Below are 226,673 nucleotides of genomic sequence, written 5' to 3'. Positions count from 1 at the left end.
CGCGACGACAAGAACCTCATGGCCCAGCAGCTGGCCCCGGTGCTGATCAAGGCCCTGGACCAGGACCCGGAGACTGAGCCCCTGGCCCGCGTGCTGAAGAAGTGGGACCACCGCGACCGAGCCGACGCGGCCGCGCCCCTGGTGTTCCAGGCGGTGTACAGCCGTTTGGCGCTCATCACCCTCAGGGACGAGCTGGGGGAATACCTGGCCCGCTACATCCTGGATCAATACTATTTCTGGAAGGAGCGCCTGGCCGACAAGGTCTTGCACGAGCCGGGCTGGTCCTGGTTCGACGACGTGGGCACCCCGGACCCGGAGAACCGCGACGAGGTTATCCGCCGCGCCGGGCGCGAGGCCATGAACGACATCGGCGGCAACCCGGCCGAGTGGCGCTGGGGCGACGCCCACATGCTGGAGCTGGTCAGCCCGGTGGCCCGCACCGGCTTCCTGGCCCCCTGGCTGGGCGAGTTCCACCCCATGGGCGGCTCGGAGTCCACCCTCTTGCGCGGCATCTACGACTTCAACCGCCCCTACAAGGTGGTGGTGTTCGATTCGCTGCGCATGGTGGCCGATCTGGCCGACGACGACAAGGTGATGGCGGTGCTGCCCGGCGGGGTCACCGCGCGGCTGTTCAACCGCCACACCAGCGACCAGGTGGGGCCCTACATGAGCGGGCAGCCGCTCTACTGGTGGCTGAGCAACCGGGCCATCAAAAAGCACACGGTCAGCGAGCTGATGCTCAAGCCGGGCAAATAATCCGCGCCCCAAAAAAAGCGGCCCTGCCCATGCCGGGCGGGGCCGCTTGCTTGTTGAGGCGGGTTTCTAGTAGCCGCTGCCGGGGCAGGACCAGCCCTTGTTGCCGAACTTCTGGCGGCACTGCAGCAGGAAATCGTTCTGCTTGTTCGACAGCTCATTGCGGAGTTGGTTAACATCCTTGGAAAGCTCGCGCATGCGGGCCTGGTCCGGGTTGGGCTCGTTCCACATGGTCTGGAGCTCCATCTGCTTGGTCACCAGCTCCTGGCGCAGCTTCAGGGTGTCCTTCTGATGCTCCTGGAACATCTTTTGCCAGGCCTGGCGGTCGGCCGGGGACATGGACTGCCAGCCTTGGTAATTGGGGCCGTAACCGCCGCGTTGGCCGTAACCGCCGCCCGGGCCCATCATGCCGTAGCCGCCGCGCATGCCATAGCCGCCGCCCGGGCCCATCATGCCGCGGCCGCCACGCATCCCGTAGCCACCGCCCTGACCCATCATGCCGGGCCCCATGCCGCCGCCCGAACCCATGCCGTAGCCGGGGCCGTAATACTGGCTGCCTTGCCGGTTGCCGGGTTGCCCCTCTTGCTGGGCCCAGGCGGCACCGGCCAGGCAAATCAGGGCCGCCAGGCAAATGCTGATAATGATAATTCGTTTCATAATGCCTCCCTCGGACTAGGATTATATTCCCAGTCTGATGGCAGGCGGAGGCTCAAACAAGGCCGGAGCTACTCGGGCAGGGGCCACTCGCCGCGCTCTTCGAGGACTTCCTTGAGCACCTTGAGGCCCTGGTTTACCACGGGCATGCCTGCGTATATGGCCACCTGGAAGATGGTCTCGGCCACGTCGTGGGGGTCGCAGCCCACGTTGAGGGCGGCCCAGATGTGCAGCTTGAGCTCCTCGGTGCGCTCCAGGGCGGTGAGCGTGGCCACGGCCACCAGCTGGCGGGTGGGGTGGGGGAGCTTCTCGCGGGCGTACATCTGCCCGGTGATGAACAGGCTCAGGTCCAGGGCCAGGCCCTTGTCAAAGCTCCGCCACAGGTCGTAGGGGCGGTCGTCCTTGTAGCCGTCGAAGTACAGCTTGGCCGTGGCGCCGGTCTTTTTCTTCAGTTCGTCGCGATCCATTTGATTACCTCGTTGTTAGCTAATAATTTTACGGAGGCTCCTACCTGCGTACTCGTAAACATCATAGTATTCTCGCCAGGTTGATTCTTCGCGTGAATCGACACCAATCAGTACCATCAATTCACATGAACTCGTATCCATCAAATTACCGCGCAATAGGAACTCCTCAAGGTGTCTTTTGAGTTCTTCGGCAGTTACGTCTTTGCCTTGGTAACAGATCAATATTTTTACGGGACTTTTTACGCACATTAGTTTCCATAAGCAGTACGCAATATAGTTTTTGTCTCTCTTGTTTTCATGCTCAATTATTATTCTTGGGAGCATGGAAGGCCAATCAACGCTGTCGCTTTTGTCAAGGAATACAAAGTCTAAACCTAAATATTCACCGCTTTCATCATGCCTCTTGGTTTCCGAGGGGCGTCTGCGGACTACGTTGCAGTTTAAGTTGTCACCTATTTTGTCCATAATTTCGCCAACTTTATCTGTCCAAGCGCCGCCGAAGAAGCCCTCGTATTTGTCAGGGTCATCTTCGAATTTCTCGAAAAACCTTTCGAGCCATATTCGTGAAGTCATTTCTCTCCCCCATTGACGTTTGTTTGGAAAAATTGTCCCCACTTTAACACGGCCTACCCCACCAAAAAACACCGCAATATTGCGTGAACAATATTGCGGAACGCTTTTTGGGAAGGGGTCCGGGGGAACCCTTTTTCTCAAAAAAGGGTTCCCCCGGCTGGTCTTATCTCTTAGGCCCTCAGCCCTTGATGATCCTCGGGATCATCATGTGGTGATGGGGGCACAGGGACAGCGGGTTCTGGTAGGAGGCCTCGGCAAAGGCGGTGAGGTAGCTCCTGAGGTCGCTGTAGTTGACCACCTCGTCCACGAAGCCCCGGAAGGCGCAGTACCAGGGGCGGGACTTGTCGTAGTACATCTGGGCCAAGTCGTTCATCTTGTCGATGACCGGCTGCAGGTCGCGGCCCGCGTCCTTCTCCTTGACCAGGCGGCGCGAGAAGCTGGCGGCCGCGGCGGTCTCGCCGTGCATCACGTAGATCTCGCTGGTGGCGGTGCCCAGGGTGAAGGAGTTGTTGTTGTTGGCCGTGGGGCCGCCCATGACGTAGTGGGCGGCGGCGGTGCCCTTGCGCAGAAGCACCAGCATCATGGGCACGTCGGTCTGCTCGATGGAGTAGATCAGGCTCTGGCCCAGGCCCAGAAGCTCGGCCTGCTCGGCGATGTCGCCCACGTCGATGCCGCTGGTGTCCTGGAACCAGATGATTGGCACCCGGTCGCGGCCGCAGAGAGTCACGAACTCGTTCATCTTGATCAGGCCTTGGCGGTAGAGCTTGCCGCCGATGCCCATGTACTCGCCGTTGGCATATTCGGGATAGCCGGGAGGCAGGAAGCCCTGGCGGTTGCCGATGACGCCGACGGCCAGGCCGTTCATCTTGACCAGGCCGGTGTAGATCTCCGGGCCGTAGCCGGGCTTGTACTCCATGTGCTCGGAGCCGTCCACCAGACGGGCCAGGCACTGGTCGAAGTCGTAGGACATCTTCTGGTTGAAGTTGACCAGGTAGTACAGGTCGTCGGCCGGGAAGGCGGGCTCCTTGGGCTCATCCACCCGGAAGAAGTCCAGGTCATAGGCCGGCATCTGGGCCATGTGCTTGCGGATGGAGTTCAGCACGCCTTCCTCGGTGTCGTGCACTTCCTTGAAGAAGCCGGTCTTGTCGTGGTGGATGCCCACGCTGCCCGGGGGCACCTCCTTGAAGTGGCGGGTGGCCTCGATGAGCTGCTCGGCGCCTTCCACGTCGAAGCCGCCCTTGGGGCTCATGCCGCCCACGATGCCGCCGCCGCCCACCGCGATGTTGCAGTCCTTGTGGGCGATGAGGTAGGTGGGGCTGATGCCCTGGTAGCCGCCGCCGGCGGGGTTGGTGCCCCAGATGCCGGCCAGGATGGGGATGCCCAGCTTCTCCAGCTCGGCATGACGGAAGAAGGTGGTGCCGTTGCCCCGGCGGTCGGCGTAGACCTCTTCCTGCTCGGTGAGCTTGACGCCCGAGCAGTTGACCAGCCACACCAGCGGGATGTGCAGGCGCTTGGCCAGGTCGGTGATCCGGAGCTGGTTCTCGGCTTGGCCCGCGATCCAGGCGCCGGCCATCACCTTGTTGTCAAAGCCGGCCAGCACGCACCACTTGCCGTCGATCTTGGCCAGGCCGTCCACCACGCCGGTGGTGCCTTCCACGTTGTTCTTGGGGTTGTAGAGGATGTGCAGGGGCCGGAAGGTTCCCGGGTCCACCAGCTTCTCGATGCGGTCCCAGATGGTCAGCTGGCCGCGGGAGTGGATCTTCTCGGCGGGCAGGCCCGCGTTCTTGACCCGTTCGATCTCCTCGGCGATTTTGGCCTCCACCTCGAGGATGGCGGCCTTGTTGTCCTCGGCCTTGGCCTTTTTCTTGTCGCTCAGGGCCTTGCCGAAGGCGGGCATGTTTTGGAAATAGGGATGCATGTCGTGTCGCTCCTGACTACTTGTTGGCCTTGCGCAGGCCCAGGGCGTCCATGGCCACGATGAACTTGCAGATGTTCGCGCTGCCCTCGACCATGAAATAAGTGGGCGCGTCGCGGTAGAAACGGGCCACCGGGTACTCGGTGCTGTAGCCGTAGGCGCCCAGGATGCGCATGGCGTAGTTGGCGCACATGCTGGCCGTCTCGCCGGACTTGTACTTGGCCGCCGCCACCTCCAGGGTGTTGCCCAGCATGCCGTCGTCCTTTTGCACCGCGGCCTTGTAGACCAGCAGGCGGGCGGCCTCGATCTCGATGGCCATCTGGGCGATCTGATCCTGCACCATCTGCAGGGTGGCGATGGGCTTGCCGAACTGCTCGCGCTCGTTGGCGTACTTGATGGCCTCGTCCAGGCAGGCCTGGGCCAGGCCCACGCCGCCGGCCGCCGCGCTCAGGCGGGTCTGGTTCAGCGAGCCGAAGACGATCTTGGCGCCGTCGCCCACCGCGCCCAAGAGGTTCTCCTTGGGCACTTTCACGTCCTCAAGGTAGATCTCGCCGGTGGGGCTGGAGCGGCTGCCCATCTTGTCCAGGTCGGTCACGCTCACGCCCTCGGCCATGGTGCCGTCTTCGTTTTTCAGGTCGCAAACAAAGGCGCAGAGCTTCTTCTTGCCTTCCACCGTGGCGTAGGCGTAGTAGATCACGCAGTTGGCCGTGGAGGCGTTGGAGATCCAGGTCTTGGAGCCGTTGAGCACCCAGTAATCGCCCTTGTCCTCGGCGGTGGACTTCAGGCTCATCACGTCGGAGCCGGCGTTGGGCTCGGTGATGCCGAAGCCGCCCATGTACTCGGCGGTGACCAGCTTCTCGATGTACTTCTTCTTGGCCTCTTCGGTGCCGTACCGGTAGATGGTGAAGGCGCAGCCCAAGGTGTTCATGTTGATCTGCACGCGCAAGCTGCTCGATGCCCGGGCGATCTCCTCGGTGATGATCATGGCGGCCAGCCAGCCCATCTCGTTGCCGCCGTACTCCTCGGGGATCACCGTGCCGAACAGGCCGAGCTCGGCCATGGGCTTGACGACTTCCTCGTAGGGGAAGTAGTGATTCTCATCCCACTCGTCGGCGTTGGGGGCGATCTGCTCGGACGCGAAATCGCGCACCATGTCGCGCAGCATCACCAACTCTTCGCTAAGCTTGAAATCCATTTCCTTTTTTACCTCCTGGTAGGGGCCGGTCCTCGGTCCCCTCTGTTAAAAACCATTCCCTCGCGTGGGCCGGTGCGGGGCGGCCCGGGTTTATCTATTTGTCGCGCACCTTGGCGGCCAGGTTGCGGGCCACGATAAGGCGCTGGATCTGGTTGGAGCCGTCGAAAATCTGGATGCCCTTGGCCGCCCGGAAGAGTTGGGCCGAGGCGTTGTCCGCCTTGGCCATCTCGGTTCCCAAGACGGTGGAGGCCATGTCGGCCACCTTCATGCCCGTGTCGGCTGCGAAGCACTTGGCCATGGAGACCATGGACTCCACCTGGCGGGCGCTGGAGCGGTGGTCGTCCACCAAGCGGCACACCCGGTAGTTCAGACTGCGGCAGGCCTCGATCTGCATCTCCATTTCAGCCAGGGTGAAGGCGATGGCCTGCTCGGAGAGCAGGCGGCGCTCCACCGCGAAGTTCAGGCAATCGTTGAGCACCCCCTGGGCGGTGCCCAAAGCCAGGGAGGCCGCGCCCCACACCCGCATGGGGTTGGACACGTCGGCCAAGACCCTCCAGCCCTCGCCCTCGGGCCACAGGCGCATGTTCTCGGGCACGAAAACCTTGTCCAAGAACATCTGGCTGGTGATGGAGCCGTGCAGGCCCATCTTTTTCTCCGGCGGCGCAAAGACCACGCCCTCGGCGTTGCGGTCCACCAGAAGGGCGCTGATGCCCGCCGCCCGGGGGCCGGGGCCGGTGCGGGCGAAGACCAGGTAGTAGCGGCCGTGAGGGCCGATGGTGATGTAGGTCTTGCTGCCCGAGACCAGGTAGCCGCCCTCGGTGGGCTCCGCCTTGGTTTGCAGGCTGGCCGCGTCCGAGCCGTAGTCCGGCTCGGTGAGGCAAAAGCCCAGGGCCTTGTCCCCGGACTTCAGCTCCGCGAACAGGCGCTTTTTCTGCTCGCGGGTGCCGGTGATGGCGATGGTGCGCAACACCGCGTTGGTCACGAACACCATCAGCGCCGCGCTGGGGCTCTGGGCGGCTATGGTCTCCACCATCAGGGCCAGGCTGGTGGCGTCTCCCTCGGCCCCGCCGTATTCGCGGGGCATGGCCAAGGCGAAGAGCTTCTCTTGGGCAAAAGCCTCGTAGGCCTTTTGGGGGAAGGCGTGGGTACCCTCGATCTCGCGGGCGATAGGGGCGATTTTTTCGCGCACCAACGCCTCTACCCGTTGGCGTAACTCGTGCTGCTCTTGGGTCAGAAAAAGCATGCACCCTCCCGGCATGGGCCAGCGGCCCGCGCGGCTAAAGGTCTAACCTTAAGCTTAAACCTTATAGCCCATTTGCCTGGGCTTGACAAGAAAGTGGTGTCACAATGTAGCTACAATATGGCGGTCAAGTAAACCTTTTTTTTAAAAATATCGCCCTCGGCCCGGTGCCGGGGGGTTGGCCCCTCGCGGGGCAAAGGTTAGACTTTAAAGCATGTATCGCACTGCGTTATTTCTCCTGGCCGGGCTTTTCCTGGCCGCGCTTCCGGCCCCGGCCCAGGACACCTCCGCCCCTCCGGCCGTGGGCAGCGAGGAGGAACTGACCCAGGGGGTGCGCTCCGGCCGCCTGGGCCGCGACGAGCTCATCGCCAAGGGACGCGAGCTTTCCTACTTCGAAAAGCTTCGGCTATACTACTATGCCCAGGAACTGGAGCCCTACTTCCGGGGGGTGGAGGAGGCCATCCGCGACCTGGCCCGCACCGCGCCCGCCGACCAGGCGGCCCTGGACCAGGGGCGCCAGGCGCTCTACCAGGCCATGGCCCGCTCCTGGCAGCGGCTCCAAGACGCCAAGCGCCCCGGCCCGGCGGTGGAGTGGAAACGCGGCCTCACCGGGCTGGTCTACCTGGACTACGACTGGCGCGACCGGGTGGCCGAGCAGGGCAAGGACGAGATCACCAACCCCTATGATCTGGTGGCCCTGCTGGATTGCCTGGACGCCCATCTCAGGGGCCTGGAAGCGGGAAGCATAGACGCCTGCCCGGTCACGGCGGGGCAGGGGACCAGCGGCAAGGGAGAGAGCAAGCAGCCATGAACGAGCAGGACGCCTTTGTGCAAATAGCCGAGCTGGAGACCGAAATCGAGCAGCTGGCCCAGGAGCAGGCCGAGTGCGCGGCCGAGGCCAAGCGCCTGGTGGAGTCCGAGGCAACCGGCGGCCCGCCCCAGGCGGCGGAGATACATCGCCTCAAGCAGCGGAAAATGATGCTGGGCACCCAGATGCAGCATCTTCGGGCCCGGGCCAGCGCCCTAAAGCTGGGCATCTACTAGATAGCAAGGGAGGTCACGGTGGAAAAGAAGATACTGATCGCGGTGGACGGCTCGGCCACGGCCCAGCAGGCGGTTGACTACGTGGGCCTGATGCAGGGTGCGCTCATCCGCGACCTCGCGGTGACCCTCCTGTACATCATGAACCCCATCCCGCCCTATCTGCGCCGCGACTCCCAGCGCAACCCCGAGGCCTTTTCCCGGGTGCGCGAGCTGGAGACCAAAAACCGCAAGCAGGCGAGCCAGGCCCTGGGCAAGGCGGCCGAGCGTTTGGTGCGCGCGGGCATGAGGGAAGAGGCCATCGAGCAGAAGCCGGTGCCCCGGGCCAGCGACGCGGCCCGCGACATCCTCTTCGAGGCCGAGCACGGCATGTACGACGCCCTGGTCCTGGGCCACCGGGGCAAGGGCAAGGCGGCCGAGATGCTCATGGGCTCGGTGACCAACAAGGTGGTGCAGCACGCGGAGCGTTTGCCGGTGTGGGTGGTGGGCGGCTCGGTGGATAGCCGCAAGGTGCTCTGCCCGGTGGACGGCTCCGAGGGCTCGCTACGGGCGGTGGACCATCTGGCCTTCATGATGGGCGAGAACCCGGACACCAAGATCACCCTGTTCCACGTGGGCGCCTCCCTGGGCAACTATTGCACCCTGGACTTTCTGGAAAAAGACCTGGCCGAGGACATCGAGGCCGACCTGATGAACTCCGACGGCCAGTGCATGGACGACTTCTACGCCCGGGCCTTGCGGGTATTGGCCGACGCGGGCCTGGGGCCCGAGCAGGTGGAGACCAAGAGCAAGGAGGGCGGCCTGTCCGTGGCCGGCGCGGTGCTGGACGAGGTAAAGCAGGGCGGCTACGGCACCGTGGTCCTGGGCCGCCGCGGCGAAAACCGCTCCTTCTTCCTGGGCCATGTCAGCGACAAGGTGTTGGCTAAGAGCAAGGACATCGCCGTCTGGATCGTCGGGTAGCGGGCGGCCACGTCAGACGCGGCTATGCTGCGTTGCGGGCTTCGCTCCAGCCTCGACGTAGCTAAAGGCTACGCCTCCGGCTGTCGCTTGCCCGGCGCCTTGCCTAGCCACGCCTGACTGTGCCGCCTGGGGGTGGGCTCGGGCGGGATCGTTTGCAGCCGCAGAACGGTCCGCCTTGTCTGGCGACGCCCGGATGCTCTGCTTGGGGGGATGTTAAATAAAATCATTGTCATTGCGAGGAGCGGCCTCTTGGCCGCGACGCGGCAATCTCGGTTCGCAGCAGACGCTCCCAAAGGACAATGAGAGGCAGTTAATAAGGCTAAATTTTTCGGGTGTCTCCATCCAAGCAATACTGGGTCTACATCCTCACCAACAAAAGCCACAAGGTGCTCTACACCGGCGTGACCGGCGACCTGCGCCAGCGCATGGAGCAGCACAGAGGGCGCTCATCTTCCTTCACCGCCAAATACAAGGCCGACAAGCTGGTCTATGCCGAGCCGTTCGGGGATATTCAGGAAGCCATTGCCCGCGAGAAGCAGATAAAGGCGGGCTCCCGCCAAAAGAAGCTGGATTTAATCAGGGAGCTGAACCCTTACTGGAAAGACTTGAGCGAGGACCTTTGGTGAGCACTTGGCGCTAACCGAATCCGTGGCACCTGCTCCGGGCAGAGATTGCTTCGCTTCGCTCGCAATGACAAAGTACTTTTCCTTTTACAAACCCAAAACGACTCAATCGGCCCGGATTTTTCAAGCAATCCACAAAAAAAGCACGGCCTTGTCATTGCGAGGAGCGGCCTCCTGGCCGCGACGCGGCAATCTCTGTGCGGTAGGAGGCGGCAGCGCATCAGGCAGCGCGACGCGATTACCGCAAACACGCCCACCCAAGCACTCTTCGCGTAGGCGACGCCGTCTCTTGCAAGCAGGGATTGCTTCGCTTTGCTCGCAATAACAAAGCTTGGTTTGTTCGAATAGCCCCCCGGCAAGAAAACAGTCTCCCCCTAATCCTCCCCCATGCCGAAGAGCAGGTTGTGGAAGGCCTTGGTGGTCTCCTTGCTCACCGCCTCGCCCACCCGGGCCATGAACAGGTTCTCGGCCCGTAGCCCGATGTTGGGCTCGTTGGTGGGGTACTGCTTGAAGCCCAGGCGGCCCAGGAGGTGGACCAGGGTGTCGCGGTACTCCTGCAAGGACTTCTTGGTGTAGTCCAGGTCCCAGGTCCAGGAGTAGCCCACGATGTAAAGGATGCGCTCGGCGTTGGCCGGGTCGTTCATGAGCATCTGGAGCATGGGGGTCATCAGCTTGTGGTCGCGCCAGCCCCGCGCGGTCTCCCCGAACACCTCGAACATCACCGGCGGCTTCAGGCGCACCCAGCGCTCGCCCTCCTGGGGCGGCCGCAGCACGCAATAACCCACGATGCGTTTGCCTTCGAACAGGCTCAGGCAGAGGTTGCTCTGGGGCTGGGCGGCCACGTTGGCCAGGCTGGCCTTGCTGGTCAGGATGGAGCGGTAGGCACTGAACACCCCGATGCCCTGGGCCAGCTCAAGCTCCTCTATTTCCTGGGGAGTAAAGCGGTCGCGCACCAAGACCGGCCCGCGCGGGGTCTCCACCTGCCGGGATTGAGGGGGAGGGGTCATGGCGCGACGGGAGGCATGGGCCTAGAAGTCGTCGTAGCCGCGGTGGATGCGCTTGACCATGATCACCTGGTCGTAGCGGTTTCCCCGGGGGTCCTTGGCGAACTCGGGCAGCACCGCCTGCTCGAAGAAGTCCAGGCGGCGGGCGGCGCGGATGGCCGGGTTCTCGATGCCCCGGATGAACTCCGCGGTGAGCACCCTTAGGCCCAGGTTCACCGAGAGCTGGATCAGATCCAGCAGGATGTAGGTGCCCAGGCGCTGGTTGCGGAAGTCGCGGGCCACCACCACCCGCACCCGGCCGATGTGGCCCCGGGCTCCGGGATGGTTGCGCTCCAGGGTGCCCAGGCCCACGATGAGCCCCTCCTGGTTCGTGGCCACGATGGGCAACAGCTCGGCTGCCTTGTAGTTCACAAAGCAGGCGCGCACCGTGTCCGCCTCGCCCGCGTCGAAGTCCAGATACCAGCGGTCGTCGTGGCTCAGGCCGTCCAGAAACTTGAACAGCGCCGCCTCGTCCTGGTCCGGCTCAATGGGCCGCAGCCAGACTTCTTGGCCGTTCTTGAGGATCAGGGGCCGGGGATAGCCGTGCTTGGAGAAAGGCATGAAGCGCCTCCCGCCGGCCAGGATTAGAGCCGGCTCAGGATGAGTTCCAAGGTGTCGGCCACGCGGCAGCAATAAGCGTACTCGTTGTCGTGCCAGAGATGTAGACGCAAAAGCTCGCCGCTGAGGGCCAGCCAATTCGTGTCGATGAGGGCAGAGTGGGGGTCGCCCCGGAAATCGGCCGCCGCCCGGGGGCGCCCCATGAGGCCCCGCTCCAGGGCGGCCACCCCGCTCAGGCGCCCGGCCACGGCCCGCTCCAAAAGGGCGATGACCTCGGCCGGAGAGGAGGGGGGCTTTTCCAGCACCAAGTCGGCGATGAGCGCGTTGACCACCTGGGTGGGCACCCGGAGGCTCATGGCGGTCAGGCGGCCGGCCAGGGCGGGTAGGGCCTGGCCGGTGGTGCGGGCCACCTCGCTGTTCACCGCCCGCACCCCCAGGGCGCTGCGCCCGGCCGCGAACTCCTTGGCCGGGCCGTCCAGGAGCATGTCTCCCGAGAGCGCCGGGTGCACCGTGAGGATGGCCCCCCGCCGCACCCCGTAGGCCTCGTGGATCACGCCCAGGACCGGGGCCAGGGCGTTGGCCGTGCAGGTGGAGCAGGAGATCAGGCGGTGGGCCGCCGGGTCGTAGGTGTCCAGGTTGATGCCCCGGATCAGGGTCACGTCGGCCGTGGCCGCCGAGCGGGTGAACAGCACCTTGGCCACGCCTTGGCTCAGGAGGCCCCGCGCCTCGGCCGTGGCCTGGGGGTCGCCCGAGGCCTCCACCACCACCGTGGCTCCGTGCCCGGCCCAGTCCACCTGCTGGGGATGGGGGATGTAGCTCACCGGGATGGGGTTATCGTCCACCACCAGCGAGGTGCCCGCCGCCTCCACCTTGCCCGGGAAGGGCCCGTAGGTGCTGTCGGCGGCCAGGAGGTAGGCCAGGTTCTCGGTGAGCTGGCGGTTGTCGCGGCCGCCGGGGTTGAGCTCCGCGATGGCCCGAACCTGGGAGGTAAGGCCGCGCGCGGCCAGCACCCGCATGAGGCAGCGCCCCACACGGCCGAAGCCTATTATGCCGATGCCGGCCACGCGCTCTTCTCGCTTACTTGAGGGTGGCGGCCACCGTGGCCCCGAACTCGCCCAGGGCCTTGACCACCGTTATGCCCGCCGCTTCCATGGCCGCGAGCTTGTCCTGGGCGCGCCCCTTGCTGCCGGAGATGATGGCCCCGGCATGGCCCATGCGCTTGCCCGGAGGGGCGGTGAGCCCGGCCACGAAACCGAACACCGGCTTGGGATAGCCCGCGGCCACCACGGCCGCCGCCTTTTCCTCGGCGTCGCCGCCGATCTCGCCGATGAGGCAGACCGCCTCGGTGCCCGGATCGTCGCGGAACAGCTCCAAGAGCTGCACGAAGTTCAGGCCGATGATGGGGTCGCCGCCGATGCCGATGCAGGTGCTCTGGCCCAGGCCCGCGGCGGTGATCTGGTGCACCACCTCGTAGGTCAGGGTGCCCGAGCGGCTGACGATGCCCACCGAGCCCGGCACGTGAATGTAGCCGGGCATGATGCCCACCTTGGCCTGGCCGGGGGTGATGATGCCCGGGCAGTTGGGCCCGATCATCTTGGTGCCCCGTGCGTTGAGGAAAGCCTTGGCCCGGATCATGTCCATCACCGGGATGTGCTCGGAGATGACCACCACCAGGGCCACGCCCGCGTCCGAGGCCTCGCAGGCCGCGTCGGCCGCGAAGGCGGCGGGCACGAACACCAGGGAAACGTCGGCGCCGGTCTCTTTGACCGCCTCGGCCACGGTGTCGAACACCGGCACGCCCAGGACCTCGCTGCCCCCCTTGCCCGGGGTCACCCCGGCCACCACGTTGGTGCCATAGGCGATCATCTGCTCGGCGTGGAACATGCCCTCCTTGCCGGTGAGGCCCTGCACCACGATGCGGCTGTTTTTGTCTACCAGGATGCTCATCCCTGACCTCCCAGCACCGCCGCCACCTTGGCCGCGGCCTCGCTCATGGAACCGGCAACCTCGAACTTGATGCTGCTTTCGCCGAGGATGCGCTTGCCTTCTTCCACGTTGGTGCCCTCCAGGCGCACCACCAGGGGCACCTTGAGGTCGATCTTCTGGGCCGCGCCCACCACCCCGGCGGCCAGCACGTCGCACCTGAGGATGCCGCCGAAGATGTTGATGAGGATGGCCTCCACGTTGGGGTCATCCAGGATGATCTCGAAGCCCTTGGTGATCATCTCCTCGTTGGCGCCGCCGCCCACGTCCAGGAAGTTGGCCGGCTTGGCCCCGGCCTGGTTGACCACGTCCATGGTGGCCATGGCCAGGCCCGCGCCGTTGACCATGGTGCCCACGTTGCCGTCCAGGCGGATGTAGTTCAGCCCCAGGCTGGTGGCGGTGAGCTCCAGCTCGTCGGTCTCGGTGGGGTCCTTGAGCTCGGCGATGTCCGGGTTGCGCCTAAGGGCGCTGTCGTCGAAGTTGATCTTGCCGTCCAGGGCGATGAGCTTGCCCTCGCCGGTGACGGCCAGGGGATTGATCTCCACCAGGGTGGCGTCCTTGGCCATGGCCATCTTCACCAGGGCCTGGAGCATGGCCGTGCCCTGGCGCACCTGGGCCGCGTCCAGCCCGCAGCCGAACAGGAGCTGGCGGCACTGGAAGTCCCACAGCGGCTGGCCGGGGTCCATGCGGGTGGAGAAGATAAGCTCCGGGGTCTCCTCGGCCACCTTCTCGATGTCCATGCCGCCCGAGGGGCTGGCCATCACCGCCAGGCGCTCGGCCCCGCGGTCCAACACCACCGCCGCGTAGAGCTCGCGGGCGATGTCGGTGCCTTCCTCGATCCAGACCTTGTGCACCAGCTTGCCCTCGGGGCCCGTCTGGTGGGTGACTAGATGCATGCCCAGGATGGCCTCGGCCGCGGCCTTGACCTCGTCCAGGCTCTTGCATACCTTGACGCCGCCGCCCTTGCCGCGCCCGCCGGCGTGAATCTGGGCCTTGACCACGCATACGTCACTGCCCAGTTGTTTTGCGATTTCCACGGCTTCGTCGGGGGTTACGGCCAGGCCGCCCTTGGGCACCGGAACCCCGAAAGAAGCCATTAATTGTTTGGCTTGGTATTCATGGACGTTCATGTGACTATGTCCTTTGCTAGCTGAATATAGTCCCTTGTTCCAAGAGTTAGCATCCTACAACGGTAGGCCGGGAGGCGCAAGCTTTAGGGGGGTTCTGTTGACAGGCACCAGGCCAGACGGTATATTCATCCCCACTTGACGCGGGGTGGAGCAGTTCGGTAGCTCGTCGGGCTCATAACCCGAAGGTCAGAGGTTCAAATCCTCTCCCCGCTACCAAAGATTTCAATGGGTTAGCCGTTTCGGCTAACCCATTCTTTTTGGCTGGGCGCGGCTGAGGTGCCGAAACATGTTTTCCTCTTTTTCCGTTTCGGTTTGTTTTAAGGCCCACGCCGTCTACTTGAAAGGAGCCGGCACCTCCAGGCCCTTGAGATTCAGCTTGGGCAGATGGGGCGGCACCGGCTTGACCACCTGGATGTTCCAGGTCGCGAGGGCGGTGCCCACCAATTCGTCCAGTTGGGCCAGGGATTTCAGATAGCTGGCGATTGAGCCGTGCAGCGAGTCGGCCGCGCTCACCAGGTCGCGGTGGAACAGGAGCACCTGATAGTTGTTGGCCTTGCCCAGCTCCAGCTTGACCAGCTGAATGTCGTACTTCCTCTGGGCCAGGTTGAGCGACTGCTGGCCGATCTTGATCTGGCGCAGATTGCGCTCCACGTCGTTGACCCGGTCGCGGATGCTCTGGCGCAGGTTGCGGCTGGCCTGGTGCAAATCCAGCTTGGTCTTGATCAGGCTGCGCTTGGCTATGGTCACCTGCTGCTGCAAACGGTCACGGGGCAGGCCCAGGGGGATGTTGAACACCACCGAGCCGCTCCAGCCCGAGCCCAGGTTCTTGGCCTCGTCCAGGGCCTCGCCCGGGCTGCCGCCGCTGCCGGTCTGGCTGGTGCCGATCTCCAGGTTAACCTCGTCCAGGGCGTTTGACTCGGCCAACTTCAGGTTCAGCTTGGCGTTTTTCACCGATATCTGTTGGGTGAGGATGTTGGTGTTGGTCTTGAAGGCCTGGTCGGCCAGGGCCTGGTAGTCCACCTTCACCGCCCGGAAGATGAAGCCCTCGATGGGCAGGATCACGATGGTCTCGTTCAGGTCCAGCAGGTTGACCAGGGTGCGGTTGGCGTTCTCCACGGCCAGGTCCTGGTTGAGCAGGTTCACCTCGTTGCGGGCCACCTCCTGCTCGGTCTGCACCAAGTCCGCGGCGGGCATGCGGCCGGCCTGGATGAGCATCTTGTTCTTCTTTAGCTGGTTGCGGCTGGCCTCCAGGGCCCGGATGGCGCTCAGGCGGTTCTCCAGGGCCAACAGCAGGTCCCAATAGGCGGCCTGTATCTCGGTGAGCTTGCCCATGAGCAGAGAGCGGAAACTCTGGAACTCCTGGGCCTCGCTGTACTGGGCCTGGACCACCTCGGCGGTGCCCACGGTGATGCCCGCCCCGCGCAGCAGGGGCTGGGTCAGCTTGGCGCTCAGGGTGGCCTGGTTGTCGGTGGAGCCGGCGTTGCGGTCCAGGATGTTGGCCTGGTTCCAGGAGAAGCTCAGGCGGCCCGCGGTCTCCAGCCGCTTGGTCACCTCCACCCCCAGGTTGCGGTTGTCCTGGTCGCTGCCCGCGTTGTAGGCGTAGCCGCCGGTGATGTTGAACTCCGGCTCGAAGATGCGCTCGGCCAGCAGCAGGTTCTCCACCGAGGTGGCCCGGTCCAGGATGCCCTTTTTCACCTCAATGTTGTCGGTCATGCCCAGGCGGATGGTGTCCAAGAGCTTCAAGGGCACCCGGCGTTTGCCCCCGGTCACCGGCACGTCCTTGGGGTCGGGCGGCGCGGTGAGGATCTCCATCTGCTTGCCGGCCTTGACCCCGGGCTCCTCCCGCCCCTGGGCCAGGGCGCTCAGCGGCCCCAGCAGGGCCAGGCAACAGATTAATGCCAGTACTCGCCGCAATGCTCTATTCCGTCTTCAGGGCGTCGATTATCTGCATGCCCGCCGCCTTGCGTGCCGGGTAATAGCCGAAGAACAGGCCCACCCCCAAGGCCACCCCCAGGCACAGCCCCACCGCGTCCAGGGGCATTTGGAATTGCCACTTCTGCATATCCGCCGCCAGCCAGGCCCCGCCCAGGCCGGCCGCGATGCCGATGATCCCGCCCGCCCCGGAGAGGATCACGCTCTCCACCAGGAACTGAAAAGTTATGTAGCCCTTTTGGGCCCCCATGGCCCGGCGGATGCCGATTTCGCGGCGGCGCTCGGCCACCGACACCAGCATCATGTTCATGATGCCCACCCCGCCCACCACCAGGCTGATGGAGCCCACCGCGGCCAGGAGCAGGGTCAACAGGCGCATCTGGGCGGCCATCTGCTGCAACAGTTGCTTGGGGCTTTCCACCTCCAGGCTCACCCGGCCGTGGGTGAAGCCCTGCATCAGGCGGTTGAGCTCGGCCCCGGCCGCGGCGTGGTCAGTCCCCCGCTTCACCTGCACCACGGCCGAGCCCGCCCCGGTCTGGCCGTCCATGCGCAGGGCCATCCCCACTGGCGCAAAGGCGGCCCGGTTCACCGTGTCCGAGTCATAGCCCAGATCGGCTGGGGCCAGCACCCCGATGACCTTGTAGATGCGCCCCTTGATGGTCAACTCCCTCAGAGGGCGTGGAGCCCCGGCCCGGTCCAGGTCCCGGGCCACCTGGCTGCCCAGCACGAGGTGATGGCGCCCCTGGTCCAGGGGGCTGATAAAGCGACCCCTCGCCATCTTGAGCCGCTTGATTTGCCGGTAGGCCGCCTGCACCCCATTGAGCGTGGCGTTTTCCAGCTTGGCCCGTCCGGCGCGCAGGGTGGCGCTGGTTTCCACGATGAGCGAATAACGCCGGATAGCGCGGCTGTAGCGGGCCAGGCGGGTCATGTCCTCCGGGGTGATCACCGCCATGGCGCCCCACGGCTCGCCCGGCCGAGGCTGGGCCTCGGGCCGGATGGTGAGGATGTCGGTGCCCATGGCCTGGTACTGGCGCATGGACTCGGCCTTGATGGTCTCGCCGATGGCCAGCATGGCCATAACGCTGCCGATGCCGATGATCACCCCCAAGAGAGCCAGGAGGGTGCGCTGCTTGGAGGCCAACAGGCTGCGCACCGCCTCCTTGAGGTTGACCAGCAGGATCACGCCGCGTCCTCCCGGGGCATGTCCTTGAGGCTGCCGCCGTCGGCCATCCACACCCTCCGGCTGCCCTGGCGCGAGAGATGCTCGTCGTGGGTGATCATTACTATGGTCAGCTTGAGTTCGTCGTTCAGACGCAGGAACAGCTCGATGATCTCGCGGCCCATCTTGGAGTCCAGGGCGCCGGTGGGCTCATCGGCCATGAGCACCACCGGCGAGCCCACCAGGGCCCGGGCGATAGCCACCCGCTGCTGCTGCCCGCCGGAGAGCTGGTTGGGCCGGTGATGGGCCTTGTCGGCCAGGCCCACCGACTCCAGCAGGCTCATGGCCGCCTCGCGGCACTCGGCCGCGGGCGCGCCCCGGTAGATCAGGGGCATTTCCACGTTTTCCGCCGCGCTGAGCCGGGGCAGCAGGTTGAAGCTTTGAAACACGAAACCGATTTTGCGGTTGCGCACCGCGCTCAAACGGCGGTCGTTCAGGTCGGAGACCACCTCGCCGTCCAGGCGATAGGTGCCCGCGGTGGGCACGTCCAGCAGGCCCAGGATGTTGAGCAGGGTGGACTTGCCGCAGCCCGAAGCCCCCAGGATGGCCAGGAACTCGCCCCGGTCCACGCTCAGGTCCACCCCCCGCAGCACGTCCACCGCCACCTCGCCCAAGTAAAAGGTGCGGGTGATGCCCCTCAGATCGACAATCGGTTTGGCCGGATAGGAGGGATCGCTCTCTGGGGTTTTTGTGGACACGGCCCTAGTAGAGGATCTTCTGGCCGGGCTTGAGGCCCGAGGTGATCTGCACGAACTCATGGTCGCTGATGCCGGTCTTGACCGCCTGCCAGCGGGAGCCCTGGCCCGAGGGCAGGCGCACCCGGGGGGAGCCGTCGTCGAAGTTCACCGCCGGGATGGGCACCACCACCGCGCCCCGGGCCTGGGAGGCGATGAACAGCACCGAGGCGCTCATGCCCAGGCGCAGGCTGCCTCGCAGCTCAGCGGGCAGCTTGGTCAGCTCCACCACCACCGGGAACTGGGGGCTCGAGCTCCGGTTCTGGGCCTGGGGCGCCACGGAAACCACCCGAGCCTCCAGCTTGCGCGGCCCCAAGGCGGGCACCGTGACCATGGCCTGGCCACCCACCGCTATGCGCCGAACCTCGGACTCGTCCACCAGGGCCTTGACCCCCAGGTGGCTGAGCGAGCCCAGACAGAGTAGGGCCTGGCCCTCGGCCACCTTGGCCCCCCGCTCGGGCAGGCGGCCCGGCCGGTCGCCGCCCATGGGGGGCATGACCACCCCGGCCACCGGAGCCCGCACCACGGTGCTGGCCAGCTGGGCCTTGGCCTCGTCCAGGGCCAGCTTGGCGTTCAAGAGATCGAGGCGGGCGATGCGCAGCTGGGCCGGGGAGGCCTGCTCCTTGGCCTTGCTCAGGTTCTCGGTGGAGGTGGCCAGGGCGTGCTGGGCCTGTAGCACCGCCGCGCGGGCGTTCTCCAAATCCTGACCAGCCACGATGCCCAGCTTGTGCAGGCGCTGGGTCTCGGCCAACTGCCTCTCCTTGCGCTCCAACTCCCGGCGGGCCATGTCCAGGCCGCGTTGGGCCTGCTTGAACTCGGGCCTGCGGTGCCAGTTCTCCAGCTCGTTCATCTTGGCCCGGGCCTTGAGCAGGGCCGACTCCGCGTTGCGCACCTTGGGCAGCAGCTCCCGCTGGTCCAGGCGCAGCAGCACCTGACCCTTGGGCACCTCCTGTCCCAGCTTGAAATCCAGGGCCTCCACGTGGCCCCCGGCCTGGGCCGAGACGGTGACCATTTCCAGGGGTTCCAGCATGCCCCGGGCCGGCACCGTGACCATGAGGTCCTGGGTCTGGGCCTGGGCGGTTCGGAAGTCGGCCAGGTCCTGGTCGGCGGCGGCTTGTTCGCTGGACGTGGGCGAGCCCTCCTGGGGCAGATAGTCCACCTCGTACCACCAGATGAGTGCGCCGATAAAGGCCAGCAGCAGGGCGGCCGCGGCCAGCTTCATGCGCCAGCCCCGGGCCTGGGCCTCTTTGAGGCTCTGGTTCTGGGCCTCCAGCTTCTGGTAGGCAACGCGCAGCTCCTGCTGTTGGGCCTTGCCGGCCTCGGCCAGCTCGGCCGCGTGACTCACGTCCTCCAGGACCAGGACCCAGCCCTCGCCCCCCTCGGGCCAGCCCGAGACCAAAAGTTGCCGGGGCTTGCCGCCCGGATGATGGTACTCGGCCTCGCTCTGGTCCAGCTCCTGGCCGGACTCCACCAGGTCCCGGGCCAGGGATAGCAGCGGCTGGTTGGAGTCGTGCTCGGGAAGTACCTGAGCCAGGGGCTTGCCCTGGGCCTCGGCGGCGTCCAGGCCCAGGATTTGGGCGGCCGCCGGGTTGAGGGAAGCAACGGACCCGTCGCCCTGGAGAACCACCACGCCCACATTCAAGGCACTGATTATGCGGCTGGCGGGAATCTCGCGGACCACGGGACATCCTCGGCTAGGGAGAGCAAAACACAACATCCTAAATTGACGGAATGATTATGGTCAAGCAGAACCGGGCCCGGGGGGCCTTCCCCGTGCCCGGCGCATGATGGCGCTTATTTATGCGGCTTTAGGCCGCCGGGGAGCTTCTTGGCCTTGGCGCGCAGGCACTGGGCAAAGGCGTCGGCAAAGGCCTTGCAATTGCCCCGGTTCATCTTGGCGTCTGAGTATTGGTTGATCGGATGATTCGGTCCTGCATCGGGAACCCGGAAAACATGATATTTGACGCAGTTGTGGGCCATGTCGCTGTGGGCCCTATTAATGGCCGCGTCAACCGAGGCGGCGTTGACTATCTGGCCCTTTGAGGGGCATTGCCTGGCCAGGGTCCCACCGGGTGCGGCCCACCATTTGTGCGGTCCATCGCACAGCATTTGATTTGCATACTCTTTATTGTCCAGGACAATGCGGGCGTAAAATTGGTCCCTGCTGCAGGTCATCCTTTTGGCTTTTTTCACGCAATCCCATATTGCGCGGTCGCACTGTTGCTTCTGGCTGCCCGCGGCCCAGGCCGGGCTTGCGGACACGGAAGCGCCCAGGCCCAGGGCCAGGATCAACGACAGCGTGATCTTGATCATCTTTATGAGCATGGGAATCCTTTTGCGGGCAATGAAACGGTCGTCCGTCCCGGCTATTTGAAGGGATTGCGCTTGTACTTGTCATGCAGGCACTGCGCGAAGGTGTCGGCAAAAGCCGTGCAATTGGCCCCGTTCTGGTCGCGCCCCGGGTACCGGTTGACTCCGGCCGATTCTGATGCGTTGGGATTCAGGAAAACATGAAATTTGAAGCACTCATGCACCATCTCGCGGCGCGCCCTTTTAATGGCCGCGTCCACTTTTCCGTCGCTTACCCTCTGGTTTTTTGAGGGGCAGCTCCTGGCCAGTGTCGTCCCCGGCCCTACCCACCATTTCATGTAGCCTTTGCACAGGCTTTGATTCTCATACATACGCCCCTGCCCAGGATACGCAGGAGGTGCCGATGCTTGCGTCCAGGGCCGGTTGCAGTTCACCCTTTGGGCCTTTTTCACGCAATCCCATACGGTCTTGTCGCACGTCTGTTTTCCACCTCCGGCCGCCCAGGCCGGGCCGGTGGTCACGAAAGCGCCGAGGCCCAGGCCCAGAACGATCGTCAACGCAAATTCCAGGTAAGTGCGGACCATGGAAACCCCCTCTATCGAGGCGTGCCGGACGGCGTAATCGATTTTCCCTATAGTTTCATGAATGGCAGGGCTTTAATACTGTTTATTTACGCCGCCGGGTCAAATCCTTTTGCACGCCCCCGCCGGCTCCGCCGGGCCAGCAGGGCGTCCCCCGCGATCAGAACCAGGCCGAGCCAGGGCAGCCAAGGCGCGATCAGCGGGTACAGGGGCCGCAGGTCAGCGCCGGGGATGAACATGGCACGGCTGAGCGTGGCGGCTTTGAATGCAGGCGTGAGGCTGCCCGGCATTATCTCGCCGCTGGCCGCCACGTGCGCCCCCAGGCCCGAGTTGGTGGCCCGCACCAAGGGCACGCGGAACTCCACGCTGCGCAAAAGGGCCAGGGACAGATGCCGGGCGGCCGCCTGGCTGCTGCCGAACCAGGCGTCGTCGCTCAGGTTGATTATCAGGTTGCCCCCGGCGGCCCGGCCCTGGCGGATCAGGCCCGGGAACAGCACCTCGTAGCACAGGGTGGGTATGGCCCGCGCGCCGGGGCCCAGGTCGAACAGCACCACCCCGCCGCCGGGCCGGTAGTGCTCCGCGCCGGGGAACAGATCACGCAGCCAGGGAAAGCGATGCTCCAGGGGCAGGTATTCGGCAAAGGGGAAGAGCTTGCGCTTGCGGTAGACCGCCCTGATGCCGCCCTCTGGCCCGTAGAACGCGGCCGCGTTGTACTGGGCCTCGCTGAAAAGCCAGGAGCCGCCCGGCCCGGGCTCGTAGTCCATGCACGCCGCGATGACCGGACGCCCGGCCTTCGCCGCCAGGCCGGGCAGGAACGAGGCCAGCGCCTGGCCGCCCGGCACCCGGCCGCAGTCCAGGGCCGGGGGAACCTCGGGCCACAAAGCCACGCTGCCCGGCGGCGCGGCCTGGGCGAGCGCCAAGGCCCGGGCCTCCAGGGCCGCCTGGACGGGCTCCGGACCCTGACCCCGCACCGGCACATTGGGCTGCAGGACGGTGAGGCTGACGAAACGATCCGGCGCGGCAGCTGCGGCCAGCGCGCGGAACTGGTTCAGACGCAACGCGCCATAGCCCGCCACCACGGCCACGACCAGCGCCAGGGCCACGGCCCGGGACCACAGCCAGCGGCGGCGCAGAAGCCCGGCCAGCAGCTCGGCCCCCAGCCAGTTGACCAGGACCACCAGGAACAGCAGCAGGGGCGCGCCGCCCAGATCAGCCATCTGGATGAACAGGGGCTGGTCAAAGAGATGATGGGCCAGGCTGCCGTCGAATAGGCCGGGGAACAGGCTCACCAGCACGCCGAGCCACAGGGCGGCGCGCAGCGGGCCCAAGGCGCGGCCGCGCCGGTTCATCCACCCGCAGACCAGGCCGAAGGCCGCGTAGGGCAGGGCGTGGTACAGGCAGGCCAGGAGGGTGAGCCCCCGGGCCGACCAGGCCGGGATGTTCACCCAGGCCATGAGCCCGATCTCGAGCCACCAGATGGCGACCAGCCAGATGCCCAGGCCGTAGGCCAGCCCCCAGGCCAGGCCGCACAGGGGCCGCACGCCTCGCATGGCCAGGGCAAAGGGAAGCATGGCCACCCAGGTCAACCAAGACAGGCCCGTGCCCGGCGAGCTGGCAGCGAATAGGCCCACCGCGCAGGTCACCAGGATCAGGCGCCAGGTATGGTTCAAGGCAAATGGCACGCGGGGTGTTCCCTTACCTGTTAAGGCCAATGATTAAGGTAGCCAGGTAATGTGAGGAGGAAAAGATCGTAGCACGGATCCCACCTCACAATCCTGGCTTGCCTCCGGCGTTTTGCCAATGATACGTCCCTGGATCATGTATGCCGTAATTGCCAGAATTTTCGTCCTGCTGTTAGCCGTGGTCCTGTTTGCCCCGGGGGTTTGGGCGGGTTTGGAATTCCCCGGAGCCAATGTCGCGGGCACCGTCACGGACCAGAACGGGACGCCTTTGACCGGCGTACACGTACGCATAACCAACAAGGGCGACGGCCGCAGCAGGGTCGCCGTGACCAATGCCCAGGGCAAGTATGCTTTTCGATTCATACCCGAGGGCGTTTACGCCATCGCGGTCAATATAGAGGGCTTCAAGACCCAGAAACGAAGTTGTCCCGTGGCGAGCCAGCAAGGCGGGGGCGTTAAAAGCATCACTGTTGATTTTATTCTGCAAGTGAAACCTGGCGAAAAACTGGTTGTGTCGGGCCCTGACGACGGTGACTGGAAACGCGGCCAATCAGAATATTGACCGGCTAACTTCACTCCGACCAAATGCAAGCGGGGACCGGTCTAGAGGCCGGACCCCGCAAGATTGTTGGGGCTCCCCCGGCAGGTCATGTTGTCGCATGAAGGTAGTCGGCTAAAAGTTTAAGCAGGGACGCACGCCAAAAAATTATTCGTGCAATTCCTCCCTGAAAAACTCCAATAACAGACAAGCCGACGGCCACGGACTAGGTGCGTATAGGGTGCGGATTGGGGGTGCTGGGTGCATGGATTCGCACCCATTTGCAACCACAACCCTTTTAACTTAGTGATATAATTGTATTTAGAAATCATCTCATAACCCGAAGGTCAGAGGTTCAAATCCTCTCCCCGCTACCATAAAAAATTAAATGGGTTAGCCGACATCGGCTAGCCCATTTTTCTTGCCTAATTTTCAGATTCCTCACGCCATTTCATGCATGGGTGCCCCAAAACGGACGTTGGCCATCGGATGCGCCCCCGTTAGGGCAACCATCTCCTAATGTAGGGCCAAGGGCAGGCATAGGCTTCTGGCTGGCCGAGCCCTGCAGGGAGGACTCTTCACGAGGCTAGTTCGACAATCTCCAGCCCTTGAAAATCCCGCCGATCTCCCGTTCCATCACGGCGTCGACACACCGGTCCAGGGCCGGAGAGATTTTGCAACCCAACTGCTTCCAGCGTCTGGCCATGGGATTGAAGGCCGCGTCCAAACTGTCCATGGTCGCCCCGTTTCGACACGCGCGCAGGGCGATGGCGTCCATACGGCGGCACTCCTCCTGCGGGGTCAGGCGCCTGGCCTGCTGGGCCGGTGGGGCCTGCTGTTGCCGGGTGGCCGGGGGGACGGCCTGAGCTGGGGCCTGGCGGGCGGCCTGGGCGAAAATGCGCTCTCCGACCTGGCGCCAGTAGCAGTTGTTTTGCCGGGCATAGGCCAGGGCCTTGCCGGCCTCCCGGGTTTGGCGGGCGGCGATGTTGCGGTCAAAGATAATGGCCGCCCGCAGGCACAGCGCCTTGGAGCGCCCTTTGTCGTACCAGTAGCATCCCCTGGCCTGGGTCAGGATGCTTTTTAGCCCGCCCAGGTTCTGGCTTTTCTGAGCCTGGGAGAACGCAGAGTCGTAGTTACGGCTTAAATCATGGCAGCGCAAAAATGCCTGGGCCTTGGTTTGCCAGGAGCAGCCTTGCGCCTGGCCTACCGCCTGGTAGGCGGCCCGGCGGTCGCTTTTCGATAGGGCCTGGTTGTAGGCAAGCGCCAACTTGCGGCAGCGTTCCTTTTTGGCGGCCTGGGCCTGGCTCTGCTTGGGCGGGCCGTAGGCGCTCAGGCGCACCGTGCTACCCGCCCTGAGGGCCGCGCCGGGGGCGGGGTTCTGGGTGGCCACCTTGCTCGCCTGCCCGGGCCTGGTCGCGGGCCCGGCGGAGCTTATCTTGTACTTGAGCCCCGCTCGCCCCAGGGCCTGGGCCGCCTGCGCGGTGCTCATGCCCACCAGGTTGGGCACCGACCGCTGGGCCTGCAATTGGGCCTGGCCGGGGCACTTGTGCCGGTTGATGGCGGCCAGGCTGGAGGCGGCCTGCTTTTGGTTGCCCTCGGCGGAGAACTTGCGGAGGGCGCTCCACAGCTTGCGGCACAAGGAAAGGGGCACGCAGTCGCTGCGGTCCTGGTTCCACACCCATCCTTTTGCGGCGTTGCAGGCGCAGGTGGCCCGGTTCCCCGCCGGGTCCCACTGGGCAAAAGCGTGCTCCGGGCAGCGCTTGGCCAGCAGGGCCTTTTGCTTGCGCTCGGCCCGGGCATAGCAAGCGTCCGCCTTTTTGGCGGCGGCCAGGGCCGCGCCCCGCGCCTGGCGCACCGCGGCATAGGCCTGGGCCATGTCGCCGAATACTTTGGGCACGTCCTGCGTCTGCTGCCAGGCGTGCACCAGCCGGAGCAGCTCGGTGTGGCGCTCGTCGAGCATGGAGCGGTGTTGGGCCTCATCCGGACTGCCGGTGGGCTCCAGCTTATTACTGTTTTTTAACAGCAGAGGATCTTTTTTCAGGCGGGTGAAGAGCGGGGTCAGTATGGCCACGCATTGGCGGGCGTACTCGGCCTGGGCGGGGGTCAGGTTTCCCGGTGGCGGGGTTCCCCGGCGGGCGCTCTTGTATATGCTCCACACCAGGTTTTGGTTGCTCCCCACTTGCTTGGCCCCTTGGCGTAGCACCCGGTCCAACTCGCTGAAAAGGGCATTCATCCGCTCGCGCTGTTTTTCGAAATAGTAGTAAGGTTCATCGCTGAAATAGCCCAACTCCAGCTTGCGGGCCCGTTCGTGGAGCTCATGCGCCCGTTGGGCCTTGTCGCCCAGGGCCCGTAGCCTGCCCCAATTGGCGCGCAACCAGGCGTTGGCCTTTTGGGCTTGCCCCATGGCCGCGTCCAGCGCCTTTTGCTCCACCACGGCCTGAGCCAGGGTCTTTTGCAGCTTGATCTGCTGGGCGGTTATGCGGCCCTTGTCATTTGCGGCGCAGGCGGCGCGGGCTTGGCGGGCGGCTTGGGCATACAGGGCTTTCAGCGCCCCGGCCCGGCCTTTCACCTGTTTGGCCAGGAGGTACAGATCCCTGGCGTGCCCAAGGGCCCGGTTGAACATTGCAGCATGCTTGAGCACCTGGGGAGTGAGCAGGGCCTCCTTCTTGCGGTCCGCCTGGATAGCCTTCATGGCCCCCTTGTGATTGTCCCAATCCCGGCTGGAGGCAAAGTTGCCCATGCGGCCGGTGATGTCGCGCAACTGGGCATAGCTGGCGGCCAAGGGGTCCTGCCCGGGCGCGGCCCATGCCGGGCCGGCCAGGCAGAGAGTCAAAAACAAGGGATAAATGAGGCTCAAGAGGCGTAAGGGCAGATGGGGCATGTGCTAAGGCAGTTCCAGAATATGCGGTAAAAAGCCGCTTATCGAATCAAGGGTCCGTTTTGCGGCGCCAACGGCTGCGGGGCGGGGGAAATGGGTCCCCAACGCTTTCTTTCAGCTTTGCCTGCCGATTATTCTCGGCAATTCCGCGGGAAAACGCCAGCCCTCCAATTTTAAAGCATAGTAAGTTGTCGCTGATAGGCGGTCAAGCCAAGGAGATTTTCTGGACTGATCGCCCCCAAGGCCCGGATAAGCTTTTAAGACTCTCCCCGCCGCCGAAAATAGCGGCGCCGGGCAGAAGCAATTCCCCTGGTTTGAGATTGCCGCAGGACGTCTGGGAAACCACGCGGCCTGTTATTTTTGGCCGCATCCAGAGCTTGCCCGGCAGGAGGCCTAAAGGGCCTCCGCCCGGTTGCGGCCCTTTTCCTTGGCCAGGTACAGGGCCTGGTCGGCCCGGTTATGCCAGGAATCCAGGTCGTCGGTTTCGGGGTCAAAGGAAGCCAGCCCCAGGCTGATGGTGCAGGATATCTCTTGGCCCTCGGCCTGGAAGGCGTGGCCTTCAATTTTTTTGCGTAGCCTTTCGGCCACCTCCAGGGCGGCCTCCGAGGAGGTCTCCAGGAGGATGATGCCGAACTCCTCTCCGCCCACCCGGCCGAAAATGTCGCTGTCGCGCAGCTCTTGGCTGATCAGCTTGGCCAGCTTGCGCAGCACCAGATCGCCGGCATGATGGCCCAGGGTGTCGTTGATCTTCTTGAATTCGTCCACATCGATGTTGAGCAGGGATATGGCCTGGCCGTAGCGCGCGGCCCGCTTGGTCTCCAGGGCGGCGGTGTACATGAACTGGCGCCGGTTGGCGATGCCGGTCAGCTCGTCGGTCAGGGAAAGATGGCGCAGCTCCTGCTCCACCTCCTTCAGGGCCGAGATGTCCATGAAGCTTTCCACCAAGCGCTCTTTGCCGTCCAGATTGACCAGAGCCGCGGTCTTGAGTATGGGCGTCCTTTCGCCGTCGGCCCTGCGGAGCTGGCCCTCGGAGTAGTCCGCCGTCAACCCCCGGTGGGTGATGGGGCACTGGTCGTTGTTGTCCGGGCAAAGATAGCGGTGGCACACCTCGCCCAAGACCTCGCCATTGGAGGCTCCGAACATGTCCAGGGCCACGGAGTTGGCGTCCACGAAGCGGCGATCGTGGGGATCGATTACCACGATGCCCGCCTGGATGGAGTCCAACATCTCGCGCACCAGGTTTTGGCTGCGCAGCAGGGCCTGCTCGATCTGGTTCCTCTCCCGGGAATAGCGGATGGCCCGTTCCAGGGTTTTGGGGTCGGTCTCAGATTTGAACAGGTAGTCCTGGGCGCCGTCCCTGATGGCCTGAAAGGCCGTGCCCTCGTCATCCAGGCTGCTGAGCACCACGATGGCCTTGTCCGGAAAGGCGCTCTTCATGCGGCGCAGGGTGTCCAGCCCCTCGCTATCGGGCAGAAACAGGTCCAAAAGGATTACATCCGGGTCGAAGTCCCCGGCCGCCGCGATGGCCGGTTCCAAGGCGTCGGCCGCTTGGACCAAATACGATTCGCGGGTCATCTCCGCCAAGATGCCCTGGATGAGCATGCTGTAGGTTTTGCTGTCCTCGACCAGAAGCAGGCGTATGGGATCGGACATTGCGAACACCTTTTTTTAGGGGCGCCAATATATTTGATTTAACATAGCCCGGGCGCGACAACAATCGGCCGCGCCAAAAAACCCCGGCGAGTTGTAGCTTTTTGCCTCGGGCCCGCCCCCCGGCAAAAAGAACCGGCCGGGGCATCAGCCCCGGCCGGTCCGATAGAATACGCGAGAGGTTGCGGGCTAGGGCTTGCTCACGGTAAGGGCCACTGCCTCGGTGTAGCGCAGCACCACGTCGTCGCCCTTTTTTACCTGATCGAAGTCCTTGGCGTCGGGGCCGATCTTCAGGGTGCGCACCTTGCCGGCCGGGCCCTTGAGCGCCACGGTGCGGGCCTTGTAGTCGATGGCCACCACCTGGGCCCTAAGCTCCACCACGTCGGCCACGATGCCGCCGGGCTTCTGGCCCTTGGGCGCCAGGGTCACCACCTGGGCCGCGCCGGCCGCGGGGCCGCCCTGGGGCTTGGTCACGAACAGGGCCAGGGACTGGATGAAGTCCACCAGCACCTTGTCGCCCACCTTGACCTGCTCCAGGTTGCGGGCCTGCTTGGCGTTGAGGACCACCTCCTTGCCGCCGTCGCCTTTGATGGTCACCTTGCGCGCCTTAAGGTCCAGCGCGGTCACGGTGCCGCCGAGCTGCACCACCTCCACCGCCACCACCCCCGGCTGGCCGCCCCCGCCGGCGGCCATGGCCAGAGACACCGGGCCCAACACCAAGGCCATGGCCAGGATCACCAAGATCAACCTTTTCATGCTTCAACTCCTTATCGTGTTTTTGTAGCGACCGCCTCCGGCGGGGCATCACCGAAAGCCGAAACAGGGAAACCAATGCTTCTCGTCTTTGAGGCAAAGATTGGAACCCGGCGGCGCCGGCCGCCCTGGCTTGCATTTCAGCAAGGCGGGGAGGGGGCGGGCAAAATCCGTGGGGCGCCGGGACGGCCCGGGCCCGCGCCAAAGCCCTACTCCGGAGGAGTGTAGATATCCTCCGCGTCGCCCGAATGATCGTGGCTGTACTTGTTCTTGATGGCCAATATTTCGTCCCTCACCGCGAAAAAGGCCTCCACCACCTCGGGGTCGAAGTGGCTGCCCTTGCCCTCGGCGATGATGTCGAAGGATTTCTCTTCGGAAAAAGGCTCCTTGTAGGGCCGCCGGGAGATGAGCGCGTCGAACACGTCGCTGATGGCCGCGATGCGCCCCACCAGGGGGGTCTGCTTGCCCTTGAGGCCCCGGGGGTAGCCGGTGCCGTCCCAGCGCTCGTGGTGGGTCAGGGCGATGATCTCGGCCAGCTTGAGGTAGCCCGCCTTGGCCCCGGAGAGGATGCGCGCCCCGATGGTGGTGTGGGTCTTCATCACCTCCCACTCCTCATCGTCGAGCGGGCCGGGCTTGAGCAGTATGCTGTCCGGGATGCCTATCTTGCCCACGTCGTGCATGGGCGCGGCGTAGAGGATCCACAGGGCCACCTCCTCGCCCAGGCCCATGTGGCGGGCCACCGCCGCGCCGTAGGAGCTCATGCGCAGGATGTGGGCTCCGGTGTCCTCGTCCTTGTACTCCGCCGCCCGGGCCAGGCGCATGATGGTGTCCAGGGAGGCCTGCTTGAGCCTGCCCATGGCCTGGCTGAGCTGCTCGGTGCGCCGGGCCACCTCCTTCTCCAGCTCGGCCTGATAATTGGCCATGAAGTCGTGGTAGGCCTTCACCTTCATCTGGGAGGCCACCGTGGCCTTGAGCTCGATCTTGTCCACCGGCTTGGAGAGGAATTCGTTGGCCCCGGCCTCCAGGGCCTTCACCCGGTCCTCCACCGCCCGAAGCGCGGTCACCATCACGATGGGCACGCCCTCGTTGGCCTGGTCTTGGCGAAGGCGGCGAGCCACCTCGAAGCCGTCCAGGCCGGGCATCATCACGTCCAGCAGCACCAGGTCCGGGGGATCGGCCTGGGCCATCTTCAGGGCGCTCTCGCCGTCCGGCGCGCTGGCCACCTCATAACCGAGAGGGATCAGCAGGTCCTCCAGCAGCTCGCGGTTGAACTGCTCGTCGTCCACCACCAGAATCTTGCGGGGCTCCGGTTGCTCCGGGCTAGACCCGCCGCCTTGCCTTGCCTGGTCCATAATGCCGCCGCCGTCCTTCCCTTTAGCCGTTCAGGTAGGAGAGCACCTGGTTGGCGAACTCGCGGGTGTCGATGGGTTTGGTGATATAGCCTTCCGCCCCGGCCAAGAGCGCCTTGTCCCGGTCGCCGTCCATGGCGTGGGCGGTGAGGCAGATCACCACGATGCCCTGGGTGGCCGGGTCCCGCTTGAGGCGGCGGGTGGCCTCCAGGCCGTCCATGCCCGGCAGGCCGATGTCCATCAGGATGATGTCAGGGGCCTGGGTGTGGGCCAGGTTGAGGCCTTCCTCGGCCGAGGAGGCGGTGAGCACCTCGAAGCCGCGCACCTCCAGCAGGTCCTGGGCCAATTCCATGTTCAGGGCGTTGTCTTCCACTATGAGAGCTCTTGGCCCGGCCATTATTCTTTTGCGCTCCCGTCAAAGGTCATTTGAGTCAGCCGGCTGATCTCGCGCAGCAGGTCCTGTTTGCCGCCCCCCTTCATTACCACCGCCTGCACCTGGCCGGCCAGCTTTTGCCGCTCCTGGGAGGTTAGGTAGGCCCCGGTGAAGACCAGTATGGGCGGCCGCCAGTTGCCGCTTTTCTCGTGCAGGGTCTCCAGCACGTCCCACCCCGAGGTGCCGGGCATGTTCAGGTCCAGGACGATAAGGTCGGGCTTCTCGCGCAGGGCGATCTCGATGCCCTCCTCGCCGCCCCTGGCTTCAATTATCTCGCATCCCCGCGTTCCCAGGATACCGTGCACCAACTCCACGTCGGCCGGGTTGTCGTCCACCACCAGCACCTTGCTGAAGCCTTCCGCGCTGCAAGATACGAAATCCGAGAGGATTTGGAGCAGCTGATCCTTGTTCACCGGCTTTTGCAGGAACTCAACCGCGCCCAGGCTCAGGCCCTTTTCGCGGTCGTCGGTGATGGAAACGATGATCACCGGGATGGAGGCGGTCTCAGGGTCTTCCTGTAGCTGCCGGAGCACCTCGAAGCCGCTGGTGTCGGGCAGCATAAGGTCCAGGGTGATGGCCATGGGCTTGTGCTTCAAGGCCATCTCCATGCCCTTGGCTCCGTCGGCGGCCAACACGGTCTTGTAGCCGCCCTCGCGCAGATAGCCAGCCAGGAGCTCGCGGGCCATGGGATCGTCGTCCACCACCAGCACGGTGCCGCCTTCCAATTCCTGGTCCTCGTCGGCCTCGGAGCCGTTGGTGGGTTCCGGCTCGGCCTCGTCCTTGAACACCCGGGCGGATAGATCCAGAGGAATGGTGAAGGTAAAGGTGCTGCCCTGGTTCAGGCCCTCGCTCTCCAGCCAGATGCGTCCGCCGTGCAACTCCACCAGCTTGCGGGTGAGGGCCAGGCCCAGGCCGGTGCCCTGCTGCTTGCGGGCGTAGGTGCTGTCCACCTGCTCGAACTCGTCAAAGATGCGCGCCTGGTCCTCGGGGGAGATGCCCAGGCCGGTGTCTTGCACGCTGACCTGGATGAAGCCGACTTCCTTGGCGGCCGTGATGGTGATGGCCCCGCCGTCCGGGGTGAACTTGGCCGCGTTGGACAACAGGTTGAACATGATCTGCTTGAGCTTGCGCTCATCGGCGGTGAAGTTGAGCAGGCGCAGCTCCTCGGGCAGCTCCAGGCTCAGGGTGATGCCGTGCTTGGCGGCCTTTTCCTTGATGAGCACCGTGGTGGCTTCCAACACGCCGCCCAGGTTCACCGCCGAGGGCTCCAGCTCCATCTTGCCGCTTTCCACCTTGGACAGGTCCAGGATGTCGTTGATCAGCGAAAGCAGGTGGCGTCCGCTTTCCAGGATGTGGCGGGTCTGCCGGAGCTGTTTTTCGTTCAGCTCGCCGAAGGTCTGGTCCACCAGAATCTCCGAGAAGCCGATGATGGCGTTGAGCGGGGTGCGCAGCTCGTGGCTCATGTTGGCCAAGAACTCGCTCTTGATGCGGCTGGCCTCCTCGGCGGTTTCCTTGGCCATGCGCACCGCTTCCTCGGCCTTCTTGCGCTCGCTGATATCTACCGCGTAGGCCACGAAACCGTCGGGCATGCCTTGCAGGTTTTTGAGCAGCGAAAGCGAAAGCAGGGCGGTGAACTCCATGCCCGACTTCTTCTTGAGCACGATTTCCAGCTCGTGCTGCCCTTTGCGGTAAAGCTCTTCCAGCACCGTTTCGTCCAGGCTGGCCGCGTCCTGGGAGCGCAGGATGAAGCTCATGCGCTTGCCCAGGGCCTCCTCCTTGTTGTAGCCGAACAGGGCCTGGGCTCCCTGGTTCCAGCTGGTCACCTCGCCCTCCAGGCTCACGGAGATCACCGCGTCGTGGGTCTGGTCGATGATCTGGGCCTGCTGGCGCAGCTCCACCTCGTTGCGTTTGCGCTCGGTGATGTCCTGCTGCACGGCCACGAAGTTGGTCAGTTTCCCCTTGTCGTCGTGCACCGGCTGCACGTCCACCGCCTGCCAATACTTGTGCCCGTTCTTGGAGTAGTTGACTATCTCCACGTTGAAGCCTTCGCCCCGGGCCAGCTGGCGGCTCATGAAGCGCACCGTGTCCGGGTCGGTGTCCGGGCCCTGCAAAAGGACACCGGGCTTTTTACCCTCCACCTCCGGGAGGGTGTAGCCGCTCACCCGGAAGAAGGCCTGGTTGGCCCACTGGATGTAGCCCTCCCCGTCGGTGATGATCACCACGTTGTCGGTGCGCTCGGCCACCAAGGACAAACGCTGGATCTCGGCCTGGGACCGGTTCTTCTCGGTCATGTCCTGGATGACCGCCACGAACACCGGGGCCAGCTCCTGGGTGGAAAGCTGGAGGTTCACCTCCACCTCGTAGGTGGAGCCGTTCTTGCGCTGGTGCACCGTGTTGAAGATGAGGTGGCTTTCCAGGCCCTTGTGCAGGGGCTCCACCAACTTCTGGAACTCCTCCTGGGTGAACTCGGGCTTGATGTCCACGGGGGTCATGCCCCTGAGCTCTTCCATGCTGTAGCCCAGGTTGCGGCGGGCGCCCTGGTTCACCTGAAGGAACTTGAGGCTTTCGGCGTCGAAGATGAATATCTCGTTCTGGGACTCCTCCAAAATGCGGCCTAGGCGCAGGTTGTCCTGCTCGGCCATCTTGCGCTCGGTCACGTCCAGGATGGCCCCGTCCAGCCACTGGGTGCCCTGGTCGTCGGCGATCGCCGCGCCCCGCTCATAAACCCAGCGGACCTGGCCGTCGCGCCGGATGATGCGGTACTCCACCTCGAAGCCTCGCCCCCGCTCCACGGACTCCGAGATCCGTTTGCTCACCATCTCGCGGTCGTCGGGGTGGATAATGTCCACGTAAGCCCGCTGAAAGTTGTCTATGAAATCCGAGGGCGGATATCCGGTGATGGTGCGGATGGGCTCGCTGATGTAGCGCATGGTCCAGTTTTCGTCGTGCTCGCAGCGGTAGACCGCGCCGGGCACGTTGGCCACCAGGGTGCGGAAGCGCTTTTCGCTTTCGGCCCGGGCGCTTTCGGCCTTTTTGCGCAGATCGATATCCTCCACCACCGAGATGAAGTAGTCCGGCTCGCCGTTTTCATCGCGCACCAGCGCCACGGTGAGATTGATCCAGACCACGGCGCCGTCCTTTTTGAGGTAGCGCTTCTCCAGGGTGTAGGTGTCGATCTCCCCGGCCAGCACCTTGTTCACCAGGCTCAGGTCCTTGTCCAGGTCGTCGGGGTGGGTGATTTTCTGGAAAGCGCTCTCCAGCAGCTCCTCGCGGTTGTAGCCCACGATCTGGCACAGCTTACTGTTCACCCTGAGCCATTTGCCGTCCGGGGCCACGTGGGCGATGCCCACCGCGGCCTGCTCGAAGGTGGACTGAAACAGCTGCATGCTTTCGGCGCGGGCCTTCTCGGTCTCCTTGCGCTCGGTGATGTCCATCACCACGCCCACGAAGCTGTTCGCCGAACCGTCCTCGCCGGCTTGGGGCACCGCCCGCACATAGAACCACACCACCTTGCCGTCGGCGTGTTGGAAGCGGTATTCGCCCTCAAAGGGATTGCCCCATTCCGCGGTGCGCTGCCAGTCGCGGTAGATGGCGTCGCGGTCCTCGGGGTGGATGGCCCTGGCCCAGCCGTCGCCCATGGCCTCCTCCGCGGTGATGCCGGCCATCTCCAGCCATTGCTCGTTGACGTAGTCGCACAGGCCGTCCTGGTCGGTGTTGAAGATGCCCACCGGCGAGGCATCGGCCAGCGACTGGTACATGCGCTGGCTTTTCCTGAGCGACTCCTCGGTCTGCTTGAGCTTGGTGGTGTCGCGGATGATGCCGGTGAACAGCCGGTCGCCCTCGACCCATGCCTCGCTCACCGCCAGGTACATGGGGAACAGGGTGCCGTCCTTGCGCCGGCCCCGCTCCTCGCGCCCCACCCCGATGATGTGGGGCTCGCCGGTTTCCAGGTAGCGCTGGAGGTACTCGTCGTGCTGCGCGGCCACGTCCTGTGGCTGCAACATGTTCACCTTGTTGCCCACCACCTCCAGGGCGCTGTAGCCGAAGAGTTTCTCCGCGCCCTGGTTGAACGACTGCACCACCCCGTCGCTAGTGATGGTGATGATGGCGTCCACGGTGCTGTCCAGGATGGCCTTCACCCGCGCCTCGCTGTTGCTCAGCTCGCGATTGGCCTCTTCCGTGGCGCGCACCTGGCGTTCCATCTCGCCATAGGCCTCTTGCAGGCTCTCGGCCATCTGGTTGAAGCCTTGGGCCAACCGGCCCAGCTCGTCCTTGCCGCTCAGGCTGCTGCGTGCGCTCAGGTCGTTGTGCCTCAGCCGCCCCATCGTGTTCGAAAGCGAGATCATGGGCAACACCACCATGCGCCCGCTGATCCAGACCAGCAACAGGATGGCGGCCAGGGTCACCACCAAGATCATGCCCAGCACCCAGCCGAAGCGGCCCAGGTAGTCCACCACCGCGGGAGGCGGGGTAAAGTGGGCAACCACCATGAAGCGGTCCAGGTTGCCGGGATAGCGCACCACCTGGGAATAGGACAGCCAGTTGCCGCCCTCGGTGTTCACCTCGGTGTCCTTGCCGTCCAGGATGGTCTGGCAGGCCTTGCCGAAATATTTTTGGCAGCGCTCGCCGGTGTTCAGGTCGCGGGGCGAGCCCCACTCCCGGGAGGGGTACTTGGAGTGGAAGAGATAGTAACCGTCCTGGTCCAGGATCACCCATTTCCCCTGGGTGGTGTTCAGCACGTCCTTTAGGGAGCGCTGGAACAAATAGGAGACGTAGAAGTTGAGCACCACCACTCCGGTCAGGTTTCCTTGCGCGTCGCGCACCGCGGCCGCGAAGCGCAGCATGGGCTTGAGGGGTTTTTCGATCTTGCCCCCTTCGCGGTTTAAGTCCACGTAGGAGACATAGACCCGGCCCGGGGGCAGCTTGGCCGCGTTGGTGAAGTAGTAGCGGTTCGCCTTGCTTTGCAGTTGGGAGGCGGGAACCGCCTGGGCCTTGCCGTCCACCAGGTTGACCCGCAGGATTTCCCGGCCCGCGGCGTCCAGCAGGCGGGCCTGGTCGTAGACCTTCTTGGAGCTGACGAACTCCAGCATGGTCTCCAAGGATTCCCTGTACTCGCTGTGGAAGCGGGCCTTGGGTTCCTGCCCGGTGGAGCGCTGCATGGCGGCCTGGGACAGCTCCCGCACAAAAGACAGGTCCGCCAGGAACAGGGTGTCCGAAACCGCGTTGTCGGTTAAAAAGCTCAGGCGGTTGGCGACACGCTCCAGGTTGGCCCTTTCCAGATAGGCGGCCTGGCGCGAGTATGACTTGTCCACCAGGATCATGGTGACCCAGATGGCTCCGGCCAGCAGGGGGATGATGGTGGCGACGGTGATAACCGTCAGTTTTTTGCGTATACCCCAATCGACGAACATATCCCCTCCGCCTTTCAGGTCAGCCAGGGCCGGAAGCGATTGCCCCGTGCGGCGGCCGGGAAGGAACGGCGGCTGGGTTGGGCCCGGCCGCCTCCTTGGGGGGCATGGGACCGCCAATCGGGAAACGCGCTGTGCGCGCCGCGCCCGGCGCTTGTTTGGGCAGGCCGATGCTGGCTGAAAAAACCCACATAGCCTCTAATATAGTAACCTAACGGAAACTTTATTAGTAGATGCCGCCCCAGGCGCGGGCCTCCGCGGGCCCCCACGGGCCGCGCGCCGCCTGGCCGGCGGCAAATGGCCGGTAATCATGGGGGGAATGGGCTTACTTGTTGTGGCGGGTTGATGGTACTTTGTTATTCAAGGGAGTCGGGTCCAAACGCACCTAATCTTGTCGGCTTCCTTATTTCATAGCTATTACGGTAGCTCGTCGGGCCTGGCGAGCCGCAGCGCTGGGGAAATGCAAATGGCCAAGGACCAAGAGAAAAAATCAGCCTCTCCCAAAAACCAAGAAAAACCGGCTGAAGCCGGGCTGGAAAGCCAAGGCAAAGAGGCCGAGGATCGCGGCGGCGAGGGCCTGGTGGTGGTGGGCATCGGAGCCTCGGCCGGAGGCCTGGAGGCTCTGCGTCAGCTCCTGCCCGGGCTCCCGGCCGATCAGCCGGTGGCCTATGTCATCGTGCAGCACCTGGACCCCAAGCACCGCAGCATGCTGGTGAACCTCCTGGCCTCTCACACCCACATGGAGGTGCTGGCCGTGGAGGACGGCGAGACCCTGAAGCGGGGCAAGGTGTACATCACCCCCCCGGGCCACGACCTGGTGATGCGAGGCAACAAGCTGGTGATGCGCGAGCTCTCCAACGGGGTGGGCCCCCGGCCCTCGGTGGACATGTTCCTGACTTCCCTGGCCGAGCAGCGCGGCGAGAAGGCGGTGGGCATCATCCTCAGCGGCACCGGCTCGGACGGGGCCCACGGCATGCGGGCCGTCAAGGGCGGCGGCGGCATAACCATCGTGCAGACCCCGGACACCGCCAAGTACGACGGCATGCCCCGGGCGGCCATGGACACCGGCAACGTGGACCTGGTGTTGCCCGCCGAAAAGATCGGCCCGGAGCTGGCCTCCATCTTCAGCTCGCCCCTGCTCACCCCGGAAAAGCAGCCCGAGCTGCGCGAGCCCGACGCCATGGGCCAGCTCCTGACCATGATCCGGGTGCGCACCGGCTGCGACTTTAGCGAGTACAAGGAAAAGACCATCCACCGCCGGGTGGGCCGCAGGGTGGTGTTGCACAAGCTGGCCAACCTGCGCGAGTACATCGATTTCGCCGAGAAGCACCCCGAGGACCTGGACGCCCTGGCCAAGGACATCCTTATTTCGGTGACCAGCTTCTTCCGGGACCGGGAGGCCTTCCAGGCCCTGGAAAAGATCCTGGACAAGATCCTGGCCAAGAAGAAAAAAGGCGACCCGGTGCGCTTCTGGGTGCCGGCCTGCGCCAGCGGCGAGGAGGCCTACTCCATCGCCATGCTCCTGGCCCTGCGCCTGGGCAATGACTTCGAGCACGGCAACGTGCAGATCTTCGGCACGGACATGGACGGCGACGCCATCGCCCAGGCCAGGCGGGGCCTCTACCCCGAGGCCAGCCTGGTGGACGTGGACCCCAAGCTGGTGGACCGCTTCTTCCGGCGGCGGGACAACCTGCTGCAGATCAACAAGTCCATCCGCGAGCGCATCGTCTTCGCCCGCCAGGACCTGACCAAGGACCCGCCCTTCTCGCGCCTGGATCTGATCTCCTGCCGCAATCTGCTCATCTACCTCAACAACGACCTGCAACGGCGGATCATCCCCCTGTTCCACTACGCCCTCAACCCGGATGGCTATCTGTTCCTGGGCAAGTCCGAGTCCATCGGCCACTTCGGCGACCTGTTCGAGACGGTTTCCAAGAAGTGGCGCATTTTCCGGCGCAAGGGCTCCATGCGCACCCCCATGCTCATGCTGCGCAGCACCCAGCGGGCGGGCGAGCAGCCCGCCCAACTGCTCAAGCCCACCAAGCCCGAGGTGCCCCTGCGCCAGATCGCCTACCGCGCGCTGGCCGAAACCATGGGCACTCCAGCGGTGATCATCGACGAGCGCTGGGAGGTGGTGCACGTGTTGGGCGACGTGAAGCCCTTTTTGCACCTGGCCGACGGCGATGCGGGGCTCAACGTCATCGACCTGGCCAGCGACCAGGTGCGGGTGAGCCTGCGGGCCGCCGTGCACAAGGCCATGCGCGAACAGGTCAAGGTCACCTCGGCCCGCGTCCCCTGGCATATGCCGGGCAACGGCAACGACCTTTTGGACCTGACCGTGAGCCCCATACGCCAGGAGGATGTGCCCTCCGGGCTCTTCCTGGTGGCCTTTGAGCGGCGGGAGCAGCCGGGCGTGGGCGAAATCGGCGAGGGCGGCATCGGCGACGCCCGGGACCAGCGCATCGTGGACCTGGAGCAGGAGCTGGCCGCCAACCGGGAGCACTTGCAGACCACCACCGAAGAGCTGGAGACCTCCAACGAGGAGCTGCAATCGCTCAACGAGGAGTTGCAATCGGCCAACGAGGAATTGCAGTCCACCAACGAGGAGCTGGAGACTTCCAACGAGGAGTTGCAGGCCACCAACGAAGAGCTGACCACGGTCAACGAGGAGTTGCAGGTGAAGTCGGCCGAGCTGGGTTCGGCCAATAACGACCTGGAAAACATCCTGACCCACATGGGCCTGCCCCTGATCGTGGTGGACCGCGAGCTGCGCATAAGGCGCTTCACCCCGCCCACCTCCTCCCTGTTCAACCTCATGGCCGGCAACCGGGGCCAGGTGCTCACCACCGTGGGCAGCCAACTGGAGCTGCCCGACCTGGCGGCCAACCTGAAAAAGGTCATCGACGAGGGCGATCCCCTCGATATGGTGGTGAAGGGGGGCATGCGCTACTTCGAGATGAAGGCCTTCCCCTACGTGGAGGAGGACGGCGGCATCCATGGCGCTATCATTACTTTCTACGACCAGACCGAGAGCAACCGCCGGGAGCAGGAGTTCCGCGCCCTGGCCGAAAATTCCCCGGACATCGTGGTGCGCTTCGACAAACAGCTCAGGCACATCTATGTGAACCAGGGGGTGGTCAAGTACACCGGCCGCACGCGGGAGGAGTTTCACCTCAAGACCAACCGCGAGTTGGGCATGCCCAAGGAGCTTTGCGACATCTGGGACGAGGCCCTGCGCAATGTCTTCGCCCGGGGCGAGGAGGCCCTCAGCCGTTTCAAGTTCACCACTCCGGACGGCGAGCGCTACTTCCAGAGCCGCATGGTGCCCGAGTTTACCCCGGACGGCAACGTGGCCACGGTGTTGGCCGTGAGCCGCGACGTGACCGGGCTGGTGCTGGCCGAGGAGGAGGCCAAGCAGAACGCCCGGCAATTGGAAGAGATTCTGGAGAGCATCAACGACGGCTTCATGGTCCTGGACCAGGGGCTGTCGGTCCGCTACTTCAACTCCATGGCCGGGGCCATATTGGACCGCAAGGGCCGGGACGTGCTGGACGTCCCTCTGTTGGAAGCCTTCCCCGAGTTCAAGGGGTCGGTGTTAGTGGAGAAGTTCGAACAGGCCCTGGCCGAGGGCCGCGCCTTGGAGTTCGAGACCTTCTTCGACCGGGAGCCCTACGTCAATTGGTACATGGTGCGGATCTATCCCTACCAGGAAGGCATCTCGGTGTTTTTCCAGGTGATCACCGAGGCCAAGGAGATCGAGCAGGAACGCAAGATCATGGAGGACCGCCTGCGCCAGGCCCAGAAGATGGAGGCCATCGGCACTCTGGCCGGCGGGGTGGCCCATGACTTCAACAACATCCTGGCCGCCATCAAGGGTTACGGCGAGCTGGCCTTGCGGGACAACCAGGCGGGCAAGCCCAACATCAAGGATCTGGAGACCGTTTTGGAGGCCACTAACCGGGCCGCCGACCTGGTCAACAGCATCCTCACCTTCAGCCGCAAAAAGGAGCCCCGCTACCTGTCCCTGGACCTGAACCAGCAGGTGCGCCAGGCGGTGGGCATCCTGGAGCGGACCATACCCCGCATGATCGACATCGAGCTGAACCTGGCCGAGGACCTGCCTTCCCTTTACGGCGATCCCTCCCAGCTCCAGCAGATCGTGCTCAACCTGGGGTCCAATGCCCGGGACGCCATGCCCCAGGGCGGCAAGCTGACCATCGAGACCTCCCAGGTTAGCCTGGGCGAGGACTATTGCCAGGACCACCCCGAGGCCATGGTGGGTGATTTTCTGCTGCTCAAGGTTAGCGACAACGGCATCGGCATGAACCCCGAGGTGTTGAGCCAGATCTACGACCCCTTCTTCACCACCAAGGAGGTGGGCAGCGGCACCGGCCTGGGCCTTTCCACGGTCTACGGCATCGCCAGGGCTCACGGTGGCTACGTGCACTGCGAGACCGCGCCCGGCCAGGGCGCCTCCTTCGGGGTGTACCTCCCCCTGGACCAGGACGGCGAGCAGCCATCCCGCGAGAGCGGGGCGGCGGACGGACAGCAGGTCATGGGAGGGGACGAGACTATCCTGGTGGTGGACGACGAACCCCAGCTCCGCCACCTGGCCGAGCGCATGCTGGGAGAGGCGGGCTACCGGGTGCTGAAGGCCTCCACCGGCGAGGAGGCGGTGGAAATGGCGGCCCAGCCTGGCCAGGAGCCGGACCTGGTGCTCTTGGACATCAACATGCCGGGCATGGGCGGCATGACCAGCATCGAGAAGCTCAGGGCCATCCACCCCGACACCAAGATCGTGATGATCAGCGGCCATGCCCAGGAAAAGGTGTTTCGCAGTTGCCTGGCCCAAGGGGCCACGGACTATATCGACAAGCCTTTCACTCGGGTGATGCTCCTGGCCAAGGTGCGCCAGACTCTGGACAGCTAAGGCCCTCCGCGCCGGGCGGGGCGACCGGCCCGGCGTGAGGCTTTCTCCCTAAATGGCGGCCGACCGGCCCTTGGTGGTACATTGTCCTGGTCAACTGTTGCGTCTGAATCCCGGAGAGCCCCTCATGGCCAGCGATAATCCTCCCGGCAAGGACTTCATGCCCGGCCGCGTCATGGTGGTGGACGACGAGGGCACCGCCCTGAAGAACCTCCGCCGCATCCTAGAAAAGGAAGGCCACCAGGTCTCCACCTACAGCAACCCGGTAAGGGCCCTGGAGCTGATCAAGCGCGAGCCCTTCGACGTGCTGCTAAGCGACCTGCGCATGCCCCACCTGGACGGCCTGGAGCTGTTGGACCAGGCCAAGCTGGCCGCGCCCGGCCTGGAGGTGATCATCATCACCGGCTACGCCAGCCTGGACGGCGCGGTGGAGGCCACCAAGAAGGGGGCCTATCATTTCCTGGCCAAGCCCTTCACCCCGGAGCAGGTGCGCGCGGTGGTTGCCGAAGCCCTGGCCCTGAAGCAGAGCCGGGACGCGGCCATTGCCCTGGAAGAGCAAGAGGAAGAAAGCGGCGGCCCCCTGATCATCGGCCAAAGCCCCCAGATGCGCCGGGTGGCCGAGGTGATCGCCCAGATCGCGCCCACGGACTGCAACGTGCTGATCATGGGCGAGTCGGGCACCGGCAAGGAGCTGGCCGCCCGGGCCATCCACGCCCAGAGCCAGGTGGCCGAGGGCCCCTTCGTGGCCTTCAACTGCGCGGCGCTCAACGCCGAGTTGGCCGAGAACGAGCTGTTCGGCCACGAGAAGGGGGCCTACACCGGGGCGGGCGAGGCCAAGGCCGGCCTGTTGGAGGCGGCCCAGGGGGGCACCATCTTCCTGGACGAGATCGGCGAGATGCCCCAGGCCATGCAGGTGAAGCTGCTCCGGGCCTTGCAGGAGCGCGAGGTGCTCCGGGTGGGAGCCACCCGGCCCATCGGCCTGCGCGTTCGGGTGGTGGCGGCCACGGCCCGGGACTTGAAGGCCGAGGTGGGCCTGGGGGCGTTTAGGCAAGACCTCTACTACCGCCTCAACGTGGTGAGCCTGGTGCTGCCCCGCTTGGCCGAGCGCGGCAAGGACATCGAGCTCTTGGCCTACTACTTCCTGGGCCTGTTCAACAAGCGCATGAAAAAGAAGATCCGGGGCATCGGCCCCAAGGCCATGGAGCTTCTCAGTTCCTACGCCTATCCGGGCAACGTGCGCGAGCTGGCCAATATCATGGAGCGGGCCGTGGCCCTGTGCGCCCAGGAGCTCATCACCGAGCGCGACCTGCCGCCCGACCTGGCCGCGGTGGAGCTGGCCAGCTTCTCCCGCCCCGGCGGCGAGGAGCCCACCCTGGAAGAGCTGGAGCGCCGCTACATCGAGCATATCCTGGAGATAACCGGGGGGGTGCGCACCCGGGCGGCGGCCATTTTGGGCATCGACCGGGTGAGCCTGTGGCGCAAGATGAAGAAGTTCGGCCTGGAATAGGGCGTTACACTCCCAAAACGCGGCGTTGCGCTTGCGCAACGATTCATTCCCGCCCCGTTTATTGGGCCTTTAGCTAGAGCCTTTTTTCCCAAACTATTGCAACAAGAAACAAAGCGGCCACTCGCCCCGTTCGGGGCCATAGCACGATAGTTATGTAATAACGGCGCTTTGTCCGCGAAACGCCTTTTGGTACGCCCCTTGCGTAATCAATGGGACGGCGAAAGGCGTGTGCATATGTTCAAAAGGGTCTTGGTGGTCATGGAGAACGAGCAGGTCAGCGACCAGGCGTTGTACTACGCCCGGGAGCTGGCCCAACGCATGGACGCCGAGGTTTCCTTTCTCATGCTGGTGGAAATGGCCGCCCTGGACCATACCTGGCTGGGCAGCAGCCGGGGAGCCATCTCCGAGCTGGACGACCGGGTGGGCCGCCAGATGGCCGAGCTGAGCAAGGACTTTTTGCGCGCGGGCATCGCCACCAGCGCGGCGCTCCGGGTGGGGGACCCCAAGCAGGAGCTGTTCAAGTTCCTGGCCGAGCGTCCGCCCTTCCAGGTGCTCATCTGGGGTAGCCACGAGGAACTGCCCGGCACGCCCCGGGGCCACTGGATGGCCAAGGCGGCGGCCTCGCTGGAATGCCCCCTATGGACGGTAAGCAGCCGGCGGTCCTCCTAGAGGAGCTGTCCGGTCAAACGGGTTTGCAACCGCTTCTTACGACGGCGCAAGGTGAAGTTCCATGCCTGAACTGACATTTGACATGGTCTTGGTCATGGTCATGATCGGGATCGCGGTGTTTTTATTCATCGTGGAATGGGTGCGGGTGGACGTGGTGGCCATCCTGATGATGGTCACCCTTCCCCTGCTGCATTTGGTAACCCCGGCCCAGGCCTTTTCGGGCCTGTCCTCCAACGCGGTGGTGAGCATCATCGCGGTGATCATCATCGGGGCGGGGCTGGACAAGACCGGGGTGGTCAACCGGCTGGTGGGGCCCATCCTCAAGGTGGCGGGCAACAGCCAGTCGCGCATCATCATTTTCATCTCCCTCACCGTGGCCATCATCTCCAGCTTCATGCAGAACATCGGCGCGGCCGCCCTGTTCTTGCCGGCGGTGCAGCGCATCAGCAAGAACCTCAAGATACCCATCAGCAAGCTTCTTATGCCGATTGGTTTTTCGGCCATCCTGGGCGGCACGGTGACCCTGGTGGGCTCCAGCCCCCTGATCCTTTTGAACGACCTGATGTTGCCTTTCAAGCTCAAACCCTTCGGCCTGTTCGACGTGACCCCGGTGGGCCTGGCCCTGGTGGCCGCGGGCATCGCGGTGTTCGTGTTCTTCGGGCGCTTCATCCTGCCCGGGGGCAAGGGCGAGGAGCACAGCGCGGCCGAGGAGGAGCGCGAGCAGCAAAACCACGTGCTGGAGGAGCTGGGCCATCCTTGGGAGCTGAAGACCCCCGAGGACTTCACCCACTACCGCGAGCCGGTGACCGTGGACAGCCTGCGCCGCCGCTATTTGGTCAACGTGGTGGGCCTGGTGGAGCCGCCAGACTTCAAGATCCTGGGCCCGGCCCCGGACCTGGAGGTCCGCTCCGGGGTGGACCTGGTGGTCTACGGCCAGGAAAAAGACGTCAAACGCATGGCCGAGGAAGAGGGCCTGGAGCTCAAGCCCGAGCTGGAGCTGTTCAAGGGCGACCTGGCCGACCATGCCTCGGGCACGGTGGAGGCGGTGGTGGCCCCCCGCTCCAACCTGGCCGGCAAGAGCCTGGCCCAGGTGGACCTGGCCGAGCGCTTCTCGGTGACCCCTCTGGCGGTGTACCGTCAGGGCGTGACCTACCGCGCCGAGCTGGGTTCCATGGTGCTCCGGGTGGGCGACGCCATCCTTCTGCACGGCACCTGGAAGCGCCTGGAGCTGTTGCACGCCGAGGGCAGCCTTCTGTTCACCACCCCCCTGGACGCGGACCAGCTCCGGCCGGAGAAGGCCATGTTCGCGGGCATCTGGCTGGCGGTGGCCCTGGTCATGGTCATCGTGTTCAAGATCCAGCTTTCGGTGTGCCTGATGACCGGAGCCCTGGGCATGATCATCACCCGGGTGTTGTCCATCGACGAGGCCTACCAGGCGGTGGACTGGCGCACCGTGTTCTTGCTGGGCGGCCTGATCCCCCTGGGCATCGCCACCGAGAAGAGCGGTGCCGCGGCCTGGATAGCGCATACTGTATTAAACGCCATCGGCACGGTGGAGCCCATCGTGCTCCTGGCGGTGATCGGTCTGCTGGCCACCGTGTTCACCCTGGTCATCAGCAACGTGGGCGCCACGGTGCTTCTGGTGCCCCTGGTGGTGAACATGGCCCTGGCCGCCCACACCGATCCGCGCATGGCGGCCCTGGTGGTGGGCCTGGCCACCAGCAACTCCTTCATCCTGCCCACCCACCAGGTGAACGCGCTCTACATGGGGCCGGGGCGGTATCGCAGCGTGGACTTCATGAAAGCGGGCACCGTGGTCAGCATCGTCTTCCTGGTGGTGATGATCGCCATGCTCTATCTGTTCTACTAAGGAGGGAGGTCAGCCATGGCTATAATCACCATATCCCGGGGCTCCTACAGCAAGGGCCGCGAAGTGGCCGAGAAGGTGGCCCAGCGCCTGGGCTACGAAGAGGTGAGCCGCGACGTGCTGCTGGAGGCCTCGGAGCACTTCCATATTCCCGAGGTCAAGCTGGTGCGGGCCATTCACGACGCGCCCTCCATCCTGGACCGCTTCAGCCACGGCCGCACCTGCTACCTGGCCTTCATCAAGAGCGCCCTGGCCCAGCGGGCCCAGGCCGACAAACTGGTCTACCACGGCCTGGCCGGGCACCTGCTCCTGAATGACCTGCCCCACGTGGTCAAGGTGCGCATCATCGCGGACCTGGAGGCGCGGGTGGAAGCGGAGATGGCCCGCGAGGGCCTGACCCAGAGCCAGGCCCGCGACCTTTTGCTAAAGGACGACAACGAGCGGCGCAAGTGGACCCAGAACCTGTACGGGGTGGACCCCTGGGACGCCTCGCTCTACGACCTGGTCATCCATATTCATCAGCTCAGCGTTGACGACGCGGTGGACTTCATCGTGGAGGCGGCGGGCAAGCAATGCTTCCAGACCACACCCGAGGCCCAGCGCAAGGCGGACGACCTGGCCCTGGCCTGCCGGGTGAAGGCCTATCTGGTGCAGGAAGACTGCGTGGACGTGGCGGTGACCAGCGAGTTCGGCAACGTGATGGTCTACACCAAGCAGGGCGACCGCCGGGCCCATCAGCTGGAAGAGAAGGTAAAGCCCCTGTTGTTGGCCACGCCGGAGATCAACCACCTGGAGGTGCGCACCGGCCAGGCCTTCCCGCCGGAGGCTTGTTGATAAGCGGCCCGTGGGGGCCGCCGGAGAGGTGAAGAACATGCCTTTGATAATCGTGTCAGCCGACGACTTCGGCCAGGGCCGCGAGATCGCCCACAAGGTGGCGGCGGTCCTGGGCTACCGCTACCTGGGCCGCGACCTGCTGGCCGGGGTGGCCGCCAAGCACCAGGTGCCCGAGGAGGAGCTGGTCAAGGCCCTGGAGGAGCCGCCCGGCTTCCTCACCCGCCGCACCCGCTGGCGCAAGCTCTTGGCCTTCATCGAGGCCGACTGCCTGGGCGAGCTCATGGAAGACGGCGCGGTGTGCTACGGCCTGGGGGCCCACTGCTTCGTGCGGGGCATCGCCCACGCCCTCAAGGTGCGCATCATCAACGACACCGAACAGCTGGCCCAATCCCTGGCCGAGGCCGAGGGCGTGCCCGTGGACCGGGCCAGGAAGCTGGCCGAGCGCCAGGCCGAGGAGCAGAAGCGCTGGTCCCAAGAGGCCTACGAGCTGGACCAGACCGACGCCTCGCTCTACGACATGGTGCTCAGCCTGGGCACCCTGGAGCCGGACAAGGCGGTGGAGATCATCTGCGACGCGGCCGGCTACCGCAAGTTCCAGCCCATGACCTACTCCCGCAAGCTGATGCAGGACAAGGCCCTGGCCGCCCAGGTGCGCCTGGAGCTGATGGAGCGCTTCCCGGACATCCGGGTGGAGTCCAACGACGGCACCGTGGTGGCCTACATCCAGAGCCTGAAAAAGGACCAGCGCAAGAAGCAGGAGACGGTGCGCCAGTTGGCCGGCAACATCGACGGGGTGCGCCACGTGGAGGTGCACGTCATCCGCGACTACTTCGGCCAGGCGGCTCAAAGCGCACGCTAGGGCGAGCCGGCTCTTGACCGGCGGGCACAACGCCGGGCAATGTTCTTATGGAGGTATACCGATGTCAGAAAACCTGACGGTGCTGCTACTAGACGACGAGCCCATCGTGGGGAGGCGTCTCAAGCCGGCCCTGGCCAAGATAGGCTGCGACGTGGAGGTCTTCGAGGACCCCGAGGAAGCCCTGGCCCGGGTGGGCCAAAAAGAGTTCGACGTGGTGGTCACCGACATCCGCATGGATCAGATCGACGGGATGCAGGTGCTGGAGTTCGTGCGCGATCGCTGGCCCCGCTGCAAGGTGATCATGATCACCGGCTACGCCATGATGTCCCTGGCCCGCGAGGCCATGGAAAAGGGCGCCTTCGACTTCATCGCCAAGCCTTTCAAGCCCGACGATCTGCGCAGGGTCATCGCCAAGGCGGCCAAGGCCCTGGGCTCCTCCATCGACTTCGAGACGCCGGCGGAAACGGCCGATGCCTGAGGGGCCGCACCCCCACGGGGGCCTGGACCCCAACGAGGCCGACGACCTGGCCGCCGAGGCCGCGGCCATAGAAGGGCGCCTGGGCCTGGCCCGCGACGCGGAGCAGGCCCGCCGCGCCTTGTTGGCCCGGCCCCGCTTCAGCCTGCGCTTGCAGATCTTCCTGGGCAACGCCATCGCCTTCCTGGTGGCGGTGGCGGTGGCCGTGGCCCTGGTGGCCAGCTTCCACCGCATGGAGTCCAAGACCCGCTTTTTGGAGATCGTCAACGACTACGTGATGCAGGTGGAGCAGGCGCGGCGCTTTGAGAAGAACTTTTTCCTCTACGGCACCAACCTCAGCGACGCCCAGGACAACGTGTTCCAGGCCGAGGCGATCCTCAACCGCAACGCCGAGGAGCTTTCGGCCATCATGGGCGAGAACTGGCGCGAGCTGATCCTGCCCAACCTGCACGCCTACGCCCGCCTGCTGGAGAGGCTGGACCAGCGCTCCCGGGGGGACCAGCCCCTGAGCAAGTCCGAGCGCATCAAGGTGCAGAGCCAGGTGCGCGCCCAGGGCCAGCAGATGGTCTCGAGCGCGCTGGCCGTCCTGAGCAAGGAGAAGGCCGCCCTGGGCGAGGTGATCACCCGCTCGCGCCACCTGCTGTTCTACTCCATGGGCATGCTCCTGGTGTTCATGATCGTGCACGCCTATCTGCTGGGCACCCGGATGCTCAGCTCCATCAACCGCTTCGGCAGCTACGCCCACCGCATCGCCTCGGGCGACTTCACCCCGGTGACTCCCACCCGGCGCTACCGCGACGAATTCACCGAGCTGGCTCTGGCCATCAACACCATGATCGAGGAGCTGGAGAACCGGGAGGCGGTGCTGGTGCAGTCGCACAAGATGCGCGCGGTGGGCACCCTCACCGCCGGGGTGGCCCATGAGCTGAACAACCCCATGAACAACATCACTCTGACCGCCCATGTCTTGCAGGAGGACTACCCCGACCTGAACGACGAGGAACGCCGGGAGATGATCGGCGACGTGGTGGGCGAAGCGGAGCGGGCCAAGAAGATCATCAGCAACCTGCTGGATTTCGCCCGCGAGAGCGGCAGCCAGCTGGAGCCCTTGGACCTGCCCCTCCTGTTGCAGGAGACCATCGCCCTGGCCGGCAACCAGATCAAGCTATCGGGCATCAAGATTCACTACCAGGGCTCGGGCAACCTGCCCCGGGTGCATGGCGACAGCCAGCAGCTTCGGCAGGTGTTTTTGAACCTGATCCTCAACGCCATCGACGCCAGCCACAAGGGCGGGAAGATCCAGGTGCTGGTGTTGCCGGCCGACGAGCCCAACTATCTGGCCGTGAAGGTCATCGACGAGGGCACCGGCATCCCGGCCCATATCATCAGCTCCATCTTTGATCCCTTCTTCACCACCAAGGGCAAGGGCAAGGGCACCGGCTTGGGCTTAAGCGTGTCGCAAGGCATCGTGGTCAAGCACGGCGGCCGCATCATGGTCTCCAGCCACGAGGGCCAGGGAACCACCTTCACCGTGGTGCTGCCCGTGACCACCATTCCCGCCAACCTGAGCAAGAAGGCGGCCTCGGCCTAGCAAAACTTAATTCGCTTGCCAGGCCCGTCCCGCTGGGGGCGGGCCTTTTCGTTTGGGCAAAACCATGCGCTTGACCGCTCTTGCCTGGAGCGATATACATATACCATGTATATGTACCAAGGAGGCGAAGATGGCCCTGTGCGGTGACGACCACCACAAGCTGATCGCCCGGATCAACCGGATCGAAGGACAGGTGCGCGGCCTGCGCAAGATGGTGGAGGAGGACCGCGACTGCATGCAGGTTCTCAAGCAGGTGGCCGCCGCCCAAGGCGCCTTGCGCTCCCTGGGAGGCCTGATCCTGGAGGATCACCTCAAAGGCTGCGTGGCCACGGCCATCCAGACCCACGACCGCGAGTCCGAGACCATCGCCGAGGTGGTGGACATCTTCAACAAGTTCAGCAGATAGGTTTGGCATCATGATCGGCCGCTTCGCCCATTTGGGCTCCTACCAGGAGCTTTTGAAGCTCCGCGACTTTTATATCGCTGCCGGCGGGGCCCTGTTGGCCCTGGCCAGCTTTTTGGTGGACTACGGCAGCGACACCCCCAGCTTGCCGGGGCAGGGCCTGGCCCTGGCCGCAGTGGCGGTCAACGGCCTGCCCATTGTGTGGGGCGCGCTCAAGGGCCTGGTGCACCGCGAGGTCAACGTGGACGAGCTGGTGAGCCTGGCCATCGTGGCCAGCCTGGCCCAAGGCGAGTTCCTTACCGCGGCGGTGGTCAGCTTCGTGATGACCCTGGGCGGGCTCATCGAGCAGGCCACCAGCGAATCGGCCCGCAACGCCATCAAAGCCCTGATGAACATATCGCCGGATACCGCCACGCTGCTCGACGGCGAGGCAGAGCGCGAGGTGCCGGTGGGCTCGGTGGCGGTGGGCGATGTGATCCTCATCAAGCCCGGCGAGCGGGTGCCGGTGGATGCCGAGGTGCTGGTGGGGGCCAGCCTGCTGGACGAGTCCAGCATGACCGGCGAGCCCCTGCCCGTGGCCAAGCGCGAGGGCGACGCGGTGCTGGCCGGCACCCTGAATCTCAACGGGGTGCTCCGGGCCACCACGGTAAAGGTGGGCCAGGACACCACCCTGGGCAAGGTGATCGCTCTGGTGGGCCAGGCCGAGCAGCACCGGCCCAAGGCGGTGCGCTTCATCGACCGCTACGCCACCTGGTTCACCCCGGCGATTCTGGGCTGCGCGGGCCTCACCTGGCTCATAACCGGCGATCTGGACCGGGCGGTGGCGGTGCTCATCGTGGGCTGCCCCTGCGCGCTGATCCTGGCCGCGCCCACGGCCACGGTGGCCGCCCTGGGCCGCGCGGCCAAGGCGGGCATCCTCATCAAGGGCGGGCAATACATCGAGCGCTTGGCCGGGGTGCGGGCAGTGCTCTTCGACAAGACCGGCACCCTGACCCTAGGCCAGCCCCGGGTGGAAGATATCGCCTGCGCGGAAGGAGTGGAGCAGGACGAACTGCTCACCTACGCGGCCAGCGCGGAGCAGCATTGCACCCATCCCCTGGCCCGGGCGGTATTGCAGGCGGCGCACTACGCCCGCGTGGCCCTGCGCGGGGCGGAGAACGCCTTCCACGAGATCGGCCTGGGGGTCAAGGCCATGGTGGACGGCTCGCTGATCGAGGTGGGCGGCGCGGCCCCCGGGGCCGGGGCTCCGGCGCTGCCTTGCTCCCTGCAAGAGGACGTGGACCGCTCCCTGGAGCGCGGCACCACCCCCCTGGTGGTCTACCGCGACCACGTGCCCGTGGGCCTGCTCAATGTGAGCGACGCCCTGCGCCCCGGCGTGGCCGAGACCCTGGAGCGCTTCCGGGCCCTGGGAGTGGACGAAAGCGCCATCCTCAGCGGCGACCACGCCAAGGCGGTGGGGCGGGTGGCCCGGGCGGCGGGAATCGGCGCGGTGCACGCGGGCCTCAAGCCCCAGGACAAGGTGGAGGTGATCAAGCAGTATCAGGCGCGGGATTTGCCGGTGATGTACGTGGGCGACGGCATCAACGACGCGCCCGCCCTGGCGGTGAGCTCGGTGGGGGTGGCCATGGGCGCGGCGGGCACCGACGTGGCCCTGGAGACCGCCGACGTGGCCCTGACCCACGACGACCTGGCCCGCCTGCCCTGGGTCATCGGCCTGTCGCGGCGCATGCTGGCCATCATCAAGATCAACATCGCCTTTGGCATCGGCTTCAACGCGGCGGCGGTGCTGGCCTCGGGCCTGGGCTGGCTCAGCCCCATCGCCGCGGCCATCACCCACAACGTGGGCAGCGTGCTGGTGGTGCTGGCCTCGGCCAGCCTGGCGGTGTATCCCGAAAAGGCCTAGCTCCCGGGCGAAACCAAGAAACGCGGACCGGCCTCGCTTGGCCGGTCCGCGCTTGCGTTTATGGGAAGCCGCCCTAGTACTCGGCGGGCAGGTTGTCCAACTGAGCCTTGGTGAACACCGGGCCGTCCTTGCACACATACTCCGGCCCCACGTTGCAGCGCCCGCAGATGCCGATGCCGCACTTCATGCGGTTCTCCAGGCTCATCACGATCTGCTCCGCCTGCCAGCCCAGCTTGTCGAACACCGGCTGGGTGAAGCGGATCATCACCGGCGGGCCGCAGATCAAGGCCACCGCGTTGTCCGGCTGAGGGGCCACCTCCTCGCACACCGTGGGCACGAAGCCCACCAGGCCGTCCCAGCCCTCCACCTCCCGGTCGATGGTCACGTGGCAGTTGATGTCGTCACGCTTCTGCCACTCCCGCCATTGGTCCTCGTAGAGCAGCAGGCCCGGGGTGCGCGCCCCGTAGATGAAGGTGATGTCGCCGTACTTGTCGCGGTGGTCGGGGTGCAGCATCCAGGTGACCGTGGAGCGCAGGGTGGTCACCGCGAAGCCGCCGGCCACGATGACCACGTTCTTGCCCTCCATCTCCTTGAGCGGGTAGCTGTTGCCCAGGGGGCCGCGCACCCCCATGACGTCGCCTTCGTTCATGTTGTGCAGCCGGTTGCTCACCACGCCCACCTTGTTCACCGTGAACAGGAGGGTGTCGCCCTCGGTGGGGCTGGAGGCGATGCCGATGGGGATCTCGCCGTAGCCCGACACGCTCAGCTCGGCGAACTGGCCGGGGGTGTAATCAAAGGCCTGGGCGTCGGCGGGGTCGAGGAAATCCAGCCAAAAGCTCTTTAGCTGCTTGTCCTCGGTCTCCACCAGGGTCTTGGATATTTTCACCGGATAGGGCCGGTAGGGATTGTCCATGGCTGATAAGCCTTTCTGGCCTGGGGCGCGCGCCTCAGGCGTTCATGTCGCGCACCACCTCGCGCACGTCGATGTTCACCGGGCAGAGCTGCACGCAGCGCCCGCAGCCCACGCAGCCGATCTCGCCGCCGCGCTTGACCGGGATGTATTTGAACTTGTGCATGAACCTCTGGCGCACCCGGTCCTTCTTGCTGCCGCGCGGGTTGTGGCCGGTGCCGTGCAGGGTGAAGAGGTAGCTCATGCAGTAGTCCCAGTTGCGCACCCGGCGCCCGGCCTCGCCCAGGGTCTCGTCCTGGATGTCGAAGCAGTGGCAGGTGGGACAGCAGAAGGTGCAGGTGCCGCAGTTGAGGCAGCTCTCGTGCACCCGGTCCCAATGCTTTGCCTCGTAGAGCTCCATCACCTCGCGCTGGTTGATTTGGTCCATCTCCACCGTGGTGGTGATGGCCGCCTCGGCTTCCTTCTTGGCTTGGGCGGCGGCGGCCTGGTCGGCTTCGGTGGCCTCGGGCAGGGAGGCAATAGCCGTCTCGCCCTTTTCGCTGACCCCCCGGGCCAGGAGCTGGTCGCCCAGGTCCACCAGGAGCACGTCGGCCCCGGTCTCGGAGTGGGGGCCGCAGTTCATGGAGGTGCAGAAGCAGGTGGGGCAGGGGTTGTTGCAGGCCAGGGCGATGATCAAGGACTTCTCGCGCTTGTTGCGCCAGTAGGGGTCGTCGGTCATCTCGTCCTGGCAGAAGATCAAATCCAGCACCCCAAAAGCCTTGGCGTCGCAGGGGCGCATGTTGACCAGGGCCCGCTCCTTGGCCAGTTCGGGTTCGGCGTGCATGACCATGCCGTCCTCGCCGTCCTGATGGTTGGCAAAGCGCATCATGCACTCGGTCTGGGGGAAGAAGAAATCCTTGGGGCTCATGGTGGTGTTGGCGAAGTCCCAGAGAACCTCGCCATCCGGGGCCAAGGGGGCCCAGACCACCTTGCCGCCCTCCAGGGCCGGGGCGAAGAGATCGCGTGTTTCGGCCAGCTCGCCCAAGAAGGAGGCGGCCTGGTCCTTGCTCAGAATCTTGTCGGACATGGCTGCTCCTTTACTTGATGAACCCCTGGGGGTCGTCCGGCTTGTGGACGCTCAACGGGGGCGTGGATTTTTCGTCCAGGCCCGGGGCATAGCCGTAGAACTCGCGCACGTCGTGCTCGATCTTGCTGGTCAGGCGGCGCACCTTGATGCCCTGGGGACAGGCGCTCTCGCAGGCCCCGCAGTCGGTGCAGCGCCCGGCGCAGTGGAAGGCCCTGAGCAGATGGTAGGAGAGCACGTCGGACTCGTCCTGGGTCTTGCCGCACCACTGGGGCTTGGACTCGTCCACGAAGCAGACGTGGCAGTAGCACAGGGGACAGGCGTCGCGGCAGGCATAGCAGCGGATGCAGTCCTGGTAGTTCTCGGCGAAGGCGGCCAGGCGCTGGGCCGGGTCCAGCTTTTCCCAGGGCGCGGACACCTTGTCGATGTTGCCGCCGTGGGTGGGCTCGCTCTCGGAGCCGATGAGCTCGTCGGAGATAACCGGGTTGCGCTGCACGCAGGTGTAGCAGTTTTCGCGCATCAGCTTCTTGCGGGCGATGCGCTCGCTGTAGCCGGGGCCTTCCACCACCAGCTCGTCGCCTTCCTCGGCCACGGCGGTGATGATCTTCTCGGCCCCCACCGCCTCCTGCACCTTGTCGCGGTCGAGCATCCCCGGGCTGGCCACGCCGATGACGTAGACCTGCTCGCGGGTGATCTGGTGTTCCTTGATGAGCCCCACGATGCTGCGGCTGATGCAGCCCTGGGCCACCACGGCCACCTTGCCCGTCTCGCCCTGCGGGCGGCGGATGAGGAAATTGGCCAGGTTGTTACAGCAGAAGCCGGTCCAGGTGAGGTTCGAGGCCTCTTCCGGGGTGTAGGCGAAATAGGGCCGCTCGCGCATGGGGACCGTGCCGGCCTGGTAACCGAGCACGCAATCCACCACGCCTTCGCTGAGCAGGCGCGCGGCGGTCTCGCGGATGGCTTGGGCGATTTCTTGGTTATCCATCAGGCCACCATGCCTATGTCTTTGCGCAGGAACTGGCAGGGCCCCAGGGCCTTGACCGCCTCGGTGACCTCGATCACCGTCTGCTGGAACTTGGTGGCCTCGGCCGAGGATATCCAGGAGAAGTGCAGGCGGCCGGGCTCCAGGCCCACGTACTCCAGGAGGTTCTTGAGGATGGTGAAGCGGCGGCGGGCGTAGAGGTTGCCTTCGATGTAGTGACAGTCGCCGGGATGGCAGCCGCTGATCCACACCCCGTCGGCCCCTTGGCGGAAGGCCTGCAACACAAAGGTGGGGCTGAGGCGGCCGGTGCAGGGGATGCGGATGGCGCGGATGTTGGGGGGATATTGCAAGCGGCTCACCCCGGCGAGGTCGGCCCCGCCGTAGGTGCACCAGTTGCAGAAGAAGGCCGCGATGCGCGGCTCGAAGCTTTCATTAGGGCTCATTTGCTTGTCTCTCCCGTCAGCCCAGCAGCATGGTGCTTATCTGGGCCAGCACGTCCTGATTGGAGAAGCCGCGCAGGTTGGGCGCGCCCGAGCGGCAGGAGGCCACGCAGGTGCCGCAGCCCTTGCACAGGGCCTCGTTGACCACGGCCAGGCCGTTCTCGTCCTCGGTGATGGCCTTGTAGGGGCACACCGTCCAGCACACCCCGCAGCCCACGCACTTGTTTTGGTCGATCACCGCCACGGTGCCGGGCAGGAACATCTCGCCCTTGGAGAGCACGGTCACCGCGCGGGCCACCGCGGCCTGGGCCTGGGCCACCGCCTCCTCGATGGGCTTGGGGTAGTGGCAGATGCCGGCCATGAACACGCCGTCGGTGGCGAAGTCCACGGGCCGGAGCTTCACGTGGGCCTCCAGGAACCAGCCGTCCTGGTCCAGGGGGATCTTGAACATCTGGGCCAGGGGCTCGTCGTTGTGGCTGACCACCGCGCTGGCCAGGACCAACAGCTCCGCATCCAGGGCGATGCGGCGGCCCAGGATGGGGTCGTCCACCGCCACCACCAGCTTGTCGCCGTCGGCGGTGACCTCGGGCTTGTTCTCCGGGTCGTAGCGGATGAACAGCACCCCGGCGGCGCGGGCCTTTTTGTAGAGAAGCTCGCGGTCGCCGAAGGTGCGCATGTCGCGGTAGAGGATGGCCACCTGGGCCTCGGGGTTTTGCTCTTTGATGAGCAAGGCGCTCTCCACCGAGTGGGTGCAGCACACCTTGGAGCAGTAGGGGCGCTCCGGCTCGCGGGAGCCCACGCACTGGATGAACACCGCCGAGCCCACCTGGGACGGGTCTATCTCGCCGTTCAGCAGGGCCGCGTCCAGCTCCAGGTGGGTCTTCACCGCCGGGTGCTGGTCCATGAGGTACTCGGTGGGGCGGTACTCGCTGGCCCCGGTGGCGATGATGGCCACCCCGTGCTCGATCTCTTCCCCGCCGCTCAGGGTGGTGTTGAAGTTGCCCAGGAAGCCGTCCACTTTCTCGATGTTGGCCCCCAGGTGCACCGTGATGTTGGGCTCGGCCTCGACCTTTTCCTTGAGCTCGGCCAGATAGGGGGCAACCTCGTCGCCCTTGGCGGTGACGCGCAGCATCCGGGCGTTGCCGCCCAGCTGCACGTCGCGCTCCACCAGGTGGGTGGGGTAGCCTTGCCTGGCCAGCTCCAGGGCCGCGTTCATGCCGGCCAGGCCGCCGCCGATGACCATGGCGCTGGGCAGGATGGAGAGCTTGGCCTCGCTCAGGGGCTCCAGCAGGCTGGCCTTGGCCACGGCCATGCGCACCTGGTCCTTGGCCCGCTCGGTGGCCTTGACCGGATCGTCGCCGTGCACCCAGGAGGTCTGATTGCGGATGTTGGCCATGTCGAACAGGTACTTGTTGATGCCGGCGGCTTGCAGGGTCTCCTGGAAAAGGGGCTCGTGGGTGCGCGGGCTACAGGCCGCCACCACCATGCGGTTGAGGCCCTGCTCCTTGATCACCTCGGTCATCTTGTCCTGGGTGTCCTGGGAGCATGTGAACAGGTTGTTCTCCACATAGACCACGTTGGGCAAGGTGGCCGCGTAGTCCATCACTTCCTTGACGTCCACCACGCCCGCGATGTTGATGCCGCAGGAACAGACAAACACCCCCACCCGGGGGGCGTCGCCGCTCACGTTTAGCTGGGGAACCTCCACCGGGGGGTCCACCAGGGTGCCGCGCGACATGGACAGATCGCCCGAGGCGGCGCAGGCCGCGGCCGAGGCCTCCATGACGCTCAAGGGGATGTCCTTAGGGCCAGCCAGGGCGCCGCACACGTAGATGCCCGGGCGGCTGGTGGCCACTGGCGCGAATGAGCTGCTGTCCACGAAGCCGGTCGAGCCCAGGCCGATGTCCAGGCGCTGGCACATGGCCGCGGTGTCCGCGTCCATCTCCAGGCCCTGGCTCAAGACCACCAGGTCGAAGTCCTCGGCATGGGCCTCGCCGCTTTCGTCCACGTACTCCAGGCGCAGGTCGTGGTTGGGCAGCTCGCTGATGGTGTGGATGCGGCTGCGCACGAAGCGCACGCCCCGGTCCTTGGCCCCCTCGTAGGTGCGCTCGAAGTCCTTGCCGAAGGTGCGCATGTCCATGTAGAAGATCGCCGTGTCCAGCCCCTCGTGGCTGTGCTCCATGGCGATCACCGCCTCCTTGATGGCGTACATGCAGCACACGCTGGAGCAGTAACCGTGATCGCAGTTGTTGATGTCGCGGGAGCCCACGCACTGCAACCAGGCGATCTTCTTGGGCTCGGTCTCGTCGCCCGGGCGCACCAGATGGCCCATCCAGGGGCCGCTGGCGCTAAGGATGCGCTCGAACTCCAGGGCGGTGACCACGTTGGGGAAGTGGGTGTAGGAGTATTGCGCGAAGGGGGAGGGATCAAAGGGCTTGAACCCGGCCGAGAGCACCACCGCGCCCACCTCCAGGGTGAGGTCCTGGTCCTCCTGGGTGAAGTCCACCGCGTCGGCCGGACAGAAGCGCTGGCAGGCCTTGCACTTGCCCTTCTGGAAATAGATGCAGTTGTCGCGGTCGATGGAGTACTTCAAGGGCACGGCCTGGGGATACTTTACGTGGGCCGCCTTGCGCTGGTTCAGGCCGCAGTTGAACAGGTCGGGCACCCGCTTGGGGCATTTGTCCGAGCAGGCCCCGCAGGCGATGCACTTGTTCAGGTCGATGTAGCGGGCCTTTTGGTGGAGCTTGACGCTGAAGGCCCCCACCTGGCCGTCCACCTGCTCCACCGAGGTGTTGGTGAATATCTGGATGTTGGGGTGCCGCCCGCACTCCACCAGCTTGGGCGAGAGGATGCACATGGAACAGTCGTTGGTGGGGAAGGTCTTGTCCAGCTGGGACATCACCCCGCCGATGGCCGGGGACTTTTCCACCAAGTAGACGAGGTAGCCGGTGTCGGCCAGGTCCAACGAGGCCTGGATGGCGGCCACGCCGCCACCCACCACCATCACCGCGCCCACGGGCTGCCGTCTATCGAGCTGAGTAGTCATTGCCACTCCTTGCCTTGAGGTAGGACCGGAAACGCCGGGCAACCGCCCACCGGCCCCCTAAGCCGGGGAAACCGGCCTGGGCATCGCGGTGGGGCGGCGGTTCGGACGGCCCGGTCCGAATTTGCGAACATGCCGGGAGTGGCGCGGGAAGGTTGGCTTTGCTGGAAAAGCGATCAGGCGGAAAGGAGGGTCTTCGGCTTTCCCCGACTACCGTGCCCGGGCAGCATTCTAAAAGGAACTCATCTGAAGCCGAAGATAGGGGACATTTCCCGCCCTGGGTTTGGGTATCGAATAGGTAAATAAATGTAAGGAGAAAGGGGCGAGACAGTCAAATAGGTAATATCGATGAACATTTGGGATGCGTGCTCCGGGCGGCCTATCTCCGGGCAACGCGCTGGGTGGGCGCGGCGGCGAAAAATACCCCCTCCGGGGGCCCGAATTTATTAAGCTTAAGGGCTAATGGCGGCAGCGGGGGGAGACGACCTGGAGGGCAAAAGGCATGAAGGCATGGATCATGGGGCTGGGCCTGGCCGCGCTGGTCTTGGCCACGGCCACGGCCTGGGGCGCTCCGGCGGCCACCACCCTGGAAGAGGTGGTGCGGGCGGCGGACCCCAACCCGCAATACAACCTCTGCGGCTATTACCAGGAGGGCGGCAAGGTTCTCCAGATCAAGCAGTCGGGCAATCAGGTGAAGGGATACATCTCCCAGGGGAGCACCCGCTGCCTCTCCGAGCCCCAGCTCTATTTTCAGGGCACCCTGAGCGGCTACAAGTTCAGCGGCAAGATGACGGTGTGCAACCCCCAGGTTTGCGTGGACGCGGGCAAGCTGGCCCCCACCCGCGAGACCGAGTTCCGTTTCGTGGTCTATGAAAAGGGCAAGCGCCTGCTGGGCACCTGGGTCTACGACCGCATCGAATACGATGAAAAGGACGGCAAGATAGTGAGCTGCCGCGACGTGGCCCAGGAGGAGCGCAGCGACTTTTTGGCCACGCGCAGCGAGGGCGACTGCGATTCGTTGCGCCGGGCCCTGATCGAGCGGCGCAAGATGCAGGCCATGTACGCCGACTACCAGGTGACGGGCACCGGCGCGGTGGTGGGGCCCGACGGCCGGGAGGTGGCCCGGGACTTCAATTCCTTCCAGAGCCTAATGGAGGAGATGGCCCAGCGCCCCCAGGCGGGCAACAGCGGGGTGGACGGCGGGGTCAAGCCCTGGGAGTTCGCGGACGTGATGGCCGGGAACACCAAAGGCCACGCCAGCCCCTGCTGGTGCAAGACCCAGTGCACCAAGAACCAGGCGGTGGACTGCCAGGAATCCTGGGCCGAGGATGAGTGCCGCGCCCATGAAGCCTCCCACTGCCAAACCCTGGTCGACTTCTGCGAGCAATATCTGTTGGGCAAACCCCGCGCCCAGGCCTGGGCCGCCTGGCAGGGCTTCCTGGGCGACACCGCCCTGCACATGGCCGACGAGCAGCGGGCCTATCAGGCCAGCATCGATTTTCTGGAGCAAAAGCTGCAAGAAGGGGGCTGCCCCTAAGGCCTGGCCCCGGCTAGGAAAAGTCCTTGGCCGCCTGGGTCATGGCATAGACGTTGACTGCGGGCGCGGTGGCCGGGATGCCGCAACCCGGGGCCAGCATAAAGCCCCCCGGCGCGCTCCGGCCCTGTTTGATGATCTCCCCGCACATGCCATGGATCTCCCCCGGCGTTTTTACCTGGAGCAGGCTGGGCTCCAGGTTGCCGAAGATGACGTCCTGGGGAAAGAGACGGCCCGCCCGGGCCGGGGAGACCTCGTGGCCGAAGCTGAGGATGGTTGGGTGGGGCCAGAGGTCGGCCTCGGCCAGCATGGGCAGGTTGAGGTTCTGGTCGCCGCAGAGGTGGATGCCCACCCGGGTCAGGCCGCGCTGGGCCAGGGCCGCGAAATAGCGCTGGTGCAGGGGCAGGGCCCACTGGGCGAAGTGGCGCGGCGAGATCACCTGGTTGGACTCGTTGGGGTTGGACATCCACACGAAAAGGCTCTCCGCCCCGAAGGACTCGATCCAGTAGTCCAACACGGCCAGGATGTGCTTTAGCGACATCTCCAGCAGGCGCTGGGCCAGGGACGGAGCCTTGACCATCCAGCGGAAGAAGTTCTCCAGGCCCGCGATGTTGGCGGCCATGGTGAAGGGCGAGCGCGAGGAGAAGAACACCGGCAGGCCGGCCTGTTTTTGCAACTCGGCGAAGCGCCAGGCAAAGGGGATGCGCCCGGCGGTGCGCGGGTCGGGCATCGGCAGGCGCTCCAGGTCGACCGGGCTGTCCACCGGGTGGCGGGTGATGATCAGGGAGCTTTCGTAGGGGCCCTGAGGCAGGCGCAGCTCGCCGCCGAAGTCGATGGCTCCCCACACGCTGTGCGAGGGGTAGTGGGGCATGGGCTCCCAGTCCATCATGGCCCCGGTCCACAGGCTGGCCTGGAAGCACTTGTCCGGGTCCACCAGGATTTCGCCCACGGTGTAGCCGGCGCACAGGGCGTTGAAGCCCACGCTCATGCTGCCCACCGGGATGCGGTCCAGGGGGCGGCCGGCCAGGAGGTCTTGCAAACGGGCGGGGCTCCAGGGCCGGGGGGCTGGGTCAAAAGAGGTCATGGGCCCTATCGCGCTTCGGGGCGGAGGCAGGGGTGGCGGTTGGGCAGCGTCCTAGTCGACGCGCTCGAAGTACTGCTTTTCCGAGCCGCACTTAGGGCAGAGCCATTCCTCGGGCAGGTCTCCGAAGGCGGTGCCGGGCATGACCCCGCTGTCGTAGTCGCCCTCGGCCGGGTCGTAGATATAGCCGCAGGGGCATTCATAGGATGACATATCGATATCGGGCATTGCAGTCTCCTCGGGCTTGTGACCGGGGCCCTAGCTAACTTGATTCAGGCGGCCGTGCCAGGAGCAATGGCCGCAGTAGACCTGGCTTTCCTCGTCGATTTGGGGCGCATCGTTTTGGGGCTCTTCGAAGACCGGAGCGCCGCCGTGCACGGCGAACTCCCATATCTCATAGGGATCGTCCGGGTCCTTCACGTAAAATCGGTCGCTTCGGCAGGCGGGGCAGGGCATGACGGACTCCTTTCACACACGTCCTATTAATATAATAATGTACAAACGCCCCTTGGCAAGCCGCTTAAAAGCAGCGGTTGGGCCAGCGCGGTCGACCGTCGTATAATGCAAGCTTAACAGGCAACCCAGAAGGCACGCCGGGCCGGGCCGCCGGCCGCAACCAGAAGGTGAATCCCATGTACAGAGTGATGATCGAGCCGGCCAGCTATGAGCACTGTCAAGCGGCCGTGGACCGGGCTTTTGAGATTTTCGCGCCGCCGGTGAAGGGCAAGAAGGTTGTGGTGAAGCCCAACGTGCTGCGCTCGGCCGACCCCAAGGAGAGCATCGCCACCCACCCGGCGGTGCTGCGCGCGGTGGTGGCGGCCCTGGAGCGGCTGGAGCCGGCCTCGATCATCGTGGGCGACAACCCCGGGGTGTTCACCTACGGGGCCAACGAGATGGCCTTCGAGAAAACCGGCCTGCGCGAGGCGGCCCTGGGGCACTACCAGAACATCGGGACCGAGGTGGTGGAGGTGCCCTTCAACCCCGAGTATCTGCCCACCGTGGGGGTGAGCCGGGCCATCATGGAGGCCGACTACTTCATCTCGGTGCCCAAGTTCAAGACCCACGGCCTCACCGTGCTTTCCGGGGCCATCAAGAACAGCTTCGGCATCCTGCCCGGGGCCCAGAAGGCCAACCTGCATAAGCTGGCCGGCGATCCGGGACGCTTCAACGAGGTGCTGGTGGATGTGTTCGCCCTGCGCAAGCCGGACCTCTTCATCGTGGACGGGGTGGTGGGCATGGAGGGCAACGGCCCGGCCTCGCCCGACCTGCGCGACGTGGGGCTGGTTTTGGCCGCGGACAACGGAGTGGCCCTGGACGGAACCATTGGCCGGCTCATGGGCCTGGAGGACCCCGGGATCATGCGCTTTTTAGCCAAGGCCCAAGCCCTGGGCCTGGGCGAGTACGCCGAGGAGGCCGTAGAGATCATCGGCGAACTGAAGCCGGTGCCCGATTTCAAGCTGCCCCCCCTGGGCGGCGAGTCCATCACCCGCGCCCCGGGCATCCAGGAGTTCCTCGAGAGCCGCACCCAGCTGCGGCCCTCGGCCGACCCCGAGCTGTGCACCGGCTGCGGCCAGTGCATCGAGGGCTGCCCCGCCTCGGCCCTGGCCTTTGACGGCGAGCTGCCCAAGGTGGACCCGGACAAGTGCATCGTGTGCTTCTGCTGCCAGGAGATGTGCCCGGAAAAGGCCATGGAGCTCAAGTAAGCGAAACCAGGCCTCCGCGCCCCCGCCCGAAATTTCCGGCGGGGGCCGCTTTGGGTTAGAATCATAGGAAACGCCGAACCAAATCGGGAGAACCCATATGCTTAGCCAAGGAGACAAGCTGCCCAAGTTCAAGCTGCCCGACCAGAGCGGCGCGGACAAGGTCTTTAAGGACCTGGTGGGCAAAAGAGGCCTGGTCTTGTTCGTCTACTCCAAGGACAACACCAGCGGCTGAACCGCCGAGGCATCAGAGTTTCAGGAGAAACTCACGAATTTCAAGCGCAGGGGTTGGGCCGTGGCGGGCCTGAGCCGCGACAAGGTGGCCAGCCACGCCAAGTTCAGCGACAAGCTGGGGCTCAAGTATTCCCTACTGGCCGACCCGGACACCGGCCTCATCCAGGCCCTGGGCGCCTGGGGCGAAAAAAAGCTCTACGGCAAGGTGAGCCAGGGGCCCATCCGCAGCACCTTCGTGGCCGGGCCGGACGGCAAGCTGTTGAAGGTCTACCCCAAGGTGAAGGCCAAGGGCCACGCCGAGCAGGTGCTGGCCGACCTGGCCGGGTTGAAATAGCGCCCCGGCCAAAAAAACCCATGCTCAAATAGCGAGAGGCCAGCCCGGCGGCTGGCCTCTCGTTTTGTTCGCCAAGCGGCGATGCTAGTGCTTGAACTCCTCGGGCACCTCCAGGGCGCTCTTGCCGCCCCGCGTCTTGCGCCACAAGGACCAGCCCAGGGCGGCCACCGCCAGGATCAACAGAGCCAGGGCGATGGGGCTCTGCACGAAGATCATGGGGCTGTCGCCGGAGAGCAGCAGGGCGGTGCGGGTGTTGCGCTCCAGGATGGGCCCCAGGATGAAGGCCAGAATGAAGGGCGGGATGGACATGCCCATCTTGCGCATGATGTAGCCCACGAAGCCCAGCATCAGGAAGATGCGCAGGTTGAAGACGTTGAACTCCTCGGCGTAGACCCCCACCACGCAGCAGACCACCACGCCCGGGAAGAACAGCGAGTAGTTCAGGTTCTTGAAGATCTTCTGCACCACCGAGATGAAGGGCAGGGCCACCACGAAGGCGCCCAGGAAGTCGGTGACGATGAGGAGCACGAACAGGCCGTAGATGACCTCCGGGTGCTCCATCATCAGCATGGGGCCGGGGATCATGCCCTGGATCATGAAGGCGCCGTACATGACCGCCGCGGCCACCGAGCCGGGGATGCCCAGGGTGACCAGGGGGATCAGCGAGGAGGCGGCCACCGCGTTGTTGCCCGCCTCCGGGGCGGCGATGCCCCGGGGGTCGCCGTGGCCGAAGCGGGCGTTCTTCTTGGCCGAACGCCGGGCCTCGCCGTAGCACACGAAGGCGGCGGTGGTGGCCCCGATGCCGGGCAGCGCGCCCAAGAGCGAGCCCACGAAGGAGCTGCGGAGCAGGTCCTTGAGGCAGAGTTTGAAATCCTTCCAGCGCTGCTGCCAGGTGTAGGGGATGATGGCTTTCACCGCGCCGGCCGCGTCGCCCAGGGTGAAGTGCCCCACCCTCTCGGCCTGGATGAACACCTCGGACAGGGCCAGCAGGGCGATGATGGTCAGGACGAAAGGCACGCCGTTGTCCAGGTCCTCGATGCCGAAGACGTAGCGCCGCGAGGCGCTCATGTTGTCCAGGCCCACCGTGGCCAGCATCAAGCCCAAGGTGATGGAGATGAAGCCCTTCCAGATGTCCATGCGGCTGTCGCCCAGCAGGGTGATCACCGCGGTGAGCGAGAAGAGAATCAGGGCCGCGATCTCCGGCGGGCCCAGGCGCAGGGCCACCTCGGCCAGGGGCGGGGCGGTGAAGACCAAGAGGAAGTTGCTCACCGTGCCGCCGAACAGGGAGGCCCACAGGGCGATCTCCAGGGACCGCTTCTGGTGCCCCTCCTTGAACATGGGGTAGGAGTCCAGGGCCGTGGCCGCCGCTTCGGGAGTGCCGGGGATGTTGAACAGGGTGGCGGTAATGGAACCGGCGTAGGCCCCGCCCTTGTACACGCCCATCAACAGCGCGATGGCGAACAAAGGTTCCAGGGTGAAGGTGTAGGGCAGGATGAGCACCATGGCCGTGACCGCCATGACCCCGGGGATGGCCCCGGCGATGATGCCTATGGCGTAGCCGACGACGATGGCCAGCAGGTTCCAGATCGACAGGGCGTATAGCGCCCCGTCCCAAAGATGTCCAAAGATATCGCCCATGGCTTTGCTCCGCCTCAGCCCAGAATCAAGTTGAGTAGCTCTTCGGCCGGACCCTCGGGCAAGACGGCGTTGAGCCCACGAAAGATGAAGGAGATGATCAGGGGCATGACCACGGCCATGATGATGGTCTTGGACCAGGACTCCGACCCGAAGATGCGCGAGGCCACCACCAGGAAAAAGAAGGTGGAGATGATGAAGCCGATGTAGTCCATGGTCAACACCCAGGCTCCGGTGACCACCAGCATGGCCACCGGGCGCAGCATGTTCTTGCCGGCCCCGGCCGGGCGGCCTTCGCTTTCCTTCTTTTCGCGGCGCCAGGCGCGGACGCCCTCGCCCAGGTAGGCCAGGGAGAAACACAGGAGCATGGTGTTGATCAAGGCCGGATAGATCGGCGAGGACCCCTCCGCCACCACCTGGGTGGGTATCAGGTAGAAGTAGTTGAGCAGGCTGAAGGCGATGAGCACTCCGGCTATGGATAGCTCCGACCGAGCGTTCATGGGACTCCTCGCGGGGCGGACCGGCCCGGATCGGGGGCCGGCCCGCCTGAGATGCTAGTGGGTTTTATCAAGCCGTGGGGCGCGGGCGCGCCCCGGTGGCTCCTAGTACTTCTTCAGGCCGACTTCCTTGAGGATGCCGCCCCAGATTCCCCAGTACTCGTCGCAGAGCTGGCGGTACTTCTTGCCGTCCAGGAAGTCGATGCTCACGTAGAGCTCTTCCTTGGCCTTCTTCTGCACGTCCGGCTGGCTCAGGGCGTACTTGATGGCGCCCTCGATCTTGGCCCGCATGGCCTCGGGGGTTCCCTTGGGGAACACCGCGCCCAGGCAGGAGAACTGGCTGAAGTTGTAGCCCAGCTCCTTCAAGGTCTTGGTGTCCGGGGTCAGGGGGATGCGGTTGGCGCTCATGATCACCAGGGGCTTGAGCTTGCCGCCCTTATAGGAGGACACCGAGGCGGTGGTGGAGGTGTTGCAAGCCACCACGTGGCCGCCCAGCACCGCGGCCACGGACTTGGGGTTGCCCTTGAAGGGGATGGGGGTCATCTTGACCTTCTGGTCGTTGGCCAGCCAGGCCACGCCCAGGTGGTTGGTGGTGCCCAGGCCGGGGGTGCCGTAGGTGACCTTGCCCGGGTTCTTCTTGGCGAACTCGATCAGCTCCTTGAGGCTATTGAAGGGCGAGTCCTTCTTCACGTAGAGGATGTAGTCATAGTGCATGGGCGAGGCGATGTACACCAGGTCCTTGGGGTTGTAGGTCAGCTTGCGCATCTGGGGGATGGTCACCAGAGTGGGCAGGTTGGCCCAGGAGAAGGTGTAGCCGTCGGGCTTGGCCTTGGCCAGGGTGGAGATGGCCACCGCGCCGCCGGAGCCGGGCTTGTTGACCAGCACCAGGGGCTTGCCCAGGTACTTTTCCATGTAGGGCGCGATGGTGCGCACGAACACGTCGGTGGTCCCGCCGGCCGACAAGGGAATGTAGGCCATGATGGGCTTGGTGGGGTAGTCCTTGGCCATGGCCGGCACGGCCACCAGGGCCAGGGCCAGGCAGCAGGTCAGTACCGCCAGTAATTTTTTCATGATCTTTCCTCCTAGTGCTAGAGACTCTTGTGGCTCTGATAAAAAGGGCTGCGAATTTCCCTCAACGAAGCAAATAGGGGATGTCCACCCACAGGGCGTCCTGGGGGCATTCCACCTCGCAGGGCAGGCAGAACCAGCAGGTGCGGAACTTGCCGAAGGGCGCGCCGCAGCTGTAGCAGCGACCCGCCTCGGCCTTGGCCTGCGCGGGCGTCAGGGCCAGCTCCACCTCGGCGAAGTCGCCCGCCCCGCTGGGACGGTGCACCGGAGCCTCGGCGCGCTCGGCGTCCGAGCCCCGGCTGGTGTCGATCTCGAACTCCGTCTCCACCGGGCCGGGGTAGCTCCTGCCGTAGGTGAGGTGCTCTCCGGTGATCAGGCGATGGGCGCTTTCGGCCGCCTGGCGGCCCGAGGCCATGGCCTCAACGATGGTGCCGGGGCCGCTGACCCCGTCGCCGGCCAGGAACACCTTGGGCAGAGAGCTTTGCAGGGTGAGCGGGTCGGCGACCTTGTAGGGCGCCTCGGGGCCGCGCTCCTGGCCGATGGCCACGATCACCGCGTCGGCCTCGACGGTCTTGAGCTGGCACTCGTCAAAGCTGGGGGCGAAGTTGCCCATGGCGTCCATCACCGCCAGGCAGCGCTGGAGCTCCAGGCCGCTCACCGCGCCGTCTTTTGAAATAAAGCGCACGGGGCCCCAGGAGGGATCCAGCACCACGCCCTCGCCCTCGGCCAGGGCCAGGGCCTCGGAAGAGGCGGGCATGCCGCCCCGCTCCTCCAGGCTGATCACCGTGACCTGGGACGCGCCCAGGCGGAGCGCGGTCTGGGCCGTGTCCAGGGCCACCTCGCCGCCGCCGACCACCACCACCTTGCCGCTCAGGGCCGGGGGCTCGCCGGCGCGCACCGCGCGCAGCAGGGGCAGGGCATGGTGCACGCCCTGGGCGTCCTCGCCCTCCAGGCCCAGGCGCTTGGGGCTTGGGCAGCCCACGGCCAGGATCACCGCGTCGTACTCGGCGGCCAGGCTGTCCAGGCTCAGCTCGCGGCCTAGGGCCTGGTTGCCCTGGAAGGTGGCGCCCAGCTCCAGGAGCTGGCCCCACTCGGCGGCCAGGACCTCGCCGGGCAGGCGGAAGCTGGGCACCGCCCAGCGCAGCATGCCGCCGGGCTCGGGCTCGGCGTCGAACACCGCGACCTCGTGGCCTTTGACCAGAAGGTCCCAGGCGGCCATCATGCCCGCCGGGCCCGATCCCACCACGGCCACCTTCTTGCCGGAGGCCGGGGCCTTCTCGGGCAGGGCGGCCTTGCCGCCAAAGTCGGCCAGGTAGCGCTTCAGGGCGCGGATGGCCACGGCCGAGCCGGTCTCGGCCCGGCGCTGGCAGGAGGCCTCGCATTGGGCCGAGCAGAGGCGGCCCAGGATGCCCGGGAAGGGCAGCTCGCGGCGCACCATCTCCAGGCCCGCCGCCTCCTCGCCACGCAGGATGAGCTGGACGTAGCCCTGACAGTTGACCCCCAGGGGGCAAGCCCTACGGCAGGGGGCCAACTTCAGGCGCAGGTTGTCCAGGATGCAGGTGTTCACGCACACGCCGCAGGCGGTGCAGGCATCCTTGTTTATCTTGATATTGTCCGAAAGGGCTTCCAAAAGGTTCATGCGCATGACACTATCCCCGGTCCGCCATCTTGATGATGTCTTTGTGCTGGATATTCACCTCGCCGGGGCCTTCGCCCTGGCTGAGCACGATGTGCTTGAGCCACTGGGCGTCGTTCTTGTCCGGGAAGTCGGTGCGGTAGTGCCAGGGCAGCCAGCGGCTCTCGGTGCGCTCCAGCGAGGCGGTGGCGCACAGGGTGGCGCACTGGATGATGTTGGCCACCTCGTAGGTCTTGAACAGGTCGTGCATGTCCTTTACGTAGACCATCTCGTCCAGCTCCTGGCGGAAGCGCTCCATCCACCACAGCACCCGCTTGAGCTTGTACTCGTTCTTGGGCGGGGTGAGGTAGTCGGTGATGATGCGCCGCACCTTGAACTCGAACTCCTCCACCGCGATGGGGTTTTTGCCCTGGGAGAGACGGGCTTCGCGCCGGGCCAGGAAGGCGTCCACCTTGGCCGGGTCGAAGGGGGCCAGGCCTTTCTCGCGGGCGAACTCGCTGCCGCTCTCGGCGCAGATCTCGCCGTAGACAAAGGCGCCGGAGAGGTGTCCGCGCGCGCAGAGGCTGGTGTCGCCGGCCGCGTAGAGCCCGGGCAGGCTGGACTCGCCCTTTTCGTTGATGCGCACCCCGGTCATGCCGTGGCCGCCGCAGAGGTATACCTCGGTGGGCCAGAGCTCGATCTCGCCGGTGCGGAAGTCGTTGTCGCGCCCGGCGTGGAAGCGCTCGCAGGCCGGGCGTTCGGTGGTGAACAGAATCTCCTCGATCTCTTTGATCTTGTCCTCGGGCAGGTGGTCCATGCGGATGCGCAGGGGCCCGGAGCGATCGAAGAAGTCCTCCATGCACATGCTCTTGATGGAGGGGTGCTCCTTGTCGCGGCGCTGGTCAAAGGCGTTGAGCAGATGCGCCCCGCGGGTCAGGGTGATGTAGAGCAGCGGCGCGTTGATGTCCTTGGTGATGTAGTAGTACAGGGTGTACTCCAGGCCGCTAAGCTCGGCCCCGGCCCGATAGGCCAGGCAGTAGCCGTCGCCGGTGTTGCCCGGGAAGTCGTACACCCCGTAGAGGTTGCCGTTGGCCGGCAGGCCGAAGCGGGCGGTGCCCCCGGCGGAGAGGATCACGCTGGGCGCGCGGATGACCATCACCTCGCCGGTGCGCACGTTGACCGCGATGACCCCGGCCACCCGGCCCTCCTCCACCAATATCTCGGCGGCCATGGTGCGGTTGAACACCTTGGCTCCGCCCGCCACCAGGCGCTGGTGCAGGATGGACTTGAGCTCGGGCTCCTTCATGGTCACGCAGAAGCGGCCCTTGGGGTGCACCTGGAGGATCTCGTAGTCGCCCTTGTCATCGGTGGGGAAGCAGACGCCCCAGTCGATGAGCTTTTTCATCAGGGGCCAGGAGCGCTCGGCCATGCGGTAGTTCACCGGCTCGTCCATGATGCCCTCGCAGGCCAGCCGGTTGGACTCCACGTATAGCTCCGGCGAGGACACGCCGGGCACGGCCACGATGTTGAGCGCGTCCATGCCCCGGGCGATGCAGCCGGAGTACTTGGCGTCGCCCTTTTCCAGGACGATCACCTCCTGATCCGGAGCCACTTCCTTGGCCCGGATGCCGGCCATCACCCCCGCGCTGCCGCCTCCCACCACGACAACGTCGGCGTTGATTACTGGATAGTCGTAAGCCATTTCTTCTCCCAAGCCACGCCGCTACATCTCCCGGAACATTTTTTGTTCACCGGTGACGCAGTAGCTGATGCGGTATTCGTAGGGTTTTTCCTTGTAGGTGAAAGAAAGCATCTCGATCTTCAACACCGGCGCGCCCACCTTGGCCCCGAATATCTCGGCCACCTTCTTTTCGGCGGGCACCGCGCTGATCAGCTCCTGGTTGAAGATGGTGGGCAATCCGTACTTTTTCTCGATGCCCTCGTAGAGGGTCATTTTTTCCATGAGCGGGCCGATGACCTGGTCCAGGTCCTTGAACAGGCGCTGGGGCAGGTAGGACAGGTAGTACATCAGCGGGCCCTTGCGGCTGATGAACAGCCGCTCCACTTCCCATAGCTTGCCCGCGCCGCGCATTTTGAGCAGGCGCTTGGCCGGCTCGAAGGCCGGGACTTCCCGAAGGCCCAGCAGCTGAATCTTGAAACGGGGGTCGGGCTCGTTGAAGTCGCGGCGGAGGCGGGTGTAGCGCACGCTCTCCAGGGGGATGGTGGTGCCGGCCACGAAGGTGCCCTTGCCCTGGATGCGCTTGAGGTAGCCGTCGTTGACCAGGTTGGCCAGGGCCCGGTTCACCGTGCCCAGGCTGACGCCAAAGCTCTCGGCGATCTTGCGCTCCGGCGGGATGGCCTCGCCCGGGGCCCAGCGGCCATCCTCAATGCCTGCCAACAGCTCCATCTGAAGCTTGTAGTAGGCGGGCAGAGGGGCTTCGCCGCGCCGGGAAGAGTGCTTTGCTCGGGCCATGGCTATCGCCTGTCTGGCGGCCGCGCCCAGGGGGGGCCGCCGGTTTCCTCTCTCCGGATTGAGTGGGTCTTTGGGCAAGATAGCTCGTGGCCCGGAGCATTACAACACTTATTTAGTTGTATAGAGCAATTTTTTATAAACCTAGTTTAATCCCTAAGTTAAATGTTTGGCGTTATACAATATTGTAAATGCGAAAGGATGCACCCCGGGCGCGGCCCACGGGGACTGGGCCGGGGCGGAGGCCGCCCGGCGGGGCCGATGAACACTGGGGTTTTGGGGAGAGAGGGGAGGGGGCGGCTAGGCCGAGGCCAGCATCTCGGCCAGGGCGCTCAGCAGCGCCTCTACATCCTGGTCGGAATTGTAGCGGCCCAGGCTGACCCGCACCGAACCGGCCGCGCCGTTGCCCAGGTCTTGGTGCAGCAGGGGCGCGCAGTGCAGGCCGGTGCGCACCGCGATCTCGTAGTCGCCGTCCAGCACCACGCCCACGTCGTGGGGGGCCCAGCCGTCCAGGTTGAAGCTGACCACCGGGATGCGCTCCGGGCCGAAGCCCGGGCAGTGCAGCGTGAGGCCCTCCAGGGCGCTCAGCCCTTGCACCAGGCGGGCGTGCAGATCGGCTTCGCGTTGCCGGGCCGCCTCGGCCTCTGGGCCGGATTGCAGCTCCAGGCAGCGGCCCAGGGTCATCACGCCCAGCAGGTTGATGGTGCCCGCCTCCAGGCGCTCGGGGTAGTCGCGGCTGTGCAGCACGCTCTCGGAGTTGACCCCGGTGCCCCCCCAGCGGGAGGGGCGCACGTCCAGGGACGGGTCCAGGACCAGGCCGCCGATGCCCGGCGGGCCCAACAGGGACTTGTGGCCGGTGAAGGCCAGGGCGCTCACGTTCCAGGCGCGCATGTCGATGGGCGCGTTGCCCGCGCTCTGGGACACGTCCAGCAGAAGCGGGATGCCCCGCTGAGCGCAGAGCGCGCCGATCTCGGCCGCGGGTTGCAGGGTGCCCAGCACGTTGGAGGCGTGGTTGAGCATCACCAGGCGGGTGTCGGGCTTGATGAGCGCGGCCACCGCCTCGGGCTCCACCACGCCCTGGCTATTGAAGGGGGCCAGGTCGAAGCTAATGATCCCCGCCTCGCGCAGATGGTGCAAGGGCCGGAGCACCGAGTTGTGCTCCAGGCGGGTGCTCACCACGTGGTCGCCGGGGCGCACCAGGCCCTGCAACAGGGTGTTGAGCGCGTCGGTGGCGTTGTAGGCGAAGCAGGTGACGAAATCCGGCGCGCCGAACAGGGCGGCCACCTTGCGCCGCACGGCCAGAACCTCGTGCTCGGCCGACACCGCCGCGTCGTAGCCGCCGCGCCCGGGCGAGGCCCCGGTCTCCAGAAAGGCCTCCAGGGCCGCGCGGAAGATATCGCCCGGCTTGGGGAATGAGGTGGCGGCGTTGTCCAGGTAGATCATGGCGGCTCGTCCCGGGGGTGTGACGCGCTTTAGTTGCAGCTTTTGGGGTTGGGCAGGCCGGCCAGGCGCCGGGCGCCTTCCTTTAGCCCGCCGGGAAACATGCCCTGCAATTCCAGCAGGGAGAAGCCGGTGCCCTTTTTAATGTCCCGGTTCAGGGGCGCGCGGCCGTGGTACGCGAAGTAGTCGCGAAAGAAGCGGAGCACCTTCCAGTGCTCGTCATCCAGTTCGGCCAGGCCGCTTTCCGCGGCCAGCTCGCGGGCGGCTTCCTCGCTCCACTCGTCGAAGTCCCAGAAAAAGCCCTCGCCGTCAAAGGCGATCTCCCGGCCGGCCACGGTCCGAAGATGCCGGGTGGAGCTGGCGGCGTCGCCGCCAGCTCCAGTGGCATCGCTCATCGCTTAGCCCCCATATTTCAGGAAGGCCGGGCGTCCGGCTGCGCCAGCCACCGGCATACGGTGTTGCTGGCTGCGCTCGGGCCTCGACGTAGCACTGAAGGCTACGCCCGCGGCCCTCGCTTGCCAGACGCCTTGTCTGCCGGCGCCTGGCTGTGCCGGGCCTGGGTGCAGGCCGTGCCTTGATGACGCTGGCGTTTGTTTCATAACCGTCCCATGGATACTAGCTCGTGGCTTAGCGCCACCCAACCTCCCTGAAATAAGCGGGCTAGCTCCCCGACTTGCCCAGGGCGGCCAGCACCTTGTCGGGCGTGGCCGGCAGGTCGGTGATGAAGGTGCCGATGGCGTCCTTGATCCCGTTGATCACCGCCGGGGCGGTGGGCACCAGGCACATCTCGCCCACGCCGGTGCGGCCCAGGGTTCCGTTGGGCCGGATGGTCTCGCGGATGATCACCTCCTGGGGGAAGGAGGTGGCCATGGTGGGGAACTTGAAGGTGCGCCAATCCTTGGTCTCGCCGGCCACGTAGACTTCGCGCAGCGCCAGGCCCACGCCCATGTCCGCGCCGCCTTCCAGCTGGCCGGTGAGGTTCTGGGGATGGATCACCGGGCCCGCGTCCACGGCGGTGGTCATCTTTACAACCTTCACCTCGCCGGTCTCGGTGTCCACCTGGAGCTCGACCAGCTGCACCGCGTGCACCTGGCTCTCCATGGAGGGCCCCTGGCCGGTCTCCGGGTCCAACACGCCGGCCAGCGCCATCTTCTTGGTGCCCTGGTAGCGGGCGGGCTTGCCGGCGGCCTCCAGCTCGGGGCCGGTCTTGGCGCCGGTCTCGTCCATGGCCGCCTTCAGCTGCTTGCAGGCGTCTTCGGTGGCCCCGCCGATCATGTAGGTGATGCGGCTGCCGGCCGCCGGGCCCGAGGCCGCGGTCAGGTCGGTGGAGCGGGTGTAGAGGCGCACCTTGCTCAGCGGGACGCCGGTGATCTCGGCGGCGATCTGGCTGAGCATGGAGTCGTTGCCCTCGCCGGGGTCGGCGGCGGCGGTGTAGATGCTCACCCCGCCGTCGCTATCCAGCTCGGCGGCGGAGAAGGCCTGGTCGCCCGGGCCGCCGATGCCGAAGGAACCGGTGCCGATACCCACGCCGCGCAGGTAGCGCCCGCCCGCCGCGTTGGCCGCGTCGGCGTCCTTCTTGGCGCGCTCATAGTGGGGCCGGATGTCTTCCAGCAGATCGGGGATGGGCCACTCGGTCACCACGTGACCGGTGGACTTGCTCTCGCCGGGCTTGAGGAAGTTTTTCATGCGGAAGTCGATGGGGTCCATGCCCATCTTGTCGGCCAGCATCTGCATGGCCACTTCCAGGGCGAAGTTGACCTGCGGTGGCCCCGCGCCCCGGGCCGCCGCGCCCCAGGGATTGTTGGTGTACACCAGGCGGCTGTCGGCCTTGACGTTGGGGATGTTGTAGGAACCTGAGAGCATCATCAGGGCCCGGAGCACTACCACGTGGCCCATGGAGTGATAGGCCCCGTTGTCCACCAGAATGTCGTTGCAGTAGGCGGTCAGCTTGCCGTCGGCGTCGGCGGCCAGCTTCACGTCCATGCGGAAGGGGTGGCGCTTGGGGGTGAGCTGCATGGACTCGTGCAGGCTGGGGATGTAGCGCACCGGCTCTTTGAAGAACACGGCGGCCGCCGCGGCGAGGCCCTCGGAGGTGATGTCGATCTTCAGGCCGAACTGCCCGCCCACGAAGGCCTCTTCGTAGGTCATGTTCTCCCAGCCCACCGCCTCCTGCAGCATGTGCAGGTGATGGTGGATGTTGATGGAGCGGCCCACCACCACCAGGCGCGGGTCCTCGGGGTCCTCGTAGTCCCAGTAGGCGATGCAGGCCTCGGGCTCCAGGGGAGCCTGGTGGATGCACTGGGTGTTGAAGGTGGTCTCGATGACCGCCGCCGAATCGGCCAGGGCCGCCTCGGCGTCGCCCTTGATCTGGGGCTGATGGAAGCACAGGTTGGGGCGCTCGTTCTCGGCGTGCAGCTGGAAGGCGCCTTCGGCCATGGCCTCTTCGGGGCTATTGAGCACCGGCTGGGGCTCCAGCTCGATCTTGATGGCCGCCGCGGCCGCCTCGGCCTCTTGTTTGGTGCGGGCGGCCACGGCCACGATGGCGTCGCCGATGTAGCGCACCCGGTCGGTGGCCAGGATGGGCCGGTCAACCACCATGTACTTAAGAATGTTGGTGCCGGTCTGGGCGATGTCCTCGCCGCGCATCACGCCCACCACCCCGGGCATGGCCTCGGCCGCGCTGGAGTCGATGGACTTGATCAGGGCGTGGGGCACCTCGGAGCGCACCACGGCAAGCTCCAGGGCGCCGGGGATCTTGTAGTCACCGGTGAAGCGGGCCACGCCGCAGGCCTTGATGTAGGCCGAGGGGCGGGGATGGGAAATGCCCATCACCGGGGCGTCGGCGGCCGGGGCCACCTGGTCCGGGGTGATCTCGCCACGCAGGAAGCGCGAGGCCAGCTTGACCGCCTCGATGATCTTCACGTAGCCGGTGCAGCGGCACAGGTTGCGGCGAAGCGCTTTTTTGATGGTCTCGTCGTCGGGGTCGGGGTTTTCGTCCAGCAGAACCTTGGTGGCCACGATCAGGCCCGGAGTGCAGAAGCCGCACTGCACCGCGCCGGCCAGCACATAAGCGTGCTGAATCAGGTGAGGGTTGGCCGGGGTGCCCAGGCCCTCCACGGTGATGACCTTGGCTCCGTCCAGCTTGGTGAGCTTGGTTAGGCAGGAGAGAACCGCCTTGTTGTCCACGATCACCGTGCAGGCCCCGCACTGGCCCTTGCGGTCGCAGGACTGCTTGGTGCCGGTGAGGTCCAGCTTGTCCCGCAGGAAATCCAAGAGCACGTCATCCTTGCGGGCAAGTACCTCGTGCTGCTGCCCGTTAACTTCCAATTTTATCTTCTGCATGTTTCGCTCCAGGCTTGTCCGTCGGCGGCGGCGAGCCGCCGTGGCCCGGCGCCATGCCGCGCCGGGGTAAGATGGTCGACAATGCTATATTACATCACAGAGAACTATGCCCACGCAACCACGAAGGGCAGCCCAAAAGGCCCCTTCGCGGCCAACCGCGACCGTCCCATTTAGGGCCGTCCGCCTGATGGACGCACGCCATAGGTTAACACAAACGGGCCCGAGGTGCTTGACCCCGGGCCCGTAAGATTTCGCTCAGGTTATTAGGGCCCTGCCCGCTAGGCCACCTTCTCCAGCTTGACGGCGCAGGCCTTGTACTCGGCGGTCTGGGAGACCGGGTCGTAGACCCCGTTGGTCAGCCAGTTGGCGCAGGCCTCGCGGAAGTGGAAGGCCATCCACACCATGCCTTCCTGCACCTCGGGGGTCACCTTGGCGGTGAGCTCGATGGAGCCGCGCCGCGAGGAGAGCCGCACCCGCTCGCCGTTGGCGATGCCCAGCTTTTTGGCGTCGGCCAGGGAGATGTCGGCCGTCTCCTCGCCCAAAAGCTCGTTGAGCCCGCCGCTGCGCCCGGTCTGGGTGCGGGTGTGATAGTGGTAGAGCCTACGCCCGGTGCTGAGCACCAGGGGGTACTCCTCGTCCGGCACCTCGGCCGGCGGGGTCCACTCGGCGGGCTTGAAGTTGCCCAGCCCGCAGGTGAAGCAGCCGTCCTTGTGCAGGAACGGGGTGCCCAGGTGATCCAGGTCGGGCACCGGCCACTGCAAGCCGTCTCCCTCGATGCGGCTGAACTTGATGCCGGTCATGGACGGGGCCAGCATGGATACCTCGTTGTCCCAGATCTCCTGGCCGCTGTTCGACTCCCACTCCTGGCCCATGCGCTTGGCGATCTCCTTGAAGATCCACCAGTTGGGCTTGGCATCCCCGGGAGCCTCCACCGCCTTGCGCACCCGGTTCACCCGGCGCTCGCTGTTGGTGAAGGTGCCGTCGTCCTCGCTCCAGGCCGTGGCCGGCAAGACCACGTCCGCGAAGCGGGTGGTTTCGGTATGGAAGATGTCGTTGCACACGATGAACTCGGCGTGCTCCATGCAGTGCTCCACATGGGTGATGTCCGGTTCGGTGTTGGCCACGTTCTCGCCGAAGATGTACATGCCCTTGACCTTGCCGTCGCCCAGGCCGTCGAACATGGCCGGCATCATCATGCCCAGCTTGTCGTCCAATTCCACGCCCCAGGCCTTCTCGAACTTGGCCTTGGCGTCGGGGTCGGTGACCTTCTGGTAGCCGGGGTACACGTTGGGCAGCGCGCCCATGTCGCAGGCCCCCTGCACGTTGTTCTGGCCGCGCAGCGGGTTCACGCCGCCGCACTCGAAGCCCACGTTGCCCAGAAGCATCTGGAAGTTGGCGCAGGACATCACGTTGTTCACGCCGCAGGTGTGCTCGGTGATGCCCAAGGTGTACATGAGCATGGCCGGCTTGTTGGCGGCCATCAGGCGGGCCACCTCCACGATGGTCTCCGCCGGGATGCCGCTGATCTCCTCCGCCCGCTCGGGCGGGTAGTTCTCCACCGCGGCCTTGAGCTCCTCGAAGCCCACGGTGCAGCTCTTCACGTATTCCTTGTCGTAGAGGTCCTCTTTGATGAGCACGTGCATCAGCCCGTTCAACAGGGCGATGTCGCTGCCCACCTTGAGGGGCAGGTGCATGGTGGCAAACTCCGCCAGCGCGGTGCGCCGGGGGTCCACCAGGATCATCTTGGCCCCGTTGTTTACCGCGTTCTTCACGAACGTGGCCGCCACGGGGTGGGCCTCGGTCATGTTGGAGCCGATGATGAAGAACATCTTGGCCTTGTCAAAGTCGGCAAAGCTGTTGGTCATGGCCCCGGAGCCGAAAGAAGTCGCCAGACCGGCGACAGTGGGAGCGTGTCAGGTTCGTGCGCAGTGATCGATGTTGTTCGTACCGATCACCGCGCGGAAGAGTTTCTGCATGTTATAGGAGTCTTCGTTGGTGCTGCGCGCGCAGCTGACCCCGGCGATGGAGTCGGGACCGTGCTCCTTCTTTATCTCCATGAAGCGCTCGGCCACCAGGTCCAGGGCCTCGTCCCAGCTCGCCTCGCGGAACTCGCCGTTCTCCTTGATCAGCGGCGTGGTCAGGCGCTCGGGGCTGTGGATGAAGTCGTAGCCGAAGCGGCCCTTCACGCACAAACGGCCCCGGTTGGGCTGAGCGTCCTCCACGGCAGTGACCTTGATGATCTGGTTGTCCTTCACGTGCAGCCAGAGCTGGCAGCCCACCCCGCAGTAGGGGCAGGTGGTGCGCACCTTCTTGGTCTCCCAGGAGCGGCCCTTGCCCTTGGCCTTCTTCTCGGTGAGCGCCCCCACCGGGCAGGCCTGCACGCACTGGCCGCAGAACACGCAGTCGCTCTGGTCGTAGGGCCGGTCGCCGGTGGTGACGATCTTGGCCTCGGCCCCGCGATACCCGAAGCCGATGGCCCGGTTCACCTGCACCTCGTTGCAGGCCTGCACACAGCGGCCGCAGAGGATGCACTTGGAGAAGTCCCGGGTGATCAGCGGGTTGTCGTCTTCAATGGGATAGGTTTCGGCCGGGGGCGAGAAACGGACGGCGTCCACCCCGTACTCGTAGGCCAGGGCCTGGAGCTTACACTCGCCGTTGGCCTCGCAGACCAGGCAGTTGTGGTGGCCCGAAGAAAGGAGCAGCTCCACCGCCAAGCGGCGGGCGGTGCGCACCTTCTCGGTATCGGTCTGCACCTCCATGCCGTTGCCGGCGGGCATGGCGCAGGAGGCCACCAGGGTGCGGGCCCCTTTAACCTCCACCACGCACATGCGGCAGGCGCCGGTGGGGGTGCAGTCCTTGAGGTAGCACAAGGTGGGTATATCCACGCCGTTACGTTCGGCGACCTGCAACAAGGTCTCGCCGGGCGCGAACTCCACCTCTGTGCCGTTGAGTTTGAGCTTGGATTCAGCCATGGTCATCTCCCGCTGGAATAGCCCTTTTTGGGCGCGAAGCTGGGGGGACGGCGCACGGAGCCCGTACGCCCACCGCTCCATATAGCATCAATTAAATTGTTTGTATAGATGTTTGATGGACTTGGCCTATGTGAGCCCTGTCCGAGAGGCGGGAGACGCCTATCTCCCGGTCATCGCCGGTGTTTTCGTTCCGGGCTTCCGCCGGGCCGGAGCCGGGCGGGCACCTCACTTGCCCGGCAGCAGGTCTTTTTCGCCGCTTTGGGCCTTGTCCTGGGCGATCTGCTCTTCCAGATAGGACTCGCGGGACACGTCGGCCCGGCCCGCGTCGCGCATCAGCTCGCGGCGCGCCCCGGCCTTGGGCTTGGGGGACTGGGGCTCCACCGCGTTGATCACCTTGGCGATGGGCACCGGCACATCCACGCCCTCGCTGTCCAGGGCCTCCTTGAGCATACGCACCGCCTCGGAGCGCACCTTGATGAAGTCGGCCTGGGTCTGGTCCACCCAACCGAAAAAGCGCACCATCATGGCGCTGTCGCCGAACTCGCGGTTGCGCATCCCCGGCGGCGGATCGGCCACCACCCCCTTCATGGCCGCGATGACCCCGCAGCCGATCTCCTGCACCCGGCTCAGGTCTTCCTCCACCCCCACGCCCAGGTCGATGTCAAAGCGCCGGAGCGGGTTGCGGGTGTAGTTGTAGACCACGCTCTTGAACACCTGGGAGTTGGGGATGCGCACGTGGTTGCCTTGCAGAGTCATGATCACCACCTCGCGGGCGGTCACCCGGATCACCGAGCCCTCGTGGGGCCCCACCGCGATCCAGTCCTGGTAGTCGAAGGGGCTGCGCACCCCCAGGAGGAAGCCGGCCACGTAGTTCTCGGCGATGTCCTTGAAGGCGAAACCCAGGGCCAGGCCCACGATGCCCGCCGCGCCCATGAAGGCCCCGATCAGGGCGGTGAGGCCCAATATCTCCAGGGCGATGAGCAGCCCGCAGAACACGAAGGCGTAGCGCACCAACTGGCGCACCAGGTTTTGCAATAGGAGCCTGTTGCCCAGGCGGCGGTAGGGCAGCTCCCAGGCGGTGAGCATCCGCCCGGCGGCATAAAAGGCCAGCACCAACAGCAGCGCGATGCCCACCAGGGGCGCGAAGCTCATCGCCTGCTCCAGCACCTGGCGCAGCTTGGCCCAGGCGGGGCCCAGATAGGAGCCCACCCGGGCCTCCACCACGATGTCGTCCACCACGTAGACCACCCCGGCCATCTTGGCCGCGACCTTCACCGCCTCCTGGTTGGCCGCCAGGGAGGCAGTGTGGCCGCTCAGGGTCACCACGCCGTCTTTCACCCGGAGCCGGATGCCCGCGAACTCGGGCACCTGGGCGAACACCGCCTTCAAGGCGCGGGCCGTCTCGCGCTCCGCCACGCTGCCGGGCTTTATCTCCGGAGAGCCCAGCCGGTCCGCTCCCCAGGCCGCGCCGGACAGGCAGGCCAGGAGTAGGGCGGCCAGAAGCAGGGGCAGGCATCTGAAAAGGCGAGGGCGCAAGGTGGTCTCCCAATGGGCAAAAGCCGGGGGCGTCCGGCGGTTCCTTTACTATAGACCATTGTGCGAAGGCGTCCGGCTCCAGACAAGGGAAAAGCCTCCTTTTTGCGCGGCCAGGGGCGGGCGGGGTTGTGCATCGGTCCGCGACAGGCCACAATATGCCCCATGAACCAGCAGTCCCAACGCAAACTGATGATCTGCGGCGACGGCGCGGTGACCCGTGAGCTGCTCAAACGCCTGGGCGAGGGCTGGGAGGTCACCCTGGTGGGGGCCCGCCAGGCCGAGCTGGAGCGGGCGGAGGCCGCCTTTGCCGGCCGGGCCCGGAGCGTGGAGGGCGATCCCTCCAGCCCGGTGGTGCTCCAGGAGGCCGCTCTGGCCGGGCAGGATTATGTCTTGGCCCTGGGGCCCGACGACCAGGTGAACCTGGCCGTGGCCTCGGCCGCCGCCGAGGCCAAGGTGGACCACGTGCTGGCCCTGTACAACGAGGCGGTGAACCAGGACCTGTTCCGTCAGCTGGGGGCCGAGGCCCTCTTGGCCAGCGCCAGCCTGGCCCGGGAGGTGCACCACTTCCTGGAAAACCCGGGGGTGCGGGTCACGCCCCTGTCCCTGGGGCGCGGGGCCATGCTGGAGATGGACACCGCCGACGCGCCCCACATGGTGGGGCGGCTGGCCCGCTCCCTGCGCGGGCCGGACTGGCGCCTGGTGGGGCTCATGCGCTCCAAGGAGCTGGTCCTGCCCAAGCCCGGCGAGCGCATCCAGGCCGGGGACCGGATGGTGCTGTTGGGCCAGGCGGACATGTTCAACCAGATCTGCGCCGACCTGAGCTGCGGCCTGCCCGGCTTCCCCTTGTCCTGGGGCCACACCCTCTTGGTGGTGCTGACCCCCAAAAACCAGGACCAGCACGAGGGGCTGCTCACCGAGGCGCTCTTCTGGGCGCTGAACAGCCGGGTGCAGGAGACCCTGATCCTCTGCCGCTCGGACCAATGCGGCTTCCAGGACCTTCTGGACGAGTGGCCCGCCGCGGCTTCGGTGCGCGTGGAGAGCGTGCCCGAGGGCCTGTTGCCCCGCGCCCACAAGATTTGCGAGCAGGAGAAGGTGGGCCTGGTGGTGCTGGGCAGATACGAGCCCAGCTGGCTGGAGTCCCTGACCGGGGGCGCCCTGCTGGGCCTGGCCGAATCCTTCTGCGCCCCGGTGGTCTACTCGGCGGGCACCGCCCCCTACCAGCGCATCCTGGTGCCTTTCAACGGCGGCGCCCGGGCCGAGGCCGCCCTGGAGGTGGCCGCCGAGGTGGCGGTGCAGACCGGAGGCGAGCTGGGCGTGGCCCTGGTGGAGGAGCCGGAGTTCATCAAGGGCGAGGACGGGGCCGTCTGGCGCGAAAAGGCCTGGGCCCAAGCCAAGGAAACGGTGCGCCAGCAAAAGCTCAACCTGGCCGAGGTTAGCCTGCAAGGCAACCCGGTGCGCCAGATCACCGCCATCAGCGGGGATTACGACCTCATGGTGGTGGGCGGCTCCAGCCGCAGGCACAGCCTGTTCACGCCCAACGTGGGCGAGCACCTGGCCCAGAAGGCGGCCTGCTCGGTGCTGGCGGTGGCCGAAAAGAGCTGAGCCGTGGAGCAAGCCTACTCCCTGCTGCTAATCACCGTGGCCGCCGCCTTGCTGCCCGGCGTGGCCTCCTTGCTGCGCCTGCCCGCCCCGGTGCTGGAGATCATCTTCGGGGTCATCCTGGGCAAGAGCCTGTTCGACCTCCAGCTGCACGGCCAGTGGATGTCCTTTTTGGCCCAGCTGGGCTTCCTCATGCTCATGCTGCACGCGGGCCTGGAGATCGACTTCAAGGCCCTGGGCCGCCAGCGCCCCGGCCAGCTAGCCTTCCAGCTTTTGGTGTTCGCGATCACCGTGGCCCTGGCCGTGCTGGCCGCGCTGCTATTAAACCGGGGGCTGTTCATGGCCCTGGTACTCTCCACCACCTCCCTGGGCCTGGTGTTGCCTAGCCTCAAGGAGACTGGGCTGATCAAAAGCCCCCTGGCCCAGAGCATTCTCATCGCCGCCACCCTGGCCGACTTTCTCACCCTGCTGGCCCTTACCTTTCACGACATCTACATGGACCACGGCTTCTCTTGGCAGCTGTCCCTGCCCCTGACCATGTTCGCGGGCTTTGGCCTCCTGTTGTGGCTGGGGCGGCTCTGGGCCTGGTGGCAGCCTGAGCTGGCCGAGCGCCTGCTGCTCTCGGACGACCCCCAGGAACAGGGGGTGCGCCTCACCCTGGCGGTGCTTTTCTTGTTCGTGGCCCTCAGCGAGCTCATCGGCCTGGAGCCGGTGCTGGGCGCCTTCATGGGCGGCTGCGTGATCAGCTTCGTTATGCTGGAACGGGCCCAGCTGCAAAGCAAGCTCTCGGGCCTGAGCTTCGGCTTTTTGATCCCCATCTTTTTCATCCACGTGGGCATGCAGTTCGACCTGGCCAGCCTGGCCCGGCCGGGCAGCCTCAGCTTCGCCCTGCTCCTGTTGGGCCTGGCCCTGGGGGTGAAGCTGCTGCCCGGGCTGCTGTTCCTTTTGCAGGGCATGAGCCTCCGGGGTTCGTTGCAAACCGGCCTGCTCTTGTCGGCCCGGCTCAGCCTCATCGTGGCCGCCGCCTCCATCGGCCTGCGCCAGGGGGTGCTCACCGTGGCGGACAAGGACGCCATCGTGCTCCTGGCCCTGCTCACCTGCTTCATCGGGCCCAGCCTTTTCCGCCTGCTGGCCCGGGGCACCCCGCCCCCGCCCCCGGAGCACGAGGTCCCGCGCACTCCGCGCACCCGCCTCTAGGAGTTCAGCTCCCGGCCGCCTGGACTCCGTCCCAGCGATGGGTTATTCTGCCAGCCAACCAGCCGGACGCTCCCGCCTCGGGGTGGCCGCGCCCTCATTGGAGACAAAGGTCCATCATGTCTTACGCCCTCAAAATCCTGCTCGCCCTTTGCCTGCTCCTCATGCCTTTTTCCCCCGCCCTGGCGGCCAAACGCTTCGTGACCATCGGCACCGGCGGGGTCACCGGGGTTTACTATCCCGTGGGCAAGGCCATTGCCAAGCTGGTCAACGCCCAGGGCAAACAGTACGGCTTGCGCGTCACCGTGGAGTCCACCGGCGGCTCGGTGTTCAACATCAACGCGGTCTTGGGCGGGGACCTGGACTTCGGCGTGGCCCAGTCCGACCGCCAGTACGAGGCGGTGCACGGCCTGGCCGAGTGGAAGGCCAAGGGCAAGCAAAAGAAGCTGCGCGCCGTGTTCAGCCTGCACCCGGAGACCTTCTTCCTGGTGGCCAGCCAGAATAGCGGCATAAAGGGCTACGCGGACCTGAAAGGCAAGGCCGTGGCCGTGGGCAACCCCGGCTCCGGCACCCGCCAGAACTCCAAGGACATCCTGGCCGCCTACGGCCTGAACCTGGAGAGCCTGGGCCGGGCCGAGGGGCTCAAGGCCTCGGAGTCGGCCAAGGTGTTGCAGGACGGCCGGGTGGACGCCTTCGCCTACACCGTGGGCAACCCCGCCGGGCTCATCAAGGAGGCCACCAGCGGTCGGGTCGAGGTGCGCTTTTTGGCCACCACGGACGAGGCCCTGGCCAAGCTCTTGAACGGCCGCCCCTACTACGTGAAGGCCTTCATCCCGGTGCGCTTCTACGAATCGGCCCTGAATAAGCAGGACGTGCCCACCTTCGCGGTCAAGGCCACCTTTGTCACCCGTGCCGACATGCCCGACGATGTGGTCTACGCCCTCACCAAGACGGTGTTCAGCAACCTGGCCGCGCTAAAGAAGCTGCACCCCGCCCTGGAGGTGCTCGCGCCCCAAGAGATGCTTCAGGGCCTGAGCGCCCCGCTGCATCCGGGCGCGCTCAAGTATTACCAAGAGGCTGGCCTCAAATAGGGGGCAACCCTGCCTAAGGTGACTTCCACTCAGGAGCCAACTTCCCTCGATTCCGGCGTGGCCCAAGCCCAGGCCGCGGCGGCGGCCGACCTGGGCCTGCGCGATCCCCAAGGATGGCAGCGGGGCCTGATCCCCGTCGTGGCCGCCGCCTGGTCGGGGTTCCAGCTTTTGTTGCCTTGGGCCATCCTCCTGGAAACGGTCTACGTGCGGGCGGTGCACCTGGCCTTTGCCCTGGTGCTGGTCTATCTCTGCTTCCCGGCCATCAAGCAGCGCGACCTGAACGGCCGTTTGATCTACTTCTCCCAGCGAAAGCGCGTGGTGCTTCTGGACCTGGTCCTGGCCGGGGTGGCCGGGCTGGCCGCGCTCTACATCGCCCTGGACCACCAAGGCCTGGCCATGCGCCAGGGCGACCCCCTCACCCGCGACCTGGTGGCCGGCGGGGTGCTGGTGGTGCTCTTGCTGGAGGCGGTGCGCCGCGCCCTGGGCCCGGCTCTGGTGCTGGTGGCCCTGGCCTTCATGGTCTACGCCTTTTTCGGCCCCTACATGCCCGACGCCATCGCCTTCAAGGGCGTGAGCCTGAGCCGCTTCATGGGCCAGGAGACCATGTCCACCGAGGGCATCTACGGCATCCCCCTGGACGTGTCGGCCAGCATCGTGTTTCTCTTCGTGTTGTTCGGGGCCATGATGGAGCGGGCGGGCGGGGGGCGCTACTTCGTGCGCCTGGCCTTCAGCCTGCTGGGCTCGTTCAAGGGCGGCCCGGCCAAGGCGGCGGTGATGGCCTCGGGCCTCACCGGCCTGGTCTCGGGCAGCTCCATCGCCAACGTGGTGACCACCGGCACCTTCACCATCCCCCTGATGACCTCGGCGGGCTATCCGCCCAAAAAGGCCGCGGCCATAGAAGTGGCCGCCTCCACCGACGGCCAGCTCATGCCGCCCATCATGGGCGCGGCCGCCTTCATCATCGCCGAGTACTGCAACCTGGAGTACATGGCCGTGGTCAAGGCGGCGGCGCTGCCCGCGCTCTTAAGCTACTGCACCCTGTTTTTCATCACCCACCTGGAGGCGGGCAAGCTGGGCCTGGCCAGCGTGCCCCGCGCCGAGCTGCCCCTTTTCTGGCCCACCCTGCGCTCGGGCTTCCATTTTCTGGCCCCCCTGGCGGTGCTCATCTACGAGCTCATGATCCTGCGCCACAGCCCGGCCCTGGCCGTGTTCCGGGCCATCGTGGTCCTGGCCGGGCTCATCGTGGCCCTGAACCTTTGGCGGGCAATGCGCGGGGGCGAGGGCTGGGCCGTGGGGCTCAGGCGGGCGGGGAACGTTTTGTGGCAGTCCCTGGTGGCCGGCGGGCGCAACATGATGGGCATCGGCGTGGCCGTGGCCGGGGCCGGGCTCATCGTGGGGGTGGTCAACATGGGCCTGGGCGGGCTGATCACCGAGATCGTGGAGATCGTGGCCGGGGACAACCTCTACCTGCTCCTGGCGCTGACCGCCTTTGCCTGCCTCATCATGGGCATGGGCCTGCCCACCACGGCCACCTACATCGTCATGGCCTCCCTGATGGCCGTGGTCATCGTGGAGCTGGGCCCCTCGGCCGGGCTGGTGGTGCCGCTGATCGCGGCCCATCTGTTCGTGTTCTACTTCGGCATCCTGGCCGACGACACCCCGCCGGTGGGCCTGGCCGCCTACGCGGCCAGCGCCATCGCCCGCTCCAACCCCATCCCCACCGGCCTGCAAAGCTTCACCTACGACCTGCGCACCGCCATCCTGCCCTTCATGTTCATCTTCAACACCCAGCTGCTCCTGATCGGGGTGCATTCCTGGTGGCTGGGGCTGTGGGTGGGGCTCAGCGGGGTGGCGGCCATGTTCGCCTTTGCCAGCGCCACCCAGGGCTTCCTTAGCCGCCGCAACCGCTGGTGGGAGACCCTGGCGCTGCTGACGGCGGCGGCGGTGATCCTCCGGCCCGAGGCCTCGGCCGCCTGGCTGGGCTTGCCCGGCGCGGCCGCGGCCCAGGCCCTGGGCACCGCCACGTTCCTGCTGGTGTGGCTGGGTCAGAAGTGGGGGCTGAGGCGGGCGGCCGCCTAGAGCGGAGGCCGCGCCTGGGCCTTGATGTAGATGTTTTTCACCTGGGGATAGTCCGCCTTGATGCGGGCCTCGATCTCGGCCAGGGCCTTCTCGATCTCTCCGCCGTTGGCGTGGTCGTCCAGGTCCACGCTGATGTTGGCCAGGATGTCCTCGGGCCCCAGGTGCATGGTCAGCACCTCGTTGACGTGACTCACCACCGGGTGGGCGGTAAGCGCGGCGGTGATGCCGCTGATCACTTGGCGCGCCGCCCGCTCCCCGATCAACAGCCCCTTGGTCTCGTAGGCCAGCCAGATGGCCGTGGCCCCCAATATCAGCCCGATGACGATGGAGGCCCCGCCGTCGAAATAGGGGTTGCCGGTGAGCTGGTAGAGCAAGTTGCCGCCCAGGGCCACCAACAGGCCCAGCATGGCCGCCGAGTCCTCGAACACCACCACGAACAGGGTGGGGTCCTTGCCCTTGTGCACCGCCTGGAAGTAGCCGTCGCGCCCCTTGGTGCGCTTGAACTCGCGCATGGCGAAGAGCCAGGCCATGCCCTCGAAGCCCATGGCGCAGACCAGCACGATGTAGTTCACCATGATGTTCTCGATGGGCACCGGCTGCAGGATGTGCAGCACGCCCTCGTAGAGCGAGACCCCCGCGCCCACCGCGAAGATGAGCACCGCCACCACGAAGCTCCAGAAGTAGATCTCCTTGCCGTGGCCGAAGGGGAAGTCGGGCTCGGCCGGGCGGGCCGACTGCCTCAGGCCCCAGAGCAATAGCGCCTGGTTGCCCGTGTCCACTAGGGAGTGGATGCCCTCGGAGATCATGGCCGAGCTGCGGGTGAAGTAGGCGGCCACGAACTTGGTGGCCGCCACCAACAGGTTGCCCACCAAGGCGGCGTGGATGATGAATTTGGACGAATGAGCCATATCTAGGTTATGCCTGCCCCGGGCGGGGAATGCAAACTTCCGGGCCTATTGCCGGTCCGGCGGCTCGTCCAGCACTTCGCGGATGATCTCGGCGATCTCCGCCGCGCGCAGGGGCTTGTGGGCCAGACGCCTGATGCCCATGGCCTGCATCTGGGCCTCGGTGACATGCTCGTAGCTGTAGCCGGTGCACAGGATGACGGGCATATCGGGCCGGATGGCCAGGATGCGCTCGGCCAGGGCGGTGCCGGTGAGCCCGGGCATGGTGAGGTCGGTGAGCAAAAGGTCGAACTCCCCGGGGGCCTCCTGGAAGAGCCCCAGGGCCTCCCGGCTGGAGGTGGCGGCGGTCACCCGGTAGCCCAGGCGCTCCAGCACGTGGCGCCCCACGTCCACCAGGGCGGGCTCGTCGTCCACCAGGAGGACATGCTCGCTGCCCCGGGGCGGGGCGTCGGGGGCGGCCTCCCCGCTCAGCTCCCCTTTGGACAATACCGGCAAATACACCCGGAAAACCGAGCCCTGACCCAGCTCGCTTTCCACGGCCACCGCGCCGTCGTGGGCCTGCACGATGCCGTGCACCACCGACAGGCCCATGCCGCTGCCCATGCCGGGCTCCTTGGTGGTGAAGAAGGGATCGAAGATCCGGGCCAGGGTGCCCTGTTCCATGCCCGGGCCGTTGTCCTTGACCCAAAGCATCTGATACACCCCGGAGGGCAGGCCGGGCGGGGCCTGGGGGTCCTCCGGGTCCAGCTCCACCTTTTCCAGACCCACCTCGATGACCCCCCCCTCGTTCAGGGCCTGGGCCGCGTTGGTGCACAGGTTCAGAAGCACCTGGTGCATCTGGCTCTGGTCGGCCTTGATCATCAGCTTTTCGTCGCGGATAACGCTCCGGAAATCCACGTAGGCGGGGATGGAGGGCCGGAGCAGCTTGAGGGTCTCCCTGACCAACACGGCCAGCTGCATGGGCCGCTGGTGCTCCTCGCCGGGGCGGCTGAAGTTGAGCACCTGGCGGGTGAGGTCGCGGGCCCGGCGGGTGGCCTTGAGTATCTGCTCAATGCTCTCGTGCCCCGGATGCCCGGCGGGCAGGTCGTCCTGGGTCAGCTCGGCGTAGCCCATGATAGCGGCCAGGATGTTGTTGAAGTCGTGGGCGATGCCCCCGGCCAAGGTGCCCACCGCTTCCAGCTTCTGACTTTGCCTCAGCTGGGCCTCCAGCTCCCGGTTTTGCTGCTCGGCCTCTTTCACCTCGGTGTAGTCCTCGTGGGTGATCACCAGGTTCTGCACCCGCCCCTGGCCGTCCTTGAGGGGGTATAAGCGGGTCTTGAGCCAGCGCGTCCGGCCCCGGCCCCGGCCTTCGGTGGGGCCGGTGCCGTCGAAGCGGTAGGGAGGGATGTCCACGGCCTCCCCCTCATAGGCCCGCCGGGCGTATGGCTCCAGGCCCAGGCGGAGGAATTCCTCGCTTTTGAACAGGTTGAAGCGGCCCTTGGTGTGGCTGGCCGGGAAGCCCCACAGCTCCTCGTAGGCCCGGTTGGCCATGATCTGGGTGCCGTCCAGGTCGTAGATCTCGATCACCGAGGGTGACTGTTCCATGAGCTGGCGGAAGCGCTCTTGGGTCTGGGCCAGGGCCTCCTCGGCCCGCTTGCGCTGGGTGATGTCGCGCACCACGCTGAGGATGCCCATGGGCTCGCCCAGCTCGCTCTTGAGCATGGAAACGGTGTGCTCGGTGGGGAACACTTCGCCGTTCTTGCGCATCATTTCGTACTCGAAGTGGGCCGTCTCCCCCCGCTCGAAGGCTTGGGTGATGCGACGCCCGAACTCCTCGTAGTGGGCTTGGTCCACGTGCACCAGCTCGGTGGACCGCTCGAAAAGCTCCTGATCGCTGTAGCCGAACATCTCGCCGGCCGCGGGGTTAACCTGCACGGTGCGACGGCCCGGGGTGGTCACGAAGATGGCGTCCTCCTGGGCGTTGAATATGGTCTCCAGCCACAGGCGGGACTCCCTGAGCGCCTCCTCTGCCTTTTTACGCTCGGTGATGTCCGTGCATACCCCGGTCATAAGGCGGGTGCGCCCCGAAGGCTCGGCCACGGGATAGCCTTTTTCCTCAATCCACCTGATCTCGCCGCCCTTTCTGAGTATGCGGTAGGAGCATTCGTAGGCTTTCCCACGGCGGTGGTACTCGCCGATCGTTTTCAGGTAGCCTTCCTTGTCGTCCGGATGCAGGGATTCCAAAAAGGCCCTGGGGCTCCTGTAAAGCTCTTCTAGCGAAAGGCCCCATACGTTTTCATAGGCCGGGCTGACGTAGATCATCTCTTCCACGCCGCAGGTGCTCAACCAGAACACGTCCTGGATGGTTTCGGTCACCAGCCTGAATTTTTGTTCGCTCTCGTGAAGCTCTTCCTCTGCCTTTTTACGCTCGGTGATGTCCTGGAAGGTGCCGTAGAGCCGGACCGCCTTGCCGCCCACCCGCTGGGCGCGGCCCAGGGCGCGGCACCATTTCACGTTGCCCTTGGGGGTAAGCGCCTCGGCCTCGAAGTCCAGGGGGACGTCGTCCTCTTCCAGGGCCCGCATGGCCTCCCTGACTATGTCCCGGTATTGGGGCAGGTAAAATGCGATGTGATCGTCCGGGCCGGGGATGGGCTGGCCCGGCTCGATCTCCACGATGTCGTAGGTGCCCTTGGTCCATTTGGACCTGCGGGTGACCAGGTCCATTTCCCAGCCGCCGATCTTGGCGATGCTGCCCACCTCGTTGAGCAGGGCCTCGCGCTCCTCCAGCTCCCGCTCGTAGCGGCGCTGCTCGGTGATGTCGTGGGCCACCGCGTAGGTGATGCCCTTTTCCATGTCCGGGTGGGAGTTCCAGTTCAGCCAGACGTACTCGCCGTCCTTGCGGCGGTAACGGTTGGTGAAGTTGATCACCATGTTGCCCCGGGATAGTTCCTTCTCCAGAACATCCAGGGTGGGCTGCACGTCGTCGGGGTGCACGAACTCCATGAAGGAGACGCCCAGCAACTCCTGCTCGGAATAGCCCAGGGTGGCCGTGAAGGCGGGGTTGACCTTGAGGAAGGTGGCGCTGTTGATGTCGGCCACGCAGATCGGGTCCAGGGACATGTTGAAGATCTCGGCGAGCTCCTCCTGGGCCTCCTTGGTCTCGGTAATGTCGGCTATCTGGACCACCGCGAACAAGGGCTCGCCGTCCGTGCCGCGCACCAGGGAGACGTTGGCCCGGCCCCAGATGATCCGGCCGTCCTTGTGCAGGTAGCGCTTTTGCAGCGAGAAGGACTCTGGCCCGCCCTTGAGTATCAGCTTCACCTGGTCCCAGCTCTCCGCCCGGTCGTCGGGATGGGAGATTTCCAGAAAACGCAAGCTCCTGAACTCTTCCGGGTCGTAGCCCAGCATTTCGCACAGGGCGCTGTTGGCCGAGAGGAAGTAGCCTTCCATGTCCACCAGGGCCATGCCCACGCCCGCGTTGTCAAAGGCGGAGCGGAACTTCTCCTCGCTCTGCTTCAGGGCCTCTTCGGCCTGCTTGCGCTCGCTGACATCTTGGAACACGGTGGCGAACTGCCCCGGGGCCGGGGAGTAGGCGGCCACCTCGAAGTGGCGGCCCAGGGCCTGGCTGTAGTCGTCGAAGCGGGCGGGCCGGCCGGTCAGGGCCACCTCGCCGTAGGTCTCGATCCAGGAGTCCTCGATGTCGGGCCAGACCTCCCGCACCGTGCGGCCCCTCACCTCCTCAGCCTTGAGCCCGGTGAAGCGCTCGAAGGCGGGGTTCATCTCCAGGAAGGTGTAGTCCACCGGCTTGCCGTCGTCGTCGGTGATTATCTCGTGCAGCGAAAAGCCCGAGAGCATGGACTGGAACAGCAGGCGGTAGCGCTCCTCGCTGTCCTTGAGGCGCTGCTCGTCCCGCTTGCGTTCGGTAATGTCCAACACGCTGCAGAAAACCGAGATGAGTTCGCCGTTTTCGTCCAGCGGGGCCGAGTTGTACCAGGCGCAGTCGATGACCGTGCCGTCTTTTCGGTAGTTGCGGTTGAAATTGGTGTTGCTCTTCAGGTGCCCGGACTCCATCTCCTTGAAGAGCCGGTACACCTGGTCGGCGTCGTCTTCGTGGATGAATCTCACATCGCCGATGAACCGGCCCAGCATCTCCTCGGCCTTCCACCCGAAGATTTCCTCCGCCTGGGGCGACCAATAGATGACCTTGTACTCGCTGTCGAACTCCACCACTCCCAAGGGGGAGTTCTCCAGGTGGGATTTTAGGCGCTCCAGGGTCTGGCGCAGCTCCTGCTCAGCCTGCTTCTGCCGGGTGATGTCCTCGGCGATTCCGCAGATGCTCACCACCTTGCCCGACTCGTCGCGCACGGGGTAGTAACGGGCCGAAATCCAGCGGGTTTCCCCGTCTTCACGTTGCAGGCGGTACAGGGGGAAGGTGCCCGGCTGGCCGGGGTCGGCGGCCTGTATGTAGTCCGTCACCGCCTGGCGGTCCTCATCGGGCAGTAGCTCCATCCAGGATGTCGGCTCGTCGTAGAGGCCTTGCCGGCTGCGGCCCCATACCTGCTCGTAGGAGGGGCTTACGTAGCTCACCTCCTGCCAGTCCGGCGAGCCCACCCAAAAGACCTCGCTGATGTTCTCAACCAGTTGGCGGAAGCGGGCCTCGCTCTTCCGGATGGCTTTGTCGGCCCGGCGGCGTTCGGTGATGTCCTGGATGACCCCCACCAGGGCCCAGAAGCTGCCGTCGGCGTGGTGCAGGCGTTGACCGGTGAGATGGCCCCAAAACCGCGAGCCGTCGGCCCGGCGGTAGAGCCTTTCCTGGGATGCCTGGTCCACCTCGCCGGCCATGAGCTGGCGCATAGCCCGGTCGGCATGGGGGATCTGATCCTGGGCCACGTGGCCCAGGTAGGGTGTGCCGATCAGCTCGGCCTGGCGGACCCCCAGCATCTGGGCCATGCGCGGGTTGGCAAGGGTGATCACGCCCTGGTCGTCCACCAGGATGATGCCCGCCTGCACCGTGTCGAAGATGCCCCGGAGGGTCTCCTCGCGGCGAGTCAGCTCTTCCTGCGCCTTTTTGCGTTCAGTGATGTCGCGCGAGACCCCGTGGAAACCGATGATCTCGCCCTTGCTGTCGTGCATGGCGGTGATGATGTTTTCCATCAAGACGGTGGAGCCGTCCTTGCGGTAATACTCCATCTCCATCTTGAGGGGGTCGCCGGGCCGGCTGCCCCTGGCCTCGGGGGGCGTCTTGCCCTTGAACAGGTCATAAAGCTTGCGGACCGATTCCGGGGTGATCTTTTGCTCTAGGGTCAGCGCTTCGCGTTCTTGGGAAGAGAAGCCGAGCACCCACTCCGCCGAGGGGCTCATGTAGGTGGTCTGGAAGGCGAGGTCCGTGGTCCAGACGATGTCGCTCATGTTCTCGGTCAGCAGCCGGAACTTCTCCTCGTTCTCGCGCAGGGCGCGGGAGGTCAGCTCGGCCTGCACCACCGAGCCGATGAGCCGGGCCGAGGTGGCCAGGCGCCGCTTGGCCCGCTCGACGATGGCCGGGGACTTGGGAGGCAGCTTGCCGGTTTCGGCCTGCAAAACGGCGGGGTCCAGACTGTGGGCTTCGGCCAGCCGGGCCTGCTCGGCGGGGTCTTCGGGCGGCTGCCCATGGGCGAAGCTGATGGCGCCCACCACCACCTCGCCGGCCATGATGGGCACGCCGAAGAGTTCCAGGCCGCCCTGGCAGGCCACCTCCACCGGGCCGCCGGTTTCCATGGCCCGGCGGGAGCACTCGTCCCAGCAGGAGGTCTCCTCGGGCGATTGCCTTGCGGATTCGCCCTGGCTGGCGAGGCAGGGGGCGTCGCACAGCAGGCGGCACCAGTCCGAGGCGAACACGCTCAGGGCGAGAGAGCCGTTTTTTTCGTGGATGACCGCCGCGGTGCCCAGCAGGTCCAGATAATCGGAAGCGACTTGAGTAAGGGTGTCCTCGCCCACGCTCTCCAGGATAAGGCGGTGGGGCAGGCTTCCGTCGTTGCCTAGCTTGGGCTCGGTGGCCAAGACCTGTTGCTCCCGGCACATGAGGGCAGGTGCCTAAGAGGCTAATTGGTTCGCGGCCAAAAACTCGTTGCGGACCGGCTGGGTGGTTTCGATGCGCCGCCGGGCGTCAGGGGCGGCCTAGTGATGCTTTACGATCGCCGTAGCAAGGCTATTGGACGCATTACTAGTTCCTAATTACACTATAAGCCCTAGAAAAGGCAAGCTTAACCAGGCGGTTGGCTCAGAAAGGACGCTTGCGGTCAAAGGCGGTGGTGAACTTGCGCCCCAACAGATAGAGGACCGCGGCCCCGCCTATCTGGATGCACAGGGCCTCCAGGAAGGAAAAGAAGAACAGGGGCACCACGAACACGGCCAGGACGAACAGGATGAGCAGGGGGGCCACGATCTTCCAGTGGCCTTGCAGCCAGGCCTCGTTGGCCTGCTTGGCCCGTTCTTCCGGGTCGATCCAGGCGGGCTCTTTTTCCGGGGTCTGGTGGTCGGGTTGCATGGCTGCCTCCTGGCCTTGATATACCACAAGCCGCGCCGTTTCACCCGGTCAAGGCGCGGTTGGCCGGTTCCGTGCTATTGTGTTAATAATTCAGTCGTTGCGGCGGGGCATCTCCCGCCGGGCGCGTATTGGCCCCTTTCGTTGTCCCCGAGCCGGGAGACGGACTGAGCGAGAAATGAACCCCAGGCGCATGGCGAAATGGTTGCTGCTGGCCGCTCTGGCCCTATTGGCCCTGGCGGCCGTATCCGCCTGCGGCGGCGGGCTTGGGCCCGAGAGCCCCGATGGCCGCAGCCTGGAGTATCAGTACGAGGGCTGGTGCTACCGCTGGGTGCCCGAAGGCGAGGCGGATCTGGACAAGGCCCGCAAGTATTGCCAGCAGCGGGTGGCCGAGCGGCGCAAGTATCTGAGCGAGACCCTGGGCAAGGCCGGCGCCAAGGGCCCCACCGCCTGGAATCTCGAATCCTGCCTGAAAATCCTGGGCTGGGAGCGCTGCCCCGAGTAGGGCGGCCTCCGGCATCCCCCCGCAAACCGAGCCCCTGGAGCCCATGGCGTGCTTTCCCAATTAGTCAGATGGATCGGCAGCGACGAGGCCCTCAATCAGCTGGTGGCCGGTCTGCCCGCCTGGGGCCTGCTGGTGCTCCTGGCGGTGTGCATCGTGGTGCTTTCCAAGGGCGCGGACCTCATGGTGGACGGCGCGGTCTCCCTGGCCCAGCGCACCGGCCTGCCCCGCATCGTCATCGGGGCCACCATCATCAGCCTGGGCACCACCACTCCCGAGATGTTCGTGAGCGTGCTGGCCGCCTGGACCGGCAACCCCGGCCTGGCCCTGGGCAACGGGGTGGGCTCCATCATCTGCGACACCGGGCTCATCTTCGGGCTCATGTGCCTGATCAGCCGGGTGCCGGTGAGGCGTTTTATCCTCAACCGCACCGGCTGGTGGCAGGTGGGCTCGGCCACCCTGCTGGTGGTGATGTGCCTGATCGCCCTGTGGGCCGCTCCCGCCGCCCCCACCCTGGGGCGCGGGGCCGGGCTGTTTTTGCTGCTGCTGCTCGTGGTCTATCTGTACATGTCCTACCGCTGGGCCCGCCAGAGCGGCCTGCTGGCCGAGGACGTGGGCGAGGAGCGCGACTGGGGAGTGGGCAAGGCCCTGGGCTTCACCCTGCTGGGCCTGGTGGGAGTGGTGGCCGGTTCCCGGGTGCTGGTGCCCACCGCGGCCGAGGGCGCTCTTCGGATCGGGGTGCCCCAGGACGTGATCGCGGCCACCCTGGTGGCCTTCGGCACCAGCCTGCCCGAGCTGATGACCGCCATCAGCTCAATCCGCAAGGGCCAGCCCCAGATCATGGTGGGCAACGTGGTGGGGGCCGACGTACTCAACTGCCTGTTTGTGGTCGGCGCGGCGTCGGTGGCCCGGCCCCTGGCCGTGCCGCCCAACTTCTTCACCTTCCATTTCCCGGCCATGCTGCTCATTCTCTATAGCTTCCGGGCCTTCATCTTCATGAACACCGACGGCTGGTTCAAGCGCTGGCAAGGCGCCTGGATTCTGAGCATCTACGCGGCCTATCTGGTTTTGCAGTACAGCCTTGAGCTAGGGTAGGCGGCTGGCCGTGCCGGGGGCAGGCGCGGCCTCGGGCCGGCTCGAAACGCAATAAAAAAGCAGGTAAGGAAAGAAGGGCTCCTTGGGGGGGCGGTCTCGTATACGGGAACTAGGCACCGCGCTGAAGCAAACGCTCAACCCGGCGGTCCGTGGGCTTGCCGGCGCATGGCGTGGCCGGGCGGCCAGGCAGGGCCCGGCGAACCCTCCTCTTGGCTTTCCCTTTTTACCTGCTTACCTGCCTCTTAATCCCGCCGCGCAAGGTTCCGCCATGCGGGGGCCAGGCCGGGGGGGCCGGTCTAGGCCGGAATATCTTCTCCCGGCTCCTGGCTGACCACGGCCCGGACCGCGGGCTCGGCCAGGCGGATGCCCTCGGCCTCGAAGCGCTCCAGGATGCTCAGGTTCAGCTCGTTGCCAAAGGCGTTGTAGGCCCAGAAGTCCGGGGGCACGTACCAGTAGATCATCAGCAGGTTGAGCGAGTCCGGGTTGAACTCGTTCAGATAGACCCGGGGCGGCAGCTCGGGGTCCATGCCCTCACGGTCCTTTAAGAGATCCTCCACGATGGCCACCGCGCGGCGGGCCTGGGCCGCGCTGGTGCGCGAGGCCAGGCGCAGATTGGCCACCCGCCGGATATGGGGCCGCCGCCCGATGTTTTCCAAATCCACCCGGGCCACCAGCTCGTTGGGCACCACCGCCTGGTGGCCGTCCAGCTGGCGCAGCTTGGTGGAGCGCAGGCCGATCTCCTCCACGAAGCCGTCGTGGCCTTGAACCACGATGCGCTCGCCCACCCGGAAGGGCTTGTCCAGGAGGATGGCGATGGAGCCCAGGAAATTTTTAAGGGTGTCCTGGGCGGCCAGGGCCACCGCGATGCCGCCCACCCCCAGGCTGGCCAGGATGGTGGTCACCTTGAAGCCGAAGTTGTCCAGCCACACCACCGCCGCGGTCATGACCAAGAGCACCTTGAGGATGGTGCCCACGGGTTTGAGCAGCACCGTGGCCTGCTGGTTGCCCGCCCGCTGCATGTGCTGGGCCAGGCGCTCCACCGCGATGTCCACCAGGCGCACCAGGCACCAGGTGACCGCGATGAGGGGTATGGTGCGGCCCCTCATGATGGCCTTGGCGGTCATGGAGGGGCCGATGATGTCCACGTTCCAGGTGTAGACCATGGCCGCCATGAGCAGGCGGAGGGGCCCGCGCAAAAAGCGGCGGCCGGGGTCGCCCAGGCCCTTGGGCCGCCGGGCCAGGAGCCATTCGATCAGGGCGGTGGCCAGCCAGGCCCCCAGGTAGCACAGGATAGCGAGGATGAAGGCGGCGGCCCACTGCCAGAGCTGCATGCCCAGGAACCAGTAGTCGGGCAGATACTCGGTGAGCTTTTCGCCCAGCACTCCATGGCCGAAATGGCGGTAGGCCAGGTCGATCTGGGCCACGGTGCGCGGGGTGAAGCGCCAGATGACCTCGCCGCCGGGCAGGCTCTTGCGCTGGAGGTAGAGGTCCACCGGGCCCTCGGGGGTGCGCACCGTGCCGATCTTTTCCAGGTCCTTGGGCAGGCCGTCGTTCAGGTCGCCCTGGGGGCTGTCATTTATCTGCTCGATGTCCAACAGCAGGGCGCGGGTCCCGGCGGCCATGAGGCGGTAGGCCAGGCGCGGGCCCAGCTCGTCCCGCTCGGCCTCGGGGATGCCGCTGAGGTCCAGGTAATGGGCCGCGTCGGCGTACTTGCCGGCGCGCGCGGCCAGGGCGAAGTCGATGAGCGCCTGGCGGGGGGAGGGGCGCATCTGGCCGTCCGGGGCGGGCTTGGCCGCCGTGGCCTGGGCCTTGCCGCCGCTGGGCTGTATCACTTCCTTGAGGGTGGGGGTCTCTTCGGCCGGGCAGGGCGCGGCCGCGCCCAAAAAGAGGGCCAGGCAAAGCGACAGGGCAAAGAGATGACGCATGGAACCACCTTGAAGCTATTGGTTCCACTTAGTATGCCCAAGCTCGGACGAACGGGGCAAGTTGCCTAGCCTGGAGATTTCATGGAGGTTGGGTGGCCTCAAATAATGATTAAATTTTCATGGGGGCTTAATGAAAAAGGCGTTGGCTTTGTCTGGGTACGGTTTGTTCCCCCACCGGCACAGCCAGCCGCCGGCAGACAAGGCGGCCCAAGGCTTGGGCTGCCAATGGGTTTCACGGGGAGCCTAGGGCGCTGGTGGGAGCAAATTACTGCTCGACCCGACATGCCGCCGGCGGCACGCTGGCAAGCGAGGGCCGCTGGCGTAGCCATAGCTACGTCAAGGCCCGAGCGCGGCCAGCAACACCGTATACCGGTGGCTGGCGAAGCCGGGCGCACGACCTCCATGAAATTTCCGGGCTTAAAAGAGGCTCCAGAGCATCTTGGTGCCCACCAGGATGATGAAGGCGGCGAAGACCTTCTTCAGGATGCCCGTGGGCAGGCGGTGGGCCAGCTTGGCCCCCAGGGGCGCGAAGAACACGCTGACCGCGGCCACCCCGATGAGGGCGGGGAGGTATACGAAGCCCAGGCTGTGGGCGGGCAGGCCGGGCACGTCCCAGCCGTTGACCACGTAGCCCGCCGCGCCGGACAGGGCGATGGGCAGGCCGATGGCCGCCGAGGTGCCGATGGCGCGGTGGATGGGCACGTTGCACCAGGTCATGAAAGGCACGGAGAGGGAGCCGCCGCCGATGCCCACCAGGGCGCTGAGGCAGCCGATGCCCAGGCCCACCGTGCTGGTGCCCGCGATGCCGGGCATGGTGCGGGCGGCCTTGGGCTTGAAGTCCAGGAGCATCTGGATGGCCACCAGATAGAGGAAGACAACGAAGAACACGGTGAGGAAGTGGGTGGAGAGCTGGGCGGCGATGTAGGAGCCGCCGTAGGTGCCCACCAGGATGCCGCCGGTGATCTTGGCCACGATGGGCCATTCCACCGCACCGCGCTTGTGGTGGGCCCGGAAGCTGGAGATGGAGGTGAACACGATGATGGCCAGGGAGGTGCCCAGGGCCATGTGCAACACGTTCTGGGGGGCCACGCCGGCGGCCTCCAGATAGAAAACCACCGCCGGGACCATGACCAGGCCGCCGCCCACGCCCAACAGACCGGCCAACACGCCGGCCAACGCGCCCACGCCCGCAAAGACCAACCAGGGGATAATCGCTTCCATGGCTCTCCTCTCCGGCGGCTAGTATACCCCCGGCCGCGCGATGCGCAAAAAAAGGGGCGGAGCCTCGCGGCCCCGCCCCGGATACGGCCTTGTTGTAAGGATCAGGAGGCCTTGGCCTTGCCCCGGCCCTTCTTTTCGTCGATGTCGCCGGGGTACATCACCGCCTCGCGGCCGCGCTCGCCGGTGCGGATGCGCACCACCTCCTCCACCGGGTAGACGAAGATGAGCCCGTCTCCCGCCGCGCCGGTCTGGGCGACCTTCAGGATGGTGGCGATGGTCTCGTCCACGTTTTCCTCGCTGAGGATGATGTTCATCTGCATCTTGGGCAGCATGTCCACCTGATAGGTGCCCGAACGCCCGGCCAGGGTGATGCCGCCCTGGCGGCCCTGTCCCCGGATCTCGAAGACGTTCATGCCCCGGATGCCTATCTCGTTGAGCGCGTCCTTGACGTCGCCCACCTTGTCTTCGCGGATAATGGCTTCGATCTTCTTAAGCATGGCTCACCACTCCCTGTGTATCCCTAAGAATAAGCTCGTTCACCGTGGCCGCTGATGTCAAGCCCCACTTCCTCTTCAATGGTGGTGGCTCTGAGGCCGATGCTCATGTTCAGGGCCTTGGCCACCACGTAAGTGACCCCGAAGGCGAAGACCATGGTGACCACCGAGGCCAGGATCTGCACCCCGACCTGGGAGGGGTTGCCGTAGAACAGGCCGTTGGCCCCGCCGGGGTTGACCAGCTTGGTGGCGAACAGGCCGGTGGCCAACATGCCCCAGGTGGAGGCCATGCCGTGGCAGGCGAACACGTCCAGGGACTCGTCCAGGCCCCGGTTTTCCCGGAAGCGGATGGTGTAGTAGCTGATGGGCGCGGCCACCGCGCCGATGACCATGGCCGCCAGGGGAGTGACGTAGCCCGAGGCCGGAGTGACCGCAGCCAGGCCCACCACCATGCCCGTGACCAGGCCCAGGGTGGAGGGGCGGCCGTCGAGCCAGGAGAGGATCATCCACACCACCCCGGCCGCCGCCCCGGAGGTGTTGGTGGCCACCAGGGCGCTCACCGCCACCTCGTTGGCCCCCAGGGCGCTGCCCGCGTTGAAGCCGAACCAGCCCACCCACAGCAGGCCGGTGCCCAAGACGGTGTAGGGGATGTTGTGCGGCTCCCAGGTGCTGTGTCCGTAGCCCTTGCGCGGGCCGATGACCATGGCGAAGGCCAGGGCGCTGAACCCGGCCGCGATGTGCACCACCGTGCCGCCCGCGAAGTCCAGGGTGCCCAGCTCACGGAGCCAGCCGCCCACGCCCCACACCCAGTGGCACAGGGGGTCGTAGACCAGAGTGGCCCAGATCAGGCCGAAGATGAGGAACGATTTGAAGCGGATGCGCTCCACGAAGCCGCCGGTGATCAGCGCCGGGGTGATCACCGCGAACATCATCTGGAAGGCGGCGAAAAGCTGGTGGGGCACCGTGGCGCTATAGGCCGCGTTGGGCGCGGCGGTCACCCGCATGAAGCCCAGAAAGTCCAGCCCGCCGATGATGCCCCCGATGTCCGGGCCGAAGGACAGGCTGTAGCCGTAGAGCACCCACTGCACCCCGATGACCGCCATGAAGGCGTAGCTCAGGGTTAGCGTGGACAGAATGTTTTTCTTGCGGACCATGCCGCCGTAAAAAAAGGCCAGGCCCGGGGTCATCAGCAGGACCAGCGAGCAGCAGACCAAAAGCCAAGCGGTGTCACCCGTGTTGATGTTGGCCATCACACCCTCCTCAAAAGCCAAATTGTCCGTGCCAGGGGCCTATCCCCTTGCCAAGCCCCTAGCCGCCCGGCGGGCACACTACTTCCTCGGGGGCCCAACTACGCAAGCTTCGTACCAAGCCGGAAGGCAAAAAGAGGAGACAAGCTAAGGCCCGCTATTAAGGGCCAAAACCGGAGGGAGCATCCAGAATCTACAAAAATGTAAACTAATTACGCCTACCAAATGGTAGGCAGCCTACCTGGCGGTCAACAAAAAAGTAAATTCATAGCCCCGGGCCGGGGATGGGACGGCCGCCGGGGCGGGCCGGAAGGCCCCGGGGCCCGCCCGGATGGTCCGCCGCGAGGCGCAATTATAATAATGTAGTTAAAATAGATGTATAAGCCGGAATAACTTGTGACGGCGCGGCCCAAAATAGCCGTGCCGGGGGCCGTGATTGGCGGCTGGATAGGGCTCCGGGGCCTTTCACAAGTCTACAAAAACGAAACATACCAAATTGTATGTGAGGAAGGCTTGCCTACCGAATGGTAGGAGGCTAATCGTTGGCCAGGGCGGCGGCCTCGCCCCGGGCGGCCAGGGCCTCGCGCTCCACCTGACGGAGTTCCCATAAAAAGGCCGAGAGGGTCAGGCGGCCCTGGCCGGCCAGCTCGCCGGAGGCGGCCTTGATGCCCCGGAGCGAGCCCAACAGACGGGCGTGGCGCGCCTCCAACTCCGGTGGCTTGGCCGGGCGCTTGGCCGCGGCCAGGGAGCTGCCCAGGTTGTCCAGCAGGCGGCTTAGCTCCGCGCCCAGCTCGCGCACCTGGTCCGAGGCCTTTTGCCAGGGGCCGGGCGGGGCCCCGCGCACCGCCGACGCCTCCAGGATGAGCAACTGGTCGTACATGCGCCCGGCGTGGGAGATGACCTCCCCGAAGTGGCGGCCCAGGGCCGGGTTGCGCCCCGGCTCCCGCCCGGCGGCGGCGTAGGAGGCCTTGAGCGCCGCGATCTGGTCTTGCAGCTCCTGGCGCAGGGAGCTGAGCCGGTCCACGGGCAGGCCCCCGGCCAGATAGCCCGCCACCGCCTGGTCCAAAAAGCCGGCCAGGCCCCGGTACACCGCGGCCGCCTCGCCGCGCACCCGGCGGCTGGCCCGGTTGGGCCACAGGAAGCGGGCGGTGAGCAGGCCGATGATCACCGCCAGGATCACCTCGCCCACCCGAAGCAGCCCCACCGCCCAGCCCAGGGGCGAGACGGTGGAGGTGATCATGATCATGGTGAAGCTGCTCATGGCGCCGGAGACCACCGGGTGGGGGAAGCTCATCAGGTACAGGGTGACGAAGGCGCCCAGACCGCAGGCCAGGTAGTAGGCCGCGCCCTGGTCGCCCAGGCCCAGTAAAAAGGCGCTGGCCCCGGCGGTGCCCAGACACACCCCCAGGATGCGGTACTTGCCCAGGGCCAGGGTGGTGCCCAGGTCCGGCTTGACCATGAGCATGGCGAACAGCACCACCCAGTAGCCGTTGGGCAGGTCGACGGCCTTCACCAGGAGCATGGAGGCCCCGGTGGCCACGGCGGCCTGCCCGGCGGAGCGCAGGGTGGGGGAATCGGGCTTGAGCTCGGCCCGCAGGCGGCCCCAGAACCCGGCCCAGGAGGGCGCGGGCTTGTCCGGGGGCAGGTGCAACAGATCCACCGCCCGGCGCTGGCCCTCGGCCCGGCCCAGGTCGCGGGCCAGGGCCAACAGCGCGGCCAGGGAGTTGAACACCAGCACGTACTCGCCCACGCTATGCCCGCCGTCGGCCGCCTTTTGGGTGCGCATCTTTTCCACGTCGTCGCGCAGGGCGTCGATCAGTCCGCTGGACTCCACCCGGCCCCCGCCTTCCTGCACCGCGCGGCGCAGCTCTTCCAGGAGCGCCCGCGCCCGGGTCATTAGCTGGCCCAGGCGAGGGCCGTATTGGTCGTAGAGGGCCGAGCCCAGGGCCGCCTGGCGCAGCTGCCACAGGGCCAGGAGGTTCTCGTAGACCCGCACCAGGTCCAGGCCCAGGGCCAGCACCGCCACCGCGCCGCTGCCCTCCTGGTCGGGCGGGGTCTCCAAAAACTGGGGCAGGCCGCGCAAACGGTGCAGGGCCTTGAGCGCCTGCTCCTTGGCCTGCTCCAGGCGGGCCTGGTCCACCTTGCCGCTGGGGAAGCCGTCGTGCACCGTGTCCCACAGCTCCTCCAGGTTGACCAGGGCCAGGGACAAGGTGCTCCGGTAGAGCTGGCGGGCCCGCATGGGCAAGACCAGAAAGTGCAGGGCCCAGCAGACCAGGCCGCCCACCACCACGGCCAGGGCGCGGGCCAGGCCTTCCTCCAGGGGGCCGGGCTTGCCCAGGGCCACCACCACCAAGAGCAGCGCCCACAGGGAGCAGGCCCCGTAGGCCGGGCCCAGGGCGGCGGCCCCGAAGGCGGCCAGGGTGGCCAGCACGATGAAAACCGTGGGCACGGCCACCCCGAAGCCCAGCACCGTGGCCGGGATCACCAATAGGGCGGCGGCCCCCACCAGAAAGAGCATGGCCCGCCGCCGCGCGGCCAGGGGCAGGCCGGGCGGCACCTGGCTCAGGGTGAAGGCGGCCAGCGGCCCCCAGGCCAGCAGGCTGGGGTAGGGCCAATAGATCCACAGGCAGATGGCCATGGCCACCAGGGTTTTGAGGCTGCGGCGCAAGGTGAGGAAGGAGGGGTCGTAGGGATGGATGTGCCGCCGGTACAAGCGCGTGATATAGCCGGCCGAGGCGTCCATGGATTTTGTCCCCTCCCGGGGAGTCATGTTAGCGGGCCGCCGGGGCGGCTGGCAAGCGTCGCGGGCCGGGCGGGCCCGCCCGCGCGCAAGCAGGTGCCCCTGAACTTTGGGGACAAGGTGAGCTACTACTGCCCGGCCACCGGCCGTTTTGACCTGCACTTCCATCTGATCGCCCTCTGGGACTGAGGCGGCCCGCCGGGGAGACGTCTTCCTGACAATCTCCCGATCCTTGTGCTATGTTGGGCCCGTCGTCCGCGCTGGAGGGGGATCATGCCCGTGTACTATCTGTTCATTCCCGCCGTTTTGCTGCTCATCGGCCTCATCTGGGCCGAGCGGGGCCAGGAGCCCGGCCGGGTGCTGTTGTTCAAGGCCCCCCTGTCAATCCTGTTCGTGGTCGCGGCCCTGATCAGCCCCCACCCCGTGGGCTGGTACTTCGGCCTGGTGCTGGCCGGGCTGGTGCTGGGGCTCATCGGCGACGTGTGCCTGGCCCTCAAGGGCGACAAGGCCTTCCGTTTGGGCCTGGTGTCGTTTCTCTTGGGCCACGTGGCCTACGTGGTGGCCTTTGCCGGGCTCACCCCGCCCAGCCAATGGATAAACCCCGGCATCCTGGCCGTGTGCGCGGTGAGCGGCCTGGTGTTCCTGTGGCTCAGGCCTACCTTGGGCAAGATGCTGGGGCCGGTGCTGGCCTACGTGGTGGTGATCACGGTGATGGTGATCGCGGGCTGGGCCGCGCTTTTCCAACGCACCGTGCCGCCCACGGCGGGGTGGGTGATCTTTATCGGCGCGCTGATCTTCTACCTCAGCGACCTGTTCGTGGCCCGCGACCGCTTCAAGAGCCCGGGCTGGGACAACCGCCTGATCGGCCTGCCCCTGTACTACGGCGGCCAGTTCGCCATCGCCTGCTCGGTGGGCCTGGTGGCCTGACTCTTGACCCATCGGAGAACCAGTGTCAAAATTCAGGGATTAACCTAATTTGATTGTCTTTTCCCGGAGGGCCGCGCCGCCTTGTCCAGAGCCTGCAATTACACCGAGAAACCGCCTGCCGCGCTGCGCCTGACCTCGCTGCTGCTGGCCCTGCTGGCGCTCTGCCTGCTGGCCTCCCCGGCCCGATCCTTTGACAAAAGGCAGCTCAACATGCGGGCCGACGCGCTCTACGAGCAGCGCGGCGACTTGGCCAAGGCGGCCCTGAGCGCCCAGATGTACCGCCGCCTCTTGGTGGAGGCGCCCGACGACCTGGAAGCCTCCATGCGCCTTTGCGAGCTGTTGGTGTGGATAGGGGCCCAAAAGCCCGACGAGCAGGCCGAGGAGCATTTCCGCGAGCTGATCGCCGTGGCCTCGGCCGCCCGGCGGGCCCATCCCCAAGACCCCGGCCCCCTGTTCTACATGGGCGTGGGCCAGGGCATGCTGGCCGACGTGGCCTCCTTCCCCGAGGCCCTGATGCTGGTCAAGCAGGCCATGAAGAACATGGCCGAGCTGGCCGCCAGCCATCCCGGCTATTATTACGGCGGTCCCGAGCGGGTGCTGGGGCGCATCTACTACAAGATGCCGGGTTTCATCGGCGGGGACAACGAGCTGGCCGAGCAGAACTACAAAAAGGCCATCAGCTACGGCCCGCGCTATTGGCTGAACCAGCTATACCTGGCCGATCTCTACTACCAGCAGGGCAAAAACGACCAGGCGCGCAAGCTCCTGGAGGAGGTGGCCCAGGGCCGCCCCATCCCCGCCCTGATGCCCGAGTGCCAGATGTGGCAGCAGCTGGCCCGCAAGGCCCTGGCCGACGGCCGGCCCCCGAATTAACCCCCGCCGAAATATGCTATCGTTGAAAGAGGGCGCCCCGGAACCTAAAACCGGGGCACAGGGAAAGGACGCGGCCATGCCCGACCGAGCCAGCCTACACGAGTGCACCCTGGACCAGGGTTTGGCCCTGCGGCCCCATGATGAGCTGCCCAAGGTGGTCAAGGAACTGGTGGCCACCTGCGGCACCGCCGCCTGCTTCGACCACATCAGCCCGGTGCCCCTGCCCAGCCACGACGCGGTGGTGGAGATCGTGGCCCTGGCCCGGCGGGTGCTTTTTCCCGGCTATTTCGACGGCAAGAAGATCGAGCAGGTGAGCCTGGAGTACCACCTGGGCACCGAGCTGCTGCGCCTGTTCGAGCTGGTCTCGGACCAGATAACCTGGGCGGTGCGCCACGACTGCTTCCGCCACGAGCTGGAATGCAGCCACTGCGCCGACCGGGGCAACCGGGCGGCCCTGGCCTTCGTGCAGTCCCTGCCCGAGATACGCCGCCTCCTGGCCCTGGACGTGCAGGCCGCCCAGGAGGGCGACCCGGCCAGCGGCGGGGTGGACGAGATCATCTTCTCCTACCCCGGCCTGTTCGCGGTGACGGTATACCGCCTGGCCCACCGCATGCGCCATCTGGAGGTGCCGCTGCTGCCCCGCATGATGAGCGAGTACGCCCACGCCAAGACCGGCATCGACATTCACCCCGGGGCCGAGATCGGCGAGAGCTTTTTCATCGACCACGGCACCGGCGTGGTGATCGGCGAGACCGCCGTGTTGGGCCAGCGGGTGCGCCTGTACCAAGGCGTGACCCTGGGGGCCTTGTCTTTGCCCCGGGGCCAGGTGGAAGACCTGCGCGGGGCCAAGCGCCACCCCACCATCGAGGACGAGGTGACGATCTACTCCGGGGCCACCATCCTGGGCGGCGACACCGTGGTGGGCACCCGCTCGGTGATCGGGGGCAACGTGTGGCTCACCGGGTCGGTGCCCCCGGACACCAAGGTGTTCTTGAAAAAGCCCGAGCTAGTCTACGTGGAGCCCCGCAAGTAGAGGCCCCCCGCCGGGGCAGGAAAGGAACGGCTATGGCCACCCACATCAATCCCGACGTCATCCGCGTGGTGGGGGGCACCCCCCTGGTGCTGCTCTCGGAGAACTGCCTGGAGGGCATGGTGGCCCCGGTGCTGGCCAAGCTGGAGTACCAGAACCCCCTGGGCTCGGTGAAGGATCGCATCGCGGTGGCCATGATCGGCGCGGCCGAGGCCGAGGGCAAGATCGACAAGGACTCCCTGATCGTGGAGCCCACCAGCGGCAACACCGGCATCGGCCTGGCCATGGTCTGCGGGGTCAAGGGCTACAAGCTCATGCTCACCATGCCCGAGTCCATGAGCATCGAGCGCCGCCGTCTGCTCAAGCACCTGGGGGCCGAACTGGTGCTTACCCCGGCGGCGGGGGGCATGAAGGGGGCCATCGAAAAGGCCAGGGAGATCGTGGCCGAGAACCCCAAGGCCTACATGCCCGACCAGTTCAGCAACCCGGCCAACCCGGCGGTGCACCGCCACACCACCGGCCCGGAGATATGGAACGACACCGGCGGCGCGGTGGACATCCTGGTGGCCGGGGTGGGCACCGGAGGCACCATCACCGGGATCAGCGAGTACATCAAGCCCCTCAAGCCCGAGTTCAAGGCCATCGCCGTGGAGCCGGCCGACAGCCCGGTGCTCAGCGGCGGGCAGCCCGGCCCCCACAAGATCCAGGGCATCGGGGCGGGCTTCGTGCCCCCGATCCTCAACCGCGATATCGTCGACGAGGTGATCACCGTGACCAATGACCAGGCCATGGACACCGCCCGCCTTCTGGCCCGCCACGAGGGCCTGCTTTGCGGCATCTCCTCGGGCGCGGCGGCCTGGGCCGCCTGGCAGGTGGCCCGCCGGCCCGAGAACGTGGGCAAGACCATCGTGGCCGTGCTGCCCTCCACCGGCGAGCGCTACCAGTCAACCGAGCTGTATCTGGACGACTGATCCGCCGAATTACAGGCGTTTTCCCCTCCCGCTCCGGCCTCGGCCGGGGCGGGTTCTTTTTGGCCCGAATTCCCCCAAAAATTTTGCCGCCCAGGGCTTGCAAGCGTCTTTCGCCGGATTAACTTAATATGCGTAAGCATGATATATCTAGCTGTTATTGCGAGTAATTCCCAAGAAAGGAGGCAACGATGACCTATTTGATTCCCTATGGCCAGTTTCGTGGCCTCAACCGCCTGCGCCGGGACGTGGACGACCTGTTCAGCCGCTTTTTCGACACCGGCGAAAACAGCGGGGTGGCCGAAGGGGCCTTTGTGCCCTCCATCGACGTGAAAGAGTCCGAGGGGGCCTATGAGGTGTGCGCCGAGGTGCCCGGGCTCAAGCCCGAGGACATCAGCGTGGAATACAGCGACGGCATCCTCACCCTGAGCGGCGAGAAAAGGCAGGAGATCGACGAGGAGCAGGGCTCCTGGCACGTGGTGGAGCGCCGCTACGGCTCCTTCAGCCGCTCGGTGCGCCTGCCCAGCGAGGTGGACGTGGAAAAGTTGAGCGCCACCCACAAGGACGGGGTGCTCAAGGTCAGCCTGCCCAAGAGCGCCAAGAGCTCCTCCAAGACCATCGAGGTGAAGGCCGGCTAGCCCGCCGCCCGCCCGCAAAGCGCCCGCTCCCCGTTGGGGGCGGGCTTTTTTTGGCCCCGCCAGCCCATCCTTTTTCCCCCCGGGCCTTTTCCGTGGTATTAATGGGGCGTTTCCCGGCGTGGCGCCGGGCCGAGGAGGAAGATTCTAATGCGCGCATTCACCCGCCGCGTGGCGGCCTGCTCTATCTGGTTGGTCATTTTCGTGTTGGTATCCTGCGCCGGCGGCGGCCCCAACGCGGTGGACTATTACCGCGACGAGACCTCCATGCGCCGGGACACCTGGCCCCAGCTGGCCAACACCTATCCCACCGGCCTGATGCAGTGGTCCTACAGCGCCGGCGGGGTGAAGGTGCAACTGCGCTTGGACGCGGAACGTGAGTTCATATTCGAGCTCAAGCTGATCAACCAGAACGAAACGCCCATCACCATCAACTGGGCCAAGACCTACTACATCAACGGGGCGGGCTACAACTACCACTTGGCCCACAACGGCGCGCCTTACTGGGGGCCGGTCACCAACCTCAAGCCCACCACCGTGGGGCCGGGCCAGACCATCCAGGACGACCTGCGCCCCGCCCGCGAGGCCAAGCGCGACGGGCAGTGGCTGCTGGCCCCGCTCACCGAGCCGCAGATCTCCCAGGGCGACTGGCCCAACCAGCTGGCCATCATCATGCCCATCATTCGGGGCGGCGTGGAAGAGGTGCACCGCTTCGACATGGATATCGACGCAGTTGATTCCGTGGATGGGTGGGGAGGTCCCTGGGTCTACTAGGCCGGCTTCGCCAGCCACCGTGCTCGGCGTCCGATTTCGGGCTGCGGCGCTGGCTTCGCGGTTTGCCTCCTCGGCGTACGCTTTAAGTACGCCTCCGTCGCCAAACCGTTGCAGCTTCGCGCCTCGCTGCCGAACTCGAACACCTCGGGTCCAGTTTGGGCGTTTGCTCCTCACCTAAAAGGGGGCGCTAACTTGCTTGGCTTGATTCGCCGCGCCCGGCTCCTGGCGCTGGCGCTCTTGCTGCTGGCCGCGCTGCTGGCGGGTTGCGCGGCGGAGCGCTATGTGGACCCGGGCCCCAACCCGGCCCGGGTGCGGGTGCTGGTGGATTTTAAGACCGACCGCTCCCGTTTCAACCAGTTCGATGACACCACGCCCTACACCTCCTGGGACTGGGGCCTGTGGCTGGAAAGGGACGGCCGCCTCACCCGCCTGCCGCCCGACCCGCCCCAACAGCTCACCGTGATCCAGGGGCCGCGCCTGAAGCGCGACACCGTGTTCCTGGCCCCGCCGGGCAAGCACGCCTATCGCCTCATCGTGGACGGCTACGTGGGCCTGCGCGAAGGTTGGACCTACTGGCCCATCAGCGTGGCCGGGACCAACCAGCGCTTTGTCCTGGAGCTCAAGCCCGGCCAGACCACCACCATCCGCCCCGGTCAGGGCACGCCGGTCCCCCACAAGCCGAACTAGCGCCTAAACCGTCGTCGCTTTTCGTATCGCAAATTTGGTGATGATTAAGTTGTTCTGAGGATAGGCCCACGGTATCCGTCGGCACAGCTACGGCTTCGCAGGCAAGGCGCGGGCAAGCGAGTTCCGCAGGCGTATATGCCAATACGCCGAGGAAACGAGCGCCGCCCGCAACGCCGCATCACGCCGTCTGGCGAAGCCGCACCCTCGCCCGGCAGAAAACTATTTCATAACGATCTTGCTGGCTGCCAGGGGCCGCCCCAACGCCCTCTCCAGCGCGGCAAAAGCCTGCAAGTAGTTGTAGCGGGCCTTGACCAGATCGCTGGCCGCCTGGAAGCGGGACACCTGGGCGTCGGTGAACTCGATGGCGTTGCCCACCCCGTTGTCGTAGCGCCCCTGGGAAAGGCGGAAGTTCTCCTCCGCCGCCTCCAGGGCGGTGCGGGCCACCTCGATGCGCTCCAACGACTCGCGCACCACCAGCCAGGCCTGCTCCACCTCCTCGCCGATGCCCAGCTCCAGCTCCCTCAGCCGCGCCTTGCGCTGCAAGATCTGGGCGCGGGCCTCGTTGACCTGGCCCTTGGTGAGGAAGCCGGAGAAGATGGACCAGCTCAGGCCCACCCCGGCCTCCCAGTTGTTCTCCAGGGGGAGCTCGGTGTTGCCGTACTGATAGGAGCCGCCCGCGTCCAAGGAGGGCCAATAGCCGCCCTGGGCCGATTCCAGGCGGCCCTGGGAGGCGGCCACCAGGGCCTTGACGCTGGCCATCTCGGGCCGCTGGGCCAGGGCCTCGGCCAGAAGCGGGTCCAGCTTGCCGGGCAGGGGAGGCAAGCCCTTTTCAGAGGCCAGGGCGTAATCGCTCTTCCAGGGGCGGCCGCCCATGATGCGCTCCAGGGCCACCCGGGCCTCGCGCTGGCGGTACTGGGCGCTGATCAGGGCCAGGCGGGCGTTGGCCAGGTCCACCGAGGCGCGGGCCACGTCGATCTTGGGCCGAAGGCCGGTGGCGTAGAAGCCCTTGGCCTGCTCCAGGTGGCGCTGCTGCGAGGCCAGGGTCTTGACCGCCACCTTGACCAGGCGCTGGTTTTTGAGCACTTCGAAGTAGCTGGCGCGCACCGCCAGGACCACCTCGTCGCGCCGGGTGCCCAGATCGTGCTGGGTGGCGCTCAGCTCCTGGCGGCTGGCCTCCACCTTGCCCCCGGTCTGGCCGAAGTCGTAGATCTTCTGGGTCAGGGTCAGGCCGGTGTCGTAGTAGTTGTAGTTGCCGCTGTAGTTGGAGGTGCGCGAGCGGTCGGAGTAGTTGCGGGTGTAGTCCGCCGTGGCGTTGAGCTGCGGGAACCAGCGGCTGGTGGCCTGGGTCACCCGGCCCTCGGCCTGGGCCACCTCTTGGCGGGCCGCCTCCAGGGTGGGGTTTTTCTTCAGGGCCAGGCCCACCGCCTGGTCCAGGGAGAGCACCTGCTCCGCCCCCGCCGGGCCCGCCGCCAGCATTGCCAGCAATAGCAGGGCCAAGGCCCCCAACCGCGATCCATGCATGACCATGCCTCCAGGCCCCGCCGGGGCCGCCGGGTGAATGCGTCTTAAGGGCTAAAGCTTAGATGTTGCCGGGGTAGAGGTCAATGGGATGAAGGCGGCAAAGCGCAGGTCTGGGCCTGGTCTGGGTCGAAACTGCCCACCGGGCCGGGGGCTGCCGCGCCCATGCGCCGGGCCAGGCCGGTGACGAGGCCGGGGAACACCCCCCGGTGCAGGGGCCACACCGCGTACCAATAGGCCAGGCCCATGAGCCCCCGGGGCAGGTAGCTGACCACCAGGCTGAGGCGGCAGGAGTCCAGGCCGCTTGGCTCCAGCTTAAGCTCCAAGGTGGCCTCGCCGGGCAGCTTCATCTCGGCCAGGAGCAGCAGGCGCTGCGGAGCCTCCAGCTCCAGCACCCGCCAGAAGTCCAGGGCGTCGCCCACCCGAAGCTCGCGGCCGCTGCGCCGTCCCCGCCTGAGGCCCGGCCCGCCGACCGCCTCGTCCATGTAGCCGCGAATCCGCCACAGCCAGTTGCCCCAGGGCCAGCCCGAACGGCCGCCCACCCCGGCCACGCTCTGCCAGGCCTCTTCCTGGGGCACGGGCAGGGCGATCTGGTAGCCCTCCCGGAAGGCGGCGCCCCCGGCATAGGGCGCGTCCCCGCAGGCCACCCATTCCGGCGGGGTCATATGGCCAGCGTCCATCCAGCAGGTCTCCACCCGCTCCTGGGCGATGCGCTCCAGGGCCCGGCGGATGGCCACCCGGGCCGGGGTCAGCTCGCGGGGAATCATTTGCAATATGCGGTGGTCGCGGCAGACCACGGTGTTGCTCAGGCCCTCGGCCAGGGGACGGGCCAGGCTGGCGGGCACCGGGGTGATCAGGTGTATCCACAAGGAGCTCAGGCGGGGGCTGAGCACCGGCACCGGCACGATGATGCGGGGCTTGAGCCCGGCCTCCCGGGCGAAGATCCGGAACATCTCCTCATAGGTGTGGATGTCCGGGCCGCCGATGTCCAGGGTCTGGCCGGAGACTTCGTCCTGCTCCAGGCAGCCCGCCAGATAGGCCAGCACGTCGCCGATGGCGATGGGCTGGACCCGGGAGCGCACCCAGCGGGGAGTGATCATAATTGGCAGGCGCTCGGCCAGATAGCGCAGGAGCTCGAAGGAGGCGCTGCCCGCGCCCAGGATCATGGCCGCGCGCAACCAGGTGCAGGGCGCCTCGCCGCTTTGCAGGATTTGGCCCACCTCGGCCCGGGAGCGCAGATGGTGGCTGATGCCCGGACCTTCGGGCACCAGGCCGCCCAGGTAGACGATGCGCTCCAGCCCAGCGGCGGCCGCGGCCAGGGACATGTTGCGCGCCGCCTTGCGGTCGGCGGCCGCGAAGTCCGGGGTGTCCCGGTTCATGGAGTGGACCAGGTAAAAGGCGGCCCAGCAGCCTTTTGCCGCCCGGGCCAGGGAGAACGGGTCCATCACGTCGCCCGCCACCAGCTCGCAGTTGGGGTGCGAGGCCCAGGGGCGGCAGGAGAGCTTGTTCAGGTTGCGGCCCAGGGCCCGCACCCGCCAGCCAGCGGCCAGCAGGCGGGGGGCCAGGCGGCCGCCCACGTAGCCCGTGGCCCCCAGGATCAAAACCGGCTTATCGCGCCGCGCGGACAGGGCAGGGTCCATGCATCACCAGCCTTTCCCTTCCGATTGCAGCACAGGGCGCGCCCCAAAAGCAACGGGGCCGCCGAAGCGGCCCCGCTGGGGTTGAGCTAGGGAATGGAGGCTTAGTCGACTTTCATGAAGCGCTCGCCCTTGGCGCCGCACACCGGACAACGCTCCGGCGCGCTGCCCTCGGCGGTGTAGCCGCACACCGGGCAGACGTAGTAGGCGTATTCGCCCAGGTCGCCGCCCAGGCCGTCCAGCAGCTTCTGGTACAGGTCGGCGTGCACCTTCTCGACCGTGTTGGCCCACTCGAAGGACCTGAGGGCTTCCTTGGCGTCCTCGGCCTTGGCCGCCTCGATCATCTCGGGATACATGTGCTCGAACTCGTGGGTCTCGCCCTCGATGGCCGCCTTGAGGTTGTCGGCGGTGGAGCCGATGCCTTTCATGGCACGAAGGTGGTTGTGGGCGTGCACCGTCTCGGCAGCGGCCGCGGCCCGGAACATGCGGGCCACCTGCGGCATACCCTCGGAGTCGGCTTTCTCGGCAAAGGCCAGGTACTTGCGGTTGGCTTGGGACTCACCGGCAAATGCTTCGGCCAGGAATTCTTGCGACTTGGACATGGGATTCTCCCCTCTGCTTAAGTTTAGGGTTGTTATCGATAATGATTACTATTACTATATAGTGAAACGGACGGGCGTTGTCAAGCCCGAGCCCATAAAAAACAGTCTGAGGCATGGGCCGCGATGTGACAAGCCTCGGACTACGCCTTTACAATGGATTGAAAGGCGAAAATTTGCCCGGTCCGCCCGGGGGACGGAAATTCTTACCAAAGGAGACCAAGATGAGTGAGCGTAACGGCGCTGTTACCATGCACGGCAACCCTCTGACCCTGGTGGGCGCGGAGGTGAAGGTGGGCGATATCGCCCCGGACGTAACCCTGGCGGCCAACGACCTGAGCCCGGTGAATATCAGCGACTACAAGGGCAAGGTGGTGGTGCTCTCGGCGGTGCCCTCCCTGGACACCCCCACCTGCGACCTGGAGACCCGGCGCTTCAACTCCGAGGCCGCCGGCCTGGGCGACGACGTGGCCATCCTCACCATCAGCATGGACCTGCCCTTTGCCCAGGCCCGCTGGTGCGGCGCGGCCGGGGTGGAGGCGGTCAAGACCCTTTCGGATTACAAGGAGGCCGCCTTTGGCGAGGCCTACGGCCTCTTGATCAAAGAGCTGCGCCTGTTGGCCCGCTGCGTCCTGGTCCTGGACCGCGAGCAGAAGATCACCTATATCCAGTTGGTCAAGGAGTTGAGCGAGGAGCCCAACTACGAAGAAGTGCTGGCCGCGGTGAAGGCGGCCTCCTAAGCCATTGCCAAGCGAAAGCCTAACGGGGCCGGCCTTCGGGTCGGCCCCGGTTTTTATTGGCCAAACCCTTGACGTATGACCTGTTTGCGGACTAAATTTGGTCTTGTAGGGAAAAGGAGGCAAGGCCATGAAGGCTTCCCGCCAGATCAAACCCATAAGCTTTCTCAAGGCCCACGCGGCGGAGATCGTGCGCACCCTTGGCGAGCAGGACGAGCCCCTGATCATCACCCAGAACGGCGAGGCCAAGGCGGTGATGCAGGACATCGCTTCCTATGAGCAGACCCAGGAGACCCTGGCCCTACTGAAGATTCTGGCCCTGGGCAACCGCCAGATAGAGCAAGGCAGGGTGCGCCCCGCCGGGGAGGTGGTGGAGCGCCTGCGCCGGGGTCGGCGGGAAGCTTGATGACCCATCAAGTATTCCTGACCGAGGACGCGGCCCGGGACCTGGAGCAGCTTTACGATTACATTGCCCGCCACGACGCCCCGGAGCGGGCGGAGTATGTGTTGGGAAAAATAGAAAAGGCCTTTGACCGGCTGAGCCAGTCGCCCAACCGGGGGGCCTATCCCAAAGAGCTGCTAGCCTTGGGCATCAAGCAGTACCGCGAGATATTTTTCAAGCCCTACCGCATCATCTATCAAGTGTTGGATAGCCGGGTCTACGTGATGCTCATCGCCGACGGGCGGCGGGACATGCAGGCCCTCTTGATGAGGCGCCTCCTGGAGGCGTGAGAGGCGGCCCCGCCTAGGAGCTGACCCAGTCCCAGGCCTCGGGCTCCTGGGCCGCGCCATAGGTGCGCACCTCGCCGGACATGAAGTTGGCTCCCACGTCCGTGGCCCACTTGACCCACCTGGGCGCGCCCACCATGGCCAGCTTGGCGAAGTCCTTGCGATGCTTCATGCCGAACTTGGCGTCGTCCCAGGCGGCCTTGGGCTCCCAGCCCAGGAAGTCGTGGGCCAACACCAGCATCACCCGGGCCTTGCCCTGCTTGGCGATCAGCTCCCTGAGGCGCGGGATCATCACCTGCTGATAGTCGGTGTCGGTCAGCTTGCCCTTGGCCAAAAGAGCGATGGCCTGGTCGGTGCTCTGGGGTAACAGCTCCAGCATGGTTTTCCTCCGCCGTGGGAATGGCTGAGGCCGTCCGGCTCATGCTGTCTCGCGCTGGTTGTCGCCGGCGGGCGCCGGCCTCCATTAAAGTATTCTAACCCGGGGCCGCGCCCCGGCGTCTAGCTCTGAGTGGGCCGGGCCAGCCCCCGGGCCAGGGCCCGGGCCAGCCGGTCCAAGAGCTCCAGGGGCGTGTCCGCCCCCAGGCCCAGAGCTCCGCCCAGCCAGAAATAGCCCGAGGCCGTGGCGAGCACGGCCAGGGCCAGCTCGCGGGCCCGCTCCCGGGGCCAGCCCAGCTGCTCCCCTGCCGGAGCGATCATCCCGGCCACCAGCTCCAGATGTTGCTCCAGGCGCGCGGCCACCAGGGCGTGGGCCTCGCCGCCCTTGGCCAGGGCCAGGGACTGGTTCAAAAGCCCTGCCGCCTCGGGCCGGAGCTGGAAGAAGCGCAGATGCACCGCGGCCACGTCGGCGATGAGCGCCTCGGCGTCGGTGGGGGCCAGGCCCACCGGCCGCACCCGCCGGGCCAGGTCGGTGAGCAAACCGTCCACCAGGGCGGCCACGAAGGCGTCCTTACTGGGCCAGTGGGTGAAGAAGGTCCCTTTGCCCACCCCGGCGGCGGCGGTTATCTGGGCCACCTTGGTGGCCTCCAGGCCCTGGGTGGCCATGAGCCTCAGACCCGCCTCGCTCAGGCGGCGGGCCGCCTCGCGGCGGCGCAGCTGGCGGGGGGATGGGGTGGCGCTTTCCATGTCGGCGATTGTCGCTTGCCCCCGCGCTTCGTGTCAACCGGCCGGGCCTTGGGGTTTAGACAGGCGGGCGCGCTTGGGTTACAATGGGCCGCCCATTGCAGCCAAGGAGGAGCCCATGCCCAAGGACGCGCAAGACGTGCGGGAGCTGTCCCAGGAAGACCTGGTGTGGTTCGTATTGGAGACCTTTCACCGCAACCTGATCCACTACGGCCTGTGGTTCCGCGAGGTGGAGCACCAGGAGGGGCTGCCCGCCGCCCTGGCCGCCGACGCCGCCGTGTTCCGCACCAACCTCGCTTATCAGATGAAACGCTTGGGCAAGCTCCTGGGCTTCGAAGTGGATAAGGACGGCGTGCCCGCGCGGCTGAGGCAAATGAGCCCGGACGAGCTGGTCGAGCTGGCCACCGCCTCGGCGGCCAACTGGCTGGTCACCGACGGGATCTGGTTCCAGCAGGTGGAGCGCGACCGGAGCATGGACTACGCCAAGCGGGCCAACGATCTGTGCTGGGCCCGCCTGAGCCCCCACGAGGCCTACAACATCAAGCAGTTCCTGGGCCTGGGCGAGCGCCCCGGTCTGGCGGGCCTCAAGCAGGCGCTGAACTTCCGCAACTACTCGCTACTCAACAAGCAGTCCATCCACGAGGTGGACGAGCACAGCTTCATCTTCCAGATGAACGACTGCCGGGTGCAGTCGGCCCGCAAGCGCCAGGGTCTGGACGACTACCCCTGCCACTCGGTGGGCAACGTGGAGTATCCCTCCTTCGCCAGCTCCATCGACGAGCGCATCACCACCACCTGCGTGGGCTGCCCGCCGGATCATCCGGACGAATGGTACTGCGCCTGGAAGTTCACCCTGGAGGAGTAGGCGCGGCGGGCCCTCAGGCGAATATGTCGCTGGGCATGTAGGGGTGGGTTCCCTCGATCACCCGCACCCCGGCCTTGGCCTTGATCTTCTTGAGGATGGTCTCGGCGTGGGGACAGTGGTCGGTGATGCAGGGGGCCACGTGGACCACGGTGGGCTTTTCCTCCAGGGGCTTGTTCCAAAGGCTCACCTGGGCCAGGCGGGTCACGATGGTGGCCCCGGGGCAGTCGCCGCAAGACAACAGGCCCATCACCTGGGCCGGGCTGTCCTCGTAAATCTCGAAGACCCCTTCGCGCCGGTTGAAGGCCACCAGGCAGCGCGAGCAACCGATGCAGACATCGTCCATGGCCCGCTTGCATCCCACGATCAAAACCTTTTCCACCTTGGCCTCCATTTATTATCGTCTCCCCGGCGTAGCTATGCGCCGGGGACGGGGTTGATAGGGCTTAATAGCCTACAATTAGTAGGCATATAAATCAAGCCCTAGGTGCAAACCACTGCTACGCAATGTTTTTTAAATGAAGGCTTATGTAGGAAAATATGCGGAGTTACTTTGGCTCCACCTGACAGGGGATGGCCGCCAGGTTGGGGGTGCCGAACTCGCGGCCCAGCTTGTCCGCGCTGGTCAGCAGGTTGAAGTTGCTCCTGTCCCAGCCGCCCAGGGGGTCGTCGTCCTCGGGGAACCACCAGCCGTGCTCCGCGTAGACCGTGCCGGGCAGCACCCTCTCGCTGAGCCGCGCCTTCTGCGCGATGCTCCCCGCCCGGGTGCTGATGATTACCTCGTCGCCCTGGTTGATGCCCCGGGCCTCGGCGTCGGCCGGGTGCATCTCCATGACCGGCTCGGGGTCGCGGGCCCGCAGCTCATCCACCCAGCGATAGGATGAATGCAGGGCGGTGAGCTTCTTGCGCCCGGTGAGCACCAGGGGGAACGCCTCGCTGGTCTCCTCGGGGAAGCCCTCCCACGCGGGCAGGGGCGGCAGGCCGAACTTGGCGGCGGTGGAGAGCATGAGCTCCACCTTGCCGCTGGCGGTGCGGAAGCCCTTGGCGCGGAACTTCTCGAACTTGGGCGGCCCCTGCAAGTGCCCCTTGGCCGCGAACTCCTCCCAGCTCAGGCCGCTGGGCTCCAGCACCATCTGGTTGAGCGCGCGGTAGTCCTCGGGCCACAGCTCCTCTCCGGCCAGGCGGCGGCCCAGGTCGCAGCAGATCTGGGCGGGCGGGCGGCACTCGGCGGGCGGATCCACCACCTGGGGGCGGGCCAGGATGTAGCCGTGGCCCAGGCCGTAGTGGCCGATGTCGTCGAACTCCAGGCTGGCCGCCGAGGGCAGCACCACGTCACACAGAGCCGCGCTGGGGGTCAGGTACAGCTCGGCGCAGGCCAAAAACTCCAGGCGCTCCAGGGCCTCTTTGGCCCGGCGGCTGTCGGCCCAGACCATGAGCGGGTTGGTGTCGAAAAAGAACATGCCCTTGACCGGGTAGGGCTCGCCTTCCAAGACCGCGCGGCGCAGATAGGCCGGGGGGATGGTCATGAAGCGGGGGATCACCCCGTGGGCCGCGCTGAGCATCGCGGTGCGCTTGTCGGGCACCAGGTCGGCCCGCACGAAAGCACCCAGCCCGGCGATGGGCGGCTCCAGGGGCGCGATGTTGCCTCCGGGCACATCCAGGTTGCCGCTCAGGGCCATGAGGCAGACCAGGGCGCGGGCGGCGGAAAAGGCGTGGTTGGTGTGCTCGATGGGGTTGCCCCAGGCCAGGGCCGCGGGCTTGGCCGAGGCGTAGAGCCGGGCCGCCTGCTGGATTTGCGCGGGTTCCAGCCAGGTTATCTCGCCCACCCGGGTTGGGGTGAACTCGGCCACCGCCTCGGCCAGCTCGGCAAAGCCGTGGGTGTGCTCGGCCACGAAAGCCTCGTCGTAGAGCTTTTCCGCGATGATTACGTTGAGCATGCCCAAGGCCAGGGCCGCGTCGCTGCCCGGCCGCAGCTGGAGGTGCAGCTCGGCCTTTTCGGCCAGCTCGCTCCGGTGCGGGTCGATGACCATCAAACGGCTGCCCGCCTTGAGGCGGGCCGTGAGCTGGGAGCCGATGCCGCCTTCCTCGTGGGTGGCCAGGGGGTTGGAGGCCCAGAGCACCACCAGCTCGCTGGGCTGCTTGTAATCCACCACCGGGTAGAAGCCGCAGGTGTGCACTCCGGTGATCTCGCGGGGAGCGTGGCACACGTCCTGGTTGGCCACCAGGTTGGGCGAGCCGAAGGTGTTGGCCAGGCGGATCATGGCGAAGTGGTCCAGGCCCTTGGGCATGCCCAGGGCAAAGGCCACCGCGCGGGCCCCGTCCTTTTGCCGGATGGCGTCCAGGCCCTCGGCGATTTGGCTCAGGGCCTCGTCCCAGGAGATGCGCTCCCACTGCCCCGAGCCGCGTGGGCCCTTGCGCCGCAGGGGATGCCTGAGGCGCTGGGGGTGATACAGGCGGTGGTGGGCGTTGAGGCCCTTGGGGCAGGCGTAGCCCTGGTTGAGCCAGCCGTCCGGGTCGGGCTTTATCTTGGTGATACGCCCGTCCTCAACCGTCGCGATAATCCCGCAGCCCCCGTGATCCATATAGGAGCAGTGGGTTTTGATCTCCTGAATCGGCCCTGCCATGCCCTTATGCTTCCTCTCGTGGTCCCCAGGAGTTATAATTCCGGCGAAATGTAGTGATTTAATCACCTCGGAAGCCCGGAGGCAAGCCCGCCAAGCCTCTCGGGCCGGAGATCCCGCCATGGAAGCCAAACAGGTCGAACAAAAGCTTACCCATTTTCTGCGCCCAGCCACCTATCCGGTGGGCCTGAGCGTCCTGGGTCCGGAAGACCAGCTGCCCCCGGACTTCGTGAAGCTGGAGGGACGGCGCAGTCCCATGCTGGTGTGCCAGGCCATAACCCTGGCCCGGCGCTACGGCTGGAAGGTGATGCTGGAGCCCGAGGACATGGTGTGCCCCCTGGGCGCGGTGGCCCTGGGTTTCGTGCCCGCCAGCGAGGGCTTCCTGGAGGGACACACCGGGGTGCCCAACTGGGTCTGCTCGGACGCGGCCCGCGCGGTGGTGGCCGAGGATATCCCCAAGCTGCCCCACGGCCAAGGGACCCGCTTCATCGTGGCCCCCCTGGAGCAGGTGGACTGGGAGCCCCAGCTGGTGCTGGTCTTCGGCAACCCGGCCCAGATGGTGCGCATGGTGCAGGCCCTGGTGCACCACACCGGCAAGGCCATCAGCTTCACCGCTCTGGGCGGCATCGGTTGCGCCACCTACGTTTCCCAGGCGCTCATCAGCGGCCAGTGCCAGCTGGTGCCCTGCGGGGCCGGGGACCGCATCTTCGCCATGGCCCAGGACGACGAGATGGCCTTCGCCATACCCGCCGGGGAGCTGGACAAGGTGCTCAGCGGCCTGGAGGCCACCGCCAAGGCGGGCCTGCGCTACCCGGTGACTCCCTACCTGCGCTTCCACACCGAGATGCCCGACACCTATCAGGCCCTGATGAAGGACCTGGAGGCCAGCGAGTAAGCTCCCGCGCGAAAGGATTCCCATGGCCCATCTCGCCGCCTTTGGCCGCAACCGCTGCACCGCCCTGGAGCAGCGGAGCGACAAGCTCCTGCGCTCCACCTGCCGCCTGCAAGACGACCTCATGGACCTGATGGTCTGGATCGAGGTGAGCCTGCCCGGCCTGGAGATAAGCGCCGTGGGCCTGGAGGCCCGCCGCGCCGCGCCGCCCCTGCCGCTTGATGCCCATGAGCGCCTGCAAAAGGTGCTCGGGGTGCGGGTGGGTTCGGGCATGCTCAAGATCATCGAGGGGCTGGTGGGCCGCGAGGGGGCCCTGGCCGAGCTCAGCTTCATGGTGGAGGAATGCTGCCACGGGGTGATCCTGGGCCTGACCAAGCAGGAGCTGGCCAAGGCGCCCCGCGAGCCGGTGGATTCCCGCGCGCACTTCGAGGACATGATCCGGCGCAACACCCGCCTGGTGGGGCGCTGCGCGGCCTTTGCCGAGGAGAGCCCCTTGGTGAAAGGCGCGGAGCCGCCCGAAGGGGAGCAGCCATGATCAGCTTCATGCGCAACAAGCTGGTGGGGGTGGAGCGCCCCTCGCCCGGCACCTGGCTGGCCAAGGGCGTTCTGGAGGACCATATCTACGGCCTGGAGGTGGCTCTCAGCATCGACGCGGACAGCCTGCGCCTGGAGAGCGTGCAAGGGGCCTGGCGGCGCTACACCACCCCCGAGTGCCCCCGCGCCGTGCAGTTTTTGGGCCGGGCCGAGGGGCTGTGCCTCAGCGACCCGGAGTTCAGCCAGCAGGTGCACAAGCTGGTGGGCCGCCAGGCCTGCCGCCATTTCGCCAACCTGATCCTGGAGTGCTGCGACTGTGTGCTCAAGGCGCGGGCCGTGGAGCGGGGCGAGATTGGCGTAGCCACCGATGAAACCCCGGAGCGGCCCGCCGAACCGGCCGTGGCCGCGCGGCCCCGCCGGGCCGTGGCCCAGGCCGCGCCGGACCAGGACCTGGCAGTGGCCTATGCCGCCCTGGAGGACGCGCCCCAGGGCTTCTTCCTGGACCTGCACGCGCACACCTTCCCGGCCTCGCCCTGCGCCAGCGACGAGGTGGACCAGGTGTTGGCCGAGGCCAAGCGCATCGGCCTGCACGGGGTCTGCCTCACGGACCACCATTATCTATGGGACCCGGAGGAGCTGGCCGCGCTCTCGGAGCGCCACGGCCTGGTGGTGCTGGGGGGCAACGAGATAACCACCGCCCAGGGCGACATGGTGGTCTTCGGCTTTGACGAGCCCATCGAGGGCATCATCCCCCTGGAGGAGCTACGGGCCCGGGTGGCCGCGGCGGGCGGCTTCATCGTGGCGGCCCATCCCTTCCGGGGCTTCCTCACCGTGGGGGTGGAGGAACTGGGCATGGGGGTGGAGCAGGCGGCGGGGCGGGCCATGTTCGCCCAGGTCGACGCCCTGGAGGTGCTCAACAGCAAGGTGACCCCAGGCGAGAACGGGTTCTGCGCCCGGGTGGCCGGGGCCCTGGCCAAGCCGGGCACCGGGGGCAGCGACGCCCATCAGGCCGGCGAGGTGGGCTTCTACGCCACCCGCTTTGACAAGATCATCACCAGCCAGGCCGACCTGCTGGCCGCCCTGCGCCACGGCTCCTACCAAGCGGTGCCCTTTCGGGGGGCCGGAAAGGCCGAGTGAACATGCCCGATATGCCCAAAGGCCAATGGACCAAGCTGGTGCGCCGCATGGAGCAACTGCTGCGCCTCAAGAGCTTCCCCGTGGCCTTCAAGATGCTGGAGGATAGGGAAGAGCTGGGCCGCATTCCTTTCTTGCGGCGGCCGGAGCACAAGATGAGCCTGTGCCAGCTCATCAGCCTGGTGCGGAACTTCGACTGGAGCGTGGGGGCGGACCTGGACGACTTCGTCTTCGCGGCCTGCCCCTCCATCCTGGGCCTCCGGGATCTGCCCGAGTATCACCGCGACGGCACCTTCCGCAGCATCGTGTGGGTGGCCACCAAAAAGGACGGCCGCCGCTACGAAGAGGCCATCCCCCGCCTGCCCACCCAACGCTACCAGGCGGTGGCCCTGGCCCCGCTGGTGTACGAGCCCTTTGAGCCGGAGATCGTCTTGATCTACGGCAACCCGGCCCAGATGATCCTGCTTATAAATGCGTTGCAGTTCGAGGACTACCAGGTGATGAATTTCTCCTGCGTGGGTGAGTCCTCTTGCTCGGACGCCATCGCCCGCTGCTATTTGGACGACAAGCCCTCCCTGAGCATCCCCTGCTACGGCGAGCGGCGCTACGGCCACGCCCAGGACGACGAGATGGTCATGGCCCTGCCCGCCCGCCTGATGCCCAAGGCCCTGGCCGGGCTGGAGAGCCTCTACCGCCGGGGGGTGCGCTATCCCATCAGCTATTCCGGGGTGGAGGGCGACATCACCGCCACCCTGCCGGTGTCCTATACGCGCCTGGAAGAGATGCTCACCAAGGTGCGCGGCATGCCCCACGGGGTGATCGTGGGCCTCACCGGCAGCATCGCCAGCGGCAAGAGCACCGTGTCGCGGCGTCTGGTGGAGCTGGGGGCGCACCTCATCGACTTCGACCTCATCGCCCGCCAGGTGGTGGAGCCGGGCCGGCCCGCCTTCGATGAGATCGTGGATTACTTCGGCAAGCAGGTGCTGGGCGAGGACGGCGGCCTGGACCGCAAAAAGGTCTCGGCCATCGTGTTCTCGGATCTGGAGAAGCGCAAAAAGCTGGAGAGCTTCACCCACCCGCGCATCTACGAGGAGTTTTTTGCCCAGCTCCAGGAGATAACCGCCCGCGACCCGCAAGGGGTGATCATCGTGGACGTGCCGCTGTTGGTGGAGCTGAACCTCATGTATCTGTTCGAGCAGATACTGGTGGTGGTGGTCTCCCCCGAGACCCAGGTGGCGCGGCTCATGTCCCGCGACGGCATAAGCCAAGAGGAAGCCCGGCAGATCATCGCCAACCAGTTGGGCATGGAGCAGAAGAGGGGCTTCGCCGACCTGGTGGTGGACAACGACGGCGCGCCAGAGCAAACCGAGGCCCAGATCATGGCCCTGTGGGACCAGCTCCAGGCCATGGCCCAAGAGGGCTAGCGCGCCCATGTCTCGCTTCGCCCTGGCCTGGCTGCTCCTGGCCCTGGTCCTCTTGGCCGCCTGCTCCGGCGGGGCGGAAGGGGAGGGCTTGCCCGCCTTGCTGGAGGAGCTGGGCTTCATCGAGGGCCAGGCCGGCAACAACCCCCCGGCCCGCAACTTCGTCAAAAGCGTGGATGGCCTGAAGCTGTGGGCGGCCCTGCCCGACCGGAGCAAGAAACCCGGCGGCCCGGTGCTGCTGATCAAGGCCAACGAGCCGGGCGGCGGCCAGAGCGCGCGCAGCGACCGGGCCCTGGTGGAGCGGCCCGAGGTGGGCCGGCTGGTGGCCACGGCCAGCGGCGGGGTCTACCCGGCCGAGGCGCTCAAGGAAGTGCTGGGCCAGGCCCTGGCCGGGGCGGCGCGGCCGCCGGGCATGGGCGCGGTGGTCACCAGCCCCAAGCAGGGATGGTCCCTCAGCGTGCCTTTTGATCACGGCCATCTTCACCTAGTGGCGCTCATCCGCCACGCCGCGCCCTGAGCCCCCTCGCCAGAGCCCGGAGACCCGGTTAGAATTGTAGGCATGGAAAAAAACGACAGCTTGCAGATAGTGCGCAAGGGCGCCACGCCTCCCTGCATGGGGCCGCGCGGCATGTTCTGCCGGGGCTGCCCCGGCTGGTTGGCCATGCGCCGGGCGGTGGCTCCGGGCGGGCCCTGGGAGGGCTCGCTGATCCACTGCACCTGCACCGGCCTCACCGTGCAGAGCCGTCCCCGCCGGGAATCGGCCTGATGCGCCTTCCGGGCCTGGCCCTGCTGGCCCTGGCGGGTCTGCTGCTGGCCGCCGGGCTGGCCCCGCTCATTGTGGGCGAGTTCAGCGCGGGCGATCTGAGCGGCTGGGAGCCCGAGGAGTTCAAGGGACGCACCGCCTACGCCATCGTGGACCAGGACGGCCGCAAGGTGCTACAGGCCGCCAGCCAAGGCACTGCCTCGGGCCTGGTTAAAAAGGTGGACTTGGAGCTCAAGGACCGGCCCATCCTTAGCTGGTCCTGGAAGATCGAGCGCACCGTGGCGGGGGGCGACGGCCTGACCAAAGAAGGCGACGACTTCGCGGCCCGGGTCTACCTGGTGTTCCCTTCCTTCTTTTTCTGGAACACGCGGGCCATCACCTACGTGTGGGCCAACCGTTTGCCCGTGGGCAAGGCCTGGCCCAACGCCTTCGCCGGCAAGGCGGTGATGATGCTGGCCGTGGACAGCGGCGAGGCCAAGGCGGGCCAGTGGGTCAGCCATCGCCGCGATGTGCTGGCCGACTACCGCCGCCTCTACGGCGAGGACCCGCCCGCCCTGGGCGCGGTGGCCCTAATGACCGACAGCGACAACACCGGCACCAGCGCCAAGGCCTGGTACGGGGACATCTCCCTGTCGCCCGCTCCCTAGCTAACTGACCGCGCGGAGCTTGGCTTTTCGGCGGGGGGCGGGCACTTCCTTGTTGCGGCTGGCCACCCGGCGGTAGAGCAGGGGCCGCCGGTTGGGAAAGAGCAACTCTTCCTCGCGCCAGGCCTCGGCCTGGTCCAGGTCGATCTCCAGCGAGGTGATCTCCTCGCCGCCGCCCAAGGACAACAGCTCGTCGCCATGGGGGTCGTAGGCCGCGCTGCCCCCGGCGAACACCGGGCCGGGGCGGTTCGCGTAAACCACGAAGTACTGGTTGAAGGCCGCCGCGCCCCGCATCCGGCGGCGCATGTACTCCACCGGGAAGTGGGCCGGCACCGCCGAGATGTTCACCACCAGGCGGGCCCCGTTCAGGGCCAACACCCGCCATACCTCGCTGAAGGCCGAGTCGTAGCAGATGTTGAGCCCCAAACGGCCCAGGGGGGTGCTGAACACCTTGAGCTTGTTGCCGGGCACGAAGCTCTCGGTCCAGTGCACGTGGCTCTTGGCGTAGCTCTTGGCCCCGTGGGCGTCCACGTAGGTGGCCAGGTTGCGGTAGTTGTCGCCCTCGCGCTGGAGCTCGCCCAAAACCACCCGGGTTCCGCAACGCTTCACGTGCTCGCGGATCTGGCGCGAGGCGTCGTGCAGATGGCACTTGGCCTGGCGGTAAAGGAAGCCCTCGGGCTTCACGTCCGAGGGATGGCCTTGCAAGATCAGCTCGGGGAAGACGATCAGGTCGCTGTCGCGATGCTCGCTGATGATCTCCATGAGCCGGTCCAGATGCCCCTCCAGGTCCTCGGGCGCGAAGTTTATCTGGGCCAGGGTGATCTTCATATTGCCTCCAGCCTTTGCCTAGGCCGCCGGGGCGGCCGAGGCCTCGCATTCCAAAAAGGGCGGGATGAAGCGCTGGCGGATGTCGTCCTCGATCTTTTGCAGATAGAAGCGGGCCAGGTCGCGGCCGTACTCCTCGTCGCCGTAGCGGTAGAGGCTGCCCTTGTCGCGCCGGATGTTCTTATCCACCACCTCCTGCTGCACCGCGCCGCCCTTGGCCGCCGCGATGTTTTGGATGATCTGGTGGATGCCCGAGCCGGACTGGGCCGGGTCCTTGGTGCGGAAGGCCAGATAGGGCGGCACCCCCAGCTCGGCCGCCGCCTGGCGGTGCACCCGCTTGCGCAGGTCGTCCTCCGGGCCCTCCAGCTTCAGACGCGGCGAGATGCGCATTGCGGTCAGGATCACGTCGCGGTCCAGGTAGGGGGCCCGTAGCTCGATGCTGTGGGCCATGGTCAGCTTGTCCTCGCGCTCCAGGGTGTCGGTGTAGAGCATGCCCAGGTCTTCCCAGAGCTTCTCGTGCAGGCGCAGATAGCCGTGCTCGGCCAAGACGTCGTTGTACCAGGGATAGCCCGCGAAGATCTCGTCCGCCGCCTGGCCGGTGAACATCACCCGGATGCCGTCGGCCGCGGCCAGCTTGGCGGCCAAATACATGGGAATGGCCACCTCCACCTGCAACAGGCCGCTCTCCTCCACGTTGGTGATCACCTCGGGCAAGAGCTCTTCCACCATGGCCTCGTCGATGATCGAGGTCTTCAAGACCAGGCCCAGGTCCTGGGCCACGGCCTCGGCCGCCTGCACGTCGGCGCTGTCGGCGGTGCCGGTGCAGTAGCACACGATGTTCTTGCCCTCGCGCATCAAGAGATTTGCCACCAGCACGCTGTCGATGCCCCCGGAGAAGATCACCCCCAGGGTGGACTCGGTGAGCCCGGTGAGGCGCTTGTTAACCGCCGTGGTCAGGGCCTCCTTGTAGGTTTCCACCGCCTCGCGGAAGTCCACGATGTCGATCTGGGGCAGCTCCAGGCGGTAGCCCTCGCAGAGCTCGGTCTTGGTGTCGTCGATGTAGAGCATCTCGCCGGGGTTGATGCGGATGGGCTCGTCGGTCCCGTTCCACAGGGCCTTTTTCTCGGAGGCGAAGTAGACCACCGGCCCGTTCTGGATGAAGTACAGGGGCTTTTTACCGATGGGGTCGCGAGCCACCACCACGGTGCGGCCGTCGGTGACCGCCAGGGCGTACATGCCGTCCAAAAGGCCGCAGACCTTTTGCACCGCGTCCAGCAGGTCGCCCTGATAGGCCTCCTCCAGCAGGTGCACGATCACCTCGGAGTCGCTGGTGGTCTCGATGTCGTGCTCTTGGAAGAGCAGGGTGGAGAGCTTTTGATAATTGTAGATCTCGCCATTGTGGATCAGGGCCAGCTTGCCGTCGCAAGAGGTGTAGGGCTGGGTGGATTGCTCCCGGCCCACGATGCTCAGCCGGGAATGGCCCAGGGCGATGTGGCTTTCGCCTCGCAGCTCGTCTTGAAGCTCGTCCACGCTGCGGGTGCGAATGACCTGGTTGTCCAGATAGACCCCATGGGTGTCGGGGCCGCGATGGTCCATCTTCTTGAGCATGTCAAAGATGTCGCTGGAACAAATCCGGCCACCTTGCACGAAATGCCCACAGATGGTGCACATGATTGATCTTCTCCTTGTTTGCGGCCCTCCCGCCGCCCCGGGATGGCCTCATGAAAAAACGAAACTCCGCCTTTCCTGGTCTATGGCCGGAAAGCGCGGAGTTGGCTTATAAACTACTAACTTTGCCTTGGCGGTTTGGGTCTCGATCAAATAACTCTGTAATTAAAATAACATAAGCTTAGGGTCCTTGCAAGGCGGGGCCTCGGGCGGCGGCTCGGGCGCGCCTGGCGCGGGCCCATGACCTCAGCCTGCGGGCCAGTATGACGGCCCCGCCGGCCAGCAGGGCGGCCAGGCCCAGGGCCATGAGCCCCACGGGCAGAAGCAGCACGAAAAGCAGGGAAGCGTCGCTGGGTAGGTGGTGCATGGGAGCCCCCTTTCAGTGCCGGCCGCGGCATTGCGGTCCAACCTGGCAAGAAGGCTAACGAGGCGATATCATTATTACTAATTATTTATAATGCTCGTTGGCATCACTTTTGGTGATCGATGTCTGGGCCGGCCAAAAAGCTCGCCTCGGCGGCCCGCCGGATAAAGGCGAGGCCCAACCGGGGCGAGCCTGAGGGACGGGCTCAGCAGCGGCTCAAGGAAACCTTGAGCCCGGCCGGGCGGCCGGAGCAATGGCAGGGCGCGCAGACCATGCTGGCCGCGAAGGAGCTCCCGTCGGCCAGGATGAAGGTGTAGACCGCCCGGTGTTCCCGGCCGCTGGTCATGCTTTGGGCCATGTCCCGCGAGGCGCGGTAGCGGTCCCAGTGGGCCACGTGGCTGAGCAGGTTCAGGCGCGGCGGCACCAGGCCCGGGCTGTAGCCCAGGAACTTCAGAACGTCGCGGCTGTGGTTGGAAAGATAGCCGCTCTCGTCGACCAGGAGGGCGGTTTGCAAGTGAGTCGGCGCGGCCTTGGCCTTGGCCGGGGGGGCCGGGGCGGCCTGGCCGGGCAGGGGGGCAAAATGGGTGGGCATGCCTCTTCTCCCTGTTAGGTGTAATCAAAATCTATAATTAATTAAACTCAAAAAGCAAGAGCGTTGTTAGCCAGGCTAAATGGGGCCTACGGGGGAGCGCCTCACGTACCTCCCCGGGCAAGGGGCTGTGGCATTTGACGAATCAACCCAGGGAGGATATTCTCACCCTGGCAGAGAACACCCTAAGCAATTGAGGAATACCGTGGCTGACAAGGCCCACACCCGCAACTTCTCCATCATCGCCCACATCGACCACGGGAAATCCACCCTGGCCGACCGGCTGATCCAGCTCTGTGGCATCGTGCCCGAGCGGGAGTTCCAGAACCAGATCCTGGACAGCCTGTATCTGGAGCGGGAGCGCGGCATCACCATCAAGAGCCAGGCGGTGACCCTGCCCTACGTGGCGGCCGACGGCGAGGAATACGAGCTGAACCTCATCGACACTCCCGGCCACGTGGACTTCTCCTACGAGGTGAGCCGCGCCCTGGCTTCCTGCGAGGGGGTGCTGTTGGTGGTGGACGCCTCCCAGGGCGTGGAGGCCCAGACCCTGGCCAACCTCTACCTGGCCCTGGAGCACGACCTGGAGGTGGTGCCGGTCATCAACAAGATCGACCTGATCAGCGCCGACGTGGAGGAGGCCCGCCGCCAGATAAGCGAAGAGCTGGGCCTGGACGGCGATGCGGCGGTGGCGGTCTCGGCCAAGGAGGGCACCAACGTGCCCGAGGTGCTGGAGGCCATCGTCAAAGAGCTGCCCCCGCCCACCGGCGACCCGGCCGGGCTCTTGCAGGCGCTGATCTTCGACGCGGCCTACGACCCCTACCGGGGCACGGTCATCTTCGTGCGGGTCATGGAGGGCACGCTCAAGCCTGGGCAGATCATCCGCTTCATGCACGGGGGCAGCGAGCACAAGGTGGAGGAGGTGGGCCTGCTCCAGGTTAAGCGCATCGTCAAGAAGGAGCTACGGGCCGGGCAGGTGGGCTATCTCTTCGCCGGGGTCAAGACCGTGGCCGACACCAACATCGGCGACACCATCACCCTGGCCGAGAGCCCGGCCGACGAGCCGCTGCCCGGCTTCCGCGAGGCCAAGCCGGTGGTGTTTTCCTCCATCTACCCCATCGCCACCGACGACTACCCGGACCTGGCCGACGCCCTGGACAAGCTCAAGCTCAACGACGCCAGCCTCATCTTCCAGAAGGACTCCTCCCAGGCCCTGGGCTTCGGCTTCCGCTGCGGCTTCTTGGGGCTGTTGCATTTGGAAGTGGTGCAGGAGCGCCTGGAGCGCGAGTTCGGTCTGTCGCTGATCCTCACCACCCCCAGCGTGCGCTACAACATCTTTTTGCACGACGGCGAGGAGCTGGAGATCGAGAACCCGGCCTACTACCCGGACCCGGCCTCCATCGACTACTGCGAAGAGCCCTATGTGCGGGCCTCCATCATGATGCCCGAGCGCTACATCGGCGCGGTGATGCCCCTTTGCCTCGACCGCCGCGGCGAGAACACCAACCTGAACTATCCCAACCCCGGCCGGGTGGAGCTCAGCGCGGACTTGCCCCTGGCCGAGGTGATCTACGACTTCTACGACAAGCTCAAGACCGTGACCCAGGGTTACGGCAGCTTTGACTACGAGATGATCGGCTACCGCCGCAGCGAGCTGGTCAAGCTGGACATTCTGGTAAACGGCGAGAAGGTGGACGCCCTGAGCATGTTGGTGCACGAGGAAAAGGCCCGCCCCCGGGGCCTGCACGCGGTGAACAAGCTCAAGGACACCATCCCCCGCCAGCAGTTCAAGATCGCCATCCAGGGGGCCATCGGCTCCAAGATCATAGCGCGCAGCACGGTCAACGCCTATCGCAAGGACGTGACCTCCAAGTGCTACGGCGGCGACGTGAGCCGCAAGCGCAAGCTGTTGGAAAAGCAGAAGGCGGGCAAGAAGCGCATGAAGCTGGTGGGCAACGTCCCCATCCCCCAGAAGGCGTTTTTGGCCGTATTGCAGACCGGCTCAGACGATTAATAAGCGCCCTGCCCGAAGGTCTAACCTTTACTTGACACCCGCCTGACACGCTCATATATTCAAAATTCGATCGGGCCCCGACCGGAAAGACGCGGCGGGGACCGCGGGCGCCTGGGCGAGACGCCCACCGTGCATCGTCTTAGGGAGAGTTAGGAAAATGCAACCTGTTCCAATCGACTGGGGCCAGGCCTTCCGCATCGTGGGAGGCGGGGTTCTGGTGGTGTTCCTTATCATGTCGCTGCTGGCCGTGGCCACCACGCTAATGGGCAAGTTCTTCATGGCCCGCGAGGCCAGGAAAAAGGCCGCGGCCAAGGCCAAGGAGGCGGCGGCATGAGCTGGATCGCCTATCACGAAGGTGTTCTCAAGATCATGGGCGTCCAGGTCGGCTTCGGCAATCTCGACCTGCCCCACATCGTCATGATTCTGGTGGGCTTGGGATTCATCACCCTGGCCATTGTCAAGGAATGGGAGCCTTACGAGCTGCTGCCCATCGGCGCGGGCATGATCCTGGCCAACCTGCCGCTCACCGGCCTGACCAGCCAGCCCGAGCCGGGAATGCAGCCGGGCATGGCCGGAGTGCTGGGCATCATCCTTAAGTACGGCCTTTACACCTGGACCATATTGCCCCAGTTCATCTTCTTCGGCATCGGGGCGCTCACCGACTTCAGCCCGCTCATCGCCAACCCCCGGGCCTTCCTCTTGGGCGCGGCGGCCCAGGTGGGCATCTACTCAAGCTTCCTGGGCGCCCTGGCCGTGGGGCTCATTTGGCCTGACTGGGGCTTCTCGCTCAAGGAGGCCTGCTCCATCGGCATCATCGGCGGGGCGGACGGCCCAACCACCATCTACACCACCGGCCTGCTGGCCCCGGACATCATGGGCATCACCGCCACGGCGGCCTATTCCTACATGGCCATGGTGGCCATCATCCAGCCGCCCATCATCAAGCTCTTGACCTCCAAGGCCGAACGCTCCACCTACATGAAGCCCATGCTGCGGCCGGTGAGCCGGGCGGAACGCATCCTGTTCCCCATCGTGGCCATGCTGCTGATCGTCTTGATCATCCCCAAGAGCGCCCCGCTGGTGGGCTTCCTGCTGTTGGGCAACCTGTTCCGCGAGTCCGGGGTGGTCGAGCGCCTGAGCAACACCGCCCAGAACGAGCTGATCAACATCATCACCATCCTGCTGATGCTGGGCATCGGCGCCTCCATGCCCGCCGACCGGGTGATGGACCCGCGCACCCTCTTGGTGCTCTTCCTGGGTCTGGCCGCCTTCTGCGTGGGCACCGGGGCCGGGGTGATCTTCGGCAAGATCATGTCGAAGTTTAGCAAGGAGCCCTTCAACCCCATGCTGGGCGCGGCCGGCGTCAGCGCGGTTCCCATGAGCGCGCGCATCGTGCACCACCTGGGCCAGAAGAACAACAAGAAGAACTTCCTGCTGATGCACGCCATGGGCCCCAACGTGGCCGGCGTCATCGGCTCGGCCGTGGCCGGAGGTTACTTCCTGGGCCTGTTCATCAACTTCTAGGCACTATCGCCCGCCAAACAGGGGAGCCCCGCTCGGGGCTCCCTTTTTTTGCCCGGGGGCAGCCCGGCCAGGGGGAAAGTATGGTTTCCGCGGGCCGGGGTAAGATGCTATAAATAAAACAATAACGCCGCCCCCCGGCGGTCTGCGGTAAAGGAAGCGTTTTGCGCGAGCCCCGGACCACCCTACACAATAGACTGGCTCTGGAGAGCCCCAAGGACGTGACGCGGGCCACGGTCCTGGTCACCGGCGTGGCCTTGCTGGTGTCCTGGCTGATCACCGGGGTCCTCATCCTGACCATCAGGTCCTTCTCCCCGGCCGGGCTCGTCACCGCCGCCCTGGCCAGCACCCTGGCCCCCCTGGTGGCCGCGCCCCTGTTGTCCCGGCGCAATTTCAAGCTCATGCTGCGGCTCAATCAGGCCTGTAGCGAGGTGGAGCGCCTCTCGCGCACCGACGACCTGACCCAGACCTACAATCGGCGCTACTTCATGGAGATGACCCGGCGGGAGCTGGCTCTTTCCGCCCGCCACGGCTATCCCGTGTCCCTGCTCCTGATGGACTTGGACTCCTTTAAGGAGATAAACGACAGCCTGGGCCACCTGGCCGGGGACCGGGCCCTGTTGGCCTGCGCCGGGCTGATCAAGGACACCATCCGCATGGGCGACGTGCTGGGGCGCTTCGGAGGCGACGAGTTCCTGGTGCTGGCCCCCTTCACCGGCCTGGAAAGCGCGGCGCTGTTGGCCGAGCGCATCCGGCGGGCCATGGCCGAGTCGGGGGTGATGGTGGACAACCGGCGGGTGTCGGTGCACCTCAGCGTGGGGGTGGTGAGCAACGAGCAGGGCGTCAACAGCGAGGACGAGCTCTTGGGCCTGGCCGATCAGGCCCTTTACCGCGCCAAGGAGATGGGCGGCGACCGCATAGAGCTGGCCGCCGCCTAGCCGCGGGTCATCCCCTTGCCGCCGCCACCCGCCTGAAGGGGCAGCTCCGCACCCGGCAACGGGAGCAAAAGCGCAGCAGCTGACCACCATACCAGGCCAAGGCCGAGGCCAAAAACATCACCAATAGCACGGGCTGGCCGATCAACCAGTAGAGCGGGTAGATCGGTATGGCCAGCATGAGGAACCAAAACCAAACTTTTTGGGCGCGGTTGAAGGGCTGTTCGGTGGGGCGCTTCACCAGCCACCTGGTGATGGCCGGCGGGGCTTGCAGGCAGTCGTGGTAACGGTGCAGGTGGGGGCAGCGGGGGCAGGCCAGGTGCCGCATCATGATGCCCGGGACCCCGTACCAAAAGACGAAAATATAAGGCAGCAGCCAGGGCCAATCCGCCCTGGCGATGCCGATGGTGCCCAGGATGCCCATGAGCATGAAGGAAGTTTGGGCCCATATCTTCTCGCGCAGGCCGAACCCCTCGGCCAAATGGCAGGCGGCCGGCCGCGATGAGTTCAGCTCTTTAACCGGTTGCATTGATCACCTCTCTGGCGAACGTGTGGGCGCTTTCCTGGTCGCGTGAGCCGGGCCCGCCGGGCGTTCAAGGGCCATGTTTCAGCTCCTTTTGCTCAGCGAGTCCACAAAGGTCTTGCCATAACTGGCCTTGATCTCGGACAGGTCCAGGGCGGAGCCGGTGTTGAGATACAAGGACACCCCGTCCAGGGCGGCGCACAGGGCCAGGGCCTGAGCCCGGCAGTCGTGCTCGATTAGCTCGCCTTGTTCGATACCCGAGCGATACACGGCGGCCAGGGAATCCACGGTCCGGGATATGTATTGTTCATAGGCCTTGAACAGCTCGGGCTCGAAGATGCTCTTGGCAATGGAGATGAAGATGAAGGCCAACTCCTTGCGGCTCTGGGACCAATAATCCAGATACTCGCTGATGTAGGTCTTCAGCTTCAGGCGGGGGCTGACCAGGCCGTCCATTTCCCGGAAAAAATGAGTTACTGGAACGGACACGCGTTCATTGGCGGCGGCCAACACGGCATCCTTGCTGGCGAAGTGGTGGTACAAGCCGCCCTTGCTCAGGCCCGCCCTGGCGGCGATGGAGCCCATGGACGCCTTCTCATAGCCTTTTTCGGCAAACTCCATAATGGCGGCGTCGATTATTTGCTCGCGGCGTTGTTTCTGAGGCAGTTGACGGGTCATGGTTTTCCCTTTATAAAAACCGACTGTCGGTATGTTTGCCGCCGGGCGGCTATTTGTCAATCAAAAAAAACGGGTCTCGTGGGGCTTGGCTGAATAACATTCCGATAATTAATAATAAAATCGTTGTATGTCCTGTTGGTTACAGGGCGCGGCCCATCGCTCGGTCCCGCCCCCGGCCGTGTTGGGGCTGAAGGGCACCGCTTTGCCAACCCATCTCCCTAATACGCTTTGCCGCCGCCTAGCCCGCCGTGGTATATCCTGGCTAAGGCAATCCGACCGCGCCGGCTGAATCATCGGAGAATGCAAGCTTGCCGCCAGCCAAGACCACCAGCATTTCCTGGCTCCAGATGAACGACCGCCAGGCGGTGGTGCGGGCCACCCTCATCGTTTCGGTGCTTTCCCTGCTGGTCTCCTGGGTGCTCACCGGAGGGCTCATGTGGCTCCTGGCCACCACCGCCGGGCCCCGCGAATGGCTGGTGGCGGCGGTGGTTACCACCATCGCCCCCCTGCTGGTGGCTCCGCCCATGGCCTACAAGAGCTTCGACCTCATGCGCCAACTGGTGGAGTCGCGCCGGGAGGTGGAACGCCTTTCCCAGAACGACGAGCTCACCGGGGCCCACAACCGGCGTTACTTCATGGAGATCGCCCAGCGCGAGCTGGGCCTGGCCCAGCGCAGCGGCCAGGCGGTGGGCCTTCTCCTGCTGGATCTGGACGGCTTCAAGCAGATCAACGACCAGATGGGCCATCTAGCCGGCGACCGGGCCTTGGCCGCCTGCGCGGCGGCCATCCAGGCCGGCATTCGTCAGGGCGACGTGTTGGGCCGCTTCGGGGGAGACGAGTTTTTGGTGCTGGCCCCCAACACCGGCTTGGAGGCGGCGGCCCGCCTGGCCGAGCGGGTGCGCGAGGCGGTCGCACAGGCCCGCATTGTGCTGCCCGAAGGCACGGTGCGCCTGGGCGCCAGCCTGGGGGTGGTTAGCAACGAGCAGGGCGTGCACGGGGCGGACGAGCTCTTGGGCCTGGCCGACCGCGCCCTGTACCGCGCCAAGGATATGGGCGGCGACCGCATAGAGCTGGCCGCCGCCTAAGCTGAGGTTGTCAAGGTAGGGTTGGTATTGATGTCTTGAGGTAGGGGCGGGGTTTATCCCCGCCCGCCAGCGCTTCGGCCGAAGAAGGTGGATATAAACCCCGCCTCTACATTGGAAATGTAAAAGATAGACTTCCCTCGGTGCCAGCCACGCGGCCCTCCGTAGGGTTTGGCTGCCTGAGCCTTCCTAGAAGGGGTTCTCCCCTGATTCCAGCTTGAGCAATGCTTCCTTGATGGGAACGCCGGAGCCGAAGCCGGTGAGCGCCCCGGTGGAGCCCACCACCCGGTGGCAGGGCACGAACAGAGGCACCGGGTTGTTGTGCAGGGCCTGGCCCACCGCGCGGGCCGCGCGGGGGCGTCCGATGATCCGGGCCACTTCGCCGTAAGACAAGGTCTGGCCCCGGGGGATGTCGCAGGTGGTTTTCAGCACGTCGCGGGTGAACTCGGTGAGCCCCTCCAGGTCCACCGCCGCGCTGAGCTTGGCCCGGCTGCCCGCGAAGTAGGATGCGATCTGGCGGCCCGCCTTGGTTTCCTCGGCGGGAACCTCCCTGAGCGCCACGCCCGGGGCGCGCTTGGCCAGCACCCGCTCGAACTCGGCGGCCTCGTCTTGCCGCAAAGTCAGGGCCACCAGGCCCTTGGGTCCCACCGCGCCGCGCACCAGGCCGATGGGCGTTTCCATCGTGAAGACCTTCAGCTCTTTCATGCCAGGCTGCCTTGCTCCAGATTAGCGGTTTCCAGGGCCGTGGCGATGGCCCCTAGGGTGGCGTCCTTGTCGGCGGCCCAGGCCGGGGCGATGAGCTCGTCCGGGCCGGGGTCGGCGGCCAGGCGGTGCACCAGCACCGCGCGGGGCAGGCGGGCCAAAAACTGGGCCACCCCTTGAGCATATTCCTCTTGCCCCCAAAGGGCCAGCTCGCCGGCGGCGTGTTGCCGGGCCAGGGGAGCCCCGGCCAGCACCATGAGGTTGTGCAGCTTGACCCCCCACACCCCGGCCCGGGCCAAATGGCGGGCCGTGGCGTTGGTGTGCTCCCGCCCCTCGCCGGGCAGGCCCAGCATGACATGGGCCACCACCCTGATCCCCCGCGCCTTGGCCTGGTCCACGGCCTGGTCGAAGCAGGCCGTGTCGTGGCCCCGGTTGATGCGCGCCAGGGTCTCGTCATGGGCGCTTTGCAGGCCCAACTCCAGCCACAGGGGCCGCTCCTTGGCCAGCCCGGCGATCAGTTCCCAGGTCTCGGGGGGCAGGCAGTCGGGGCGGGTGGAGATGATGATCCCGGCCACTGCCGGGTGGCGGGCCGCCGCGTTGAAAATGGGCTCCAGGGTCTTGGCCGGGGCGTTGGTGGCGCTGTAGGCCTGGAAGTAGGCCAGCACCCGGGGGGTGGGGCGGCCGGCATGGCGGGCCCGCAGGCGCTCCAGGCCGCTGGCCAGCTGCTCGGCCACGCCGCCTCCTTGGCCCGCGCCCGCCCCGCCGGGGGGGCAATACAGGCAGCCGCCGGGTCCGGTGCCGCCCGCCCGGTGGGGGCAGCCCAGGCCCGCGTCCAGGCCGATCTTTACGGTGGGTCCGCCGAAGGCGCGCCGCAGCCAGGGCCCCAGCAGGTTAATCCTGCCTTGCAGCCGGGCGGCATCCACGGGGCTAGCTTCCCTTGGGCGGCGGCTGGGGCATCACCCGGGCGTTCTCCTCGATCAGCCAGATGCGGTTGTCCGAGCCGGGGATGGGTTGGCCCTCGCCGTAGCGCTCGCGGTATTCGGGGTTGCGGCAGAGGCCGCGGTACTCGTGGCGGCCGTGGGGCGCGGTGAACTCCAGGCACACGTAGTGCCCGCCCTTGCCGTTGGGGCCGGTCTCGAAGTCGATAAGCCAGGCGTCGTTCCAGCGGATGTAGCGGTCGATCAGCCCGGCGGGCCGCCGGGTGATGATGCCGTCGGGCGGGAAGGCCCCGTTGTGGTCGGCCGCGAAACGCCGCGCCGCCTCGTCGATCTGCTGGGCCCGCTCCAGGAAAACCCGCACCGGCTGGGGCTCGCGCAGATAGAGCCCCCGCAGGGTCAGGCCCATGCTCAGGGCCAGAATCACGGCCAAGGCCCACCACTCCCAGGCCTTCAGGCGGGCCAGGGGGTTGGAGGCGGAGCGATTGGAAGCACGCGTTTTCATGGGGCTTGAATATAGCACAGAGCCCCCAGCTTGTCCCACGGCCCGGCGGCGTGCTATAGGTGGTTAGGAGCAGCGGGAGGTTACGCGCATGAAGGTAGGCGGTGAGCAGGCGAGCCTGATGAGTCTCAAGGAAGTGGTGGCCCAGACCGGGATTCCGGCGGCCACCATTCGCTATTACGATCAGCAGTTCGAGGAGTATCTGGGCATAACCCGGGGGGCCGGCCGCCGCCGCATGTTCGACCCCGCCTCGCTCAAGCGCCTCACCGAGCTGCGCCGCCTGCTCAAGGACGAAGGCCTCTCCATACGCCAGGCCCGCAAGCTCCTCACCGACGACGGCGACGGGGTCTCCGCCGCCGGGCAGATCGAGGCCCTGCGCGTTGAGGTGGATTCGCTCAAAGCCAAGGTGCGCTCCCTGGAGGAGCAGGTGAACCGCCTCAAGGATATCCAAAGCCGCACCCTGGCCCTGGTGGACGGCCTGACCAACCGCTGATCCCCCATACGATCAAGACCAGGCCCGCCTCCTTGCGAGGCGGGTTTTATTTTGGCATGGGCTGGAGGCAGCGGCGGGGCGCGGCCAGGAAAGGCTCCACCCGCCAGGGGCCGCCGCCGGTGCTCAGGGACAGGCAGCCCTGCCAGTTGGTGCCGTACACCACGGCCCCGGCCGAGCGGGCGCGTTCCAGGGGGGCGCGGTTGGGCGAGGGCCAGCGGCCCCAGCAGGCGCTGGAGAAGAACACCGCGCGGGGGGCCAGCCGGGCCATCAGTTCCGGGGTGAGCGAGCTCTTGGCCCCGTGGTGCGGGGCCAGGATGATCTGGCTGCCGCCTGGCGGCACTTGGCCGGCCACCGCCCGCTCCACCCGGGGGCCGTTGTCCCCGGGCAGCCACAGCCAGGAGCCTTCCAGGCCGAAGCCCAGCCACAGGGAGCGGTCGTTGCTGGGCAGGGCGGCCGCGTCCTGGCCCGGCCGGGGCCAGAGTAGGCGCAGCTCGGCCCCGCCGATTTCCCTAACGCGCGCAATCTGGCCGGGCCCCAACACCGGCACCCCACGCTCCCGGGCCAGCTCCAGCAAGCGGCCATAGGACCCGCCCTGAGGCGGCGCGCCGTTGGTCCACAGCTGGCGCGGCGCGAACCAGCGCAGCAAGAAGGGCAGGCCGCCCGCGTGGTCCTGGTCGCGGTGGCTGCAAGCCAGAACGTCCACGCGGTCGAAGCCATGGCCCCACAGGAAGGGGGCCACCACCTGGCGGCCGAAGTCGAAGTCGCTGCCCGGCCAGCCGCCGCCGTCCACCACCACCACCTGGCCGCGCGGCAGGCGCAGGACAGTGGCTGAGCCCGCCCCCACGTCCAGAACCCAGGCCCGCAGCTGGCCGTCGGGGGGTGGCGGCCCGCCCGTGCCCAGCCACAAGAGCAGGCCCGCCAGACCCAGGGCCCCGCCCAAGCCCCAGCGCCACACCCGGGGAAGGATGAGGGCGGCCAGGGCCCCGGCGTAGATGAGGGCCACCGACACGGGGCCGGGACCGGCCAGATAGCGCGTGGCCCCGGGCAGGGCGGCCAGCCAGGCCACCAGCTCCACCGCGCCCGTGGCGGGCCAGGCGGCCAGGGCCAGGAGCGCCTCGCCGCCAAAGCCCCACACCAGGCCCACCCCGGCGGCGATGAGCGCTAGGGGCAGGGTGAGCATGGCTACCAGAGGGATCAAGAGGGCGTTGGCCGGCAGGGAGAGCACCGGGAGCTGGTGGAAGCTAAGCACCGCCAGGGGCCACACGGCCAGGCCCACCGCGCCGCTGAGCCCCAGCCAGCCCAGCACCGCTCCCACCGCGCGCGGCCCCGGCGCCAGGCCGCGCAGCCAGCGGGACAGGGGCCCGGCGGCCAGGAGGATGGCGGCCACGGCCACGAAGGACATCTGAAAGGAGAGCGTGAGGGGCGCGCTAGGCCAGAGCAGCCCGATGACCAACGCGGCCAGGGCCAGCCCCCCGGCGGGGCGGTAGGGGCGGCCCGCCCACAGGGCGGCCACCAGGCAGGCGATCATGATCAGGGCGCGCAGGGTGGGCGTGCCCGCCCCGGCCAGGGCGGCGTAGGCCGCCGCCGGGATGAGCGCCCCGGCCGAGGCCAGCTTGATCACCGGCCAACGCAGGGGCAGGCCGGGCCAGGCGGCCAGGCCCCAGCGCAAGAGCAGATAGGCCAGGCCCCACACCAGGCCGATGTGCAGCCCGCTGATGGCGATGAGGTGGGCAGTGCCCGTGGCCCCGAAGGCCTCGCGGGTGTGGCCGCTGAGCCCGCCGCGCTGCCCCAGGATCAGGGCTCTGAGCAGCGCCCGGCCTTGGCCCTCGGGCAGGGCGTTCAGCTCGCCGGCCAGGCGCTGGCGGGCGGCCATGAGCCAGGCGCGGGGGCCGGAGGCGGCGCGGCGCTCCAGCAGCTTGAGCCCCGCCCGCTTGCCCGCGTAGGCCGTGGCGTGGATGCCCTGCCCGGCCAGGTGCTCGGCGTAGTCGAAGCCGCCGGGGTTGGCCAGGCCCACCACCGGGCGCAGGCTGACCCGCGCCGCAAAGCGGCTGCCCGCCGGAGGCGGGGCAGTGCCTTCGGCCAGGGAGAGGCGCAGCTTGCCGCTCACCGGATGGCCGTCCAGGCTGAGCGCTTCGGCCTCCAGGCGGAAGCCTCGCGTGCCCGGCTCGGCCGGGGCCAGGGCCAGGGCGGTGAGCTGGTGCTGCTTGCCGTCGGCCAGGCGGGCGACGTGGTCCAAGGGCAGGGGAGCGCTTTGCTCCAGGGAAAAGAGCCCCGCCCCGGCCAGGAGGCAGGCCAGGGCCAGCAGCCAGGGCGAGAGGGAGCGGCCCCCCAGGCCCCGCCAGAGCAGGAGCGCCAGAGGCAAGGCAGCCAGGGCCAGCAGGAGCCAGCCGGGCCAGGGACCCAGCCAGTTGGTCAGGACGATTCCCCCCACCAGGCCGCACGCAGGTATGACAAGCGGATGCAAGCGGCTCATGGGAAGTCATTGTAGTTTAATTGGAGGCGGCTTCGCCAGACGACGGCATACGGTGTTGCGGGGGGCGCTCGTTTCCTCGGCGTATTGGCATATACGCCTGCGGAACTCGCTTGCCCGCGCCTTGTCTGCCGCCGCCTGGCTGTGCCGAAGGTGGTGCGGGAAGATAGTCCTATCGGGCGCTGAAACAGTGACGGGCCCAGGTCGGGGCGCTGGGAAAAAGAAAGAGGGAAGGCCGCCATCGCCGCCTTACCCTCTTTTTATTACTCGCTTCTTGTCTCTTCCCGCTTTACTACGGCCCCGACTCCGCCTCGCGGCGGACAGTGGCCCCGGCGCTGGTGAGCTTCTGGTCGATGGCCTCGTAGCCCCGGTCCAGGTGGTACACCCGGCTGATGTGGGTCTCGCCCTCGGCGGCCAGGGCGGCCAGCACCAGGCAGGCGCTGGCCCGCAGGTCGGTGGCCATTACCTGGGCCCCCTTGAGGCCGCGCACCCCCTTGACCACGGCGGTGGAGCCGGTAACCTCGACCTCCGCGCCCAGGCGGCGCAGCTCGGATACGTGCATGAAGCGGTTTTCGAAAATCGTTTCCTGGAACACTGCGCTGCCCGAGTTGAGGCACATCAGGGCCATGAGCTGGGCTTGCAGGTCCGTGGGGAAGCCGGGGTAGGGGCCGGTGATGATGCTCACCGGGCGGGGGGCCCGCCGGGCGCTGACCACCAGGCCCTTGGGCGTGGGCTGGAAGCGGATGCCCGCCTCCTTGAGCTTGCCTACCACGCTGGTCAGGTGCTCCAGGGGCGCGTCCACGATGGTCAGCTCGCCCCGGGTGATGCCTGCCGCCACCATGTAGGTGCCCGCTTCGATGCGGTCGGGCATTACGCGGTGGTCCAGGGGGGCCAGCTCGTCCACCCCCTTGATGGTGATGGTGGCGGTGCCCGCCCCGCTGATCTCGGCCCCGGCGCCGCTCAGGGCCTGGCACAGGTCCACCACCTCGGGCTCGCGGGCGGCGTTGCGGATGACCGTGGTGCCCTTGGCCAGGCAGGCGGCCATGACCAGGTTCTCGGTGCCGGTCACGGTCACCAGGTCCATGGCGATCTCCGCGCCCTTCAGGCGCTTGGCCTCGGCCAGGACGTAACCGCCTTCCAGCTTGACCTTGCAGCCCATGGCCTCCAGGCCCTTGAGGTGCTGGTCGATGGGCCGCTCGCCGATGGCGCAGCCGCCGGGCAGCGACACCCGGGCGCTGCCCCGCCGGGCCACCAAAGGCCCCAGCACCAAGACCGAGGCGCGCATGGTCTTGACCAGCTCGTAGGGGGCCTCGTCGCCCTCGGCCCTGCCGGTGTCGATGTACAGGCGGTCGGTGCGGGTGCGCGTCTCGGCGCCCAGGGTGCCCAGCAGGCGGCCCATGGTGCGCACGTCGCGCAGGTCCGGCACGTTGGCCAGGCGGTTCTTGCCCCGGGTGAGCAGGGTGGCGGCCATCAGGGGCAGGGCCGCGTTCTTGGCCCCGCTTATCTTGACCCGCCCCACCAGGGGGCTGCCGCCGGTTATGACCAGTTTATCCATAATCCTTCCGCCGGCAGATGAGCACGCGCTCTATGCCGCTCAGGTCCGGGGCGGTGGTCACCTCGTCGAAGGCCCCGCTGGCCATGGCCAGCTCGGCCGCGGCGGCGGCCTGGCCCGCGCCCAGCTCCACTAAAAGCCAGCCCAGGGGCCTAAGATGCGCCCCGGCTCCGGCGATGATGCTCTGCACGGCATCCAGGCCGTTGGCGCCGCTCAACAGGGCCAGGCGCGGCTCGTGCTCCCTCACCTCGGGGGGCAGCTGGCTCCACTCGTCCTCGGACACGTAGGGCGGGTTGGCGGTGATCAGGTCGAAAAAGCCGTGCGAAGTGGCCACGGCCTCCCAAAGATCGCCATCCTTGAAGCAGACCCGCTCTTGTAGTCCTAGATTTTGTGCGTTGGCCCGCGCCCAGGTCAAGGCCTGCTCCGAAATATCGCAGGCCACCACTTCGGCGTCGGGCCGCTCGCTGGCCAGGGCCAGGGCCACCGCCCCGGAGCCGGTGCACAGGTCCAGCACCTTGGGCCCCTCCTGGCCCACCAGGCGCTCCAGGGCTTCCTGCACCAGATGCTCGGTCTCCGGCCGGGGCACCAGGACGCCGGGGCCGCAAGAGAGCTCCAGGCCCCAGAACTCGCGGCTGCCCAGGATGTAGGCCACGGGCTCGTGCTCGCGGCGGCGGAGGATCAGAGCCTTGAACTGGGCCAGCTCTTCGGGCGAGAGCGGTTGCTCGAAGCGAAGGTAGAGCTCCATACGGGTGCAGCCCAGCACCCGGGCCAGCAGAAGCTCGCCCGAGAGGCGGGCCGCCTCCACGTCGTACTTTTTCAGATACTGGGCCGCCCAGGGGATGAGCCGACCGACGGTCCAGGCCTCGGGCAAGGGTTTGAGCCCCTAGGCCGCGTCGGCCTGGGCCTTGAGGGCCTCGGACTGGAACTGCTGGATCAGCTCGGGGAGCATATGGTCCAGCTCGCCGGCCATCATCATCTCCAGCTTGTAAACCGTCAGGTTGGCCCGGTGGTCGGTGACCCGGTTCTGGGGGTAGTTGTAGGTGCGGATGCGCTCGGAGCGGTCGCCGCTGCCCACCATGGAACGGCGGGTGGCGGCCTGCTCGGCGGCGGCCTCTTCCAGCATCTTGTCGTAGAGCCGCGCCCGCAGCACCTTCATGGCCTTGGCCTTGTTCTTGTGCTGGCTTTTCTCATCCTGGCAGGAGACCACCAGGTTGGTGGGGATGTGGGTGATGCGCACCGCGCTCTCGGTCTTGTTCACGTGCTGGCCGCCGGGGCCGGAGGAACGGAACACGTCGATGCGCAGGTCGTCGGGGTTGATGTCCAGCTCGACCTCCTCGGCCTCGGGCATCACCGCCACGGTCACCGCCGAGGTGTGGATGCGTCCCTGGCTCTCGGTAGCTGGCACCCGCTGCACCCGGTGCACCCCGGACTCGTACTTGAGCTGGCTGTAGGCCCCCTGCCCGTTGATCATCACGATGACTTCCTTGAAGCCGCCCGCGTCGGTGGGGTGGGAGTCCATCTCTTCGTGCTTCCAGCCCTTGAGCTCGGCGTAGCGCAGATACATGCGCAGCAGGTCGGCCGCGAACAGGGCCGCCTCGTCGCCGCCGGTGCCCGCCCGGATCTCCAAAAGCACGTTCTTGTCGTCGTTGGGGTCTTTGGGCAGCAAGAGCAGGCTGATCTTATCCTCGAGCTCGGGCAGCTTTTCCTCGGCCGAAGCGATCTCGGCCTCGGCCATCTCCACCAGCTCGGAGTCGTCCTCGCTGAGCAGGAGTTGGTTCTCCTCCAGCTCCCTTTCCAGGCGCTGATAGGTGTCGAAGGTCTCCACCAGTTCGGCTAGCTCGGAGTGCTCCTTGGCCGCGTTCGTGTAGGTCTCGGGGTCGCCCAAAACCTCGGGATCGGCCAGGCTCTTCTCGACTTCCTGGTAGCGTTCGCGCACCTCTGTCAGGCGCTTTTTCAACTCAGGGGATAGGGACATAGTTTTTCACCAACCAGGGGGGCTAGCTCGCTTATTTCAGGAGAAATGGGCGGCTGGAACATCGAGCCTGCATCCATTAGCCCCGTAATAATAGGACTTAAGGTTATCAGAAGAAGGGTTGCGCTCGCCACCGGCATAGTCAGCCGCCGCCAGCCAGGGCGTCCGGCGAGCGAGGGCCGCCGGCCTAGTCGAGTAGCTACGTCCAGGCCCGGGCGAAGCCGGCAACGCGGTATGGCGGTGGCTGGCGCAGCCGGAGGCGCTGTCTTCCTGAAATATGCGGGCTTAAAGCACGCAGATGCTGGCCTCCTGGTCCTTGTCGGTGCAGGTGGCGGCCTTCAGGGCGGCTAGGGCGATCTCGATCTGGTCGTCGGAAGGCTCGCGGGTGGTCAGGCGCTGAAGTTGAAGCCCGGGCCAGATCAGGGCGCCCCAGATGCCCTTCCCCTGCTTTTTGCCCGCCAGGCGGATGACCTCGTAGGACACCCCGGCGATGGGCAGCATGAGCACGATCTTCAGGGCGATCAAGAGGGCCTGGTTGAGCCAGCCGGCCTCGGCCAGGCGGGGCACGAAAGGCAGGGCCACCGCGAAGACCAGGATGGAGACCACCAGCACCACCAGCAGGAAGGCGGTGCCGCAGCGGGGGTGCAGGCGGGAATAGCCCCGCGCCGCCTCCACGCAGAGTTCGCCGCCGGACTCGTAGCAGTAGATGGCCTTATGCTCGGCCCCGTGATACTCGAACACCCGCCGGATGTCGCGCATCAGGGAGATGATGTACAGGTAGGCCCCGAAGATGGCCACCTTGATCAGGCCGTCCACCAGATGAAACCAGAAGCTGTGGGTGTCGTAGCCGCCGGGCACCACGCGGCCCAGGGCCAGGGACAGCAGATGGGGCACGGCCACGAACAGGCCCAGGCCCGCCGCGATGGCCGCCACCAGCGTTAGCAGCAGGGCCCAGGAGCCCAGCTCCTCGCCCTCTTCCTCCAAGGCCTGCTGGGCCGAGAAGGACAGGGCCTTCATGCCCTGCACCAGGGTCTCGCCCAGGATGACCGGGCCGCGCAAAAACGGCCAGCCCAGCATGGGCCAGCGGGCCGCCAGGGAGCGCAGGGGGTCGTTCTTGACCAGGATGTCGCCGGAGGGACGGCGGACCGCCACGCAAAGGCGCGAGGGGGCTTTCATCATAACCCCCTCGATAACCGCCTGGCCTCCCACGTTGGCCGGGTTCATGGCATGGCCTCCCGGCTGATACTACTCCCCGGACTCTTCGGCGGCCTTGTCCTTGGCCTCGGCCGCGGCCAGGCGCTCGGCTTCCATCTCGGCCGCCTTGCCGGCGTACTTGTCCAGGTGGGCGTACTTCTTGTAGAAGCGCTCCACGCGGCCGGCGCTGTCCACCAGCTTCTGCTTGCCGGTGAAGAAGGGATGGCATGCCGAGCAGATCTCCACCCGGATCTCGTCCTTGGTGGAGCCGGAGAGGAACTCGTTGCCGCAGGCGCAGCGGACGGTCACCTCTTTGAAGTCGGGATGAATGTCGCTTTTCATTTCTATCGCCTCCTCAGGCGTGTGCTCGATTTAAACCGCAAGTATAACCTCTGCCGCCGCTTTTGCAAGATACGGCTGCGCCAGCCACCGGCATACTTTGTTGCTGGCCGCGCTCGGAGCTTAACGTAGCTTTGGCTACGCCTGCGGCCCTCGCTTGCCAGGCAGCGTGCCGCTGCCGGCAAAGCGGGTCGGCGCAACTAATCATTTCTTAAGCGCCTGTTGCTCCCGCCGTAACCCGTCGGCCACCCAAGCCTTGGGTCGCCTCGTCTTCCGGCGGCTGGCTGTGCCGCTAATCTAGAGCGATTCGCTCTTCGGGTTCGCGGCGGTTTGGCAGCTTCCTCGCCAGCTGGTTCCAACCCAACAATCCCCTTCGCCAACTCGAACCGGGCCGGCTAGCGGCTCATGGAGTCCAGGAACTCGGCGTTGGAGGCGGTGCCGTGCATCTTCTCCAAGAGGAATTCCATGGAGTCCACCGCGGTGAGCGGTCCCAGAAGCTTGCGGAGAATCCAGATGCGGTGCAGGTCGGCCTCTTCCAAAAGCAGCTCCTCCTTGCGGGTGCCGGAGCGGTTGATGTCGATGGCCGGGAAGATGCGCTTGTCGCTGAGCTTGCGGTCCAGATGGATCTCCATGTTGCCGGTGCCCTTGAACTCCTCGAAGATCACCTCGTCCATGCGGCTGCCGGTGTCGATCAGCGCGGTGGCGATGATGGTCAGCGAGCCGCCGCCCTCGATGTTGCGGGCCGCGCCGAAGAAGCGCTTGGGCCGGTGCAGGGCGTTGGAGTCCACGCCGCCGGAGAGGATCTTGCCGCTGGGGGGCACCACGGTGTTGTAGGCCCGGGCCAGGCGGGTGATGGAGTCCAACAGGATAACCACGTCGCGCTTGTGCTCCACCAGGCGCTTGGCCTTTTCGATGACCATCTCGGCCACCTGCACGTGGCGCTGGGCCGGCTCGTCAAAGGTGGAGGAGATCACCTCGCCCTTGACCGAGCGCTGCATGTCGGTCACCTCCTCGGGCCGCTCGTCGATGAGCAGTACGATGAGCACCACCTCGGGGTGGTTCTTGGCCAGGGAGTTGGCGATGTTCTGCAACAGCATGGTCTTGCCGGTGCGGGGCGCGCTGACGATGAGGCCGCGCTGGCCCTTGCCGATGGGGCACATTAGGTCCATGACCCGGGCGGAGTAGTTCTTGGGCTGGCCCTCCACCTCCAGGACGATGCGCTCCTCGGGGTACAGGGGCACCAGGTTGTCGAAGAGGATCTTGTCGCGGGCCACCTCGGGCGGCTCGTGGTTTATGTCCTCCACCTTGAGCAGGGCGAAGTAGCGCTCGCCCTCCTTGGGGGGGCGGATCTGGCCGCTGATGGTGTCGCCGGTGCGCAGGTTGAAGCGCCGGATCTGGGAGGGCGAAACGTAGATGTCGTCCGGGCCGGGCAGGTAGTTGTAGTCCGGCGCGCGCAAAAAGCCGAAGCCGTCGGGCAGGATCTCCAGCACGCCGGAGCCGTAGATGGCGCCGTTGCGCTCGGCCTGGGCGGTGAGCAGGGCAAAGATGAGGTCCTGCTTGCGCATACCGGCCGCGCCCTCGATGTTGAACTCGCGGCCCATGTCGTTCAGGGCCTTGATGGGCATTTCCTTGAGCTGGAGGATATTCAGGCTGCCGCCGGCGTCGGGGGGGGCCTCCTGGCCGTTGCCGCCGTTGCCGCTGTTGCCGGTTGCGCCGTTGCTGCTGCTGCCGTTGGGATGGGTGACGCCGTTGGCGTTGTTGGCCGGGGGGCGGCGTCGGCCGCGGGCGGGGCGGCGCTCGGTGCTGCGGGGGGCTTTGTTCTCGGTCATTGATCTTTCACTGTTTGGGTTGAGATGCTTGCTTCGGGATTGCCGCCTGGGGCGGCCAGGGAAGGCGCGGCCGCATGCGCGGCTCATGGCGCCTGATTACGTATTGTTTTGAGTGGTTCGCTTATCTAGCCGCGTGCTCGGGAAAAAAGGCTATTGGCGCTGTAGTCCCCGGGTGTATCCGCATATACGCAGGCGGTCGCAAGGCCGCGTGTCTGGGAGTTGTTTCCGGGGGCGATTATGACCGGGGGTCGGCGGCGCGGGCAAGAGAATCTAATTGTTGCCACAAACGCTTTACCTGCTTGAGAGTTTCGTCCAGGGCCCCCGCATTGTCAACTAAAAAATCGGCCAAGGCCTTCTTGTTTTTCAAAGGCATCTGGGCCTCCAGAGCCTCCTCGGCCTGGTTTTGGCTGCAATGGTCGCGGGACATGAGCCGCTTTAGCTGCACTTCGCGGGGCACCCACACCAACACGGTGCGGTCCAGGCCCCGCTGCCAGCCGCTCTCGAACAACAGCGGCACGTCGATGATGGCCACGCCTTGGGGATGCTCACTCTCCAGGCTGGCCAGCTGAGCGTTCGTCAGCCGGGCCACCTCGGGGTGCACGATGCGGTTGAGCTGGTTCCGGGCGGCGGCGTCGGCGAAGACCAGGGCGCGCAAACGGGCGCGGTCCAGGCTGCCGTCCGGGGCGATCATCTCCGGGCCGAACCTGGCCGCGATCCGCTCCAGGCCGGGGGAGCCGGGTTCCACCGCCACCCGCGAAAGCTGGTCCGTGTCCACTAAAAAGGCACCCAGCTCCACCAGCATCCGGTCCACCGTGGACTTGCCCGAGGCGATGCCGCCGGTGAGGCCCACCCTAAGCATACTCCTGCTCCAGGGCGCGGAGCACCGCGCGGAAATCCGGGGGCAGGGGGGCCATGACCTCCACCCGTTCGCCGCCGAGCGGGTGGGCGAAGCCCAGCTCCAGGGCGTGCAGCATTTGGCGGCCGGCTTTCTTGAGCGCCGCGCCCGCCGTGCCTTCCAGGCCGCTTCGGGTCCGGCGTCCGCCATAGGTGCGGTCGCCGCACACCGGGAAGCCCGCCTCGGACAGATGCACCCGGATCTGGTGGGTGCGGCCGGTGGCGATCTTCACCCGCAGCAGGCTGGCCTCCCCGTCGAAGCGATGCACCACCCGCCAGGCGGTGCGCGCGGCCTTGCCGTGCTTGGCGGCCGAGGACATGCGCTTGCGGTCCACCGGATGGCGCCCGATGGCGCTCTCGGCCTTGCCCTTGGCCGGAGGCGCGCCGCGCACCAGGGCCAAATAGGTCTTGTCCACCAGGCCGGCGGCAAAGGCGGCCACCAGGCCCCGGTGGGCTCGGTCGCTCTTGGCCGCCACCAGGGCGCCGGAGGTGTCCTTGTCCAGGCGGTGCACGATGCCGGGCCGGAGCTTGCCGCCGATGCCGGCCAGGTCGCCGCAGTGGGCCAAAAGCCCGGCCACCAGGGTGCCGCTGTAGTGACCCGCCGCCGGGTGCACCACCAGGCCGGGCGGCTTGTTCACCACGATGATTTCGGAGTCCTCGTACAGCACGTCCAGGTCCATGGGCTCAGGTGCCAGCTCCAGGGGCTCGGGCGGGGGCACCGCCACCACCAGCTCCTGTCCGGCGGCCACCTTGGACGAAGGGCGGGCGGTGCGGCCGCCCAGGGTGACGCGGCCCTCCTTGATGAGGCGCTGGGCCTGGGCCCGGGAGAGCTCCGGGGCCATCAGCTCGGCCAAGAGGGCGTCCAAGCGGCGGCCCGCTCTTTCGGGGGGGACTATGAGGCGGTGTTCTTGCACGGCTTAAAAGGAAGCCCCGGCCGGAGAGAGGCCGGCCGGGGCAAAATTATGCGGAAGAAGCGGGGCCATCAGGCGTGGAAGATCTTCTCCACCTCGGCCTCGATCTCGGCCTCCTCGGCCTGGCGCGCGATGGAGACCTCTTTGACCAGCAGGCTGCGCGCGGTGTCGAGCATTTTGCGCTCGCCGAAGGATAGCTCCTTGTCCAGCTTGAGCAAAAAGAGGTCGCGGAGCACCTCGGCCACCTCGAAGACCGAGCCGGTCTTGATCTTTTTCATGTAGTCGCGGTAGCGCCGGTTCCAGGTCTGACTTTCGATGACCACGTCGCGGTCCTTGAGGATGGAGTAGACCTGAGTAACTTGGCGCTGATCGATCACGGGCCGGAGGCCCACCGTGGCGGCGTTGTCGGTGGGTATCATTATGATCATATCGTTTTCCAGGATGCGCAGGATGTAGAAGCGCTGCGCTTGCCCGCCGATATGTTTCTCTTCCTCGGACTCGATGACCCCCACTCCGTGGGCAGGATATACCGCAAGCTGTCCCTTTTTGAACAAGGCGCTCTCCTGAGGAATGGTTGTATAGCGGTAGGTCGGATAACCTGTATGAATTGTTATTATATCAGGCGGGGTATTTCTGTCAAGCATTATCGGCGGGGGATGATGGGCTAAGTGCCCAGGCATAGGGCAAAAAACAGGGGCCGACCCCGAAGGGCCGGCCCCTGAGTTTTTGTGCCTTAGGTGCTTAGTTCAGCAGGCCGCTGTAGCCCAACAGAACCGGAGCCAGCACCAGGGAGACCACGCTCATCAGCTTGATGAGAATGTTCATGGCCGGACCCGAGGTGTCCTTGAAGGGGTCACCCACGGTGTCGCCCACGACTGCGGCCTTGTGGTTGTCGGAACCCTTGCCGCCGTGGTTGCCTTCCTCGATGTACTTCTTGGCGTTGTCCCAGGCGCCGCCGCCGTTGGACATGAACAGGGCCAGGAAGACACCCATGACCGTGGCGCCCAGCAGGGTGCCGCCCAGGGCGGTGGGTCCTAGGACGAAGCCCACGACCACCGGGGTAAGGACCGCCAGCAGGCCGGGAGCCACCATTTCCTTGAGGGCCGCGCCGGTGGCGATGCTCACGCAGGTCTCGGGATCAGGCTCCACGCCAGGCTTGCCTTCGAGCAGGCCGGGGATCTCGCGGAACTGGCGGCGAATCTCCTCGACCATCATGAAGGCGGCCTTGCCCACGCTCTCCATGGTCATGGCCGCGGCCAGCATGGGCACGATACCGCCCAGCAGCACGCCGATGACCACCATGGGGTCGGTGATGTTAATGGTTTGGAGACCGGCCGCCTGGGTGAAGGCCACGAACAGGGCCAAGGCGGTGAGGGCGGCGCTACCGATAGCGAAGCCCTTGCCGATGGCCGCGGTGGTGTTGCCCAGGGCGTCCAGGGAGTCGGTGATCTTGCGGGTCTCTGGTCCGAGGCCCGCCATCTCGCTGATACCGCCGGCGTTGTCGGCGATGGGGCCGTAAGCGTCCACGGTCATGGTGGCGCCCACGGTGGCCAGCATACCCACGGCGCTCAGGCCGATGCCGTAAATGCCCGCCACCTTGTAGCCCACGAAAGTGGCCACGCAGATGCCCAGGATGGGCAGGTAGGTGGAACGCATGCCCACGGCGAGACCGGAGATGATCACGGTAGCCGGGCCGGTCTGGGTGTTCTCGGCGATGTGCTTAACCGGCGGGCCGCTGGTGTAGTACTCGGCCAACAGGCCGATGGCGATGCCGCACACCAGGCCGCTGATGATGGCCCACCAGGGACCGGCGTTCATGCCCAGGCCCTTGAGGGCGATGTAGGACAGGATGGCGAAGATCACCGCGGCCACCCAGGTGGTGTAGCGCAGAGCGCCCGCCGGGCTGCCCTTCTCGAAGATCTTGATGGAGAACACGCCCACGAAGGAGGCGAGCAGGCCGGCCATGACCACCAGAATGGGGGCGGCCATGAGGGCCACTTTGCCCAGGGCGGGGTTGCCCACCTGGGTGATCAGGCCCGCGGAGGCGGTGGCGCCGATGGCGATGGTGGCGATGATCGAGCCGCAGTAGGACTCGAAGATGTCCGCGCCCATGCCCGCGATGTCGCCCACGTTGTCGCCCACGTTGTCGGCGATGACGCCGGGGTTGCGGGGGTCGTCCTCGGGGATGCCCGCCTCGACCTTGCCCACCAGGTCGGCGCCGACGTCGGCGGCCTTGGTGTAGACGCCGCCGCCCACGCGCGCGAACAGCGCGATGGAGCTGGCGCCCATGGCGAAGCCGTTGATGTACTGGGCGGTCACCGGATCATGACCGTAATACCAGAACCAGAAGCCCACGCCCAACAGGCCCAGGCTGGCCACCGCCAGGCCCATAACCGAACCGCTGAAGTAGCTGACGTTCAGGGCTCTGGCCTGGCCGAACTTGTTGGCGGCCTCGGCGGTGCGGCTGTTGCCGCGGGTGGCCGCGGTCATGCCGGAGTAGCCGGCTGCGATGGAGCAGATGGCGCCGGAGACAAAAGCGATGGCGGTGGGCCAGGCGATGCCGAAGCCCAGCAGCAGGAATACGATGACGGCGAAGATCGCCAGGATCGAATATTCCTTCTTCAAGAAGGCCATGGCGCCGGCGTGAATCTGACCTTCGAGCTTCTGCATAAGCTCGTTGCCGTTGGGTTGCTTTTTGACGTAGCCGTAAATCAGGAAGGCCACAAGCAGCCCGAACAGGGCCAGATAAGGCGCTGCTACGGTGAGTTGAAACATTACCCCTCTTCCTCCTCGTTGCTAAAGGGTCGGTGGAACTTTTGCATGGCCTCCTGGGCGCCCGAGGCGAGCATTACCTCCAGGCAATCCGCGGCGACCAGCACCGTTTCTGCTACTTTTTCACGCTGATCGGCATAAAAGCCGCTCAGCACAAATTTCTCTACGGGTTCTTCGAAACGCGGCCTTCCGATGCCCACCTTCAGGCGACCGAAGGCCTCGCTGCCCAATAATCGTATTATCGAGGCCACCCCCTTGTGGCCCCCCGGTCCCCCCCTGAGGGCCACCTTCAGCCGCCCCAGGGGCAGGTCCAGGTCGTCGTGCACCGCGATCAGGCTGCCGGGCTCCAGATCGAAATAGCCCAGGAGGCTCAGGGCCGCCTCGCCGCTCAGGTTCATGAAGGTCTGCGGCTGGGCTATGATCGTCTCGCGGCCCGCCACCCGGCCCTTGGCCCAGTGGCTGTGGTGCCCGCTCTTGCTCAGGACCAGACCGTGGCGGTCGGCCAAAAGGCTGGTGACCGCGAAGCCCAGGTTGTGCCGGGAGCCCGAATATTGCGCTCCCGGATTTCCCAGACCCAGGACCAAGGCCGGTCCTGGCATCTGGTCCCAATACGAGGCCAAGGCGAGCTACTCGCTGCCTTCCTCGGTCTTCTCTTCCTCGCCGGCGCCTTCGCCCTCGGCTCCCTCTTCGCCTTCGCCCTCTTCGCCTTCTTCTTCCTCTTCCTCCTCCAGGGCCAAGGTAGCCTCGGACAAGGAGACGATCATGAAGTTCTCCTCGGCCTGGAGCTTGGCACCCTCGGGCAGGGTCAGGGCGTCGGAGTACAGGGCGTCGCCGATCTCCATCTCGGTCACGTCAAGGGTGAGCGAGTCGGGAATATCGGCCACGGTGCCCACGATGGCCGCGGTGTAGGCGGTCTGGGAAAGCAGGGTGCCGGTGGTCATGCCCTTGGGCTCGCCAACGAGCTCGATGGGCACGTCGATGGTCAGCTCCTGGTCGGCCCGCACCTCGTAGAAGTCGGCGTGCAGGACGCTCTTGCCCAGGTAGTCGAACTGAAGCTCTTTGATCACCGCCATGCGGGGGGCGTCGTCACCGATGATGAGCGACAAGAAGGCGGTGCCGCCGCTGGACACGCGCAGAACGCGATCGATCTCGGCCTTTTCGATGGTGAGCTTGTCCGCCTCTTGGCCGCCGCTGTAAAAAATAGCCGGCACTTGGCCCTCGACGCGCATCTGCCGGGCCGGGCCTTTGCCAGTGCTTTCGCGGCGCTCCGCCGCCAGGGGTATCTGTTCCATGGTTGCAAACTTCCTCCGGCCGAACCTCTTCTAAACAGGTCCTGCCTGCTGGGTCATGTGACTATAATGCGATTTTTCACAAAAGGCAAACGAATTTCCGCGCCCCGCTCACCGCGGAAGCGGTCCTATGCTCGCCTGACTCCTAACAAGATGATTGCCGGCGACAACCCCCGGCAATCATCTGTGTCGACTACTAATTTTGCTCTGCGCCCTTTTGGGGGCGCCCCGGGTCGCCTGTCTATACGAACAGGGAACTCACCGAATCCTCCATATGGATGCGCCTGACCGCCTCGCCCAGAAGCTGGGCCACCGAGAGCTGGTGGATCTTGGGGTTGGAGGCGGCTTCCTCGGCCAGGGGGATGGTGTTGGTGACCACCACCCGGCTAATGGGGCTCTCGGCCAGGCGGGTGACCGCCGGCCCGGAGAGCACCGGGTGGGCCGCGCAGGCCCAGACCTCGCTGGCCCCATGCTCGGTCAGCGCCCGGGCCGCCTCGGTGAGGGTGCCCGCGGTGTCGATCATGTCGTCCAGGATCACCGCCCGGCGGCCCTTGACGTCGCCGATGATGTTCATGGCCTCGGCCACGTTGGCCGCCTCGCGCCGTTTGTCGATGATGGCCAGCCCGGCCTGCAACCGCTTGGCGATGGCCCGGGCGCGCTCCACGCCGCCGGCGTCGGGGCTCACGATGACCGCGTCGCCGGTGAGGTTCTTGCGCAGATAGTCCAGCATGATGGGCGCGGAGTAGAGATGGTCCACCGGGATGTTGAAGAAGCCGCCGATCTGTCCGGCGTGCAGATCCATGGCCAGCACGCGGCGGGCCCCCGCCGTGGTGATCAAGTCGGCCACCAGCTTGGCGGTGATGGGCACCCGGGGGGCCACCTTGCGGTCCTGGCGGGCATAGCCGTAGTAGGGGATCACCGCGGTGATGCGCTGGGCGCTGGAGCGCCTGAAGGCGTCCAGCATTATCAGAAGCTCCATCAGGTGGTCGTTGACCGGCGGGCTGGTGGACTGCACCACGAACACGTCCGAGCCGCGCACGTTTTCGCCCACCTCCACGAAGACCTCGCCGTCGCTGAAACGGCGCACCACCGCCTGGGACACCGGCAGGTGCAGGTAGTGGCAGATCTCCTCCACCAGATGGGGATTGCTGTTGCCCGTGAAGACCTTGAGCTTGTTGAACATGGCTTCCCAGTTATTCCCCGGGCCCCACGGGGCCCAATACCCGGCGCCCGGCGCGCGGCCGCCTGTTTGGCGCGTCCGGCGCGGGCCTCTGCCGCCGGGGGGCGGACCGGGCGGGCGCCGGAGCCTAAGTAAGACCTAAATTTTTAACAGGCTTCCGCCAAAAAGCCAGCCCTCGCCCGAACTCCACCATCGGAGCCCGGCGAGAGTCTCGCTGGCTCAAAGCCGCGCCGGCCTCAAAAGGCCGGCCCCCCCGTTGGCGGCGACTGCCCGGTGCCGGCCTATCCGCCGGCTTCGCTGACCAGAACGTCTTCGTTCCGGACGCGTTCGTATTCGGCTAGAACCGCATCCTCGATCATGCGCCGCGTTTCCCGGTTCAGGGGATGTGCGGTGTCCTGGTAAGTGCCATCCTTGCGCTTTTTGCTGGGCATAGCCACAAACAGGCCCTTATTGCCATGGATGATCTTGAGGTCTCTCACCAGGAAGCAATGATCAAGGGTGATAGTTGCGTAAGCCTTTAGTCGCTCTTCCTCTACCGGGAAGACCCTTACCTCGGTCACGTCCATGCTAAGCCCCCTCCTCGTAGCTCAAGCTCTGACGCCTTGGCAAGACCGAACCCACCACCCTCCCCGTTGGCGGAGGCGGCGGGCCGCTTCCCCACACTGGGTGGCTTGGGCGAACACCCCGAACACGGTGGGTCCGCTGCCGCTCATCAAACACCCCTCGGCACCGGCCTCTTTTAGCGCCGACTTGATCTTGCCCAGTATGGGGTGCTCCCTAAGAGAAACCGACTCCAAATCATTGAACAGGAGTCCGCCGATAGGGTCCGTCTTTCTTTGGGGGCGTTTTATTTTAGTGGTTTGAAGGGTATTTGTCCATTGCAAATCAAATTGTTGGTAGACCCAGGCCGTGGACAGGGCGAAGCCGGGATTGACCAGGACATAGTGCAGGGGAGGGAAATCTTCCCAGGGCTCCACCCGCTCGCCGATGCCGGTGCACCAGGCGGCGCACCCGGCCAGGAAGAAAGGAACGTCCGCGCCCAGCCCGGCGGCCAGCTCGGCCAGGCGCTGGGGCTCCAGGGCGCTTTGGTGCAATGCGTTAAGAGCGATGAGCGCGGCGGCCGCGTCGGAGCTGCCCCCGCCCAGTCCGGCGGCCACGGGGATGCGTTTCACCAAATGAAAACGCGCCGCCGGGGGGCGGCCCAGGGCGGCGTAATAGGCGCGGGCCGCCTTAAGCACCAAGTTGTCCGGGCCCTCCAGCTCGGGGCGGTCGCAGCTGAGGCTCAGGCCCGGGGCGCCCAGGGTCACTTCCAGGGTGTCGCTTAAGTCCAGGGGCTGCATGAGGGTGGCCAGGTCGTGGTAGCCGTCGGGGCGGCGCCCCAGGATGCGCAGGTAAAGATTGACCTTGGCCGGGGCCTCGAGGGTCAGATGCATGAGCCCCTCACGAAAAAGGGGGGCCCCGAAGGGCCCCCCGGTTTGCGGTTGGTCTAGTTTTTAGGCGCCTTGATCACCACGAACAGGGTGGAGTCGCGGCGCTGGACCAGCAGGAGCAGGCCGTCGCCGGGCTTGAGCTTGCCCGCCGCGTCGTTGAACTCTTGCAGGTTGGTCACCGGCTTCTGGGCCGCCTCCAGGATCACGTCGCCGCGCATCAGACCGGCCTCGGCCGCGGGGCTGCCGCCCTCGATGCCGGTGATGACCAGGCCCTTCTTGCCCGGGATGCCCAGCTGCTTGGCCAGGTCGGGGGTGAGCTGCTGCAGGGCCAGGCCCAGCTTGTTCTGCTCCACCTTGCCCACCTTGGCCTTGGCCGGGGTCTCGGACTTGAGCTCGCCGATGGTGACCTGCAAGGGGCGCTTCTTGCCGCCGCGCACCACTTCCACGGTGACCTCGTTGCCCACCTTGGTCTCGGCCACCAGGCGGGGCAGGGCCTGCATGTCCTTGACCTTCTTGCCGTCGTAGCGCACGATCACGTCGCCGCGCTTCAGGCCGGCCTTGGCCGCCGGGCTGCCGGGCACCACGTCGGCCACCAGGGCTCCCATGGCCTCGTCCAGGCCGAACTTCTCGGCCAGCTCCTTGGTCACGGGCTGGATAGTGACGCCCAGCCAGCCGCGGATCACCCGGCCGGTAGTCTTGAGCTGGGCCACTATCTGCTTGGTGGTGTTCACCGGGATGGCGAAGCCCAGGCCCTGGCCCTGGGGCACGATGGCGGTGTTGATGCCGATCACCTCGCCCTTGAGGTTGATCAACGGGCCGCCGGAGTTGCCCGGGTTGATGCTGGCGTCGGTCTGCAGGAAGTTGTCATAGGGGCCCGCGCCGATGATGCGGCCCTTGGCGCTGATGATGCCCGCGGTGACGGTGTGCTCCAGGCCGAAGGGGTTGCCCACGGCCAGGACCCAATCGCCCACCCGCACCTTGTCGCTGTCGCCCAGGGACAAGAAGGGCAGCTCATGATCGGCCTTGATCTTGATCAGGGCCAGGTCGGTCTTGGGGTCGCGGCCCACGATGGTGGCCGGGTATTCCTTCTCGTCCTTGGTCCGCACCAGGATCTCGTCGGCCTCGGCCACCACATGGTTGTTGGTGATGGCGTAGCCGGTGGGGTCGATGATCACGCCGGAGCCCAGGGCGCGCTGCTTGAACTCGCGGGGATGGCCCGGAGGCATGCCGGGGCCGCCGGGACCGCCGGGGCCGCCCTGGCCGCCGAAGAAGCGGCGGAAGAACTCATGCAGGTCGGGCGCGCCGGGCTGGTTTTCCGAGCCCGGGCCCTGCTGCTGTCCCTGGAAGTTGTACATGCCGGGGCCACCGGATTTGATGACCTTGACGATGCGGATGTTGACCACCGCCGGCGAGACCTTGGAGGCCAGGTCGGCGAAGGAGGCGGGCACGTACTCGGCGCTCGCCGGAACCGCCACGGCCAGGGCCATCAACAGGGCCAGCGCCAGCAGCAGGGGCTTATGGATATTCATACGTCTTGCAAAAGACATTTAGTGTCTCCTCCTAAGAAAGGTGAATTAGGAGGCTAGCGTGCGATCTGGACAAAGGCCATGCGCAGCTCGGTCAAGGCGGTCTCCACCAACTGCTGCTCCTCGGGGCTCAGGTTGCCCTGGGTCTTTTCCTTGAGCATGGCGATGGTGTCGATGGTGTGCCGGGCCAGCTCCAGGTCCGCGGGCATGGGCTGCCCGTTGGGATCGGGAATCTGGCCCAGGTGCATCATGGTGGCATGGGCAAGGGATAGGATCAGTCCGCTGAAGTCCACCGGAGGCAGATGGTGCCTTTGTCCCTCTTGGGGCTCTTGCTCCATCTCCATCTCCAGGTCGGACCCCTGGCCCAGGTCGGGCTGGGGATCGGGAGGCGGCGGGGGAGCCGCGGCCTCTTCGCGCAACTGAGTCTCTTTCGCCTCCTCTTGGGCGGAGGGCGCCTCGCCGTCCATGTCGAAACGGCGGCGGCGATCCTTTACCGTGAAACCCTTGTCTTGTTCGCTCATTTACTAGCCTTTCGTGAACCTAACCACCGGAACGCACCAAAACTTTTACGTGTCGCCAACCGGAACGCACCTATCCGGTCGCCAACTATCCATAACTATAAGTATGCCCGGGGCCATGCGCAACCGGGCAAAGCCCGGAGGCGGGCCGGGGGCCCAAAAAAGGCCCGGCCGCTCGGGGGAGCGGCCGGGCCGGAATGCCTTGGCTGGTGGGCCTTGCTACTTGGGTTGGTTCACCGCGAAGTCGGCCACGCCGGTCTTAAGGTACTTGCTGATCTGGTTGGCCACGGCCACGGCCACGTTCTCCTGGGCCTCGAAGGTGTTGGCCCCCAGGTGCGGGGTGCAGGCCACGTCGTCGGCGAACACCAGGCGGCTATCGGCCGGCAGGGGCTCCACCTCGAACACGTCCAGGGCCGCGCCGGAGAGCTTGCCCTCGGCCAGGGCGTCGCACAGGGCGCCCTCGTCCACGATGCCGCCCCGGGCGCAGTTGATCAGATAGGCGCCGTCCTTCATCTTGGCGATGTTCTCGGCGTTGAACAGGCCGCTGGTTTCGGCGGTCTTGGGCACGTGGATGGAGATGTAGTCGGAGTTGGCCAGGATGTCATCGAAGCTGGCCGGCTCGGCGCCCCGGGCCTTGATGTCCTCGGGCCCCAGGAAGGGGTCGAAGCCGATGACCTTCATCTTGACGCCCGCGCCCAGCTCGGCCAGGATGCGCCCGATGTTGCCCATGCCCACGATGCCCAGGGTCTTGCCCTTGAGCTCGCGGCCGCGGAGCTGCTTCTTCTCCCACTTGCCTTCCTTCAGGCCCCGGTTGCCCCGGGCGATGTGGCGGCTAAGCGCGAAGATGTGGCCCATGGCCAGCTCGGCGGCGGCATTGGAGTTCTGGCCCGGGGTGTTCATGATCACCACGCCGGCCTCGGTGGCCGCCGGGATGTCCACGTTGTCCAGGCCGGTGCCGGCCCGGCCCACCACCTTCAGCTCGTCGGCGGCGTCCAAGAGAGCCTGGTCCACCTGGGTGGCCGAGCGGATGACCAGCCCGGACACGCCCTTGATGGCCTGGCGGAGCTCCTCGGGGCTCAGGCCCGTGTTGACCTCCACCTCGAAACCCTCGTCCTTGAAAATCTGCACGCCTTTTTCATGCAGGGCGTCAGAGACCAGTATCTTCATGACTACGCCTCCCCGAAAATCTTCTGGGCCGCGGCCACGCCGGAGCCCATTTCGAAATCATAACCCAGGCCGGCCAGAGCCATCTCGATGGCGCTGATGGCCTGCAGGGTGTCGAACTCGCTGATGAAGCCCATGTGGGCCACGCGGAAGATCTTGCCCTTGGCCTGGGCCTGGCCGCCGGCGATGAAGATGGCGTACTTGTTCTTGAGCCAGCCCACCACGTCCTGGGCGTCCATGCCCTCCGGAGCCATGACCGCGGTCAGGCCGGTGGAGGCGTTCTCCTTGGAGTAGAGCTCCAGGCCCCAGGCGGCCACGGCGGCCTTGAAGGCCTTGGACTTGATCTCGGTCTCTTTGTAGATGTTCTCCAGGCCGCCCATCTCCTCCATGACCTCGAAGATGTCCAACAGACCCAGGAACAAGGGCACCGGCGAAGTGAAGGAGCCCTTGTTGATGCTCTGGGTCTTGAGCTCCTTGGCCCAGGAGAAATAGAACTTGGGGCAAGTGGAGCTTTCCATCATCTTCTTGGCCTTGGGGCCGATGGCCGCGAAAGCCAGGCCCGGAGGCAGCATGAGGGCCTTCTGGGAGCCGCTGATCACCACGTCCAGGCCCCACTCGTCGGTGGGGATGTCGTACACGCCCAAGGCGCTCACCGCGTCGACCACCAGGACGGCGCCGGTGTCCTTGGTCACCTCGGCCAGCTCCTTGATGGGGTGGTTCACGCCGGTGGAGGTCTCCAGGGCCTGCACGTAGACCGCCTTGATGCTGGGGTCGTCGGCCAAAAGCTTGGCCACGTCGGCCGGCTTGACCGCGTGTCCCCACTCCACGTCCAGGTTCACCGGGACGCAGCCGTAAGCCTCCAGGATCTCGGTCCAACGCTCGCCGAACTTGCCGCCGCGGATGGCGATGGCCTTGTCGCCCGGGGAGAGCAGGTTGGCCACCGCGCTCTCCATGGCGCCGGTGCCGCTGCTGCAGAAGACCAGAACGTCGTTCTCGGTCTTGAAGATCTTTTTGAGACCGGCGCGCACCTTGCCGAAAATCTCCAGGAAGTCGCTGGAGCGGTGGTGGATCAAGGGCTGAGCCATGGCCAGCAGGGTGCGAGGCGGAACCGGCGTGGGGCCAGGCGCCAAAAGGGAGACTTTTTTCATCGCGGAGCTCCTTACCTTGAATGTCCAAACGGGAGATACGGTTGGGACGGCGGCGGACCCGCTGGGGACCGGCGCTTGCCGCTCAGGTATTAAGACCTATCGTCAGCCCTGAAAGGCGGCCGCCCGCATCGCACTCCCGGTGCAAGCTAAAACTCCCGCCCCGCCTTCGGCGGCAGCGGGACCGGCAATTTCCCGGATGCCGTTTTGTAAGCCCATAAAACCAACTCTGTCAAGGTTATTGTGCGAAAGTGAGCCAAAAGCTACCATCGCCGGGCCTCCCGCGCCACCGCCGCCGGGCCCGGCCGGGGGCGAAGGGCAAAAGAAAGGGGGCCCGGCTTTAAGCCGGGCCCCCTTGGGGTGATTTATGCGGTTAAGCTTGTCTTAGAAGACGAAGCGGAACTGCACGCCCAGCAGCCACTCGTTGCCCTGGCCGTTGCCGGTCTGGGGGCTGTCGCCGTAGTTGAAGTACGAGAACTCGGGGTGGACACCGAAGTTCTTGGTGAACTGGTAAGGCACGGCGATGAAGGCGCCCATGCGGACGTTCTCGTCCTTGGAGAAGCCGTTCTTGCCGGACCAGGCGTCGTTGGAGAAGTTCTCGTAGCCCACGCCACCGGTGATCATGATCTTGCCGATCTTGTACTCGCCGGCCAGGATACCACCGTAGATGGTGGTGTCGTCGATACCGCCGGTGGTGATGCCGTTGCGGTAAGGCTGGGTAAGGGCGACGGGGTAGAAGGGATACTCAGTCGCGAAGTTCACGCCGTAGTGGCCCTGGAACTTTAGGGTGAAGGCGCCGACAGTGTACTTGATCGGGAGCACGAAGGCCCAGGTGTTGTAGCTGTCGTCAAAGGCGCCGGTGCTGCCGGACTCATACTTGTGGTTCACGAAGTTGAAGCCCGGGTGAGCCATGAAGCCGCCGAACTTGAACATCAAGGTCACGCTGGCGCGGGGGAACATGAAGCTGCTGTCGGTGCCGGTGCCGAAGTAGTTGGTCTTCTGGCGCGGCTCTTCCAGCGCGAACTGGACGCCCCACTTGGCGGTGTTATAGGTGAACTGCACCTGAGGCACGCGGTGAGGCCACAGGAAGCCCCAGCCGAACATCAACAGGTGAGCGTTCTCGTTCAGGCCGACGTACTGACGCACGTGGTAGGCCAAGGAACCGAACCAGTTGTCGGTCTGACCAGCCAGGATACGGCAGTTGCCCACACGCCAATAGGCGTAGGCATAACGCAGGCTGACGCTGGCTTCGGGCTGCAGGCTCTTAAGGCCGAGCTCGATACGGCCACCCACGTTTTTGTCCACGCTGTAGAAGCGGGCGCGCAGGTAGCTGTGACCAGGCATGTTCAGGAACCAGCTGCCGACCGCGTCGGAGCCGTTGTTGGTAAGCTCTTCGCTACGCTGATCCCAGCCGATGTCGGTCAGCATACGAGCGCCCATCTGGAACGTGTAGGTCGAAGGCGACACGTCCGCCAGGGCCGGCACGGATACGGCCAACATGGCCATCGCCGCGATAGCGATGATCATAAATTTCTTCATTAGACCTTTTCTCCTTTCCAGGGATACCGGAAGCGCCATTTGCCGTTGAACACTATGTCCAGGGCTGGCGATTCCAGCCGAGATCCTCCGTCCTGGGTAGGCTCACCCCTGGGCCTTTGTAGGCGGAGAACCTTGCTAACAAGGCCACGACAGGGCGGAAATTGACGCCGATCTCCTAGCCGAGAGACGGCTTCCCGTGGTCCTGACGAAACCTTGTCGCCAAAAATAGCAACTAAGGCGGCGGTTTGTCAAGCTGATTGTAATATCTTTTCGCGGCCCTAGAAGACATTAAGCCGGCCCGGAGCGCGAGGGAGGCTCGGAGGGAGGGCGCAAGGCCCGCTTGCCCAGGGACCACAAGACGCGCATGGCGATGTATATGGGGATGAACCCGGCCGCGAAATTAATGGTCCAGGGGGTGAGCGGCAGGGGCACCTGCACCGAGCCGAAGCGCCAAGTCAGCCAGGCCATTGCCAAAAAAGCGGGCCACAGGGATGAGGAGCCCATGGCCACGCCCATGAAGAAGCTCTTGCCGAAGGAGTCGTTGGCCTGGTCGTTAAACCCCTTGTATGCCAGCCGGTTGCCGGCCTGGAGTGCCTCCCAGCTCTTCTCCTGGCCCTCCATCATCAGCCGCTTCTCGCGCTCGATGTACTCCCGGTTGAACCAGTGCACCAGGGCCAGGGTGGCCTCGCCCAACAGGGTGCACCATAGGCAGAGCATGGCCGTGCCCACCCACCAGCCCGTCACCGGGTCGGCGAACCAGCGGTAGGGGGCGATGAGGATGGGGTCGGCTTTTGCCAAGAGCCAGTACACCGGGTCCATGATGCCTCGCCTGAAATGGGGCGCTCGTACCGGACAAGTATAGCCCAAATAACAGCGGGGCGGCCGCGATGGGCCGCCCCGCTGGTTGGTGCTTGGTCGTTTGGGCCTAGAAGGGGGGCACCCAGCTCTGTCCCAGGAAGCCCTTGGTGGTGTAGCGCAGGCCCACGTAGAAGGCCAGGATGATGAACATCCACTTGAGGCCCTTCTCGGGGATGTACTTGGAGGTGCGCGGGCCGATCATGGAGCCGATGAAGATGCCGATGAGCTCGGCGCCGATGAGGCCCCAGGAGACCACCACGCCCTTGCCCACCATGTAGGAGAAGATGCTCACGATCATGCCCACCAGCACGGCCAGGGCGCTGGTGCCGGCCACCAGGAACATGGGCAGGCCGGCCACCGAGGTGAGGAAGGGCACGAACAGGAAGCCGCCGCCCACGCCCAGGAAGGAGGCGATGGCCGCGATGATGAGCCCGCCCAGCATGGGGATGAAGGCGCGGAACTTGAACTCCACCCCGAAGAAGGTGAAGCGGATGGTGCCCATGAAGAAGGTGATGATCATGCCGGCCAGGGCCAGCAAATAGGCCACGATCATGAACTTGCCGTAGAGGTTGAACCACAGGGCGCTGAGCACCACGCAGCCCAGGGCGACCCACATGAGGCCCTGGTTGCCCTCGACGATCTTCACGCCCTTGTCGCTGGTGTCGCCTTCCTTGGTGCTCTTCTCAAAGGCCGCCGCCGCCGCCTTGGCCGCCTTCTTGGAGGCCTGGCCCCGGGGGGTCATCTCGTAGATGAGGAAGCAACCCAGCACGAACACGATCAGGCCGAAGTAGCCCAGGTAGTCCTTGAGCGAGACCTTGCCGGCGCTCAGCTCGGGGACCATCCAGGAGCCGGCCACGCCGCCGATGGCCAGGCAGGCGCCCAGGGGCAGCACCAGACGGCCCATCTTGTAGTAGTTGAAGCTGGAGATAAGGGCGGATAGGCCCACCAACCATTGGTTGGACACGCGGATGGAGTCGGTGACCAGCTTGTTCACCGGGTTGCCCTTGCCGAAGCTCTTGGCGTAGTCGGCCAGGCCGAAGATGGTGATGTGGCCCACGCCGGCCATGATGCCGCCGAAGGCGCCCACCGTGGAGAAGATCCAGCCCACCCAGATGGCCCACAACAGGCCCCAGACGTAGTGGGCGGCCGGCGCGCCGGGGATGCCCAGGAAACCGGGCTCCGGTCCGCGCTGGGCCACGCCCGCGGCCACGGCCTTTTTGGTCTTGTCGGCGTACTTTGGATCGGCCAGGCTCTTGGCGATGGCCGTTTGCAGTTTAGCCGGCATGTCCTTGCTGGCGATCTGAGCCGTCGCCTGGCTGTCACCCGCGGCGGGTTGTTTCTGGGCCAGAGTGCCGCTCGCTGCCAGAACGGTCATCAGGCCCAGAACCATGAGTGTGACGGTTGCCAACCAAAGCTTCCTCATGTCTGCCTCCCCGGGCGCAAGGCCCCGACGGTTATGTCGATGTGTGTAGGTTCACAGTTGTATGGAAAAACCGGCGTCGGCCGGGCTATGCCTTGAATATCACAACCCTCGCTAGGCTTTCAAGGGTTCCGCAAAGAATAATCATTCCGTTGCATTATGAAACCTGGCCAGCTCTTGGACCAACTCCTTGTACAGCCCATCATACACCTGAGACATGCCGGGGGCCACCTTGGCTTCCCTCTCCAGGCTGGTCACCGGCGCGTCCAGGCCGCACGGGCGTATGTGGTTGAAATGACTTAGGTCGGTGCTCACGTTCATGGCCAGGCCGTGCAAAGTGACGCCTTTTTGGATGGCCAGCCCGATGGCCGCGAGCTTGCGCCCTTGCACCCAGGCGCCGGGACGTTCGGGGTCGCCCGCCGCCTCCACCCCGAACTCGGCGGCCGTGTTGCATACCGCCCTGGTGATGGCCTCCACCAGGTTGCGCGCCCCAAGCCCCCGCTCCCGCAAGGATATCACCATATAGACCACCGCCTGGCCCGGGCCGTGGTATGTGACCTGGCCGCCGCGCTCCACCTCGTGCAGGCCGAAGCCCATCTCCGCCAGCTTTTCCGGGGGCATGAGCACGTGGCCAAGCTCGGCGTGGCGCCCCAGGGTGAACACCGGCGGGTGCTCCACGCAGATCAGGGCGTCGGGCACCTTGCCCGCGGCCCGTTCCTGGTGGCGGGCGCGCATGCGCTCCAGGGCTTCCAAATAGGGGGTCAATCCCCAGTCCAGCCTATGGATGGGAGGTGCGGGCATTGGGCAACTATAGAATTTGGCGGTCCAAATAGCAATACCCTGCCTTGTGCCGGGCTAGCGGGCGGTTTATTCTATAAACTGCCTTAATTCTTTTTGGAAGGGAAGCGGGTTTTGGGCGACAAGGGTAAGAGTGACGGCAAGATAGGCTTCTGGGAGGCCTCGGCCATCGGCGTGGGGGGCATGGTGGGCGGCGGCATCTTCGCGGTGCTGGGGCTCAGCGTGCAGCTGGCCCGGGGGGGCACCCCGGTGGCCTTTGCCATCGCCGGGGCGGTGGCCCTGCTCACGGCCTATTCCTACGCCAAGCTATCGGTGCGCTACCCCAGCCGGGGCGGCACGGTGGTGTTCCTGGACCGGGTGTTCGGGGCGGGCTATTTCAGCGGCTCGGCCAACGTGCTCTTGTGGCTGTCCTATGTGGTGATGCTGGCCTTGTACTCCTATGCCTTCGGTTCCTACGGGGCCACCTTCTTCCCCGGCGAGCACAACGCGCTGGCCAAGCATCTGCTCATCTCCCTGGGCATCGTGGCCCCTACGGTCTTGAACGTGGCCAGCGCCAAGATCATCGGTCAGGCCGAGATCTACGTGGTGGCCATCAAGCTGTCGATCCTGCTGTTCTTTTTGGCTATGGGCTTCGGAGGGGTGGAGCCCTCGCGCCTGGCCATGGACCAGTGGGTGCCGGCGGTGCCCCTGGTGGCCGGGGGCATGATCATCTTCGTGGCCTACGAGGGCTTCGAGCTGATCGCCAACACCGGCGAGGACATCAAGAACCCCCAGAAGAACCTGCCGCGGGCCTTTTACACCTCGGTGATCTTCGTGATCTTTCTCTACGTGGCCATCGCGGTGGTCTGCGTGGGCGGGCTGTCCATAGAAAAGCTGGTGGGCGCGCGGGACTACGCCCTGGCCGAGGCGGCCAAACCCTTCCTGGGCTCGGCGGGCTTCACCCTTATCGTGGTGGCCGCCTTGCTCAGCACCTTCAGCGCCATCAACGCCACGCTCTACGGCTCGGCCCGGCTTAGCTACACCATTGCCAAGGAGGGCGAGCTGCCCGCCGCCCTGGAGCGCCAAATCTGGGGCCAGCCCCTGGAGGGCCTGTTCATCACCTCGGGCCTGGCCCTGATCTTGGCCAACACCGCGGACCTGAGCTCCATCTCTACCCTGGGCAGCGGCGGGTTCCTGCTCATCTTCGCGGCGGTGAACGCGGCCAACCTGAAGGACGCGGGGGAGACCAAGTGCAACCGCTGCCTGGCAGGGGTGGGCGCTTTCGCCTGTTTGGCGGCCTTTGCGGCCATGGCCTGGCAGAGCATCAGCGACACCCCGGCCCACGCCTGGGTGCTGGTGGCCATGCTGGGCGGGGCGCTGCTTTTAGAAGGCGTTTATAGGCTGGTAGGGTTTAAAGGCCCTCGCAAAAAGAAGGCGCAACAAGCCAAGCCCAGCGCTTGATCTCTTTGCTCAAACCCCGGTTTGTTTTCTTTGCGCAAAGCGCAAAGAAAACAAACCAGATAGTTTTTTGAGGGGGAGCCCGAGGGGGAACTTTTTTCCAAAAAAGTTCCCCCTCGGATAAACTACCTACCCATGAACCACATCAAAGGCATCATCTTCGATTTTGACGGCACCCTGGCCGAGCTGAACCTGGACTTCGGGGACATGGCCCGCCAGGTGGAGGCCCTGGCCCGGGACGAGGGCTTTGGCGGCCCCTGGCCGGAGGGCTATTTGCTGGAGGCGCTCAAGGTGGTGAGCGCCGAGCTGGGCGACGGCTTCCCGGAGCGGGCGGGGCGGCTCATCGAGGCCATCGAGGTGGAGGCGGCCGGGCGCTCGCGGCTGTTCGAGTTCACGCGCACCCTGCTCTGCAACGCCACCACCCTGGGCTATGACCTGGCGGTGGTGACGCGCAACTGCGGCCCGGCGGTGCGGCGGCTCTTGCCCGAGGTGGACGAGCTGCCGGTGTTCCTGCCCCGGGAGAAGTCTCCCCGTCCCAAGCCCCATCCCGGCCAGCTTTTGGACGCTTGCGATGCCCTGGGCCTACCGCCCATGCGCGCGGCCATGGTGGGCGATCATCCCACGGACATGCAGGCGGCGGTGGCCGCCGGGTGTTTGGCGGTGGGGGTCACCTCCGGCCGGGTGGGCGAGGAGGAGCTAAGAGAAGCCGGGGCCGAGGTGGTGCTGCCGGACGCGAGTGGGATAATAGAGACGTTGGGAAGAGGTTTTTAAAGTATAAAAGCCGGATCACACTTTAGCTTAATAAACGGTTTAAGTCCAAAAAATCAAATTAGATTTTTTATGGCATCCGGAGCCATGTCACGGAATATTTCTGACGCAACACAATGGTTGGTTCGTCTATAAAGGCAAGCTCGGGGTAAGCAGCACGAACAAAGTTGATTAACCCATTTGCTAACTTTAACACTTTCATCTTGGTATTTTTCTGGCTCAATACCATCTTCTAATTCGATATGTCTCCTTATTAGGTAAGCCGCTAAATCAGCTATCTGTATTAGCAAGGCTCGCTCAGAATCGGCAAAATATGGAACATCAATTATCTGATTTAGCTGTGTGCCGTCGCCAACCAAGCCATAATAAGAATCAGTCCAGTTCGGCGGACTGTTGAGTAAATCGCAAAATTTATCAGCTTCCCGAACCTGGTGATCAAAAATCAGCACCGTATGGCCTTTGTTGCTTTTGATCGTCTGGTGATTTCTCTGAAGAGCCAAGACACAATGCAGTGCAACTGCCTGCCAGGGCGACAATAGGCCATGTCTCGCTTGGTGGGTAGAGAATAAATTGAGATCTACAGCGCTTACCACCAAGGAATGCTTTCGTCTCAGCCACCACTTAACTATGGAGTCCATTACGTCGGATCGTTTGTCTCCACTTACTTGCCTCCAAGGGCCGTTCCCACTGTAAAAATCTTTGGTGTGAAATTCGGTTATTTCCTTCCCAAGCGCTTTGGAAACGTTTGATAAAAAATCGTTCCAAATCTCTTTTGTTATATGCATCCTATAGGCATCAACGATTACCCCTGCCATTACTAGCAGGTCGCCCTTGCCGCTTTCATCAAAATATGCAAACTTCATAAGTTCTGTCTTTCCCCCAAAACAAAAGCGCCTGCCCCCCGGCAGACGCTTTAAATCATCTAACCCCTCGGGCCTACTTACTTCCGACACGCTGGATCGGCGATAGTCCTCTGCAACTCGTCCAGCTCCTCGGCGGAATACATGCTCACCCCGTCCACCGCCTCCTCGTTCCAGGCGCTGGCCGGGTTCATGGCTTGCAGGGTCCAGGCCTGGCAGCCGCCCACCGCCTCGGCCATGCGCCCCAGCTCCTCCGGGCCGTGCCACTGGGGGCAGATGGTGGAGCGGAACTCGTGGGCTACGCCGCAGGCCTTCAAATACTCCAAAGACTCGCGCACCCGGTCCACCTCCACCGCCCGGCCGCAACTGCGGCGGTAGGCCAGGGGCTCCAGGGGCGCCTTCACGTCCATGGCCACCATGTCCACCAGGCCCTGCTCCACCACGCGGACCAGGGCCTCGGGCCGGTAGCCGTTGGAGTCCAGCTTCACCTTGAAGCCCGCCTGTTTCACCTCGCCCAGAAGCCGCTCCAGGCCAGGGTGCAGGGTGGGCTCGCCGCCGGACACCACCACCCCGTCGATCCAGCCCACAAAGGGCTTGAGCCGGTCCAGCACCCCGTCCAAGGGCAGGGTCAGATAGCTGTCCGGGTCCGATACCAGGGCGAAGTTGTGGCAATAAGGGCAGGCGAAGTTGCAGCCCGGCAGAAAAAGCACCGCCGCGATCTGGCCCCGCCAGTCCAAAAAGCTGGTCTCGATGAAGCCCTTTACCGGCGGCAGGCCCGCCGGGGGCAGGGTGGTGGCCGGATCAGGCATGAATGGTCTTGAGATAGCTCTTGATCTTGATCGCCCCGCTGATGTGGCTGGAGTCGTCCAACACCAGAATGGGCAGCTCCTTCTCGGCCACCTCCACCAGCTCGTGCCAGGCCAAATGGGCCAGGGCCGCCGGGTCCTCGGGAGTCAGCACGTCAATGCCGATCCCTAAGGCGGCCAGGTCGAACTTGTCGGTGATGTAGTGGCACTTCTCGCAACCCGGCTTGGTAAACAGGGTCATACGATTTGCCCTCCTTTAAGATTGATTTCAGAGCTTCCGGGGGAACCCTTTTTTGCAAAAAAGGCCTCCCCCGGGCCCCCTCCCAAAAAACTCCGCGAAATTTCCCCGCCCTGGCCCGGACCTGCGGTCCGGTCTGCGGCCGGGAAAATTTCCCTGGGAGTATGGGGGTGGCTCACTGCCTTCATTGCGGTTGCCAATCTTTATTTACCTGCCTGCTCTTTTCGGCCTGGGTCGCGGGTTCGAATCCCGCGCCCCCGGCCTCTCCCTGACTAACCGACCTTGGCCTCGGTGTCTCCCTCGGGCGGGGCGCTAAAGAAGCCCTGGTTGCGCCAGCGGTCGCGCAGCTCGCCGACCTTGCCCTTGTTCCAGGAGCTGACCCGGGTGAAGTAGCCGGTGATGCGGGTGATGAGGTCCAGGTCCTCGGAGCCGCAGTGGGGGCAGACCTCCACCAGGCCGCGCACGTTCTGCTGGCAGTCCTTGCAGCAGGAGAACTCGGGGCTGAAGGCCACCTGGTCGTTCTTGGTCTCGCGGAAGATCTTGATCACGAAGTTGGCCAGGGACTCCTTGGAGGGCTTCTGCTCGCCCAGCCACACATGGGTGATGGCCCCGGCCTCGATCAGGGGATGGAAGCGGCCTTCCAGCTTCACCCGCTCGATGGGGTTGGTGTGCGATCCCACGTTGAACAGGGTGGAGTTGGTGTAATAGACCTCGTTGTTGAACAGGTCGCCCTTGACCGCGTGCTTGGCCCGCTCGGGGAAGTGCTTCAGGTCCAGCTTGGCGAAGCGGTAGGAGGTGCTCTCGGCCGGGGTCTGCTCCAGCACGAAGCGCATGCCCTCGCGCTCGGCGTACTCGTCGCAGAGGTACTTCATCTGGGCGATGACCTTGAGGCCGAACTTCATGGCCTCCTCGGAGTCGTGCAGCTCCTGGCCCAGGTGCTCGTCCACCATCTCGTTGAGCCCCACCATGCCGATGAGGTAGGTGACCCGGTGCATGCGCAGATAGGGCTGGCCGTCCAGCTCCATGGCCAACAGAGCCAGGGGGCCGCGGTTGCCGAAGGAGAGCAGGCGCTCGATGAAGCGTTTTTTCTCCACATGGGCCTTGGCCGCCAGGCGCACCCGCTGGCGCAGGATCTGGAAGAGCTTGGTGTCGTCGCCGGCCGCCTCGTAGGCGATGCGCGGCAGGTTCACGGTCACGTTCTGCAGGGCGCTGTAGCGCATCTTCCAGGGGGTCTTGGCGTCGTCGATGTCGCTCTTTTCCAGCTTAAAGGACAGGCGGCAGCACTCGGAGATCTTGGCGGTCTCGCCCCGGTCGAACACGAAGTAGGTGTTGCCCTTGTCCGCGGCCACGTCGCAGATATGGTGCAGGAAGTCCATGTGGCCTTCGGTCTGGAAGAACTTCTCGGTGATGTGCACCAGAGGCTTGGGGAAGAAGAAGGGCCGGCCCGCGCCGTCGCCCTCTTTGTAGACCTCGAAGAGCTTCCACACGAAGCGCTGGGCCTCTTTCTCGTACTCGGCGTAGGTCTTGCCGGTGTACTCGCCGTTGGGGCCGATGGCCGGCACGTCCTCGAAGTGCTTGGGGACCTCCCAGTAGAGGTTGATGTCGGTGAAGATGGCCTGGCCGCCGCGGGCCACCGCCTGCTGGGAGAACTCGAAGATGAGGATCTGGGCCAGCTGCTTGACCGCCTTGTCGCTCAGGCCCTCCAGGTAGGGCGCGAAGAACAGGTTCACCGCGTCCCAGCCGATGGCTCCGGCGAAGTTGGATTGCAGGGCGGCGGCGAACTTGACCATATGGGCCAGGAGCACCTCGGGGTGCTTGGCCGGTTTGGCCAGGGCCAGGCTGGCGGGCAGGTTGAGCCCGAACTTCTTGATGTACTCCAGGCTCTGGCCCGAGCAGTAGGGGCGGTCCACGAAGCCCAGGTCGTGCAAGTGCAAATCGCCGCGCATATGGGCGTCGCCCACGTCCTGGGAGAACACGCTGATCAGGGCGTATTCCTTTTTGATGTTCTCGGCCAGGGTGAGGTTGGTGGCCTCCGGGCCGTGGGGCACGTTGGCGTTTTCCTTGTTGGGCAGCCGGAGCATGTTGTCCACGTCGTAGAGCGGCACGCCCAAGCGGGTGTGGCGCAGGCGCTCCTCCTCCAGGCCGCGCTCGATGAGCTTGGTGTTGACCAGCTCACGGATGAGGGGAGCGGTGACCATCTTGATCCCCGCCGCCGCGATCTGGGTCTCCACCTCGGCGGCGATCTCCTTGGCGGTGATGTCGTCGAGCTGGGTCTCGCGGATGAGGGCTTCCTCGATGCGCGCCCGGTCCCACGAGTCCATTTCTTCGGCGCTGGTGCGCACGAACAGGGCCATGTCGGTGGTCTCGGAGTTTATGATCGGCTCGGCTTTTTTGCTGCCATCCACTACCCTAAGATCGGCCATCTTCAATATCTCCCGCCACTTTGGTTGCCCCCCTGGGGGGTGCCTGCCGCCAGGCCCTTATTATTGGACCGCCCGAGGGGCAGCCGCCACGCCAAGGCCCTGGGCCCGGTCCGCGAAAACGCGAGCGCGCCCGAGAACATCTCTCAGCCGCCCGCCTGCTTTTCGCCCCATGTGCCGCATCGCCCTAGGCCCTGTTTTAGCTCCAAAAACGTGAACGGCCTGCTTGTGCCGCTCCTTACCCGCTATGTTGTACGGCTCTCATCTTCGTACACTACATATGGGGGTGTCAACCCTTAAAACGCATTTTTTGGCGCATTGTCAGGAACTGATATCAATTGTCACTTAACCCCTTGCCTTGCTTGCATACCTGGCGTTTCACGGGGTGACGGGATTTTTTACAATTTAGTAAGGGGGCCTCTTGGTGGGTTTTTTGGGGTAATGCATTGTATTTGCATATAAATTTGCCAGAATCCCCGGCGGGGCCGCTTTCGGGCTTTCCGGGCCGTGCCCTGAGGGGGCGTCTCGTTGTATGGTGGGGACCATGAGGGTCTTGCACTTACACGACCGGCTTTCGGCCCGGGGCGGGGCCGAGCGCCATTTGCTCAGCCTGTTGGCCCGGCTGCAAGGGCGCGACGACACGCTCTTGGCCGTGGGTTTTGACGACGCCAGCCTGCCCCCGGCCGAGCGGGTCGAGATCGGCCCCTGGCAGCGGGTCAAGGGCCTGGACCGCTCCGGCCTGAGCGCGCGGGGGGGCCAGGCGGCCCGCGCCCGCCTGGGCGAGGCCATCGACGCCTTCGCGCCCGAGCTTATCCATGTGCACAACCTCATGGACCCGGGGCTCATGGCCCTGGCCGCCGAGGCCGGGCCCACGGTGATGACCGTGCAGGACCATCGCCTCTTCTGCCCGGGCCGGGGCAAGCTCTTGCCCGATGGCCGCCTTTGCGACCGGGCCATGGGGCCGGAGTGCCTGGCCTGCTTCGACGACCCGGACTATGGCCGCCGGATGCTGGAGCTGACCCGGGCCCGCCTGGAGGCGCTCCAGGCCATGGGCCGGGTGCTGGTGCTCTCCAACTACATGGCCTCCGAGTTGGCCCTGGTGGGGGTGGACCCGGCGCGCATCAGCGTGCTGCCCCCGCCGGTGGAGCTGCCCCCGCGCGTGGGGACAGGGGAGCGGGGCTATCACCTGCTGGCCGGGCGTCTGGTAGGGCGCAAGGGGGTGCGGGTGGCCCTGGAGGCAAGGGAGCTGCTGAGCGAGCCCCTGCCCCTGGTGGTGGCGGGCGACGGCCCCCTGGCCGGGGAGGTGGCTCGGGCCGCCAGTGCCTCGGGCGGGCGGCTGATCTTTGAAGGCTGGGCCGATCGTGCTAGGATGGGCGCGCTGTTGGCCGGAGCGGCCAGCCTGTGGGTGCCCAGCCTGTGGGCCGAGCCCTGGGGCCTGGTGGGGCCCGAGGCGCTGAGCCGGGCCACTCCGGTGGCCGCCGCGCCGGTGGGCGGGGTGCCCGAGTGGCTCCGCCCCGGCGAGCACGGCCTGGCCGCCGCTCCCGGCGACGCCCGCGCCCTGGCCGAGGCCGCCGACCGTTTGGCCGCCGATTCCGCCCTGGCCCGTGGCCTGGGCCGGGCCGGGAGGGACTGGGTGCGGCAACACCTGGACGAGGACAAGCTTATGGCCCGATTGAAGCAGACCTATCAGCGCGCCCAAGAGGCCAGGCCGTGAACCAGGCCGACCCCTTTGCCGCCGACCCCTCGGTGCGGGCCATGCGCGCCGTGTTCGCGGCCCTGGAGGCTGCCGAGGCCGAACTGCTGGGCCGCAGCGGCCTGAAGGCCTGGGACCCGCGCCTGCGCGCCTGGCGGCAGAAGGCGCGCGATGCCTTCGAGGCGGCCTGGCCCAGCGCTCTGAGCCAGGGCCTGGCCCGCCAGCCGGAAGAGGCCGCCGCGCTCTATCTGCTCTGCCTGGGGCGGCTGCTCACCGCCGGCGGCCTGAGCCTGCCGGAGGGCGCCCTGCCCGAGGTCCCGGCTCTGGCCGCGCTGTTGGAGAAGGGCTCATGATCCGTTTGCGCCTGTTCGGCCGCTGCCGCATCTACCACGATCCGGTGAGCCCGGTGCTCAAGGCCCCGCCCCAGATCGGGTGGTCCGCCTTTTACCGCAGCATAGATCTGGTCACCCCCCGCCACCTCAAGGGGCCGGAGCTTTTGCGCCGCACCAAGGGCTGGTGGACCGTGGAGTCCGGGGATATCGAGCCGGTGGTAACGGCCCACGGCCATCTCACCGTGGGCCAGGGCGGCGAGCTAATGGTGGAGTTTGAGGACCAGGCCGCGGCCGAGGCCCTGGCCACCGCACTCAAGGAGAAGTTCGGGGAGCAGGTGTTCCTGGCCCCCTGAGGCAAGCCCGGATATTTCATGAGCGACCAACCCATCATCATCGAGCAGGACGAGGACGGCGCCTGGGTGGCCGTGTGCCCGGGGATGCCCGGCTGCATCAGCCAGGGCAAAAGCCAGGCCGAGGCCAAGGCCAACCTGAGCGAGGCCATGGAGGCCTACCAAGAGTGCCTGGACCGCCGGGGCGAGGCCCTGGCCGACTGCCTGGGCGGGCAAAAGCCGTGAGCGGCTGGCCGGTGGTTTCCGGGCGGGAGGTGGTCAAGGCCCTGGGCCGGGCGGGCTTCGAGCTGAGCCACCAGAAGGGCAGCCATATGGTGCTGCGCCGCGCGGCCCCGCCCCACCGCCGCCTGACCGTGCCCGACCATGACGAGATGGCCAAGGGCACCCTCTCGGCCATCGCCCGGGAGAGCGGCCTGGGCCCCGGCCGCCTCAAGCATCTGCTGGCCGTGGCATAACCCGCCCCGCATGGCCGGGGATAAGGCTATAATTTAGACATAGGCCGGTCCTGAAGCCATGGAGGTTGAAGATGAGCGAGTGCAAGGCCCCGGAGCACAACGGAGACCAGGAGCTGGAGCAGATGCGCGACCGCGTGGCCGAGGCGGCGGCCCGGCTGTACGAGAAGAAGGGGCGCTCGGCCTCGGTGGACGAGATCGCCGTGGCCGCCGGAATCTCCACCCCGGTCACCTACCAGTTCGTCAAGAAGCCCTCGGACATCATGCTCTTGATCATGGAGCGGCTGCAGACCAAGTTCTGCGCCGGGGTGCAGGAGGCGGTGGTGGACGGCGCGCCCGCCCTGGACCGCCTCTTGGAAGCCATGGCCCAGTTCTTCAAGGTGGTGGATTCCGACGCGGCCAAGGTGGTGTTGGTCTACCGCGACTCCCTGACCCTGGGCAAGGAGGGCCGCAAGCGCATCATGCAGCTGGAGCGCGAGGGCGTGGAGGTGTTCAAGAACATCCTGGACGAGGGCGTGGCCAGCGGCGAGTTCCGGGCCATGGACACCGACCTGGCCGCCTACGACATCGTCATGGCCGGCCACGCCTGGGCCCTCAAGGCCTGGCACTACAAGCGGCGCGGCCTGAGCTTCGCCCATTACCTGGCCCGGCAGCAGGACGTCTTCGCCGCCGCCGTGCGTCCTTAAGGCTAAATAAATGACCAACTACCGCCGCATCGTCTGCTGCCTGGACTTCAGCCCCCAGGCCGATGCCGCCTTTGCCGCCGCCCTGGAGCAGGCCCAAGACGAAGGGGCCGAGCTGATCCTGTTGCACGTGGTGCACTCCGGGGCACCCACCCTGCCCGGCGAAAAACCCGGCGTGGTGCGCGGCCTGAGCCGCGAGGAGCTCAAAGAGCGCCTGAAACAGGAGATGGACCAGCGCTACGTGCAAAAGGCCGGGGGCTATCCGGTCAAGGTGCGCCTGCGGCGCGGCCTGCCCAGCGTGGAGATCCTGGACGAGCTGGCCCAGAGCAACGCCGGGCTGGTGGTCATGGGGGCCGAGGGCCTGAGCGGGGTGGGGCTGTTCCTCCTGGGCTCGGTGGCCGAGCGGGTCAGCCGCCGGGCTCCCTGCTCCTGCCTGGTGGTGCGGCCGGCGCAAAAAAGCGTAACCCCGGCCGGGGGAGATTCGTCTGTGGAGTAGGCCCCAGCGCGCCCCCACAACCCCCACCGGAGGACGGCCATGCTCCTGAGCAGTTGGCGCAAGGAAATTTTCCGCCCCGAGTGCAACCCCGGCTTCGAGTCTTTGCACTGCATCGCCCACCTGGACCAGAACGTGGGCGAGGCCCTGCCTTTTCTCAACACCCAGCTCGGCGGCCATCATTACCAGCTGGACCCGCCCGCCGTGACCTTCAAGGTGCACGGCCGCCTCATCACCGTGCACCACGACCGCATCGCCATCAACGCCCTGAACGACGAGGCCGAGGCGGACAAGATCCTGGCCTGGCTGCAAGGGGAGATCAACCAGGCCTGGGAGCAGCGCGGCGAGATAACCCCCAGCACCGACTCGGCCCCCGAGCCCCAGGTGATGCACATCCTGCGCCTATTGCCCAACAAGGCCGGCTGCGGGGCCTGCGGGCGGCCCACCTGCCTGGTCTTCGCCACCCTGGCCGCCCAGGGGGTGCTGGGCCCGGGGGACTGCCCGGAGCTCTCGCCCCAGGCCGCCGCCGCGCTGGCGGAGTATCTGGGCGGCTTCAGCTTCGACCTCTAGGAAACGCTTCCCTTTACAGCCGCCGCTCCGCTTTGGCAGGATGGGCTCGTGAAACCGGGGGGCCGCGCCCCGCTCAACCCGGAGGCTTGTCATGAACCACCGCCTGCTCGCCTTGCCCGTATTGGGCCTGCTCTTGTTCCTGGCCGCGCCGGGGCTGGCCGCCGACCCCATGGCGCAAGTGCAGGCCGGGGTGGCGGCGGCCAGGGCGGGGGACACCGCTCAGGCCGAGGCCGCCTTCAGCCGGGTCATCGAGGCCCAGCCCAAAAACCTGAAGGCCCTGGCCGCGGCCTATTACAACCGGGGACGTCTGCGGGTGGGGCTTGGGAAGTGGGCCGGGGCCGAGGCCGACCTGGCCCAGGCCATCGAGCTGGACCCCGCCCAGGCCGGGGCCTATGCCCTGAGGGGCCGCGCCCTGAGCCATCTGGGCCGCTGCCCCCAGGCCATGCCCCTGTTCGCCGAGGCCGTCAAGCGCGCCCCCAAGAACCCCACGACTTACGTGTGGCGGGGCGAGTGCCGCGCGGCCTTGGGCGACCTGCCCACCGCCGGGCAGGACTTCTCCCGCGCTCTCAAGCTGAACCCCGACAACGCCGCCGCCCTGTACAACCGGGGCACGGTGTATCTGCGTTTGGGCGATTTCAAAAAGGCCGAGGCCGACCTCAAGCGCTCGGTGGAGATCGAGCCCGCCTCGCAGAACGCCTGGTACAACCTGGGCCAGGCCCTGGCCCGCCAAGGCCAGTGGCAGCGGGCGGTGGAGGCCTGCAACCGCCTGTTGGCCCGCTACCCGGCCGACGCGGGGGGCTACAGCCTGCGGGGCATGAGCCTCTACCGCCTGGGCAAGCTCCCCGAGGCCGAGAAGGACCTGGACCGGGCCCTGTCCTTGCAGCCCAACAACCCGGAACTGCACTATGACAAGGCCTTCATGATGATCCACGAGGGCCGCCTGGAGCAGGCCCTTCTGGAGCTGGACCAGGCCATCCGGTTGCAGCCCGACATGGCCGAGGCCTGGTTCAACCGGGCCGGGGTGAACCAGGACCTGGGTCGTTTGCCCCAGGCCGTCTCGGACATGCAGCAGTATCTGCGCTTGGCGCCCAACAGCCCGCAGGGCCGCCAGCGCTTGGCTGAGTTGCAAAAGCTTATGAAGGGTGGCAAGGCCCCGCGCTAGGGGCCTGAAGAACGGCCTAGAAGATCAGCTCCAGCACGCCGGGATGCTCGGCCACCGCCCGGCCGATCACCGCGCCCTTGATTCCCCGCTCGGCAAGCAGGTCCAAGGCCCGATCAGCCTGATCCGGGTCCAGGCCCAGGAGCATGCCTCCCGAAGTCTGGGCGTCGGCCAAGAGATCCACCTGAATCTCCTCCGGGGTTCCCCGGAAGCTCAAATTATGCGCGCAGAAGTTGCGGTTGGCGTGGCTGCCCAGGGGCACCAGGCCCATGGCCGCCATTTCCCGCGCCTCGGGGATGATGGGCACCGCGCCCGCCTCGATCTCCAGGCCCACGCCCGAGGCCGAGGCCAGCTCCAGGGCGTGGCCGATGAGCCCGAAGCCGGTGATGTCCGTGGCTCCCTTGACCCCGCAGGCGCTCATCACCTCGGCGGCCGGGGCGTTGAGCGCGGTCATCACCTCCACCGCGCTGGCCACCGCCTCCTGGCTGGCCAGGCCTGCCTTCAAGGCCGTGGCGATCACCCCGGTGCCCAGGGGCTTGGTGAGCACCAAGACCTGGCCCGCGCTCAGGCCCGCGTTGGTCACCAGCTGGTCCGGGTGCACCACCCCGGTGACGCTGAGGCCGTACTTCAGCTCCGGGTCCTCCACCGAATGCCCCCCGGCCAAGACCGCGCCCGCCTGGTGCACCGCGTCCATGCCCCCCCGGAGCACCTCGCGGAAAATCTCCACCGGGTGGTCCTTCACCGGGAAGCAGCAGATGTTCATGGCGGTGAGCGGGCGTCCGCCCATGGCGTACACGTCGCTCAGGGCGTTGGTGGCCGCGATGCGCCCGAAGAGGTAGGGGTCGTTGACGATGGGGGTGAAGAAGTCCAGGGTCTGGATCAGGGCGATCTCATCGGTGAGACGATAGACCCCGGCGTCGTCGGCGGTGTTCAGGCCCACCAACAAGTCGGGGTGCTCTTCCGTGGGCAGCCCCTGGAGTATGCGCGCCAGATCCGCCGGACCTATCTTGGCGGCTCAACCGGCGGCGCGGGCTTTTTCGGCCAGCTTGGGGTCGTCGCCCATCTTGTCTCCTAATCGCCGGCTTCGCCAGCCACCGGCATACGGTGTTGCTGGCATCGCTCGGGCCTCGACGTAGTTTCAGCTACGCCTGCGGCCCTCGCTCGCCAGACGCCTTGTCTGCCGGCGGCTGGCTGTGCCGGTTGCCCTTATAAAGTGCTCACCACGGATGGTGACTCATATGCTGGGGGCACGCAAACAGAAAACCGCCATCCCAGCATTCTGGACTAATTTGGCGCGGAACGCCTTTTAACGGCGCAGGGTGGCCTTGAGGCGGTCGGGATTGAGCAGCAGCCCCAGGGCCTCCAGGGGGCCGGGAACCACCACGTCGGCCGCGCTCAGGGCGGCGGTGGCCGCTCCCTCGGGCCCCAGCACCGCGATGCCCAGGGCGGCGGCCTTGAGCATGTAGGCGTCGTTGGCCCCGTTGCCCAGGGCGGCCACGCTTTTCGCGCCCAGGCCTTCAACTATAGCCTGTTTTTGCCCGATTTCATCGCCCGGGCTGATCAGGGCCAGCGCGGCGGCCGGGCCCAACAGGCCTCCGGCCGTGCCGAAGGTGTCGGCCGTGACCAGATGGCATTCCAGCGAGGCGCTCAGCTCCTCCACGGCCTGGCGCACCCCGGGCAGCAGGGCGCCGTCCAAAGCCAGGGTGCCGTTCAGATCCAGCACCAGGTGCCTCAGCTCCAAGCGCCGCCAGCCGGGGATATCCACCACCAGGGACATGGCGGGGCCTACTCTTCCAGCCCGGCCAGGCACAGGGCCATGAAGGCCTGGGCCGCGGGGGAGTGGGTGCGCTTCTTGCGGGTGACCAGATAGAACTGGCGCTTGAGGTTCACCCTGTCCAGATCCACCTCCACCAGGCGGCCGGCGGCCAGCTCCTCGGTGATGGCCCGGTGGCTTAGGAAACCCAGGCCCACCTGGGCCCGCACCGCCTGCATCACGGCCATGGTGGAGCCCATCTGGGCCACGATATTCATCTCGGCAGGATCCAGCCCAGCTTTTTTGAGGGCGCGGGCCAGGAACATGCGGGTGCCGCTGCCCGGCTCGCGGAACACCACCGGCACCTGCTTCAGGTCCTTGGGCTCCAGGCTTTTGCCGTAGGGGTGGCCCTTCCAGCCGGCCAGGCTAACCACGTCGTCCATGAGCGGCGAAAAGGCCAGGCGCTCGTCCTCCACCGTGGCCCCCACGATGCCCGCCTCCAGCTCGCCGGTCTGCACCGCCTCGGCGATCTGGCGGGTGTCGCCGATGTGCAGGGTCGCCTTCACCTCGGGATGCAACAGCCGGAAGCGGCCGATGAAAGCGGGCAGCACGTATTGGCCCGGGATGGTGGAGCCGCCCACCACCAGCTCGCCGCGCAGGCGGCCCAAAAAGGCGTCCACCGAGCGCTGGGCGTCGTCCACCCGCTCCAGGATGTCCCGCGCGTGGTCATAGAGCAGCTCGGCCGCCTTGGTGGGCAGAATCTCCCGGCCCAAACGGTCGAAAAGCTGGACTCCCAGCTCCTCTTCCAGGCTCTTTATGTGCCCGCTTACCGTGGGCTGGCTGAGGAAGACCTCCTCGGCCGCGCGGGAAAAAGACCGTCTTTCGTATACCTTGGCGAATACCTGCAAGCGCCTGAGATCCATGGCTTGGCCCACCAGTCCTATTGGTGAAGTATATGGGCAACTATCGAGATGACCAAAGATAGCAGGCCCGGGGACAAGGGTCAAGCTAATCGGGAAACGTCCTTAGAACTTGCCTCCCCGTGAGCGCAGGATGGACCACACCAGCCACAGGCCGATGATGCCGGAGATGAAATAGCCCATCACGCCCAACAGGGGCAGGCCGAAGATTTTGGGCTCCACTCCGGTGGTGACGATCATGGAGCTGCCCAGGATCAGGGCGGCCACGACGAGCCCCACCGTGACCCGGCTGGCCCCCTCCTGCACCGCCCGGGTGAGGGGCACCAGGCCCTGGTGCTTGATCTGGAGGTTCAGCTCGCCCTTTTCCAGCTGGGTGACCACCGCGTCCAAACGGCGCGGCAGGGCCTGGAAGAAGCGGAAGCCGTCGTTGAGGTGGGCCAGCAGGCGCTTGGCCATGGTGTCGGGCCGCCAGCGCTCGAAGTAGAGCCGCCAGACGTAGGGCCGGGTGGCCTCCACCGGGTGGTAGTCCGGGTCCAGGGCGCGGCCCACCCCCTCCAGCTCCAGCAAGGCCTTGTCGGCCAGGGCGTATTGCATGGGCACCCGGAGATGGTGCTGGCGCATTATCTCCATCATGTCCAGGATCAGCTGGCCGGTGTCGATGGGCGCGCCGCCGTCGTGGCTCATGTCCTCCAACAGCTCGCTCACGTCCTGCTCCAGGGAGGGATCGCTCCCGCCCGGGGGCACCACCCCCGCGTCGGTCCAGGCCCGCACCACCCCGGGGGCGTCGCCCTGCAAGGTGGCGATCAACAAATCGCAGAGGATGTAGCGGTCCTGGTCGCTGAGCCGCCCCACCAGGCCCCAGTCCAGCACCGCCAGGCGGGGCTCGCCGCCGGGGTCGGTGGTCACCATGAGGTTGCCCGGGTGGGGGTCGCCGTGGAAAAAGCCCTTGAGCAGCACCTGGTCCAGCATCATCTCGGTGAGGTCCTGGGCGAGCTGCTTTTTCTGCTCCGGGCTCAGCTCGGCCTTGTCCAGGGTCGCTCCCTCGACCAGATCCATGACCAGCAGGCCCGGGCTGCACAGCTCCATCACCGGCTGGGGCACCACCACCTTGGCGTCCGGGGCCAGGTTGGCCCGCGCGGTGCGCATGTGCTTGGCCTCCAGGGCGAAGTCCAGCTCCTGGTGCAGGGAGCGGTCCATCTCCGCCACCAGGGCGGGCAGGGCGTAGGGGGCCACGGCCTCCAATTCCTTGTCCAGCAGGCGGGCCAGAGTGGTCATCAGCTCCATGTCCGCCCGGATGGTGCGCCCGATGCCCGGCTTGCGCACCTTCACCGCCACCTCGGAGCCGTCCTTGGCCAGCACCGCGCGGTGCACCTGGGCCAGAGAGGCGCTGGCCAGGCACTTCTCATCGAACTGGGAGAACACCTCGCCCAGGGGCCTCTCCAGCGAGTCCTCCACCTCCTGTTTGATCTTGGCGAAGTCCAGGGGGGTCACCGAGTCCTGGAGCTTGCGTAGCTCCAGGATCAGCTCGGGGGGCAAAAGGTCCGGCCGTTGGGACAAGAGCTGGCCCAGCTTTACGAAGGTGGGGCCCATCTCCTCGGCCACCATGCGCAGGCGGGGGTAGACCCCGTAACGCTTGGCGAGCTGCTCTCCGCCGCTCTTGGCCCCGGTGCCCCGGGTGAAGGGCAGCTCCAGGCGCTCCACCAGATCGGCGAAGCCGTGGTGCACCAGCACCATGGCCAGCTCGGTCAGGCGCCCCAGGTTGCGGAAGGTCTCCAGCACCTCTACTGGTCTCCGCCGGCGCTCTCCATCTTGCGCTTGATAGCGTCCAGCTCCAGCTCCACCTTGGCCAGGCGGGCCTCCAGGGCCTCCACCTCGGAGCGCTTGACCAGATCCAAAGAGGCCAGGGCCTCGTTCACCGCCTCTTGGAGCTTGTCGCCCCAGAGCGACGCCTGGCGCTTGGACTCGGCCACCACCTCCTCGGCCACCTTCTCGGCCTCGCTGGCGCTCATCTCGCCGCGCTTCACCGCGTCGTCCATGAACTGCATGGCCTTTTCCTTGGTGAGCACCGCCGCCCCCAGGCTGGCCAGCATAAGGTTTTTGATGGTTTCGAGCATTGCGAAGCTCCTTTTTGGCACCGGGGCGGCCCGTTAAGGCGCTTGACGCCCCGGCCCCTTGGCTCATATGGTTTAAATTATGGAGGATCGGTGGCGCCTATCGGCCGAGGGTCCCGGACCAATATTCCGCCGCCTCCTTCTCAGATTATCCTAAATGCCTGTTCCGGCGGTGTCAATTTGACGCCAGCCCGCGCCGGGGACTGGAGGACGGGTGGCTCGCGCCCTTTCGAAGCATACGCGCCGTCCCTCGGTGGGGGCCAAGCTGGCTCTGGTGCTGGTGGCGTCGGTGTTCGGTTCCACCCTGCTCCTGGCCGGCCTGCAATACTGGCTGGCCCAGGGAGCGGTCAGCGAGCACTTCAAGGAGCACGCCGAGTCCCATCTGCACCGCGCCATCAACCTGATGCAATCGTTGGGCAGCCAGGCCGGCGGCGCGGCCCGGCGAATGGCCATGGCCCAGAACCACGGCGCCCTCAAGTCTCTGGCGGGCAACGGCTTCTTCCTGTTCGGCCTGGACAACCAGGGCAGGGTGGTGGTGCCCCCCCGCGAGCCGGACGCGGTGCTGCCGCCCCCCGAGATCCTTCGCCACATGGCCTCCACCGCCTGGGGCGTGGTCAGCTACCGTCAGAAGGGCAAGCCGGTGATGGTGGCCTACGACCGGCTGCCCAGCGGCGAGCTGATCGTGGGGGTGAGCGCCTCGCCGGTGTTGCCCTCGGGGCCCCTGGGCCTGAGCATGTGGCAGGTCACGGTGTTTTCCGCGGCGGTGGTGGCCCTTTTGGCCGCCCTGGTGGCGGTGGTGTGGATCCACTGGTTCCTCTCGCGCCCCCTCAAGCGCCTGGCCGACGAGGCGGTCCAGGCCGCTTCCGGCGACCTGATCCCTCCCGCTCCCTTGGAGCGCGGCGACGAGCTGGGGCGCCTCTCCCTGGCCCTGAACCACCTGACCAGCGCGGCCCGGGCCATGGTGGAGCGGGCCCGCGAGGAGCAGGCCCGCTTCCAGCGCCTGTTCAACGACAGCAAGGACGGGGTGTTCATCACCGGGCCCGACGGCCGTCTGACCGACGTGAACCCGGCGGTGGTGGAGATGTTCGGCTATGGCGGCCGCGAGGAGATGGTGGGACTGAAGGCCACCAAGCGCCTCAACGCCAACCAGGAGGAGGCCCAGCTCTACCTGAACTCCCTGCGGGCCCAGGGCTACGTGCAGGACTTCCCGGCCACCATGCGCCGCAAGGACGGCAGCGAGTTCGAGGTGCTCATCACCGCCACCCGCGACGAGGACGGCGAGGGCCGCTTCGGCATCATCCGCGACGTGACCCAGATGCGCGCCGGCCAGCTGGCCCTGGGCCAGAGCGAGGCCCGCTACCGCCGCCTGGTGGAAAACGCGCCGGACATCATCTACCGCTGGTCCCTGAGCGAAAAGCAGTTCGACTACGTGAGCTCGGCGGTCACCGAGGTGACCGGCTACGCCCCCAACCGCTTGCTCAAGGGCGAGATGAGCGTGGCGCGCATGCTGCACCCGGAGCACCGCGAACGGGCGCGGGCCCACCACAAGCGCCTGCTGGCCAGCGCCCCGGGCGAGCTGTGCCGCGAGGACTACAAGATCATCACCGCCTCGGGCGAGACCCGCTGGCTGCGGGACAAGGCCCTGGTGATGCGCGACGAGATGGGCCGCCCCCTCATGCTGGAGGGCATCGCCACCGACATCACCGAGCGCAAGCTCCTGGAGCAGGAGCTCAAGCGGGGCCGCCAGATGGTGGAGAGCACCCTGCAAGGCCTGCCCGCCGCGGTCATGGTCATCGACGAGCAGCACAAGGTGGTGCACTGGAACCGGGCCATGGAGGCGCTCACCGGCATGGAGGCCAGCCAGATGGTGGGCACCAGCCAGCAGTGGCGGCCCTTCTACCTGGAGCCCCGCCCGGTGCTGGCCGACCTGATCCTGGAGGGCGATCCCACCCAGGTAATGGAAGGCTACGCCGGCATGGGGCTCAAGCGCTCGCCCCTGGTCGAGGGCGGGCTGGAAGGGGAGGGCTTCTTCCCCACCCTGGAGCCCGACGGCCGCCACCTCTACTTTTTGGCCGCGCCCATCACCGGGGACAACGGCCGGGTGACCCACGCGGTGGAGACCCTGGTGGACCTTTCGGACAAGCGCCGCCTGGAGCGCGAGCTTCGGCGCCTGTCGGTCACCGACAGCCTCACCGGCCTGTACAACCAGCGCTTTTTCTACGCCACCCTCAGGCGGGAGATCGAGGCCGCCTCGCGCTACGGCACGCCCCTGTCCCTGCTCATGGCCGATCTGGACTTCTTCAAGGCCTACAACGACCGCTTCGGCCACCTGGCCGGGGACAAGGCCCTGCGCCTGTTCGCCGACACCCTGGGCTCCTGCGTGCGGGGCATGGACCTGTGCTGCCGCTACGGCGGGGAGGAGTTCGCCATCCTGCTGCCCCACGCCACCATGAACGAGGCCCTGGGAGTGGCCGAGCGGGTGCGCGCCGGGGTGGCCAACACGCCCTTCTCGCCCGACGGCGGCGAGGGCAAGGTGAAGATCACCGTGAGCCTGGGGGCGGCCACTCTGGGGCCGGAGGAGCAGGAAGAGGACTTGGTGCGCCGGGCCGACGGCGCGCTCTACGCGGCCAAGCAGGCCGGCCGCGACAGCGTGGCGGCCGACCTCAGGCAGGGCGGGGTGAAAGTGATGGCGCGGGGCGCCGCCGGCCTGGGAGGCCGCTAGGCGCGCGGGGAGATCAGCGCATTTGCAGGGTCAGGGTCTCCTGGCCCGGCGCGCCGGTGATCAGGAACTTGGCGTCTTTTTCGCCCGGGGCCAGGAAAGGCTCTCCGTCCGGGCCCTTGATGGGGAACTTCACCAGATACAGCTGGCTCCACTTGCCCCAGAAGGGGTAGATGGCCTCGTTGATGGCGGTGCGCCGCTTGATCAGGCGCACGTCCTCCGGCTCCAGGCGCTGGCCCTTCTTGTTGATCAGATAGACCCGCCAGTTGGCTTCCTTGCCGTTGAGGTTGTTCCATTTGCGGTCCGGCACGTACACGCTGCCCAGGATGGTGTTGTACTTTTCGTACTCGGCCTTCTGGTCGGCCAGGTCCTTGGCCTTCTGGGCCGCGTCCCAGGCAAAGGCCTCGGCCCGCCGGTCCACCCACGCCTTGCGCACTTCCCAGTTGGCGGGCAAGACGTTGAGCAGAAGCTCGGTGGCCGGGCCGGTGTGGATGGAGCCGTCTTGCACGAACTTCTTGATCACCGCCTGGAAGGCGGCGTCCGCCGGCCGGGGCCGGGGGTCGAACTCGTGGTAGGCATCCTTCACCGTGGAGCAGGCCGCCAAAAGGGCCAGGGACAGGATCAGGGCAACCGCCAACCTGCGCGCCGCAAACATGAACATCGTCTCCTTGGCCCGGGGGCCTTGCGGGGGCGGGCCTCCTAGGCCTCGCCCAGAATCTTCTCGAAAATGAAGTCCACCTGCTTCAGGTGCCCGGAGGTGTCGAAGGCCGCGTCCAAAAGGGCCTCTTTCTTCTCGCCCAGGGCCGCGCTCAGCTCGGGGTCGTTCTCCAGGCGCTCCCGGAAGGAGCCGCCATCGGCCCAGGTGGCCATGGCGTGCTTCTGCACCAGGCGGTAGGCGTCCTCCCGGCTCAGGCCGCCCTCGGCCAGGGCCAGGAGCACTTGCTGGGAGTGGATCAGCCCGCCGGTGAGGTTCAGGTTCTTGAGCATGTTCTCGGGATAGACCGTGAGCCGCTCCACCATGCCCGCCAGCCGGTTGAGGCTGTAGTGGGTCAGGATGTCCGCGTCCGGCCCGATGGTGCGCTCCACCGAGCTGTGGCTGATGTCGCGCTCGTGCCACAGGGCCATGTCTTCCAACGCGGCCAGGGCATAGCCTCTCAAAAGGCGCACCTGGCCGGAAAGGTTCTCGCTGCCGATGGGGTTGCGCTTGTGGGGCATGGCGCTGGAGCCCTTCTGGCCCTTGGCGAAGGCTTCCTCCGCCTCCAGCACCTCGGTGCGCTGCAAATGGCGGATCTCGATGGCCAGGCGCTCGATGGTGCCGCCGATGATGGCCAGGGTGCAGAAGTACTCGGCCAGGCCGTCGCGGGCCACCACCTGGGTGCTGGCCACCGCCGGGGTCAGCCCCAGCTCCTCCATGACCATGGCCTCCACCTCGGGGGTCACGTTGGCATAGGTGCCCACCGCGCCGGAGATCTTGCCCCGGGCGGCCGCCGCGATGGCCCGCTCCAGGCGCTCGCGGTCGCGGGCGAACTCGGCGTGGAAGCCCACCAGCTTGAGCCCGAAGGTCACCGGCTCGGCGTGGATGCCGTGGGAGCGCCCCATCTGGATGGTGTACTTGTGCTCCTCGGCCCGGGCCTTGAGCGCGGCCAAAAGGCGGTCCAGGGCGGCCAGGATCAGCTCGCCGGATTGCTTTATAAGCAGGGCATAGGCCGTGTCCAGCACGTCGCTGGAGGTCAGGCCCAAGTGGATGTAGCGGCTGGAGGGTCCCACGTGCTCGGCCACGTTGGTCAAAAAGGCGATGACGTCGTGGCGGGTTTCGAGCTCGATCTCCTCCACCCGGGCCACCTCGAAGGCGGCCTTGTTCTCTATCTCGGCCAGGGCGTCGTCGGGGATGCGCCCCAGCTTGTTCCAAGCCCGGCAGGCGGCGATCTCCACGGCCAGCCATTGGGCGTAGCGGTTTTCGTCGGTCCAGATGCGGCCCATTTCGGGCAGGGTGTAACGAGCGATCATCTTGATTCGTCTCCGAAGTGGGGGCTCTCCGCAGCCCAGGTTCATCTTAGGGCCATATGCCCCGGCAGTCAATGCGCAGCCCCGGCTTGCGCCGCCCGGCCGGGGGACTTAGCATTGTATACAAAACCTGGCGAGATACCACTATGACCGAACACATTCCCGGCCCTGCCCAACTGATCATTCTGGCCCTGTCCTGGGCCGTTTGGTGCGTGGCGCACAGCCTGCTCCTGGCCGGCTGGCTGCGCCCCCGCCTGGAAAAGGCGCTGCGCCTGAACAGCGCGCAATACCGCCTGGCCTACTCGGTGCTCTCGCTGCTCAGCATCTACCCGGTGGTGTGGTACAGCCGGGAGCTGGGGGCCTTGTCGCCCCTGCTTTGGGGCTGGCCCTGGCTGGGGCTCCAGCTGGCGGCCTGGGCCGGGGCGGTGGGCCTGCTCTTGTGGTCGTCCTGGGATTTCTCCCGGGGCGGCTTCGATCTGCTGGGCCTGGGCGCGGCCTTTCAGCCCCAGGGCGAAACCCACCGCCTGGTCACCAGCGGGGCCTACGCCCACCTGCGCCACCCCATGCACCTGGCCGCCTTGGTGGTGGTGTGGCTCCGGCCCCATTCCGGCCCGGCCGACTGGCTCATCTCTATCCTGCTAAGCGCCTATATCGTGGCCGGCACCTGGCACGAGGAATCCCGCCTGCGGCGGCAGTTCGGCGGCGAGTACCGCGCCTACGCCCGGCGCGTCCCCTTAATCCCTTATCTGAAGTGAAGGCTGCATCCATGTCCGACCCGTATGTTCACGGCTACACCGAACGCGAGGCCCAGCGCCTGGGTGACCAGGCCGGCACCCTGGCCGAACTGCTCCACGAAGACACCCACTACCCCGCCGGGGCCAAGGTCTTGGAGGCGGGCTGCGGAGTGGGCTCCCAGACCCGCTTCTTGGTGGAGCACAGCCCCGAGGCCCAGTTCACCTGTTTGGACATCTCGACCGAATCCCTGGCCGCGGCCGAGGCCCAGGCCCGGAGCCAAGGCTGGGACAACCTCACCTTCGTGCAGGGCGACCTCTACGGACCGCCCTTCGAGCCCCAGAGCTTCGATCACCTGTTCGTGTGCTTCGTGCTGGAGCACCTCACCCGGCCCGTTGAGGCGCTGAAAGGCCTGGCCAGGCTGGTCAAACCCGGGGGCACGGTCACGGTGATCGAGGGCGACCACGGCTCCTGCTACTTCCACCCCGAGCAGCCCGAGGCCCGGCGCGCCTGGCAATGCCTCATCGACTGCCAGGCCGGCTTGGGGGGCGATTCGCTCATCGGCCGCCGGGTCTACCCCCTCATGGCCGAGGCCGGCATCGAGGACATCGTGGTGGGCCCCCGCGCGGTGTATTGCGACGCCTCGCGCCCGGCCTGGGTGGAGGGCTTCGTGCGCCTTACCATCATCCCCATGGTGGAGGGGGTAAAGGAGCAGGCCTTGGCCGAGGGCATGATGAGCCCGGCCGAATGGGAGAAGGGCATCGCCCAGCTGCACGACACCGCCGCCCAAGGCGGCACCTTCCTTTACACCTTTTTCAAGGGCGTGGGCCTGGCCCCGGCCTGAGAAGGCTTTGCCAAGCCGCCCGCTGGGCATATAATGAAATAAACGCCCCAACATAATCCGGGGTATTGCCTGCCCGCACAGGGCTGCTCTTTCCAATACTGGGTGTTGTTATGAAGTTGTCGCGGCTCTTTTGCTTTCCCTTGCTCCTGCTCCTGCTCTGGGCTCCCTCGCCGGCCTCGGCCGACACCATGGCCTTTTTCAACTTCGGGGTGTCGGGCAAGGACTACGGCACCGGCTACATCTCCCACAAGGGGGTGTACGTGCACAACGGCACCATCGTCAACTCGGCCAGCCTGGCCCAGGACGGCGTGGTGGGGCGCATGGCCGGTTTCAGCGACTTCAGCATTTACGACGCCATCGGCAGCGAGATCCAGGCGGGGGGCACCTACGACGTGGCCCAGGACTTCTCCTTCCTCTACTTCGACGACCTCAGGCTCTACAACACCCTGCCCGACGACCCTTACTGGGACTACCGCCACAACATCGGCTACCGCGCCCCGCTGAATCTGAGCACCATCAGCTTCAGCGGCGACGGCAAGTACATGACCCTGTCCGGCTCCCTGGCCAACTGGACCGTGGGCTCCAAGGCCTTCGACTCCGAGGTAATGGAGATCATCACCTCCAACGACCCGGCCGAGTTCAACCTGGTGATCGCCGCCGACAGCTCCATCGTGGACTTTTTGAACACGGGCAAGGGGGGCAAGCTGGCCACCCGGGTGGAGTCGGGCACGGTGAGCGTGGGCGGCTCGGCCGCCGCGCCCGAGCCGGGCACCCTCATGCTGGTGGGTTCGCTGATGCCCCTGGGCTGGGCCCTGCGCCGCCGTTTCCGGGCCTAGGGAGAGGGCGGCCTCTCGCCGCAAAACTTGCGCCTGTGGCCTCCAGCCACTAATATGATGGCGTAGCTGTAAATTGACGGGTTCGACCCTGGGCGGGGCCTGCCCACGGGGGAGGGTGTGCAATGAAAATCAAGCGATTGGCTCATATCGGGGTGGCGGTGAAGGACCTGGGCGAGGTGGCCAAGGTCTACACGGAAATGCTGCCCCTGGAGATGACCTCCACCGACGACGTGGGCGAGCTCAAGACCGGTTTCGTCCCCGTTGGCGAGACCAACGTGGAGCTGGTGATGAGCACCACCCCCGAGGGCATCATGAGCAAATACGTGGAAAAGCGCGGCGAGGGCATCCACCACCTGGCCTTCGAGGTCGAGGACATCGACCAGGCGGTGGAGGAGCTCAAGGCCAAGGGCGTGCCGCTGACCAGCGACGAGGCCAAGCCCGGCGCCCACGGGTCCAAGGTGGTTTTTCTGCACCCCAAGGCCACCCACGGCGTGTTGATCGAGCTGGTGGAGTACCCCGAGGGTCACTAGCTTTTAGCCAACTACGGAGAGCAATCCATGTGGGAATACACCGACAAGGTTAAAAAGTACTTCACCGACCCCGTGAACGTGGGCGAGGTGGAAAACCCCGACGGGGTGGGCGAGGTGGGCTCTTTGGCCTGCGGTGACGCCCTCAAGCTCAGCTTCAAGCTGGGCGAGGACGGCAAGATCGTCGACGCCAAGTTCCAGACCTTCGGCTGCGCCAGCGCCATCGCCTCCTCCAGCGCCCTCACCGAGCTGGTCAAGGGCAAGACCCTGGAAGAGGCCGAGAAGCTGACCAACAAGGACATCGCCGACTTCCTGGGCGGCCTGCCCAAGGAAAAGATGCACTGCTCGGTCATGGGCGAGGAAGCCCTGCAAGCGGCCATCCGCAACTACCGCGGTTTGGAGCCCCTGCCCCAGGCCGAGGGCGAGGTGGTCTGCCAGTGCTTCGGGGTCACCGACCAGGAGATCGAGAAGGTGGCCCGCAGCAACGACCTGCACACGGTGGAGGAGATCACCAACTACACCAAGGCGGGCGGCGGCTGCGGCGACTGCGTGGACAAGATCCAAGCCATCCTGGACCGCGTGTGGGAGACCACCCCCAAGGCGGCGGCCCCGGCCGCGGCCCCGGCGGCGGCCAAGAAGCCCTTGTCCAACATCCAGAAGATGAAACTGATCGAGCAGACCCTGGAGCGCGAGGTGCGCCCGGCCCTCAAGGCCGACGGCGGCGACATCGAGCTGATCGACATCGACGGCGACAACGTGATGGTGTCGCTCCGGGGCCGCTGCTCCTCCTGCGCGGCCAGCGCGGCCACCCTGGGGCAGTTCGTGCAGAGCAAGCTCCGCGAGTTCGTCAGCGACGATCTTAAGGTGCAGGAGGTAAAGCCGTGAGCGAGCGCGTGGTCTACATGGACAACAACGCCACCAGCCAGGTGGCGCCCGAGGTGGTGGCGGCCATGCTGCCCTACTTCGCGGAGTATTACGGCAACCCCAGCTCCATGCATAACTTCGGCGGCCAGGTGGGGGCCAAGGTGGACGAGGCCCGGGCCCAGGTGGCCGCCCTGTTGGGCGCCTCGCCCGAGGAGATCGTCTTCACCTCCTGCGGCACCGAGAGCGACAACACCGCCATCAGCAGCGCCCTGGCCTGCCAGCCGGACAAGCGCCACATCGTCACCACCCGGGTGGAGCACCCGGCGGTCTTAAACACCAGCCAGTCCCTGGCCACCCAGGGCTACGACGTGACCTTCCTCAAGGTGGACCGCCAGGGCAACCTGGACCTGGAGGCTCTGGCCGAGGCCATCCGCGAGGACACCGCCCTGGTCAGCGTGATGTGGGCCAACAACGAGACCGGCGTGATCTTCCCGGTGGAGGAGATCGCCGAGATCTGCGCGGCCAAGGGCGTGTTGTTCCACACCGACGCGGTGCAGGCGGTGGGCAAGGTGCCCATCAACCTGAGCAGCACCGCCATCAGCATGTTGGCCCTTAGCGGCCACAAGCTGCACGCCCCCAAGGGCATCGGGGTGCTCTACATCAAGAAAGGCACCCCCTTCGTGCCCTTCATGAAGGGCGGGCACCAGGAGCACGGCCGCCGGGCGGGCACGGAGAACGTGCCCTACATCATCGGCATGGGCGCGGCAGCCCGCATGGCCATGGAGCACATGGAAGAGGAGAACACCCGGGTCAAGGCCCTGCGCGACCGCCTGGAAAAAGGGCTGTTGGAGATCGAGGCCACCATGGTCAACGGCGATCCCGACCGCCGCCTGCCCAACACCAGCTCGGTGAGCTTCGAGTACGTGGAGGGCGAGTCCATCCTCTTGCACCTCAGCTCCCTGGGCATCTGCGCCTCCTCGGGCAGCGCCTGTACCTCCGGCTCTCTGGAGCCCAGCCACGTGCTTCGGGCCATGGGCGTACCCTTCACCGCGGCCCACGGCTCCATTCGCTTCAGCCTGAGCATCTTCAACAACGACGCGGACGTGGACCACATTCTGGAGCACATGCCGGGCATCATCGAGCGCCTGCGCACCATGAGCCCCTTCTGGTCCAAGTACCAGCAGACCAAATGCAACACCCCGGGGTACGTGGAGCCGTAAACACCTTTCTCGTGAATGACCTAAATGAAACTCGACTCGCCGTCTCCACGGTCTGGGCCAAGGCCCGGGCCCTGGAGGCGGCTCCTTTTGGCCCGGCGGCCGAGGCCAAGGCGATTCTAAGCGCCCTGGACCCCATCGGCCTGCCCCGCCTGGAGCTGGAATACCGCCTGCCCAGGCCGGTGATCGACCACCTTTTACCCGAGTTCGCGGCGCGTGGCTGGCGGGTGGAGAGTTTGCACAACTTCGTGCCCCTGCCCCAGGGCGTGCCCCGCGACCAGGCCTCCGGCGACCTGTTCAACCTGGCCGCCCTGGACCCCGACGAGCGGGCCCAGGCGGTGGAGTACACCGAGCGCACCCTGGAGATTGCCAGCGACCTGGAGGCCACCGGCGTGGTTCTGCACCTGGGCGGGGTGAGCGGGGCGCGCGAAAAAGCCGTGACCGGCGCGGCGGCCCAGGCCGGGAAGATGACCCCCGAGCTGGCCGCCCATTTGGAGCAAAGGGCGCTGACCGCCCCGCGCCATCTGGACGCGGTGAGCTTCTCCCTGGAGCGCCTGGCCCCCCGGGCCGAGGCCCTGGGGGTGCGCCTGGGCCTGGAGAACCGCTTCCACGCCTTCCAGATCCCCAGCCTGGAGGAAACCGGCACCCTGCTGGAGCGCTTCGCGGGCGCGCCTATGGGCCTGTGGTACGACTGCGGACACGCCTGGGTGCAGGAGCTGGCCGGCATGGGCCCGGCCTCGGAATGGCTGGAGCGCTTCGGCCATACCCTGGTGGGCTGCCATCTGCACGACGCCCAGGGGCGCCACGATCACCAGGCCCCGGGCGTGGGCGAGATGGACTGGCCCCAGTTGACCAAGGCCCTGGCGGGCTCACCGCTCAAGGTGCTGGAGGTGGCTCCCGGCGACGACCCCGGCCCCTTGCGCGAAGGCGCGGCCATGCTGGAGGAGCTGTTCGCGGCGGCCGATAAACCCAAGGAGCATAAGGGGGCGGCATGAAAACGGCCATCGTGGTGGTGGACATGGTCAAGGACAACCTGGAGAGCGCGGCCCACGCGGGCATCGCCCAGCGGGGCAAGGCCATCGTGCCCGCGGTGAACCGCCTGACCGCCGGGGCGCGGGAGCGCGGCTGGCCGGTGATCTTCGCCACGGACAGCTTTCTGCCCGGCGACGCCCTGTTTCGCGGCCGCATGAAGGACCATAGCTTGCGCGGCACCGAGGGCGCCGAGGTCAGCGGCCTGCTCACCCAGGAGCCCGGCGACACCTGGCTGCCCAAGCGCCGCATGAGCGCCTTTTTCAAGACCGACCTGGATCAGACCCTGCGTTTGTGGCAGGTGGAGCGGGTGGCCGCCTGCGGCCTGATGACCCCCTACTGCGTGCTGACCACTGCCCTGGACGCGGTATGCCACGATTTCCACGCGGTCATGGTGGATGACGCCACCACGGCGGTGAGCGACGAGGCGCACACCAGCTGCCTGGAGCTCTACCGCAAGAGTCCGCTGCGGCCCCTGCTCACCGTGCAGACCGTGGACGAGCTGCTGGCCTGATAATCATGCCCCTTGATCCGCACTCACTGGACCAGCGCCCCGAGCCCTGGGAGCGCTACACCGCCGAGCTGCTTTGGGCCGACCCCTGGGTGTCTTCCCAGATGCTGGCCTTCCACCTGGACCCCAGCCATGACATCTCCTCGCGGAGCGGCGCATTCATAACCCGCGCCACCCAGTGGATGACCGAGCGTTTCTACCTGGGGCCGGGCAGGGCGGTGGGCGACTTCGGCTGCGGGCCGGGGCTCTATGCCTCGCGCCTGGCCGCCACCGGGGCCGAGGTCACGGGCATCGACTTCTCGCCGCGCTCCATCGCCTACGCCCGCGGCCAGGCCGAGGCCTTGGGCCTGAGCATCGACTACCGCTGCATGAACTACCTGGATTTCGCCGGGCCGGAGCGCTTCGACCTGATCCTACTTATCTACGGCGACTACTGCGCCCTGAGCCCGGAGCAACGGGGCCGCCTGCTGGGCGTGTTCGCGCGGTCGCTCAAGCCCGGCGGCGCGCTGCTCATGGACCTGTTTTCCACCCACCGCTTCGCGGGCCTGAGCGAAGCCGCCAGCGAGGAGGAGTTCCCCCAGGGCGGCTTCTGGGCCCAGGGCCCCCACCGCGTGCTAAGCCGGAGCTTCCTCTACCCCGAGCACAGCCTGGCCCTGGACCGCTACCACATCGTGGAGCAGCAGGGCGAGCGCGAGGTCTACAACTGGCTGCAGCACTTCGAGCCCCAGGGGCTTGGGGCGGAGCTGGCCGCCCACGGCTGGGCCGTGGAGCAGGCCCTGGGCAGCGTGGCCGGCGACTCCTACGAGCCGGACTCCGACGAATTCGCGGTCATCGCCCGGCTGGTCTAAACCTGATTTCGCGAAAAAACCAAATTCAGAAATAGACAGTCATCGCGAGGAGCGGCGGCGAAAGAGGGTTTTTGAAAAAGGTGTCCCTCCCGCCGCGACGTGGCGATCTTCCTTGGTGATCGTCAAACGGTGGTCAAGGGCTGAGTGAAGGGAAACGTGGGCCGTGCTTGAACTGGGCCGCGCCTGCTCCAGGCGGAGATTGCTTCGTCGCCAAGGCTCCTCGCCATGACAAGGCATTATCTAAAATAGCAGGGTGTCATTGCGAGGAGCGGCCTCCCGGCCGCGACGCGGCAATCTCTGCGACGGGCACGGCGCATGCCTTTCCGATGCGCTTCGCCGATGGTTAACCATCCGCCCCTATTTTAGTTCTCCCCCAAATAAATAAGCCCCCGCCCGGTGCCGGGCGGGGGCTTGCGTGCCTTGTCAGGCGGCGCGAACTACTTCTTGTAGTCGTACCAGCCGGCGCCGCTCTTGCGGCCCAGGTTGCCCGAGCGGATCTGGTTCTTCATGTTGGTGGGCACGTCCCACTTCAGCTCCTTGTTCAATTCCTGAGCGAAGTAGTCGGCCACGAACTTGCAGATGTCGATGCCGGTGAAGTCCATCAGCTCAAACGGGCCCATGGGGTAGTTCAGGCCCAGCTTGACCGCCTTGTCGATGTCTTCCTTGGAGGCCACGCCCTCCTGCAACATGCGGGCGGCTTCCACCATGTGGGGGATCATCAGCCGGTTGACGATGAAGCCCGGGCTGTCCACCATGACCTCCACGGTCTCCTTGCCCATCTTCTGGGCCAGGGCGGTGGTCACGGCCACGGTCTCGTCGCTGGTGGAATAGCCCCGGATGATCTCGCACAGGCGCATGATCTGGGCGGGGTTGAAGAAGTGCATGCCCACCACCTGGTCGGGGCGCTTGGTGGCGGCCGCGATCAGGGTGACGCTCATGGAGCTGGTGTTGGTGGCCAGGATCACCTCGGGGCGGCAGACCTCGTCCAGCTCGCCGTAGACTGTTTTTTTCAGGTCCAGGTCCTCGATCACCGCCTCGATGATGAAGTCGGCCTCGGACAGGGCGCCCATGTCGGTGGTGCCCTTGATGCGGCCCAACACCTCGGCCTTGGCCTCGGGGGTCACCTTGCCGCGCTCCACGCCCTTGGACAGGAACTTGTCGATGGCGCCCAGGCCGCGCTCCACGAACTCGTCCTTGATGTCGCGCATGATAACCGAAGCCCCGGTCTGGGCGGCCAATTGGGCGATGCCGTTGCCCATGGTGCCGGCGCCCACCACGCCGATGGTCTTGATTTCGCTCATTTATCCCTCCTCACAAAATATTGGTGCACGCGGCAAGTCTCGCCGCTGTTCGCGGCGCGCCCCGGGGCCCTCCTTCGGCTGGCGGTTCCGGAAGGGCGCAGCTAGTCCTTGGATTCGCGGTATATCTTAGCGAATTCGACGTGAATGTCCAGAAAGGCTTGCAACACCTGGGGATCAAACCACTGGGGCCGCAGGCGGTGATCGCCGAGGCGGATCACCTCCACCGCCCGCTCGTGGCTGTAGGGCAGTTTGTAATGCCGCGCGCTGCGCAGGGCGTCGTACACGTCGGCCATCATGCTGATGCGCCCCGACAGGGGGATCTCCTCGCCGGAGAGCCCCTGGGGATAGCCGCTGCCGTCCCAATGCTCGTGGTGGTTCAGGGCCACCTCGCGGGCCATGGCCAGGCGGGGGTGCTCGCCCAGGATGCGCGCCCCGAAGAGGGTGTGGCGCTTGACCTCCTCCCACTCGCCGGGGGTGAGGGGGCCGGGCTTGCGCAGGATGTCCGGGTGCACGTGCAGCTTGCCCACGTCGTGCATCTGGGCGGCGTAGCCCAGGGCGACGACATAGGATTCCTCGCGGCCTAGGGCCCGGCCCAGGGCCTCGGCGTAGCGCTTGACCCGCACGATGTGGTTGGCCGTGTCCTCGTCGTGGCTCTCGGCCGCCCGGGCCAGGGACTCGATGGTGTAGAAGAAGGCCCGCTCCACCTCGCGGAGCTGGCCGACGATGGTCTTCATGAAAACGTGGATGGTGGCCACTATGGCCGAGAGCACCTTGGCCTCGTAGTCGCTCACCTCCTTGTTGTTGTCTATGGCCAACACCGCCACCGAGCCCGACTGGTAGGCCACCATGTTGTCCTTGGGGGTGGGCTCGCCCAGGCGCTCCCACAGCGAGGCGTTGACCACCCGCTGGTGGCACTCGTCGTCGCGGTTGCAGAAAATGCTGGCCTGACCCTGGAACATGGGCTCCACCGCCTCGTCGGGCACCAGGGAGCCCAGGTGGCGGCAGTCGATGCTCTCGCCGCCGTTGGAATAGCGCCAGGCCTCCCAGCCGCTTTCGGGGTTTTTGCTGAGCAGGATCACCCGCTGGGGGCGGCTGTGGGCGTTGGCCCCGGAGCCCAGGAGAAATTCCATGAGCCCGCCCAGGCTCTGCTGGGGGTCGAAGCCGCTGGGGTCGAAGCTCCGGAGCAGGTTGTTGGTGTAGGAGGCGATGTCGGCCATGGAGCGGTAGGCGCTCTCCAGCTCGTCGCCCAGCTCCTTCACCCGCAACAGGGCCCGCGAGCGGGTCAGGAGCTCGGAGGAGTTCACCGGCTTGGTCAGGAAATCGTCGGCCCCCACGTCCAGGCCCCGGAGCTTGTGGTCCAGGTCGCCCAGGCCGGTCACCATGATCACCGGGATGCGGCGGGTTTCGTCGTTCTGCTTCAGCTCCCGGCAGATGGCATACCCGTCCACCCCCGGCATCATCACGTCCAAAAGGACCAGATCGGGCAGTTCCCGGCGTGCGATGTCCAAAGCGCGACGGCTGTCGCCGGAAGTAAGCACCTCGGCTCCGTGGGCAAGGTATAGGTCACCCAGAGCCTGGAGGATATCCGGCTCGTCGTCCACAATCAGGACGCGGCTATTTTGCATAACTCTCCACCCCGCCGCGCGGACCGAAACGGCGTGAAGTTGGGCAGGCCGATTAAATCATTTTAGGACAGTAGCCATTCCCAGTCAAAATTTAAAAATCAATAATTCGCCTTATTTTGTCGGCAGTTGTACTGTGGTAGGCTTCGTTGACAGCCCCGGAGGGGTTTGTTAAGTTTTTGGTGTCCCAGTGCCTGGAAAGGAGCTTCGTCTCATGAAACCGCGCCTTGCCGCCCTTTTGGTGCTTTTGGCCTGCCTGGCCGCCTTGCCCGCCCTGGCCCAGGACACCCTCTACGTCAGCGACCAGCTGCGCATCACGGTGCGTTCGGGCCCCAGCCTGAGCAACAAGGTGGTGGCCATGACCGAGACCGGCGACGCGGTCACCCTGCTGGGCAAGGAACGCGACGGCTGGGCCCTGGTGCGCCTGCCCGACGGCAAGGAAGGCTGGGTGCTCACCCGTTTCCTGACCAAGGAGCGGCCCGCCCGTTTGCGCCTGGCCGAGCTGGACCCGGCCAACAAGGACATGGCCCGCCGCCTGGAAGAGCTGCACAGCGAGAACCAGCGCCTGAGCCGCGAGCTCAGCACCGCCCAGGGCCAGCTGGCCGAGCTCACCGCCCGCCACGAGAAGCTCCAGGCCGATTCGGCCGACGTCATGACCCTCAAGAAGCGTCATAAGGCCCTGCAAGCCCGCTACGAAAAGCAGGACAAGGAGCTCAAGGAGCTGGTGGTGGAGAACAAGTCGCTGAAGTTCTCCTCCAACCTGAAGTGGTTCCTGGCCGGGGCCGGCGTGCTGGTCATCGGCTGGCTCATGGGCCTGGCCCTGCACCGCCGCAAGAAGCGCTGGAATTCCTCGATCTATTAAAAAGCTGATGCTCCGCTGGCTTCTGGCCCCGGCCCTGCTGTTGGCCCTGGCCACGGCCGCCGTTGCCCAGGCGCCGGAGCCCCGCTCCCTGACCCTGCTGCGCGACACGCCCCTGATCGGCCTGGACGGCGGCTCCGCCGGGACCGCCGCCGCCTTCAGCGCCTGGGAGCTTTTGGGCCAAACCCCCGAATACTTTCTGATCGCCCGCTTCGGCCCGCAAGGGCGGCCCGTCCCCGGCCGCCTGCTGGAGCGCCGTGCATATCGCGCCCACGAGGCCCTGTGGCTCTTCGCGCCACGGGGGCGGCCCGGCCCCTGGTGGGTGCCCGCCTCCGCGCTGCAAAAACCCGCCGATCCCGCCCCCGGCCTGGAGGCGGTGGTGGGCCTGGAGGCCCTGGGCCGCCTGCCCCGCGCCGCCGGGGTGCCCTTGCCCGGACCGGCCGCGCGCCACGCCGACCGCCTGGCCAAGCTCAAGGCCGCGGACCTGCCGCCCGCGCGCAAAGCCCGCCTGGCCGCGGGCCACATCGAGAAAGGCGACGACTTCTGGACCGTGGAGCTGGCCTGGGGACGGCCCCAGCGCTCCTTCATGGTCAACTACCTCTCCGACGAGCAGCACTACGTTTACCTGCTTCCCACCGGCCCGGTGCTCTTGCGCTTCAAGGGCGGACACCTGGCCGAAACCCCGCCCGCCGCAGCTTCGATCCCGGCCAAAGTTGCAAACCCCCCGACTCAACGATAAAATTCCCTCAACTTTCCCGGCTGGCAACCACACAAAAGAGGAAGCGATTCGTGCCGGTAGAGTCCTTCTCACCAGAGCTGTACCGCAAGAACCTGGACGTCCTGGCCATGGTGTCGCCCGAGGTGGCCGCCTGGCTGGAGCGTAGCGGGGTGGGGCCCCTGGCTCCGCCGGCGGTGGGGTCCGTGCAGAGCGAGGGCCCCGGCCTCAGCGGCCTGAAGGCCCGCGCCGGGGGCATCACCCTGGTGGTGGGCGGCGGCCTGATGGACGAGGTGGCGCTCTTGCTGGAGCGCATGCCCGCCGGGCACCAGGTCTTCTGCTTGCAGCCCCGCGCCGAGGTCTTGGCCGCCGCCCTGGGCCGCCACGACCTGGGCATGCCCCTGGGCCAGGAGGAGCTGGTGCTCTTGGCCCCCTCCGAGGCCGCCCTGGAAGAGGCGCTGAGCCACAATCCCCAGCTGAGCCTCACCGGCCAGATGGAGATGGTGCATCTGCACTCGGACACCGACCCCGAGGCCGCCGCGGCCCGGGCCCGGCTCTACCGCGTGCTGGGCCACGCCCTCAGGGCCCGCGACCTGGCTCTGGACTGGGAGATGCAATCCGGAGCCAACCTGGTGGCCAACCTGATCCACGCCGTGTTCGCGGGCGCGGCCAACGGCCTGCCCGCCTGTATGCCCGGACGGCCCGCGGTGCTGGCCCTGGACGGCCCCTCCCTGGAGCCCGCCCTGGAGCGCTTGGCGGGCAATATGGGCGGCGCGGTGTTCTTCTGCTCCGACCGCGCCCTGCCCCGGGTGGCCCGCATGGGCATCGAGCCCAGCGGGGTGGGCCTGGCCGGTCCGGCCCTGGGCCCCCTGTTCGCCTTCAGCCATCCAGTGTTGGAGCGCACCCCCCTCATCGCCGAGGAAGTGGCCCACGCACCGACGATCCGGGCCCATCCAGGCCCGGTTTTCATGTGCCTGGGCCCCCGGGGTACCGCCCTGGGCCCCCTGGCTCCCATGGCCGAGTATCTCACGCCCCAGCAGCACACCTTGGGCCGTTTGGCCGAGCTGGCCCTGGTCATCGGCTGCGACCCCATCATCCTGGTGGGCGCGGACATGGTGGACCCCCGGGGCGAGCTGATCATGCCCGATATGAACGGCGGCACGGTGCAGGCCACCCTGTACCAGGCGGCCGGGGCCTGCGCCCTGGGCCGGGTATTGGCCCGGCGCGGAGCCAACGCCCTGAACACCAGCCCCCACGGCCTGGGCCTGCCGGGCACCCGCTACGTTTCCCTGGAGAGCGTCCTGCCCGGCCTGGGCGGGCCGGGCCAGCCCTTGCAGGTGCCGCTGTTGCACCAAGAAACCTGGCTGGAGGCCGATGCCCTGGAGCAGTACGCCCTGGGCCTCAACCGCGCCTCCACCGCGGCCACCCGCCTCTGGCAGCGCGCCGCCGCGCCCCTGGCCGACTACCAGGAGCTGTGCTCGGTGCGGGCCTCGGATTGGCTCTACGCCTCGGAGGCATTGTTCCTGGCCCTGGCCGAGCAGGCCGCGGCCGACGCCATGCTGGCCGCCTTTTTGGACGGCTGCCTGGTGCGCTCCTTTAGGCGGCGGCACCACCTGGTCTGCCGCAGCCGGGCCCATCAGATCCAGATCAACGACTGCTGCGACCAACTCCGCCTCTGCCTGGCCGAGCTGGAGGGCCGGGCCGGGGAACTGGCCGCCGGCCTCCGGCGCACCGCCACCGAAATGAACGAGCTGGCCCAGGCCCGCCGCGACAACGACTCCGCCTTCCTCAAACACTTCGCCCATTCCGCCGGACACACCCAGGCCACCTTGGCATGATCCAAATACTCAATCCGCTGCTTTGGCCGGCCCTGGTCAAGGTCCTGGCCGTATTCGCCCTGGTGGTCACGGTAAGCCGCCTGAAACTGCACTTGGGGCTGTGCCTGGCCCTGGGGGGCCTGCTCCTGGGCCTGGGCATGGGCCTGGGCCCGGCCCAGACCGCCGTCGCGGCGGGCAAGGCCCTCATCGCGCCGGTGAGCCTGCGCCTGGCCCTGGCCGTGGCCCTCATGCTGGTGCTCAGCCATCTTATGAAGGAGTCGGGCCAACTGGAGCGCATCGTGGCCACCTTCGGCAAGCTGGTCAGCTCGCCCCGGGCCACGGCGGCAGTGATGCCCGCCATCATCGGCCTGCTGCCCATGCCCGGCGGGGCCCTGTTCTCCGCGCCCATGGTGGAGGCCTCCTGCCCGGCCAACGGCGCGGGCGGCAAACAGGGCGCGCTGCTCAGCTCGGTGAACTACTGGTTCCGCCACCACGGCGAGTACTGGTGGCCCATGTATCCGGGCATCATCCTGGCCATCAGCCTGTTGGGGGTGGGCACCATCTCCTTCATGCTGGTCATGCTGCCCATCGCCCTGGTGCACCTGGCCAGCGGGGTGTGGCTCCTGCTGCGCCGCCTGCCCGAGCCGCCCCAGGCAGACCACCGCGCGGCGGGCTCCCTGGGCGCTTTCCTAAAAGAGCTGGCTCCCATCCTGGTGATGATCGCGGTGGTGATCCTGGTCAGCGGGCTGGAGAGCCTGTGGCCCGCGCCCGGCCCGCCCTGGCCCGGGGGAGCCCCGCTGATCAGCGGCCTGGTGGCAGCGCTGGTGGCCGCCGCCCTGGCCAACCGCACCCCGCCCGCCAAGGTGCTGGCCATGTTCGCCCGCCGCGAGGTGCTCAGCCTGCTGGGCCTGGTGGTGGGCATCATGATCTTTCAGGGCCTGATGAAAAGCTCTGGCGCGGTGGGGGCCATCCAGGGCGAGCTGAACCATTACGGCATCCCGCCCCTGGTCATGGTGGCCCTTTTGCCCTTTATCAGCGGCCTGGTCATTGGGGTGGGGGTGGGCTATGTGGCCGCCAGCCTGCCGGTGGTGGTGCCCCTGATCAGCCACTACACCGGCACCCACTATTTGGCCCACGGCATGTTGGCCTTCGCCTCGGGCTTCTTCGGCATGATGCTCTCGCCCCTGCACTTGTGCTTCCTGCTTTCCCGCGACTACTTCAAATGCACCCTCAGCGCCTGCTACCCTTATCTGTATGGTCCCATTGCGGTGACCGCCGGGTTCATGGTGGTGTGGTTTCTGATCCTTCGCTAAGGAGAGCCGGATGAGCAAACGGGAATGGAAGGCCGAGGATTTCATGCGCCTGGCCAGCGGCTATTGGCCCACCGCGGCCCTGCACGCCGGGGTGCAAACCGGGCTGCTGCCCGAACTGAGCCGGGGACCGGCCACGGCCGAGGAGCTGGCCGCCCGCCTGGGCCTGGATGCCGACGCAACCCAGCGCCTGGCCGGGTCCCTGGCGGCCCTGGGGGTGCTCTCGGCCGAGGGCGACACCTTTCGCCTGCACCCGGACCTGGTTCCCTTCCTGGACCCGGACGGGCCCCGCAGCCTGGTCAACTACGCCCACCACATGGCCGACATGATGGCCACCTGGGCCCAGCTGGCCGATTGCGTGCGGACCGGCAAGCCGGTGGAGCGCGAGGAGCTGCCCGATTCCAAGGAGTCGCCCGGCCGCACTCACTTCTACCTGGCCATGCGCGACATCGCGCGGGGACAGGCGCCGGGCCTGGCTGAGCGCCTTGGCCTTAAAGCGGGCCAGAGCCTCCTGGACCTCGGCGGCGGGCCGGGAGTCTATGCCCACACCTTTGCCGAGGAGACCCCGGGCCTCCAGGCGGCGGTGTTCGACCTGCCCGGCGCCCGGCAGGCCTTCGATGAGGAGGCTTCCCGCCACCCTCATGGCGGCGAGGTGGGCTTCATCACCGGCGACTACCGCCAGGACCCCCTGGGCGGGCCCTACGACGTGATCTGGATCAGCCAGGTGCTGCACGGCGACGGCTACGACAACTGCCAGGCGCTGATCGACAAAGCGGCGGCGGCGCTAAAGTCCGGCGGCGTGCTTTGGGTGCAGGAGTTCTACGTGGGCCCCGAGGGCCCCAAGCACCCCTGGCCTGCTCTGTTCAGCCTGAACATGCTCCTCAACACCCCCGAGGGCCGCAGCTACACCGTGGCCGAGGTCTGCGGCTTCATGGAACAGGCGGGCCTCATTGCCTGCGAGTACGCCGGCCCCACCAAGGAGGGGAGCCCGGCGGCGCTGGTCAAAGGCATCAAGCCCTAAAGCAATGGCCGGCATAGCCAGACGCGGCTATGCCGGGAATGGTCGTGAGGCGGAAAAATCAAGGGCCAAATGTAAAGGCGGGGTTCATTCCCGCCTTTTCTTTGTTCAGCAACAGCCGTCATTGTCATTGCGAGGAGCGCCCTCTGGGCGCGACGCGGCAATCTCTGTGCGCCAGGAGAAGCCATGCCCCGGCACTGAGGCGCGTTTGGCGGGCTGCTTGATGATAGGACAAGTCAATCCACAAGTACGATTTAAATCGTATTTGCCGATATCTTGGACAAGCAAAAGTGAAGCTTGAGAAGGGGAGGGGAGCGGAGCGGGCCTAGATCGTGATGACCTTGCCGGCCACCTGGAGCGAGGTCACGATGTCGAGCATGTTGGTGGTCTCGCCCACCTGTTTCTTCTCCAGCAGGCCGAAGAAATCCAGGCAGGTGCCGCAGACCAGGATGCTCACGCCGGACTCTTGCAGCTCCTTGAGCGCCTCGAGGCTCTCGGAGCCTTCGCAGCAGAGCTTCACCCCGGAGTTGACGAACAAAATCCGCCACAGGGCCGGGCCCATCTCCTTGAGGGTGAGGATGAAGTTCTTCATCAGGCCGGTGCCCAGCTTGTCGTCGCCGCGCCCCATGGTGTTGGAGCGGATGAACACCAGCTGGCGGGCGTCCTCGGGGGAGCAGGTGAACACCTCGGGCGGTATGTCCTGGGCGGCCTTGTCGGGGTCGCGCTGGCCGCTGATCAGCCATTCGGCCCCCTGGCGGCTCACCGTGGCCTCATAGCCCTGGGTGCCCATGAAGCGGCTCACGTTCTGGCTGGCCGCTTCGTTGTCCACCAGCACCTCGATGCTGTCCGGAGCCTCGCTCTCGATAAGCTCCTTGGTCCGTATCACTGGCTGCGGACAAGCCAATCCCTTGCAATCGAGCATGGGGCCTCCTTGCTTGTGCGGAGCAAGCCCCTAGCAGGGCTTGCGGTAGAACTCGATGGTGCGGCTCAGGCCCTCGTCCAGGGGAGTGGTGGCCTTCCAGCCGATCACCTTCTCGATGCGGCTCACGTCCGGAATGCGCCGGGGGATGTCCTCGTAGGACGGGCCGAAGACCTCCAGGTGGGGTTTGAACACCAGCTCGTTGTCGAAGCCGCCTACCCGTTTCATGGCCTCGGCCAGCTCAAGGATGCTGGTCTCCACGTCCGAGCCGATGTTGAAGCACGAGCCCACCGCCGCGTCGTTGAGCGAAAGCTCCACCACGGCCTGGGCGGTGTCCTCGATGAAGGTGAAGCAGCGGGTCTGCTTGCCGTCGCCGTGGATGACCACCGGCTCGCCGGAGAGGAAGCGCTCCAGGAAGATGGGGATCACGCGCCCCTGGCCCAGGTCGTCGCAGCGCGGGCCGTAGACGTTGAAGAAGCGCATGATGACGAAGGGCAGGCCCTCCTGCTGGCCGTAGGCGTAGAGGTAGTGCTCCACCAGGGCCTTGCCCGTGGAGTAGCACCAGCGGTTGATGGAGGGCGGGCCCAAGACGCGGTCGGCCTCCTCGTTCCAGGGCACGTTGGGGTTGCGGCCCAACACCTCGCTGGTGGAGGCGAAGACGAACTTCTTGCCGCCGCGCGCCGCGGCCTCCAAGAGGCCCAGCGAGCCCTTGAGGTTCACGTTGAGCACGTTCAGGGGCTCGGTGACGTAGCGCTTGGGGTCGGCGATGGCCGCCAGGTGCACCACGATGTCCACCCGGTCCACCAGATGGTCCACCACCTCCTTGGAGAGCACCGAGTCCTGCACGAACTTGAAGCGGCCCGAGTCGAACAGGTGCTCCACCTTGCGGGAGGGTCCGTTGTCCAGGGCGATGACCTCGTGGCCCCGCTGGACCATGACCTCGCAGATATAGGATCCGATGGAGCCGGCACCGCCAGTCACCAATACGCGCGACATGCTTCTCTCCTAAACCTCGTCCAACCAGAGGTGGAAGGTTAAATCACCAGCCAGGGGCCGGGCCCCCAGGCGGCTCCAGGCCCTTATCACCGCCCGCTGGCTGGTCTTGGTGCGCACCCGGGCAACCGAGGCGCCCTCTTGAGCCAGCCAGGCCAGGCCGTGGGCCAAAAGCAAATTATACAGGCCCTGGCCCCGTTTTTCCGGGGCCACGGCGTTTAGCACCACCCAACCGGCCCCGTCGTCGCCGGGGCGCTTTAGGGTGATGAAACCGGCCAGATCGTCACCAACCAAAACCAGCACCTGGTCTGCCTGCTCGCCGCCGAGGCTGTTGGCCATCCAGCGGGCGTAGAGCTCCGGGCAGCCGGGGCTCAGGCGCGGGTCCAGGGCGAAGCGGTCGGCATAGGCCTCCCGGTCGCAAAAGGCCGAGGCCGCCAGGGCCTTCAGCCCGGCGCGGTCGGCCTCCTGCCAGGGGCGCAGCACCAAGCCGCCGGGCAACGCGGGCGGCGCGGCCAGCCCGGCCAGGCTCGCCTCCCAGGCCACGCTTACGTCGGCCAGGATGCCTCCGGCCGTTTCCAGGGCCTGGGCGGCCAAAAAGTCGTCGTCGCCCACCCGGCAGCTCAGCCCGGCCAGGCCTTCATTGCGGGCCTCCCGGAGCAGGCGGCCGATCAATTGCGCGCCCTGGGCGCGGGCCTCGTCCCGGGGCCAGGCCTCGGCGTGCAGCAGCCCGGCTTGCCCCAGGGGCAGGCCGAAGACCTCGCTGTCAAAGGCCAGCTCGCGCCAGGCGGCCAGCCAGGTCCAGGCGCCGTTTTCTTCCAGGGCCAGCACCCGGTCGCCCGGGCGCGGCGGCCACTGCCCGCCCCGGGTCGCGGCGGCGGCCAGCGAGGCCCCTTCGGGCCGGGCGGCGGCTTGTTCCCCGCTCAGGGCGATGATGGGCATGGCCATGCGGCTCCTTGCGAAAAGGCTAATCTACCCCAGTGCTTGAGGGCGGTCAAGCAAGGCGGGGCGAGCCTTGCTACAATAAGGGCGCACACCACAAGGAGCCACCATGAGTCCGGAGCACGAGCTGCGCGCCGAACTGGAGAGCATCCTGAGGCAAGGCGGGGCCGCCCTTTGGGGCGTGGCCGGCCTGGAAGGCCTGGTGCCGCCCGAGCTGGGGGCCTTTGACCGCGCCGTGTCCTTCGGCCTGGCCATGGACCCGGAGATCATGGCCGGTATCGCCCAGGGCCCCACCCAGGTCTACTGCGACCTTTACGACGAGGTGAACCGGCGCATCAACGGCCTGAGCGCCGCGCTGGCCTCGGCCATCAGCGGGGCGGGCCACACCGCCCGCTTGGTGCCCGCCTCGGTGCGCTCGGACCCGGTGAACATCCGGGGCGACTTTCCCCACAAGACCGCGGCCACCCGCGCGGGCCTAGGCTGGATCGGCAAGAACTGCCAGCTCGTCACCCGCCAGCTGGGCCCCTGGCTGCGCCTGGGCACGGTGCTCACCGACGCGCCGCTTGAGTCCGACGCGCCCATGGAGAAGAGCTTTTGCGGCGAGTGCGCCGCCTGCGTGGAGGTCTGCCCGGCCGGGGCTCTCGCCGGCGCGGCCTGGACCCCCGGCCTGGAGCGGGCCGCGATCCTGGCCCCGGCGGTGTGCGACGCTTACAAGAAAGAGCACTTCATGGCTTTTCACCAAGGCCACAATTGCGGCATCTGCACCAGTGCCTGCCCCTGGGGGCAAAAGACCCTGCGCCGCGCCTAAACCCGCCGCAGCTCCAGGTGCAGCAAGGGAAAGGGCCGTCCCTCGCCGTCCAGGGGCGAGCGCCCCACCACCCGGAAACCCAGGTGCTCGTAAAAGCCCAGCGCCTGGGGGTTCTGCTCATTTACGTCCACCCGGACGGCGCCCAGCTCTTCGGTGGCGTGGGCCGCCAGCAGCCTGCCCAGTCCCCGGCCCAGCTGCTCGGGGGCGATGAAGAGCATTTCGATCTTGCCCTGGGCGGTGCCCAAAAAGCCCAGGGCCCGGTCTTGTTCATCCACCAGGCAACATAGCTCCACCGCGTTGAAGTAGCTTTCCAGGATCAGGGGCTTCAGGCGGACGATGTCCTCCTCGCCCAGGAAGTGGTGGGTGGTGCGCACCGAGGCCTCCCAGAGCGCGAGCAGCTCGGGGTGGCGTTCTGGCCCGGCGGTTACGATCCGGGGCATCAGCGGCAGAAGTTTTCGCAGTGGAACTGGCTGTAGGCCGTGTAGACCCTGGCCGCCTGGGCCGCCTGCTTGGCGCTGGGGCTGGTGGGCGGGCGGCTGGCCAAGAGCCGGTCCAGGGACTCGGGGGAGGGGATGGCCGCCAGGCCGGTGGCCATCACCTCGCCGCTGGCCGTGTCCATGAGCTCGGCATCGTGTCCGTTGACCGCTACGGCCAAGGGGGCCCAGCGCGGCGCGATGAGGCGGGCGCAGGCGATGGTCTCTTTTTCGCGGGTGACGATGGAGCCCCGGGCGCAGCGCAGAACCATGGCCGCGCGGCCCTCCCGGCTCACCAGCAAATCGGCCACCACCAGCAAATGATCGTAGTCCGGGCCCAGGCCCCGGCTGGCGTCCACCGCGATCTCCTCGCGGGTGTAGCCCAGCTCCAGGAGCAGGGCCTCCACCTTCTGGCGCACCGGTTCGTCTTCGCTGGATGTAAGGGGGAGCCCGGTTATAAGGTCCAGGGGTGCGCTCATGGCCGATGCCCAAGCAGTGTGGCCCCGGCGTGGGGGCAAAAAATAGGTGCCGCTAAGAATAAATATAGCCCGTTCGCGCGCCGGCGAACAGGCCGTCAAGAGGCACTGATCCCACACCCTCGCCGTCGGGCCGGGCAGAGAGCTCCGGGAGGAAACATCCCCGTGGCCAGCCGAACTGGTCCCGGGGATGCGAATTGTGTTGGCTGCTCCGGTCCCGGCGCCGAGGGGCGTCCCGGCCGGAGAGCCGAAGAGAGCTAGCTAGGCGAGGATTACTTCTTCTTGGGGTTCAGAAGATCCTTCACCGCCGAGCTGGGCTTGAAGACCATGCGCTTGCTGGCCTTGATCTTGATGGGCTCACCCGTGGCGGGGTTCACGCCCTTGCGCGCCTTGCTCTTCTTCTGCTGGAAAGTGCCAAGGCCGGCCACCCGGAAGGGCCTTCCCACCTTCACCTCTTTCGTGGCGAAGTCGACGAAGGACTCCAGGGCTTGCTTGGCGGCGACTTTGGAAATTCCGGCGTCCTTTGCGATCTTGTCGATCATGTCCGCCTTAGTGGCAGGTTTCTTAGCCATGCCTACTCCTCGGTCTCAATAGTTTCTAACCTATGCATTTTCGCCCCCCCACCTTGGGGAAGCAACCTTGCCTTTTCTAAGCTGGCGCTATAACCGCTCGCAGCTTTGATTTGGCGGGTGGGGGACGAGTCAACTGACTTAGCCGCCGGTTACACGCGCGCCAACGTGCAACAAATTAGGGGCAGGATAGCACCACGCAAACGCGCCAGTCAATATGCATTGCGCGAAAAATGCTTTATCTTCACGCCCATGGTTAGGGGCTCTCCCGGAAGGCGGCCGCGCGTTTTGGGTGCCGATCCGGTGACGCGCCGGCCTTGGACCGGCAAGTGTTTCCCGCCCCCGGCCGGGCCTGTTCCCCACTCCCCACCACCGATCCGCCTCCCCCACCGCCACCCACCGGGAGGGCCGCGAAAGGGACCCGGGAGGGTCCTCGAAGCCGTCCCTGGGGCGCGCCGCCCCGCGGTAGGCATGAATAAAGGCCGAAATGAGAGCGGCTCATAAAAATAGGGGCCTGTCCCTGGCCTTGAAAAGGGGTGGGGCGAGATGGCCTATCTCAGCGGGTAAACCCGTTTTTTTCTTGTTTCTTTCTTGACATGCGCCATGCCACTTCGTTAATGTGGTGTCCAGTGGGTAATGGTGGGGAATCGTGGGTGAACCCCCCCGAAAGGAGTCCAGGTGTTCACGGGTTGGTCGGTGCACAATCTCGATGCCAAGGGACGGGTGGCTGTGCCCGCCTTGTTTCGCGATGTGCTAAAAGCCAAGCGCGACGAGCGGGTGGTCATCACCACCTCGCACCGCTGCCTTGTGGCCTACCCCGTGGAGGAATGGCGAGCCATCGCCGATAAGATCGGGCGGCAGTCTCAGGTCGACCCCCGCGTGTTGGCCTTCCGCCGCTACTTTATCAGCGGCGCCACCGAATGCACCCTGGACAAGCAGGGCCGTATCCTCATCCCCCAGCCCCTGCGCGAGCTCGCCGGGCTGGAGGGGCAGGTAATGCTGGTCGGCATGCAGAGCACCTTCGAGCTCTGGGACAAGGACCGCTGGTTCGAGGAACGGGACCGCATCCAAGAGAATTTCAGCGACCTCAGCTCGTTCATGGCCGAGCTGGGGATCTAGGCAATGGACCAGAGCCACCGGCCGGTGATGCTGGCCGAGGTGGTGAGGGTCCTGAACCCCCGCCCCGGCTGCCTCTATGTGGACGGCACGCTGGGCGCGGCCGGACACGCCGAGGCGGTCCTGGCCGCCAGCAGCCCCGACGGGCTTCTGCTGGGCCTGGACCGCGACCCCCGAGCCCTCTCCTTGGCCCGGGAGCGGCTGGCCGGATACGGCGACCGGGTGCGTTTGGTGCAGGCGACCTTCGATCACATGGGCGAGGAGCTTCAGCGCTGGGGCCGGGGATCGGCCGACGGCGCGCTGTTGGACTTGGGGGTCAGCTCCATGCAGCTTGACGACCAGGGCCGCGGCTTCTCCTTCCGCCGCGACGAGGCCCTGGACATGCGCATGGGCCAGGACGGCCCCACCGCCGCGGACCTTTTGGCCTCCCTGGACCATGGCGAGCTGGCCTCGCTGTTCAAGCGCCTGGGCGAGGAGAGCCTGGCCGGGCGCATCGCCACCGCTTTGGTGCGGGCCCGCGCCGCCGAGCCCATCGCCACCACCGGCCGCCTGGCTTCGCTGGTTGAAGAGGCCATGCCCATGGCCGAGCGCAGGAAGCGCAAGACCCACCCGGCCACCAAGGTCTTCCAGGCTTTGCGCCTGGCGGTCAACGACGAGCTGGGCATGTTGGATCGATTTTTGGACCAGGCCCCGCGCCTGTTCAACCCGGGAGGCCGCTTGGCGGTGCTGAGTTACCACAGCTTGGAGGACCGCCGGGTGAAACGGGCCATCAGCGCCTGGGCCGACCCCTGCACCTGTCCGCCCGAGATCGCGGTGTGCCTCTGCGGCAAGAAGCCTCTTTTTAAGCCCCTGGGCAAGCTGGGCCGCCCCGGCGAGGAAGAGGTGGCCTCCAACCCCCGGGCCCGCTCGGCTCGTCTGCGCGCGGCGGTTCGCACGGAGGCCACGGCATGAACGTCAGCGTGCGCGCCGCCAACCGCCGCCCCATGGGCCAAGAGCGGGCGGCGGTGGTCAACCTGCGCCAGGGCCTGGTCATCCTGGGGCTGGTCACCATCAGCGCCCTGTTTTATCTCTACACCGGGGTGCGCGGCATGAGCATCAGCTACCAGCTCAGCCAGGCGCGCTCCACCCAGGAGGAGCTGGTGGAGACCGGCCGCCGCCTCAGGGTGGAGCTGAACAACCTGCGCTCCCCCGAGCGGCTGGAGCAGGCCGGGGCCCGCCTGGGCCTGGCGCCGGCGCCCGCCGCGCGCACCAGGGTGCTGCCATGACCCCGCGCAAGCAAAAAGACCCCCGCCGCTGGATGCGCCTGCGTCTGTGGATGGTGGGCGGCTGCTTTGTCCTGGCCGGCGCGGTGCTGGCCGGGCGGGCGGTGGATTTGCAAGTTTTCCAAAGCAGCTTCCTGAGCGCCAAGGCCCAGAAGGAGATCATGCGCGAGGTGGAGGTGGCTCCCAACCGGGGGATCATCTACGACCGCAACCAGGTGGAGCTGGCCCTGAGCCTGGAGACCGATAGCGTGTACGCCCGGCCGGTGGACGTGAAAGACCCGGTCAGCGAGGGCCGCCAACTGGCCAAGGCCTTGGGCCTGCCCCCCAAAGGGGTGATCAAGCGCCTGAAGGGCAAGCGCCACTTCGTGTGGATCGAGCGCCAGGTGGACCCGGCCCAAGCCGAGGCGGTCAAGGCGCTGGGTTACAAGTCCGTGGGCCTGGTGGGCGAGCCCCGCCGCTTCTACCCCTACACCAGCCTGGCCAGCCATATCATCGGCTTCGCTGGAACCGAGGCCAAGGGCCTGGAGGGCCTGGAGCGCCAGTACGACAAGGCCCTCACCGGCCAGGGACGCCGCATCACCAAGGCCCGCGACGCTCTGGGCCGCCCCTTCTGGCTGGCGGGCCAGCCCCTGACCGCCTCGCCCCAGGGCGTGGACCTCATCCTGACCATCGACAAGTCGCTGCAATACCAGGTGGAGAAGATACTGGCCGCGACGGTGAGCCGCTGGAAGGCGGCGGGCGGCCAGGCGGTGGTCATGGCCCCGGCCACGGGCGAAATTTTGGCCCTGGCCTCGGTGCCCACCTTCAATCCCAACGTGTACCAGGACTACCCCCGCGAGAACTACCGCAACCGGGTGGTCACCGACCCCTACGAGCCGGGCAGCACCTTCAAGCTGTTCATGGCCGCCGCCGCCCTGGCCTCGGGCAAGGTGACCCTGGACCAGCGCTTCGACTGCGAGAACGGGGCCTGGAGCGTGGGCGGCCGGGTCATCCACGACACCCACCCCCACGGCAAGCTGAACCTCGGCGAGATCGTCAAGTTCTCCTCCAACATCGGCGTGGCCAAGGTGGCCGAGGCAGTGGGGCCGGAGGGGTTCTACGCCACCCTCAAGGGCTTCGGCTTCGGCCGGTCCTCCGGGGTGGACCTGCCCGGCGAGTCGCGGGGCATCCTGCGCCCGGCCCGCACCTGGAAGCCGGTGGAGATGGCCAACATCGCCTTTGGCCAGGGCGTGGCGGTGACGCCCTTGCAGCTCACCGCCGCGGTGGGGGCCATCGCCAACAACGGCGTGTTGATGCGCCCCTTCGTGGTCAAGGCCATGGTGGACGGCTCGGGGCACCTGGTGGCCGAGACCCAGCCCCAGGTGCGGGGCCGCGCCCTGGCCCCCACCGAGGCCCGCCTGCTCACCCGGATGATGGTCGGGGTCACCGAGCCCGGCGGCACCGGCGAGCGCATCAAGGTGCCGCCCTTCAAGGTGGCCGGCAAGACCGGCACCGCCCAGAAACTCAAGCCCGAGGGCGGCTACAGCCACAGCGAGTACATGTCCAGCTTCGTGGGCTTTGTGCCCGCCGACGACCCCCGGGCGGTGATCCTGGTGGTGATCGACACGCCCAAGGGCCGCCACTACGGCGGCACCGTGGCCGGTCCGGCCTGGGCGGCCATTGCCAAGGCCGCGCTCAAGACCCTGGGGGTGCACCGCGCCCCGGAGCAGCCCGAGCTGATTCAGGTGCGCCGCGAGGCCCCCGCCCCGGCCGCGCCCGCCGCGCCCGGCGCGGAGACCGCCAAGGCCCTGGCCCAAGGCAAGGCCCCGGATTTGAGCGGGCTCACCCTCAGGCAAGTGCTGGCCCTGGCCGGCCGCGCGGGGCTAAAGGTCGAGGCCTCCGGCTGGGGCCGAGTGGCCTCCCAGAGCCCCCCGCCCGGCGCTTCCCTCAAGGGAGCCGAGGCGCTCAAGGTGCGCCTGGCCCCGCCCACGGGAGGCGCGTGATGAAGCTGGAGCGCCTGCTCAGAGCCTTGCAGCCCAGCGAAGTGCGCGGCGCGCTGCCCGATGCCGAGGTCAAGGGCCTGGCCTACGATTCGCGCCGGGTGGAGCCGGGCTTCGTCTTCGCGGCCCTGCCCGGGGTAAAGGCCGATGGCCACGCCTACGTGAAGATGGCCGCCGCCGGCGGCGCAGTGGCCGCCTTGGTGGAGCGCTCGGTGGAGGCCGAGCTGCCCCAGATCGTGGTGCCCGCCGCGCGCCCGGCCCTGGCCGCCCTGGCCAACGAGTTTTTCCGCACCCCCAGCCGGGGCATGTGCCTGGTGGGCATCACCGGCACCAACGGCAAGACCACAGTGAGCTATCTGGTGGAGGCGCTCTTGGCCCTGCGCGGCCCGGCCGGGCTCCTGGGCACCGTGGAAACGCGCTTCGCGGGCCACGCCTGGCCCTCGGCCATGACCACCCCCGAGTCGGTGGATTTGCAGGCCACCCTGGCCGCCATGCGCGCCGCCGGGGTCAAGGGCGCGGCCATGGAGGTTTCCAGTCACGCCCTGGAGCAGGATCGGGTGGCGGGCAGCCTGTTCGACGTGGGGGTGTTCACCAACCTGTCGCGGGACCACCTGGACTATCACGGCGACATGGACTCCTACTTCCTGGCCAAGCGCCGCCTGTTCGACGACCTGCTGCCCAAGTCCCGGCGGGCGGGCAAGGACCCGGCGGCGGTGATCTGCGCCGATGACCCCAAGGGGGTCAACCTGGCCGCCGCCGTGGCCGGGGATCATCTGCGCACCCTGAGCTACGGCTTCGGCCCCCAGGCCCGGGTGCGCGGGGTGGAGCCCCAGTTCGACCTGAGCGGCGGGCGCTGCACCGTGCAGACCCCCACCGGAGCCTTCGAGCTGAGCACCCCCCTGGTGGGCGGCTTCAACCTGCTCAACGCCCTGGCCGCCGCCACGGTGGGCCTGGCCCTGGACTTCGAGCCCCGGGAGATCAAGCAGGCCATCGCCTCGCTGCCCGGGGTGCCGGGCCGTTTGGAGCGGGTGGCCGGGCCGGAAGGCGGCCCCACCGTGCTGGTGGATTACGCCCACAGTGACCGCGCCTTGGCCACCGTGCTGGAGGCGCTCCGGCCCCTGACCCCCGGCCGGCTGATCTGCGTGTTCGGGGCGGGCGGCGACCGCGACCAGGGCAAGCGGCCCCTCATGGGCCAGGCCGTGGGCGCGGGCGCGGACCTGGCGGTCCTCACCAGCGACAACCCCCGCTCCGAGGACCCCCTGGCCATCATGGCCATGGTGGAGCCCGGCCTCATCGCGGCCGGGGCCCAAAAGACCGGCGACCCGGCCGCCAAGGGTCCGGCCTATGTGCGCTCGCCCGACCGGGCAGAGGCCATCGAGCTGGCCATAGACGCGGCCGGGCCGGAGGACGTGGTGCTCATCGCGGGCAAGGGGCACGAGGACTATCAGATCGTGGGCAGCGAGCGGCGGCACTTCGACGACCGCGAGCAGGCCGCGCGGGCCTTGGGCGCGGGAAGGGAGGCGGGCCATGCCAGTGCTTGACGCCTCCTTCGTGGCCTCGGCCGTGGGCGCGCCCCTGCCGCCCGCCTGCCCGGAAGCGCCTTTCGCGGGCGTGAGCACCGACTCGCGCAACGTGGGCCAGGGCCAGCTCTTCGTGGCCCTGAGCGGCCCCAACTTCGACGGGCACGACTACGTGGCCGCCGCCCTAAAGAGCGGCGCGGCGGGCGCGGTGGTGCGCCGGGGTTTCTCCCTGCCCGAAGGCGACGCCTGCCTCTTCCCGGTGCCGGACACCCTGGCCGCCTTGGGCGACCTGGCTTCGGCCTGGCGGCAAGAGCACAGCGCCCTGGTGGCGGCCATTACCGGCTCCAACGGCAAGACCAGCACCAAGGAGATGCTGGCCGCCATCCTGGGCCAGCGCCATCAGGTATTGGCCACCAAGGGCAACCTCAACAATCTCATCGGACTGCCCCTGACCTTGCTGCAACTCAATGCCTCCCATACCGCCTGCGTGGTGGAGATGGGCATGAACGCCCCGGGCGAGATCGCCCGCCTGGCCGAGATCGCCGCGCCCGAGGCCGGGGTCATCACCAACGTGGGCCCGGCCCACATCGGAATGCTGGGCTCCCTGGAGGCCATCGCGGCCGCCAAGGGCGAGCTCTTCGAGGGCCTGAGCCCGGCGGCCACGGCGGTGGTCAACCTGGACGATCCATTCCTGGCGCCCTACGCGGCCAGCCTGCCCTGCCGGGTGGTGAGCTTCGGGATAGACAGCGCCGCCGACGTGCGCGCCGGGGGCGTCACCTCCCTGGGCAATGCCCAGAGCTTCGTTCTGGACCTGGCCGGGGAGCAGGTCAAGGTGCGCCTAGCCGCGCCGGGCCGCCACAACGTGATGAACGCCCTGGCCGCGGCAGCCACGGCCCACGCCCTGGGGCAGGGGGCCGAGGCGGTCCGGGCCGGGCTGGAAAGCTTCGCGCCGGTGCCCGGCCGCCTGAATCTGCTGGGCGGGGCAGGGGGCCCGGCGGTGGTGGACGACACCTACAACGCCAACCCCGCCTCGGTGGCCAGCGGCCTGAGCGCGGCCACCGCCCTGGCCCAAGGCCGCGCCCTGGTGCTGGTGCTGGGCGACATGAAGGAGCTGGGCGAGTACGCCCCCCGCCTGCACCGCGAGACCGGACGCCTGGCCGCCGAGCTGGGCTGCCGCCTGGTGCTGGCCGTGGGCGAGCGCTCCGAAGACGTTATCGCCGGGGCCCGCGAGGGCGGCCTGGCCAAGGACGCGGCCCTGGCCTACGCGGCCATGGACGAGCTGCTGGCCTCGATGGCCGGCCTGCTCAAGGACGACGACCTGGTGCTGGTCAAGGGCTCGCGCTCCATGGCCATGGAGCGGGTGGTGGCGGCCTTGTCCGGGCGGGGAGAGGAGGCGGCCTGATGCTGTATCACCTCCTGTACCCCCTGGCAGACCTCTTCGGCGGCTTCAACGTATTCCGCTACATCACCTTCCGCACCATCTACGCGGCGGTGACCGCCCTGGCCATCGCCTGGGTCATGGGCCCCTGGATGATCCGCAAGCTGCAAGAGCTGCACGCGGGGCAATACATCCGGGAGCTGGGGCCCGAAAGCCACAAGGCCAAGGCGGGCACTCCCACCATGGGCGGGGTGCTCATTCTGTTCGCCATGGGCGTCTCGGTGCTCTTGTGGGGCGACCTGGGGAACTTCTACCTCTGGCTGGCATTGGGGGTGACCTTATGCTACGGCCTGATCGGATTCGCGGACGACTATCTAAAGAAGGTGAAGAAGGCCAACGAGGGCGGCCTGAGCGCCCGGAGCAAGTTCCTGGCCCTGGCTCTGGTGGCCTTGGCGGCGGGCACGGCGTTGTACCTGCACCCCGGCTACAGCACCAAGCTCTCCGTGCCGTTCTTCAAGTTCGTGGTGCCGGACCTGGGCTGGGGGTACGTGCCCCTGGCCATGTTCATCCTGGTGGGCACGGCCAACGCGGTTAACCTCACCGACGGCCTGGACGGCCTGGCCGCCGGTCCGGTCTTGATCGCGGCCGGGGCCTATCTGGTCTTGAGCTACCTCACCGGCAACTTCAAGGCGGCCAGCTATCTGCAGATCCTCTACGTGCCCGGCGCGGGCGAGCTGGCCGTGTTCTGCGGCGCGGTGGCCGGCGCGGTAATGGGCTTCCTTTGGTACAACACCTACCCCGCCCAGGTCTTCATGGGCGACACCGGGTCCCTGGCCCTGGGCGGCGCCTTGGGCATTACCGCGGTGAGCACCAAGCACGAAATATTGCTGGTGCTGGTGGGCGGCATATTCGTGGTGGAGACCATCAGTGTCATCCTCCAGGTGGGCTTCTTTAAGATGACCCACGGCAAGCGCATCTTCCGCATGGCTCCCCTGCACCATCACTTCGAGCTCAAGGGCTGGGCCGAGCCCAAGGTGATCGTGCGTTTCTGGATCATAGCCGTGCTGCTGGCCCTGGTGGCTTTCAGCACCCTGAAGCTGAGGTAGCCGTGGAGCTGAAGGGCAAAAAGGTTTTGGTGGTGGGTCTGGGGGCCAGCGGCAGGGCGGCGTCCCTGCTCTGCCTGCGCCAGGGCGCCCTGGTGCGGGCCACTGACAACCATCCCTCACCGGCCACCGCGCCCGAGCTGGCCGAGGCCGGGGCCGAGCTTTCCCTGGGCGGCCACCAGGAGGCGGATTTCGCCTGGGCCGAGCTAATCGTGCTCAGCCCGGGGGTGGACCACCGTTTGCCCGAGGTGCAAAAGGCCGTGCAGGCCGGCACCCCGGTGATCGGCGAGCTGGAGCTGGGCTGGCGCCTCACCCGTTGCCCCTCGGTGATGATCACCGGCACCAACGGCAAGAGCACCGTCACCACCCTGGTGGGCGAGATTCTGGAGCAGGCAGGCTTACGCACCCTGGTGGGCGGCAACCTGGGCCGCCCCCTGTGTGACATGGCCGCCGAGAGCGACCAAGTCGACTGGGCGGTGGTGGAGGTAAGCTCCTTCCAGACCGACACCATGGACCGGATGCGGCCCCGGGTGGCGGCGATCCTCAACATCTCGCCGGACCATCTGAACCGCTACCCGGACTTCGACTCCTACGCGGCCAGCAAGTTCCGTTTGCTCTCCAACCAGGCCGAGGACGACGTGGCCGTGCTCTGCGCCGACGACGAGGCCACCTGGCAACGCCGCAAGCTGGCCCCGGCCAATGTGTGGGGCTACGGCGCGGTGGGGCCTTACCACCCCGGCGGCTGGCTGGACGGCGAGGCCCTGGTCCTGGAGACCCCGGCGGGGCAAGCCGCCCTGAGCCTGGGCGAAGGCCCCCTGGCCAGCGGCTTCAACCGGCTCAACGCCCTGGCCGCCTGCCTGGCCGCCACCGCCTGCGGGGCGGACTTCGAGGCCATGCAGCGGGCCCTGGACGCCTTCTCGGGGCTGGCCCACCGCCTGGCGCGGGTGGGCGAGCGCGACGGGGTGATCTTCTTCGACGACAGCAAGGGCACCAACGTGGGCGCGGTGGCCGCCGCCTTGGCCGCCATGGAGCGCCGGGTGGTGCTCTTGTTGGGCGGCCAGGACAAGGAAGGCCGCTTCGCCGAGCTGGGGCCCCTGCTGGGCCGCCGGGCCGCGCGGGTGGTGTGCTTCGGCGAGGCCGGGCCCAGCATCTATCAGCAGGTGGTGGGCTATGCCCCGGCCGAGGTGGCCCCGGACCTGGCCTCGGCCTTCCGCCTGGCCCTGGAGCGGGCCCAGACGGGCGAGGCGGTGCTGCTCTCGCCGGGCTGCGCCAGCTTCGACGCCTACACCGGCTATGCCCAGCGGGGCGACCACTTCCAGAGCCTGGTCAAGGGGGTGTGCCATGAGTGAGGCCGTGCTCAGCGGCTCCAACGCCCCCGAGGCCCCGGTCTCGCGGGTGGGCGATCCCTGGGTGCTCCTGGCGGCCCTGGCCTTGGCCGGGGTGGGCCTGCTCATGGTCTACTCCGCCGGCAGCGCCTTGGCCGCGCGGCGCTATCTGGACGGCCACTATTTCCTCAAGGCCCAGGGCCTGCACATGACCGTGGGCGTGGCGATCATGATCGCTCTGGCCTTGTTCAACTACCGCCGTCTGGAGCGCCTGGCCTATCCCATCTTGTTCGCGGTGCTGGGTCTGTTGTTCCTGGTGCTGGTGCCCGGAGTGGGCCACGAGGCGGGCGGCGCGGTGCGCTGGCTCCGGTTCGGCGGCTTCTCCCTGCAACCGGCCGAGCTGGCCAAGCCGGCCCTGGTGATCTACCTGGCCTACTCGCTCTCGCGCCACAGCGACCAGGTCAAGAGCTTGTCCCACGGGCTGCTGCCCCATCTGGGGGTCACCGCGCTGCTCATCCTGCCGGTGCTCCTGGAGCCGGATCTGGGCATGAGCGTGATCCTGTTCACCCTGGCCTGCCTGATGCTCTTCGTGGCCGGGGTGCGGCTCAGCTACCTCCTGGGCCTGTTGGCCCTGGCCGCCCCCCTGGGCTGGTTCATGGTTTCCCACTACGCCTGGCGCTTCAAGCGCATCCTGGCCTTCCTGGACCCCTGGAGCGACGCGGGCGGCGCGGGCTTCCAGATCATCCACAGCTTCTACGCCCTGGGTTCGGGCGGGCTGTGGGGCGTGGGCCTGGGGGCCAGCAAGCAAAAGCTCTTCTATCTGCCCGAGCCCCAGACCGACTTCATCTTCAGCGTGCTGGGCGAGGAGTTGGGCCTGTGGGGCGTGCTGCTGGTGGTGGGCCTGTTCCTATTGATCATCGTGCGGGGCGTGAAGATCGCCCTGGAGGCGCGGGAGCTTTTCGGCACCTACCTGGCCATGGGCGCCACCCTGATCATCGGGTTGCAGGCGTTCATCAACGCCGGGGTGGTGATGGGCCTGCTGCCCACCAAGGGCCTTACCATGCCCTTCATCAGCTACGGCGGCTCCTCGCTGTTGGTCAACTTCTCCTGCGTGGGCCTGCTCCTCAGCGTGGCCGCGGGAAGCCGGAGGAAGTGTTGAGCGCCACGGTGCTCATAGCCGGGGGAGGCACCGGCGGGCATCTGTTCCCGGGCATGGCCGTGGCCGGCCGGATGCTGGCCCAACGCCCCGGCCTGGAGCTGGCCTTCGTGAACGCCGGGCGGCCCCTGGAGAGCAAGGCCCTGGCCGCGGCGGGCTACGAGCAGGAGGTGCTGCCCGCCAAGGCCTTCAGGGGCAAGGGGCTCATGAGCCGCCTGTCCGCCCTGGCCGTGGTGCCGGGCTCGGTGCTCCGGGCCATGGGGCTCATCTCCCGGCGCAAGCCAGGCCTGGTGCTGGCGGTGGGGGGCTACGCGGCCCTGCCCCTGGGCCTGGCCGCGCGCCTCAAGGGCGTGCCCCTGGCGGTGCAGGAACAAAACGCGGTGCCCGGCCTGACCAACCAGGTCTTGGGCAAGGCGGCCAAGAAGATCTTCGTGGCCTTCGAGGCGGCGGCCAAGCACTTCCCGGCCGGGCGCTCGGTGTTCACCGGCAACCCGGTGCGCCCCGAGCTCATTGCCCAGGCCGAGGCCCAAGAGCGTGCGGCAACGGGAGAGCGCTTCACGGTGCTGGTGATCGGGGGCAGCCAGGGCGCGGCCAGCCTGAACCGCGCCGTTATGGGCGCGCTGGAAATTTTGGGAGAGCGCACCAAGCGCATGTTTTTCATCCACCAGACCGGCGAAAGACAAGCCGAAGAAGTGCGCGACGCCTACGCCAAGGCGGGCGTGGCCGCCGAGGTGGCTCCCTTCTTCCCCGAGGTGGGGCGCTGCTACGGCCAAGCCCACCTGGTGCTCTGCCGCTCCGGGGCGGGCGCGGTGAGCGAGGGGCTGGCCACCGGCCGGGCCATGCTCTGCGTGCCGTACCCCTTCGCGGCGGGCGATCACCAGATGCTCAACGCCCTGGCCCTGGTGGAGCAAGGCGCGGCGCGGCTCATCCCCGACGCCGAACTGACCCCCGAACGCGCCGCCAGCGAGATCGCCGGGCTCATGGACGACCCCTCGGCCCTGGCGGCCATGGAATCCAAGGCCCGCGAGCTGGCCCGGCCCGACGCGGCCCAGGACATCGCCACGGCCTGCCTGGCGCTCATGGAGGAGGCGGCCTGATGTATCAACGGCACCAGCGCATCCATTTCGTGGGCATCGGCGGCATCGGCATGAGCGGCATCGCCGAGGTGCTGATCAACCTGGGCCACCGGGTGAGCGGCAGCGACCTCAAGGAAAGCGACACCACCCGCCGTCTGGCCGAGCTGGGGGCCAAGATCAGCCTGGGCCACCACGGCGACCAGGTGGAAGGGGCCGACGTGGTGGTGGTTTCCTCGGCGGTGCACGAGGACAACCCCGAGGTGATCGGGGCCCGCGAGCGCCTCATCCCGGTGATCCCTCGGGCGGAGATGCTCTCCGAGCTGATGCGCCTGAAGTACGGCATCGCGGTGGCCGGGGCCCACGGCAAGACCACCTGCACCTCCCTGGTGGCCACGCTCCTGGCCGCCGGCGGCCTGGACCCCACGGTGGTGGTGGGCGGCAAGCTGGCCGCCCTGGGCTCCAACGCCCGCCTGGGCTCGGGCGAGTTTTTGGTGGCCGAGGCCGACGAGAGCGACGGCTCCTTCACCCGGCTAACCCCGGTGGTGGTGGTGGTCACCAACGTGGACCGCGAGCACATGGAGCATTACGGGGCGGACGATGTCCTGGACGAAGCCTTCGTGGAGTTCATGAACAAGGTGCCCTTCTACGGCGCGGCCATCCTGTGCCTGGACGACAACCGCCTGGCCGGGCTCATCCCCCGGGTGAACAAGCGCACCGTTACCTACGGGCTCTCCTCCCAGGCCGACGTGCAGGCGCGGGACCTGAAGCCCGATGGCCTGGGCTGCTCCTTTGCGCTCTATTTGCGCGGCGAGGCCGCCGGGCGGGTGAGCCTGCCCCTGCCCGGCCGCCACAACGTGCAGAACGCCCTGGCCGCTCTGGCCGTGGCCCGCGAGCTGGGGGTGGACCTGGCCAAGGCCATGCCCGCCCTGGGCGAGTTCGAGGGGGTGGGGCGCCGCTTCGAGGCCAAGGGCACCACGCCAAGCGGGACCCTGGTGGTGGATGACTACGGCCATCACCCCAGCGAGATCAAGGCCACCCTGGCCGCGGCCCGCGAGTGCTGGCCGGACAAGCGCCTGGTGGTGGCCTTCCAACCCCACCGCTACAGCCGCTCGCGCGATTTGTTCGACGAGTTCACCACCGCCTTCTACGGCGCGGACGAGCTCTTGGTGCTGGACATCTACGCCGCCGGCGAGGCCGAGGACCCCTCGGTGAGCGCCGAGGCCATGGCCGAGGCCATCCGGGCCCACGGCCACCGCTCGGTGGAGTACGTGGGCGGCAAGGAAAAGGCGGCCCAGCGCCTGGGCAAGCTGCTGGGAGAGGGCGACGTATTGCTTACCATGGGCGCGGGCGACGTTTGGCGCCTGGGCGAGGAGATGGTGACGGGCCATGACGCCTGAGCTCAAAGAGCAGATCATCGCCCGCCTGGGGGCGAGGGCCCGCTTCGGCGAACCCATGAGCCGCCACACCACCTGGGGCGTGGGCGGCCCGGCCTGGTGCCTGGCCCGGGTGCGCGGCGCGGACGAGGCCGCCTGGCTGGTCACCGCCTGCGACGCGGCGGGCGTGGCCTGCAAGCCCCTGGGGCGCGGCTCCAACCTGCTGGTGGGCGACCAAGGCTATCCCGGCGTGATGATCCGCCTGGGCGGCGAGCTGGGCAAGCTGATCCTGGAGGGCCCGGTGATGCGGGCCGGGGGCGGCGCGCCCCTGCCCGGCGCGGTGCGCCTGGCCGCGCGCCAGGGCCTGGCCGGCCTGGAATGGGCGGCGGGCATTCCGGCCAGCCTGGGCGGCGCGGTGGCCACCAACGCCGGGGCTCACGGCGGGGACATGGCCGAGCTGACCAGCACGGTGAGCCTCCTGCTGCCCAGCGGCGAGGTGGTGGTTAAGCCTGGCAACGAGCTGCCCGCTGGTTACCGCCGGCGCGGCCTGCCTCCGGGCAGCATGGTGCTGGGCGCGGAGCTTCGGCTCAAGCCTTCCACCGCCTCCGAGGTGGAGCGCCGCCGCAAGGCGCTGTTGGCCCTGCGCAGCACCCGCCAGCCCATCCGGGCGCGCACCGCGGGCAGCGTGTTCAAGAACCCGCCGGGCGACCACGCCGGGCGGCTCATCGAGGCGGCGGGCTTGAAGGGCCTGGCCGTGGGCGACGCGGTGGTCAGCCGGGTGCACGCCAATTTCATCGAGAACCGGGGCCGGGCCAGCGCGGGCGATATCCTCAGCCTGATCAACACCGTGGCCATCAAGGTCATGGAGGCCTTCGGGGTGCGCCTGGAGCCCGAGGTGGAGGTGTTGGGTGTTTAAGCGGCGGGTCAATAAGCGCGCCGCCACGGCGCGGCCCAAGCGCGGCCAAGCCTGCAAGGGCAGTCTGGATGCCCAGCGGGTGGCCCGGCGGCGTCCGGCCGTGAAGACCGACAAGCCGCTGAACACGGCGGCCCGCTCCCTGGCCCGCACTCTGGCCTGGGGCCTGGGCATCGTGTTGCTGGTCAGCGCGGCCCTGCTCACCGGCTGGGGGCTGTTGTCCACCAGCCGGGCCCTGGCCGTGCAGCGGGCCGACGTAAAAGGCACCGACCACCTGAGCCGCCTGGACGTTTTGCAGGCCGCCGAGGTGGGCTCGCACAGCAATCTGTTGGCCCTGCCGGTGGGTGAGATCGCCCAGCGGGTCAAGGCCCTGCCCTGGGTCAGCGACGCCTCGGTGCGCCGCCAGTTCCCGGGCACGGTGATCATCGAGGTCAGCGAGCGGCGGCCCGCCCTGCTGGCCCTGGTGGAAGGCCGGATCGTATACCTGGACCGCGAGCTGAGGCCCATCGCGGCCCACGACAAGCGCGCCCTGCCCGACCTGCCGGTGATCACCGGCCTGAGCCGGGCCGACCTGGCCGCGCCCGACGACGAGGCCTTGGGCCTCATCGCGGCGGGCCGCGCCGCTTTGGCCGCCCTGCCGCCGCAGGACCTGCGCCCCGGCGGCGGCCTAAGCGAGATGCACCTGGACCGGGTGTGGGGGGTGAGCCTGGTGTTCAACGGCCTGCCCCCGGTGGTGCGTTTGGGCTTCAAGAATTTCCCCCGGCGGCTCATGCGCCTGGGCCGGGTCAAGGCGGACCTGGCCCGGCGGGGCGAACTGGGCCGGGCCCGCTTGATCGATATGGAGCCCCGGGGCCGGGTGGTGGTGCGCCTGGGGCGGGAGAAAGCATGAAAAAGGGCGGCGAAATAATCGTGGGCCTGGACATAGGCACCACCAAGATCTGCGCCGTGGTGGGCGAGGTCACCGCCGAAGGCGTCGAGGTCCTGGGCATGGGCAGCCATCCCTCCGAGGGCCTGCGCAAGGGGGTGGTGGTCAACATCGAGACCACGGTAGGCAGCATCAAAAAGGCGGTGGAAGAGGCCGAGCTGATGTCCGGGGTGGAGATAACCACCGTGAGCACCGGCATCGCCGGGGGCCACGTCAAGGGCTTCAACTCCCACGGCGTGGTGGCGGTCAAGGGCGACGAGGTGAGTGCCAAGGACAAGGAGCGGGTGGTGGACAACGCCCGGGCGGTGGCCATCCCCACCGACCGCGAGGTGATCCACATCCTGCCCCAGCAGTTCACCCTGGACGGCCGCAGCGGCATCACCGACCCGGTGGGCATGAGCGGCCTGCGCCTGGAGGCCGACGTGCACTTGGTCACCGGCGCGGTGGCCAGCGTGCACAATCTGATCAAGTGCTGCAACAGCGCCGGGCTGGACGTGGGCGACATCGTCCTGCAATCCCTGGCCAGCGCCGAGGCGGTGCTGACCCCCGAGGAACGCGACCTGGGGGTGATTCTGGTGGACTTCGGCGGCGGCACCACCGACCTGGCCCTGTTCGCGGGCCAGGCCATCAAGCACACCGCCGGGGTGGCCTTGGGGGGCAACAACCTCACCACCGATTTGGCCATGGGGCTTCGCACCCCGGTGGCCTCGGCCGAAAAGCTCAAGCGCAACTTCGGCTCCTGCCTGATCTCCCTGGTGGGCCGCGACGAGGCGGTGACCGTGGAGGGCGTGGGCGGGCGGCCGCCGCAAAAGGTGAGCCGGGCCATCATCGCCGAGATCCTGGAGGCGCGGGTGGAGGAGATCCTCTCCCTGGCCCAGGTGGAGCTGGAGCAGGTGGTGGACGCCCCGGCCCTGGCCGGCGGCGTGGTCATCACCGGCGGCTCCTCGCTCATCGAGGGCATGGAGGAGATGGCCGAGCAGATTTTCAACATGCCTTCCCGCCTGGGCTTCCCCCTGGGCGTGGGGGGCCTCAGTGACGTGGTCAACAATCCGATGTACGCAACTGCGGTGGGCCTGCTGCTCTACGGCGCGCACAACCGCGACGAGGAAAAGTTCCGCATACGCGACCAGAAGATCTTCAATCGGGTCACCAAGCGTATGCGCAAATGGTTCAAGGAAGTCATCTAGGAAACCTCACGGGGGAGGTTGTTATGAGCATGGAAATCCAAATGATCGATAACCTCGACGGCAGCGCCAAGCTGCGTGTGGTGGGTATCGGAGGCGGCGGCAACAACGCCTTGAACAACATGATCACCGCGGGTCTCAAGGGCGTCGAGTTCATCGCCGCCAACACCGACCTGCAGGCCCTGGAGCATTCCAAAGCCAGGGTCCATCTCCAGCTGGGCCAAAACCTCACCCGAGGTCTGGGCGCCGGCGCCGACCCCGAGGTGGGCCGTCAGGCCGCCTTGGAGGACCGCGACAAGATCAAGGAGCTGCTATCGGGCAGCGACATGGTCTTCGTCACCGCGGGCCTGGGCGGCGGCACGGGCACCGGCGGCGCGCCGGTGATCGCCGAGGTGGCCAAGGAAGTTGGCGCGCTCACCGTGGCCGTGGTCACCAAGCCCTTCGACTTTGAAGGCAAGCGGCGGCTGGTACAGGCCGAGAACGGGGTGGAGGAGCTCAAAAAGGTGGTGGACACCTTGATCGTGATCCCCAACATCCGCCTGCGCTCCCTGGCCCCCAAGAACGCCCGCTTCGCGGACATGCTGCAAAAGGCCGACGAGGTCTTGCTATACGCGGTCCGGGGCATCAGCGATTTGATCATCACTCCGGGGTTGATCAACCTGGACTTCGCCGACGTGCGCACCGTGATGAGCGAGATGGGCGTGGCCCTGATGGGCACCGGCGAGGCCAGCGGCGACGACCGCGCCCTGCAAGCGGCCACCCGGGCCATCAACAACCCCCTGTTGGAGGACATCACCATCGACGGGGCCCGCGGGGTGTTGGTCAACATCACCGCCAGCGACGAGATCACCATTGACGAGGTGAGCGAGGCCAGCACCTTCATCCAGGAGGCGGCCCACGAGGACGCCAACATCATCTGGGGCACGGTCATCGACAAGAGCCTGAACGAGAGCATGCGCGTGACGGTCATCGCCACGGGCATCGGCCAGATGGAAGAGACCTGCAAGGTCCAGCGCGTCGCCGTGGGCGGCGGCTCGGCCGAGCTGGACATCAGCGAGATCGACGAGAACAACGTGCGCAAATTCAGGCGCGGCAGCGTTTCCTCGCGGGGAGCTTCCTCCCCCGGACCCCGGCAGGGGAGCGCGGGCCGCGACAGCAACGACCTGGATTGGCCCGCCTTCCTTAGAAGGCAGGCCGACTAGCACGGACTTTACCTAAGCACCCCAACCACCGGTCCCCAGCCCCGCGCCTTCGGCGCGGAGGGGGCCGGGACACCATGCCCATGGCCGCCGGGGCCGCACCCTCGGCTCCGGCGGCCCCCACCTTCCGAAGCAAGCTATTTTTTGGGGAACACGGCCAGGGCCGCGGGCAAGGAGCGCCTGAGCCAGGGCAGGTCGCCGCCCGGTATGGGCCGCCCGTAGTGGGCGTAGGAGAAGTCGCCCCAGCGCACCTCCAGCTGGGACTCGGCCCCGCCGTCCATGGTCATCACCTCGCGGAGCCCCAGGCCGCTGTTCTTCAGCGCCTGGGCCAGCTCCCAGAGGGTGTGGCCCCCTTCGCTGACCACCACCAGGATGCGCCCCTCGTTGTCGCTGGCCAAGGCGGTGCGGCTGGCCACCTTGGGCGAGCGGCGCACCCGCACCTGGCCGAAACGGTCCAGGAGCATCAGGGACTGGGCCGCCTGGGTGTAGGGGCTGAACTTGGGGTCAAAGGAGGTGTAGCGCAGGTCGATGATGCGGGCCGGGAGATGCTCCTGGTCGCGGGGGCCGGCCAGGAACAGGCCGTCCTGTTGGGGCACCATGGGGCTCAGGCACTTGCCGTCGGCCATGAGATAGCCCAGGTGCTTGCCGTCGGGGGTGTAGAGCCCGGCGTTGAATACGGCCAGGGCCTTGCTTTGCTCCAGCCACTGCTCGGCGGTCTGTCCGTCCTCGCCCTCCGGGGCGGCCAGGACGCGGAAGGCGTAGCGGCCGGGGTCCACCCGCAAAAGGGCCAACAGGGAGCTGCCGCTGCGGGCCGGGGCCAGCTCCTCGCTAAGGGCGAACTCCAGGCCCGGGGCCAGGGTCCGCCACTCTAGGGCCGGTGGCTTGGCGGGCTCGGCAGCCCAAAGAGCCCCGGAGCCGGCCAGCAGCCCGGCCAGCAGGGGAACCAGGGCCATGGAAACGATGCGAAGCATGAAGAATCTTAGCCCTACTCGAGCGCGATGACAAGCTCATCAAACGTTTAGCTTAAAATTCCTCGAAGCCCTTCAAATCGTCGTCGCCGAAGAAATCCTCGCCCTTGGCCGGGCGGTTGCCTTTGGCCGGGCGCTGGGCCGCGTCGGGCTGGGGATTGGCCGGACGCGGAGCCGGGGTGGGGGCCGGGGCCGCCTCGGCGCCTTGCACCTTGAACTGGGCCATCTGGAGGCGCAGCTCCTCGGCCACGGCGGCCATGCTCTCCGAGGCGCTGGCCGCCTCTTCCACCAGGGCCGCGTTCTGCTGCACCGACTGGTCCATCTGGGCCACGGCCCGGTTGATCTCGTCGATGCCCTGGGCCTGCTCGCTGCTGGCCGCCGAGATCTCGGCCATGGTGTCGGCCACCTCCTGCACCTTGGCGATGATCTCTTCCAGGAGCTTGCCGCTCTGCTGCACCAGCTCCTCGCCTTGCTCCACCTTGCTCGTGCTGTCGCCGATGAGGCCCTGAATCTCCTTGGCCGCCTGAGCGCTGCGCTGGGCCAGGTTGCGCACCTCGCCGGCCACCACCGCGAAGCCGCGCCCCGCCTCGCCGGCTCGGGCCGCCTCCACCGCCGCGTTGAGGGCCAACAGGTTGGTCTGGAAGGCGATGTCGTTGACCACGCTGATGATGTCGGCGATCTTGGCGCTGGCCTGGCTCACCTCGTCCATGGCCTTGATGGTGTGCTGCACCACCTGGCCGCCCTCTTGGGCCCGCTCGGCCGCCTGGTGGGCCAGGTGGTTGGCCTGCTGGCCGTTGGCCGCGTTCAGCTTGACCGCGCTGGTCATCTCCTCCAGGGCGCTGGCCGTCTCCTCGATGGCACTGGCCTGTTGCTGGGTGCGCTCGCTCAGATCCTGGTTGCCCTGGCTTATCTGGGCCGCGCTGCTGGCCACGGTGTGAGAGGCGGCGGCCACCTCGTTCGCGGTCACGGCCAGGATGTCGGTCATCTGCTGGGCGTTCATGGCCATGTGGCCCAGCTCGTCGCCCCGGGCCAGAATCTCTGGCGGTATATGGCCGGTGAGGTCCTTTTGGGCCGCGCTTTCCAGGGCCTGGTTGGTGGAGCGCACCACCTTGAGCAGGTTCATGGAGAACCAGCGCCCCAGCCACAGGGATAATAGCACCGCGCCCAGAATGATGATTCCGAAGCTCATGGTGGCCGAGTTGACCGTGTGCACCGAGCGCAGGCTGGCCGAGTCGATGAGGGCCATGGTGCCTTTTTTCAAGGCGCGCACCGTGCCGGCGAAGGCCTCCGAGGTGATGGAGATGGTCTTTTCCAGCTTGACCCGCTCACCGCTAAGCGAGTTGTAGCGCAGCTCGGCATAGGTCTGGGCCTCGCGCAGCACCTGAATGAGCTGGCTGGAGAGGGCCTGGGCCTGGTGCATCTGCTCGGCCAGCCCCAGGCTGTCCCCACCCTTGGCGAGCAGGGCGTTGATGCGCGCCGCGACCTGGTGGGTCTCCTGGTGCACTCCCTCGGCCCGGCCCAGGATATCCTTGAGCTTGGGGGCGGCGATGGAAGCGTTGTAATACCATTTACCGTAGGCGCATTTGCGGGGGTCCAGCTCCCCCCGGAAGGGGGTGCGGTTCTCCACCGCCTGCTTGAGCTGACCGGTCCAGATCAAATGGTTGAGCATCGCCCCTTGCAGGAACTGCCCCACCGGCAGGGGCGGCTCGCCCGGCTCCGGCCGGACCATCAGGCGGTTCCGGGCCGATTGCAGGGCGAAAAACTGGCGCTGCTGCTGCTTGAGTTGCTCGGCCTCGCGGTCGGCCCGGTCCAAAAGGTTCTTGAGCTCCTGAGCATGGGGGGCTTCGCGGCCTTCCCGCAGGGCAGCCAGCTCGTGGCCCATATGCCTGAGGGCCTGGTCCACGCTTTCCCAGTAGCGGCTCACCGCCACGGTGTTTTGCTCGGCGCCGTCCTCGTGCCAGCCTCCCAGGTAGCGCAGGGTGCGCACCCGCAGGCGGTAGAGGTCCACCACCGCGCGGCTGGCCGCCTCCAAAAGAGGCAGCTCATGGTTGCGCAGGTCGGTGGCCGTGGTGCGAATATTAAAAAAGATGATGGTGGCCCCGGCCATGCCGCAGAAGGCGATCAACAGGGTCACTCCCACGAAGATGGTGGCCAGCTTGCCTTTGAGGCCCATTCGGTTGATCCATCCCATGACTAACCCTCGGTATGCCCGGGGCCCGGCCCCGGCGGGTGATTAGGCTCGCGTCCGCGCGTCCCCGGTCTTGGCCCGGGTGAAGATGATCTTTAGCCTGGCGGCTGCCTCCGGCGAGCCGAAGCAGGCGGTGCAGCCTCCTTCGGCCGCGCAGGCCGCCGGGTCCACCGGCTCCAGGAGCACCTCAAAGCCCAGGGCGCGGTAGCTCTCCACCGCCTCGCTCAGGCGCGGCTCGTCGGCGGTGAACTGCCTGGTCCAGCCCTGGGCCTTCAGTTCGGCCTCTCTTTGGGCATGGCAGATCATGGCCCTCCCGCGCCTCCGGCTCGCTGTGGTCTCGGCCGGGCGCAAGATAACCCGGTCCGGACGAACCACCCTAATATAACGTTGCCTGGTGGTGAAGGTCTAGGACTTATACGGGGTTGCGGATATGGCCCCCGAGGCGCGCCCGGCCGCGCCCCGGGTGGGGGCAGGGGGGCGGCCCCGGCGGCGGCTCAGTCCACGCGGATGATCTTCACGCTTTTGCCCACCCACTCCGAGGGCAGATACACCCGCCCGGAGTTGGAGCTGCGCTTGACTTCTTTTTCGATCATCTCTTGTCCGAACACTTCGAACTTCACATGGACCTGGTCGGGTAGGCCCGTCTTCAGGGGACGGGGCTCGAGGCTGGCTGGTTTTCTTTTGAGCTGATTCATGGGTGCTGACGTTCCCTGCCGTTGATCGGGGGGCCCGATGCATGGGCCCGGTGAACAGGCTATAATGTGAATACATTATAGCTATATAATATCCACCATACGGCCCTGCCGGGTGGCCGTCAAGATTAATCCGGCCCCTGGGCGGCGCCAAGGGCAATTATGTTTTTTTTAGCATAGGGGCCGGGGAGACCAATCCCGACCGCCCTGGCCGGGAGCCGGGAACGATTGGCTGCTTGCGGCTGGAGGCGGCGAGGGGCCGGGCCGGGACGGCTGAGTTGTCAATCAGCCCTGAGATCGTAGTAGATATCGGCCCATATTTCCCCTCCCCGGGTGCTGCCCACCAGGACCGAGAGCCATATTTCCAGCCGGGGCGGCGTGAAGCGCGACCGGCCCGCCGCGGTGCCCCGGCGTCCGCCGTATAAAATGTTCACCGAGCGGCCGGTGGTGTACAAGCCGGCG

The 226,673-nt window shown here is 66.6% G+C and carries 207 protein-coding genes, 1 tRNA gene and 1 pseudogene (2 of these 209 running past the window's edge); 93 read left to right on the top strand and 116 right to left on the bottom strand.

All coding sequences use genetic code 11. The features are described 5' to 3' along the window. Positions 1 to 756, top strand: the end of a protein-coding gene (locus KQH53_02375) for a penicillin acylase family protein (protein MCB2225495.1). The gene continues 1,635 nt to the left of window position 1, outside the view; 756 of the gene's 2,391 nt are visible here — the last part of the coding sequence; the start codon falls outside the window, past its left edge; it ends in the stop codon at positions 754 to 756. 66 nt (positions 757 to 822) lie between these two features. Here the strand turns inward: KQH53_02375 and KQH53_02370 are convergent, their stop codons facing one another. From KQH53_02370 to KQH53_02345, 6 genes are all read right to left on the bottom strand, one after another. Next, complete coding sequence (locus tag KQH53_02370; GenBank protein ID MCB2225494.1) at positions 823 to 1,410, bottom strand: periplasmic heavy metal sensor; 588 nt, start codon at positions 1,408 to 1,410, stop codon at positions 823 to 825. Positions 1,411 to 1,478: 68 nt separating this feature from the next. Continuing rightward, complete coding sequence (locus tag KQH53_02365; protein MCB2225493.1) at positions 1,479 to 1,874, bottom strand: carboxymuconolactone decarboxylase family protein; 396 nt, start codon at positions 1,872 to 1,874, stop codon at positions 1,479 to 1,481. 15 nt (positions 1,875 to 1,889) lie between these two features. Further along, complete coding sequence (locus KQH53_02360) at positions 1,890 to 2,447, bottom strand: hypothetical protein (protein MCB2225492.1); 558 nt, start codon at positions 2,445 to 2,447, stop codon at positions 1,890 to 1,892. A 178-nt stretch (positions 2,448 to 2,625) separates the two neighbouring features. Continuing rightward, the gene (locus KQH53_02355) at positions 2,626 to 4,365 is read right to left on the bottom strand and encodes a glutaconyl-CoA decarboxylase subunit alpha (protein MCB2225491.1); all 1,740 of its coding nucleotides are present in this window, start codon (positions 4,363 to 4,365) and stop codon (positions 2,626 to 2,628) included. A gap of 16 nt (positions 4,366 to 4,381) precedes the next feature. After that, positions 4,382 to 5,557 carry an acyl-CoA dehydrogenase family protein gene (locus KQH53_02350; GenBank protein ID MCB2225490.1) on the bottom strand — a complete coding sequence of 392 codons (1,176 nt, stop codon included), beginning with the start codon at positions 5,555 to 5,557 and terminating at the stop codon, positions 4,382 to 4,384. 94 nt (positions 5,558 to 5,651) lie between these two features. Then, positions 5,652 to 6,800, bottom strand: coding sequence for an acyl-CoA dehydrogenase family protein (locus KQH53_02345; GenBank protein MCB2225489.1), 1,149 nt, complete (start codon positions 6,798 to 6,800; stop codon positions 5,652 to 5,654). A gap of 211 nt (positions 6,801 to 7,011) precedes the next feature. On the opposite strand from KQH53_02345, the gene KQH53_02340 reads away from it, so the two are divergent. The 4 genes from KQH53_02340 to KQH53_02325 all read left to right on the top strand — a co-directional run bounded on the left by KQH53_02340 (position 7,012) and on the right by KQH53_02325 (position 9,424). After that, positions 7,012 to 7,608, top strand: a complete 597-nt coding sequence (locus KQH53_02340) for a hypothetical protein (protein MCB2225488.1) — start codon at positions 7,012 to 7,014, stop codon at positions 7,606 to 7,608. Further along, positions 7,605 to 7,841, top strand: a complete 237-nt coding sequence (locus tag KQH53_02335; GenBank protein MCB2225487.1) for a hypothetical protein — start codon at positions 7,605 to 7,607, stop codon at positions 7,839 to 7,841. The genes KQH53_02340 and KQH53_02335 overlap by 4 nt, the downstream gene beginning before the upstream one ends. Positions 7,842 to 7,859: 18 nt before the next feature. Then, positions 7,860 to 8,798 (top strand): universal stress protein, encoded by a 939-nt coding sequence (locus tag KQH53_02330; GenBank protein ID MCB2225486.1) that lies wholly within the window; start codon positions 7,860 to 7,862, stop codon positions 8,796 to 8,798. Between the two features lie 332 nt (positions 8,799 to 9,130). Next, positions 9,131 to 9,424, top strand: coding sequence for a GIY-YIG nuclease family protein (locus KQH53_02325; GenBank protein ID MCB2225485.1), 294 nt, complete (start codon positions 9,131 to 9,133; stop codon positions 9,422 to 9,424). Positions 9,425 to 9,795: 371 nt separating this feature from the next. On the opposite strand, the gene KQH53_02320 is transcribed toward KQH53_02325, so the two are convergent. The 5 genes from KQH53_02320 to sucC are packed head-to-tail and all read right to left on the bottom strand — an operon-like array spanning position 9,796 to position 14,135. Next, positions 9,796 to 10,428, bottom strand: coding sequence for a hypothetical protein (locus tag KQH53_02320; GenBank protein ID MCB2225484.1), 633 nt, complete (start codon positions 10,426 to 10,428; stop codon positions 9,796 to 9,798). A 21-nt stretch (positions 10,429 to 10,449) separates the two neighbouring features. Further along, complete coding sequence (locus KQH53_02315; protein ID MCB2225483.1) at positions 10,450 to 11,025, bottom strand: GNAT family N-acetyltransferase; 576 nt, start codon at positions 11,023 to 11,025, stop codon at positions 10,450 to 10,452. Positions 11,026 to 11,048: 23 nt separating this feature from the next. Beyond that, positions 11,049 to 12,086 (bottom strand): hypothetical protein, encoded by a 1,038-nt coding sequence (locus tag KQH53_02310; GenBank protein ID MCB2225482.1) that lies wholly within the window; start codon positions 12,084 to 12,086, stop codon positions 11,049 to 11,051. A 13-nt stretch (positions 12,087 to 12,099) separates the two neighbouring features. Beyond that, positions 12,100 to 12,969: a succinate--CoA ligase subunit alpha gene (gene sucD / locus KQH53_02305; protein ID MCB2225481.1), complete on the bottom strand. Its 870-nt coding sequence runs from the start codon at positions 12,967 to 12,969 to the stop codon at positions 12,100 to 12,102. Then, on the bottom strand, positions 12,966 to 14,135 hold the full coding sequence (gene sucC / locus KQH53_02300) for an ADP-forming succinate--CoA ligase subunit beta (GenBank protein ID MCB2225480.1): 1,170 nt from the start codon (positions 14,133 to 14,135) through the stop codon (positions 12,966 to 12,968). Before sucC ends, sucD begins: the two co-directional genes overlap by 4 nt. A gap of 139 nt (positions 14,136 to 14,274) precedes the next feature. On the opposite strand from sucC, the gene KQH53_02295 reads away from it, so the two are divergent. Continuing rightward, a tRNA-Met gene (locus KQH53_02295) sits at positions 14,275 to 14,351 on the top strand. 117 nt (positions 14,352 to 14,468) lie between these two features. Here KQH53_02295 and KQH53_02290 read toward each other — a convergent pair. From KQH53_02290 to lnt, 7 genes are all read right to left on the bottom strand, one after another. Then, positions 14,469 to 16,049, bottom strand: coding sequence for a TolC family protein (locus tag KQH53_02290; GenBank protein MCB2225479.1), 1,581 nt, complete (start codon positions 16,047 to 16,049; stop codon positions 14,469 to 14,471). Positions 16,050 to 16,053: 4 nt separating this feature from the next. Then, positions 16,054 to 17,250, bottom strand: coding sequence for an ABC transporter permease (locus KQH53_02285; protein MCB2225478.1), 1,197 nt, complete (start codon positions 17,248 to 17,250; stop codon positions 16,054 to 16,056). Continuing rightward, a complete protein-coding gene (locus KQH53_02280) occupies positions 17,247 to 17,936 on the bottom strand; it encodes an ABC transporter ATP-binding protein (protein ID MCB2225477.1) in 690 nt (229 codons plus the stop codon). Before KQH53_02280 ends, KQH53_02285 begins: the two co-directional genes overlap by 4 nt. A 52-nt stretch (positions 17,937 to 17,988) precedes the next feature. After that, the gene (locus tag KQH53_02275; protein ID MCB2225476.1) at positions 17,989 to 19,701 is read right to left on the bottom strand and encodes an efflux RND transporter periplasmic adaptor subunit; all 1,713 of its coding nucleotides are present in this window, start codon (positions 19,699 to 19,701) and stop codon (positions 17,989 to 17,991) included. 113 nt (positions 19,702 to 19,814) lie between these two features. After that, positions 19,815 to 20,345 (bottom strand): hypothetical protein, encoded by a 531-nt coding sequence (locus KQH53_02270; GenBank protein ID MCB2225475.1) that lies wholly within the window; start codon positions 20,343 to 20,345, stop codon positions 19,815 to 19,817. A 41-nt stretch (positions 20,346 to 20,386) separates the two neighbouring features. After that, positions 20,387 to 20,914, bottom strand: coding sequence for a hypothetical protein (locus KQH53_02265; protein MCB2225474.1), 528 nt, complete (start codon positions 20,912 to 20,914; stop codon positions 20,387 to 20,389). 86 nt (positions 20,915 to 21,000) lie between these two features. Further along, positions 21,001 to 22,593 carry an apolipoprotein N-acyltransferase gene (lnt, locus tag KQH53_02260; protein ID MCB2225473.1) on the bottom strand — a complete coding sequence of 531 codons (1,593 nt, stop codon included), beginning with the start codon at positions 22,591 to 22,593 and terminating at the stop codon, positions 21,001 to 21,003. A gap of 118 nt (positions 22,594 to 22,711) precedes the next feature. On the opposite strand from lnt, the gene KQH53_02255 reads away from it, so the two are divergent. Next, positions 22,712 to 23,155 (top strand): carboxypeptidase-like regulatory domain-containing protein, encoded by a 444-nt coding sequence (locus tag KQH53_02255; GenBank protein ID MCB2225472.1) that lies wholly within the window; start codon positions 22,712 to 22,714, stop codon positions 23,153 to 23,155. Between the two features lie 562 nt (positions 23,156 to 23,717). On the opposite strand, the gene KQH53_02250 is transcribed toward KQH53_02255, so the two are convergent. The 6 genes from KQH53_02250 to KQH53_02225 form a co-directional block, all read right to left on the bottom strand. Further along, positions 23,718 to 25,913 carry a PASTA domain-containing protein gene (locus tag KQH53_02250; GenBank protein ID MCB2225471.1) on the bottom strand — a complete coding sequence of 732 codons (2,196 nt, stop codon included), beginning with the start codon at positions 25,911 to 25,913 and terminating at the stop codon, positions 23,718 to 23,720. A 489-nt stretch (positions 25,914 to 26,402) separates the two neighbouring features. Beyond that, positions 26,403 to 27,662, bottom strand: a complete 1,260-nt coding sequence (locus KQH53_02245) for a diguanylate cyclase (protein ID MCB2225470.1) — start codon at positions 27,660 to 27,662, stop codon at positions 26,403 to 26,405. A 186-nt stretch (positions 27,663 to 27,848) separates the two neighbouring features. Next, positions 27,849 to 28,415: a copper-binding protein gene (locus KQH53_02240; GenBank protein ID MCB2225469.1), complete on the bottom strand. Its 567-nt coding sequence runs from the start codon at positions 28,413 to 28,415 to the stop codon at positions 27,849 to 27,851. A gap of 206 nt (positions 28,416 to 28,621) precedes the next feature. Further along, positions 28,622 to 29,764 carry a two-component system response regulator gene (locus KQH53_02235; protein ID MCB2225468.1) on the bottom strand — a complete coding sequence of 381 codons (1,143 nt, stop codon included), beginning with the start codon at positions 29,762 to 29,764 and terminating at the stop codon, positions 28,622 to 28,624. 22 nt (positions 29,765 to 29,786) lie between these two features. After that, on the bottom strand, positions 29,787 to 30,134 hold the full coding sequence (locus KQH53_02230; GenBank protein ID MCB2225467.1) for a response regulator: 348 nt from the start codon (positions 30,132 to 30,134) through the stop codon (positions 29,787 to 29,789). Between the two features lie 23 nt (positions 30,135 to 30,157). After that, the gene (locus KQH53_02225; GenBank protein ID MCB2225466.1) at positions 30,158 to 35,605 is read right to left on the bottom strand and encodes a PAS domain S-box protein; all 5,448 of its coding nucleotides are present in this window, start codon (positions 35,603 to 35,605) and stop codon (positions 30,158 to 30,160) included. A 463-nt stretch (positions 35,606 to 36,068) separates the two neighbouring features. Between KQH53_02225 and KQH53_02220 the strand changes: the two genes are divergently transcribed. The 10 genes from KQH53_02220 (at position 36,069) to KQH53_02175 (ending at position 50,637) form a co-directional block, all read left to right on the top strand. Continuing rightward, positions 36,069 to 40,532: a PAS domain-containing protein gene (locus tag KQH53_02220; protein ID MCB2225465.1), complete on the top strand. Its 4,464-nt coding sequence runs from the start codon at positions 36,069 to 36,071 to the stop codon at positions 40,530 to 40,532. 157 nt (positions 40,533 to 40,689) lie between these two features. After that, complete coding sequence (locus tag KQH53_02215; protein MCB2225464.1) at positions 40,690 to 42,036, top strand: sigma-54 dependent transcriptional regulator; 1,347 nt, start codon at positions 40,690 to 40,692, stop codon at positions 42,034 to 42,036. Positions 42,037 to 42,270: 234 nt separating this feature from the next. Then, positions 42,271 to 42,705: a universal stress protein gene (locus KQH53_02210; GenBank protein ID MCB2225463.1), complete on the top strand. Its 435-nt coding sequence runs from the start codon at positions 42,271 to 42,273 to the stop codon at positions 42,703 to 42,705. Between the two features lie 61 nt (positions 42,706 to 42,766). Beyond that, on the top strand, positions 42,767 to 44,575 hold the full coding sequence (locus tag KQH53_02205; protein ID MCB2225462.1) for an SLC13 family permease: 1,809 nt from the start codon (positions 42,767 to 42,769) through the stop codon (positions 44,573 to 44,575). A gap of 15 nt (positions 44,576 to 44,590) precedes the next feature. Beyond that, positions 44,591 to 45,406, top strand: a complete 816-nt coding sequence (locus KQH53_02200; protein MCB2225461.1) for a cytidylate kinase-like family protein — start codon at positions 44,591 to 44,593, stop codon at positions 45,404 to 45,406. A gap of 37 nt (positions 45,407 to 45,443) precedes the next feature. Then, positions 45,444 to 46,265, top strand: a complete 822-nt coding sequence (locus KQH53_02195; protein MCB2225460.1) for a cytidylate kinase-like family protein — start codon at positions 45,444 to 45,446, stop codon at positions 46,263 to 46,265. Between the two features lie 61 nt (positions 46,266 to 46,326). Next, positions 46,327 to 46,743 carry a response regulator gene (locus KQH53_02190; GenBank protein MCB2225459.1) on the top strand — a complete coding sequence of 139 codons (417 nt, stop codon included), beginning with the start codon at positions 46,327 to 46,329 and terminating at the stop codon, positions 46,741 to 46,743. Next, complete coding sequence (locus KQH53_02185) at positions 46,736 to 48,331, top strand: HAMP domain-containing histidine kinase (GenBank protein ID MCB2225458.1); 1,596 nt, start codon at positions 46,736 to 46,738, stop codon at positions 48,329 to 48,331. The genes KQH53_02190 and KQH53_02185 overlap by 8 nt, the downstream gene beginning before the upstream one ends. Positions 48,332 to 48,461: 130 nt before the next feature. Beyond that, positions 48,462 to 48,737: a metal-sensitive transcriptional regulator gene (locus KQH53_02180; GenBank protein MCB2225457.1), complete on the top strand. Its 276-nt coding sequence runs from the start codon at positions 48,462 to 48,464 to the stop codon at positions 48,735 to 48,737. Positions 48,738 to 48,747: 10 nt separating this feature from the next. Then, positions 48,748 to 50,637, top strand: a complete 1,890-nt coding sequence (locus KQH53_02175) for a cation-translocating P-type ATPase (protein ID MCB2225456.1) — start codon at positions 48,748 to 48,750, stop codon at positions 50,635 to 50,637. A gap of 73 nt (positions 50,638 to 50,710) precedes the next feature. Here KQH53_02175 and KQH53_02170 read toward each other — a convergent pair whose 3' ends face one another. The 5 genes from KQH53_02170 to KQH53_02150 are packed head-to-tail and all read right to left on the bottom strand — an operon-like array spanning position 50,711 to position 57,078. Then, complete coding sequence (locus tag KQH53_02170) at positions 50,711 to 51,550, bottom strand: FAD/NAD(P)-binding protein (GenBank protein ID MCB2225455.1); 840 nt, start codon at positions 51,548 to 51,550, stop codon at positions 50,711 to 50,713. Positions 51,551 to 51,584: 34 nt separating this feature from the next. After that, a complete protein-coding gene (locus KQH53_02165) occupies positions 51,585 to 52,613 on the bottom strand; it encodes a 4Fe-4S dicluster domain-containing protein (protein MCB2225454.1) in 1,029 nt (342 codons plus the stop codon). A 10-nt stretch (positions 52,614 to 52,623) separates the two neighbouring features. Continuing rightward, positions 52,624 to 53,595 (bottom strand): 4Fe-4S ferredoxin, encoded by a 972-nt coding sequence (locus KQH53_02160; protein ID MCB2225453.1) that lies wholly within the window; start codon positions 53,593 to 53,595, stop codon positions 52,624 to 52,626. Next, positions 53,595 to 54,035 carry a hydrogenase iron-sulfur subunit gene (locus tag KQH53_02155; GenBank protein MCB2225452.1) on the bottom strand — a complete coding sequence of 147 codons (441 nt, stop codon included), beginning with the start codon at positions 54,033 to 54,035 and terminating at the stop codon, positions 53,595 to 53,597. Before KQH53_02155 ends, KQH53_02160 begins: the two co-directional genes overlap by 1 nt. Positions 54,036 to 54,051: 16 nt before the next feature. Then, entirely contained in the window at positions 54,052 to 57,078 is a 3,027-nt protein-coding gene (locus KQH53_02150; GenBank protein MCB2225451.1) for an FAD-dependent oxidoreductase, read from the bottom strand. A 499-nt stretch (positions 57,079 to 57,577) separates the two neighbouring features. Between KQH53_02150 and KQH53_02145 the strand changes: the two genes are divergently transcribed. Next, positions 57,578 to 58,612: a hypothetical protein gene (locus KQH53_02145; protein MCB2225450.1), complete on the top strand. Its 1,035-nt coding sequence runs from the start codon at positions 57,578 to 57,580 to the stop codon at positions 58,610 to 58,612. Positions 58,613 to 58,625: 13 nt separating this feature from the next. Here KQH53_02145 and KQH53_02140 read toward each other — a convergent pair whose 3' ends face one another. From KQH53_02140 to KQH53_02130, 3 genes are read right to left on the bottom strand one after another with little or no spacing between them, the layout of a single operon-like run. Then, complete coding sequence (locus tag KQH53_02140; GenBank protein ID MCB2225449.1) at positions 58,626 to 59,693, bottom strand: hypothetical protein; 1,068 nt, start codon at positions 59,691 to 59,693, stop codon at positions 58,626 to 58,628. Between the two features lie 51 nt (positions 59,694 to 59,744). Next, positions 59,745 to 59,903 (bottom strand): rubredoxin, encoded by a 159-nt coding sequence (locus KQH53_02135; protein ID MCB2225448.1) that lies wholly within the window; start codon positions 59,901 to 59,903, stop codon positions 59,745 to 59,747. A 45-nt stretch (positions 59,904 to 59,948) separates the two neighbouring features. Further along, a complete protein-coding gene (locus tag KQH53_02130; GenBank protein ID MCB2225447.1) occupies positions 59,949 to 60,146 on the bottom strand; it encodes a hypothetical protein in 198 nt (65 codons plus the stop codon). Positions 60,147 to 60,322: 176 nt separating this feature from the next. On the opposite strand from KQH53_02130, the gene KQH53_02125 reads away from it, so the two are divergent. The 3 genes and pseudogenes from KQH53_02125 (at position 60,323) to KQH53_02115 (ending at position 61,958) form a co-directional block, all read left to right on the top strand. After that, positions 60,323 to 61,393, top strand: a complete 1,071-nt coding sequence (locus KQH53_02125) for a DUF362 domain-containing protein (protein MCB2225446.1) — start codon at positions 60,323 to 60,325, stop codon at positions 61,391 to 61,393. A gap of 97 nt (positions 61,394 to 61,490) precedes the next feature. Beyond that, positions 61,491 to 61,625 (top strand): redoxin domain-containing protein, encoded by a 135-nt coding sequence (locus tag KQH53_02120; GenBank protein ID MCB2225445.1) that lies wholly within the window; start codon positions 61,491 to 61,493, stop codon positions 61,623 to 61,625. Between the two features lie 6 nt (positions 61,626 to 61,631). Further along, a pseudogene (locus KQH53_02115) lies at positions 61,632 to 61,958 on the top strand (peroxiredoxin). An 84-nt stretch (positions 61,959 to 62,042) separates the two neighbouring features. Here the strand turns inward: KQH53_02115 and KQH53_02110 are convergent. The 12 genes from KQH53_02110 to KQH53_02055 all read right to left on the bottom strand — a co-directional run bounded on the left by KQH53_02110 (position 62,043) and on the right by KQH53_02055 (position 78,533). Then, complete coding sequence (locus tag KQH53_02110) at positions 62,043 to 63,596, bottom strand: tripartite tricarboxylate transporter permease (protein MCB2225444.1); 1,554 nt, start codon at positions 63,594 to 63,596, stop codon at positions 62,043 to 62,045. 14 nt (positions 63,597 to 63,610) lie between these two features. Next, on the bottom strand, positions 63,611 to 64,093 hold the full coding sequence (locus KQH53_02105; protein ID MCB2225443.1) for a tripartite tricarboxylate transporter TctB family protein: 483 nt from the start codon (positions 64,091 to 64,093) through the stop codon (positions 63,611 to 63,613). A gap of 102 nt (positions 64,094 to 64,195) precedes the next feature. Beyond that, positions 64,196 to 65,161, bottom strand: coding sequence for a tripartite tricarboxylate transporter substrate binding protein (locus tag KQH53_02100; protein ID MCB2225442.1), 966 nt, complete (start codon positions 65,159 to 65,161; stop codon positions 64,196 to 64,198). Between the two features lie 61 nt (positions 65,162 to 65,222). Continuing rightward, on the bottom strand, positions 65,223 to 66,803 hold the full coding sequence (locus KQH53_02095; protein MCB2225441.1) for an FAD-dependent oxidoreductase: 1,581 nt from the start codon (positions 66,801 to 66,803) through the stop codon (positions 65,223 to 65,225). A 4-nt stretch (positions 66,804 to 66,807) separates the two neighbouring features. Further along, positions 66,808 to 68,475 (bottom strand): FAD-binding protein, encoded by a 1,668-nt coding sequence (locus tag KQH53_02090; protein MCB2225440.1) that lies wholly within the window; start codon positions 68,473 to 68,475, stop codon positions 66,808 to 66,810. Positions 68,476 to 68,496: 21 nt separating this feature from the next. After that, complete coding sequence (locus tag KQH53_02085) at positions 68,497 to 69,246, bottom strand: GntR family transcriptional regulator (GenBank protein MCB2225439.1); 750 nt, start codon at positions 69,244 to 69,246, stop codon at positions 68,497 to 68,499. Positions 69,247 to 69,543: 297 nt separating this feature from the next. Further along, positions 69,544 to 70,686 (bottom strand): aminotransferase class V-fold PLP-dependent enzyme, encoded by a 1,143-nt coding sequence (locus KQH53_02080; protein MCB2225438.1) that lies wholly within the window; start codon positions 70,684 to 70,686, stop codon positions 69,544 to 69,546. A gap of 29 nt (positions 70,687 to 70,715) precedes the next feature. Continuing rightward, entirely contained in the window at positions 70,716 to 71,078 is a 363-nt protein-coding gene (locus KQH53_02075) for a TusE/DsrC/DsvC family sulfur relay protein (GenBank protein MCB2225437.1), read from the bottom strand. A 265-nt stretch (positions 71,079 to 71,343) separates the two neighbouring features. Beyond that, complete coding sequence (locus KQH53_02070) at positions 71,344 to 74,025, bottom strand: molybdopterin-dependent oxidoreductase (protein ID MCB2225436.1); 2,682 nt, start codon at positions 74,023 to 74,025, stop codon at positions 71,344 to 71,346. Positions 74,026 to 74,303: 278 nt separating this feature from the next. Then, positions 74,304 to 75,890 carry a molybdopterin-dependent oxidoreductase gene (locus tag KQH53_02065; protein ID MCB2225435.1) on the bottom strand — a complete coding sequence of 529 codons (1,587 nt, stop codon included), beginning with the start codon at positions 75,888 to 75,890 and terminating at the stop codon, positions 74,304 to 74,306. A gap of 48 nt (positions 75,891 to 75,938) precedes the next feature. Next, entirely contained in the window at positions 75,939 to 76,997 is a 1,059-nt protein-coding gene (locus KQH53_02060; protein MCB2225434.1) for a (2Fe-2S)-binding protein, read from the bottom strand. Positions 76,998 to 77,222: 225 nt separating this feature from the next. Further along, positions 77,223 to 78,533 (bottom strand): mechanosensitive ion channel, encoded by a 1,311-nt coding sequence (locus KQH53_02055; protein MCB2225433.1) that lies wholly within the window; start codon positions 78,531 to 78,533, stop codon positions 77,223 to 77,225. 162 nt (positions 78,534 to 78,695) lie between these two features. Between KQH53_02055 and KQH53_02050 the strand changes: the two genes are divergently transcribed. The 4 genes from KQH53_02050 (at position 78,696) to KQH53_02035 (ending at position 84,496) form a co-directional block, all read left to right on the top strand. Continuing rightward, complete coding sequence (locus tag KQH53_02050; GenBank protein MCB2225432.1) at positions 78,696 to 80,135, top strand: NAD-binding protein; 1,440 nt, start codon at positions 78,696 to 78,698, stop codon at positions 80,133 to 80,135. 3 nt (positions 80,136 to 80,138) lie between these two features. Then, the gene (locus KQH53_02045) at positions 80,139 to 81,329 is read left to right on the top strand and encodes a cation:proton antiporter (protein MCB2225431.1); all 1,191 of its coding nucleotides are present in this window, start codon (positions 80,139 to 80,141) and stop codon (positions 81,327 to 81,329) included. 116 nt (positions 81,330 to 81,445) lie between these two features. After that, on the top strand, positions 81,446 to 82,417 hold the full coding sequence (locus tag KQH53_02040; GenBank protein ID MCB2225430.1) for a TAXI family TRAP transporter solute-binding subunit: 972 nt from the start codon (positions 81,446 to 81,448) through the stop codon (positions 82,415 to 82,417). Positions 82,418 to 82,474: 57 nt separating this feature from the next. Beyond that, positions 82,475 to 84,496, top strand: a complete 2,022-nt coding sequence (locus tag KQH53_02035; GenBank protein ID MCB2225429.1) for a TRAP transporter permease — start codon at positions 82,475 to 82,477, stop codon at positions 84,494 to 84,496. On the opposite strand, the gene KQH53_02030 is transcribed toward KQH53_02035, so the two are convergent. The 3 genes from KQH53_02030 to KQH53_02020 form a co-directional block, all read right to left on the bottom strand. Next, complete coding sequence (locus KQH53_02030) at positions 84,493 to 85,404, bottom strand: cation diffusion facilitator family transporter (protein ID MCB2225428.1); 912 nt, start codon at positions 85,402 to 85,404, stop codon at positions 84,493 to 84,495. The two genes, KQH53_02035 and KQH53_02030, sit on opposite strands and share 4 nt — an antisense overlap. A gap of 45 nt (positions 85,405 to 85,449) precedes the next feature. Further along, positions 85,450 to 91,416, bottom strand: coding sequence for a PAS domain S-box protein (locus KQH53_02025; GenBank protein MCB2225427.1), 5,967 nt, complete (start codon positions 91,414 to 91,416; stop codon positions 85,450 to 85,452). A 220-nt stretch (positions 91,417 to 91,636) separates the two neighbouring features. Beyond that, on the bottom strand, positions 91,637 to 91,903 hold the full coding sequence (locus KQH53_02020; GenBank protein MCB2225426.1) for a hypothetical protein: 267 nt from the start codon (positions 91,901 to 91,903) through the stop codon (positions 91,637 to 91,639). Positions 91,904 to 92,093: 190 nt separating this feature from the next. Here KQH53_02020 and KQH53_02015 point away from each other — a divergent pair, with 190 nt between their 5' ends. Both KQH53_02015 and KQH53_02010 read left to right on the top strand, forming a co-directional pair. After that, positions 92,094 to 92,405 (top strand): hypothetical protein, encoded by a 312-nt coding sequence (locus KQH53_02015; GenBank protein ID MCB2225425.1) that lies wholly within the window; start codon positions 92,094 to 92,096, stop codon positions 92,403 to 92,405. A 48-nt stretch (positions 92,406 to 92,453) separates the two neighbouring features. Then, complete coding sequence (locus KQH53_02010) at positions 92,454 to 93,497, top strand: calcium/sodium antiporter (protein MCB2225424.1); 1,044 nt, start codon at positions 92,454 to 92,456, stop codon at positions 93,495 to 93,497. A 296-nt stretch (positions 93,498 to 93,793) separates the two neighbouring features. Here KQH53_02010 and KQH53_02005 read toward each other — a convergent pair whose 3' ends face one another. From KQH53_02005 to KQH53_01985, 5 genes are all read right to left on the bottom strand, one after another. Further along, positions 93,794 to 95,422 carry a mechanosensitive ion channel family protein gene (locus KQH53_02005; protein MCB2225423.1) on the bottom strand — a complete coding sequence of 543 codons (1,629 nt, stop codon included), beginning with the start codon at positions 95,420 to 95,422 and terminating at the stop codon, positions 93,794 to 93,796. 417 nt (positions 95,423 to 95,839) lie between these two features. After that, entirely contained in the window at positions 95,840 to 96,643 is an 804-nt protein-coding gene (locus KQH53_02000; protein MCB2225422.1) for a sulfite exporter TauE/SafE family protein, read from the bottom strand. A gap of 101 nt (positions 96,644 to 96,744) precedes the next feature. After that, on the bottom strand, positions 96,745 to 97,140 hold the full coding sequence (locus KQH53_01995) for a P-II family nitrogen regulator (GenBank protein ID MCB2225421.1): 396 nt from the start codon (positions 97,138 to 97,140) through the stop codon (positions 96,745 to 96,747). A gap of 23 nt (positions 97,141 to 97,163) precedes the next feature. Then, a complete protein-coding gene (locus tag KQH53_01990; GenBank protein ID MCB2225420.1) occupies positions 97,164 to 98,378 on the bottom strand; it encodes an ammonium transporter in 1,215 nt (404 codons plus the stop codon). Positions 98,379 to 98,919: 541 nt separating this feature from the next. Beyond that, positions 98,920 to 101,127, bottom strand: a complete 2,208-nt coding sequence (locus KQH53_01985; GenBank protein MCB2225419.1) for an FUSC family protein — start codon at positions 101,125 to 101,127, stop codon at positions 98,920 to 98,922. A 270-nt stretch (positions 101,128 to 101,397) separates the two neighbouring features. Here KQH53_01985 and KQH53_01980 point away from each other — a divergent pair, with 270 nt between their 5' ends. The 7 genes from KQH53_01980 (at position 101,398) to KQH53_01950 (ending at position 107,018) form a co-directional block, all read left to right on the top strand. Next, a complete protein-coding gene (locus KQH53_01980; protein MCB2225418.1) occupies positions 101,398 to 102,051 on the top strand; it encodes a lysoplasmalogenase in 654 nt (217 codons plus the stop codon). Between the two features lie 81 nt (positions 102,052 to 102,132). After that, entirely contained in the window at positions 102,133 to 102,924 is a 792-nt protein-coding gene (locus KQH53_01975) for a TRAP transporter TatT component family protein (GenBank protein ID MCB2225417.1), read from the top strand. A gap of 76 nt (positions 102,925 to 103,000) precedes the next feature. After that, positions 103,001 to 103,957 carry a serine acetyltransferase gene (locus KQH53_01970; protein ID MCB2225416.1) on the top strand — a complete coding sequence of 319 codons (957 nt, stop codon included), beginning with the start codon at positions 103,001 to 103,003 and terminating at the stop codon, positions 103,955 to 103,957. A 32-nt stretch (positions 103,958 to 103,989) separates the two neighbouring features. Beyond that, on the top strand, positions 103,990 to 104,925 hold the full coding sequence (cysK, locus tag KQH53_01965) for a cysteine synthase A (GenBank protein ID MCB2225415.1): 936 nt from the start codon (positions 103,990 to 103,992) through the stop codon (positions 104,923 to 104,925). Positions 104,926 to 105,113: 188 nt separating this feature from the next. Next, positions 105,114 to 105,560, top strand: a complete 447-nt coding sequence (locus KQH53_01960) for an Hsp20/alpha crystallin family protein (GenBank protein ID MCB2225414.1) — start codon at positions 105,114 to 105,116, stop codon at positions 105,558 to 105,560. A gap of 147 nt (positions 105,561 to 105,707) precedes the next feature. After that, complete coding sequence (locus tag KQH53_01955; GenBank protein MCB2225413.1) at positions 105,708 to 106,331, top strand: hypothetical protein; 624 nt, start codon at positions 105,708 to 105,710, stop codon at positions 106,329 to 106,331. Positions 106,332 to 106,523: 192 nt separating this feature from the next. Continuing rightward, positions 106,524 to 107,018 carry a hypothetical protein gene (locus KQH53_01950; protein MCB2225412.1) on the top strand — a complete coding sequence of 165 codons (495 nt, stop codon included), beginning with the start codon at positions 106,524 to 106,526 and terminating at the stop codon, positions 107,016 to 107,018. Positions 107,019 to 107,237: 219 nt separating this feature from the next. Here the strand turns inward: KQH53_01950 and KQH53_01945 are convergent, their stop codons facing one another. From KQH53_01945 to KQH53_01935, 3 genes are all read right to left on the bottom strand, one after another. Beyond that, positions 107,238 to 108,539 carry a TolC family protein gene (locus KQH53_01945; GenBank protein MCB2225411.1) on the bottom strand — a complete coding sequence of 434 codons (1,302 nt, stop codon included), beginning with the start codon at positions 108,537 to 108,539 and terminating at the stop codon, positions 107,238 to 107,240. Between the two features lie 80 nt (positions 108,540 to 108,619). Continuing rightward, positions 108,620 to 110,176: an SDR family oxidoreductase gene (locus tag KQH53_01940; GenBank protein ID MCB2225410.1), complete on the bottom strand. Its 1,557-nt coding sequence runs from the start codon at positions 110,174 to 110,176 to the stop codon at positions 108,620 to 108,622. A 101-nt stretch (positions 110,177 to 110,277) separates the two neighbouring features. Continuing rightward, positions 110,278 to 110,775, bottom strand: coding sequence for a rubrerythrin family protein (locus KQH53_01935; GenBank protein ID MCB2225409.1), 498 nt, complete (start codon positions 110,773 to 110,775; stop codon positions 110,278 to 110,280). A gap of 221 nt (positions 110,776 to 110,996) precedes the next feature. On the opposite strand from KQH53_01935, the gene tpx reads away from it, so the two are divergent. The 3 genes from tpx to KQH53_01920 all read left to right on the top strand — a co-directional run bounded on the left by tpx (position 110,997) and on the right by KQH53_01920 (position 112,241). Beyond that, positions 110,997 to 111,512 (top strand): thiol peroxidase, encoded by a 516-nt coding sequence (gene tpx / locus KQH53_01930; protein MCB2225408.1) that lies wholly within the window; start codon positions 110,997 to 110,999, stop codon positions 111,510 to 111,512. Between the two features lie 127 nt (positions 111,513 to 111,639). Further along, positions 111,640 to 111,915, top strand: coding sequence for a type II toxin-antitoxin system Phd/YefM family antitoxin (locus tag KQH53_01925; GenBank protein MCB2225407.1), 276 nt, complete (start codon positions 111,640 to 111,642; stop codon positions 111,913 to 111,915). Next, a complete protein-coding gene (locus KQH53_01920; protein MCB2225406.1) occupies positions 111,915 to 112,241 on the top strand; it encodes a type II toxin-antitoxin system RelE/ParE family toxin in 327 nt (108 codons plus the stop codon). Before KQH53_01925 ends, KQH53_01920 begins: the two co-directional genes overlap by 1 nt. A gap of 13 nt (positions 112,242 to 112,254) precedes the next feature. On the opposite strand, the gene KQH53_01915 is transcribed toward KQH53_01920, so the two are convergent. Both KQH53_01915 and KQH53_01910 read right to left on the bottom strand, forming a co-directional pair. Then, the gene (locus KQH53_01915; GenBank protein MCB2225405.1) at positions 112,255 to 112,617 is read right to left on the bottom strand and encodes an STAS/SEC14 domain-containing protein; all 363 of its coding nucleotides are present in this window, start codon (positions 112,615 to 112,617) and stop codon (positions 112,255 to 112,257) included. Between the two features lie 119 nt (positions 112,618 to 112,736). Beyond that, positions 112,737 to 113,360 carry a TetR/AcrR family transcriptional regulator gene (locus tag KQH53_01910; protein ID MCB2225404.1) on the bottom strand — a complete coding sequence of 208 codons (624 nt, stop codon included), beginning with the start codon at positions 113,358 to 113,360 and terminating at the stop codon, positions 112,737 to 112,739. Between the two features lie 115 nt (positions 113,361 to 113,475). Here KQH53_01910 and KQH53_01905 point away from each other — a divergent pair, with 115 nt between their 5' ends. Next, positions 113,476 to 114,222, top strand: coding sequence for a hypothetical protein (locus tag KQH53_01905; protein MCB2225403.1), 747 nt, complete (start codon positions 113,476 to 113,478; stop codon positions 114,220 to 114,222). A 13-nt stretch (positions 114,223 to 114,235) separates the two neighbouring features. Here KQH53_01905 and KQH53_01900 read toward each other — a convergent pair whose 3' ends face one another. Continuing rightward, positions 114,236 to 114,613: a CGGC domain-containing protein gene (locus KQH53_01900; protein MCB2225402.1), complete on the bottom strand. Its 378-nt coding sequence runs from the start codon at positions 114,611 to 114,613 to the stop codon at positions 114,236 to 114,238. A gap of 154 nt (positions 114,614 to 114,767) precedes the next feature. Continuing rightward, entirely contained in the window at positions 114,768 to 116,843 is a 2,076-nt protein-coding gene (locus tag KQH53_01895; GenBank protein MCB2225401.1) for a molybdopterin-dependent oxidoreductase, read from the bottom strand. 118 nt (positions 116,844 to 116,961) lie between these two features. Between KQH53_01895 and KQH53_01890 the strand changes: the two genes are divergently transcribed. From KQH53_01890 to KQH53_01860, 7 genes are read left to right on the top strand one after another with little or no spacing between them, the layout of a single operon-like run. After that, positions 116,962 to 117,735, top strand: a complete 774-nt coding sequence (locus KQH53_01890) for a DUF169 domain-containing protein (protein ID MCB2225400.1) — start codon at positions 116,962 to 116,964, stop codon at positions 117,733 to 117,735. 22 nt (positions 117,736 to 117,757) lie between these two features. Then, complete coding sequence (locus tag KQH53_01885) at positions 117,758 to 118,267, top strand: hypothetical protein (protein ID MCB2225399.1); 510 nt, start codon at positions 117,758 to 117,760, stop codon at positions 118,265 to 118,267. Next, positions 118,264 to 119,403 carry a PHP domain-containing protein gene (locus KQH53_01880; protein MCB2225398.1) on the top strand — a complete coding sequence of 380 codons (1,140 nt, stop codon included), beginning with the start codon at positions 118,264 to 118,266 and terminating at the stop codon, positions 119,401 to 119,403. Before KQH53_01885 ends, KQH53_01880 begins: the two co-directional genes overlap by 4 nt. After that, positions 119,400 to 120,824, top strand: coding sequence for a dephospho-CoA kinase (gene coaE, locus KQH53_01875; protein MCB2225397.1), 1,425 nt, complete (start codon positions 119,400 to 119,402; stop codon positions 120,822 to 120,824). The genes KQH53_01880 and coaE (KQH53_01875) overlap by 4 nt, the downstream gene beginning before the upstream one ends. A 7-nt stretch (positions 120,825 to 120,831) precedes the next feature. Then, positions 120,832 to 121,338, top strand: a complete 507-nt coding sequence (locus KQH53_01870; GenBank protein ID MCB2225396.1) for a hypothetical protein — start codon at positions 120,832 to 120,834, stop codon at positions 121,336 to 121,338. A 42-nt stretch (positions 121,339 to 121,380) separates the two neighbouring features. Further along, entirely contained in the window at positions 121,381 to 121,587 is a 207-nt protein-coding gene (locus KQH53_01865) for a hypothetical protein (protein ID MCB2225395.1), read from the top strand. After that, a complete protein-coding gene (locus KQH53_01860; GenBank protein ID MCB2225394.1) occupies positions 121,587 to 122,231 on the top strand; it encodes a DUF3047 domain-containing protein in 645 nt (214 codons plus the stop codon). Before KQH53_01865 ends, KQH53_01860 begins: the two co-directional genes overlap by 1 nt. Here KQH53_01860 and KQH53_01855 read toward each other — a convergent pair whose 3' ends face one another. The 4 genes from KQH53_01855 to KQH53_01840 all read right to left on the bottom strand — a co-directional run bounded on the left by KQH53_01855 (position 122,232) and on the right by KQH53_01840 (position 125,677). After that, the gene (locus KQH53_01855) at positions 122,232 to 123,056 is read right to left on the bottom strand and encodes a carbon-nitrogen hydrolase family protein (protein MCB2225393.1); all 825 of its coding nucleotides are present in this window, start codon (positions 123,054 to 123,056) and stop codon (positions 122,232 to 122,234) included. It lies immediately after the preceding gene. 18 nt (positions 123,057 to 123,074) lie between these two features. Next, a complete protein-coding gene (locus KQH53_01850) occupies positions 123,075 to 124,724 on the bottom strand; it encodes an asparagine synthetase B (protein ID MCB2225392.1) in 1,650 nt (549 codons plus the stop codon). Between the two features lie 178 nt (positions 124,725 to 124,902). Continuing rightward, positions 124,903 to 125,088 carry a hypothetical protein gene (locus KQH53_01845; GenBank protein MCB2225391.1) on the bottom strand — a complete coding sequence of 62 codons (186 nt, stop codon included), beginning with the start codon at positions 125,086 to 125,088 and terminating at the stop codon, positions 124,903 to 124,905. A 202-nt stretch (positions 125,089 to 125,290) separates the two neighbouring features. Further along, on the bottom strand, positions 125,291 to 125,677 hold the full coding sequence (locus KQH53_01840; protein ID MCB2225390.1) for a hypothetical protein: 387 nt from the start codon (positions 125,675 to 125,677) through the stop codon (positions 125,291 to 125,293). Between the two features lie 79 nt (positions 125,678 to 125,756). On the opposite strand from KQH53_01840, the gene lepA reads away from it, so the two are divergent. From lepA to KQH53_01820, 4 genes are all read left to right on the top strand, one after another. Next, positions 125,757 to 127,688 (top strand): translation elongation factor 4, encoded by a 1,932-nt coding sequence (gene lepA, locus KQH53_01835; protein ID MCB2225389.1) that lies wholly within the window; start codon positions 125,757 to 125,759, stop codon positions 127,686 to 127,688. A gap of 157 nt (positions 127,689 to 127,845) precedes the next feature. Continuing rightward, a complete protein-coding gene (locus tag KQH53_01830; GenBank protein MCB2225388.1) occupies positions 127,846 to 128,022 on the top strand; it encodes an OadG family protein in 177 nt (58 codons plus the stop codon). Then, positions 128,019 to 129,212, top strand: a complete 1,194-nt coding sequence (locus KQH53_01825; GenBank protein MCB2225387.1) for a sodium ion-translocating decarboxylase subunit beta — start codon at positions 128,019 to 128,021, stop codon at positions 129,210 to 129,212. The genes KQH53_01830 and KQH53_01825 overlap by 4 nt, the downstream gene beginning before the upstream one ends. Before the next feature lie 161 nt (positions 129,213 to 129,373). Continuing rightward, positions 129,374 to 130,147 carry a GGDEF domain-containing protein gene (locus KQH53_01820; GenBank protein MCB2225386.1) on the top strand — a complete coding sequence of 258 codons (774 nt, stop codon included), beginning with the start codon at positions 129,374 to 129,376 and terminating at the stop codon, positions 130,145 to 130,147. A 7-nt stretch (positions 130,148 to 130,154) separates the two neighbouring features. On the opposite strand, the gene KQH53_01815 is transcribed toward KQH53_01820, so the two are convergent. After that, positions 130,155 to 130,673 carry a hypothetical protein gene (locus KQH53_01815; protein ID MCB2225385.1) on the bottom strand — a complete coding sequence of 173 codons (519 nt, stop codon included), beginning with the start codon at positions 130,671 to 130,673 and terminating at the stop codon, positions 130,155 to 130,157. Between the two features lie 78 nt (positions 130,674 to 130,751). Further along, positions 130,752 to 131,345, bottom strand: coding sequence for a TetR/AcrR family transcriptional regulator (locus KQH53_01810; protein ID MCB2225384.1), 594 nt, complete (start codon positions 131,343 to 131,345; stop codon positions 130,752 to 130,754). 308 nt (positions 131,346 to 131,653) lie between these two features. On the opposite strand from KQH53_01810, the gene KQH53_01805 reads away from it, so the two are divergent. Then, positions 131,654 to 132,430 (top strand): GGDEF domain-containing protein, encoded by a 777-nt coding sequence (locus KQH53_01805; GenBank protein ID MCB2225383.1) that lies wholly within the window; start codon positions 131,654 to 131,656, stop codon positions 132,428 to 132,430. A 186-nt stretch (positions 132,431 to 132,616) separates the two neighbouring features. Here KQH53_01805 and KQH53_01800 read toward each other — a convergent pair whose 3' ends face one another. The 3 genes from KQH53_01800 to KQH53_01790 are packed head-to-tail and all read right to left on the bottom strand — an operon-like array spanning position 132,617 to position 134,569. Then, on the bottom strand, positions 132,617 to 133,132 hold the full coding sequence (locus tag KQH53_01800) for a methylated-DNA--[protein]-cysteine S-methyltransferase (GenBank protein ID MCB2225382.1): 516 nt from the start codon (positions 133,130 to 133,132) through the stop codon (positions 132,617 to 132,619). Further along, complete coding sequence (locus tag KQH53_01795) at positions 133,129 to 134,052, bottom strand: TIGR01212 family radical SAM protein (GenBank protein ID MCB2225381.1); 924 nt, start codon at positions 134,050 to 134,052, stop codon at positions 133,129 to 133,131. The genes KQH53_01800 and KQH53_01795 overlap by 4 nt, the downstream gene beginning before the upstream one ends. Positions 134,053 to 134,056: 4 nt before the next feature. Next, complete coding sequence (locus tag KQH53_01790; protein MCB2225380.1) at positions 134,057 to 134,569, bottom strand: hypothetical protein; 513 nt, start codon at positions 134,567 to 134,569, stop codon at positions 134,057 to 134,059. An 88-nt stretch (positions 134,570 to 134,657) separates the two neighbouring features. Here KQH53_01790 and KQH53_01785 point away from each other — a divergent pair, with 88 nt between their 5' ends. Then, positions 134,658 to 135,059 carry a MerR family transcriptional regulator gene (locus KQH53_01785; GenBank protein MCB2225379.1) on the top strand — a complete coding sequence of 134 codons (402 nt, stop codon included), beginning with the start codon at positions 134,658 to 134,660 and terminating at the stop codon, positions 135,057 to 135,059. A 46-nt stretch (positions 135,060 to 135,105) separates the two neighbouring features. On the opposite strand, the gene KQH53_01780 is transcribed toward KQH53_01785, so the two are convergent. The 24 genes from KQH53_01780 to lipB form a co-directional block, all read right to left on the bottom strand. After that, entirely contained in the window at positions 135,106 to 137,532 is a 2,427-nt protein-coding gene (locus KQH53_01780) for a DNA internalization-related competence protein ComEC/Rec2 (GenBank protein MCB2225378.1), read from the bottom strand. Between the two features lie 289 nt (positions 137,533 to 137,821). After that, positions 137,822 to 139,084: a UDP-N-acetylglucosamine 1-carboxyvinyltransferase gene (gene murA, locus KQH53_01775; GenBank protein MCB2225377.1), complete on the bottom strand. Its 1,263-nt coding sequence runs from the start codon at positions 139,082 to 139,084 to the stop codon at positions 137,822 to 137,824. Then, positions 139,077 to 139,952: a peptide chain release factor N(5)-glutamine methyltransferase gene (gene prmC, locus KQH53_01770; GenBank protein MCB2225376.1), complete on the bottom strand. Its 876-nt coding sequence runs from the start codon at positions 139,950 to 139,952 to the stop codon at positions 139,077 to 139,079. Before prmC ends, murA begins: the two co-directional genes overlap by 8 nt. 12 nt (positions 139,953 to 139,964) lie before the next feature. Next, positions 139,965 to 141,056 (bottom strand): peptide chain release factor 1, encoded by a 1,092-nt coding sequence (prfA, locus tag KQH53_01765; protein MCB2225375.1) that lies wholly within the window; start codon positions 141,054 to 141,056, stop codon positions 139,965 to 139,967. A gap of 282 nt (positions 141,057 to 141,338) precedes the next feature. Continuing rightward, positions 141,339 to 142,277 (bottom strand): DUF1385 domain-containing protein, encoded by a 939-nt coding sequence (locus KQH53_01760; GenBank protein ID MCB2225374.1) that lies wholly within the window; start codon positions 142,275 to 142,277, stop codon positions 141,339 to 141,341. A 21-nt stretch (positions 142,278 to 142,298) separates the two neighbouring features. Next, positions 142,299 to 142,589 carry a 50S ribosomal protein L31 gene (rpmE, locus tag KQH53_01755; protein MCB2225373.1) on the bottom strand — a complete coding sequence of 97 codons (291 nt, stop codon included), beginning with the start codon at positions 142,587 to 142,589 and terminating at the stop codon, positions 142,299 to 142,301. Positions 142,590 to 142,981: 392 nt separating this feature from the next. Then, positions 142,982 to 144,235, bottom strand: a complete 1,254-nt coding sequence (rho, locus tag KQH53_01750) for a transcription termination factor Rho (GenBank protein ID MCB2225372.1) — start codon at positions 144,233 to 144,235, stop codon at positions 142,982 to 142,984. Between the two features lie 415 nt (positions 144,236 to 144,650). Beyond that, entirely contained in the window at positions 144,651 to 145,274 is a 624-nt protein-coding gene (gene coaE, locus KQH53_01745) for a dephospho-CoA kinase (protein MCB2225371.1), read from the bottom strand. After that, entirely contained in the window at positions 145,267 to 146,151 is an 885-nt protein-coding gene (locus KQH53_01740; GenBank protein ID MCB2225370.1) for an RluA family pseudouridine synthase, read from the bottom strand. Before KQH53_01740 ends, coaE (KQH53_01745) begins: the two co-directional genes overlap by 8 nt. A 140-nt stretch (positions 146,152 to 146,291) precedes the next feature. Further along, positions 146,292 to 146,864, bottom strand: coding sequence for a CarD family transcriptional regulator (locus tag KQH53_01735; protein MCB2225369.1), 573 nt, complete (start codon positions 146,862 to 146,864; stop codon positions 146,292 to 146,294). 97 nt (positions 146,865 to 146,961) lie between these two features. Continuing rightward, entirely contained in the window at positions 146,962 to 148,995 is a 2,034-nt protein-coding gene (locus KQH53_01730) for a sodium-translocating pyrophosphatase (protein MCB2225368.1), read from the bottom strand. After that, positions 148,995 to 149,612, bottom strand: coding sequence for an aminoacyl-tRNA hydrolase (gene pth, locus KQH53_01725; protein ID MCB2225367.1), 618 nt, complete (start codon positions 149,610 to 149,612; stop codon positions 148,995 to 148,997). Before pth ends, KQH53_01730 begins: the two co-directional genes overlap by 1 nt. A gap of 6 nt (positions 149,613 to 149,618) precedes the next feature. Then, positions 149,619 to 150,284: a 50S ribosomal protein L25 gene (locus KQH53_01720; protein ID MCB2225366.1), complete on the bottom strand. Its 666-nt coding sequence runs from the start codon at positions 150,282 to 150,284 to the stop codon at positions 149,619 to 149,621. Between the two features lie 238 nt (positions 150,285 to 150,522). Next, a complete protein-coding gene (locus tag KQH53_01715) occupies positions 150,523 to 151,464 on the bottom strand; it encodes a ribose-phosphate pyrophosphokinase (GenBank protein ID MCB2225365.1) in 942 nt (313 codons plus the stop codon). Positions 151,465 to 151,742: 278 nt separating this feature from the next. Further along, positions 151,743 to 152,027, bottom strand: a complete 285-nt coding sequence (spoVG, locus tag KQH53_01710) for a septation regulator SpoVG (GenBank protein MCB2225364.1) — start codon at positions 152,025 to 152,027, stop codon at positions 151,743 to 151,745. Between the two features lie 21 nt (positions 152,028 to 152,048). Then, the gene (locus KQH53_01705; protein MCB2225363.1) at positions 152,049 to 152,894 is read right to left on the bottom strand and encodes a 4-(cytidine 5'-diphospho)-2-C-methyl-D-erythritol kinase; all 846 of its coding nucleotides are present in this window, start codon (positions 152,892 to 152,894) and stop codon (positions 152,049 to 152,051) included. A gap of 53 nt (positions 152,895 to 152,947) precedes the next feature. Next, a complete protein-coding gene (locus KQH53_01700) occupies positions 152,948 to 154,420 on the bottom strand; it encodes a DegQ family serine endoprotease (GenBank protein MCB2225362.1) in 1,473 nt (490 codons plus the stop codon). Positions 154,421 to 154,473: 53 nt separating this feature from the next. Further along, a complete protein-coding gene (locus tag KQH53_01695; protein MCB2225361.1) occupies positions 154,474 to 154,938 on the bottom strand; it encodes a DUF1844 domain-containing protein in 465 nt (154 codons plus the stop codon). A 216-nt stretch (positions 154,939 to 155,154) separates the two neighbouring features. Further along, a complete protein-coding gene (locus KQH53_01690) occupies positions 155,155 to 156,102 on the bottom strand; it encodes a 3-phosphoglycerate dehydrogenase (protein ID MCB2225360.1) in 948 nt (315 codons plus the stop codon). Between the two features lie 2 nt (positions 156,103 to 156,104). After that, positions 156,105 to 157,247, bottom strand: coding sequence for an alanine--glyoxylate aminotransferase family protein (locus KQH53_01685; GenBank protein ID MCB2225359.1), 1,143 nt, complete (start codon positions 157,245 to 157,247; stop codon positions 156,105 to 156,107). 381 nt (positions 157,248 to 157,628) lie between these two features. Continuing rightward, positions 157,629 to 158,783, bottom strand: coding sequence for a hypothetical protein (locus KQH53_01680; GenBank protein MCB2225358.1), 1,155 nt, complete (start codon positions 158,781 to 158,783; stop codon positions 157,629 to 157,631). Positions 158,784 to 159,071: 288 nt separating this feature from the next. Further along, on the bottom strand, positions 159,072 to 159,602 hold the full coding sequence (locus KQH53_01675) for a hypothetical protein (GenBank protein ID MCB2225357.1): 531 nt from the start codon (positions 159,600 to 159,602) through the stop codon (positions 159,072 to 159,074). 106 nt (positions 159,603 to 159,708) lie between these two features. Further along, positions 159,709 to 161,031: a sulfite exporter TauE/SafE family protein gene (locus KQH53_01670; protein MCB2225356.1), complete on the bottom strand. Its 1,323-nt coding sequence runs from the start codon at positions 161,029 to 161,031 to the stop codon at positions 159,709 to 159,711. Between the two features lie 174 nt (positions 161,032 to 161,205). Continuing rightward, positions 161,206 to 161,862, bottom strand: coding sequence for a lipoyl(octanoyl) transferase LipB (gene lipB / locus KQH53_01665; protein MCB2225355.1), 657 nt, complete (start codon positions 161,860 to 161,862; stop codon positions 161,206 to 161,208). Positions 161,863 to 161,973: 111 nt separating this feature from the next. Between lipB and KQH53_01660 the strand changes: the two genes are divergently transcribed. Both KQH53_01660 and KQH53_01655 read left to right on the top strand, forming a co-directional pair. Next, positions 161,974 to 163,299: an APC family permease gene (locus KQH53_01660; protein ID MCB2225354.1), complete on the top strand. Its 1,326-nt coding sequence runs from the start codon at positions 161,974 to 161,976 to the stop codon at positions 163,297 to 163,299. Between the two features lie 132 nt (positions 163,300 to 163,431). Beyond that, on the top strand, positions 163,432 to 164,067 hold the full coding sequence (locus KQH53_01655; GenBank protein ID MCB2225353.1) for an HAD family hydrolase: 636 nt from the start codon (positions 163,432 to 163,434) through the stop codon (positions 164,065 to 164,067). Between the two features lie 53 nt (positions 164,068 to 164,120). Here KQH53_01655 and KQH53_01650 read toward each other — a convergent pair whose 3' ends face one another. The 4 genes from KQH53_01650 to nrdD all read right to left on the bottom strand — a co-directional run bounded on the left by KQH53_01650 (position 164,121) and on the right by nrdD (position 168,391). Then, the gene (locus KQH53_01650) at positions 164,121 to 164,927 is read right to left on the bottom strand and encodes a DUF3800 domain-containing protein (protein ID MCB2225352.1); all 807 of its coding nucleotides are present in this window, start codon (positions 164,925 to 164,927) and stop codon (positions 164,121 to 164,123) included. A 77-nt stretch (positions 164,928 to 165,004) separates the two neighbouring features. After that, on the bottom strand, positions 165,005 to 165,733 hold the full coding sequence (locus KQH53_01645; GenBank protein ID MCB2225351.1) for an anaerobic ribonucleoside-triphosphate reductase activating protein: 729 nt from the start codon (positions 165,731 to 165,733) through the stop codon (positions 165,005 to 165,007). Continuing rightward, positions 165,726 to 165,971, bottom strand: coding sequence for a hypothetical protein (locus KQH53_01640; GenBank protein ID MCB2225350.1), 246 nt, complete (start codon positions 165,969 to 165,971; stop codon positions 165,726 to 165,728). The genes KQH53_01645 and KQH53_01640 overlap by 8 nt, the downstream gene beginning before the upstream one ends. A gap of 269 nt (positions 165,972 to 166,240) precedes the next feature. Next, positions 166,241 to 168,391 (bottom strand): anaerobic ribonucleoside-triphosphate reductase, encoded by a 2,151-nt coding sequence (gene nrdD, locus KQH53_01635; protein ID MCB2225349.1) that lies wholly within the window; start codon positions 168,389 to 168,391, stop codon positions 166,241 to 166,243. Between the two features lie 541 nt (positions 168,392 to 168,932). Between nrdD and KQH53_01630 the strand changes: the two genes are divergently transcribed. The 9 genes from KQH53_01630 (at position 168,933) to KQH53_01590 (ending at position 174,123) form a co-directional block, all read left to right on the top strand. Continuing rightward, positions 168,933 to 170,102 (top strand): glycosyltransferase family 4 protein, encoded by a 1,170-nt coding sequence (locus KQH53_01630; protein ID MCB2225348.1) that lies wholly within the window; start codon positions 168,933 to 168,935, stop codon positions 170,100 to 170,102. Next, positions 170,099 to 170,434: a hypothetical protein gene (locus KQH53_01625; protein MCB2225347.1), complete on the top strand. Its 336-nt coding sequence runs from the start codon at positions 170,099 to 170,101 to the stop codon at positions 170,432 to 170,434. The genes KQH53_01630 and KQH53_01625 overlap by 4 nt, the downstream gene beginning before the upstream one ends. Continuing rightward, on the top strand, positions 170,431 to 170,766 hold the full coding sequence (locus KQH53_01620; GenBank protein MCB2225346.1) for a hypothetical protein: 336 nt from the start codon (positions 170,431 to 170,433) through the stop codon (positions 170,764 to 170,766). Before KQH53_01625 ends, KQH53_01620 begins: the two co-directional genes overlap by 4 nt. Before the next feature lie 18 nt (positions 170,767 to 170,784). Next, entirely contained in the window at positions 170,785 to 170,988 is a 204-nt protein-coding gene (locus tag KQH53_01615) for a type II toxin-antitoxin system HicB family antitoxin (protein ID MCB2225345.1), read from the top strand. After that, positions 170,985 to 171,218, top strand: coding sequence for a type II toxin-antitoxin system HicA family toxin (locus KQH53_01610; GenBank protein ID MCB2225344.1), 234 nt, complete (start codon positions 170,985 to 170,987; stop codon positions 171,216 to 171,218). Before KQH53_01615 ends, KQH53_01610 begins: the two co-directional genes overlap by 4 nt. 71 nt (positions 171,219 to 171,289) lie before the next feature. Then, positions 171,290 to 171,901: a hypothetical protein gene (locus tag KQH53_01605; protein MCB2225343.1), complete on the top strand. Its 612-nt coding sequence runs from the start codon at positions 171,290 to 171,292 to the stop codon at positions 171,899 to 171,901. 10 nt (positions 171,902 to 171,911) lie between these two features. Beyond that, the gene (locus tag KQH53_01600) at positions 171,912 to 172,394 is read left to right on the top strand and encodes a universal stress protein (protein MCB2225342.1); all 483 of its coding nucleotides are present in this window, start codon (positions 171,912 to 171,914) and stop codon (positions 172,392 to 172,394) included. Positions 172,395 to 172,433: 39 nt separating this feature from the next. Then, on the top strand, positions 172,434 to 172,961 hold the full coding sequence (locus KQH53_01595; GenBank protein MCB2225341.1) for a Fe-S cluster protein: 528 nt from the start codon (positions 172,434 to 172,436) through the stop codon (positions 172,959 to 172,961). Between the two features lie 91 nt (positions 172,962 to 173,052). Next, positions 173,053 to 174,123, top strand: a complete 1,071-nt coding sequence (locus KQH53_01590) for a tetratricopeptide repeat protein (protein ID MCB2225340.1) — start codon at positions 173,053 to 173,055, stop codon at positions 174,121 to 174,123. A 16-nt stretch (positions 174,124 to 174,139) separates the two neighbouring features. Here KQH53_01590 and selD read toward each other — a convergent pair whose 3' ends face one another. From selD to KQH53_01565, 5 genes are all read right to left on the bottom strand, one after another. Further along, positions 174,140 to 175,183 carry a selenide, water dikinase SelD gene (gene selD / locus KQH53_01585; GenBank protein MCB2225339.1) on the bottom strand — a complete coding sequence of 348 codons (1,044 nt, stop codon included), beginning with the start codon at positions 175,181 to 175,183 and terminating at the stop codon, positions 174,140 to 174,142. A 243-nt stretch (positions 175,184 to 175,426) separates the two neighbouring features. Continuing rightward, positions 175,427 to 175,897: a hypothetical protein gene (locus KQH53_01580; GenBank protein MCB2225338.1), complete on the bottom strand. Its 471-nt coding sequence runs from the start codon at positions 175,895 to 175,897 to the stop codon at positions 175,427 to 175,429. Positions 175,898 to 175,905: 8 nt separating this feature from the next. Next, positions 175,906 to 176,796, bottom strand: a complete 891-nt coding sequence (locus KQH53_01575) for a LysR family transcriptional regulator (protein ID MCB2225337.1) — start codon at positions 176,794 to 176,796, stop codon at positions 175,906 to 175,908. A gap of 102 nt (positions 176,797 to 176,898) precedes the next feature. Further along, the gene (locus KQH53_01570; GenBank protein MCB2225336.1) at positions 176,899 to 178,572 is read right to left on the bottom strand and encodes a phosphotransferase; all 1,674 of its coding nucleotides are present in this window, start codon (positions 178,570 to 178,572) and stop codon (positions 176,899 to 176,901) included. A 2-nt stretch (positions 178,573 to 178,574) separates the two neighbouring features. Then, the gene (locus KQH53_01565; protein ID MCB2225335.1) at positions 178,575 to 178,907 is read right to left on the bottom strand and encodes a hypothetical protein; all 333 of its coding nucleotides are present in this window, start codon (positions 178,905 to 178,907) and stop codon (positions 178,575 to 178,577) included. Between the two features lie 211 nt (positions 178,908 to 179,118). On the opposite strand from KQH53_01565, the gene KQH53_01560 reads away from it, so the two are divergent. Continuing rightward, positions 179,119 to 181,626, top strand: a complete 2,508-nt coding sequence (locus KQH53_01560; protein MCB2225334.1) for a diguanylate cyclase — start codon at positions 179,119 to 179,121, stop codon at positions 181,624 to 181,626. A 13-nt stretch (positions 181,627 to 181,639) separates the two neighbouring features. Here KQH53_01560 and KQH53_01555 read toward each other — a convergent pair whose 3' ends face one another. Both KQH53_01555 and KQH53_01550 read right to left on the bottom strand, forming a co-directional pair. Then, positions 181,640 to 182,278: a hypothetical protein gene (locus KQH53_01555; protein ID MCB2225333.1), complete on the bottom strand. Its 639-nt coding sequence runs from the start codon at positions 182,276 to 182,278 to the stop codon at positions 181,640 to 181,642. Between the two features lie 44 nt (positions 182,279 to 182,322). Next, entirely contained in the window at positions 182,323 to 183,630 is a 1,308-nt protein-coding gene (locus KQH53_01550; protein MCB2225332.1) for an adenylosuccinate lyase, read from the bottom strand. A gap of 143 nt (positions 183,631 to 183,773) precedes the next feature. Between KQH53_01550 and KQH53_01545 the strand changes: the two genes are divergently transcribed. The 9 genes from KQH53_01545 to KQH53_01505 all read left to right on the top strand — a co-directional run bounded on the left by KQH53_01545 (position 183,774) and on the right by KQH53_01505 (position 191,035). Then, on the top strand, positions 183,774 to 184,382 hold the full coding sequence (locus KQH53_01545) for a hypothetical protein (protein ID MCB2225331.1): 609 nt from the start codon (positions 183,774 to 183,776) through the stop codon (positions 184,380 to 184,382). A gap of 11 nt (positions 184,383 to 184,393) precedes the next feature. Continuing rightward, positions 184,394 to 185,203, top strand: a complete 810-nt coding sequence (locus KQH53_01540) for a methyltransferase domain-containing protein (protein ID MCB2225330.1) — start codon at positions 184,394 to 184,396, stop codon at positions 185,201 to 185,203. A gap of 110 nt (positions 185,204 to 185,313) precedes the next feature. Next, positions 185,314 to 186,039: a PEP-CTERM sorting domain-containing protein gene (locus tag KQH53_01535; GenBank protein MCB2225329.1), complete on the top strand. Its 726-nt coding sequence runs from the start codon at positions 185,314 to 185,316 to the stop codon at positions 186,037 to 186,039. Between the two features lie 122 nt (positions 186,040 to 186,161). After that, a complete protein-coding gene (gene mce / locus KQH53_01530) occupies positions 186,162 to 186,569 on the top strand; it encodes a methylmalonyl-CoA epimerase (GenBank protein ID MCB2225328.1) in 408 nt (135 codons plus the stop codon). Positions 186,570 to 186,596: 27 nt separating this feature from the next. Continuing rightward, positions 186,597 to 187,451: a Fe-S cluster assembly protein NifU gene (gene nifU / locus KQH53_01525; protein ID MCB2225327.1), complete on the top strand. Its 855-nt coding sequence runs from the start codon at positions 186,597 to 186,599 to the stop codon at positions 187,449 to 187,451. A gap of 17 nt (positions 187,452 to 187,468) precedes the next feature. Continuing rightward, positions 187,469 to 188,650, top strand: a complete 1,182-nt coding sequence (gene nifS / locus KQH53_01520; protein ID MCB2225326.1) for a cysteine desulfurase NifS — start codon at positions 187,469 to 187,471, stop codon at positions 188,648 to 188,650. Between the two features lie 11 nt (positions 188,651 to 188,661). Next, on the top strand, positions 188,662 to 189,642 hold the full coding sequence (locus tag KQH53_01515; protein ID MCB2225325.1) for a sugar phosphate isomerase/epimerase: 981 nt from the start codon (positions 188,662 to 188,664) through the stop codon (positions 189,640 to 189,642). Further along, positions 189,639 to 190,190: a cysteine hydrolase gene (locus KQH53_01510; GenBank protein ID MCB2225324.1), complete on the top strand. Its 552-nt coding sequence runs from the start codon at positions 189,639 to 189,641 to the stop codon at positions 190,188 to 190,190. Before KQH53_01515 ends, KQH53_01510 begins: the two co-directional genes overlap by 4 nt. Positions 190,191 to 190,195: 5 nt before the next feature. After that, a complete protein-coding gene (locus tag KQH53_01505; protein MCB2225323.1) occupies positions 190,196 to 191,035 on the top strand; it encodes a methyltransferase domain-containing protein in 840 nt (279 codons plus the stop codon). Positions 191,036 to 191,472: 437 nt separating this feature from the next. Here the strand turns inward: KQH53_01505 and KQH53_01500 are convergent, their stop codons facing one another. Together KQH53_01500 and KQH53_01495 are read right to left on the bottom strand one after the other, a co-directional pair. Next, entirely contained in the window at positions 191,473 to 192,336 is an 864-nt protein-coding gene (locus tag KQH53_01500; GenBank protein MCB2225322.1) for a 3-hydroxyacyl-CoA dehydrogenase family protein, read from the bottom strand. Positions 192,337 to 192,437: 101 nt separating this feature from the next. Beyond that, the gene (locus tag KQH53_01495) at positions 192,438 to 193,961 is read right to left on the bottom strand and encodes a response regulator (protein ID MCB2225321.1); all 1,524 of its coding nucleotides are present in this window, start codon (positions 193,959 to 193,961) and stop codon (positions 192,438 to 192,440) included. Between the two features lie 211 nt (positions 193,962 to 194,172). Between KQH53_01495 and KQH53_01490 the strand changes: the two genes are divergently transcribed. The 5 genes from KQH53_01490 to KQH53_01470 are packed head-to-tail and all read left to right on the top strand — an operon-like array spanning position 194,173 to position 199,680. After that, positions 194,173 to 194,820 carry a TIGR04211 family SH3 domain-containing protein gene (locus KQH53_01490; GenBank protein ID MCB2225320.1) on the top strand — a complete coding sequence of 216 codons (648 nt, stop codon included), beginning with the start codon at positions 194,173 to 194,175 and terminating at the stop codon, positions 194,818 to 194,820. Between the two features lie 7 nt (positions 194,821 to 194,827). Beyond that, complete coding sequence (locus tag KQH53_01485; GenBank protein ID MCB2225319.1) at positions 194,828 to 195,556, top strand: hypothetical protein; 729 nt, start codon at positions 194,828 to 194,830, stop codon at positions 195,554 to 195,556. A 50-nt stretch (positions 195,557 to 195,606) separates the two neighbouring features. Further along, on the top strand, positions 195,607 to 197,370 hold the full coding sequence (locus tag KQH53_01480; protein ID MCB2225318.1) for a DUF115 domain-containing protein: 1,764 nt from the start codon (positions 195,607 to 195,609) through the stop codon (positions 197,368 to 197,370). Next, positions 197,367 to 198,662, top strand: coding sequence for a DUF401 family protein (locus KQH53_01475; GenBank protein MCB2225317.1), 1,296 nt, complete (start codon positions 197,367 to 197,369; stop codon positions 198,660 to 198,662). The genes KQH53_01480 and KQH53_01475 overlap by 4 nt, the downstream gene beginning before the upstream one ends. Before the next feature lie 10 nt (positions 198,663 to 198,672). Next, positions 198,673 to 199,680 carry a methyltransferase domain-containing protein gene (locus tag KQH53_01470; protein ID MCB2225316.1) on the top strand — a complete coding sequence of 336 codons (1,008 nt, stop codon included), beginning with the start codon at positions 198,673 to 198,675 and terminating at the stop codon, positions 199,678 to 199,680. A 322-nt stretch (positions 199,681 to 200,002) separates the two neighbouring features. Here KQH53_01470 and yedF read toward each other — a convergent pair whose 3' ends face one another. Genes yedF through KQH53_01455 form a run of 3 tightly spaced genes read right to left on the bottom strand, consistent with a single transcriptional unit; the run spans position 200,003 to position 202,528 of the window. After that, positions 200,003 to 200,599 (bottom strand): sulfurtransferase-like selenium metabolism protein YedF, encoded by a 597-nt coding sequence (yedF, locus tag KQH53_01465; protein MCB2225315.1) that lies wholly within the window; start codon positions 200,597 to 200,599, stop codon positions 200,003 to 200,005. A gap of 30 nt (positions 200,600 to 200,629) precedes the next feature. Beyond that, positions 200,630 to 201,592: an NAD-dependent epimerase/dehydratase family protein gene (locus tag KQH53_01460; GenBank protein MCB2225314.1), complete on the bottom strand. Its 963-nt coding sequence runs from the start codon at positions 201,590 to 201,592 to the stop codon at positions 200,630 to 200,632. Between the two features lie 9 nt (positions 201,593 to 201,601). Further along, positions 201,602 to 202,528, bottom strand: a complete 927-nt coding sequence (locus KQH53_01455; GenBank protein MCB2225313.1) for a GNAT family N-acetyltransferase — start codon at positions 202,526 to 202,528, stop codon at positions 201,602 to 201,604. A 109-nt stretch (positions 202,529 to 202,637) separates the two neighbouring features. On the opposite strand from KQH53_01455, the gene KQH53_01450 reads away from it, so the two are divergent. Then, positions 202,638 to 203,336 (top strand): hypothetical protein, encoded by a 699-nt coding sequence (locus tag KQH53_01450; protein ID MCB2225312.1) that lies wholly within the window; start codon positions 202,638 to 202,640, stop codon positions 203,334 to 203,336. On the opposite strand, the gene KQH53_01445 is transcribed toward KQH53_01450, so the two are convergent. From KQH53_01445 to KQH53_01435, 3 genes are all read right to left on the bottom strand, one after another. Next, entirely contained in the window at positions 203,333 to 203,776 is a 444-nt protein-coding gene (locus KQH53_01445; GenBank protein ID MCB2225311.1) for a GNAT family N-acetyltransferase, read from the bottom strand. The genes KQH53_01450 and KQH53_01445 overlap by 4 nt on opposite strands. Beyond that, entirely contained in the window at positions 203,776 to 204,288 is a 513-nt protein-coding gene (locus tag KQH53_01440) for a type I restriction enzyme HsdR N-terminal domain-containing protein (GenBank protein MCB2225310.1), read from the bottom strand. Before KQH53_01440 ends, KQH53_01445 begins: the two co-directional genes overlap by 1 nt. Positions 204,289 to 204,557: 269 nt before the next feature. Next, on the bottom strand, positions 204,558 to 204,857 hold the full coding sequence (locus KQH53_01435; GenBank protein ID MCB2225309.1) for an HU family DNA-binding protein: 300 nt from the start codon (positions 204,855 to 204,857) through the stop codon (positions 204,558 to 204,560). 675 nt (positions 204,858 to 205,532) lie between these two features. Between KQH53_01435 and mraZ the strand changes: the two genes are divergently transcribed. From mraZ to ftsZ, 15 genes are read left to right on the top strand one after another with little or no spacing between them, the layout of a single operon-like run. Next, positions 205,533 to 205,973 carry a division/cell wall cluster transcriptional repressor MraZ gene (gene mraZ, locus KQH53_01430; protein ID MCB2225308.1) on the top strand — a complete coding sequence of 147 codons (441 nt, stop codon included), beginning with the start codon at positions 205,533 to 205,535 and terminating at the stop codon, positions 205,971 to 205,973. A 3-nt stretch (positions 205,974 to 205,976) separates the two neighbouring features. Beyond that, positions 205,977 to 206,921: a 16S rRNA (cytosine(1402)-N(4))-methyltransferase RsmH gene (gene rsmH, locus KQH53_01425; GenBank protein MCB2225307.1), complete on the top strand. Its 945-nt coding sequence runs from the start codon at positions 205,977 to 205,979 to the stop codon at positions 206,919 to 206,921. Next, the gene (locus KQH53_01420; protein ID MCB2225306.1) at positions 206,918 to 207,235 is read left to right on the top strand and encodes a hypothetical protein; all 318 of its coding nucleotides are present in this window, start codon (positions 206,918 to 206,920) and stop codon (positions 207,233 to 207,235) included. Before rsmH ends, KQH53_01420 begins: the two co-directional genes overlap by 4 nt. Beyond that, the gene (locus tag KQH53_01415) at positions 207,232 to 209,214 is read left to right on the top strand and encodes a transpeptidase family protein (GenBank protein MCB2225305.1); all 1,983 of its coding nucleotides are present in this window, start codon (positions 207,232 to 207,234) and stop codon (positions 209,212 to 209,214) included. The genes KQH53_01420 and KQH53_01415 overlap by 4 nt, the downstream gene beginning before the upstream one ends. After that, positions 209,214 to 210,752, top strand: a complete 1,539-nt coding sequence (locus KQH53_01410; protein MCB2225304.1) for a UDP-N-acetylmuramoyl-L-alanyl-D-glutamate--2,6-diaminopimelate ligase — start codon at positions 209,214 to 209,216, stop codon at positions 210,750 to 210,752. Before KQH53_01415 ends, KQH53_01410 begins: the two co-directional genes overlap by 1 nt. Continuing rightward, positions 210,739 to 212,133: a UDP-N-acetylmuramoyl-tripeptide--D-alanyl-D-alanine ligase gene (locus tag KQH53_01405; protein MCB2225303.1), complete on the top strand. Its 1,395-nt coding sequence runs from the start codon at positions 210,739 to 210,741 to the stop codon at positions 212,131 to 212,133. Before KQH53_01410 ends, KQH53_01405 begins: the two co-directional genes overlap by 14 nt. Continuing rightward, entirely contained in the window at positions 212,133 to 213,215 is a 1,083-nt protein-coding gene (gene mraY / locus KQH53_01400; GenBank protein ID MCB2225302.1) for a phospho-N-acetylmuramoyl-pentapeptide-transferase, read from the top strand. The genes KQH53_01405 and mraY overlap by 1 nt, the downstream gene beginning before the upstream one ends. A gap of 2 nt (positions 213,216 to 213,217) precedes the next feature. After that, a complete protein-coding gene (gene murD / locus KQH53_01395) occupies positions 213,218 to 214,561 on the top strand; it encodes a UDP-N-acetylmuramoyl-L-alanine--D-glutamate ligase (GenBank protein ID MCB2225301.1) in 1,344 nt (447 codons plus the stop codon). After that, a complete protein-coding gene (gene ftsW, locus KQH53_01390) occupies positions 214,554 to 215,696 on the top strand; it encodes a putative lipid II flippase FtsW (GenBank protein ID MCB2225300.1) in 1,143 nt (380 codons plus the stop codon). The genes murD and ftsW overlap by 8 nt, the downstream gene beginning before the upstream one ends. Next, positions 215,693 to 216,790: an undecaprenyldiphospho-muramoylpentapeptide beta-N-acetylglucosaminyltransferase gene (murG, locus tag KQH53_01385; protein MCB2225299.1), complete on the top strand. Its 1,098-nt coding sequence runs from the start codon at positions 215,693 to 215,695 to the stop codon at positions 216,788 to 216,790. The genes ftsW and murG overlap by 4 nt, the downstream gene beginning before the upstream one ends. Further along, on the top strand, positions 216,790 to 218,166 hold the full coding sequence (gene murC / locus KQH53_01380) for a UDP-N-acetylmuramate--L-alanine ligase (GenBank protein ID MCB2225298.1): 1,377 nt from the start codon (positions 216,790 to 216,792) through the stop codon (positions 218,164 to 218,166). The genes murG and murC overlap by 1 nt, the downstream gene beginning before the upstream one ends. Then, positions 218,156 to 219,058 carry a UDP-N-acetylmuramate dehydrogenase gene (murB, locus tag KQH53_01375; GenBank protein ID MCB2225297.1) on the top strand — a complete coding sequence of 301 codons (903 nt, stop codon included), beginning with the start codon at positions 218,156 to 218,158 and terminating at the stop codon, positions 219,056 to 219,058. Before murC ends, murB begins: the two co-directional genes overlap by 11 nt. Then, a complete protein-coding gene (locus KQH53_01370; protein ID MCB2225296.1) occupies positions 219,051 to 219,944 on the top strand; it encodes an FtsQ-type POTRA domain-containing protein in 894 nt (297 codons plus the stop codon). The genes murB and KQH53_01370 overlap by 8 nt, the downstream gene beginning before the upstream one ends. Beyond that, positions 219,941 to 221,167, top strand: a complete 1,227-nt coding sequence (gene ftsA, locus KQH53_01365; protein MCB2225295.1) for a cell division protein FtsA — start codon at positions 219,941 to 219,943, stop codon at positions 221,165 to 221,167. Before KQH53_01370 ends, ftsA begins: the two co-directional genes overlap by 4 nt. Positions 221,168 to 221,190: 23 nt before the next feature. Then, positions 221,191 to 222,366: a cell division protein FtsZ gene (ftsZ, locus tag KQH53_01360; protein ID MCB2225294.1), complete on the top strand. Its 1,176-nt coding sequence runs from the start codon at positions 221,191 to 221,193 to the stop codon at positions 222,364 to 222,366. 134 nt (positions 222,367 to 222,500) lie between these two features. On the opposite strand, the gene KQH53_01355 is transcribed toward ftsZ, so the two are convergent. From KQH53_01355 to KQH53_01335, 5 genes are all read right to left on the bottom strand, one after another. Beyond that, complete coding sequence (locus KQH53_01355) at positions 222,501 to 223,334, bottom strand: phosphodiester glycosidase family protein (protein MCB2225293.1); 834 nt, start codon at positions 223,332 to 223,334, stop codon at positions 222,501 to 222,503. 52 nt (positions 223,335 to 223,386) lie between these two features. After that, positions 223,387 to 225,522 (bottom strand): CZB domain-containing protein, encoded by a 2,136-nt coding sequence (locus tag KQH53_01350; GenBank protein ID MCB2225292.1) that lies wholly within the window; start codon positions 225,520 to 225,522, stop codon positions 223,387 to 223,389. Positions 225,523 to 225,564: 42 nt separating this feature from the next. Then, on the bottom strand, positions 225,565 to 225,825 hold the full coding sequence (locus KQH53_01345; GenBank protein MCB2225291.1) for a hypothetical protein: 261 nt from the start codon (positions 225,823 to 225,825) through the stop codon (positions 225,565 to 225,567). 188 nt (positions 225,826 to 226,013) lie between these two features. After that, positions 226,014 to 226,214 carry a DUF2080 family transposase-associated protein gene (locus tag KQH53_01340; protein ID MCB2225290.1) on the bottom strand — a complete coding sequence of 67 codons (201 nt, stop codon included), beginning with the start codon at positions 226,212 to 226,214 and terminating at the stop codon, positions 226,014 to 226,016. A 278-nt stretch (positions 226,215 to 226,492) separates the two neighbouring features. Continuing rightward, positions 226,493 to 226,673, bottom strand: the end of a protein-coding gene (locus KQH53_01335) for a hypothetical protein (GenBank protein ID MCB2225289.1). Its footprint extends 1,886 nt past the window's final position; only the last 181 of its 2,067 coding nucleotides appear in the window; its start codon lies beyond the right edge, outside the window; its stop codon occupies positions 226,493 to 226,495.

The sequence above is a fragment of the Desulfarculaceae bacterium genome, assembly GCA_020444545.1.
In the GTDB taxonomy this organism is placed as follows: Bacteria; Desulfobacterota; Desulfarculia; order Desulfarculales; family Desulfarculaceae; genus Desulfoferula.
Note: the sequence above shows the minus strand (reverse complement) of the source record. Positions and strands in the feature narration are given on the sequence as shown.

Coding starts and splice junctions, on each gene's coding strand:
- KQH53_02370 (MCB2225494.1), bottom strand. CDS start 1,410: ATGAAACGAATTATCATTATCAGCATTTGCCTGGCGGCCCTGATTTGC.
- KQH53_02365 (MCB2225493.1), bottom strand. CDS start 1,874: ATGGATCGCGACGAACTGAAGAAAAAGACCGGCGCCACGGCCAAGCTG.
- KQH53_02360 (MCB2225492.1), bottom strand. CDS start 2,447: ATGACTTCACGAATATGGCTCGAAAGGTTTTTCGAGAAATTCGAAGAT.
- KQH53_02355 (MCB2225491.1), bottom strand. CDS start 4,365: ATGCATCCCTATTTCCAAAACATGCCCGCCTTCGGCAAGGCCCTGAGC.
- KQH53_02350 (MCB2225490.1), bottom strand. CDS start 5,557: ATGGATTTCAAGCTTAGCGAAGAGTTGGTGATGCTGCGCGACATGGTG.
- KQH53_02345 (MCB2225489.1), bottom strand. CDS start 6,800: ATGCTTTTTCTGACCCAAGAGCAGCACGAGTTACGCCAACGGGTAGAG.
- KQH53_02340 (MCB2225488.1), top strand. CDS start 7,012: ATGTATCGCACTGCGTTATTTCTCCTGGCCGGGCTTTTCCTGGCCGCG.
- KQH53_02335 (MCB2225487.1), top strand. CDS start 7,605: ATGAACGAGCAGGACGCCTTTGTGCAAATAGCCGAGCTGGAGACCGAA.
- KQH53_02320 (MCB2225484.1), bottom strand. CDS start 10,428: ATGACCCCTCCCCCTCAATCCCGGCAGGTGGAGACCCCGCGCGGGCCG.
- KQH53_02315 (MCB2225483.1), bottom strand. CDS start 11,025: ATGCCTTTCTCCAAGCACGGCTATCCCCGGCCCCTGATCCTCAAGAAC.
- sucD (MCB2225481.1), bottom strand. CDS start 12,969: ATGAGCATCCTGGTAGACAAAAACAGCCGCATCGTGGTGCAGGGCCTC.
- sucC (MCB2225480.1), bottom strand. CDS start 14,135: ATGAACGTCCATGAATACCAAGCCAAACAATTAATGGCTTCTTTCGGG.
- KQH53_02270 (MCB2225475.1), bottom strand. CDS start 20,345: ATGCTCATAAAGATGATCAAGATCACGCTGTCGTTGATCCTGGCCCTG.
- KQH53_02265 (MCB2225474.1), bottom strand. CDS start 20,914: ATGGTCCGCACTTACCTGGAATTTGCGTTGACGATCGTTCTGGGCCTG.
- KQH53_02255 (MCB2225472.1), top strand. CDS start 22,712: ATGATACGTCCCTGGATCATGTATGCCGTAATTGCCAGAATTTTCGTC.
- KQH53_02245 (MCB2225470.1), bottom strand. CDS start 27,662: ATGTCCGATCCCATACGCCTGCTTCTGGTCGAGGACAGCAAAACCTAC.
- KQH53_02240 (MCB2225469.1), bottom strand. CDS start 28,415: ATGAAAAGGTTGATCTTGGTGATCCTGGCCATGGCCTTGGTGTTGGGC.
- KQH53_02235 (MCB2225468.1), bottom strand. CDS start 29,764: ATGGACCAGGCAAGGCAAGGCGGCGGGTCTAGCCCGGAGCAACCGGAG.
- KQH53_02225 (MCB2225466.1), bottom strand. CDS start 35,605: ATGTTCGTCGATTGGGGTATACGCAAAAAACTGACGGTTATCACCGTC.
- KQH53_02220 (MCB2225465.1), top strand. CDS start 36,069: ATGGCCAAGGACCAAGAGAAAAAATCAGCCTCTCCCAAAAACCAAGAA.
- KQH53_02215 (MCB2225464.1), top strand. CDS start 40,690: ATGCCCGGCCGCGTCATGGTGGTGGACGACGAGGGCACCGCCCTGAAG.
- KQH53_02210 (MCB2225463.1), top strand. CDS start 42,271: ATGTTCAAAAGGGTCTTGGTGGTCATGGAGAACGAGCAGGTCAGCGAC.
- KQH53_02205 (MCB2225462.1), top strand. CDS start 42,767: ATGCCTGAACTGACATTTGACATGGTCTTGGTCATGGTCATGATCGGG.
- KQH53_02200 (MCB2225461.1), top strand. CDS start 44,591: ATGGCTATAATCACCATATCCCGGGGCTCCTACAGCAAGGGCCGCGAA.
- KQH53_02195 (MCB2225460.1), top strand. CDS start 45,444: ATGCCTTTGATAATCGTGTCAGCCGACGACTTCGGCCAGGGCCGCGAG.
- KQH53_02190 (MCB2225459.1), top strand. CDS start 46,327: ATGTCAGAAAACCTGACGGTGCTGCTACTAGACGACGAGCCCATCGTG.
- KQH53_02185 (MCB2225458.1), top strand. CDS start 46,736: ATGCCTGAGGGGCCGCACCCCCACGGGGGCCTGGACCCCAACGAGGCC.
- KQH53_02180 (MCB2225457.1), top strand. CDS start 48,462: ATGGCCCTGTGCGGTGACGACCACCACAAGCTGATCGCCCGGATCAAC.
- KQH53_02175 (MCB2225456.1), top strand. CDS start 48,748: ATGATCGGCCGCTTCGCCCATTTGGGCTCCTACCAGGAGCTTTTGAAG.
- KQH53_02170 (MCB2225455.1), bottom strand. CDS start 51,550: ATGGACAATCCCTACCGGCCCTATCCGGTGAAAATATCCAAGACCCTG.
- KQH53_02165 (MCB2225454.1), bottom strand. CDS start 52,613: ATGTCCGACAAGATTCTGAGCAAGGACCAGGCCGCCTCCTTCTTGGGC.
- KQH53_02160 (MCB2225453.1), bottom strand. CDS start 53,595: ATGGATAACCAAGAAATCGCCCAAGCCATCCGCGAGACCGCCGCGCGC.
- KQH53_02155 (MCB2225452.1), bottom strand. CDS start 54,035: ATGAGCCCTAATGAAAGCTTCGAGCCGCGCATCGCGGCCTTCTTCTGC.
- KQH53_02150 (MCB2225451.1), bottom strand. CDS start 57,078: ATGACTACTCAGCTCGATAGACGGCAGCCCGTGGGCGCGGTGATGGTG.
- KQH53_02145 (MCB2225450.1), top strand. CDS start 57,578: ATGAAGGCATGGATCATGGGGCTGGGCCTGGCCGCGCTGGTCTTGGCC.
- KQH53_02140 (MCB2225449.1), bottom strand. CDS start 59,693: ATGACCTCTTTTGACCCAGCCCCCCGGCCCTGGAGCCCCGCCCGTTTG.
- KQH53_02135 (MCB2225448.1), bottom strand. CDS start 59,903: ATGTCATCCTATGAATGCCCCTGCGGCTATATCTACGACCCGGCCGAG.
- KQH53_02130 (MCB2225447.1), bottom strand. CDS start 60,146: ATGCCCTGCCCCGCCTGCCGAAGCGACCGATTTTACGTGAAGGACCCG.
- KQH53_02125 (MCB2225446.1), top strand. CDS start 60,323: ATGTACAGAGTGATGATCGAGCCGGCCAGCTATGAGCACTGTCAAGCG.
- KQH53_02120 (MCB2225445.1), top strand. CDS start 61,491: ATGCTTAGCCAAGGAGACAAGCTGCCCAAGTTCAAGCTGCCCGACCAG.
- KQH53_02110 (MCB2225444.1), bottom strand. CDS start 63,596: ATGGGCGATATCTTTGGACATCTTTGGGACGGGGCGCTATACGCCCTG.
- KQH53_02105 (MCB2225443.1), bottom strand. CDS start 64,093: ATGAACGCTCGGTCGGAGCTATCCATAGCCGGAGTGCTCATCGCCTTC.
- KQH53_02100 (MCB2225442.1), bottom strand. CDS start 65,161: ATGAAAAAATTACTGGCGGTACTGACCTGCTGCCTGGCCCTGGCCCTG.
- KQH53_02095 (MCB2225441.1), bottom strand. CDS start 66,803: ATGCGCATGAACCTTTTGGAAGCCCTTTCGGACAATATCAAGATAAAC.
- KQH53_02090 (MCB2225440.1), bottom strand. CDS start 68,475: ATGGCTTACGACTATCCAGTAATCAACGCCGACGTTGTCGTGGTGGGA.
- KQH53_02085 (MCB2225439.1), bottom strand. CDS start 69,246: ATGGCCCGAGCAAAGCACTCTTCCCGGCGCGGCGAAGCCCCTCTGCCC.
- KQH53_02080 (MCB2225438.1), bottom strand. CDS start 70,686: ATGATCTACCTGGACAACGCCGCCACCTCATTCCCCAAGCCGGGCGAT.
- KQH53_02075 (MCB2225437.1), bottom strand. CDS start 71,078: ATGAGCGATGCCACTGGAGCTGGCGGCGACGCCGCCAGCTCCACCCGG.
- KQH53_02070 (MCB2225436.1), bottom strand. CDS start 74,025: ATGCAGAAGATAAAATTGGAAGTTAACGGGCAGCAGCACGAGGTACTT.
- KQH53_02065 (MCB2225435.1), bottom strand. CDS start 75,890: ATGACCAACAGCTTTGCCGACTTTGACAAGGCCAAGATGTTCTTCATC.
- KQH53_02060 (MCB2225434.1), bottom strand. CDS start 76,997: ATGGCTGAATCCAAGCTCAAACTCAACGGCACAGAGGTGGAGTTCGCG.
- KQH53_02050 (MCB2225432.1), top strand. CDS start 78,696: ATGAACCAGCAGTCCCAACGCAAACTGATGATCTGCGGCGACGGCGCG.
- KQH53_02040 (MCB2225430.1), top strand. CDS start 81,446: ATGTCTTACGCCCTCAAAATCCTGCTCGCCCTTTGCCTGCTCCTCATG.
- KQH53_02030 (MCB2225428.1), bottom strand. CDS start 85,404: ATGGCTCATTCGTCCAAATTCATCATCCACGCCGCCTTGGTGGGCAAC.
- KQH53_02020 (MCB2225426.1), bottom strand. CDS start 91,903: ATGCAACCCGACCACCAGACCCCGGAAAAAGAGCCCGCCTGGATCGAC.
- KQH53_02015 (MCB2225425.1), top strand. CDS start 92,094: ATGGCGAAATGGTTGCTGCTGGCCGCTCTGGCCCTATTGGCCCTGGCG.
- KQH53_02005 (MCB2225423.1), bottom strand. CDS start 95,422: ATGCGTCATCTCTTTGCCCTGTCGCTTTGCCTGGCCCTCTTTTTGGGC.
- KQH53_02000 (MCB2225422.1), bottom strand. CDS start 96,643: ATGGAAGCGATTATCCCCTGGTTGGTCTTTGCGGGCGTGGGCGCGTTG.
- KQH53_01995 (MCB2225421.1), bottom strand. CDS start 97,140: ATGCTTAAGAAGATCGAAGCCATTATCCGCGAAGACAAGGTGGGCGAC.
- KQH53_01985 (MCB2225419.1), bottom strand. CDS start 101,127: ATGGACGCCTCGGCCGGCTATATCACGCGCTTGTACCGGCGGCACATC.
- KQH53_01980 (MCB2225418.1), top strand. CDS start 101,398: ATGCCCGTGTACTATCTGTTCATTCCCGCCGTTTTGCTGCTCATCGGC.
- KQH53_01970 (MCB2225416.1), top strand. CDS start 103,001: ATGCCCGACCGAGCCAGCCTACACGAGTGCACCCTGGACCAGGGTTTG.
- cysK (MCB2225415.1), top strand. CDS start 103,990: ATGGCCACCCACATCAATCCCGACGTCATCCGCGTGGTGGGGGGCACC.
- KQH53_01960 (MCB2225414.1), top strand. CDS start 105,114: ATGACCTATTTGATTCCCTATGGCCAGTTTCGTGGCCTCAACCGCCTG.
- KQH53_01955 (MCB2225413.1), top strand. CDS start 105,708: ATGCGCGCATTCACCCGCCGCGTGGCGGCCTGCTCTATCTGGTTGGTC.
- KQH53_01945 (MCB2225411.1), bottom strand. CDS start 108,539: ATGCATGGATCGCGGTTGGGGGCCTTGGCCCTGCTATTGCTGGCAATG.
- KQH53_01940 (MCB2225410.1), bottom strand. CDS start 110,176: ATGGACCCTGCCCTGTCCGCGCGGCGCGATAAGCCGGTTTTGATCCTG.
- KQH53_01935 (MCB2225409.1), bottom strand. CDS start 110,775: ATGTCCAAGTCGCAAGAATTCCTGGCCGAAGCATTTGCCGGTGAGTCC.
- tpx (MCB2225408.1), top strand. CDS start 110,997: ATGAGTGAGCGTAACGGCGCTGTTACCATGCACGGCAACCCTCTGACC.
- KQH53_01925 (MCB2225407.1), top strand. CDS start 111,640: ATGAAGGCTTCCCGCCAGATCAAACCCATAAGCTTTCTCAAGGCCCAC.
- KQH53_01920 (MCB2225406.1), top strand. CDS start 111,915: ATGACCCATCAAGTATTCCTGACCGAGGACGCGGCCCGGGACCTGGAG.
- KQH53_01915 (MCB2225405.1), bottom strand. CDS start 112,617: ATGCTGGAGCTGTTACCCCAGAGCACCGACCAGGCCATCGCTCTTTTG.
- KQH53_01910 (MCB2225404.1), bottom strand. CDS start 113,360: ATGGAAAGCGCCACCCCATCCCCCCGCCAGCTGCGCCGCCGCGAGGCG.
- KQH53_01905 (MCB2225403.1), top strand. CDS start 113,476: ATGCCCAAGGACGCGCAAGACGTGCGGGAGCTGTCCCAGGAAGACCTG.
- KQH53_01900 (MCB2225402.1), bottom strand. CDS start 114,613: ATGGAGGCCAAGGTGGAAAAGGTTTTGATCGTGGGATGCAAGCGGGCC.
- KQH53_01895 (MCB2225401.1), bottom strand. CDS start 116,843: ATGGCAGGGCCGATTCAGGAGATCAAAACCCACTGCTCCTATATGGAT.
- KQH53_01890 (MCB2225400.1), top strand. CDS start 116,962: ATGGAAGCCAAACAGGTCGAACAAAAGCTTACCCATTTTCTGCGCCCA.
- KQH53_01885 (MCB2225399.1), top strand. CDS start 117,758: ATGGCCCATCTCGCCGCCTTTGGCCGCAACCGCTGCACCGCCCTGGAG.
- KQH53_01880 (MCB2225398.1), top strand. CDS start 118,264: ATGATCAGCTTCATGCGCAACAAGCTGGTGGGGGTGGAGCGCCCCTCG.
- KQH53_01870 (MCB2225396.1), top strand. CDS start 120,832: ATGTCTCGCTTCGCCCTGGCCTGGCTGCTCCTGGCCCTGGTCCTCTTG.
- KQH53_01865 (MCB2225395.1), top strand. CDS start 121,381: ATGGAAAAAAACGACAGCTTGCAGATAGTGCGCAAGGGCGCCACGCCT.
- KQH53_01860 (MCB2225394.1), top strand. CDS start 121,587: ATGCGCCTTCCGGGCCTGGCCCTGCTGGCCCTGGCGGGTCTGCTGCTG.
- KQH53_01855 (MCB2225393.1), bottom strand. CDS start 123,056: ATGAAGATCACCCTGGCCCAGATAAACTTCGCGCCCGAGGACCTGGAG.
- KQH53_01850 (MCB2225392.1), bottom strand. CDS start 124,724: ATGTGCACCATCTGTGGGCATTTCGTGCAAGGTGGCCGGATTTGTTCC.
- KQH53_01845 (MCB2225391.1), bottom strand. CDS start 125,088: ATGCACCACCTACCCAGCGACGCTTCCCTGCTTTTCGTGCTGCTTCTG.
- KQH53_01840 (MCB2225390.1), bottom strand. CDS start 125,677: ATGCCCACCCATTTTGCCCCCCTGCCCGGCCAGGCCGCCCCGGCCCCC.
- lepA (MCB2225389.1), top strand. CDS start 125,757: ATGGGGCCTACGGGGGAGCGCCTCACGTACCTCCCCGGGCAAGGGGCT.
- KQH53_01830 (MCB2225388.1), top strand. CDS start 127,846: ATGCAACCTGTTCCAATCGACTGGGGCCAGGCCTTCCGCATCGTGGGA.
- KQH53_01825 (MCB2225387.1), top strand. CDS start 128,019: ATGAGCTGGATCGCCTATCACGAAGGTGTTCTCAAGATCATGGGCGTC.
- KQH53_01815 (MCB2225385.1), bottom strand. CDS start 130,673: ATGCAACCGGTTAAAGAGCTGAACTCATCGCGGCCGGCCGCCTGCCAT.
- KQH53_01810 (MCB2225384.1), bottom strand. CDS start 131,345: ATGACCCGTCAACTGCCTCAGAAACAACGCCGCGAGCAAATAATCGAC.
- KQH53_01800 (MCB2225382.1), bottom strand. CDS start 133,132: ATGAAAGAGCTGAAGGTCTTCACGATGGAAACGCCCATCGGCCTGGTG.
- KQH53_01790 (MCB2225380.1), bottom strand. CDS start 134,569: ATGAAAACGCGTGCTTCCAATCGCTCCGCCTCCAACCCCCTGGCCCGC.
- KQH53_01785 (MCB2225379.1), top strand. CDS start 134,658: ATGAAGGTAGGCGGTGAGCAGGCGAGCCTGATGAGTCTCAAGGAAGTG.
- KQH53_01780 (MCB2225378.1), bottom strand. CDS start 137,532: ATGAGCCGCTTGCATCCGCTTGTCATACCTGCGTGCGGCCTGGTGGGG.
- murA (MCB2225377.1), bottom strand. CDS start 139,084: ATGGATAAACTGGTCATAACCGGCGGCAGCCCCCTGGTGGGGCGGGTC.
- prfA (MCB2225375.1), bottom strand. CDS start 141,056: ATGTCCCTATCCCCTGAGTTGAAAAAGCGCCTGACAGAGGTGCGCGAA.
- KQH53_01760 (MCB2225374.1), bottom strand. CDS start 142,277: ATGAACCCGGCCAACGTGGGAGGCCAGGCGGTTATCGAGGGGGTTATG.
- rpmE (MCB2225373.1), bottom strand. CDS start 142,589: ATGAAAAGCGACATTCATCCCGACTTCAAAGAGGTGACCGTCCGCTGC.
- coaE (MCB2225371.1), bottom strand. CDS start 145,274: ATGCTTAGGGTGGGCCTCACCGGCGGCATCGCCTCGGGCAAGTCCACG.
- KQH53_01740 (MCB2225370.1), bottom strand. CDS start 146,151: ATGGCCCCGGAGCTCTCCCGGGCCCAGGCCCAGCGCCTCATCAAGGAG.
- KQH53_01735 (MCB2225369.1), bottom strand. CDS start 146,864: ATGCTTGACAGAAATACCCCGCCTGATATAATAACAATTCATACAGGT.
- KQH53_01730 (MCB2225368.1), bottom strand. CDS start 148,995: ATGTTTCAACTCACCGTAGCAGCGCCTTATCTGGCCCTGTTCGGGCTG.
- KQH53_01720 (MCB2225366.1), bottom strand. CDS start 150,284: ATGGAACAGATACCCCTGGCGGCGGAGCGCCGCGAAAGCACTGGCAAA.
- KQH53_01715 (MCB2225365.1), bottom strand. CDS start 151,464: ATGTTCAACAAGCTCAAGGTCTTCACGGGCAACAGCAATCCCCATCTG.
- spoVG (MCB2225364.1), bottom strand. CDS start 152,027: ATGGACGTGACCGAGGTAAGGGTCTTCCCGGTAGAGGAAGAGCGACTA.
- KQH53_01705 (MCB2225363.1), bottom strand. CDS start 152,894: ATGCATCTGACCCTCGAGGCCCCGGCCAAGGTCAATCTTTACCTGCGC.
- KQH53_01700 (MCB2225362.1), bottom strand. CDS start 154,420: ATGAATATCCATAAGCCCCTGCTGCTGGCGCTGGCCCTGTTGATGGCC.
- KQH53_01695 (MCB2225361.1), bottom strand. CDS start 154,938: ATGAGCGAACAAGACAAGGGTTTCACGGTAAAGGATCGCCGCCGCCGT.
- KQH53_01690 (MCB2225360.1), bottom strand. CDS start 156,102: ATGAAGATACTGGTCTCTGACGCCCTGCATGAAAAAGGCGTGCAGATT.
- KQH53_01685 (MCB2225359.1), bottom strand. CDS start 157,247: ATGAAAAAAGTCTCCCTTTTGGCGCCTGGCCCCACGCCGGTTCCGCCT.
- KQH53_01680 (MCB2225358.1), bottom strand. CDS start 158,783: ATGAAGAAATTTATGATCATCGCTATCGCGGCGATGGCCATGTTGGCC.
- KQH53_01675 (MCB2225357.1), bottom strand. CDS start 159,602: ATGGACCCGGTGTACTGGCTCTTGGCAAAAGCCGACCCCATCCTCATC.
- KQH53_01670 (MCB2225356.1), bottom strand. CDS start 161,031: ATGGTTCTGGGCCTGATGACCGTTCTGGCAGCGAGCGGCACTCTGGCC.
- lipB (MCB2225355.1), bottom strand. CDS start 161,862: ATGCCCGCACCTCCCATCCATAGGCTGGACTGGGGATTGACCCCCTAT.
- KQH53_01655 (MCB2225353.1), top strand. CDS start 163,432: ATGAACCACATCAAAGGCATCATCTTCGATTTTGACGGCACCCTGGCC.
- KQH53_01650 (MCB2225352.1), bottom strand. CDS start 164,927: ATGAAGTTTGCATATTTTGATGAAAGCGGCAAGGGCGACCTGCTAGTA.
- KQH53_01645 (MCB2225351.1), bottom strand. CDS start 165,733: ATGCCTGATCCGGCCACCACCCTGCCCCCGGCGGGCCTGCCGCCGGTA.
- KQH53_01640 (MCB2225350.1), bottom strand. CDS start 165,971: ATGACCCTGTTTACCAAGCCGGGTTGCGAGAAGTGCCACTACATCACC.
- nrdD (MCB2225349.1), bottom strand. CDS start 168,391: ATGGCCGATCTTAGGGTAGTGGATGGCAGCAAAAAAGCCGAGCCGATC.
- KQH53_01630 (MCB2225348.1), top strand. CDS start 168,933: ATGAGGGTCTTGCACTTACACGACCGGCTTTCGGCCCGGGGCGGGGCC.
- KQH53_01620 (MCB2225346.1), top strand. CDS start 170,431: ATGATCCGTTTGCGCCTGTTCGGCCGCTGCCGCATCTACCACGATCCG.
- KQH53_01615 (MCB2225345.1), top strand. CDS start 170,785: ATGAGCGACCAACCCATCATCATCGAGCAGGACGAGGACGGCGCCTGG.
- KQH53_01605 (MCB2225343.1), top strand. CDS start 171,290: ATGAGCGAGTGCAAGGCCCCGGAGCACAACGGAGACCAGGAGCTGGAG.
- KQH53_01600 (MCB2225342.1), top strand. CDS start 171,912: ATGACCAACTACCGCCGCATCGTCTGCTGCCTGGACTTCAGCCCCCAG.
- KQH53_01595 (MCB2225341.1), top strand. CDS start 172,434: ATGCTCCTGAGCAGTTGGCGCAAGGAAATTTTCCGCCCCGAGTGCAAC.
- KQH53_01590 (MCB2225340.1), top strand. CDS start 173,053: ATGAACCACCGCCTGCTCGCCTTGCCCGTATTGGGCCTGCTCTTGTTC.
- KQH53_01580 (MCB2225338.1), bottom strand. CDS start 175,897: ATGTCCCTGGTGGTGGATATCCCCGGCTGGCGGCGCTTGGAGCTGAGG.
- KQH53_01575 (MCB2225337.1), bottom strand. CDS start 176,796: ATGGATCTCAGGCGCTTGCAGGTATTCGCCAAGGTATACGAAAGACGG.
- KQH53_01565 (MCB2225335.1), bottom strand. CDS start 178,907: ATGCTCGAAACCATCAAAAACCTTATGCTGGCCAGCCTGGGGGCGGCG.
- KQH53_01555 (MCB2225333.1), bottom strand. CDS start 182,278: ATGTTTGCGGCGCGCAGGTTGGCGGTTGCCCTGATCCTGTCCCTGGCC.
- KQH53_01550 (MCB2225332.1), bottom strand. CDS start 183,630: ATGATCGCTCGTTACACCCTGCCCGAAATGGGCCGCATCTGGACCGAC.
- KQH53_01545 (MCB2225331.1), top strand. CDS start 183,774: ATGACCGAACACATTCCCGGCCCTGCCCAACTGATCATTCTGGCCCTG.
- KQH53_01540 (MCB2225330.1), top strand. CDS start 184,394: ATGTCCGACCCGTATGTTCACGGCTACACCGAACGCGAGGCCCAGCGC.
- KQH53_01535 (MCB2225329.1), top strand. CDS start 185,314: ATGAAGTTGTCGCGGCTCTTTTGCTTTCCCTTGCTCCTGCTCCTGCTC.
- mce (MCB2225328.1), top strand. CDS start 186,162: ATGAAAATCAAGCGATTGGCTCATATCGGGGTGGCGGTGAAGGACCTG.
- nifU (MCB2225327.1), top strand. CDS start 186,597: ATGTGGGAATACACCGACAAGGTTAAAAAGTACTTCACCGACCCCGTG.
- nifS (MCB2225326.1), top strand. CDS start 187,469: ATGGACAACAACGCCACCAGCCAGGTGGCGCCCGAGGTGGTGGCGGCC.
- KQH53_01510 (MCB2225324.1), top strand. CDS start 189,639: ATGAAAACGGCCATCGTGGTGGTGGACATGGTCAAGGACAACCTGGAG.
- KQH53_01505 (MCB2225323.1), top strand. CDS start 190,196: ATGCCCCTTGATCCGCACTCACTGGACCAGCGCCCCGAGCCCTGGGAG.
- KQH53_01500 (MCB2225322.1), bottom strand. CDS start 192,336: ATGAGCGAAATCAAGACCATCGGCGTGGTGGGCGCCGGCACCATGGGC.
- KQH53_01495 (MCB2225321.1), bottom strand. CDS start 193,961: ATGCAAAATAGCCGCGTCCTGATTGTGGACGACGAGCCGGATATCCTC.
- KQH53_01490 (MCB2225320.1), top strand. CDS start 194,173: ATGAAACCGCGCCTTGCCGCCCTTTTGGTGCTTTTGGCCTGCCTGGCC.
- KQH53_01485 (MCB2225319.1), top strand. CDS start 194,828: ATGCTCCGCTGGCTTCTGGCCCCGGCCCTGCTGTTGGCCCTGGCCACG.
- KQH53_01475 (MCB2225317.1), top strand. CDS start 197,367: ATGATCCAAATACTCAATCCGCTGCTTTGGCCGGCCCTGGTCAAGGTC.
- KQH53_01470 (MCB2225316.1), top strand. CDS start 198,673: ATGAGCAAACGGGAATGGAAGGCCGAGGATTTCATGCGCCTGGCCAGC.
- yedF (MCB2225315.1), bottom strand. CDS start 200,599: ATGCTCGATTGCAAGGGATTGGCTTGTCCGCAGCCAGTGATACGGACC.
- KQH53_01460 (MCB2225314.1), bottom strand. CDS start 201,592: ATGTCGCGCGTATTGGTGACTGGCGGTGCCGGCTCCATCGGATCCTAT.
- KQH53_01455 (MCB2225313.1), bottom strand. CDS start 202,528: ATGCCCATCATCGCCCTGAGCGGGGAACAAGCCGCCGCCCGGCCCGAA.
- KQH53_01450 (MCB2225312.1), top strand. CDS start 202,638: ATGAGTCCGGAGCACGAGCTGCGCGCCGAACTGGAGAGCATCCTGAGG.
- KQH53_01445 (MCB2225311.1), bottom strand. CDS start 203,776: ATGCCCCGGATCGTAACCGCCGGGCCAGAACGCCACCCCGAGCTGCTC.
- KQH53_01440 (MCB2225310.1), bottom strand. CDS start 204,288: ATGAGCGCACCCCTGGACCTTATAACCGGGCTCCCCCTTACATCCAGC.
- KQH53_01435 (MCB2225309.1), bottom strand. CDS start 204,857: ATGGCTAAGAAACCTGCCACTAAGGCGGACATGATCGACAAGATCGCA.
- rsmH (MCB2225307.1), top strand. CDS start 205,977: ATGGACCAGAGCCACCGGCCGGTGATGCTGGCCGAGGTGGTGAGGGTC.
- KQH53_01420 (MCB2225306.1), top strand. CDS start 206,918: ATGAACGTCAGCGTGCGCGCCGCCAACCGCCGCCCCATGGGCCAAGAG.
- KQH53_01415 (MCB2225305.1), top strand. CDS start 207,232: ATGACCCCGCGCAAGCAAAAAGACCCCCGCCGCTGGATGCGCCTGCGT.
- KQH53_01410 (MCB2225304.1), top strand. CDS start 209,214: ATGAAGCTGGAGCGCCTGCTCAGAGCCTTGCAGCCCAGCGAAGTGCGC.
- KQH53_01405 (MCB2225303.1), top strand. CDS start 210,739: ATGCCAGTGCTTGACGCCTCCTTCGTGGCCTCGGCCGTGGGCGCGCCC.
- mraY (MCB2225302.1), top strand. CDS start 212,133: ATGCTGTATCACCTCCTGTACCCCCTGGCAGACCTCTTCGGCGGCTTC.
- ftsW (MCB2225300.1), top strand. CDS start 214,554: ATGAGTGAGGCCGTGCTCAGCGGCTCCAACGCCCCCGAGGCCCCGGTC.
- murC (MCB2225298.1), top strand. CDS start 216,790: ATGTATCAACGGCACCAGCGCATCCATTTCGTGGGCATCGGCGGCATC.
- murB (MCB2225297.1), top strand. CDS start 218,156: ATGACGCCTGAGCTCAAAGAGCAGATCATCGCCCGCCTGGGGGCGAGG.
- ftsA (MCB2225295.1), top strand. CDS start 219,941: ATGAAAAAGGGCGGCGAAATAATCGTGGGCCTGGACATAGGCACCACC.
- ftsZ (MCB2225294.1), top strand. CDS start 221,191: ATGAGCATGGAAATCCAAATGATCGATAACCTCGACGGCAGCGCCAAG.
- KQH53_01355 (MCB2225293.1), bottom strand. CDS start 223,334: ATGCTTCGCATCGTTTCCATGGCCCTGGTTCCCCTGCTGGCCGGGCTG.
- KQH53_01350 (MCB2225292.1), bottom strand. CDS start 225,522: ATGGGATGGATCAACCGAATGGGCCTCAAAGGCAAGCTGGCCACCATC.
- KQH53_01345 (MCB2225291.1), bottom strand. CDS start 225,825: ATGATCTGCCATGCCCAAAGAGAGGCCGAACTGAAGGCCCAGGGCTGG.
- KQH53_01340 (MCB2225290.1), bottom strand. CDS start 226,214: ATGAATCAGCTCAAAAGAAAACCAGCCAGCCTCGAGCCCCGTCCCCTG.